Genomic DNA, 223,282 nt, shown 5'->3' with positions numbered 1-223,282 from the left:
CTTGGCTACGAGCCAAACAGCTATGGTGAATGGCAAGAACAGCCAGACTTCTCCGAGCCCCCTCTGGCATTGAGCGGTGCGGCAGCTCACTGGAACGCGCGAGAGGATGACAGTGATTACTATACCCAGCCGGGCAAACTATTTCGTTTGATGAGTAAGGAACAACAGGAGGCCCTGTTCGGCAACACCGCCCGTGCAATGGACGATGCTCCGGAGATGATCAAAATCCGTCATATCGGCAACTGCCTGAAAGCCGACCCGGCCTATGGTGAAGGGGTGGCCAAGGCACTGGGCATTTCGTTGGATAAAGTTCCACGATAGATAAACATCAGCGATCAACCGCATCTATTCGGACTGGTAAAAGCTGCACCGATTAACTATGTAGTTTTTACCAGTCAATTTGTGAAGCGGAAAGGGGAATATTCAATCAATACCAGGAAAAGTTGACTGAGCCTTTATGGTATTAAATCGGACGAGTAAAATACGGTGAATATATTCTTGATGAGGATCTTGTCCGCGTATGATAAAATTTGCTTAGCGTATATTTACGCGCGAATGTTCGTGGTACCCTTATTACCAGGCAATTCCAAGCCTTCAAGAATACATTCTTGTCTCCCAAGACGAGCATCTTGTGGGAAAATTCATACGCCGCGATAACACCAAATGGGAATTTTGTTCGTACAAAGGCGCGGATCAAGTTCTAAAAATAGAGTCTGTGGATCACGAACTGCCGTTCTCCGAAATTTATTGGGATATTGAATTTAAAATTAAACCGTCATGAAGTCCTGCCCCAAATACGGCCAAGCTGCGATGGGAACAATTTTTTGCCGGCCATGCAGCCCATGGCCAGGCAAGGGCAAATATCCTATTTTGCATCACTTGTGCGAAGATTGCATGGCCGTATGAAAGTTCATACTTCTGTGAGGGTTCCAAATACTTTTTAAAAAAGCCGCTTTACCACAGCATGACAGCTTCCAGGAACGCCTGGATCCGGGTGCGGATCTGGCCCATGTTGGAGGCCATGCGCTCGGTTTCAAGGAACAGGACCGGTATCTTTTTTTCGGCCAGGCGTTTTTGCTGGTAGTGAAAATCAATCAGGTTGTTGTCGCAGAATTTCAGGGATACGTATATTACGGCATCCACTTTATATTGCCTGATCAGCGCCATCATGTGGTCGAACCGCTTGCCCGAATCGAACAATGCCGCGCAGGTGGCTTTATCCAAATAATAATCGGCAAGGGCGGCAAGGGGCTCCTTGTCTTCGTCCACGGTGCCTTCAAAATATTTTACCCCGTTGCTGGTATCTTCGCATGCCACCATGCCGCCCATCTCTTCGATCACCCGGATGATATGGGGATGGTCAAAGTAGCTGCCGCAGATCATGATCCTGGGTGTGGCAACGGGCTGTTCCCTGCCGTGGCGGGGAAGGTCCTCAACCAGTTGTGTCATTTTTTCGTTAAAAATCTCCCTGGGGCCGGTCATGGCTGCCTTGACCATGAACATGTAGTCTTCGCCGGCAATGGGCGGGTGGATGTCGTTGCGCAGATCATAGAGACGCTGCATAAGTTCCCGGGACTGGTTGTAGACTGAGACAGCGTGCCGCAACGCCTGGTCCGTGATTTTGACGTCAAAGCGCTCTTCCAGCACCGCCATGAGATGCTGCATCTCGGTGATGAAATACGCTTTGGTTGTGGCGTCGATCTCCTTGGGCAGGTCCAGCATATGGACGAAATCATTGGACCTGAAGTATTTCCACACATCAAACAGCCGCCGCCGGGCATCACAGACATTGGCAATGACAGCACCGTCCGCGAAATCATGTTTTCCGGCCAGCACCTCTTCCAGGCAGCTCAGCACATAGGGACAAATGTTCCGGTGCATGTAGGCCGAGGCTTTGGTGGTTTTGGTGCAGGTTTCCCCAAAGATCCGGTAGGGAATCAGGCCGGCCGCGTACAGGATCTCTTCAGGGGTATAAATGGAGACCCAGCCGATCTTGGGGCGGTCCAGGGCCTTGAGTATCTCAAACCGGTTGTGGTGAATATCGGTAATTTCCGTGATGCGGGTCCGCAATTGGGTGTTCAAGGTATCCATATTATCTCTTTTCCATTATCTTTTTTCCATGAGGTTGCGGGCAATCACGGCTGCGCCCAGGGCACCGGTGAGCTGCGGGTTTTCAGCGATTCTCAGTTCAAGGCCCAGTCGTTTTTCCAGGGCTTTGACCACACCGATGTTCAGGGCCACGCCCCCGCTCATGGCAACGGGTTCGACCAATCCGATTTTACCCAGCAGGATCTCTCCGCGCTCCACGATCACATTGTGAACCCCGCGCACGATTTCCGGCACAGGCGTATCCTCGGCCACCAGGGAAACCACTTCGGTTTCGGCAAACACCGTACACATGCTGCTGATTTCCACATTTTTATCGGTCTGCTGGGATATGGCGCCCAGATCCTCCAGGCGCACCTCCAGGGCCTTTGCGATCACTTCCAGGAAACGGCCCGTACCTGCGGCGCATTTGTCGTTCATGATGAAATTTTCCACCCGGCCGCCATTGCCGATGCGGATGACCTTGCTGTCCTGGCCCCCGATATCCAGGATGGTTGCCACATCCGGAAACAGGAAATGGACACCGGCTGCGTGGCAGGTGATCTCGGTGACATTTTTGCCGGAAAACGGCAAATTGTCACGCCCGTACCCCGTGGTCACCACAAACGCCACATCCTGTTCCGACAATCCGGCCCGGTCCAGCACCTGATGATACACCCGCTCACCCGACTTCCGGCTCCTGCCGCCGGTCAAATCAATGGCAGACCCTAAAATTTTTTTATCATCACCCAACACAACGCCCTTGGTGGCAAGGGAACCGGAATCAATACCAATGGTAATCATACCTCACTCCTGTTTTTGAGCATCTCCGCAAATGCGTCTATCCGTATTTTAACCTGGGAAAATGAATAGCCCCGGCTGTCGATGAAGTCGCCGTCTATGTCCAGCATGACCATGCCTGATTGGGTCAGGCGGTCCCTGATAATCTGGTTCACGCTCAGGTGGCGGCGGCAGCCCCACTGGTTGAACCGTATAATCCCGTCTATGCCGTAGGGCTCAAGCACGTCAAATTTTGTATCATCAATGCCGGCAAAGTGCAGCTGCCGCCTGGCCATATACATGTAAGGGTCCTTTTCCGCCAGTAACCCGCCGATATTTTGGGTCATGGCCGGCAAGAGATTTGACATGACTTCCAGGCCGCACCCCTCTTCCATATATCTGATAATTTCATTGTTGTAAAAAGGCATCAGCCCGTCCCATATCACCCGGGGCCTCTCTTTGGCCCGGATCTGCCCCGCGGTTTCGACTGAATCCAGCAGCTCTTCATAGCAGAGCCGGACCCCCTGGGTGGCCCCGGGCGATCCCATCCTGCTCAGATGGGTGGTGGTGTCGGTGGTGAACTTATGCACCGACGGACAGACCTGGTGGGCCAGGGACAGGGAGATCAGTTTTTCGTAATAGCGCATGGTCTCTTTGGACGCTTCCACCGCGGCTGCAATACGGTCCGGAACAGCTTCGATACCCAGGGCGTTCTCCACCCGGGCCACCATCTCTTTCATGCGTTGGGCCAGGTATTGGGCTGCGGCATTGCCCCGGCGCTCGGGCATATCCAGGAGGAACCAGGGGCAGTCGTAGGCATCGGCCAGGGCGTAGAACATCCTGGCCCCGCTGTCGCAGGGGAAATAGGCAAAGGTAATGAAATCCGGGGTGGGCAGGCAGTTTTCCACGGCCGCACCCAGCACGCACCGGACCACCGGGCAGATATCCCTGGACAGGTGGTTTTTTTCCGCAATATCCAGGAACGCGCCGGCCGCCCCGGCTGCGGCCAGGAAATAGGAGAGAACCTGCCCGTTAAAGGGCACGAAATCCAGGGCCGCCACGATCTCGGAACAGGCCACGTTTCCCACGAACATGACCCGGGAGTCGTCCAGGTAGGCATCCTGGAAACCGCCTGCATTGGCAATTGTCCGCTCCACGGTGGAGGCAGCGCTGTGCTCGGGCAGCGAAAAATCAACTGCCCGGCCGGTATTGCCCACGACCCGCATGAAGTTTTCCAACTGGACGCTTCTCTTGGATTTGGCCGGCTGTGCCGTTCCACCGGGCAGGCCAAACCCTTTTTTCGCCATCAACTTTTTCAGCAACTTCTCTTTATCAGATAACATACATCTCCTCTTACACGGCTTATTTACCATGAAGAGCATGAAGGACATGAAGAATGGCTCTCTTCATGCTCTTCATGAACTTCATGGTGAAAAATAGCTTCCAGTAAAGTTTATACTTTATTAAACACGTTACCTCTACCTTCCCTGGCAAATAAGTCAGGCCTCACCCAGGGCCGCCCGGATCTCCTCTTCGGACATCCCGTCTATCTCTTTTTGCAGGCGCGCGATGGTATCCACCTGTCCTTTCTGGGGCTCATGGGCAATCAATTTCCGGGTAATGCCGGCAACCGTGGGGGCCTCAAACAGTTCCCGCACGACAATTCTGACTTCAAACAGACTCTGCACACGGTTTACCAGCTGCACCACCAGCAGGGAATGGCCGCCCAGGGCAAAAAAATTATCATGCCGGCCCACACGCGCCACCCCCAGCACTTCTGTCCAGATTTTGGCAACGATCTCTTCCGCGGGCGAAGCCGGTGCCTCATACCCTTTGGTGGCAGTTAAACGTTCCGGTTCAGGCAGTTTCTTCCGGTCCACTTTGCCGTTGGGGGTCAGGGGCAGACAGTCAAGCAGTGTAAAATGGGCAGGGACCATATAATCGGGAACGCTTTGCCTGAGCCATTCCTGCAATTGGGCGGCCAGGGCGGAGTCGTCCGGCTTCCCTTTCCAGTCCCCTGTTATGTAGGCTGCCAGCCGTTTGTTATCCCCCTCTTCCACCAGCATTGCCACGGCATCCCTGACTGCCGGGTGCCGGCGGAGCACGGATTCGATCTCCCCAAGTTCAATGCGGAATCCCCGCAGCTTGACCTGGTGGTCCATCCTGCCCAGGAACTCGATATTGCCGCTGGGAAGCCATCTTGCCAGGTCACCGGTTTTATAAATCCGCTCTGTTTTCCCCGGGATGTTTATTTCGATGAATTTTTCAGCAGTCAGTTCCGGACGGTTGAGATAGCCCCGGGCCAGCCCCGCGCCCCCGATGCACAGCTCGCCGGGAACACCCGGGGGCAGTGGCTGAAGATGCGGGTCCATGATGTAGATCCGGGTGTTGGGTATGGGCCGGCCAATGGGTATCGCGGCCCCCCCGCCAATATCGGCGGATTGGATGGGGAAAACCGTTGCCGCCACCGTTGCTTCCGCCGGGCCGTATGAATTCAGCAGCACCGGAAACGGCCCGAAAAGTGCCAGCCATTGTTCAACATGTTCAGCAGAAACCGCCTCACCGCCGATCACCACCAGGCGGATACTTTGGGGCCATAGTTTTCGAATGGCGGGCAGGTCTGTCAGCAGGCTGTGCCAAAAGGCCGTGGGCAGGTCCAGCACCGTCAGCTCATGGGCCGCGCAGGCTGCCAGGAATGCCTTGGTGGATCCGATCATCTCCTGGTTGCGCAGGATGAGCCCAGCCCCCGCAACCAGGGTCATGTGGATCTCTTCCACGGCGGTATCAAAACTGAGCGAGGCAAACTGCAATACCCTGTCACGGCTTGTCAGGTCATACATATCAATGGACGACCGGATAAGATTGCTTAAGCCAAAATGATGGATCATGATCCCTTTGGGGTTGCCGGTGGTGCCTGAGGTGTAGATCACATATGCCAGGTCAGCCGCATCAATGTTCATGGCCGGATTTTGCCGGGGGTGGCCGGCCAGGTCCAGCGCATCCAAAGAGACCACCGTAAAAGCCTGTTCCGGTTCCCCCAGGGACAGCCGTGGCTTCAGGGCGCTTTGGGTCAGTACCAGGGCCACGCCGCTGTCATCCAGGATATGGCGGATACGGGCCCCGGGATAGGCGGGGTCAACCGGCACATAGGCGCCCCCTGATTTAAGGATGGCCAGGATAGCGATGACCATTTCCGGGGAACGGTCCATGAATACCGCCACCAGGGGATTATGCCCTGTTTTAAATTCAGGAAGCGATAACAGAAGGCTGGCGGTCTGGTTGGCCTTTTCATTCAGTTGTCCGTATGTCAGCCGGTTTTCTTCACAAATCACGGCAATGTGGTCAGGTTGCTTTGCTGCCTGTTGTTCAAACAGGCGGACAATGGTCTCCTTTGGCACATCCCCGGCCGTATCATTCCAGGACTGCACCAAGGCCGTCTCCTTTGCGGTGAACATGGGCAGGCGGCTGGCCAATTGGTCCGGGTTGTCTGCCATGGCCTGCAGCAGCACCTGAAAATGGCCGGCCATCCGCTCAATGGTGGATGCCTGGAACAGGTCGGTGGCATATTCCCACCAGCAAATCAGTTCCCCGTCCCGCTCCTCCACGTTCAGGCTCAAATCAAATTTGGCAATGGGATAATCAACAGGCAGGGAGGTGACTGCCAGGCCCGGCAGGTCCGGTGGGACCGGGTCATTGTTCTGCAGTCCGAACATCACCTGGAACAACGGGCTGTGACTCAGGCTGCGGGTGGGTTTCAGCCGTTCCACCAGCATCTCAAAGGGAATATCCTGGTGGGAATAGGCCTCCAGGCAGGTGGTGCGGGTGTCTGCCAGCAGGCTGGCCACGCTCTGGCCCGGATGAAGCCGGCCCCGCAGCACCAGGGTATTGACGAAGAACCCGATCAGGTCATCGGTGCTGGTGTGGGTGCGGTTGGCAATGGGGGTGCCCACGCAGAGATCATCCATGCGGCTGTACCGGAAAAGCAGGATGTAAAACCCGGTGAGCAGGGTCATGAAAAGGCTCACGTTCTGCTCCCGGCTCAAGCCGTTGAGCGCTTTTGCCAAATCCTGTGGCAAAGCCGTGAAATAGTGGGCGCCTTGATAGCTTTGCAGGGGGGGCCGGGGGGTGTCCAGGGGCAGTTCCAGCAGTTCCGGGGCCCCGGCCAGCTTCCCGTGCCAATAGTCCACCTGCCGTTGCAGGACCTCGCCTTGCAGCCACTCCCGCTGCCAGGCCGCGTAATCACCGTACTGAATGGCAAGGGGAGGCAGGTCCGGCGCTCTGCCCTGGGCAAAAGCAGTATAGGCCTGGTGCCAGTCCCGCATGAATACGCCCATGGACCAGCCGTCACTGATGATATGGTGCATGTTCAGCAGAAGTACTGATCTTTGGGCTGTAAGACGCAGCAGGTCAGCCTTAAACAGGGGGCCCTGGTCCAGGTCAAAGGAGATGCCGGCATGGCGCCGGGCATGGATTTGAATCTCTTTGTCCTGGGCCGCCGGGGACAGTCCGGCCGGATCTTGAAGGGTCAGGTCGTGGATGGCCAGAACCTTTATTTCGCCGGGGGCATGAATTTGCACCACGGGGTGTCCGTCCCGGGTGGGAAAGGTACTCCTGAGCGCGTCATGGCGGCAGACCAACCACTCCAGGCTGCGCTCCAGGGCCCCGACATTCAGCTCCCCCCTCAATTCCAGGGCCGCCGGCATGTTGTACACATCAGGGCCGCTCTCTTCCAGCTGGTTGAGGAACCACAGGCGCTGCTGGGCAAAGGAGAGGACTTGGCAAGCCCCATCCGGCTGTTTGCGGATGGCAGGCAGGCTGGCCGGGGCGTTGGCCGTATCAATGGCATTGGCCAGCGCATCCAGCCGGGGATGCTCGAAAACCGCGCTCACCGGCAACTCCACCTGGAACTTGTCCCTGATCCGGGCAATGAGCCGGGTGGCGGACAAGGAGTGTCCGCCCAGGTCAAAGAAGTTGTCGTGGCGATGCACGGTTTCCCGCCACAGCAGTGTGGCCCAGATGCCGGCCAGGACCTCTTCGGTGGGGGTGGCAGGTTTTTCTCCGGTCACGGTTTCCGCCCCGGGCAGGGGCAATGCCCTGCGGTCAATTTTGCCGCTGGGTGTCAGGGGAAATTTTTCCATCACCATGAATTGGCCGGGAATCATATAATCGGGCAACAGGGATTTCAGGCCCTCCTTGACCTGGGCCGGGTCAATCAGGGAACCTGCCCGGGTGGATCTCTCCCCGGTGAGATAGGCGATCAGCCGCTTGTCTTCGCCGGTCCCGTGTAAAGAGACCACGGCTTCCCTGACAGACGGGAGCCGGCCAAGAACCGCTTCGACCTCCCCCAGTTCAATGCGGAACCCCCGCAGCTTGACCTGAAGATCCATGCGCCCCAGGAATTCAATGTCGCCGCAGGGCAGCAGGCGCACCAGGTCTCCGGTCCGGTAGATGCGTTGGGTTTTACCGAAGATTTCGATTTCCATAAATTTTTCCCGGGTCAGGTCCGGCCGGTTGAGATAGCCCAGCGCCAGGCCGGGGCCGCCCGTGACCAGTTCTCCGGGAACGCCGACGGGCACGGGTTGCAGGTGCTGGTCCAGGATATAAACCGTGGTGTTGGCAATGGGCCTGCCAATGGGAATGGAGCCTGGGTATGGCTGGTTCATGATGGGGTAACAGCAGGTAAAGGTGGTGTTTTCCGTGGGGCCGTACCCGTTCATCAACCGGGTATGGGGCAGCAGGTCCAATGCCTTTTGAATATGGGATACGGACAGGGTTTCCCCGCCGGTCATCAGTTGTTTTACCCCTTGCAGCGCTTCGGGGTATTCTTCCAGCATCACATTGAACAGGCTGCTGGTCAGCCATAAAATGGAAATCTTTTCCCGGCCCAGCACCCTGGCAAGGGAGGCCAGGTCCTTTTGCCGGGCCGGCATGACCACAAGCTTTGCACCGTTGAGCAGGGCGCCCCAGATCTCCAGGGTGGCTGCGTCAAAGGATACCGGCGCGTACTGGAGAAAGGTCTGTGCTGAATCCAGTTGGGCAAAGTTGCTGTTTTTCACCAGCCGGACCACGGCCTGGTGGGGAACGACAACGCCCTTGGGTTGCCCGGTGGACCCCGAGGTATAGTTGACATAGGCCGGATCATTCACCTGGATGGCCGTGTCTGGAAGGGTCTTGGCCAAGTTATAGAGATCAATCTCGTCCAGATCAATTTCATCCAGAAAAACCGGAAGGCAAAGGGGGGACAACGCTTCCAGGGGAAGTTGTGCTTTCAGGGCACTTTGGGTGAGCAGCAGGGGTGCTGCGCAATCCTCAAGCATGTACCGGATCCGGTCAGCCGGATAATCCGGGTCAATGGGCACATAGGCCCCGCCTGCCTTGAGAATGGCCAGGACCCCCACCACCATTTCCAGGGAACGTTCCAGGGACAGGGCGATCAGGAACGCGTCCGGCCCGGACGGTTTCCGGACGTTTTGGGTGAGGTAATGGGCCAGCCGGCCGGACCTTTCATCCAGCTCTTGGTAGGTGAGGGTTTGTCCTTCAAAGGAGACGGCAATGGCGCCGGGGGTTTTGTCTGCCTGGGCCTGGAACAGGTCCACGATGGTGCTGTCCCCGGGAAAGTCCGTGGCCGTATCATTCCAGGCCAGCCATGCCTCTGTCTCCCTGGCCGTGAGCATGGGCAGGTCTTTGACAGGCCGGGCCGGATTGTCCGCAACGGCGGTGAGCAATACCTCAAAATGGCCTGCCATGCGCTCAATGGTGGCGGCCTGGAACAGATCCGCGGCATATTCCCATTCACAGTACAAGGCCCCGTCCCGGGCTTCGGCGTTGAGGCTCAGATCAAATTTGGAAACCGGGAACTCTACATCCAGGGCCGTGGTCTCGATCCCCGGCAGGTCCAGGGATACCGGGTCATTGTTCTGCAGTCCGAACATCACCTGGAACAGGGGGCTGTGGCCCAGGCTGCGGCTGGGCCGAAGCTGCTCCACCAGCATTTCAAAGGGGATATCCTGGTTTGCATAGGCGTCCAGGCAGGTTTTCCGGGTTTGGGCCAACAGGTCGGCAAAGCATTGGTCCGGCCCAAGCCGGCCCCGCAGCACCAGGGTGTTGACGAAAAAACCGATGATTTCGTGGGTGTCGCTGTGGGTACGGTTGGCAATGGGTGTGCCCACGCATAGATCATCCACCCGGCAGTAACGGGAGAGCAGGATATAATAGGTGCTGAGCAGGGTCATGAACAGGCTCACGTTCTGCCTGCGGCTCAATTCTCCAAGGCTCCGGGTCAATTCCGGTGACAGCCGGTGCAGGTACCGGTGCCCCCTGAAGCTTTGGCGGGCCGGCCGGGGATTGTCCAGGGGCAGTTCCAGCAGTTCCGGGGCATTGGCCAGCTGCCGGTGCCAATAGGCCTCCTGTTTTTCCAGCACCTCTGCCTGGAGCCAGTTGCGCTGCCAGGCCGCATAATCCTGGTACTGGATGTCAAGGGGCTTAAGATCCGGTTCGCTGCCCCGGGCAAAGGCAATACAGGCCTGGCCCAGATCCCGGACCAGCACGCCCATGGACCAGGCATCACTGATGATATGGTGCATATTGAGCAGCAGCACCGACTTTTCCCGGTCCAGGACCAGCAGGTCGGCCTTGAACAGGGGCCCCCGGCTCAAGTCAAAGGGCTGGACCGCATGGCGGCCGGCCCGGTTGCGTACGGCCTCATCCTGTTCCGTGGGACAAAGTCCGGTGAGATCATGAACGGCCAGGATCTCCTGGTCACCGGGGGCCTGGATCTGCACCCGTGCCTCCCCCCCCTGGTCCGGAAAAGCGCTCCTCAGCGAATCATGGCGGCGGACCAGCCATTTCAAACCCTGCTTCAGGGCTTGGATATCCAGGTTGCCGGACAATTGCAGGACCGTGGGCATGTTATACACCGCACTGGCATTCCCCGCCAGCCGGTTCAGGAACCACAGGCGCTGCTGGGCAAAGGAGAGGTCCGGGGCTGACCTGTCCGGCTGTTTGCGGATGGGCGGCAGGGCAGGCGTGCCCATGGCCCCTTCAATGGCCTTTGCCAGATCTGCCAGCCGGGGATGCTCAAAAACGGCCCGCACCGGCAGTTCCACCTGAAAGCTGTCCCGGATCCGGGCCAGGAGCAGGATGGCTGTCAGGGAATGTCCGCCCAGGTCAAAGAAATGGGCCTGCCGGGTGATGGTTGCGCCTTGAAAGAGCCCGGACCACAGACCCGACAATATCTCTTCGGTGGGTGTGGCCAATCTGTTGTCTTTGGCAGCAATTCCGGCCTGGGGATCGGGCAGCGCCCTGCGGTCTATTTTGCCGTTGGGGGTCAGCGGCAGCCTGTCCAGCACCATGAAATGGTTGGGAATCATATAATCGGGCAGCTGCTGTTTCAGCCATTCCCTTAGCTGGGCCGGTTCCAGCCCGGATTCCGCTTCAGGAGACCCGGCCGAATTTGTGAGATAGGCGGCCAGCCGTCTGTCTCCATTGGTTTCATACACGGTTACGGCAGCCTCTTTGACCAAGGGGTGTTGTGCCAGCACCGCCTCTATTTCCCCGGGTTCGATGCGGAAACCCCGCAGTTTGACCTGGTGGTCCAGCCGTCCCATATAGACCAGGTTGCCGTCGGGCAGAAACCGGGCCAGGTCCCCGGTTTTGTAGATGCGCTCGGTTTTGCCGAACAGCCGGGTTTCCACAAATTTTTCAGCGGTCAGCCCGGAACGGTTGAGATACCCCCGGGCAAGGCCGGCACCGGCAATGCACAGTTCCCCGGTAATGCCCGGCGGCACGGGCTGGTTGCGGGTATCCAGGATATGGATACGGACATTGGGAATGGGCCGGCCAATGTGGACCCCACCTTCCTGGTCCGGGGAACAGACCGCCATGGTGGCGCAAACCGTATTCTCGGTGGGTCCGTAGGCATTGATAAAACGGACCTGGCCGGCCCATTGGGCCACCAGTTCCGCCGGACAGGCCTCCCCGGCCACCACAAGGGTTTTCAGCCCCTGGAGGGCCTGGCCTGGCAGGTTGCGGACAAAAGAGGGGGGCAAGGTGACATGGCTGATTTTTTCATCACCCATCAGGGCGGTAAATTCCGTTGGATCCAGCAGGATGTATCTGGACGCGATGTATAAGGCCCCGCCGCTCAGCAAGGTGGTGGTGATTTCAGAGACAGACGCGTCAAAGCTGAAGGAGGCGAATTGCAACACACGGCTGTCCGGCTGGAGTTGAAAGGTGTCAATTTGTGAAAAAGCCAGGTTCACCAGCCCGGCATGTTCAATCATCACGCCCTTGGGCTTCCCGGTGGACCCCGAGGTATAGATCACATAGGCCAGGTCCGTCCCGGCGGGGTGGGCCGGGGGATTATGCCCGGACTGGGACCGGAATCCTTTGTCGTCATCCAGGCAGATCACGTCATGCGCCGCCGTGTCAATGGGCAGGCGCGTTTTTAATCCGGTCTGGGTCAACACCAGGGGCGCGCCGCTGTCCGCCAGCATATACTTGATACGCTCCGCCGGATAGGCGGGGTCGATGGGCAGATAAGCCCCGCCGGCCTTGAGTATTCCCAGCAGGCCAATGACCATCCCGGCGGACGGCTCCACTGCAATGGCAATCAAAGGATTCTGCCGGTCCGCCAGATATTTCGCCAGGTAATGGGCCAGCCGGTTGGCCTGTTCATTGAGTTCGCGGTAGGTCAGCCGTTCCTCTTCACACACCACAGCAATGGCAGAAGGCGTTTTCTCCACCTGGGTTTCGAACAGCTCGACAATGGTTTTGCCGGCGGGGAACGATCTTCCGGTCCGGTTCCACTCCATGAGGCGCCGGGTTTCCGCCGGGGTGAGCATGGGCAGGGTATGGATCTCCTGGTCCGGGAACACCGCGATACCTTCCAGGAGCACCCGCAGGTGCTCCGACATCCGCCGGGCCGTTTCAGGAAAAAAGAGATCCCTGTTATAGCTTAAGGTACCTGACAGGGCATTCTTATCATCGTCAAAGGTCATGGACACATCGAACTGCCCCTCCATCTGGTCAAGGGCAATGCTGTGGGCTGCCACGCCTCCGCTGAAAAACCGCCTGGGGATCAGGGCCCGGGTCTCATAGGCGAAAAGCGCCTGGACAAGGGGGGGATAGCTGGGGTCCCGTTCCGGCTGCAATTGTTCCATGAGCAAAGGAAAGGGATAGGGCTGGTGGTCCAGTCCGGTAAATATCCGGTGCTGGTTCATGGCAGCTTTTTCACGGAAGCTTGTCTGTGCATCCCTGGGGAAACTTGCGCGCACAACCATGGGATTGACCAGATACCCCACCATGTCGTTAAATTCCCGACGGCCCCGGACCGTGGAAGTGGGGACTCCCAGCAGGATCTCCTCCTGGCCGGTATAGCGGTGGAGCAAGATCTGGAAAGCGGTGAACAGCACGGTGAACAAGGTACACTGCTCCTGGCGGGCCAGTATCCTGAGCCGGTCGGTCAGTTCCGGGGCCAGGGTAAAGCGCAGGGAGGCGCCGTTAAAGGTCTGCAGCCTTGGCCGGGGCCGGTCCGTGGGAAGCTGGAGAATGGACAGGCGGCCTGCCAGCTCCTGGTGCCAATAGGCAGCCATCTTTTCCTTTTCTTCACCGGCCAGCAGATCCTTTTCCCATTGGACAAAATCAGCATACCTGGCCGGTAATGCGGGTAAATCCGGTTCTTTGCCCTGGATTTGCGCGTCATAAAGCGCACAGATTTCCCGGCCCAGGATGGCCATGGAACGGGCATCCCCGGCAATGTGATGGAGTCCCAGCAGCACCAGGGGCCCCTGCCGGGCATCCAGGAATCCGTCCACCCGGAAAACGCCCTGCTCCAGCACAAAAGGTTGTTGGGAGGCTTGCCGCACCTCATCCATCAGCCGGCCTTCATCCCAGGCCGAGGCGTCCCATTGGCGAAAGGCCGGTTCCAGGTCCGGATCCGCCCATTGGCAGGGCTGGCCGTCTTTTTCAGCAATACGGGTTTGCAGCATGGCATGGCGCGACGCCAGCCGTTGCAGGGCCTGCCTGAGCAGGTCCGCATCCAGTGCGGTTTCGAACCGGAGCAGCAGCCCGGTGTTGTAAGCCGGGCTTTCCGGGGCGTCCCGGTAGATGAACCAGAGGGCCTGCTGGCCCGCGGACAGCGGGGTAAAACGGGTTTGGCCCCGGGCGCCTGTTTCGTCTATTTCGCCTGTTTTGCCTTCAACGGTCAGGTGGGCCGCAAGGCCCGCCAGTGTCGGGTGGGCCAGGATAAGGGCGCTTGACAGATCGGTTTCCCGGCCCGTGATACCCTGGATCCGGTTGCGCAGCTCCACAGCCATGAGGGAATCCAGCCCCAGGTCAAAGACATTGGTATCAGGATCCGGCAAATCGTCCAGCCCCATGATGGCCTGTAATGCCTGCTGAAGGCGATGAATCAGGGGAGCTTCCTTTTCCTGGGAAGCCCGGGGTGCTGGTTCCTCTGGCGCGGCTGTTACATCGTTTGCCGGATGAGGGAAGGCGTCAATCGTCTCTGTTGTTTCCACCCAGCAGCGGCGCCGCTGGAAAGGGTATGTGGGCAACCCCACTTTGCACCGGGGCCATGGGGCGTCCCATGCGGCCCAGTCGGGATTGGCCCCGGCCATGTACAGGCGTGACAGGGCCTGGGCGGTCTGCCGGTTGTCCTCAATTATCCGGCGCAGGCTGCCCGCCGCAACCGGGCTTTCCCTGTCCGGCCAGCAATGGAGGGCCATGGCAGCCAGCACCGGGTGGGGACCGATTTCCAGCAGGATGTTGCCGCCCAGTTCTGCCGCAGCCGAACAGCTTTGGGCAAACTGCACCGGTTCCCGGCTGTGGCGGCGCCAGTAGTCGCTGTCCGGCACCTCACCCGGGGCAAATGCCTTTCCGGTCAGATTGCTGACCAGGGTGCGCTGGGGCGGCTGGAAATGAAGGGTGGCCGCAAATTGGACAAACTCATCCAGTATGGGGTCCAGCAGGGCGGAATGAAAGGCCTGGCTGGTTTGCAGCCCCTGGATGCGCACGCCTGCCTGTTCAAACCTGTCTGTCACGGCGCTCACCTCGGCTCCAGACCCGCTGATGACCTGGTGACCGCCGTTGTATGCGGCAATGGAGAGCCCTGTGCCTGCGATGGCCTTGTCCACCTGGGCTGGTTGGGCAAAAACAGCGGCCATGGCCCCGCCCGGGGGCAGGCCGTCCATGAGCCGGCCCCGCCGGGTGACCAGGTGCAATGCATCTTCCAGGGAAAATACGTCGGCGGCATAGGCAGCCGAATACTCGCCCAGGCTGTGCCCCATCACCACATCCGGTTCAATACCCAGGGACCGCCACCACTCATACAGCGCCACTTCCAGGGAAAAAAGCGCGGGCTGGGTATAGCGGGTCTGATTGAGCAGTGCTCCGTGTACCGGATCAAAAACAAGGGATGTGAGGGGGATATCCAGCAAGGGCTCCAAAATGGCGGCACATTGATCCAGGACGTTCCGGAATACAGGCTGGGTGTCATAAAGCCCCTGGCCCATGCCGCTGTACTGGCTGCCCTGGCCGGTGAACAGCATCACCGTCACAGGGGCCGGCCCGGGCTGGGTCCGGGGCGGCTGGGACAGGCTTTTTGAAAGCTGGTCCAGGGTTTCAACCACGAGGGCTGCCCGGTGGGCAAAATGGTCCCGCCCGGTGGCGGCGGTAAAGCAGATATCCGCCAAAGGGATGTCCGGGTGCCGGTCCAGCCATTGGCTGTAACGGGCAGCAAGGTCCGCCACTGCGGTTCCGGTTTTTCCGGATATCGGCAGGATGTGTGCGGGGCGCCGGACCACATCATCCCCAGGCACTGCCGGGGCCTCACCCGCTTCAACCAGCACATGGGCATTGGTCCCGCTCATGCCGAAACTGCTGATGCCCGCAATCTTGGGTGTACCAGGCCAGTCCATGGTCCCGGCCGGGACCCGGAAGGGCAGTTTGTCCCAGGGAATACGCGGATTGGGGGTCTTGAAATGGGGCTGCCCGGGAATCCGGCCGTGCCCCATGGCCAGGATCACCTTGATGAGCCCGGCAATGCCCGCGGCTGCTTCGGAATGGCCTATGTTGCCTTTTACCGAACCAATGACCAGGGGCTGTCCCGGGTCCCGGCCAGGGCCGTACACCCTGCCCGCAGCCTGCATCTCCAGGGGATCTCCCAGTATGGTGCCCGTGCCGTGGGCCTCCAGATAACCGACCTGGCCGGGCCTAAGATTGGCCCGTTCCAGGGCCGTGCGCAGCAGCCGTTCCTGGGCCGCGACATTGGGCACGGTCAAACCGCCGGAAAAGCCGTCGTTGTTAACGGCGCTTGCGCGAATGACGCCCAGGATATTATCCCGGTCCTGCCGGGCGTCGGCCAGGCGCTTGAGCACCACCATGCCGCACCCCTCCCCCCGGGAAAAGCCGTTGGCAGCCGCGTCAAATACTTTGCAGCGCCCGTCCGGGCTCAGGGCCTTGGACCTGGACAGGAAAATATAGTTGTGGGGGCTGAGTATGACCTGGACCCCGCCTGCCAGGGCCAGTTCACACTCTCCCAGGCGCAGGGCCTGGCAGGCCGAATGAACAGCCACAAGGGAGCTGGAACAGGCCGTGTTGATGGAAAGGGCCTGGCCCTGAACGCCCAGGGCATAGGCGATGCGCCCGGCCACAAATGCCTGGAGATTGCCGGTGCCGCTGTAAAGGTCGATCTGGGCCGGGGCCTGGAACGCGGCCCGGGCATAGTCATTCTCGGTAACCCCCACAAAGACGCCCACCTGGCAATTCCTAAGGTTGCCCGGCGCAATGGCGGCGTTTTCCAGGGCTTCCCAGCTCACCTCCAGAGCCAGTCTCTGCTGGGGATCAATGGCATTTGCCGCCCGGGGCGGTATACCGAAAAACGCGGGGTCGAACTGGTCCACCCGGGACAGGAAACCGCCGTAGCGTGTGGTGATGGTTCCCGGCTTTTCCGGATCAGGATCGTAAAAGGCATCCACATCAAAGCGGTTGGACGGGATTTGGGTAATGGCATCCCCCCCTTTTTCCAGGAGATCCCAAAAGGCTTCCGGGTTTTCCGCGCCCGGGAAGCGGCATGACAGGCCTATAATCGCAATATCGAACGGGGGGTTCGCATTTGACGCCATTATGATATCCCTATTTATGTGGAGAAGCCGCCGGTCGGCGGCGTTTATCAGACTGTTCTTTTATCATTTTTGTCCCAATGTCATTAACTTAAGTACTGAATATTTTATTTTACCATGAAGATCATGAAGATCATGAAGATCATGAAGAGTATATACCGAAAATCAATCTTCATGTCCTTCATGATCTTCATGGTTTTAATAAGAGTCTCCTTAAAGTTAAGGACATTGATTTTTGACCGGTTAACGAGCCTGTAGGCGCTTCCCGCGGACAAATGCGGCCAGGGCATTGACCGACATAAAATGTTCCGGCACGATATCACCGTCATCAAAGGTGATGCCGTACTCTTTTTCCATATGGGAGACCGTGTTGATAATGGTTAAGGAATCCATGAAACCGGCGTCAATCAGGTTGAAATCGTCGTCAAACCCTTCCGGTGCCAGGCCTTTGAGGCATTTGTCAAGAATGTAGTTGCGAAGTGTCTGCTGAAGGTTCATATATCCGTATTTAAGATTTTAAGGGTTAGGGTTAAAAGATCATTTGGACCAGTCTGTAAGGTCATGGTTTCACCGATTCATCAGTTTGGCGGCATTCCGGATGATTTTGCCGCTGGCAGTGCGGGCCAGACAAGGCACCCACTGGAACCGGACCGGAACTTTGTACCCGGCCAGGTACCTGCTGCAATGGGCTTTCAGAGCAATGTCATCCGTGGGTTGGGCGTCGTTGGCCCGCACCAGAAGGGCCATGGGCGTTTCTCCCAGCCGCGGGGCCTTGATGCCGAACACGCAGGCCTCCAGAACAGCCGGATGCCGCATGAGTACCGCTTCCACCTCCTGGGGAAAAAATTTCATGCCTGCCACGCTGATCATCTCCTTGCTGCGCCCGGAAATAGTGAGAAATCCCTGGTCGTCCATCACACCGAGATCCCCGGTTGCCAGCCAGCCGCCGTTTTGTTGAAGAATGGCGTTTCGGAGTTGCCAGGGGTCGTAGTAGGCATCCAGCAAGCCGGGACCCTTGATCAGGATCTCTCCGGCCTTATCTCCTGAATCGCCGTCAGGCTGCCCGGCCAGTCTGACGGTGTAAGCCGGCAGCGGCTTACCCACGGACCCCCGTTTTTCCCAGGGCTGGTCAAGATTCACGGCAGGCAGGCCAATTTCGATAATACCGTAAGTTTCGTTCAGGGGCAGGCCAAAGCGCTGGTAAAAAGCCTGGGCAAGTTCCGGAGCCAGGCGGGTGGTGGTGGCGATTGCCAGGCGAAGCCGCGGCAGGGATTGCCCGCTCTGGTCATGGGTCATCAGCTCGTAGTGGGTGGGGGACCCGTAGATCATGGTGGCCCGGTGACGGGTGGCGGCCTGTAACATGCTGACGCCAAAGGCGTTTTTAGGCAGAATAATGGTGGCCCCAAAGCTCAGGTAAGCCACAATGGAGACCGCAAAGTGGTAGGCCATGGAGAGCATCCAGACAATGCGGTCCGAAGGTCCGATGCCAAGCCCCTGGTTGGCGGCCTGGATCCGCGCAAGGATGGTGTCGTGGGAGAGCACCACGCCTTTGGCCGCACCGGTTGTGCCCGAGGTGAAACGGATAAAGGCCGGATTCAGTTTATCCAGTTCAGGCGGCGGTTCCCGCTGGGGTTTGACCGGAAAAAACCAGGCCTGTTCCGTGAGGGCTATGGCCTCTCCCCGGGCAAATGGGGCAAACAGGCTGCTTCCGGCACCAGAGGACCCGGTGGAGATGATGGCGTCAATGGCGATATGGTGCAGTATCTGCTGTTTTTCTTCCTCTGCCAGCTCCATGGGAATCGGGGTGACTGCGGCTCCGCAGGCCCAGATGGCGTAGGTCAGGGAAATGTACTGCGCTCCGCTGGGGCAGTGCAGGCCGATGTTCATCCCTTTGCCGGCCCCAAAGCCCTGAAGCGTTTTTGCCAGCCCCTGGATGGTGCGGCAAAAATCGCCATAGGTAACCCGGTCATGGTCCCGGGGGCCCAGGATCACGGGCTGGTCCGGCTGTTCATCAGCCTGTCGGAAAAACAGGTCGGCTAGGTTCAATGACATGGCTTACGCAGTCTCCCTCTCCTTGATAATCGCGTTGACAAGTCCCTGGCCCATGGCCCAGCAGGTTCCCACCACCCTTGCCGACGCCTGGACCCGGGGCTCGGCTGAAAAGCATTTACCCGCCGTAAATAAGTTGTCCAGTCCACTGATTTTTAGCGCACACAGCGGGATGTCATAGCGGTGGCCCGGCGGGAAGTGATCCAGGCTCACCCCCTGCTCCGGGTCCCAGTATTCAATGGGCCAGCAGGCCTGGCACACGGCGTCGGGAAAACGCCGGCCTTTTTTGAGATCCGATTCGGTGAGCGTATAATCGCCCTGGACCTGGTGTCCGTTGCGAATCCCAAGCTGCCCGCCGGCATCTATGACGGCCTGGCTGAACCCGGGCAGGGTCTGGAGAAAGGCCAGCAGATCACTTGTTACACGGTCCATGCGGGCCTGGTTAAAATCGGCGGGTTTGAGATTGAATTTTACATACACCTCATCCGGATAGACTCCGCTGTCCAGCCAGATGGTGCCGCATTCCGGCGGCAGTTCCCGGCGTTCCGCGGCCTTGCGGATGCGAATCAGCAGCCCTACGCTTTTGGGGAAGGTGACGGCATTCGGCGCAACCCCGCGCAGCCGGACAATCATCCCGGCCAGAACCTCGCCATCAACCGTATCCCCCATGTTTTTCACATGCCGGACAATGTCGGCCCGGCCTGTGGTGTCGATGACGGTATGGGGGGTCAAGGTGTAGGTGTCGCCGTCCTGGGTGACGGTTATGGATTCAATTTTTCCGTTGGCCACCGAAACACCCGTGATGTGCTGATTATACCGGATCTCAATGCCGGGGTACTCATCCATCCACTCCCGGGTTACCCGGGCGTAGACCTCCGGGTCCACACTCAAGGTCCAATTTTTTCCGATGCGCCGTTTACGGGTAAGCGGGCTGGCCTGGCTGAGCCGTTTTGCAAGTTCCACGGGCAGCCCAGGGTTCAGGAACTCACCCTGGTCATCAAACAGGCCGCCCAGGGTATGGATAAAGGTGTGGGCCACTATGCCGCCGGGCTGCTCGGATTGTTCCAGCACCAGGACATCAACACCCTGGGCCGCTGCGGCCAGGGCGCAGGCCGTACCGGCGGCGCCGGCCCCGACAATTACGATGGGCTTTGACGGAGCCGGATCGGATGGGGCCTCCCGGGTGGGTTGGGATGGCCTTTTTTTCATCCCGGCCAGCGGCATCATGGCGTTGCCGATGGCCGCGGTGCCCAGGGCGAAATGGACGCCCATGGCCGCCAGAATATCGATCCGGCCCAAAAGGGTGCCCAGCAGTACAACCCCCATGCCCAGGTAGCAGATTCCCAGGCTGCGTTTGAGATTGTTTTCCAGCTGGCCGGACAGTTTCAGCAATTCACACAAATGGGTGAGATCCGGATCGGTGAGGATGATGTCCGCCACATCCGTGGCAAGTGTGGTGGCCCCGCGCAGGGATATGGACAGATCGGCCTGCTGCATGGCAATGGCGTCGTTGACCCCGTCGCCGATAAAGCAGACGGTGTGCCCTTCGGACTTGAACTTGCGGACGATATCTGCCTTGTCTTCCGGCAGCACCTCGGCAAAAATGCTGTCCGCTCCCAGCGCTTCTGCCAGCTTTCGGGTGGGTGCTGCATGGTCGCCGGAAACAATGCCGATGTGCTGGATGCCCTTCTGCCGTAAGGTGCTGAAGACCATCAGGACTTCAGGGCGCACCCTGGCCTCAAGTTCAATAAGGCCCGCGACCCGGCGGCCAATGGCTACCATCACCAGGGAGTGGCCCTGGGCATGGATCTCATCCTGCCTGGACATGGTCTGCCGGGTCAGGGGAATGCCTTCGGCATCCATGAACCGGGCACTGCCCACATGGATGGTGAGATCCCGGTACTGGACCACAATGCCGAACCCCTGCCGGTATTCGATATCGTCCAGGTTTTCCACGGTAATTCCGGCTTCCCTGGCATGCCGGACAATGGCCTTGGCAATGGGATGGGTGAGCTGGTGTTCGGCCAGGGCCGCATAAAAGAGGATATCCTTTTCCCCGTAGTCCGGATGGACGCACAACAGGGTGCGGACCTCTAGGTCACCGTCGGTCAGTGTGCCGGTTTTATCAAATAAAAATGTGTCGATGGCGCTGATCTGTTCAATGCCTTGCCCCTGCTTAACCAGAATCTGGCGATGGGACGCCACGGTTTGGTAATTGAGGGTGGCCAGGGGTGCCAGCACGCGGATGGCCTGGATCGTGTTGCCGCTGAGAATGACCATGGCCCCCACCGGGCCAAATACCGCAAGTCCGGCACCGGCCATGACCAGGAACGGGAGATTGGCCTTTTCCGCCCACTGTTCCCCGCGAAGCTGCAGCTCGGTTTTGGATTTCAGAGAATTATCCAGAATTTCACTGATCCGGCCGATGGTGGTTTCCCGGCCCGACTTTTCAACCCTCACGTGGACCTGGCCTGTGAGGACCAGGGTGGAGGCGAATACCGGTTCTCCGATGCCTTTTTCAACCGGATAGGATTCGCCGGTAAAGGCGTGCTGATCCACGCTGGCCATGCCCGACACCACTTGGCCGTCTATGGGAATGGTTTCTCCGGCCCGGATCACCAGGATATCGCCCTGCCCCACCGCTTCCAGAGAACTCTCCAGCTCGGCCCCCTCTTTGACGATCCAGACCTTTTGATGGGGGTCGAAAAGAGTGTCAACCAGGTTGCCGGTGAGTTTTTTCTCCGCTGTTTCCGACGCCCTGGCCTGGATGGCGTCCCCCACATAGACAAATCCCAGGCCGATACCGGCCGTGATGTAACGGCCCGTTCCCAGCAGCAGCAGGTTGCCGATCCCCATGAGAAGGTGGGTGTCCACCTTGCCGTCCTTGAGAAGCCGCTGCCTGACAGCCGTTTCCACCTGGCGGTAAAAGGGGAGCATGGTGTAGGTATAAGCCGCGATATTGACCAGCGTAAAGGTGGGGGATATATAGCGTAAGAAAGCGGTGCCCAGGGTGACCGCACTCATTTGCTGGTAGTGGGACCGCTTTTGTTTCGCAAGGGCCCTGGGATCTTCGGGCCGGGGCAGATCTTCCTGATCCGTTTGCACTTCCAGTGGCACTTCCGGATCTAAGATTTTCTCTTCATCCCGGTGCTGTTCTTCCGAAGGGTTCTCAGCCGCCTGTTTTTCTCCAGGTTCGTCTTTTATAAATTTTTCATAAATCTTGACGCCTGCGTATGTAAGCAACACAACGGTGAGATCTAACATCTGAATTCCTTTAGGATTGTGTTTTACAAATGATCGTTTGATTTATCAGCTAAACTTACCGATTAATTATTTGAAAATCATTTAATTATTTAAAAATCATTTTTTTTGATTCTCCTCATTTAGGACAGTAACACGCTGTTTGTCAAGATAAAGTCTAAAAGATCAGCAATTCCAAACTTGGAACGCATTGTATTCCAGTGAATGAAACCAGCTTCAATTTTTTCTTGATCCATTTTCCGGCAGGGGTTATAAATCAAAAATAATCGAAATAAGTATATCCGGCATCATACTGAGACTTCTGTTCAACACAATTTTATCCATAATTCCGCTTGCCGGAATAACTGCTGCAACAATAAGAGAAACTTTTCTGTAAATCATACGTCCCGGCCATTCAACAGGCGAGACTGATGATAAATTGTTTTTTAGATCTGCATCTAAGGCAGTTGATCTATCCCAATGACGCGGCTGGGCCGCCCAAAACAAAAACAGGAGACGAAAAATGAGAAAAATGGTCATGTTTTCACTTTTAGGAATCTTATTGACATGCTTTTTGACATGCTTTGCAGGCGTGCTTTTCGCTGCACCGGCAAAACCGGTCATCGCAGGCTGGGCAACGAAACTTGAAAACCAGACACTTACCGTGAGGTGGGACACATATTACGGGGAGAAGGGGGATAAGGCCGTACTCCTGATAGACAAAGAAAACGTCGCGGAGCAGAAACCCGTGGATAATGACAATCCCGAGGGTATCCAGATGGGCATTTTTACCGTCACCGGGATTACAAAAGAGAATATGACCCTTATGGTTGTGCTGTCAAATGCCGACGGCGCAACCCATTCCGCTCCTTTTAAAATAGGTGTCGGCGGAGAAGATCCCCATGCGTATAAAAAAACCAATATCAATTCCGGGAAGTGGCCTGAAAATGCAATGGTCGGGTATATTGACCTTGCTTCTGTAGGCGCGGTGGCGTCAATCACCCCAAAACAGCTTACGGAATACAGTGTTGTTGTATTCGGTTTTGCCGATGATGACGGAAAGATCGGGGCGGATCAGCTAAATCAAATCAAAAAGATGATTACAATGGAAAAAAGCGGGACCATAAACCTGCTTTCAATCGGTGGAGAGCATGCCCACAATATTAAAATAAACGGTGATACTGTTGAGAACCTGTACGATGCCGTAAAAACGGCAGGCGTTGACGGAGTTGACTTTGACGTCGAAAATATCACGGATGCGCCGGGCCTTGTTACATTGGCGGATATGCTCAGGGAGAAATTTGGCAAAGATTACTTTATCACGGCAGCACCCCAGCTTGCGGGCAGTTCGGATAATCCCGGCCTTTACGTGGCCGCGGCGGGCGTAGAGTGGGATTTTACCACGGGTGTATATGATGCCATCTTTGTGCAGGCATACAACAGCGGCGTTGCACTCACATACCCCAACCCCCTTGACGGCGGAAAGCTTGTGAATGAATCCGACCCCGACATTGTGGCGGCAGCTTATGACAGCCTGGAAAAAAAAGGGAAAGTGAATAAAAACACAAAACTTCTCATCGGCATACCGGCAAATGCAGGCGCCGGAACCGTTCACGGGAATGTATGGAACTTCAGGAAAGACAAAGCCGGGTGGGATGAGGCGGTGGATCAGATATCAAAATCCCTTAAAGCGATTTACGAAAACGAAAAGGGAATTGACGGCAAACAGTTCGGCGGCATGATGGTCTGGAGCCTGGGAAATGATGCCATGCCCGATGGATATGGCGTTTGGAAGCCGAAACCGGAACAGGAGGCCATAAACACCCCGGCCTATTTCTTCAGCGAAACCCTGGCGCCTCTTGTCAAGAAATAAGCCCCCTGCGGCCTGATGCCCGGTCCGCTCCCAAAGGGATCCCAGGGCACCGGAATGATGAGAGCAGTCGTGCTTTACCTGACGGCCCGGAACCAACGATTCCGGGCCGCAACATTTCGATCCACTTGATTTTTTTTTCAGGGTAAGGCAATCGCATGAAATTTTTTATATCCCCCATGGGCCGCAAGCCCACAAAAAAAAATGAAACTAAAAACACCAACCATACGCACTTAAAATAGGCGCCCCAGGCGCTTCGCCCTCTTGTTTCCTGTCTCTTGTCTCCAGTTTCTTATAAAAACAGCCGTCAAATCCGGAAACTAAATTACATTTTGATCATCCAGCCATTAACCATTGATCCGGCTGGCCTTTTAAGCTAATATACGCGGACATTATAAATCTGTATTACTTTTTGGGGTAGCAAAGCGAGAATAATACAGCGTCCCGAAAAGGAGAACTCATGGCGAAATCCAATGCCCCCTTTACTGAACTGTCCATGTTTGATTTAAGGGGTAAACAATCGGTCAGGGCAACATTTAAACTTTCCCAGAAAGCCATTGATGCCATCGGCCTTGTGGCCGTCCACATGGGCATCAAGCAGAAATCCCTGTTTGATCACATCATTGAAGATCATTCAGCCCTGGATCAACTGGCCCAGACCATCCGGATACGCAAATTCAATCAACTGGACAGAAAGCAGAAAACCTTTGTGCTCAGCCGTAAGACCATTGAGGCATTGACGACCATCTCCGGAACATATAACATGCCCCGGGATGCGCTGGTTGAGTATTCCATCAAAAAACTGGAAACCGTTATCCAGTCTGAAAAAATAAGGCATGAAGAACGAAAAAAACTGGCCGGTAATCTGGAGACCCGTTTCAACGAATTTCTTTTGTTTTACCGGGAATCGGCCATGGCTTTAGGCGAAGACGACCCCTTCTGCCGGCATCTTGAAAAACTGATAGACCATATGAAACGAACAGCAGGGGACGTGGATGCGTTCCTTGAAAAAAGCAAAGTACTTGAAGATTTTTAGGAGAAGACATTGATTGATGTTCAGAACCTGACCAAGTATTACGGTGATTTCTGTGCGGTTGACAACATCAGCCTCACCGTTGAACCCGGCAAGATACTTGGCCTTCTCGGCCCCAACGGGGCAGGCAAGACAACCACATTGAGGATGCTCACAGGATTTTATACCCCCACATCCGGCACCATCAGGATCAATGAACTTAAAATGCCCGAGCACACCCTGGAAATAAAATCCATGATCGGGTATCTGCCTGAATCCGCACCCTTGTACCACAATATGCTGGTATATGATTACCTGGATTATGTGGCGCGGCTTAAAGGGATGGATAACCCTGAACGCAGGCTGTCCCGGTTTAAAGAATTAGGCCGGCTGTGCGGGCTCTCCGGTATCATGGCCAGGCCCATCGGCAATCTGTCCAAGGGCCTTCGCCAGCGGGTGGGGCTGGCCCATGCCCTGATGTCCGACCCGGATATCCTGATCCTTGACGAACCCACCTCGGGCCTTGACCCCAACCAGATCGCAGAGATCCGTGATATCATCAAAGGCATTGGCAGGGAAAAGACCATTATCTTTTCCACCCATATCCTTTCCGAGGCCGAAGCCACCTGCGACCGGATCGCCATCATCAACAAGGGCAAAAAAGTGGCTGACGACAGCACCGAGCATTTAAAACAAAATGCCCGGCACCGCAGCGTGGTCCGCCTGACGCTGCTCAATGCGGAGATAACGGCAGCCCTTACCCACCTTAAAGCCTTTGATCCAGGCCTTGACATCACTGTGACAGACACACCGGCCAGTGAAGGCATCAGTTTTGAGCTGTGCTGCAAAGAAGATAAAGACATCCGCCAGGACCTTTACCTGTCCATTAAAAAAACCGACTGGATTGTCACCGAGCTTGTCAGACAACCCTTAGCCCTTGAAGAAATTTTCCACGAATTGACACGGGAGGGCGCTTAACCCATGACACAGATCAAAACCATTGCCTTAAAGGAATTTAAGGACTATTTTATTTCACCCATTGCATATATTGTTATCTCCCTTTTTCTCATTGTTACGGGGTGGTTTTTCTTTTCCACCTTTTTCCTCTACGGACGTGCCGACCTGAGGGACTTTTTCGCCCTTCTTCCCATAACCTTCTCCTTTTTTATTCCGGCCGTGACCATGCGCATGTTTGCCGAGGAAAAAAACGTGGGCTCCTATGAAAGCCTTTTAACCATGCCGGTCTCCTTCACCCATATTGCCCTGGGCAAATTTTTCGCGGCAAGCGCCTTTGCCGCGGCCATGCTGGTGCCCACCCTGTCCTACCCGCTGTTCATCTCCTTTATCGGCAGTTTGGACCCGGGGCCTGTGATCGGCGGCTACCTCGGGGCCATTCTCCTTGGCGGGGCTTACTGCAGCATCGGACTGTTTGCCTCGGCCCTGACCCGCAACCAGATCATCGCATTTATCATCGGGTGCGCCATATGTTTTACCCTGACCATCATTGACCGGATGCTGTTTTTTGTTCCCGAACGCCTTGTGCCGGTTGTGGAATACCTTGGTGCCAATGCCCATTTCACAAATATTTCCAAGGGCATTATTGATTCAAGGGACCTTATTTACTTTGCATCCGTGATCTTTATTTTCATTTTCTCAACCGACATTGCCATGAAAGAAAAAAATTAAGGAGTCACCATGGGTAAGCCTTTCCTTAAAGAATATTATCTGAAATTTATCCTGTATGCTGTTGTTACCGTTCTGCTGAATGTGGCGGGATTAAGCCTGTTTTTCAGATTTGACCTGACCGCCAACCGAATTTATTCCCTGTCCGATGCCAGCAAACAGGCCGTGTCCACCCTGTCGGAACCGTTGAACATCAAAGTATTTTTCTCAAAAAACCTGCCCGCCCCCCACAATAATACGGAACGGTACTTAAGGGACCTGCTCACGGAATACGCAGCCCAGGCCGGACAATATTTCAACTTTACCTTTTATAATGTATCCCAGGAAACCGACATGGGGGACAATGCGGACCAGAACCGTGAAATGGCCCGGGATTATGGAATATCACCAGTCCAGATCAGGGTGATGGAAAACGATGAGCTGAAATTTAAAAACGCTTACATGGGCCTGGTCATTCTCCATGGGGACCTCATAGAAAAAATCCCGGCCATCACTGCCACGGACGGCCTTGAATACGAGCTGACCTGCGCCATCCGCAAGCTGAACAACAAGGTGTCTGCACTTTTGCGCCAGACCGATAAAATCAATATCACCATGTATCTGTCCTCCGGGCTTAATGCCCTGGCACCGTTGATCGGATTGGACGAACTCCCGCATCTTGGCGATGAGGTGGCAGGGACTGTGGAAAAGCTGAACAGAAAAAACCTGGGTATTTTTCAGTTTGAATCCAAGGATATCTCAGACCCGGATGAACTTGAAAAACTTGCAAAGAAATATCATCTCATGGCCATGCACTGGCCTGACGTGCCTGAAAAAAATATCAAGGCAGGTGCCGGCACAGCCAGTCTTGTGGTGGAATATAAAGGCAAGACCCGGACTTTGCCCCTGATCACGGCCGTGGAGATTCCCATCATCGGCACCACCTATCAGATGACGGATCCCCGGGGGCTTGGCGAAGAGATTACAGCGGTCATGGAAAAACTGATCGGCATCAACAAGGATATCGGGTATCTGTCCGATCATGGCTGCCCCACCCTTGGACCGGACCGCATGGCCATGATGCAGGGCCGGGCCGGAAACGGTCTTGCCATTTTTGATCAACTTGTGGGATCAAGATACAATATCAAACAGATTCCCCTTAAAGATGAAGGCATTCCCCAGGGACTCAACTGCCTGGTAATTGCCAAACCCACCCAGCATTTTTCAGATTATGAATTGTTCCAGATTGACCAGGCCCTGATGAAGGGCACCAATATCGCTGTCTTTGCCGATGCATTTGAAGAGCAGCAGGGCCGGGGCGGCATGATGGGAATGCCTTCTTTTGCCCCCATCGACACCGGCCTTGAAAAGCTTTTAGCCCACTATGGCGTGGAGATTCAAAAAGCCTATGTGCTGGACAAAAATGCGTACACGCAGCCATTGCCCCAATCCCAGGGGGGCGGGGAGCAGATCATCTACTTTGCGCCTGTTCTCAAGGACGACGCCATCAACAATGATCCCGTGTTCATGAAAAACATCAAAGGCCTTGTGGTTATGCAGATCTCCCCGGTCAAGTATGTCAAGGGCGGCCAGGACGAGGCAAAGGTCAGTGCCGTCAGGCTCTTGTCTTCATCTGACCAGGCATGGCTCATGGAAGACAACATTAACCTGAACCCCATGTTTTTAAGCCCGCCCCCCACAAATAACGATCTGTCCACCTATGATCTGGCATATCTTCTGGAAGGGCAGTTTACATCCTATTTTAAAGGCAAACCTGTCCCTGAAAAGGAAGCCGGAGAAACCGACACCCAGGACAAAGACAACGTTGAAGGTCCGCAACCATCCGGGGCCCCGTCCCAAAACATCCAAGGACTTGAAGCCGGCAACCGCGTCATCGAAACATCAGCACCTGCAAAAATATTTGTGCTCGGATGTGCCCAGGTACTGCACGACAACATGCTGGACGAACAGGGCCGCACCACCAACGCAACCTTCCTGCTCAACGCCCTGGACCACCTCAACGGAGATGACGGCACGGCCCTTTTGAGAAGCAAGCAGCAGACCCTGAACCCCATTGCCCAAACCGATCCTTTAACCAAAGACATCATCAAGGGATTTAATACCATTGGCCTTTCTGTTCTGGTTTTCCTGTTCGGCCTGGGTGTCTGGTTTTTCAGAAGCATGAAAAAAAAGAAAATTGCACATATGTTCGGTTGATCCGGGAGGAAACATTATGAAAAAAGAATACATCATTTTAATCATATTGATCATCGGTTTAAGCGCTTATCTCGGCCTTAAAAAGGACGGGCAGGTCCACTATGAACTGCCAACGATTCCTAAGGTGGATACGACCCGCATTGACCGGGTGGAAATTTCCAGGGCAGACCGCCTGGTGGTCCTTGATAAAGGAGAAAAGGGCTGGACCATTACCGACAAAAAATTTCCGGCAAACCCGGATGATATAGAGCAGATGCTCGGCACCTTAAAAGAGATGAAACTGTCCGCCCTTGTATCCGAGGCCAAGGATCTTGCAAGGTATGAACTGGATGATCCCCATGCCGTAAAGGTCAAGGCCCTGGCCGGAAAAGAGGTGCTGCGCGACTTTGTCATCGGCAAAACAGCGCCCAGCAACAACCATACATTTATCTGCCTGAATGACTTGTCAGACGACAAGACCCGGACCGTATACCAGGCCAACGGAAACTTCAAAAACCAGTTTGACAGAGAGGCGGATGATTTCAGGGATAAAAACGTGCTCGGGTTTGACCCGGACAGCGTGAAAAAGATCACATTGGAACAGCAGGGAAAAACCGTCACCTGGGTAAAAGCCCAGGCCCTTAAAACAACAGATCAGGAAAAAGACGAGACAAAAAAGGATCCCACAGCAGAAAAGGCGGCCCCCAAAGAAGCGATCTGGAAAAATGAAGCAGGATCTGTTGCGGATCAAAGGAGTATATCCGATCTTCTGTCGTCTCTATCAAAGCTTGAATGCCAGTCCTTTTTGGATGATGACAAGGCTGCCCGGTTAAAGGAGATACAGCCCTCATGTAAAATTTTACTTGAAACCGATAGAACTTTTGTCCTAAATCTGTTTAATACCAATGACCATCAGGATGTGGAAGGATCTTGTTCATATACACCCTATGCTTTCATCCTGACCAGCTATAAAGCCGAAGATATTGTTTCGTATACGAATAAACTTCTGGGAATTGAACAACAGGACAGCACTAAATCCGACTAAGGAGTGAACGCTTTATTCAAAATAGCTTATCAGCCCTATAAATGGATGATTGTAATCCCGGCCATGTTTTTAAACACCCTGGTCATAGCGCTGATTTGCATCGTTGTAGGGGCTGTTTTCAACCCGGACAAGGCTGATGCCCTGGCAGTGATATGGGCCAGGATATTCTGTGCCATTGCGCCCATACGGGTCAGAATTCAGGGCAGGCAGAATTACAATCCCAAAGCGTCCTACGTGGTGGTGGCCAACCATAAAAGCATGGTGGACATCCCTGTGCTGCACGGGTTTACAGGGCTCACTATAAAATGGGTGATGAAAACGGAACTTCAAAAAATTCCGGTTTTCGGGACAGCCTGCACGTTTCTTGGCTGTATTTATGTGGACAGATCCAATGGGAAGTCTGCCGTGGAATCCATAGACGCGGCCAAAAACAGGTTATCAGACAAGGCCAGCATAGTTTTTTTCGCCGAAGGGACAAGATCTAGGGGTAAGCTCCTGCCCTTTAAAAAAGGGGCGTTTGTTTTTGCCATGACTTCCGGTCTGCCGGTTTTACCGGTGACGATTAAAAATTCAGAACATATTCTACCCTCTGATACCCTGGATCTCATGCCGGGTACGGTGGATCTGATCATTCATCCCCCGGTGCATATTCCCAACTGCAGCAAGGCAGAACTGAATGAAAAAATTGATCAGATCCACCAGACCGTAGCCGGTGCCCTTTAGTCTGTCTTAAAAAAAATACCCATCCAGGCAGCTTTGAATTTCTCATTATTGAATTTTCTAATCAGATACACCAACAGCCTTTGAACTCGTCTATTTAATCAAAAATTATTACATATTATACCATTTTTTATAACTTATTGATTTTACTAAAAAATCATTTTTTACTACCTAATAAAATCAGGCACTTAGCCCGAATCTATATAATTTCGACTCATTTTATAGCTTGACTTCTCTTATATTTTTCGTAAAAGTGGATGCAAAGTGGGTGCAAGGTGGATGTAGTTTTTTAGAAAAAAGGCTGCCCAGGTGTTTCGATCCAGTTCCTGTCATACAATTGATGACAAAGGAAGACTCATTATCCCGGCACGATTCAGAAAAGTGCTCAAGGCGGATGATGATTACGGGATCATGGTATCAATTAAGGACGGCTGCATTTTTGCATTTACTTTCAGCGAATGGAAGGCTATTGAGGACCGTTTAAAAACGGTCAAAACTGCAGCCATGCAGAGGTTCAAACGTTTTTTTCTGGGCAATGCCTGTCCGCTGGCATGCGACAGGCAGGACAGGGTTTTAATTCCCCAAAACCTGAGAACCTATGCAGGGATAGACAAAGAGGTCGTTCTTGTGGGTGTTCTGGACCGGTTTGAAATTTGGGCCAAAGAAAGATGGGAACAGGAGCAGAATACAATGGAACAGGAGCTTAGGCGGGAGGACGTCAGAGAAGAGATTGCTTCCATAGGTTTATGATATGGGCTTTCAACATACCTCTGTCATGCCGAGTCCGGTGCATGTATATCAGAACCTTAAACCCGGAGATATATGTGTGGACTGCACCCTCGGCGGATGCGGACACGCGGTGTCAACGCTCAAGGCCATAGGTTCCGGCGGATTGCTCATCGGCATTGACCAGGACATGGATGCCATTACCAACGCCCGAAACGTACTTCATCCTTTCAAGGATAATATCCGGCTGTACCATAACAATTTCAGTGATCTCCCCGACATCCTCAAAGAAATCGGAATCAACGGGGTTAACAGCATTCTTCTTGACCTGGGCTTTTCACTCAACCAGCTGACGCAGAGCAAACGTGGATTCAGTTTTAAAAAAGACGAACCATTGGACATGCGGATGGATGTCCGTAATGGGTTAACCGCACACCAGGTGGTGAACACCTATTCGGAAAAACAATTGGTTGATATTTTTTTCACATACGGGGAAGAACGCTTTTCAAGACAGATGGCAAGGGCAATCGTTGCAAAAAGGGCTGGCACCCCCATTGACACCAGCCTTGATCTGGCCAGGGTCATCGAGGACGCCGTGCCTGCCCGTGCAAAGGCAAAGCAGAAAATTCATCCGGCCACCCGGGTGTTCCAGGCCCTGCGCATTGTGGTCAACCAGGAGCTTGAACGCCTGGAAACATTCATGCAGGCGGTACCGTCCATGCTGGTCAAGGGCGGGCGTATCAGCATCATCTCTTTTCACTCCCTGGAAGACCGTATTGTCAAACAGCGGCTGCGCGCCTTTGAAAACGGATGTACATGCCCAAGGCAGTTTCCCACATGTATATGCGGATTTGTAAAGCAGATGGAATCCGTTACCAGGAAACCTGTAACAGCGGATCCAGACGAGATTAGAGCAAACCCCATGGCAAGAAGCGCCAAGTTGCGGGTGGCGCAAAGACTATAAAAGGTGGTCCGGTTTTGAACACATCACAAAAACGAAAAAAACAGATTGATTCCCTCCAGACCCGCAAAGGGCTGTTGTGGTTTTTCCTGATCATGGTGCTGGCAGCCGAACTCATTTGCAACGCCTGGATCAGAAGTGAATCCAGCCAGGCCATGATCATGATCGCAAAAACCGAAAGCCAGATCCGGGACATGGCAGATTACCGCCAGGCCTTAAGCGTGGAACTCGCGCGTCTTAAATCCGACGCACGGATCTCCCGTATTGCCCGCACCCGGTTGGGTCTGACACCGGACATCTTTAATCAAACCATTTACCTGCCCAAAGGGACAAACTAAATGGCGGCAACCTCTTGTGAAAAAATCGGCTTACGGATTCTTTTCATCCGTTTTTTTCTGCTGCTGTGCCTGGTGGGCATTGCCACCCGTTCCTTTGACATCCAGATCCTCCAGGGTAAGACGCTCAGGAAAAAAGCTGAAAACACCTATGTCCGACGAATCACCATCCAGGGAGACCGGGGACTGATTCTTGACCGTCATTTAAATAAACTGGGCGCCAGCATTGAGGCACCCAACATTGCCGCAGACCCCACCCAGGTCAAAGATGCCCGGCAGGCGGCAGGTCAGCTGATAAAGATCCTTGGCGGCAGCCAGGCTGAAATGGAAAAAAAACTTTCCCAGGACCGCCGGTTTGCGCTTCTGGCAAGCCGGGTGGCACCGGCCAAGGCAGACGAGGTAAAAAAGCTCAACATTGCCGGTATCTATACACCGGATAACTCCAAACGGTTTTACCCCAACCGGGGCCTGGCAGCCCAGGTTATCGGATTCACAGGCAAAGATGACCAAGGCCTTGAGGGGCTGGAATTCTCATATAATGATTTCCTGAAAGGCCGGACCCTGAAGACCGAAGAATACAGGGACGGCCAGGGCACTGTCTTTGATACAGGGAAAAACAAGCGTGACGGCCTTAAGGGGGACACCATTGTTTTAACCCTGGATAAAAAAATTCAGTTTTTCAGTGAGCAGGCCCTTGAGAAGGCCGTGAAAGAACACCGGGGCAAATCAGGCATGGCCCTTGTCATGCAACCCGCCACCGGTGAACTTCTGGCCGTGGCCCATTACCCGGAATTCAATCCGAACAGCTATGGTGATTTCGGCCAGGACCGGTACAGAAACAGGGCAGTGACCGACGCATTTGAGCCCGGTTCCATCATGAAAGTGATCACTGTGGCCTCGGCCATTGAACGGGGCATGTCTGCCACAACCATTATCAATTGTGAAAAAGGCAGTTACCGCGTAGGCAGATCCGTGATCCATGACACCCACCCCCATGAGTACCTGACCCCGGGTCAGATTGTCAAACTCTCCTCCAACATCGGGGCTGCAAAAATTGTCCAGGATATCGGTCCCAAGGCCATGCACTATTACCTGAATGCCTTTGGATTCGGCACAAAAACCGGAATCAACTGCCCGGCAGAGCGCGCAGGCGTTCTTCTGCCCCTGAACCGCTGGACAAGCATTGATGCCGTGGCCATGTCCTTTGGCCAGGGCATTTCAGTAACGGCGCTCCAGCTTGTAAGTGCCGTATCAGCCATCGCCAACGGCGGCAAATTGATGAAGCCTGTGCTGGTTAAAAAGATCCTTTCCAATTCAGGTGAGGTGATCCAGGAAAATGAACCCTGTGTGATCCGCCAGGTTATTTCTGCCAAAACCGCGGGAATTGTAAAAGCGATGATGGCCACAGTGGTCCAGAAGGAAGGGACAGGGACCAGGGCAGCCATACCCGGCTACCAGGTGTGCGGCAAAACCAGCACAGCCCAGAAGGCCGCCGAAGACAAAAAAGGATACTCCAAATCCAGGTTCATTGCGGCATTTGCAGGCTTTGCCCCCTTTGATGACCCGGCTCTTGCCATTCTGGTGGTGGTGGATGAACCCAAACAGAATCATTACGGCGGTATTGTGGCGGCACCGGCGTTCAAGGATATCATGACCCGATCCTTCAACTATCTGAATATTGCCCCCGACACAGACATGGTGGCGGCATTACCCCGGAAGGTGTTCCATGCAACTGACTGAAATCCTGAACACAACTGACGTCGTGCTCACGCCTGATCAGGAACAGGCAGGCATTGGCAGCACCGCCATCACCGACATTACCTGCGATTCCAGGCTGGTGGTACAGGGTGCTTTATTCATCGCCGTGGACGGCCACACCGCAGACGGCCATGATTATATTGCCCAGGCCCTTGACAACGGGGCTGCCGCTGTTCTGGCCCAAAAAATCCCCCCTGGGCTGCCCCGGGAACAGGCCCTGCATATTGTTCTTTCAAAGGACACCCGCAAAGATACGGCCATTGCCGCTGCAAATTTTTTCGGTCATCCATCACAGGAACTGGTGCTGGTCGGCATCACCGGGACCAATGGTAAAACCAGCATTACCTGGCTTTTGGAACAGATTTACCAGAGCTGCGGGATCACCTGCGGCGTCATCGGCACGGTAAACATCAGATATCCGGGCACCACCATTGACACCCCTGTCACCACCCCGGATGCGGTGTGCCTGCAAAAAACCATGCGCAACATGAAACTTGCCGGTGTCACCCATGTCATCATGGAGGTATCCTCCCACAGCCTGGACCAGCACCGGGTGGATGAATGCAATTTTAATGCGGCTGTATTCACCAACCTCACCCAGGACCATCTGGATTACCATGATGGTCTGGAAGATTATTTTGCCTGTAAGAAAACCCTGTTCACCGGGCATTTAGGCCCCTTTGGGGACGGAACCCGGGGTAGAGCCGTTATCAACATTGACAATGCATATGGCACCCGGCTGGCAGACAGTCTTGATCTGCCCGTTATCCGGGTCAGTGCAGACCATCAGGCCGATATCAGGGCAATTAACGTCACAGACGACATCCATGGTCTGAAAGCCACCCTGGATTTCAGCGGTGTACAGACCCCCATGCACTCTGTGCTCACGGGCCGCTTCAACCTGGAAAACATCTTATGTGCGGCAGGCGCGGCTTTAGCCACAGACATCCACCCTGAATCCATTGCCAGGGGTATTGCCGGTCTTGAACGGGTGCCGGGCCGGCTTGAAAAACTTCCCTGCGAACTGAACCGGCATATCTTTGTGGATTATGCCCACACACCCGATGCCCTTGAATCCATCCTGAAAACCCTTGCCGGCCGGGCACCTGCACGGCTGATCACGGTGTTCGGATGCGGCGGAGACAGGGACCGTAGCAAACGCGGCCCCATGGGTGTCATTGCCTGCAGATACTCGGACATCGCCATTGTCACTTCGGACAACCCGCGAACCGAAGACCCGGACGCCATTGTGGACGAAATTATAGACGGTATCCGTGCCCAGGGGGTCAATCAGATTGATCTTGGGCAGATTGATCTTGGGCAGATTGATCTTGGGGCATCCAATGCCTGTGAAAAAGGATATATCCGGATGACTGACAGGGCCAAAGCGTTGGCCCTGGCCGTCCAGATTTCAAAACCCCGGGACATTATCGTGGCCGCAGGAAAGGGCCATGAAACCTACCAGATCACCCATGCGGGCACCATTCATTTTGACGACAAGGAACACTTAACCCATGCCTGCACCCAGGCATTGACGCCAAGACCATGGCATCTTGGGGATCTTTCCTGCGCCCTTGGGTGTGACGCCGTAACCGTTCTGGGACAAAAGCGTGGCGCAGATGCCGGAACACCGGTTTTCAAAGGCATTGGCACCGATTCAAGAACCCTCTCCCCGGATATGGTATTTTTGGCTTTGCCAGGGGAGCGCTTTGACGGACACAGCTTTATTCCGGATCTGGCGGAAAAGGCAATTTCCGCTTTTATTGTCAGGCAGGGTTACTTAGATACCCTTGATTTAAAGCAGAAACGTCTGATGGACAATGGCCGGATCTGTTTTTTCCAAGTGCCGGACACCCTGGTTGCCCTGGGGCGCCTGGCCCGGTATCACCGGATGCGTTCAAATGCGCGGATTGCCGCCCTGACAGGCTCCAACGGAAAGACATCCACCCGGAAAATGGCCGAAGATATCTTTTCGCAACACCATGACACCCTGGCCACCCGGGGGAACCTGAACAATGAAATCGGCCTGCCCCTGACCCTGCTCAGACTGGCGGATATCCATGAATGGGCCGTGGTGGAGATGGGCATGAGCAACCCGGGTGAAATCGCCCGGCTTTCCGCCATTGCCCGGCCTGACATTGCACTTATCACCAACACCCATGGTTCGCATATGCAGGGAGTGGGCTCTTTGGACAATGTGGCCCGGGCCAAAGCTGAAATTTTTGAAGGACTGAACCCCGGCGGCACAGCCATTGTTTTTGGCGATGACCCACGGCGTGACATCCTTGTCCAGGGGGCAGGGAAAAACGCGGGGACAGCCAAATTGATGCTTTTCGGCACCCGGCCCGACAGCGATATCCTTTTGTCAGAAATCAGTTTCACAGACCATGGCATTACATTTTCCCTTGCCATGGACGGGCATGCCCGCCAATACACGGTCCCCTCCCCGGCAGCCTTCATGGCCTTTAATGCCGCCGCCGCCGCCGCCCTGGCCAAGGCCGCAGGCATTGATGAAACAGATATTGCCCAGGGGCTTGAAGCCTTTGTCCCGGTCAAGGGCAGAATGAATTTAAAACATCTTGGCAACGGCCTGCACCTGATTGACGACACGTACAATGCCAACCCCTGTTCCATGGACCAGGCCCTGAAGGTCTTAAACCGGATGGCCGGCACGAACCGGGGCATTGCCGTACTCGGAGACATGCTGGAACTGGGGGATCAGACCCAACTGCTTCACCGGCAGGTGGGGTACCTGGTGGCAGCGCTTTCACCGGCAAAGCTTTTGCTGTTCGGCACCCAGGTCGCCCGGATCCGGGAGGGGGCTTTGGAAAAAGGATACCCGGATACACGCATCGTCATGGGGTCCAAACAGGAACTGGGGGAGACCCTTAAAAAATTAACAAAACACGAAACCTGGGTACTGATTAAAGGTTCCAGGGGAATGGCCATGGAAACGCTGATCCCGGTACTTGAAGACATACCTGCTGAAAGGGCGGACTGATCCAATGTTTTACCAGTTTTTATACCCGCTGCACGAACACTATACCATTTTCAATATTTTCCGGTATATCACCTTCCGCACCGTATACGGAGGACTGACCGCCTTTCTCATCTGTTTTATTCTCGGCCCCTTTGTAATCCGGCAGCTCCAGGTCATGCATTTCGGCCAGATCATCCAGACCGACGGCCCCCAGTCCCATTTAAAGAAACAGGGCACCCCCACCATGGGGGGCATTATGATTTTGTTTTCCATTTTTGTTTCCACCTTTTTATGGGGAAACTTCACCAACCACTATGTGGGGATATTGCTGCTCGCCACCCTGCTTTTCGGTGTTATCGGTTTTATTGACGACTACCTGTCGCTGTTGAAAAAAAAGAATATGGGATTTACGGCCAGGGCAAAATTCCTTCTCCAGATCCTTTCGGGCCTGCTCATCGGTTTTCTGATCTACAGCAGCCCGGACTTCAATGCCGTGCTCACGGTACCGTTCTTCAAAAACGTGGCCATCAATTTAGGCATTCTTTATATTCCCTTTGCCTGTCTGGTCATTGTGGGCACATCCAATGCCGTGAACCTGACCGACGGACTGGACGGGCTGGCCATCGGCCCCTTTATCGTGGCATCGGTGACCTATATGCTGTTTGCCTATGTGGCCGGCCATGTCCAGTTTGCCGAGTATCTGCATGTCCGGCACATTCTCGCAGCCGGGGAAGTCACCGTAATCTGCGGCATCCTGGCAGGTGCCGGCATGGGTTTTTTATGGTTCAATGCCCATCCGGCCCAGATTTTCATGGGCGACACCGGTTCCATCCCCCTTGGGGCCATCCTGGGCACCATTGCCGTGGTCACCAAACAGGAGATCATGCTAGTGCTGGTAGGCGGGCTTTTTGTCATGGAAGCGGTATCCGTAATTCTTCAAGTCTCCTATTTTAAAATCACCCACGGCAAGAGAATCTTCAGAATGGCACCGCTGCACCACCATTTTGAATTAAAAGGCTGGCATGAATCCAAGGTGATTGTCCGGTTCTGGATTATTTCCATCTTCCTGGCCGCCCTATCCCTAAGCACATTGAAAATAAGATAAGATGCGCCATTTTCCTGACACATATGAACTGGTTGTGGGCTTAGGGGTCTGCGGGATTTCCATGGCCCGGTTTTTGAATTCCCTGGGCCACTGCGTGGTAGCCACGGACATTGACGGGACAAAAACCAGAGAAGCTGCGGCCTTAAAAGAACTGGGTATTCCGGTAAGAATCGGCAGCCATGGCCAGAAGATGTTTGACAAGGCGTCCATCATTATTCCAAGCCCCGGTATTCCCTTAGACATGCCGTTTATCAGGTCGGCCAGGGCCAAGGGCGTGCCTGTAAAAGGGGAACTGGATATTTTTGCCCTGTACAACACCACGCCAGTGATCGCAATCACAGGCACCAACGGGAAAACCACCACCACGGAACTTGTGGCAGCCATGCTTGAGGCATCAGGGATTTCCTGCTTTGTGGGCGGAAATATCGGCACCCCCCTGGTGGAACATCTCATGCAGGACAGACAAAAGGATGTTGTTGTCGCCGAAATTTCTTCCTTCCAGCTTGATCTTGCGGATATTTTCAGGCCTGATGTGGCAGCTCTTCTCAATATTGCCCAGGATCACCTGGACCGGTATCCGGATTTTGCGGCTTACGCCGATTCAAAATGGTCTGTTTTTAAAAATATGACCGCTCTGGATACTGCCGTGGTTAACGCTGCCATCAAAAATTTTTCAACACGGACGAAAGCCATTTGCGCCGGTATCCTTGAATTTTCATCCACCGGCCCTGTGACCCGGGGCGCAAGCGTTCACAAGATGGGAATCGATATCCGGACAAAAAAAATCAATGACACCCTTGCCGCAGACACCCTGGCCATGCTTCCCGGCATCCATAACAGGGAAAATATTGCAGCAGCCGCGCTCGTTGCACTGAGTTGCGGTGCTACCATGGCAGGTATCAGGCAGGCCTTAAACGAGTTTACCCTGTCAGACCATCGCATCGCCTTTGTCCGGGAGATTGACGGCATCCGTTTTTACAACGACTCCAAGGCCACCAACGTGGATGCCGTGCTGCGTGCCCTGGAATCCTTTGAATCCAATGTCATTCTCATTCTCGGAGGCAGGGAAAAGGGCCTGGATTTTGCCCCCCTGGTGCCTGAAGTGAAGGCCCGGGCCAAGGCAGTTATCGGCATGGGCGAAGCTGCCGGTCATATCATGGAGACCTTTGACGGCATCTGCCCGGCATACGCCTGCCCGGACATGATCTGTGCCGTTAACAGGGCGGTTTCCCTTTCAGGCAGAGGTGATGTGGTGCTTTTATCCCCGGCCTGCGCAAGTTTTGATCTCTATGCCAATTACCAGGAACGGGGAAAAGACTTTTCCCGCATTGTCAACGCGATGGTTCCGGGACAGGAGCTCTGTCATGGCTAATACCCTGGGCGCCCGGGAATACATCCCCAATCGTCTCCATCCCTTTTTCAGGGAAAAAACCATTCTTTTCCCGGTGCTTATTCTCACCGGCATTGGCCTGGTCATGGTGTATTCGGCGTCCTGTGCCATTGCCATGGATGAGCATAACACCTTGTTTTATTACCTGAAACGCCAGGCCATATTCCTGTTTGCCAGTCTTTGCATCATGTATATCACCGCCTCTTTGCCTTACAAATTATATAAAAGCATGGCCTATATCATCCTGTTTACAGCCATGGGCCTGCTGATTGCCGTGCTTATCCCGGCCCTGGGCATTAAAGCGAACAATGCCCGGCGCTGGCTTGATTTCGGGCCGTTCGCATTCCAGCCCGCAGAATTTGCCAAGCTTGCCATGATCCTTTTCATGGCCTACTCCCTGTCCAAAAAACAGGAAACAGGAAAACTGCGGGAATTTTCCATTGGTGTTGTACCCCATGTCATGTGGTTCAGCCTCATGGCCGTACTCATCCTGTTCCAGCCCGATTTCGGCACCATCGTGGTCCTGGGCATGATCTGCTGGGGAATGATGTTTACTGCAGGCGTACCTTTACGATACCTGCTCATCCCGTTGCCGCTGATTATTCCTGTGGTGGCATACTTTCTGGTTTTCAAGGTCAGTTACCGGCTTGAACGGGTCATCGGATTCCTGCACCCCTGGGACGATCCCCTTGGCAACGGGTTCCAGCTCACCAACTCCCTCAAGGCCTTTGGATCGGGCGGTCTGTTCGGCAAGGGTATCGGGCTTTCCATGCAAAAGATGCATTTTCTGCCCGAACCCCATACGGATTTTATTTTCTCCATAATCGGCGAGGAACTCGGCCTTATCGGGGTGACAGCGATCCTGGTGCTTTACGGGCTCATCCTTCACACCGGTACCTGCATTGCCCGGCAGGCAGATACCTTTTTCGGGGCACTGACAGCCACGGGCATCACCTTATACCTTGGACTCCAGGTCATCATCAACACGGGCGTGACCTTGGGCGTACTGCCCACCAAGGGGCTGACCCTGCCCTTTATTTCCTACGGCGGGACATCCCTGATCATCAATATGGCAGCCATGGGAATTCTAATGAACATAGGAGCGTCGGCAAACCATGGTCACAAATAAACAGGTCACAAATAAACAGGCCGCCAATAAACATGTCATCATTGCCGGCGGAAAAACAGGGGGCCATCTTTTCCCGGGCATTGCCGTGGCCCAGGCCCTGATGGAAAAAGACCCAACCACCAAAATCCTTTTTGTGGGCACCCGCGCACCCTTTGAAACAGATACCCTTGCCCGGTACGGGTTTATCCATAAATCGATTATCGCACGCCCCATTAAGGGGAAAAACATATTTGCAAAGGCCTGGTCAGCCAGCCTTGTGGGGATCAGCCTGGTCCAGGCCCTGGCCATCATCATGATGTTCAGGGCGGATTTCATCCTGGGCGTGGGCGGATTTTCATCCTTTGCCCTGGTTCTGGCCGGACGTATCCTTTTCAGGAACACGGCCATCCATGAACAGAATGCCTTTCCCGGCATGACCAACCGCCTGCTGGCAAAAATTGCCCGGTCCCGGTTTATCTCCTTTAAAGAGACCAGGGGCATGCCGGAAAATGACACCACATTTCTGGTGGGCAACCCGGTACGCCGTCCCTTACCCACCACGCCTCTGGAAAACACGAACACAGATGACAGTGTGCTTAACCGGATAAACCCAGATGATTTTCTCATCCTTGTCACCGGCGGCAGCCAGGGTGCCGCCTCCATTAACGGGGCATTCACCGATGCCGTGGCAATGATGAAAGATACCCGCCGGCTTTTCATCATCCACCAGACCGGGAAAAACGCCGAGGCACAGATACAGCAATTTTACAGGGCCAGGGAAATCCGGCACAAGGCCGCAGCCTTTTTCTACGATATGCCTGCCATCCAGGACCGGGCAGACCTGGTCATCAGCCGGGCCGGGGCCGGCACGGTATCAGAGCTGTGTATCAAGGGAAAACCCGCCATCCTGGTCCCCTACCCCCATGCGGCAGACGATCACCAGACCGCAAACGCCAGATACCTGGCTGACCAGGGCGCCTGCATCATGATTGCGGACAAGGATCTGACAGGTGAAACCTTATTGGCAGCCATTGAGGACCTGCAGCACAATACAGATAAAAGAGTTGAAATGGCGGACACCATGACGGCCCTTGCCATGCCCCATGGGGCAGACCTTATTGCCGGGCGTATTCTGGGAACGGATGTTTCAAAAAGGAATAAAAATGTACCAGCATGATTACCACATATATTTTGTAGGCATCGGCGGCATCGGCATGAGCGGCATTGCCGAACTGCTGTTAAATCTTGGCTACACCATATCCGGGTCCGATCTCAGGCTCTCCCACATCACGGACCGGCTCAAGGCCAAAGGGGCCGTGATTTACAAAGGCCATGCCAAGGAAAACATCAAAGATGTGGATGTGATGGTGACCTCTTCGGCCATTTCCCCCCAGAACCCGGAGGTGATCAAAGCAAAAGAACTGGGCTGTCCCATCATCCCCCGGGCTGAAATGCTGGCCGAGCTCATGCGCATCAAATACGCCATTGCCGTGGCAGGGGCCCATGGCAAAACCTCCACCACCGCCATGATCTCCCAGATCCTGAACACCGCAGGACTTGATCCCACAGTCATCATCGGCGGCCTGCTCCAGGGGCTTGACACCAATGCCCTGCACGGTTCCGGTGAATTTATTGTGGCCGAGGCCGATGAAAGCGACGGATCTTTCCTCAAATATGCCCCCTCCATTGCCGCTGTGACCAACATTGACCTGGAACATCTGGATTTTTATAAAGATATTGAAGACATAAAAGACAATTTTGTCCGGTTTATCAACTCCGTTCCCTTTTACGGCCTTGCCATCCTGTGCCTGGACAACCCCCATATCCAGGACATTCTGCCCAGGATCACGGTGCGGCACATCACCTACGGCCTGACAGCCCAGTCCGGACTGCAGGCACGGCACATCCGGTTTGAAAACGGGAAATCCCTGTTCAATGTTTTCAAGGGAAAACAGGACCTGGGCCAAATCCTTTTAAACATCGGGGGACAGCACAATATTCTCAATGCCATGGCCGGCATTGCCACGGGCCTGGAGCTGAACATCCCCTTTGACACCATTAAAAAAGCGTTGGAAGAGATCAAGGGCGTCAAACGCCGCCTGGAAATCAAGGGCCACGCCAAGGGCATCACAGTCATGGATGACTACGGCCATCACCCCACAGAGATCAAGGCCACATTGACAGCAGTCAGGGAAAGCTATCCGGACAAACGGATCATTGTGGCATTCCAGCCCCACAGATACACAAGAACAAAGGCCTTGTTCCAGGAGTTCACCCGGGCCTTTTACCAGTCTGACGTGCTCATGGTGCTGCCCATCTACCCGGCTTCGGAATCCCCCATTGAAGGCGTGGATTCGGAAAAACTTGTGGCAGGGATACAGGCCCACGGACACAAGGACGCCTGCTTTGCCCCGGATTTTATCCAGGCCTTGTCCATCCTCACCCACAAGGCAAAGCCGGGGGATATGGTGCTGACCTTAGGAGCCGGCGATGTCTACACCCTTGGGGAAAAACTGGTGGAGGTTTTGTAACCCATGGGTAAAAGCTGCGACATAAAAAAGATGTTCGCGCCCTTTGCGCCTGAAACGCACAAGGCCATGGACCGGTACACCAGCTTCAGGGTGGGCGGGCCAGCGGATATTCTGGTGCTGCCGCAAACCATGGAACAGGTGATCGCCCTTGCCAAAACCGCACAAAAAGCCGGGGTGCCGGTGACCATTCTCGGCGGCGGCACCAATGTCCTTATATCGGACAAAGGGGTCCGGGGGCTTGTGATGGTTTTAACCCGGCTGAGACAGGGAATTGAACAGACCGCACCCCACATGAACACAGGCGGCGACTCTTCAGACCAGATCTGTTTGACAGCACTTGCCGGAGAACGTCTTGGCAATATTTGCAGACATGCGGCAGACTCAGGTCTGGCCGGTCTGGCCTGGGCAGCCGGAATCCCGGGCACCATTGGCGGTGCCGTCATGATGAATGCAGGGGCCTTTGGCAGCGACATGAGCCAAATTGTCATGGAAATCGAAGTGTTGGATCTTACCACCCTGGAAACAACAGTGCTGCCCGGAAACCGTCTGCCATTTTCCTACCGGAAACTGGCCCTTGAAAACAGTATTGTGCTCAAGGTCAGGCTTGGCCTGGCCAAAGCTGACCCCGGAACCGTCAGGGATGAATTTTACCGCAACCTTAAAACAAAACAGTCCACCCAGCCGGTGTCCCAGGCATCTGCCGGGTGTTATTTCAAAAACCCCCCGGGCTTCAAACCAGCAGGCTTTCTCATTGAGCAGGCCGGCATAAAAAACGCCCGGTGCAACGGGGCCATGGTCTCTGATCTGCACGCCAATTTCATTGTCAACCACGGCAACGCCTGTGCAAGTGACATCCTGAACCTGGCTGTCCAGATAAGGAAAAGCGTATACGAGAAATTCGGGATTACCCTTAAAGAAGAGGTGAAAACCATTGGCGACTAAAAAAATTACTCCAAACAGCTACAAGGTACAGGAAAAAGAGACCCGGAAACTTAAAATTTTTTCCGGCGGCAAAGCCCTTTGGGGAAAAATTTTTCTTATTCTCTTTGTCGGTGCAATGAGTTTTGGGTGCATCTACATTCACGACGCGGTTCTCCAGTGCCCTATCTTTGATGTTAAAACCATTATGATTGACGGACTTGACCGGGTGACCCGGGACGAGGTCCTGACCCAGACAGGACTTGACAAGCCAGTCAATATGTTTGAACTGCAGCCGGATATGCTCGAAAAAAAGCTGAACACCCATCCATGGATTCGCATGGCCACGGTGAAACGTCAGCTGTTATCAACCCTTTCCATTAAAATCGAAGAGCAGGAACCCTTGGCCATCGTGACCATTGAAAACCTGACAGACATCGTCATCAACACCCAGGGAGCACCCTTTAAAGCGTATGAACCGGCCAAGGATGATCTAAAGGCATTGCCCGTTATATCCGGGGTGGATTTAAGCCTGTCCAACAGCACGTACCTGTTTGAAGGGGACCTGTTCAACGCGGTGATGGAAATCCTAAAAATCAAAGGATTCGGACAGATTCAGACCATTTTGGGAGACGACAATACAGGCATCGTCATTAATATATTAACCACTTGCCCTGATACAGGATATCCTGGCCCCTCCGGCGAAAAAAAAGCTGAAAACAAGACCGTTCTCCCGGTTAAACTCGGGTTTGACAGATTTGAAGAAAAACTTGCAAGAGCCAGGCAGGTCCGGAACTATATGGAGACCAACTACCCGGACAAAACCATATCAGCCATGGATCTTTTCAGCCTGGAAAAGGTGTTTGTTACAACTGAAGATGCTGCCCACAATACTATAGAAAAGGGGGTCTAACTTGCAGGGAACCGAAAAATTACTGGTGGGACTTGACATTGGTACCACCAAAATCTGCGCAGTGGTGGGTGAGATGCTTGATGATGAGATCAACATCATCGGTGTGGGCTCCCACCCCTCCACAGGGCTTCGCAAGGGATCCGTGGTGAACATAGAGTCCACTGTGGATTCCATTAAAAAAGCTGTGGAAGAAGCCGAACTTATGGCGGACTGCAATATATCTTCCGTTTACGTGGGCATTGCAGGCAACCACATCAAAGGGTTCAACAGCCATGGCATCATTGCCATCAAAGGCCGGGAGATCACCGAAATGGATGTGGAACGGGTCATTGATGCGGCCAAGGCGGTTGCCATCCCCCCGGACCGGGAAATTTTGCATGTCATTTCACAGGAATTTATTGTGGATGAAATGACGTCTATCCAGAACCCCGTGGGCATGACAGCCGTGCGCCTGGAAGCCAAGATCCACATCATCACAGGTGCGGTATCTGCAGCGCGCAACATTATCAAGTGCTGCCACAAGGCAGGTCTCGAGGTTTGCGACATTGCCCTTGAATCCCTGGCCTCGGGCTATGCTGTCCTCACCGATGAAGAAAAGGAACTTGGCTGCATCCTGGCCGATATGGGCGGCGGAACCACTGACCTGGCCCTGTTCAAAGACAACAATCTGAAATTCATTTACGAACTTACCGTGGGCGGACATAACCTGACCAATGATATTTCCGTAGGGCTTCGCACCCCGTTGCCCGAAGCGGAAAAGATTAAAAAAACACACGGCACCTGTATACCGCAAAACGTCAAGAACGGCGATATCATTGAGGTGCCGGCGGTGGGCGGCAGAGCCCCCAAGCGCCTGGCCAAGGGGATTCTTGCCGAGATCCTGGAACCCCGGGTGGAGGAGATCTTTTCCCTGCTGAAAAAGGAGCTGTTTTCCAACGGACTTGAAAACAGCTTTCCTGCCGGATTTATCCTCACCGGCGGCAGCGTTGTCATGGACGGCATTGCTGAAATGGCAGAATCCGTATTCAGCGTACCTGTTCGTATTGGTGAAGCCAAGCGTATCGGCGGACTCAAAGATATTGTTAAAGACCCCGCATACGCCACAGGCGTTGGACTCGTCATCTTCGGATCACAGACAAGCAGCCGTACCCAGGTTGCCAAGAACGATTCCCATGGGCTTCAGATGATTTTAAATAAAATGAAACAATGGTTTAAAAATATTATTTAGATCCTTAAAGGAGTTGGATATGACTTTTTCTTATGTGGAGAATAACAACACGGCTAAAATTAAGGTCATTGGTGTCGGCGGTGCCGGCAGCAACGCAGTCAACAACATGATCGACGCCAAGCTTCAGGGTGTTAAATTCATTGTGGCCAACACCGATGCCCAGGCCCTGGAACACTCCAGGGCCGAAGTTAAAATTCAAATGGGCACCCAGCTCACCGAAGGGCTTGGGGCGGGTGCAGATCCCAATGTGGGCAGGGATGCGGCCCTGGAAAGCATGGATGAACTGCGCGAATCCCTTGCAGACAGCCATATGGTCTTTATTACCGCCGGATTCGGCGGCGGTACCGGCACAGGCGCCGCACCTGTGATTGCAGAAATATGCAAGGATCTGGGCATTCTCACCGTGGCGGTTGCATCCAAACCCTTTTCCTTTGAGGGCAAAAAACGGGAACGGGCAGCTTTGGACGGCTTGAAAAAACTGCAGGAAATTACAGACACCGTCATCACCATCCCCAATGACCGGCTGCGCGGGATTGCCGGTAAAGGGGCACGCATGAAGGACATGTTCATCAAGGCCGACGAAATTTTGCACCACTCTGTCAAAGGCATCACCGATTTAATCATGATGCCCGGACACGTCAACCTGGACTTTGCCGACGTAAAAACCACCATGCAGAAAGCCGGCAAGGCGTTAATGGGCATTGGTATTGCCTCGGGCGAAAACCGGGCCACGGAAGCGGCTGAACGGGCCATTTCCCATCCGCTGCTGGAAGATATCTCCGTATCCGGTGCCAAGGGCGTGCTGATGAATATCACATCAAGTTCCGATCTGACCCTTGACGAAATGACCGAAGCCTGTGACCGCATCTACCAGGAAGTGGGTGACGAGGCTGAAATCATCTGGGGCCAGACCTTTGACGAAGAACTCGGGGATGAAATCCGCATCACCGTCATTGCCACGGGGATTGGTATGGACGAGCCGGCTCATGCTGAAAATATGCACAGATTTGATCCTCAAATCGCCCAGGCCTATGCCCAGCACCCCCAGCAGACAACTGTTGCCAACGGCACATACGGGAACCAGGCAGTCTATGGCCAGAGCACACCGAACATGGGGCAGCCCACGCCTGCCGGCCGCCAGGATCCCATTGCCAGGGGGATTGTAAGGGACGCCACAGAAGAGGATATGGCCAACTGGAATGACCCGGTGCGTGTTGTCCGCCACAAACGCGTGGTGGGAGATAGCAACCTGGGCCAGGACCACGGCATGAATTTTGATAATGACGACCTGGAGATTCCCACTTTTTTAAGACGCAAAGCCGATTAATCAATGAAAAAAAGATGCAAAGCCAGCCCTGACCGTTGGTCCTGTAAAGGCGAAGGAGGCCATTTTTATTTAAAAACGGCTTTTTGAATCTTGTCCGTATCTTGCGGGCAACGGGCCTTCCCCTGCGGCCATCTGACCGGCACCACATCCACCCCCTGGTGGCTGCAGGGGGGGGATGGAGCCTTAACCCGGAACCTATTGCGCCCTTTGTTGACCTTCTCCTTTCAGGGGATATGATATAAAAAGGGACTGGCAATAAAATATACGCCTAGGCCTGCAATGGTAACCCCGGCCAGTTTTCTGAACCATGCACCGGCACCACTCCAGACGCGGTTTTCAACAAGCCTTTTCACTGAAGCAGCAAAGCTGCCCGCAACGGCAATGGGCAAACAATGACCCAGGGCAAAAAGAAGGATTAAAACCACTCCTGTGGCCACCTTTTCCTGGACGGTAATAATGGCCAGCACCGGTGCAATAAATCCAAAGGTACAGGACCCGGATAACAGGCCGTAACCAAGGCCCAGGACAAAAGCCCCCCATTTCCCCTTAAGATTCAGCCGGTACAGTACAGTTCCCGGCACAGCGCATACCCCGATCCCCATCATATCCAGGGAAATCCAGATCAGAATAGCGCCGATCAGAACCTGCCACCAGCCGCCCACATCACCGAGCATCCTGCCAAGAAAGGCGCAGACAGTCCCTGTCAGCGCAATGGTTATGAAAAGGCCTGCTGTAAACAAAACAGAATAAAAACTTGCTTGACGGGGCCGGACCATGGTGCTCTGACCGGCGACATATCCGACAATTAAAGGGATGGATGCCAGATGACAGGGGCTGAACAATACACTGATAACGCCCCATAAAAAACACCCGGCAGCCGCAAGCATCATACTGCCCGTCATCCATTGGTTAACCGTCAGAAACAGGGAGTCAGGCATACATTATTCCTTTGTCTCCAGGTTCGGAATTTCTGCTCCCATGTCCGTCAATCGCCGGACAATATCAGCTTCATCCAGAAAACCAAGATGTCGATACACCTCTTTACCGTTTTCATTGAAAAAAATCTGGGTGGGTATGGCCCGGACCTCAAACCTTGCCGCCTGATCCCTGTTTTCCCAGACATCTATAAAAATAATCCGGGCATTGCCTTCATATGCTTTTTCAAGCTTGTTTAAAATCGGGGCCATCATTTTGCAGGGAATGCATTTCTTTGCCCCCAGATCGATCATGGTAATGGTCCCTTTTTCCGGAATTTCAGATAAATCCAGGGGCCAGGCGGTCTGGGTTACTGACAGAACAACCAAAGCAGGCACCGCAAAAAGCATCAGGGTTTTAATTGTTCCGGCACCTATTGTCATTGATTTGCACCTTTGGTCAGGGCATCCTTGACCATCTCAATTTCCCCGGGCTTAAGCTTAAGCTCTTTGTTTTTTTCAATGCCAAGGTCGGTAATCACGGTATAATTTTTATTCTCTATCCCGCTTTTTTCCAGAATTGCCTTAGCGCATCCTATCTCACAGCCGTCGATCACAACAAGCTTGTCCACATCCTTTGCAGACTGGACAAAACTGCTGAGTCCGCCCCCAATACCCGCCAGGCAGAACATTTTTCCAAAACCCTGTTGAGTGAGTTCAATGGCAGCCTGGTTTGAAAGCTGGCCCACGTTGGATCCGCCGGAACAGGCAAGAATCATAGTTTGACTGTTTGAACAACAACAATTTTCGGACATCGTCTTCTCCTTCATAAAAATTATTTGGTGGTGTTTTTGACGAACATTTTCGTATATTTCCCGTGCTACCCGGCAAGCCAGGCTTTAACATCATCTTTTTTGGGCACCTTGCCAACGCACTTCACTTCACCATCCACAATAACCGAAGGCGTACCAAACACGCCGTATGACGCAATTTGCAGCATATCAGTCACCTTCTCAACGCTTGCATCCACACCCGCCTCCTTAATCACTTCCCGGATCAATTTTTCGGTTTTACCGCACTTGGCACATCCCGGGCCTAATACTTTGATTTCCATGTTAATCACTCCTTTTAATCAAAATCATTTTTTATGAAACACCATCATTTTTTATAAAATCAGATTAAACAGATACCCCACAAACAAAATACCGCAGGATACAACACCGATGAAAACGCCGATCAATCTGGGTTTCAACACCTTTCTTAAAATCACCATTTCAGGCAATGACAGGGCAATGACACTCATCATGAATGCCAGGACAGATCCCAGGGCCGCCCCTTTGCCCAGCAGTGCTTCAACAACAGGGATAACACCGGCTGCATTGGAATACATGGGCACCCCGATCAGCACAGACACGGGCACAGACCACCAGGCATCTTTGCCCATGACCGATGCCATGACGCCTTCCGGAACAAACCCGTGGATGCCGGCTCCCACGGCAATACCCAGAATAACGTAGATCCAGACACGTCCGATGATCTCTTTTACCGCATCCCAGCCGTAAACAAACCGGTCCTGCCATGTCATCTTTTCCTCTTCCAGCTCAACGGCAGCCATGCTGGCCTGGGTCACCCACTCCTCGATGTGATTTTCAAGTTTTAGCCGCCCGATAACCCAACCGGCGGCAATGGCAATGAAAAGCCCTGTGCCCAAATAAATGGCAGCCACTTTCCATCCCAAAAGCCCATATAAAAGCCCCAGGGCAATTTCATTGACCATGGGCGCAGAGATCAGAAACGAAAACGTGACACCCAGGGGGACACCGGCGGTCACAAAACCAATGAACAAAGGCACGGCAGAGCAGGAACAAAAGGGCGTTACAATCCCAAGCAGTGCGGCAAACACATTGCCGGCAAATTCGCTTTTCCCGGACAGAAACGCCCGGGTTTTCTCCGGGGTAAAAAAGCTTCGGATAATACCAACGCCAAACACCACCAGAAAGAGCAGCATCATGACCTTGGGTGTGTCATAAAGAAAAAATTCAATGGAACTGCCAAGATGAGATCCCTTATCAATGGGTAAAAGATCATAGGTCAGCCATTTGGACAATCCGGACAGCTGCCGGTAAACCACCCACCACAAAACGACACCGGCCGTCCCCAGGAACAGGCTCAGCACCAGCTGCATGTTTTCTTTTTTCCGGACCGGGCCGGTATCTGCTGTATTTGAATCCATACGCCTCCTTAATCCATACATGGTCATTTAACGATATATGAGCCTATATTTAGGCGTATAGGAAGTTCCATTTCCTAAAACCTAAAACCCGCCCAAAGGGCGACAATTTATCTTATCCCTTGCCCACAATATTATGCCGGTCAATTCCCGGAAGGATATTCTCCAGTCTCTGAATCTGGGCATCATTGCCCAGCCAGTGTTTCAGATTTCCGATCATGCTTGCGGCAAAGGGTGATCCATTGCCGTCGGACAGGGAATAATTGACCCACAGCCCATCCTTGAAACTTCTGACCAGATCGGCATCCTCAAGTATTTTCAAATGTTTGCTTGCAGTGGACTGGGCAATGCCTAAACATTCCTTGATTTCACAGACACATAAAGGCCGGTGCTGAAGCAGTTTCATCATCTTCACCCGGTTGGGATCAGATAATGCTTTCATGACCCTGATAAATATTTTCATTTCTGCCAAACTTTAAAATCCCGGCTTCAAGTAAATCGTTAAAATGGAATATATAAAACCGGTCAACGATTGTCAAGGCCAATAAAATTGAAAAAGTACCTGGGGTATAGATCCCGAACCTTTGACAATCTTTAAACATAGTCCGCAAATGAAACAAATTCCCCCTCCGACATTGACCCTTAACACCCCCTCTGGTATAAAACTTTGTACTTTTTATTGAAAGAAACATCAACGGCCTTTGGATACACCATGTCTTACCAGGTTCTGGCATTAAAATATCGTCCCCAGACATTTTCAGATGTTGTTGGACAGGATCATGTCACCACGACCCTGACCAATGCCATTTCCGGGAACAGGGTGGCCCATGCCCTTCTGCTGGCAGGTCCCAGGGGCACCGGCAAAACCACCATTGCCCGCATCATGGCCAAGGCCCTGACATGTCAGGCCGGCCCCACCCCGTCGCCGTGCAATGAATGCAGAATCTGCAAAGACATTATCAACGGTCATTGTGCAGATGTGTTTGAAATTGACGGCGCATCCAACAACAGCGTGGAACAGATCCGTGAACTGAGGGACAATGTGGCCTACATGCCCTCTGCCGCCAGGTATAAAATCTATATCATTGATGAAGTCCACATGCTTTCGGTGGCTGCCTTCAATGCCCTGCTCAAGACCCTTGAAGAGCCCCCGGATCATGTTATTTTCATCTTTGCCACCACGGAAGTCCATAAAATCCCGGCCACCATCCTGTCCCGGTGCCAGCGCCATGATTTGTCACGAATTTCACTGGACAGAATCTGCGCGCACTTGGAGAATCTGTGCCGAAAAGAAGGCTATACCGTTGAAAAAGAAGGGCTGGAACTGATCGCCCTGGAGGCGGACGGCTCCATCAGAGACAGCTTAAGCCTGCTGGACAGGATTCTTTCAGCCGGGCCTGAAAAAGAGATTGGCCGGCAAATAGTGGCCCAAAGGCTTCGGACCACGGACCGGAGAGTTCTTTTTTCCATATCGTCGGCCGTACTGGAAAGAAACGGGGCTTGCCTCATTGAGCTTGTCAGTAAAATCAATGACTCCGGTATGGATTTGAAAGAATTTTATTCCGGTATCATTGCCCAGTTCAGGAATCTGAACATCATCCGGCTGTGCGGGAAAAACAGCCCTGTGCTCAATATGATTGAAACGGAAAAGCTTGAGCTTGACCAGATGTGCCAAAACCTGCCGCCGGCCTATCTTGGGATGCTGCTGGACCTTCTATTAAAGGAGGAGAGCATTGTGCGCTTCGCATCCCACACCCAGACCGCCGTGGAGATGGTGCTGCTCAAAATGATCCAGATTGAGCCTGAGACCCGGCTTGATGAAATCATCACCAAGGTGGATCTTTTAGCACGCCGGATGGAGAACCGTCTGGACCAGGCCGGTGCCGGTTCACCTTTCCCGCAACAAAATAATAATCTCAACCAGGCATCTGTTCTGCCTGCAGAACAGGTCCCCGGTACCGGCTCACCCCGGCCGATGCCGGAACCACCACCCTATGAACTTAACCTGGCCCAGATACTACCGCCGGACATCCCTGCCGATTCACCCGGTTCATTGGAATCTGACACCCCTGTGCACCAGGAGAAAGAACAGGTTAAAGAACACCGGAGGCCTGCAAGCTGGTCCGGGTTCATGGAAATACTTCAACATGAGCAGCCCTTTATTTTCGGCTTATTTTCCAAGGGCCAGGCAGACACATCAGCCCCGGACAAGGTCATTGTAACCCTGGCATCCTGCTCCGGGTTTGAAACATCCAGGCTCAACAACGCAACCAAAACGCTGGCAGAACTGGGCCAAAAGCATTTAGGAAAATCCATTGAGGTACGTATAGAAGACAATGGCTGTGCGGATGATAAGACCTGCCGTCAGCAATATGACCGGCAAAAGGCTGAACAAGCCGCGGCAGCCCATCCCATGGTCCTGCACGCGGTACGTTTATTTGACGCAGATATTATATAAAAAACCCCCAATATAAAAATAGGAGCTGACCCATGAACAATATGAATAACATGATGAAACAGGCCCAGAAACTGCAGAAAAAAATGCTGCAGTCCCAGCAGGCTCTGGCAACTAAAACCGTTGAAGCCAGCTCAGGCGGCGGCATGGTAAAAGTGGTTGCCAATGGTGCCCAGAAAATTGAATCCATTATTCTTGAAAAAGAGGTGATCGATCCCGAAGATGTTGAAATGCTGCAGGATCTGGTGCTTGCTGCAGTGAATGACGCTTTGAATAAATCCCAGGAAATGATCTCCGCTGAAATGGGAAAACTGACCGGAGGCCTGAATATTCCAGGCCTGTAATCTCTTTTTTTAAAGAACCTGAACCCATTGTGAGCTATTATCCCGAAGCCATTGTCAAGCTGATCCATTCGCTTTCCACCCTGCCGGGGATAGGCAAGAAAACAGCAGAGCGCCTGGCCCTTCATATTCTTCATGCCCCGGACCATGAGGCTGCTGCTTTGGCTGCCGATATCATTGAACTGAAAAAAAACGTCAAGTTGTGCGCATCCTGCTTTGCACTGACTGACCGGGAAACCTGCCAGATCTGTTCAGACCCCGGCCGGGACAAAGGACTGATCTGCGTGGTGGAAAATCCCACTGACATGGCGGCCATTGAAAAATCAGGCGCATTTTCAGGCGTGTACCACATCCTCGGCGGTGCCCTGTCCCCCATTGACGGTATCGGCCCCGGAGACATCCGTCTGGCCGAACTGTTCAGGCGGGTCCGGGGCAACGACGTCAGGGAAATCATCCTTGCCACCCGGACCAATGTGGAAGGCGAAGCCACGGCCGCCTATATCCGGGGCAAGCTGGATCTGAGAAAAATCAACATCACCCGGATTGCATCTGGCGTACCCATGGGCGGGGACCTTCAGTATGTGGATCCCCTGACCATGCAGAAAGCCATGGAAAAACGGTACAAGGTTTAAAAAAATGATGACACCAGAAGGTATTTTTGACTGTAAATTATGCGGTCAGTGCTGCAAAGGATTTGGCGGCACCTATGTGGAAGAAAAGGATATCAGAAAAATCTGCGACTATATCCAGGCATATCCTGACACCTTTGTGGAAAAATATTGTGACATGTCCGGGTCAAGGCCTGTACTGACACTGGGACAAGACGGCTGCTGCATCTTCTTTGATCCCCAAAAGCAGTGCACCATCCATCCGGTCAAACCCTATATGTGCCGGGCCTGGCCCTTCATAAACGCCCTGATTAACCATCCTGAAAACTGGGACATCATGGCAAACTCCTGCCCAGGCATAAAAAAAGGCGCCCCCCCCGAAGAGATTTCACGCATATCTGCCATGGAAAAGGAAAAGCTTGATCTGACGTTTAACCGTTAGGCACCGCCAAACCAGGCAATGGCAGTAACTTGCCTGTAGTTTAATGCCGCTCATATTAATTTCAACTGGTTGAATTTATAAAGCTATATGCATTTTTATTATAAAGACACTGTTGCCGGGAAAAGATATGATTCATGTTAGTCAGAAGAATCTGGATAAATCCTATCGGCATCTGATGCAGGAGTGCGGGAAAAATAGTCCCGGCACTAATGCAAAAATGTTATTGTTTATATATGCTGTTGAGTGTGGAATTAAAGCCCTTTTGCTTAAACGCAAAAACATAAAAGACACATTTAAAATTCCTGAAGATCAAAGGCCCGGCAGTTTGACTCATGATCTGAGAGGCCTTCTATCTAAACTTCATTCTCCCCATCGTCTTCCTGAAAATTTCCAGTTTCTGACCCGTTTTAAAACACCTGAAACTGTACCGCTCACAGATTTGCACCAGGCCTTGAGATATGGAGGTACTTTTATAAATTCAGAAGAAAAAAGTAAACTTGAAGGAAAATTACAAAAGATTGATTCCTGGTTGCAGGAGGAGTTAGTATAATGAAACTTCTTAGTTGGCTTGATGTAAAAAGCAGAATTCGAAAAGAAACCGACAACTTCAGGAGGTTGCCTGAAAGCATTAAAAAACTGCATTTTTATCCGGATGAAATTATAGTTGAACAGCAAAAGGAAAATATAGAACTCATACAAAAGGCTTTTCAAGAATGGTTTCCAAATCAGGATACATATAATTTTGAAAAAAACATAATTTACCTGGATATCGGCCACGCAACAATGAATATTTCAATCGAAATCGGTATGGCTGATCATATTCAATTCCAGGAAAGACCCCGATTTGATCATCTCTATTTCTCAAAAGTATTTCTTTCAGATGACGCATTATCCAAAGTCCCTGAGCCTGAACATAAAATTCTAGCGTTTCATTCCTTCAAAGGTGGCGTCGGCAGGACACTTCATCTGGCCGCAATGATCAAATCCCTCAACGAAGTTATTAATGAAACAGGAACAAAAAAAAAAGTATTGGTCATTGATGGGGATTTGGAAGCACCTGGTATTACGTTCTGGGAGAAGAATAGAACCGGGGGTGCTGCCGAGGTAGGATTTACCCAGTTCTTAGATGCAATACAATACTCAGATCCTGAAACCGGATATACCACAGATGAGGTAATCCAATATTTTGCCCAAGAAATTCAGCGGTTCGAACATGGTACCGATAACCTGAAAATCACTGTTTTACCCGCTTTCAGCGATCCTCTCGATCTATTTCAGATTCATGTCAAGCCTGAACATCTTTCCCAGGGTGATCATCCATGGAAGTTAAGGCAAAGTATTGACAAGCTTGCCACACAGGTCGATGCCGATTATGTATTCATTGATTTAAGAGCCGGAATCAGTGAGTTAAGCGCCCCATTTTTATTGGATCCGTATGTTGACCGATTCCTGGTGACAACTCTGTCTGAGCAGTCGCTCTATGGAACGGAGTTGGTTTTAAAAGAGATGGCTAAAGTAAATAAAACCGGTCCCATGCCTCAAAGAAAGATGCTGCCGGAGATTATCATTTCCATGGTGCCGCCGGATCAAGATGAGAACCGGTTGATAAATGCCAGAGCCCGTTTTGAAAGTGCTATATTTGGAAGTGAAAGTGAATTAAGCTCGGACGCTTCTGAGGAATTACTTACAGAGCCGATTTCAATCCAGTCGACGCCATTCAAAACTGAGTTGCTAAATATTAGATCCTGGGAGGATGTGTGGGATAATTCAGGTACTTTAATTGACATTTTTAAGGATTATTTCCAAGGATTGGAAGCAGCGGACGATTTGGAAGACGATACCTTGTCTGATAATAAAGATTTTCCTTCGCCTGTGATGAAATTAAAAACGTTCTGTTCCAAATATGTTTTTGCTGAAAATACAGAATCCGAAGATTTCTTAAAAACAAATTTTTTTAAAGAATTTCCAAGGCAATACTTCAATACCTTACCTCTTGTTGTCTCTTTGGGGACAAAAGGATCGGGCAAAACATTTCACTTTATGCGCATGACAGGATTTATGAGTTATAAAAAATTCTGTGATCGTATTGAGCCTGGTAAAACAAAGATAGATGCGGATTTTTTTCCGATTCTCCGTTCAAATGAAATTGGAGGAGATTCCCCGGTTATAAAACAGCTGAAAAATAACCAGCCTCGGTTTGAACAGTTTGATTATGATGGGTTTAAGACCGGTTTGGAGATTTTTAGGGATCAAACACATTCGGAGTCTGAATGGAAATTTTTTTGGGAAGAGCAGATCATTAAGGGCGTTGCCGGAAACGATCGTAGTATAACAACTTTTCGGCAACTTAATGATGCTCTGAAAGAAACGCCAATAATTCTTCTCTTTGATGGGTTGGAAAACCTGTTTCCTGATATCCATTCCAATACAGATCAGCAGAATGCAGTGTTAGCTTTGTTGAATATCCCGGCACGGCTTAGTGAAATTCGTGATCGAAACATTGGATTGATTATTTTTCTTCGACAGGATTACCTTGGCAGTGCAAAAAGAGAAAATACAGGACAATTTGAAAAAAAATATGAAGCCTTTCGGCTTTTATGGAATGAAACCGCTTTCTTGCGCTTAGTGTTATGGCTTGCTACAAGTTCCGGAGCGTTTGAAAAAGAGTCTGATTTAGACCCGTCTTCTATGAATAAAAGTCAACTATCAAAAGAATTAAAAAAACTATGGGGACTTAAACTGGGTAAAGATAATTCAAAAGAAGCATACACAATCAACTGGGTATACGGGGCCTTATCAGATTTTAAAGGATATCTTCAAGCAAGAGATGTCGTCCGATTCCTCGAAGAAGCTGCAAAAGCCTCGGAAACACCATCCTCCGCACAATGGAAAACTCGATTACTTCCTCCTGCGGCCATACGTTCGGCAATGAACGGATGCAGTATAGATCGCGTTAAAGAACTTAAACAGGAATCCAAAGTCTTTGAGCGCTGGGCCACTGCTTTGGAAGCAGGGGTAGAGGGTGATCTTGTTATTCCTTTTTCAAAATCTTTGCTGCCCGATGATAGCACAGCATCATTGATTGAATTAAAAAAACTGGGTGTTGTGTATGAGGATACTAGTGATTCTACGGAGGAATTTCGTTTTTATATCCCTGAAATTTATCGTATCGGACTGGGCTTTAAATTTAAGCGGGGGGCTCGTCCAAAGGTTTTGAGCATCAAACGGAAAGCTATAGGAAAAGGACTTCTATCCTAAACACCGTACTCTGAAAATTGTGCCAGAAGTATGCCATCAAGGCCATTGTCAAGTTGAAGGACTGGGAATCCATGCTCAATACCCTGAACTAAACCCTCAATGTCATAAAGTTAAGAAACTTTCAGATTAAAAACACGAAGAACACGAAGTTTAGTACTCTAATATCTTCGTGAACTTCGTGTTCTTCGTGGTAAAATGAAATCTCAATGCTTAAGTTTATGACATTGATTGGTGTTCGGACTCTGTGTTTTATCGGCAGTCAGGATACATAATGGCAGCCTGGGCTGCAGCCAGCCGGGCAATGGGTACCCGGTAGGGTGAACACGATACATAGTTCAGTCCTGCTTTATGGCAGAATATGACGGATTCGGGGTCCCCGCCGTGTTCTCCGCAGATGCCCAGCTTGATTTCAGGCCGGGTCCTGCGCCCGCGCTCCACCGCCGTTGTCACCAGGCCTCCCACTGCTTCCTGGTCCAGGGTCTCAAAGGGATCAAAGCTAAGGATGGCATTGTCAATGTAGTCGTTCATGAAAGAGCCGATATCATCCCTTGAAAAACCAAAGGTCATCTGGGTCAGATCATTGGTGCCAAAGGAAAAAAACTGGGCATATTCTGCCATTTTATCTGCAATCAATGCCGCTCTCGGGATTTCAATCATGGTGCCGTACAGATAGGGAATGGCGTCTATTTCGTAGGTTTTAAGCGCCTGATCATGGCACCGGGTAACGATATCCCGGACAAAGGCCAGCTCTTTTTCGTTGCAGGTCACAGGCACCATGATTTCAGGCATGGGATTTTTACCTGCTTTGATCAGTTCTGCACAGGCCTCAAATATGGCTTTTACCTGCATATGGGAGATTTCAGGATAGGTGATGCCAAGTCTTACCCCCCTGTGCCCGATCATGGGGTTGGATTCTAAAAGCTGCTCGCTGCGCTTGAATACCTCTTCGATGTCAATGTGCAGGGCATCGGCAATCTCCTGCTGATTTTCCCGTGACTGGGGCACAAATTCATGCAGGGGCGGATCCAGCAGGCGGATGGTCACGGGCAGATTATCCATGACCTGCAGGGTGGCCTTGATCTCCTCCTTGACAAAGGGGAACAATTCTTCAAGGACGACTTCTCTCTCTTCATGGGTCTTGCTTAAAATCATTTTGCGCAAAAGGAAAAGGGCTTTATCAGAATCCGCACCATAGAACATGTGTTCTGTTCTGAAAAGCCCGATACCCTGGGCCCCAAAATCAAGGGCTGTCATGGCATCTGCCGGGGTGTCCGCATTGGTGCGGACCTGCATGGCCCGGTATTTATCCGCAATGTTCATGAATGCTTTGAATCTGACATTTTCCGATGCGTCCTTCATTTTGAGCTGGCCTTGGTATACCATGCCTTTGGTGCCGTTAAGGGTGAAGATTTCTCCTTCCTTGAACACCCGGGTTCCCACACGAAGTTCTTTGGTTTCAAGATTGATTTTAAGGGCTCCGGCACCAACAATGCAGCACTTACCCCATCCCCTGGCCACCAGGGCCGCATGGGAGGTCATGCCGCCCCTTGCTGTGAGAACGGCGGCTGCCGCCCGCATCCCTTCAATATCTTCGGGATTGGTCTCTTCACGGACCAGAATGACATTTTTATCTGACTTGGCCCATTGAACCGCATCTTCGGCCGTGAACACGATATGTCCCCATGCCCCCCCAGGCCCTGCGGGCAGACCTTCTGCAACTTTTACCGCTGTTTTTTCCGCATTCGGGTCCACAATGGGGTGAAGCATATCATCCAGAATTTTAGGATCAAGACGGCATACCATGGTTTTTTCATCAATGGTGCCTTCTTCAAGCATATCCATGGCCATGTTCAGGGCAGCGGTCGCGGTGCGCTTACCCACCCGGCACTGGAGCATGTAAAGCCTGCCTTCCTGGATGGTGAATTCAATGTCCTGCATGTCCTTGTAATGGGCTTCTAAAAGATTCCTGATATCAAACAACTGCTTGTAAAGCTCGGGCATGGATTCTTCCAGGGAGGGCAGGTGTTTATTCTGGGAATTTTTGGTGTCGGTGTTCAAAGGATTGGGGGTTCTGGTGCCTGCCACCACATCCTCGCCCTGGGCATTGACCAGCCACTCTCCATAGAATTTATTGTCCCCTGTGGCCGGATCCCTGGTAAAGGCAACGCCTGTGGCAGAGGTGTCGCCCATATTGCCGAAAACCATGGTCTGGACATTGACGGCCGTGCCCCAGGTGTCCGGGATATGTTCAATGCGGCGGTAGGATACTGCCCGTTTGCCGTTCCAGCTTTTAAATACAGCGCCGATGGACCCCATGAGCTGATCTTTGGGGGTATCGGGAAAATCAGCGCCTAGGTCTTCCTTGATTTTTTTCTTAAACCGTTCGCAAAGGGCTTTTAAATCTTCGGTTGAAATATCCGTGTCATTATTATATCCCTTGTCGTTTTTCAGATTGTTCATCATCATTTCAAGATTCAGGCGGATACCCATGCCATCCTTGGGACGGAGCTGTTCCGCTTTTTCCATGACCACATCTGAATACATCATGATCAGCCGGCGGTAGGCATCATAAACAAACCATTCATTATTGGTTTTTTTGATCAGTCCCGGGATCGTGGCGGGACACAGGCCGACATTCAATATGGTCTCCATCATTCCGGGCATTGAGCTTCTTGCACCGGACCGGCAGGATACCAGCAATGGATTTTCCGGGTCACCGAACACCATGCCTGCCTGGGATTCAATATTGGCCAGGGCATTGAGAATTTCTTCTTCAAGGGTATCCGGAAAACGTCCGTTTAAATCAAAATAGTGATTGCAGCATTCCGTTGATATGGTGAAGCCGGGCGGAACAGGCAGTTTCAGCTTTGCCATTTCTGCAAGGTTGGCGCCTTTGCCGCCCAAAAGATTTTTCTGACTTGCATCCCCTTCTGTTTTATCAGGGCCGAATTCATAGATGTATTTGGTCATTTTAAATCACCGCTTTTATGGTTTCAGTCTTAATGGTTAAAGACATGTTGATATTCAGCTTGTTCAAGCCGTGGAACCAGCCGGTATTCGATTTTCTTAATAAAAGTCTGCCAAATGTTAACCGCTATTATTAAAACTTTGTAAAAATCAAGTCAAATAAAATGTTTATAAATCACTGCTTCGATGATAGTATTGCCCTTTTAAATATGATGTGTGCTGGAACTTTATCGCCGCCTGGCAGGCGCAACAGGAGGAAAAAATGCTGAATATAGAATCCATCACTAAAGGATTCGCAGATCAGGTACTGCTTGACAATACCGGCATGCAGATCAATTCCGGTGAACGGGTGGGCCTGGTGGGAAGAAACGGCCATGGTAAAACCACGCTTTTAAATATAATCGCAGGCATGGACCACCCCGATGAAGGGCGCATTATTATACCCAGCGGATATCGGATCGGCGTGCTTTCCCAGCATATCAAATTCAGCAGAGCCACTGTTCTTGAAGAGGCCATGCTTGGCCTGCCTGATCATGAGCGTGACCATTTCTGGAAAGCTGAAAAAATCCTGTCAGGTCTGGGATTTTCCGACCAGGACATGCAAAAGGATCCCATGGCGTTTTCCGGTGGCTACCAGGTGCGTTTAAACCTTGCCAAGGTGTTGGTGTCCGAACCGGATCTTTTAATCCTTGACGAGCCCACCAATTATCTGGATATTACATCCATCCGCTGGATTACAGGGTTTCTTGTCTCCTGGCCAAGGGAGATACTCCTGGTTACCCACGACCGTGGATTCATGGATAATGTGGTCACCCATGTTGTGGGGATTCACCGGCGCAAGATGAAAAAGATACCCGGAGACACCGCCAAATATTATCTTCAGGTGGCCCAGGATGAAGAGATATATGAAAAAACCCGGATAAATGAGGGGAAGCGCAAAAAAGAGATTGAGCTGTTCATCTCCCGGTTCAGGGCCAAGGCAAGGCTGGCCAACATGGTGCAGTCCAGGATCAAGACGTTGGCCAAGCTTGAAACAAAGGATAAACTGGCAGAACTTAAAAATCTGGATTTTTCCTTTAACTACCTGCCTTTTGCGGGCAAACAGGTACTGACTGCCGAAAATTTGAGTTTTGGGTACGAAAAAAACACCCCTTTGATTAAAAACTTTTCCTTGACCGTATACCCCGGTGACCGTGTGGCCGTGATCGGCAAAAACGGCAAAGGAAAAACCACGTTGCTTAAACTGATCAGTCAGAATATGGAGCCGGATGCAGGCTGGGTAAAACCCAATCCGGGTATAGAGACCGGATATTTTGAGCAGACCAATATCCAGACCTTAAACCCCCAGTTCACTGTGGAAGAAGAGATCTTGCATGCCTATCCTGAAACAGACCGCCAGGCCGCCAGAAACATCTGCGGTGCCATGATGTTTGAGCAGGATGCGGCCCTGAAAAAGGTCAGTGTGCTGTCCGGCGGAGAAAAAGCCCGGGTCATGCTGGGCAAACTTCTGATCCGGCCTTTGAATCTTCTGCTTTTGGATGAGCCGTCAAACCATCTTGATATTGAAGCCAGTGATGCCTTTGTGGCGGCCTTAAATGCGTTTGAAGGCGCCGTGGTTCTTGTTACCCATAATGAGATGTTTCTGCATGCCCTGGCTAACCGCCTGGTGATATTTACGTCCAGCGGCATCGACATATTTGAAGGTTCCTATCAGGAATTTCTTGAAAAACAGGGATGGGAAGATGAAGAACTGATCCCTGTAAAGAAAAAAAAAAGCGCGCCGCTTGCCAAAAAAGAACTGCGCAAAAAAAAATCAGAAATTGTGGCCGAAAGGTCTAAGCAGCTGACACCCTTAAATAAAAAAATAAGCAAACTTGAAAATGAGATAGAGGCAAAGGAAACCAAGATGGCCCGGGTGAACAAAGAACTGCTTGATGCTTCCCAGGACCAGGACGGATTAAAAATTGCCACCTTATCCAAAGAACATGCTAAACTGGAATCGGACATTGAAACCCTGTTTGACACCCTTACGGAAATATCAGACAGGGCAGACAAGATAAAAAAGAAATTTGACCGGGAATTATCCGGGCTTGAAGGTGTGGATTAAGATGGACAAACGTACACTTAGATTTTATTATGGCATTATTTTGATCGCCGTGGGCATCGCGGTGTTCATAAGGGTTCCCCAGGTGATACCCCAGATTGAGACCATTGAGTTTTTTAAAAATAAGATCGGAATTGTAAAATTCTGTTTCTATTTTCTGTGCTTTCTTCTGGTGCTGGCCGGCGGCATCCGGGTGGTTAAAAACTATAAAAAGTCGTAATACACTTCAGGATATCTTATGGCCAGCGGCACTGTTCTAAAATCCGGGTCCAGCCTTAAGTCTACCATCAAAGATCAGTCTGGTGCCGGCAAAGTCAAAATCGGTGAAATCCTTTCCAAAGAAGGGCAGATTACCTCCATTATGCTCAACGAGGCCCTCTTGGTTCAGAAAAAAACCGACGAGCGGCTTTCGAGCATTCTGCTTCAGAAAGGGTATATTGATCCGGATACCATCATCAATGTGCTGGGACGACGATACAACTACAGGATTGTCGAATTCTCTGAAATAAAGCCGGATCCCCAGGCAATGAAACTTCTGCCCTATGATGAAGCCAAAAACAATCTGGTTTTCCCCTTGAAACTTGTCGGGGACGATTTACAGGTCTGCATGGCCGAACCCACGGATACGGATGTGGTTGCAGATCTTGGAAAGAAAACAGGAAAAAACATCCGGGCCTTTGTCTCCACTGAAAACGATATCATCCAGGCATACCGTGATTTTTATAAAATTTCCGATGAAGCGTATAAAAGTTTTCTTCATTTTGAGGACGAGGCAGAAGAGGATGAACCGATAACGTCTGTTGAGGATTTCGGCTCCTTGGTTTCCGAGGCTGCCGAGGAGATTGAGGTGGGCGGCAGCGCTGATTCAAACGCCGGCCAGGATGCGTTCATGGCCTCGGATGCGCCCATCATCAAACTGGTAAACGGAATCTTAACCAAAGCAATCAACGACGGTGTGTCTGATATACACATTGAGCCCTTTGAAAAAACCTTTCAGGTGCGCTACCGCCTGGACGGCGGCATGTACAAGGCCATGAACCTGCCGCTGTCAATTAAAAATGCCGTGATTTCAAGAATAAAGATTCTGGCCTCCCTGGATATCGCCGAGCGCAGGGTGCCCCAGGACGGTCGAATCAAACTCCGGCTGGGCAGGAAAAAATCCGTGGACTTCCGCGTATCCACGTTGCCCACCCTGTTTGGAGAGAGCATTGTCATGCGTATCCTGGACCAGAGCGCACTAAGCATTGATCTGACCCGTTTAGGATTTGAACCCGGCACCTTTGAGATGCTCAAACGCTGTATCTCCAGGCCCTATGGACTGCTTCTGGTTACAGGGCCTACGGGGTCGGGTAAAACCACAACTTTATATTCCGTTCTCAACCGCCTGAACAAGGATGATATCAAGATCCTGACCGCTGAAGACCCCGTGGAATTCAACTTTAAGGGGATTAACCAGGTGCCGGTAAAAGAAGAGGTGGGCATGACCTTTGCCGCAGCCCTGAAAGCCTTTCTCAGACAGGATCCGGATATTATCATGGTGGGTGAGATCCGTGATCTTGAAACAGCAGAGATTGCCATAAAGGCTGCCATGACAGGCCATCTTGTGTTTGCCACCCTGCATACCAATGACTGTCCGTCCACCATTGGACGGCTTGTGGACATTGGCATCCCCCCCTATATGCTTGCCTCATCCGTTACCATGGTTTTGTCCCAGCGTCTTGGGCGCAGGCTTTGTCCGGAATGCAAGCAGGTGGTCACCGGCTATAGTCCGGAAGACTTGGAATCCTACGGTTTTAACAAAAGTGAAATTCCGAATTTAACCCTATACGGCCCTAAAGGCTGCCCCCACTGCAATGGTACGGGATACAAGGGCAGGGTCGGGCTGTATGAACTCATGGAAGTGTCCGACGAGGTCGGCAAAGCCATTTCTGCCGAAGTATCTGAAGACCAGCTGCGCAAGGTGGCCATCTCCGAAGGCATGATTACGCTTCGGGATGCAGGCCTTATTAAGGTAAAAGCCAGAGAGACCTCCCTGGAAGAAGTGTTAAGAAAAACCGTTATCTCAAAAGAAGCGCTGCCGGCCTATCTGGTAAACCCCGACATTGAACAATACGAGGACAAGGATGTGATCATCCGTGAAGGGAACACGGATATTGATTTTTTCAAGCTTGTTCAAGGCGCTGTTTATGTGGTCAAGGGCGGTAAAATGATTGCAGAAATTACCCAGCCCGGAGAGTATTTCGGCGAAATGGCAGCCATAACCGGCACACCAAGATCTGCGTCCATTATTTCAAAGGGCCGCGCCAAGATTAAACGGTTTCCGGGAGACAAGCTCATTGAGGTGATAGAGAAATATCCTGAGGTGGCCAAACATCTTTTCACCGTCCTTGCCGACCGCCTGAACGAGACAGACCGCAAGCTTGTCTCCCTTTACAACCAGATCAAAAAACGTAACGTCAATAACAACGGCGACTGATCCTAAAAAAGGATGTCAGAAACTTGGGAAAAAATAAGCGCCAAAGGCGCTTCGCTCTCTTGTTTCTTGTTTCTTGTTTCCAGTTTCTTGTCATTAACGCTCTGAGTTAATGAACTTGATTACTCCTGATTAATCCAGTACTGTGTCCACGGGCATCGTTCCTTATATGGATAGCGGATCAATTCCGTGGCAAGAATGCGAAAATCCTTATTTCTGATGGTGCAATAGGAAACCACTTTTTTTCCTTCCAAGTCCCTTAACCCCAGGGCCACATACAAGGTTTGGTACTGCCCTTGAATATCGCACTTGACAGCTCCGGTAAGGATGGTGATATCCAGTTCTCTGGTCACATTAAAAAGGTTCACCATGGTCACGGAAAAATTATTTTCTTTAAAATAGTTTTCAGCATCTGTTCGGGTAAGCTCGCATTGAATAAAATTTTTAAATCCGGCCGCCAGTTCATAAAACGCCTGGTCTGTTCCGCGTCCGGTTCCAGGAATCATGAAAAAAATTATAAATAGAGCGCTGCAGAATTTTGTTATTTTATCCATTGGCATGTTGTGCCGCTGTTTCCTCTCCAGGTTTGATCAAGGTTTTTATGGTTTGCTGAAGGCGGCTCAATACCACGGGGGTAACCGTAACTGTCCCTGCCCCTGAGAATTTTGACAAGTATTGTCGCTTAACCTTTTCGTTATTATATCCGGTTTCTATAAGTATGGGTATTTTGTGATCAAGCTTGAGCAGTTTATCAACAAAGGCCTCGGAGCCCATACCCGGCATATCGTAATTCACAATGACCATTTTGAATTTTTCAGGCTGATTTTTGAATATTCCCAGAGCCTCTTCAGGATCGCCTGAAATCATGCCGACATACCCCATACGCTTGACTACGGTATCAATGAGTTCACTGCGTTTGTTATTTTTATCCAGTACCAGAATATGTCCCTGCCCCGCCATAATCCAGGGCTGTGCACCCGGCGCATCCTTGTCGTCAAAAACACGGCTGCCTTTCATTGACCAGGTTGCAGGATCAAAGGGATGGACATTTGTCACATCGATTTCATAAACTTTTGAAGCAATAAACAAATCATTCTCATCATCAGGAACCTTGACAATGAAACCTTTATCCTGGGCAACATACCGACGCAGCCACTTGCGATATTCAGGATGTTCTCCGGTGAGCACCAGCATCTTTAAGCCCGCATGGGAACGCACCTGAAAGGAATGGTAAATCATAGGGGTTTGGGAATAGTCTTCCTGGTTTTCCATGTAGTTTTCCTCTACAAATTCAACCATGAAATCCCTGGCCCGGCAGGGCAGCGCCGTTGCAATCAAAACAAACATCAGGATAAAATAACGTGTCATAGCTGTTTTTCCAAAATTCTTGCGGTTCAGATAATAACACTATCGGCATGTCAACCTCATTAACTTAAGCGTTAATGGCAAGAAACTGGAACCTGAAGACAAGATGGCGACAATCAATCCTGAACACCAGCTATATTCATTTAGATAAAAACAAGACTGAAAAGGTCAGTGAATTTTCGCATGTATGGATTTGTTTTCTCTTTTCTGCCATACTGCCAAAATAGAATGTCAGCCCTTTATATGTGCGTTAGCCTTGAACCTGCGCGTAATCATTTCAATAATCTCCTCGGCACTGGTCTCTATGGGCTTATTGCTCACATTGATCATGGAAAAGCCTTTGGTAATATAATATTTCTGGGCGCACCCAATCTCCTTTTCAATTTCCTCCTTGCCGGAATAGGCGTAGATATCCTTTGCCCCAAGGCTTTCCTGGCGCATTCTCCGGTGTGCCTGCAGCTGTTCCGGGCTGATGTTCAGTGCAAACACCCGTCGCCGGTCCACAAGATCCAGGCTCTGGGGCATGGGCACGCCCGGGACAAAGGGAATGTTGGCCACTTTCCATCCCAAAACGCTCATGTACATTGACAAAGGCGTTTTCCCGGCTCTGGACAGTCCTATCAACACAATTTCGGCATCAGTTATACTCTCCGGATTCAAACCATCATCATGGGCCAGGGCAAAATCAATGGCAGACACCTGTTCTAAGTTCACCAGGTGAATTTCCCTGTAAAGCCCCGGGATTTCCAGGGGCGGACAGTCAAGAAAAGTTTCAATTTTTGAAATAATGGGACCCATCAGATCAATGGTGACAATATGATTGTCCATACCCTGGCGCGTAAGATACTTGCGAAGGTTTGAATCAACAATGGTATGAACAATAATACTTTCAATATCCTTGACCTTATCGATGAGATCATCAACCTGGCTCTCCGTACGTATTCTGGGCACTTTTACAACAGTGATATCGGAATCAGGAAACTGTACAAGGGTGGATTCCACGAGATGAAAGGCGTTGACGCCCTCGCCGCAGGAGGCGATGTATATCATCTGGAATTTGCCGGATCCAAGCGTGTTTTTCATATAATAAGGCCTTTATCCTGTCAAAGTTTAAGTTATAATCCACCCATACATAAACCTGGAATAAGAGTCAAATAAATAGTGTTTGAACGAAAAGTAACCCATCTGCGGCGTGGCATCTGGGCAACTTTTCGGCCAAACACAAAGTTTAGGTTCAGGCACTAAATGTTATAGGCTACCGGAACAGGGGCCATTATGCAAAAAAAAACGGCGCGCAACTGAATTAACGGCTATCCTGGTGGCTTGCGGTCCGGCACTTTGTTAAGCGCCTTTTTTCTTCTCCGCTGCTTCTGCTTTTTCAGCCGGGCTAATTTCCGGCCTTTGGCATCTGGCATTCCCGATTTCTGTTGTTCAATTTTTTCCACCAGGTATCGCAGAGCCATAAACCGGTTCAGATGCTGGGACCTGTATTTCCCGAATTTTACGCTTATCTGGGTGGGCAGATGGATCAAAAATACGGCAGAGGACGATTTATTGACCTTTTGGCCCCCACGTCCCGAGGATTTTATAAATTTCTCCAGAATATCTTTTTTCAGAACCCCCAAATGATCCATTTTCTTTTCAAGGGCTCTTATTTTTTCTATATCAGGACCAGGCATGGTTATTCCGGCAACTTTTTTTCAGGTGTTAATATTTTGGGGTTAAGAGACTCGGAAAATATATTTTGAATTCACTTCCCTTGCCCAACCGGCTGTTCACCTTAATGTCGCCGTCCATATCCTTAACAATACCATAAACCACAGACAGCCCCATGCCGGTTCCCTTCCCATTGCCCTTAGTGGTGTAAAACGGTTCAAAAATATGCGTCATCACCTCCTCTGGCATACCGGCACCTGAATCTGAAACACTTAAGCAGATATAATTTCCCGGTTTTATTCTGCTGCCGGGATCAAATTTAGAGACAGTTACAGGCATCAGTGAAATCTGGAGTATGCCGCCTGTATTGCCCATGGCATGCACGCCATTGCTAATCAAATTCATTATGATCTGGTGTATTTGGGTGGGATCCGCAATAATAGGCGCAGTGCTTGGATCTATAATCTTTTTTATTGAAATATTGCATGGAATACCGGACTTCATCAGCTTGAGCACGGTGTTTATACTATTTTGTATCTGTAACGACTGTCTTTCAATTTTCTTGTTCCGGGAAAAATTCAGGATCTGCCGGACAAGTTCTTTTGCCTGCAGGGCACTTTCATAAACCTGTGTCAGACTCTCTTTTGTTTTATTGTCATAAGCAGCGCTGTTAAGAAGCAAAACTTCTGAATGCCCTATAATGGGGGTCAGCATATTGTTAAGATCATGGGCAATACCGCCGGCCAGGGTACCAAGGGACCCTATCTTCTGAATCTGGGCCATTTTTTCATTCATTTCCATCTCATTGGAAATATTCCGCTGTACGCCCACATAATTGGTAATGGCACCATTTTTGTCCCTGACCGAAGAGATGGTCGTGTCCATTGTATAAAAAGAATTGTCTTTTTTTTTAAATTCAATATGACCACGCCACACCCGCCCGGAACTGATGGTGGCCCGCAGGTTAATATAAAACTGGTTGTCGTGTTTTCCGCTCCTGAACATGCTGATATCCTTGCCAATACACGCCTCCCGGGAAAACCCGGACAGGTTCGCAAATACGGAATTAACATACTCAATCATTCCTTTGGAATCTGTAATATAAACCGCTTCGGGAGATTGCTCGACTGCGGCGAGCAGCAAATCTCTCTCCTTTTCAATTCTTTGATTGATGACAGCAGTTGAGTCATCAGATGCGGATCTGGAAGCGGATCTGGCAATTGTTTCAGTGGTCCGGCCATTTTCAAGTGTAACGAGGTCTTGTTTCAGGGTGGCATTTTCAAGCTCAAGTGCTTGAATCCGTTGTTCTAACATGTTGTATGACGCCTTTGGGGACATGCGCCTCCTGGAAAAAGAGATAGCGTTGATGATGAATTCAATGAAATTTTAAATGATTTTTATGTACTCTTATATGAAAATACAATTAATTGACAAGAAATTTTTCACATCATTGCGCATTTAAGGGATTCAGGGACAGGGATTCGGTAAAAGATTGATATGACCGCCATGAATGGTATATGATACTGGATTCGTTTGCAACCTAACAAAAGATATGGAGGTTACCGCGTTGTACTCAAAAATTGTGATTTTAGATTTCCCCCCCCAATCGGCCCAAAGGCCCATTGTCTGCGAGCTGGTTAAAAAATATGACCTGATGTTTAATATCCTGAAAGCTCGAATATCTTCAAGAAGTGAAGGTCATCTGGTGCTTGAAATTTCATCTGCCGGGAAATCTGCATTTAACAAAGGGATCACGTATTTAAAAGAACAGGGGGTCCGTGTATCCACCCCCGAACATAAAATTTACAAGGACGAAGAGATATGCACCCATTGCGGCGCATGTACGGCTGTCTGTCCCACAGGCGCCCTGTACATCAAACGACCTGAAATGGAAGTGATATTTGACCGGGAAAAATGCAGTTTGTGTGAGCGCTGTCTTCTGACCTGCCCCACCCGGGCCATGGGTCTGTTCAGTGAGGATTTAAAAGAAACCGTCTGATGTCTGATTCACCGGTTGTAGCCGTGGCCCTGAGCGGCGGAATAGACTCCCTGGCAGCAGGATTTCTTATCAAACAGCGCTTTAAAAATGTTTTCGGCATTCATTTCACCACCGGCTATGAAAAGAGTATGCCGGACGTATCTGCCCTGGCATCTGTTTTTGGGTTTCCCGTACACACCATAGACTTGTCTAAAGAATTTCAAACCCGGGTGGTTGATTATTTTGTGTCAACCTACATGGCCGGAAAGACACCTAATCCATGCCTTGTCTGCAACATGCAGATAAAATTTAAGGCATTGTTTGACCATGCACGAAAACTTGGGGCGGATCTGATGGCAACCGGACATTATGCAACGGTGGTCAACAGGTACACCCCTGGCAGGGAAGAGATTGGACAGGCATGGCTTGAAAGGGGTGCTGACCTTAATAAAGACCAGTCCTATTTTTTATCGATGCTTTCCCATGAAATTTTAGACAGATTGGTGTTTCCCCTGGCCGGTCTGACCAAAAGCCAGGTCCGTAAATTTGCAGGGATTCACAACCTTGTACCGGTTGTGCCGGTTGAAAGCCAGGACATCTGCTTTTTGCCGGATAAAAATCACTGGGCGTTCATTAACGCCAAAACCAAGGTTTCCCCCAGACCCGGTCCCGTGGTTGACAGCCAGGACAGGATCGTGGGCTACCATCAGGGGCTTCATAAATTTACGGTTGGTCAGCGCAGGGGCATCAATATCCCGGGCCCTGCACCCTATTATGTAAAAAAAATTGATATCAACACCAATACCCTTCATGTGTGCTTTAAATCAGATCTTTCCCAAAAACAGATGAAGGTTGAACAGATGATCTGGAATTATCCTGAAAAAAAAGAGATCAGGCGTTTGACCGTTCAGATCCGGTATGGCCACACGGCAGCCCCTGCCGGACTTGACTGGAATCAAACATATGGCATTGTAACATTTGACACGCCTCAAAGTGCGGTAACGCCCGGGCAGGCCGCAGTCTTTTATCACGGAAACCGCGTCCTCGGCGCAGGTTTTATTTCAGTAATCCAATGACGAAAAAAACATTTTATATCGAAAGCCTTGGCTGTAAAGTCAATCAATATGAATCAGACGGCATTGCAGCCCAGCTTGAAGCCCATGGATTTTCAAGGGCGGGTAAAGACCGCCCCGCTGATATTTGTATTGTCAACACCTGTGCAGTGACTACCAGGGCCGGCATGCAGTCCCGCCAGGAAACCAGAAAACTGATCCGTGAACACCCCCATGCAACAGTAATTGTCACCGGGTGCCATGCACAGACAGATCCGGAACAGTTCAAAAAAATTTGCGGGGTGGATCTCATTGTCTGCCATCAGGATAAAAATCTGATCCCCGCATATCTCACCCGGGAACCGCCTGAGAAAAATTTGTTTGAATTCAGAAAACCTGAATACGGCAAAGGGGCATGCTTTGCGGGATTTGCAGAACCTGACCGGTCCGTATCCGGTAAAATGACCCGGGCCTATCTGAAAATTCAGGACGGATGCAATCAGTTCTGCACCTATTGCATTATCCCCCATGCCAGGGGAGCATCCGTATCCATGCCGTTTGACCAGGTCATGGCCCATGTTTCAGACTTAAACAGGCAGGGATTCAAAGAGGTGATTCTTACAGGCATTCACACAGGATTGTATGGTCTTGATTTAACGCCTGAAACCTCGCTGACACAGCTTGTAAAAACCCTTGATGAAGAACGTCCGGTGGACCAGATAAGAATCTCCTCCATTGAGCCCAACGAAATAACGGATGATCTCATTCATATGGCGCGTGCCGGCCATATTTTGTGCGATCATTTCCATATCCCTCTCCAGGCCGGGGATAATGGGGTGCTGTCCCGTATGAAGCGGCCTTATTCAGTTGAACTGTTTTCCGATATCATCCACAGCATCCATGATGCCCTGCCCCATGCCGGTATTGGCCTTGATCTGATCATGGGCTTTCCCGGAGAAACCGACAAGGCATTTGAAAACACCTACAGGCTTGTGGCGTCCCTGCCCGTATCCTATCTTCATGTATTCCCCTATTCACCCAGAAAAGGGACCCCTGCATGGCACTTCACCCCAAAGGTACCCTCGGATACGGCAAAAAAAAGAGCTGCACTGATGCGCGAGCTTGGCAAGCAGAAACATAAGGATTTTCTCAAGTCAAACCAGAGCCGGATACTGAAAGGGCTGATCCAGAATCAAAGGGACCGGCGTACAAACATGTTGAAGGCGGTCACCACCAACTACCTGACCATCCTTATTAAAAATGAAACAGATGCCCAGGGCAACCCGGACAGCCTTAAGGGAAAAATTGTTAATATTAAATATGATCAATGCGGCAACGGCAACGACCTTGTTGGCCGGATTGTATAAAACCATGAAGAGCATGAAGGACATGAAGATTAATTTTACGGTATATATTCTTCATGATCTTCATGTCCTTCATGGTAAAAGAAAATACTCAATGCTTAAACTTATGACCTTGACCTTGTTGTGTGGGCCGGATAAAAATCAAAACCCCCTGCGCTTTCTGATGTGCTCGTAAGCGTCCTGGATTTCGGTGAATTTATCCGTGGCAAACTTAACAAATTCACCGGGCAGTCCCTTGGCCTGGATTTTATCCGGGTGATACTCCTGGACCAGGGTCCGGTATTTCTTTTTTATCTCTTCATTGCTCGCATTTTCATCGCATTGAAGGACAGCATAATAGGGATCTGATTTTTTCACATACCTGGATTTAAGCCGGTTATAATCTGACTGGGAAAATCTGAAAATCCGTGAAGCTGACAACAGCATCTGTTCCTCGATATCAGAGATATTTCCGTCAGCCGAAGAGACCCTGAGCAGCACATCCATCATCAACTCAATGATATTGGCCTGGTATTTAAACACCGAATAAAATTGCCGGGCAAAGGCCTCAAAGGTCTGGGAAGAGGTCACGGCATTTCTGAAAATATCTTTGGCCGTTTCACGGCTTGCTTGATCCAGCTGAAGATCATTGATCATAAAACGTTCCACCGCTTTTATCTCCTCTTCACTGATCCGGCCGTCTGCTTTGCTGATTTTAGCCAGCATGGAAAAAGCCGCAGTAAAGAAAACAAGCTGGGCCTCTTCGTTGGAAGACAGGCCCGGCCGCTTACTGCCCGGAATGGAACGTAAATATTCATCCTCTCTTCTGTCCACAAAAGCGTGGCCGAATGCAGCCCCTGCCACAGCACCCAAAGGACCGCCCAAGGCCAGACCTATGGTGCCGCCTATCATTTTTCCAAGCCAACTCATACAAAAACCTTTAAATTTTCCTGCACCATTTTTCTTGCACTATTTAGGTTTATCCTTGCCACAAAATTAAAGATTATATATAAACACTTAAGTCCCCATCGTCAAACCTTAACGAGAAAAAGCAAAGCGTGCTGATTAAAAACATTCTGGGAACAATTATCATCCTTCTGAATATGGCTGGCCTCGGTTACCTGTTTTTTATTGGGATTGCCGGATTTTTCAGAGATCATGACAAGGATGAACAAGAAGGATTCAACACGGTTTCAAGAACCGGAAGCAATCCAGGCCTCAATGCGCGACAACCTGTTGTGATTGATGAAAGCAGCATTCCTGATGAAGATGATCTGCTCAAGGACATGGACCTTTCCGATCTTGACAACCTTGATTTGGACGATTTTGAATAACCCGCATGGGCATTCAACCCGCAACAAATAAAAAAGCGCCCCAGGCGCTTCTCCCTCTTGTATCTTGTATCTTGTTTCTAGTTTCTTGCACCTTGTTTCCCGGCTGTGCGTCCCCCAATGCGGAGACCGGATCACCGGTGTACTATCAATCCGACACAAAACAAAGGGCCCGGTCACCGATAACTTTTGTCAGTGATACAGTGCTCATGGCCCGGGTAAAATCCAAATTCATGTCCGATGACATGGTGGATGATACGGATATCCACGTAAAGGTCCGCCACGGGGTCGTCTATCTGGATGGCTGGGTAGCCGATAAATACCAGCACCGCATGGCCCGGGACCTGGTAAAAAGTATTGACGGCGTGGTCCGTGTGGTAAGCCGGCTGCAGATCACCAACCCGGGCACTGTATTTATGAATCCCGGCATCAGGTGACTTGTTTCCTGGGCCAGTGTTTTTTCCTTTTCACCTTGTCTTTGACAGGGGCGCATCTGGTTTCAATGGTGCCGGGGCCAAGGATGGTTTCAATCTCCTGAAAAAAGCCGGGACAGGCATCGGACTTGTACTCATCCGATAACTTCACCATCACATCGGGATGTTCTGAATCAATGTGAATGTTGAACAAGGAGACACAATTGCCAGGATACCGCTCGATCACGGGTTTGAGCTGATCAAACACATCAGGTCCATGGCGCTGGGCATCCACCTGCATGACAATACCGGCAGCCCAAAGGGTTTCAGCCTGGCTTGCAGGCACAATTGCTTCGCCTATCAGCTTGACCGTATTCTCTTTTTTTTGGGCTTGCGCTTCAACAATGACAACCTGCTCCTGGGATAAAAACGTATGGGTCATGGCATAAAGATCGGGAAATACGACCAATTCCACGGTTGAATACTGGTCCTCAATGTTGCAGAAGGCCATCAAGTCCCCTTTTTTGGTCGTGTGAATTTTCCGGACCTTCAGGTGCCCGCCGATGCGGATCATCTTTTCATCTTCAACGTCTTGAATAGTAACCGTGTTAACACTGGCATATTTGCGTATGATATCCGCATAATCATCCATGGGGTGGCCGGTGATGTAAAATCCCAACGCTTCTTTTTCCAGCTCCAGCAACACCTTGCCCTCCCACTCGTCCATATCAGGCATTCTCGGAATACTGGAGGGAAGACTAATGCCCACACCTGAATCGGCAAACAGATCCAGCTGGGCATCTGCCTTTTCCCTCTGGATTCTGGAACCATGGTCCAGGGCATCCTCAAGCACGGCCATCATCTGGGAGCGTTTATCCCCTGTGGAATCAAAAGCCCCGCATTTAATCAGGGCTTCAAGCACTTTTTTATTGGCCTTGCTCAGGTTCACCCGTTCGCAGAAATTATAAAGGCTGGTATAGTCCCCTTCCTTTTCACAATTGTCCACAATAGAGTCAATGGCAGCCTCTCCCACGCCTTTAATGGCGGCCAGGCCAAAACGGATACACTTATTATCCACATTGAAAAAGGCGTCACTCTGGTTGACATCCGGGGGCAGGACTTCGATATTATGGGCTTTGCATTCTTCCATGTACTTGAGTATCGCATCGGAATTGCTGCGTTCGGACGTCATCAGGGCCGCGATGAATTCGACGGGAAAATGGGCCTTAAGAAATGCGGTCTGAAAGGCAATCAGGGCGTAGGCTGCTGAATGGGACTTATTGAAACCGTAGCCGCCGAATTTCTCCATAAGGTTAAAAAGATCTTCAGCCTTTTTGGGATCATGGCCGTTTTCCTGGGCCCCCTTCATAAAAAGACTCCGGTGCTCCTCCATCATGGCGGCAATCTTTTTTCCCATGGCCTTTCGGAGCCCGTCTGCCTGGGCCATGCTGTAATTGGCAATGACGCCGGCTATCTTCATGACCTGTTCCTGGTACAGGATGACCCCGTAGGTTTCTTCAAGCACAGGCTCTAATTCGGGAAACAGATATACCACAGGCTCCCGGCCATGTTTGCGTTCCACATAGTTATCCGCCATCCCCGAATCCAGAGGCCCTGGCCGGTAAAGGGCCACAAGGGCCACAATGTCTGAAAAACTGGCCGGTTTCAGCCGGGCAATCAGCTCCTTCATACCCGAACTTTCAAGCTGGAACACCCCGGTGGTATCGGAATTTTGCAACAAATCAAAGGTCTTTTGATCTGAATAGTCAAGGTGGAGCAGATCCGGCGGGGTCTTGCCCTGTTTTTCGATCAGGGCAAGGCAGTTTTTAATAACGGTCAGGTTGCGAAGTCCCAGGAAATCAAATTTTACCAGACCCTGTTTTTCAGTGAAGTTCATGTCAAACTGGGTAATGGTCTCACCGTCTTTGCCCTTGAACAGCGGCAGATATTCGCACAGGGGTTTGTCGGAAACCACAACCCCTGCGGCATGGGTGGATGCATGCCGGGGCAACCCTTCGAGCAGCATGGCAATGTCCAGCATCTGGGTTTTGACGCCGGTTTCGCGGCATTTATCCCGGATGGCCGGCACCTCCTCCAATGCCTTTTTTAGATTTTTGGCGGTGTCGGGGATCATTTTGGCCACTTCGTCCACTTCGGGAAGGGGAACCCCCAAGGCCCTTCCCACATCCCGGATCACAGCCTTGGCTTTGAGCTTTCCAAAGGTGATGATCTGGCAGACATATTCGGGACCGCCGTAACGCTGAACCGTATAATCATAAACATGTTCCCTGCCCTCAATGCAGAAATCCACGTCAATATCAGGCATGGAGATTCGGGCCGGGTTTAAAAACCGTTCAAAAATCAGCCCGTGTTCAATGGGATCAAGGGCTGTAATCCCCATGGCGTAAGCCACCATGGAACCGGCTGCAGACCCCCTGCCCGGCCCCACCGGCACCCCGATTTTCCGTGCATGGCCAATAAAGTCCGCCACAATGAGAAAATAGCCGGGAAACCCCATTTTAAGAATAATGTCAATTTCGTACTTAATCCGGTCCCTGTAGACCTGTTCATCGATATCAGGATGGGTTTCCTTGATTTTGGCAAGCCGTTCTTCAAATCCTGCCATGGCAAGTTTTTTAAACAATGCGTCCTCGGACAGTCCATCGCCAAGGTCATACCGGGGAAAATGATAGGTTTTCTTGCCGAAATCCACCTGGCACATATCTGCGATCCGCTTTGTATTGGCAATGGCATCGGGAAAATGGCCGAGGGAATCAGCCATCTCCTGCCTGGATTTGAAATAGAGCTGGTCCGAATCAAATTTAAAACGGTCGGCATTGTCAAATGTATCACCGGTCTGGATGCACAAAAGGATTTCATGGGCTTTGGCATCTCCGCTGGACAGGTAATGGCAGTCATTGGTGGCCACCATGGGAATGGAAAGACGCTTGCTCATCTCCAGCAGACCGTTATTCAGACGGTGCTGGATCTCCATACCGTTTTCCTGGACTTCAAGAAAAAAGTTACCCTCTCCCAGGGTATCAAGATAAAATCGCGCCAGATCATCTGCCTTTGCCCGGTCCCCTGCCAGAATGGCCTGGGGAATATCCCCTTTAAGGCAGGCGGAAAGCCCCACAAGCCCCCTGGCATGTTCGGCCAGAAGAGCCTTGTCTATTCTGGGCTTAAAATAAAAGCCCTTGAGCTGGGCCGCGGACACCAGTTTGCAAAGGTTGGTGTATCCCTCCCGGTCCTTGGCTAAAAGCACCAGATGGCTTAGTCCTTTTCGATCCAGCTGGGTCCTGTCATTTAAGGTTCTGGGCGCGACATAGACTTCGCAGCCGATGATGGGTTTAATGCCGGCTTTGTGGGCTTTTTCATAAAACTCAGCCACACCGAACATGGTGCCGTGGTCTGTAATTGACACCGCATCCATGCCATATTCCGTACATCTTTTCATCAGGTCGTTCAGCCGGATGGCCCCGTCAAGCAGGGAGTACTCGGTGTGAAGATGCAGATGACAAAAGGGTATATCCTGATTATCGGTCTGATTATCCGTCATGGGAAGTTAATTGCTTTCCACTCTGTAGTTGGGTGCTTCCTTGGTGATGACAACGTCATGGACATGGCTTTCCTTTAATCCGGCCGCAGTGATCCGGACAAATTTTGCCTTCTGGTGCAGCTCGCTGATGGTCGCGGCCCCAAGATATCCCATGCCGGCCTTGAGTCCGCCAATCATCTGGACAATATTCTCGCGGATGGTTCCCCGGTAAGGAATCCGGCCCACAATACCTTCAGGAACCAGCTCTTCATTTTTACCGGTATCTTTCTGATAATATCTGTCGGAACTGCCCTTTTTCATGGCTTCCACAGATCCCATGCCGCGGTAGGCTTTATATGAACGGCCCTGGTAGATGACGATTTCGCCGGGGCTTTCTTTGGTGCCGGCCAGAAGGCTGCCCAGCATCACGGAATGGGCACCGGCCCCCAGGGCTTTGGAGACATCTCCGGAGAATTTGATCCCGCCGTCGGCAATCAGGGGCACACCGGTTTTCCTTGAAATATCGGCACAGTTCATCACAGCAGTGAGCTGGGGCACACCAACACCTGCAACAATACGGGTGGTACATATGGAACCTGGGCCGATACCGATTTTAACGGCATCAACACCTGCGTCAATCAATGCCTTTGCCCCGGCCTCGGTGGCCACATTGCCGGCAATAAGCTGGCAGGCGGGAAACGCCGCCTTAATACGCTGAATCGCATTGATCACATTCTGGGAATGGCCATGGGATGTGTCAATGACCAGGGCATCGGCCCCGGCAGCCAGAAGCGCTTCCACACGTTCCATCATATCGGACCCCACACCAATGGCAGCACCGGCCCTCAGGCGTCCCAAAGAATCTTTGCAGGCATTGGGATATTTTCTTATCTTTTCAATGTCCTTGATAGTGATCAGGCCTTTGAGGTTGCCCTGGGGGTCCACCACCAGAAGTTTTTCAATCCTGTGTTTATGCAGCATGATTTTGGATTCTTCCAGGGTGCATTTTTCAGGCACGGTCACCAGGTTTTCACTGGTCATCACCTCTCTGGCCGGTTTATCCAGCTGGGTTTCAAAACGAAGGTCCCTGTTGGTCACAATACCGACCAGTTTATCGTCTTCCACAACGGGGATACCTGAAATCCGGTATTTGGCCATGATACTCAGCACATCGGAAATGGTGGCATCGGGATGGACGGTTACAGGGTCAACAATCATGCCGCTTTCACTTTTTTTAACCCGGTCCACTTCAACCACCTGCTCGGCAATACTCAGGTTTCTGTGGATAAATCCAAGGCCTCCGGCCCGGGCCATGCTGATGGCGGTGTCTGATTCGGTCACCGTATCCATGGCTGCACTGACAATGGGGATGTTGAGTTCAAGTTCCCTGGTCAGACGCGTGCGCGTGATCACTTCGTCAGGCAGGATGGCTGAATAATCGGGAAGCAGGAGCACATCATCAAAAGAGAGCCCTTGCTCGGGTAATATATTTGACATAATTTAAGAATCCTCCAGAAAGGAAAGGTGTTTATTTATACTTTAAAGGCCAGCCGTCACGTTAAAAAGGTGAAAAGGCTGGCCAATAATTATTAAAAGTACAGTATATAAACATGCCCTTTTACCAAAATTATGAACCTTTTACAAGGTCATTCCCTGGGAAATATCCATAAAGATCTCTGAATTAATTTTCATGGTGCGCCAGAATATCAAGTATCACAGAAACGGCAGGGGGAATCCGGGAACCGTTGAAATAACAGTGAGCAAGCATGGTTTTATGGTTTCCTTTCACAAGGGTGACAGGCACATCAAAAGAGACGGCAGAATTGATGGAGACAAGACCGTCTCCGATCAAAAGGCCTGCCTTGTCCAGCATTGACCGAAAATCGTTTTTTTTTGACAACAGTACCCCCTCAAGGGTCTGGTTACCCGTAATCTGAAATTGTTCAGGCATGTTCACCGGAAAGGCAAAGATATGTCCGGCGATGATATGACAAGGTATGTCTCCAGGATAAGGCAGACTGTTCAGATGTCTCATAAACTCGGACTGCGGCAGCAGATCAATGCCGGCAGCACCGGTTCCGTCAATAAACCCGGAAAGCATGTGCCACCTGTGATCAAACGCGAGCAGGCATTGTTCCCGTATCTCCATGAAAAGCCTGAATCTTGAAAGAAAAGCCCCGTGGTTCGGGGTGCCAACCATGATCAAATCCCTGATTTCAGGAACCCGGGTCCTGGCCCTGGCCCCAGCATAATCAATGACGGGATCAACCAGCATATGTCTTGCCACAAGTCCGCCCATGCTATGTCCCACAAGCACGACAGGACCTGCAAGGGACAAGGAGGATAAATTATTGAATAACAATTGTGATGAGGCATCAATCCTCTGATCATCCGGGTAGAAGAAAAACAGCACCGGGTACCCTTTCCGGTGAAGGGCCAACGCAAGTGTTTCAAAGGTAAAACCAGGGTCATCAAGGCCGTGAATAAGAATAATACAGCCGGATTCCACAACACCAGTACATTTTTGCATGGGTTTTTCAGACCCGTTAAAACAAAATAATCCGTACTGGTCACATGCCCTGTCCCAGGCGTCGGGAAACAGCCGTTTGACCATCTCATATGCACGATTTCTGGCCTGCCACTCCTGTTTTAAAAAAAAGGTCCGGCCTGTCTGGTACACAAGCGTGACCCCAAGCAGAATAAAAAAAAGGCGCGTTAATTTTTTTTTAAAAGTTACAGATTTCAAGTCACAAATAACCTTATCAAATAACATTATCAATTGATTCAATCTAATTTATTTGTTTCATTACTGATTATCTGATATAGCACCGTGAGGCAAATTTGATCACCTAAATTCAACGATAGGACTATATCAGATATGGGCTATATTACCCATTGACAAGGATTAAAAGATGGGGAAAAAAATTGGCGTAGTAACAGGGGGAGGAGACTGCCCCGGACTGAATGCAGTCATCCGGGCCATTGTAAAAGCCGCTGATATGCAGGGGGTTACGACCATAGGCATCCGGGGCGGTTTTGACGGGCTTTTAACACCGGTTCAGGCGGACCCGCTCACCATCCGGGATATGGACGGGCTTCTTATTCGCGGCGGCACCATTCTGGGCACTGCAAATTCCGGCAGATTTTCATCAAAAACCGGCCAGGGGGAAACGCGGAAAATCCCGGAAGATCTTATGGCCCAGGTGCGGCAGAATGCAGAAGCCTTGGATCTGAAAGCGCTTGTGGTCATCGGCGGGGACGGCACCTTGACCACAGCCCTGCAGATGCATGAATCAGGACTGCCTGTCATCGGTGTACCCAAGACCATTGACAATGATCTGGATGCCACCCAGCAGACCTTTGGATTTGACACGGCCGTGGCCTGTGCCGTGGATGCCCTTGACCGGCTTCATTCAACTGCCCAGAGCCATAACCGGGTCATGGTGCTGGAGGTCATGGGCCGGTATGCCGGCTGGATTGCCGTCTATGCCGGGCTTGCCGGGGGTGCGGATGTTATTCTGATTCCTGAAATAAAATTTAACATGACAGCCATTGAAAAAAAAATCAGGTCCCGGGAAGCCACAGGAAAATTATTCACCATTGTTATTGTGGCCGAGGGGGCAAAACTTGACGACACCATGGTGGTGTCTGACAATGATAAAACAGACAGGGAAGTCCGTTTTGGGGGCATTGGTTACGCAATTGCCGAAAAAATCCAGGAAAAGACCGGCAAAGAGAGCCGGTGCGTGGTGCTTGGCCATCTCCAGCGCGGGGGGCAACCCACCCACTGGGACAGGCAGTTATGCACCCGGTTCGGGGTTCAGGCGGTGCATATGGCAGCCAAGGAGAATTTTGGCAAGATGGTCGCACTCAAGCCCAGCGGAATGATGGGAAGTGTACATTTGAAAGACGCCGTAAACAGAATACGCAGCGTTGACCCTGACGGGGAGCTGATCCTGACGGCCAGAACCCTTGGCATCTGCTTTGGTGACTAAATATTTCAGGAGGCACATATGTTATATAATGTTAATCCCCATACCCCCCAGGCACGAATCATATCCATGGCTGTGGCCTGTCTCAAGAAAGGCGGTATCATTGCCTATCCCACAGACACCTTTTACGGTATCGGCTGCGATATCATGAATAAAAAAGCCATTGAACAGATATATCAGATCAAACAGCGGGATAAAACCAAGCCTTTCAGCTTCATCTGTCCGGACCTGAAAGATATCTCCCAGTATGCCAAGGTATCCAATATGGCCTACCGCCACATGAAACGCTTGCTGCCGGGTCCTTATACCTTTATTCTGCCCGGATCAAAAATGGTGCCCAAGATTATGCTGACCAAAAGAAAAACCGCAGGTATCAGGGTCCCGGCCAATCAGATCGCCATAAGCCTTGCCCGGGAACTGGGAAATCCCATTATTTCAACCTCGGCCACGAATCCCAACGGTGACGTATTTGAAGATGCATCCCTGCTCCATGATTATTTCGATGCAAGGCTGGACATGGTTCTGGATGGCGGCCCTGTGCCCAACACCCCGTCTTCCGTGATTTCCCTGGTTGAGGATGAACCCGAGGTGATCCGGTATGGTGCAGGGGAGGTTGACATTTTTGAGTAGATCACAACTTAATTGAAACCATACCTGAACTGTCCGGAAAGCCTGGTACCAAGGTTAATATCCTGGAACAGGGTTTCGGCCAGTTTTTTGAACAGCGTTATTTTATCCTCTTTGGGATAAACCAGGGTCAGTTCTCCTTCAATGCCGGCCATCTGTCCGGCCCATTGAACCGCATCATCCATGTTGCCGATACGATCAACAAGATTGAGTTTCATGGCGGTCTGTCCGGTGTAAACCCTGCCGTCAGCCAGTTTAGCCATAACATTGATCTCCATATTCCTGGCAATCGCCGCATCGGACACGAACTGGGCGTGGAGTTCATCCACAAGATTTTGAAACAGCTGTTTTTCACTGTCTTTAAGCTCCCGCATGGGGGAACCCATGTCCTTATATTCACCGCTTTTTATTACCACAGGGGCGATCCCGATCTTTTTAGCGATCTGTTCAAGATTGGCATACTCCATGATGACGCCGACGGATCCTGTGATGGTGCCGGAATTTGCGACAATACCCTGGGCTGCACATGCGATATAATACCCCCCGGATGCTGCAACAGACCCCATGGAAGCGATCACTTTTTTTTCAGCGCGGGTCTTGATCAGTTCCCGGTAGATTTCCTGGGAAGGCCCGATTCCGCCGCCGGGACTGTCAATCCTTAAAATAATCGCCTTAATGGCATCATCATCCCTGAACGCCTTAAGATCCTGGATGATTTTCTTTGAAGATATAATAGGCCCTGTCACCTCCACCACGCCGATGTTGCCCGGAGAGGACGAGATGACGCCGCTGATCTCATTGTTGACGACAAAGGCACCCAGAACTGCGATACCCGACACGGCAACCAGGCCAAAGGTAAAGCAGCCACAGATAACACACAGAAAAAACAAAAAAGGATGGCGTCTTGCAAACATGAGGGTTTATTCCTTAATTTTATAATTGGAAACTAAAAAGGCCGGATGTCCTGTAAAGGATCAGTCCGGCCTTGAAAACTTAAAAAATCAAATCCTGCTGCCTGTCAAACAGGCATTATTCGTTTTCTTTTTTCTCCGCTTCCAGTTTTTCCTGGATGTTGTTTCTCAGCATCTCTCCAAATGCGGATGCAGCAGGTTTGCTACTTTTTGCAATTTCTTCAAGGTATCTGTTGTCATCTTCTTCTTCGTTCAGACGCTTGATGGACAGGCCGATCCGTCTTTCATCGGAATTAATATTCATTACCTTGGCAGTAATGGTTTCGCCGATCTGGTAATGCTCTTTGGGGCTCTTGATGTTTTCCTTGCTGATTTCAGATACATGAACCAGCCCTTCAATGCCTTCTTCAAGCTCTACAAACACGCCGAAATCGGTGAGGTTGGTGATGACACCGGAAATTTCCTTGCCCACGTCATAACGTTCGGCAACTGTTTCCCAGGGATCTACCTGGGTCTGCTTAATACCCAGGGAGAATCTTTCATTGGCCTTGTCAATATCAAGCACAACCGCCTGGATGGTATCGTTTTTCTTATAAATTTCAGAAGGATGCTTAATCCGTTTGGTCCATGAAATATCAGAGATGTGAACCAGGCCGTCAATGTCATCATCAATGCCGATAAAAAGACCGAATTCGGTAATGTTCTTTATTTTGCCTTCAATGATGGTGCCCACGGGATATTTCTGGGAAATGACTTCCCAGGGATTCTCAACGGTCTGTTTGATGCCCAGAGAAATCCTGCGGTTTTCAGGTTTAAGGTCCAGAACAACAGCCTCAACCTGTTCGCCAACGGCAACCATCTGGGACGGATGACGGATTTTGCGGGTCCATGACATTTCAGAGACATGGATAAGGCCTTCAACACCCTCTTCAAGTTCAATGAATGCCCCGTAATCGGTCAGGCTGACCACCCGGCCATTGATCTTGGAATCAATGGGATATTTTTCAGCAGCCGTTGTCCAGGGATCTGGTGTCAGCTGTTTCATGCCCAGGGAGACCCGTTCCTTCTCAAAATCAAAGGAGAGAATTTTCACCTTGATATGATCACCGACGGAGAACAGTTCAGAGGGATGTTTAACCCGGCCCCAGGAAATATCAGTAATATGAAGAAGTCCGTCAACGCCGCCGAGATCAACAAATACACCGTATTCGGTAATATTCTTGACAATGCCGTCCATGACCTTGTCATTTTCAATGGCAGACAGGGTGGCACTGCGCATTTTTTCCCGTTCAGTTTCAAGCAGTACCCGGCGTGACAGGACAATATTGTTTCTTTTCTTGTTGTACTTAAGAATCTTAAACGTATAAGTTTTGCCGACCATTTCATCCATGTTGCGGATGGGCCGCAGATCAGCCTGGGAACCTGGCAAAAAGGCCTGCAGTCCGATATCAACGGAAAAGCCGCCTTTAACCCGACTGGTGATAACACCCTCAATGGTGCCGTCATCGTCGTAGATATCCTTGATGGCATCCCACACTTTAACCTTTTTGGCTTTGTCACGGGACAGAAGAACGGTCTCTTCCTCTTCATCCCATACTTCAATCATCACCTCAAATTCGTCGCCGATTTTGACGTTGACATTGCCGTCCTCACCAATGAATTCATGAATTGAGATCTGTCCTTCGGATTTGTATCCCACATCCACAAGGACTGTTTCCCTGCCGACGGAGATCACTGTCCCGATGACAACCTGTCCCTCTTCAAATTTACTGAGGCTGGACTCGTAAATGTCCAGCAGTTCTTCCATGGTCTCTTCTCCGGTGAGTTCGATTTCGGACTCTTTTACTTCATTGGTCTCTTCTCCGGCGAGTTCGATTTCGGATTCTTTTACCTCATTTTGGATCTCTAATTCTTGATTCATGTTTTGGTTTTCGTTTTCTTCAGCAATGTTGTTCATTAATGTTTATTCCCCCCCCTAATCGATGATGTTACCCGCCTTTAAATCACAGGAAAAGATGGCAAAGACGAGTACAATTGGTTCTTATATCAACGGAAAAAAGAAAAATCAAGAAATTCCCGAACTTTTTCAGTTATATCTGATCAGAAAACCGTGTTTGAACGCCGTTTATAATGCGTTTCATTTTTTCCACAACCTGGAAAACATCTAATGCGGTGGCATCGATAAGGACAGCATCCGGGGCCTGTTTTAATGGTGATACAGCCCGTCGGGTGTCATCTGAATCCCGCTTGACCATATCTTCGAGAATTTTTTCAAATGAAATCCCGGAGGCGTTTGATTCCTCAAACCGTCTTCGGGCCCGCACGTTCACATCAGCGGCCAGGAAGAACTTATATGACGCGTCGGGAAAAACAGCCGTGCCCATGTCCCGGCCTTCGAACACAGCATCCCTTTCCCTGGCAATGGATTTTTGAATACCCAGCAATGCCTTTCGCACCTGGGGCACGGCAGAGGTGGCAGAGGCCAGCATACTGATTTCATGGGTGCGGATATATGCGCTGATATCCCGCCCCGATGATGTCAGCACAGGTTCCCGGCCTTCCATGACAAAATCAAGATCAAGGCAGGCAAGAAACCGTTCAAGCTGGGCACTGTCTTCCCAGTTAATATGTTGGCACCTGATTTCAAACGCAACAGCCCTGTACAAAGCCCCGGTATCCACATAAACACAGCCAAGTTCCCTGGCCAGGGCTTTTGAAACCGTTGTTTTACCGGCACCTGCCGGCCCGTCAATGGTAATGATACGCCTGTCCATAATCTTCTTATTTCCCTGCAACGTATTCCCCTGCAACACGAATGAGCGCATCCACGCACTTTTGGTTTTCCTGGTCCGTGCCGGCATTGATGCGAACAAAGGTGTCATATCCATAGGATGCCAGGGAACGCACCACCACACCTTTGCCAAGCAGTTTTTTACAAATATCCCGGGAGCTGGTCTTTACATCCACCATAAGAAAATTGGCCTGGGTGGGCAGCACCTCAAAACCGGCATCTGTAAGTGTTTGGGTTAAAAAATCAATGCCCTGGTGGGTGCCGGCAATGGTTTTGGACAGAAAATCCGTATCTTCCAGGGCGGCCTGGGCCGCAACCTGGGCAAGGGCGTTCACATTAAAGGGCTGACGGATCCGGTTTAAGATTTCAGCCACAGCTTTATCCATAACCCCGTAGCCAATGCGGAAACCGGCAAGGCCGTATGCTTTGGAAAACGTTCTCAGGGTTACAATTCTTGGATCTGTCAACGGCACAGCCAGAGAATGATAGACCGAATCGCTGCGTACAAATTCAATATACGCTTCATCCACAATAATCAGAACGTTGTCCGGCAGTTGATCGGCGAACCGTGAAAATTCATCCTTGGTGATCACAGCCCCGGTGGGATTGAAGGGATTGGTCACAAACACCAGTTTTGTTTTGGGGGTAACTGCCTTGACAAGCCCGTCAAGGTTCGTGGAAAAATCCTTGAGGGGCACCATAACCGGAACGCCCTTTGCGGTTTTCACACTGATCTCATACATGAGAAAGGAAGGCTGCGGCATGACTGCTTCCTGCCCGGGATCCAGAAATCCATGGGCAAGCAGGGCAATGATATCATCGGAACCATTTCCAATGACCAGATTTTCCTTCTGAACATGGTGTTTTTCAGCAAGTTTTTGGCCTAGCGTAAAAGGGACCGGCTCAGGATACCGGTTCATCCCGGGCAATTTTGACAAAACAGCCTGGGTCACTTGGGGTGAAAACCCGAAAGGATTTTCATTGGAGGCAAGTTTTACCGCGTTGGTAATACCATACTCTCGCTCTACCTCGCTTAATGGTTTGCCGGCCTCATAGGGCTTTATGGCCTTTACGGACTCACTGATTGAAAACAACATGAAAAATGTGCTCCATTGCTTTGCGGGTTGGATAAAACAGTATTAATTAGTTAGAATTTAAATTTTTGTCAATATTAAAACCATGAAGAGCATGAAGGACATGAAGATTGATTTCCCGGCATATATTCTTCATGCTCTTCATGTCCTTCATGGTGAAATAAAATACTCAATGCTTAAGTTTATGACATTGACTTTTGAATGGGTCATACGGATTATAATGGTTATTCTTTCTTTTTTACCACGAAGGACACAAAGGACACGAAGATATTAGAGTACGAAAACGTTGTGTTCTTCGTGGTGGACAAAGCGTATTGGAGACTAACATTGAACAAAAACGCACCACGGATTAAAACCGGACTGGACACCCTTTGGGACAAACGACCAGAATGTTTAAAGGGCAGGCGCCTGGGCCTTCTGGCAAATCCAGCCTCGATAACAAGTCAGTTTGAACATGCAAAAGACGTTATAGCGCAACGTTTCCCCGGGCAGATCTGCGCCCTGTTTTCACCCCAGCACGGTTTTTTTGCGGAAAAGCAGGACAATATGATTGAATCGGGGCATTTCAGAGCCCCGGATCTGAATATACCGGTATTCAGCCTGTACAGTGAAACAAGGATTCCCACAACCGACATGTTTGACCCCATAGACACCCTGGTCATTGATATCCAGGATGTGGGAACCCGCGTGTATACCTTTATATATACCATCTCATACTGCCTTGAAATGGCAGCAAAACTCGGCAGATCTGTGGTGGTTCTGGACCGGCCCAATCCTGTTGGCGGCTTACAGATTGAGGGAAATATCCTTGAAGAGGACTATTCTTCATTTGTCGGGCGCTACCCCATACCCATGCGCCACGGCATGACCGTAGGCGAAATCACCGCCTATATCAATTCAACCCAAAAAATCGACTGTGATCTTACCGTGATTCCCATGCAGGGATGGACCAGGGATATGTACTGGCAGGATACCGGACTAACCTGGATTCCACCGTCCCCGAATCTGCCCACCCCGCTTTCTGCCATGGTCTATCCCGGCCAGGTCATCTTTGAAGGGACCAATCTGTCAGAAGGACGGGGCACGACCCTGCCCTTTGAACAGTTCGGCGCGCCTTATCTGGATATTCATACATTAAAACAGCGTGTGCAAGGCCGTCTTGAAGGCATTGTGCTGCGGCCGGTCTGTTTCCAGCCCACATCCGGTAAATGGCGGAACCAGACATGCCAAGGTGTACACATCCATGTAACAGACAGGAGAAAATACAAACCCTATCTGTATTCCCTGATTCTGTTACAGGAAATCATGAAAGCACATCCCAACGGGTTTCAGTTCAAGGCCCCGCCTTATGAATATGAATTTGAGCGCCTGCCCATGGACCTGATTTTAGGAAGCCGGAAGTTGCGCGAAAATCTTGAAGGAAGGAATGATCCCCTTGAACTGGAAAAGACCTGGCAAGCGTCTTTGCAGCAGTTTAAACAGGAATCACAAAATTTTTATATATATGGTTTTTGAACGATAGGTCATCCATCTGCGGCGTTGCAGAAAAATTTGCAATCCTCACAACCAGAAGGTTACTCCGGTTGCAAATTTTTCTGCGCCTTGCATCTGCCGCCTTGCATCTGGGCAACCTTAAGTGAGCATGCGCGACGCTATCAAGGAGCCCGAACACGGATCTTTCAGATACTATGGCCCGGATACTATGATCAGATACCATGGACTGACAAATCCGACAAAGCGGCACTATTTGGCGCGTTTCATACCGCCAGTTTTTTTCGAGTTCGGCAATTGGGGTCTTGTCTTAATCAACAGACGCATCGGCAGACGCATCAACGCCTTCGTCATTTTTCCAGGAGTCTTTCAACTCGTCAAATCCAAGGTAGAGTGCAAAGCCGCCGGCCACCAGAAGAACAACAGGGACACATCCTTTAATAATTTGCAAAAACTCTGTAAACCATACAGCCATACCAATAACTCCGAGAAGCACTGCAATAGCTCCACCAATTAACGTTTTCATAGGTTATCCTCCTTAAATTCCCGTCTAAACGGTTGATACGTGAAATACGTGATTCATACCTAAAAATTATGTGCTTGTTTCCCATATAGATGAGGAAAAATATCACAGGCCCTTTATTTTATCAAGGCGTTTTTACCCATATCAAAACACATCAATAAACACTTTTAATTCAGTATATTGGCATAAGAATGGACGATTCTTTCAATCGTTTATATAAAAATTATCATATTGCCATGCAAACCAAGCTCTGGTATTGAATGAACCCAAAAAAGCGTTCCTGCCACGATTGACCCTTCAAACTTCGATGGAAAAAAAGGACACCCCTTATGAGTTTGTTTGCACCAATAAATGACCTGGTCTCAGCCACCCGGGAAAAAATACGTAAATTAATTGAGTTTCTGCTTAACGGTTCCCATGATTATTATTCAAGTTATTATCCAGGCACCCAAAGCTTCGTTATCAGAAAAATACTGAACCACCTTGTGAATAAAATCAGCATAGATAACAACAGCCTGGAAAGAATAAAAAATACAGCACCGGGTTCAATTGTTGTTTTTAGCTGTAAAAACAAACATATTTTTGATTTTTTATATTTTCATACCCTTTTAAAACCCATGAACTGTCCGTATCCTGAACTGGGTTTTGATTTACGATTTTTCTTTCTTTTGCCCGCAAAACAGCTGGCACGGATTATCCTTTCCCACCTGGATTATTTTTTTCACCATTTCCATTTCAAGGATATCTATTCCAGCGGGTATGCCCGGAAAATGCTTTTGGAGAACCGGGCAGGATTCATCACCCTTATTGAAGAGGATGAATTTTATAACAGGTTTATCAGGTCAACACCGGATCCGTTATTTCATCTGATTGAACTGCAGAAACAAACTGAAAAGCCAGTTATTATTGTACCTGAAGATATTATCTATATCCCCAAGCCCATGCACAAAAATCCAAGCCTTGGGGATATAATATTCGGCACCCATGAAAAACCCGGCCGCCTCAAAAGAATTTTCACCCTGCTGCGGCAACCGGACAAAATCCGGGTGGAAGTGGCCCGGCCCGTCAACCTGAAAGAATTTTTAGCCCGGCCGGAAATCCAGCGTCTTGATTCGGAATTCCAGACCCACCGGCTTAGAAGTCTCCTTGTGGATATCCTGAACCGCCAGCGCAAAAGTATCACAGGTCCCGTGCTTAAATCCCGTCAGGAGATCACCGAAGACATTCTTAACCGAAAATCTCTAAGAGAATTTCTGGCTGCCTATGCAGACAAAACCCAGACCCCTTTGCGAAAGGTAAACAAAAAGGCGGCTGCCTACATCGATGAAATTGCTGCCAACTACAGTTTAAGGATAATAAATTTTTTAAACTGGCTTTTGACTTTGGTATTTAAAAACATATTTGAGGGGGTTTCCGTATCCCAGGATGAGATCAACATGATGCGGGAGACTTACACCAAAGCCCCGCTGATTCTGGTTCCCTGCCATAAAAGCCACCTGGATTACCTGCTTTTACCCTATATCATGTTCAAGAACAATATGCCCTGCCCCCATATTGCGGCGGGCAAAAACCTTTCCTTCTGGCCCCTTGGCCCTTTATTCAGGGGCGGCGGCGCGTTTTTCCTGCGCCGGACATTCAAGGGGGCCGAGTTGTATGCCCGCATTTTTGCCGCATATATAGAGAAACTGCTCTATGAAGGGTTTAACATTAAGATTTATATTGAAGGGGGCAGAAGCCGGACAGGGAAAGTCCTGCCCCCAAAAATCGGCGGGCTGTCCATGATTATCCGGGCCTTTTTAAGCGGTGCCTGTGAAGACCTTTATTTTGTGCCCATTTATGTGGGGTATGACAGGGTTCTGGAAGAAGACGCCTATCTCAATGAAATTGAAGGCGGCAAAAAAACACCTGAAAACCTGAAAGGCCTGTTGAACACAAGGAAATTTTTAAAACGCAAATACGGCAAAGTCTATCTTAAATTTGACACGCCGATTTCCATGAACACGTATATGAATGAAAAAGGGATTAATCTCAAAAAGGCCAGTGACGGGGAGTTCAGTCACTTTGTCAAGGAGTTCGGATACAAACTGATAAACGCCATCAATGACAATACGGTTGCCACGCCCCATGGTATTATCGCGTCCGGCATCCTTAACTGTTCTGAAAGCACATTTACAAAGAAGCAGATGTTTGCCCGGGTAAACACCTATATGAACCATCTGACCTTTCACGGGGCATATCTTTCCGACACATTGATGATTGACCCGGACAATGCCTTTGATTCAGTCATTGAAAATTTTCTTTCCAGAAATTTCATTGAGCTTGCCGACGAAGACGAGGATGACATCACAGACACCACCATGCTCATTGTCAAGCACAACAAAAGACCGGTCCTGGACTACTATAAAAACTCGGTGATCTGTTTCTTTGTACCGGCTGCCTATACGGCCGCAGCCATTATAGAGATCGACCGGTTTAAGTTTGAAATAGAAGACCTTGTATCCAGGTACCAGTTCTTGCAAAAACTGTTCACGGACGAATTTTCATTTGATGAGGAAATTACCGCACAAGAACAGATTTCAAAGGCGTTAAAAGGCTTTATCAACGAGGGGATTCTTGTGCCTGATCCTCAATTTGCCGACACCTTTAACCTGACATCGGAAGGGCTGAGAAAATTAAAATGGTTTGCCGCCTTTCTCATTCCTTTTTTTGAATCCTATATGACCTGCCTGATCTTTCTGGAAAAAGAAAAGACAGACAAATATGATGTCAAAGAGCGTACAAAAAAGCTGCTTTCATTCGGCACCAGACTGTATAAACGCAACCAGGTGGTACGGAAGGAATCCTTGTCCCTGATCAACTACCGCAATGCCGTGAACTATTTTGCCAAAAATGATATCAACGGCTCCGGGGACCAGGAACGCATAGACCAGTACAAGGAGATCATTGATCTGCTCTCCAGACGAATTTCAAGCTGACCATCGTGAAAGCCCTGATACTTGCAGCCGGGTTTGGAACAAGGCTGCTGCCTTATACACAACATTTGCCCAAGCCCCTTTTCACCATCAACGGCCGGCCGATTCTCGACTATGCCGTTAAAAGCCTTTTAGATGCCGGGTGTACAAAAATTTTTATCAATGCACACCACCTAGCAGATGCCATTAAATGCTTTATTGATACTCATTGGTCAAAAAATCTTCTGGAAATGGTTTTTGAGCCTGTACTCCTTGACACCGGCGGGGCCATTGCCAACCTTGGCAGTCAACTGGCAGATGATGATTTTTTTGTGGTCAATGCCGATGTGATCTGTGATTTTGATCTGTCACACCTGATGGCCTGCCACAAGGCATCTGATGCCCTTGCCACCCTGCTGGTCCATGACTGCTACCGGTTCAATACCCTTTGTGTGGACCAGACAACACCAGGACCCGGCATTGTCAGGCACTTTTCCCAGGCCCCGGAATCCGGTCTTGCATTCACGGGAATCCAGGCAATATCCCCGGGCATTTTTGAATACATGCCCCCTGAAAAAATATTTTCAAGCATTGATGTGTATCAAAAATTATGTGGCCTGCAAAAAGTTTCTGCGCTTAAAGCAAAGCAATTTTACTGGCGGGACATGGGCACACCCCGGGATTACCAACAAACATCCAGGGAATGCCTGGCCGGAAAAATTTTTGGTATAGCCCTGTCCCGGATTCATGAAATTGAAATCCAGGCCCTGGCCGGGGACGGATCAGACCGTCTCTGGTTCCGTGCCCGGCACAAAGAAAAAAGTTTGATTCTCTCGGATCACGGCATCTGCATAGCTACGCCCCCATACAACACCCAATGCAATAATGGGCCGGCCCAGTTGAATGCATTTGTAAAAATCGGGACCCATCTCACAGACAAGGGTGTTGCCGTGCCCAAAATCCTGGGCCATGACACCATTTCAGGCCAGGTGGCCGTGGCAGATCTTGGCAACACCCATCTGGCCGACCATATCCGGGGAATGGACGAAAAACCGATCATCACCTGGTATAAACGTGTTATTGACGCCCTGATTGATTTTTCTTTTAAAGGGATTGAAGATTTTGATACGGCCTGGACCTGCCAGACCCCGTCCTACTCAAAACAGATGATCCTGGACCTGGAATGCCGGTATTTTATGCAGGCCTTTGTAAATGAATACCTTGGCCGCAGAGAACAGTTCAAAACCTTTGCGCAGCAATTTTCCCATATTGCCGACAATGTACGGATTGGTGCAATGAACGGGCTTATGCACAGGGACTGCCAGTCGAAAAATATCATGATCCATAACGGGCACCCCTGGTTCATTGATTTTCAATCCGCACGCAAAGGTCCTTTTCAGTATGATCTGGCTTCCCTTTTAATTGACCCCTATGTTACACTGTCCCGGGCTGTTCAAGATCAGCTTTTAAACTTTGCTTTGGAAAAAATCGGCCTTAACGTATCCTGTAATAAAGATGCTTTTATACATAGTTTCAGATACTGTTGTATTTCACGTAACCTTCAGATGCTGGGCGCATTTGGTTTTCTCACCCGAATTAAAAACAAGACCCAATTTAAAAAATATATCCCGGCAGCCCTGAATGGGCTTGAATGCCGGCTCAAAAACTTAAACGACCCTGAACTTGCTGATCTGACCCATTTTGCCCAAAGCCTTCAAGGAGATTTAAAATGAATTGCATACCCATCATGATCAACGGACTGCCTGGAAATGTGGCCCGTATAATGACTGAAGCCGCGTTCCAGGATGAGCGGTTTACCCTTGTACCTTTCTCCCTGACCGGAGAAGAGATCTCCATGACCCAGGTGTCTGTGGATCAAACAAAAGTGACCCTTTTAAAACCCAGTGAAAGGGAAGATAGAATCAATAATATTCTTGAATCCTATCCTGGCTGTATCTGTGTTGATTACACCCACCCGACCGCTGTAAACAACAATGCTAAATTTTATGTTGCGCATAAAATACCCTTTGTTATGGGCACCACAGGGGGGGACAGGCAGGACCTTGAAAACACGGTGAACAACGGGTCTGTTCCCGCAGTCATTGCCCCGAACATGGCCAAACAGATCGTGGGGCTTCAGGCCATGCTTGAATACGGGGCAAGCACTTTCCCGGGACTGTTCAAAGGCTTCACGCTTCAGGTCAAAGAGAGTCACCAGCAGGCAAAAGCGGATACATCGGGTACGGCTAAGGCCCTGGTGGCCTGTTTTAATCAACTGGGCACGGATTTTAATATTTCCGATATTGAAAAAATCAGGGATCCCAAAATCCAGAAAGCGGATTTAGGCGTTCCGGAGCAGTATATAGAGGGGCACGGGTGGCATACATATACGCTGAAAGCCCCGGACGGGTCCGCATTGTTTGAACTGACCCATAACATAAACGGACGGCAGATTTATGTTTCAGGCACCTTTGATGCTGTGGTTTTCCTGAAAAATAAAATTGATGCAAATGCCTTTGGGCGCAAACTTTTCACCATGATTGATGTCCTGACCGCCGGGCAGTGACCATGACGCCCCTGGTTAAATTTATACTGGTTCTTCTGGGACTGGCCTATCTGATCTCGCCTGCGGATGCGATTCCAGAAATGTATCTGCCCTGGGTGGGATGGATTGATGACAGCCTGGTCATCTTGTGTCTGTATCATCTGATCCGATATGGCCGGCTGCCCTCTTTTTTATTTAAAAAAGGCACGAAACAATCCTTTGAAAAAAAAAACCAGGATACTGAAACAGCCAAAACATTTAGAAAAGACGCCCCAAACCGGTCGTCATCCAGGTCCAACCCAACAGGTCAGTCAGCACAAAAGAACAGTTTCGCAAACACCAGTACCGTCAAATCCCCATATGAGATCCTTGGTGTAGATAAATCTGCGTCCTGGCCGAAAATTCAAAATGCATATAAAAGTAAGATAAAGCAATACCACCCGGATAAACTGTCCCACCTGGGTGAAGAATTTTCAAATCTTGCCAATGAAAAATTTTTAGAAATCCAGCAGGCATATGCAACGTTAAAATCAATTTATAATCGGTGAAAAACAATTGAATACAACACATTTTAGGAAACTGAATTGACCGGCATCAGCGAAATTCTTGTACTTATCCTTTTATTATTGTGTATCCTGATCGTCCCCCGGATGATGCCCCCGAAACCCTTGGCCGGAAGAAAAAAAACAGGGCCATCTGCCAGGGTGTTCACGATGAAAATGAGGGCTGCCATTGTATTGTCGGCAATTGTCATCATTATCAGTGCCTTGGGGACAAAACCCTGGCAGGGGCGCATTTTGATCTTTATGGTTTCAGGGGTCCTGCCCGTGGCCCTGGGATGGTCCCTTGTCTGGATATTTTCCGCACGAAGAAAATAAGATATAAGAGGTGTTGCCATGAAAATACATCTTCATAAGAATGCAACAACAACCCCTGCCCAGCGGGCATATATTCAAAACAACCCCCATCTGTCCGTTGCCGCTCTGGCAAAAAAAACAGGGGTCAGTAAAACCACAATACGCCGGTGGCAGAGCCGCATGGATGTATATGACCGCCCACATACACCCAAGCGCATAAAAACGGCCCTGGCACCCATTGAAGAGATTAAAATCATTATCTGCCGGATTGCATTCAGGGCAGGCCTTGATGACCTGCATCTCATTGCAGAATCTTTTTTTAAGATCAACTGTTCCAGGGCCAGCCTCAACAGATGTCTCAAACGGTATCAGATATCCAGGATGCCAAAACTTGGGAAATCTGTTCCATTTGACCTCAAAGATCACACAGGTACTTATTTTTATTACAATTGTTTTCATCTGCCGTCTTTTCAGGCAGACGCCCCGCCTGTGGTGCTGCAAACCCTTCTTGACTGCTCGTTCAGGACTTTTCATGCGCAGTTCTCCACCATGGCGCACACATTTATTTCAGATCATATCCAGTTTATTTCAAATCATATCCAGGGCTTCCCTCTAAAGGTCCTAGGCATTATCTATCATGATCCGGTACGGATCGGTACCGAAGACACAGGTATGAAAAACCCTGACGCCGCCATTGAGCAATTGTGCAGGACATTGGGCCTTTCATTCTTTCAGATGGATGATCTGCATGCAGACACTATAACTGAATTAAACTTGCGGGTAAACAAAATCGGTAACAGCCCTGATCTTACAAAAGATCCCCCCCCCTGGGAAACAAACGAGGCATTGGCAAAACAGACACACCATTACAATATTGAACTGCCCCTTGGCTTTTTAAAACAGCAAACACCCTACCAGGCCATGAAAGCGCACTACACTCATTTTCCAAACAGTTTCAAACACAAACCCATGTAAAAATAAAAATCCAGTACATGAACAGCAGGAAAATTATATGCGGTGGCCCTGAACCCCATGGTTCTGCTGCGGTCTACGCCAGCAGAAACGCCAGTTTTTATCCTGGGTTAAAACTTTATCATAATAAAAATCTCAATTGATTGATTTCAAGTTTATTAAATATTTCTTTAAAAATTCAGCAATATATCAGTTTTTAAATATGTGATACATTTATCACTTTCCATCTTCCGGTATCGTGATCGATTAAAGGTTGCCTTTTTTTATCACGATAACTGAACAAAGGATTAATCCAAAAAGGCGGCTGATCCCCGCAAGAAAAACCTTTTAAACCATTCTTCAGACGGATCTGACGAATGACACCAAGTGGCCTGGCAATGATGCCGTCACTTAAACACCAAATTCACGGAGGAAATAATCATGAGTTTAAGTATCAATACCAACACTGCCGCACTCATCGCCCATAGAAGCATGGTTAGCACAGACAAAAATATGACCACATCCCTGACCCGTCTTTCCACTGGTTTGAGAATCAACTCAGCTGCGGATGATGCCTCGGGCCTGACCATTGCCAATTCACTGGCAGCACAGGCCGCCGGCATTGGGCAGGGCATCCAGAACGCCAATGACGGTGTTTCCATTGTCCAGACCGCAGACGGTGCCCTTAAAGAGTCTGTCAGCATCGTTAACACCATTAAAACCAAAGCCACCCAGGCTGCTTCTGACAGCCAGACCACGACAACCCGGACTGCCATCCAGGAAGATATCGACAAACTGCTGGAAGAGCTGGACAGCATCGCTACCAGTACATCCTACAACGGCATGCAGCTTCTCAACGGCACCTACACAAATAAGGTCATCCACACCGGTGCATCTGCCAATGAAAGCTCTTCCATCAGCATTGGAAACACTGAATCCGATTCCATAGGCCATATTTCAACGGCTACGTTGGCGCTGGATGATCAAGAAGGCAGCACCGTTGAGTTGACCATCACTTCAGCCATCACCGGCGAAGATATCCATCTGGAACCGATTACCATTGAAGCAAATAACGAAGAAGCAAACGGTCTTGGCGCCCTGGCCGATAAAATCAACGCGGTGACATCCAGCACCGGTGTATCTGCAGTGGCTGTTGTGGAAAGCACTTCCGAGTACATTACGGAAGGCTCCACTGGAAGTAATTTTGCCATCAATGGCGTAACCATCGGCGCCATTGATGTTAAGAACGGAGATTCTGACTCATCGCTGGTTACAGCCATCAATGACCAAACTTCTGAGACAGGGGTTTCCGCCGCCTGGAATGAAGAAGGCACCATTACCCTGACATCTAACGACGGACGGGCTATCAGTGTTACGGGTGATTTAAACGATGTCTTCGGCGAAGGCGTTGAAGGGGAGGCTCTCTCCACTGTCGGATATATCACCCTGACCCAGGAAGGGTCCAGCCAGTTCAACATCACTGCAACGACAAGCGGCGGCACAGGTGATAAAATCACCCTTGGCGACGACTTTACAGCCACCGGGGAAAGTACCATTGCAAAGGAGTCTATCATTCAGTCAGGCTCCGTGCTGGCGGCAGGGAGCGTTCTCGGGGGCGAAGCCACGGTAAAAGAAATTAAGGATACGACTGGTGACTTCAAGCTTGAAGCCGGCACCACTTTGGTAAGTGGGTCAGTACTGGCCAAAGGAACCGTTATCGCCGGAGAGGTTACCACCAGTGCGAAGACTACATTAACTGATGACATGACCGTATCTGTCGGAACAACCCTTGAAAGCGGTTCAACGCTTGCAAAAGGCACTGTGGTGACCCAAACGTTTTCAACAGATGATGGCGCCGGTACCGTCACGACATATGAGGCCGGGTCTACTTTAACTGCAGATGTGAACCTTACGTCGGACCTGACTATCACCAAGGAGATGACGCTGGCGGAAGATTCAATACTCACATCGGGCTCGGTCTTAACGGCGGGAACGAAATTAGGCGCGGACGTAGGAACCAGTGGAAATGCTGTATTATCTGGCGACATGACGCTTGAAACCGGATCAACCATTGCCAGTGGTTCTACACTGACTGCCGGTTCTGTTTTGGGAAATGATACGACGATTAAAACCGGAACCACCCTTACCGTCACCGAGGATATGGAAATCGCAGCCGGTTCTGAGATCGCATCCGGATCAACAATAGCAAAAGGTTCTCATCTTAGTGGTGCTGTGACGGTTGGAACAATTGATGATGGTGATGATACGACTACGGGGAATGTTCTATCAGAGGACATGACACTGGAGGCCGGCTCAACCCTTACATCAACCACTACTCTGAAAGCCGGAACAACGCTTGTACAGGCTATAACCGTAACGGATCCTGTTGATAGTGATAAGGAGATCACTTATACCGCAGGCTCAACCCTTACCAACGATGTTAAATTGACGGGAACGGAGGTTACTCTGTCCGAGGACATGACATTGGAAAAGGGAAGTACAATTGGCTCCGGTTCGGAACTTCAGATAGCCACCCAGAGTGGTGACGTAAGTCTTGCCGACCAGAAGGGCATGACCCTGGCAGACATCAGTGTCATGACCCAGGAGGATGCTGAAATTGCCATAGCCATTGCGGACGCCGCGCTGGCTGACCTGGATGCCATAAGAAGTGGCCTGGGTTCAGCGCAAAACCAGCTCACATCCACCATCTCTAACCTTTCGGTAACCAAGACCAATGTGACCGCCTCGGAATCCACCATCCGGGACGTTGACTTTGCAGAGGAAACAGCCAACTATGCAAAGCTGTCTTTGCTGGCCCAGACAAGCTCCTATGCCTTGAGCCAGGCAAACGCCTCATCTTCAAACATCACCAGCCTGCTCCGGTAGTATAAACCCAGCAGCATAACCGACCTGCCGGCAAGGGAGAGACGCCTTTGCCGGCAGTTTTTTTTAATCTGCTGCAGGAATACGCACTCTGAAAACAGACCCTTTGCCCGGTGTGGTGGCAACATCAATACTGCCGCCCATCCGGGTGATGATGCCGTGTACAACAGACAACCCCATCCCGGTTCCCTTACCCTGCGCCTTTGTGGTGAAATAAGGATCAAATATTTTTTCCTGGACATGATCAGCTATACCTGTACCGGTATCTGCCACGGTCAGCAGGTTGTACACCCCCGTGGGAACGACAAGCATTGCGGCTGAGGCGCTGGCACCGTCAATGATTTCCTGTTCAAGGGTAATGGTCATCACGCCGCCGGACGCCTCCATGGCGTGAAAGGCATTGGTGGCCAGATTCATCACAATCTGATGGATCTGGATGGGATCAGCCATCACTTTTGAACAACCAGGCGAAATTTGGGTATGAATCTCAATTGTGGCCGGAAGGGACGCGCGAAGCAGTTTTAAGGCTTCATCTATAACCGGACCGACATCCATGTATCTCACCTTCCCCCTGTCCTGCCTGGAAAACGTAAGAAGCCGGCTGACCAGATCCTTTGCGCGTTCCGCACCGGTGTAAATTTTCTTAAGTCTTTTGTATAAATCACCGTCCTCGGGGACATCTTGCAAAAGCATTTCAGTATGCCCCATAATAGGAAAGAGTATATTATTAAAATCATGGGCAATACCACCGGCCAGTGTTTCGATGGCCGCCATTTTCTGGGCACGAATCAGCTGGTTTTCCAGCCGCTTAAAATCTGTGATATCCTTGTACCGTTCCCGGGCCTGGGACAGATTCCGGGCGATTTCCTTCATTCCAATGGACAAATCACCGATCTCATCATTTGAAGGCGCAGGGAAACCATAATCATAATTTTCCGATGCTATGGCATGGATAGCCGATTTCTGGGCTTTGAAAAACCGATTGACGTATCGTGAAATAATAAGCCACATGCCCAGATTGAAACAAAGCGCAAGAACGCTTCCAACACCCACCATTGTTTTATAGCGGGTCTGCCTGGCACGGTTTTCATCCTGAATAATCAGTATATTGTCAATACGGGTTTTGACCCGATCAATCTCACAAAGAATCTCTTTATCAATTGAAAGAGACTGATCCGTGGATATCTGGGCGGTCATGACATTAAGCCGTTCCAGGTGACGGGAAAAATCTTTGAGCGCCATCACGCTCCCGGTTGACAGAGAAAAGGCATTATAACCATAATACGATGTGATACCAAGCCCCAGGGTTATCAGTGTCAATGTGGAAAATAGCAGAAACACTTTGGTCGAAATGGAAACTCTCATGGCCTGGTTCTTTTCTTTTTCCTTTGAAATGGCATATTTATTATAAATAACTTTAGCTGTTTTACAGGCAATAGCTATAAGCTATTTAATAAAGTTTTTCAACCATGATAAAGGCAAGCTGGGATTTATCGGAACCGTCTAGAAATTAATCTGCCATTTAATACCGGCGCCAAAAACCTCGGGCTGGCCATTTTGCACCGCATTAAGATAACCAATCTCAGGTGTTAGGGATACACCTTCTGCCAGAAAGATAGTGGACTGCAGGTACACGGTATGGCAGTCATCTTTTTCAGCACCGTCCGTGTCGAGTTTGGTTCTGGTATAACCGTAACCGGCTTCCAGGTAAAGGCCTCTTCGAATTTCATAGCCTGCGACAATCAATGCGGCAAGGGCGTTGTTGTCGACTATACCTTTTTCGTAGCCATAAGCTCCCCCTGTTGCAGCATGAAGGGTGCCGTCACTCCACTGGGCAAACCCCAGGCCAGCCCCATCCTTTACTATAGGATCAGCACAGGCATTCTCATATGTGGAAAAAACTTGACCATTGACTAAAATATCTGCCAGGTTTCCAATATTCTGCCCACCCCAAACACAGCCTTTGAAATACGCTTTACCCCAATTCAAACGTCCGCCAAGAGCAAGGACATAAGAAGTGACATCCCAGGAATCCCCGTCCTCTTCAACCTCAAACTGTTGAAAACCGGTCGCCATGTTGATATGGCCCCAATTAAAATCAATTCTATATTTTGCCTGGATATTGGGGATGACCACCTGGGTATCGGGGCCACTTTGTGGTACGGCAATTGCATTTCCGACATACGTATAATAAGAGTTGACAAGAAGCCTGGGTTTCACTGCGGCGATCTGAAAGGTTCCGAACTTCAACCGAATCATGGGTTCCCGTTTGCCGTAAAGCATACCGAACAGACTCATGCAGGTGTCACCGTCTCCCAGAGCATAAATATTATATACCTGGTTGGCGTATGGAAAAAGCAGGGGCGTGTAGTTCTGGCCAACCCCTAATGAACCGGTGCCAAAATCCCATTCTGCCCACAGGATACGGATGTTGGCATTACCACTTTTTGCGCCATACTCAAACTTTGCGGTTAAAGAATCATTCACCGTGACATTGGCGCCGATACGGGCGTTTCCGTTCAGGTCCTGCTCATAGGAGTCCGTGTCTGCGCCGGTACCTGCGAAGGGATTGTAACCCGGACCGTCAAGCATGTCGACGTTCCAGTTGGTATAAAACGTCGAAATACGGGCAGACCCGTAAAATTCCCACGTCAGGTTATGGTTGCCGGCAGCATGGGCAAACCCAGCCCAGGAAACAAGCAGAACAGCGATCACAAACAACTTTTTCATCTTTTTCCCTTTGTTAAGGGATTAACATTGGACTTTCCCGCCCAGGAAAACAGGTGTTCCTTTTTTAAATACCCGTTTTTTTTATAAAATATAAAACCGGCTTTTACGAAAAAAATTACGATTACTTAATCAGAAATCCCAGGCTGTTGTCAACATGTTTGTAACCATTCCACCAATTACAAATTTGACCCGCACACAATTGTGTAGTTGCAGGGTAGGCAAAAGCGCAGCGGTGCCCACCCTATCGGCTCTCCCTATCCGTACAAATAAAAACGGGCTGCAGAGTTTAAAATCTGCAGCCCGTCGAATTCAGGCAGATTTATATGTATTCGTTTTTAGCTTAGAAAGCGATTGCCCAGCAAGCACCGAAGTAGATAGTTTCATCCTCCCCGGTTTCTCTCTGATCAATCATACCGACTTCAGGAGTAACGGTGACACCCGGAGCCAGGGTAATAGCAGCCTGCATGTAGTAGGACTGAGCAATGGAGGTCGTATTGAGAGTGTCTAATTCATCATGAATGTAACCATAGCCAGCTTCAAGGGTGAGCATGTCACTAACGGCATAAGTTACACCAACGGTAGCACCAATGGATTCACAATCGTCAACGTCAGTACCAATACCACGATACACGGCCATACCAGCGGCTTCAGTGCCATTATCAGCACCCAGATTACCCATATTTTGCCCCCATACAAAGGTAGCAAACGTACCAAATGAACCAAAGTTCAACTGAGTACCAAAGCCAATCGTGTAGGCAGCAATATCTTCATCATCATTGATTTCAAAAGTGTTATAACCACCGGCAATCTGGACCTCTCCCATATCAAAGGCTGCTTTGTAACAAGCAGCAATCATGGGCATTACAGTTTGGGTATCAAATCCCCCACCCAAAGCTTTTAAGTCATCGTTTGTCAGGCCTGGAGCAACCCAGGCATTGTCTTCAGGATTCAGCAGGGCAATGGAGAAACCGCCGAAAGTCAATTTCACTTGAGCAACACGGCTCTGGTCAAAATCACCAAACCCACCAAGACCAAGATCTTGTCCTTCTTCCCCGGCCACAAGCTGATTGGAGTAAGTCACATGGATGGGGCTATAAGCCTTACCAACAGTCAGGATGCCGGAACCAAAGTTCCATTCACCATAGAGCAGACGGACAGTAGCATTTCCATTCTCTGTACCATATTCAAACTGCCCGGACAATTCATCGGATACTTTAACTTCGGCACCAATTTTGGAAGCATCATACAGGCCTTCAGCAAACTGGGTGTCGCCGTCAGCACCATTAATGGTGTCTGCATCGGTCCAAACCGTATAAATCATGGCTTCCCCGTAAAAATTCCACTCTGCTGCATACGCAGATCCTGCCATCAGCGCAAGCGCTAAAGCAGCTACAATAATTTTTTTCATCTTTTTCTCCTTTTAGGGTTTATTTACTGCCTGAAATCCGGCACCCTGCCTTCCTTTTAAAAACAGGATGCCAAATCAGTCTTTCTTCTAATGCTATTCTAATATATTTGTCAATTGTTTTTTCAATGTTTCACCCGTTATTTCAATTTATAGGAAATAATGTTCGATGTCTTATCATCGGCAAGGATGGCGATCTTGGACCGGGTCACAACGGAAATCACCATCTCCTCTATCCCGTCATTATCAATATCGGCAATATTGAAATCAGAGACCCAGCCCTGCAGGGGGACTGTCTGGAATACCGGCGCAAGGGCTATGCCGTTCCAGGACATAATTTCAACACGCCCTTCCTTGAACCGTTTAATCCGGCCGATGGCACCGCCGCCAAGCTCATTATTTGTAATAATAAAAACTTTCTTTTTCTGCTCCTCTCCCACGGGATGAAACTTGATTCTCGGATTAAAATATTCCCGCTCCCGATAACTGTCATCCGCGCCCTGGGCACCTGAAAACCAATAATTATTGGTTTTCCCGTATTTTTCCGTACTCTCCCATTCATTGGACCCGGCCTCGTTAATGAGTACCAGACGATGATGCTGGTTAATGCTTAAAAATTCATCGGCATTTCCCTCCCGGACCGGTCCCCGGGCCAGAGAAAGCACGGATGTGCCCCTGGGCATACGGATGGCCTTTTCCTCCCGGTAGGTGTCATTGGTCGGACTCATGATGTAGATTTTTCCGGCATATGGCCCTCTGCCTTTCTCCTGGGCATAGAGCACGGGATTTCCATCGTCAGAATCCATCACACGGAAATAATAAGACAGGCCATCCTGAATCGTTGTATATGATGATCCATTATATTCCACCACAAAGGAGGAAAGGGTTTCCCTGTTTATTGTCATGGCCGTAACAAAAATTTCCGGATACCCGTTGCCGTTAATATCCGCCACATCCAGCCCGATGATTCTCAAATAGGATGCGTAATCCAGGTGGGTCTCTTCGGTGAGCAGGCTGCCTTCAAGATGGTAAATCTGAAGTGAAGAATCCGTTGCGGTAACAACCTGAAGACGACCGTCTTTGTTCAGGTCGCCGGTGGCCATGGCCCGGATCACGTCCGCCATCTTAAGATGGGTGGTGAATCCCTGGCTTGCCTGCATGGCCATCATGCCGCCGCCATAGAGGCCGGGACTACCGGCGTACTGCAGCCCCCCAAGGGTCGGGTTCTGTTCCTGGGGCCGGGCATACAGCTTGTTATCAATATTACGGTTAAACACCTTCATATTAATATCACCGGCAAAGGAGTTGACCAGGGGGATGACATCGCCCATGGCATTGCTCTGCTCGAAAAAGGCAAGGGTTTCTTTTTTTCCTGTAACATCCACCATGGCGGCATCCAGACTGATGCTTTCCCCATAATGGGTAAGACTGCCGAAAAGGATGTAATCCACACCCATCTGCGCACCTATATTCCGGGCAACCCCTTCATTGAAACCGCCTTTTACAAGCCCGCTTGCCCTTGCCCCGGCCAGGGCCTTGTCAACGGTCTCCCGGTCCAGAACATCCACTTTCCCGGCATCGGAAAGCCTTGAGGAAAGCATTGAGAACAATCCGTTCTGCAGGAAACCAAGATCCTGGGACGAATTCATTTCAAAGGGGAAGACAGCCACGGTTTTTGTTTCACTGCACAATCCCGAATCCGCTGCTGTCCAGAAAGCAAAAAAGGTCAAGACCGCAACCGCTGTTCTGAAAGCAAAAAATATTTGCGTGAATTTTCGCATGGGTTTTCCTTACACTCCAGTCAGATTAAAAATGATGCCGGTCCCCAGGGACTCGGAACATCGGAAAAAAGGCATATAAAATGTGCGCCAAAGGCGCTTCACCCTCTTGTTTCTTGTCTCCAGTTTCTTGACATTAACGCTTAAGTTAATGACTTTTATATCCCATCCCCCGGCCTCAAACAAGTCTTTTAAACAGCTTTTCAAGACTGCGGGCATCAAACGACACAAAAACGGGACGTCCATGGGGGCAGTGCATGGGATTTTCACAGGTGAACAACTGCGCCACAAGCGCTGTCATTTCCTCTAGTGACATGGACTGTCCGCCCCGCACAGACCGGTGGCAGGCCATGGTGGCAAGGGCATGTTCAAGCCAGTCATCTTTAGGGCCTAGGCCGTCGGCATGGCTGATGTTCTCCACCATTTCCACCACCATGGGCCCCACATGCTTTTCCTCCACCAGCACAGGCACTGATTTTATGATAAACGACGTCCCGCCAAAGGGTTCAATCCGAATACCCAAATCAGCCAGATCCGCCATGATGGATTCAAGGACCACGGCTTCCTTGTGGCTCAGTTCCAGGACCTCTGGAACCGCCAGGGACTGACTCTGGACATCCATACGCCGGTAACGGTTTAAAAGCTGTTCAAAGACAATGCGTTCATGGGCCGCATGCTGGTCCACCAGTATCAGGTGATTCTCCTTTTCCACCACAATATAAATATTGAGCACCTGACCGATAACCCTAGGGGGCATTGTAATGCCCTGCCCTGAGGTTTGATTTGCATGGTCAGCCGGAAAAGCGTGGGGCAGGCGTTTTGTTTCCGGTTCCGGACCCCAGGATTTTTCCAGGGGTTCAGCAGCCTTCAGGGATTCGGAAAAAGGCTTAACAGCCTCATACACAGGTGACGGCTGCGGGGCAGAGACACTTTCAAACAAGTCAGGCGTCGATCTCTTTTCTGGCAGGGATGCGGATTTCAGTGTAACCTGGACAGGCGTTGGCGTATCCTTTTTTCCAGCCATGAAAGCCCTGGAATAGGACAAGTTATCAGCCTGACCACGGGACAGGGCGTTTGCCACGGCAAGGGACAAGGCTTGGTAAACAGGGCCGGGGGTAATAAATTTTATTTCACGCTTTGCCGGGTGGACGTTTACATCCACCTGGTCGCAGGGCAGTTCCACGCACACCGCCCCCACAGGATACCGCCCTTTCATGATTCTGCCCCGGTACCCCTGGAACATGGCGGAGATCAGACCCCGGTCATACACAAGGCGCCGGTTGACGAACAGAAAAATCCGGTTAGCCGTACTGCGGGTAACACCGGGATTGGCGCACACCCCGCGGATAGCTAACCCGGGCAGGCCGCTATCCCCGCCGTCATCCGTATCCGGCCACTGCATGTCATATAAATAATCAGCCGCTTCTTTACCCAGCACCATCTGGGCCCGCTGAAAAAGGGTCTGGCCCGGGGGATAGCTTTTGACGGATCTGTGGTTGACCACAAGGCGGAATCCCACCCCGGGGTTTCCCAGGGTAAGGCCGGCCAAAGCATCGGCAATATGCCCGGCTTCGGTATTTTCATTTTTTAAAAATTTTCTTCGGGCAGGGGTATTGAAAAACAACTGCCGCACTTCCACCATTGTGCCCACAGGCGCGCCGGTATCTGTTACCCCGGAAAGCTTGCCGCCATTCATGTCCACCCGGGTGGCAACGGCGTTCTCCTTTGTACGGGACACAAGACTGAATTTAGATACAGATGCAATGGACGGCAGGGCCTCGCCCCTGAATCCGAATGTGGAAATGGAAAACAGGTCCTCCTTGGTGTAGATCTTGGATGTGGCATATCGTTCCAGTGACAGCACTGCCTCATCCCGGGAAAGCCCGCACCCGTTGTCCGAAACACGGATTAAAGTTTTCCCGCCGTTTTCAATCTCCACAATTATCCGATCCGCCCCGGCATCCATGGCGTTTTCCACCAGTTCTTTCACCACGGAAACCGGCCGCTGGACCACTTCTCCTGCCGCGATCTGGTTGGACAGGATATCAGGAAGAATACGGATTCTGCTCATGAAGGCGTAGCCGGATTTTCCTTTACAAAACGCAGCAGAAATTCGCTGTCTTTTGGACTTAAATCAAACTGCAGACAGGCGTCATCAGCCAGTTTTTTCGCATTCAGGTCCGGCTGGGCCTTTCTTTTCTCAGATACCCACAAAATAGCTTTTTTCAGGGCATCGCCCTGGGGCATTGCAGTGGACATGTTCATTTTCCTTTGTTTATATAACCACGGAAGACACTGAAAGCACTGAAAGTTAGAGTGCAAGGCGCTCAACCTGTACTTTTGGGTGACTGCCAAAGTTGATCAGTAATCCTAATTTTAAGTTCGACGGACCACATAAGTCTCTTCGTTAAAAAATCAAACTCATTTCCGTGTTCTTCCGTGCTTTCCGTGGTTCAGCTTTCTCTGGGTTACAATTCCGGAAATTCAATAGGTTTACCCACGGCCTGTTCAAATCCAAATCCTGCCCGGATCAGCGACATTTCATCAAAATGCCGGGCCATCATCTGAAGGCCCATGGGAAGCCCGGTGGAGGAAATGCCTGCGGGCACTGAAATCCCGGGGATTCCTGCCATGTTACAGGACAGGGTAAATATATCGCTTAAATACATGGTCAAAGGATCTTCCACGTTCTCACCAATTTTAAACGCCGGGGTAGGCGCCACAGGAGACAAAATAATATCGCACGCCTCAAAGGCCCGTTTAAAATCATCCATAATCAAAGCCCGGACCTGGGAGGCACGGCCGTAATATGCATCATAATACCCCGAGGACAGGGAATAGGTGCCGATAATGATCCTGCGCTGGACCTCAAGCCCAAATCCTTTGGACTTGGTTTTCTTGTACATTTCAATGAGATCGTCGGACCCCATATCCCTGTACCCGTACCTCACCCCGTCGAACCTGGCCAGGTTGGCACTGGCTTCACAGGGGGCAATGATATAATAGGCCGCCACCACATAATTGGTATGGGGCAGAGAAATTTCCTTAATGGTCACGCCCAACCCTTCCAGAGTCTTTTGGGCATTTTCAAACATAGCCTTAACTTCGGGATCAATGCCCCCGAGGTATGAAAATTCCTTGGGGATGCCTGCGGTCATTCCGGCAAGGCCCTTGTCCTTGAACATGGCAATGCCCTTTGTAAAATCAGGCATCTGTTCAGGTGAGCTGGTGGAATCTTTGGGGTCATGGCCTCCCATGAGATTGAGCATCATGGCCGTGTCCGTCACATCCCGGGTAATGGGACCCACCTGATCCAAAGATGATGCATAGGCCACCACGCCAAACCGGGACACCCGGCCATAGGTGGGTTTGAGTCCCACCACACCGCAATGGGAGGCTGGCTGGCGGATGGAACCACCCGTGTCCGTGCCCACGGCCCCGGCACAGAACCGGGCTGCCACGGCAGCAGCAGATCCGCCGGAGGAACCGCCAGGCACATGGTCAGTATTCCAGGGATTGCGGGTAACAAAAAAGGCTGAGTTCTCGGTGGAAGACCCCATGGCAAATTCATCCATATTGGTCTTGCCGATGAGCACGGCATCCTGGGCTTTAAATTTCTCCACCACCGTGGCGTCGTACCGGGGCACAAAATTTTCAAGAATCTTAGATGCGCAGGTGGTTTTAACCCCCTTTGTACATAAAACATCTTTCAGGGCCACGGGGATCCCGGTGAAAGGCTGATTCTCCCCTTTGGCAATAGTCCGGTCCGCTTGTTCGGCCTGTTCCAGGGCAAGTTCCGGGTCTACGGTAATAAAGGCTGCAATATTATTGTCATATTGCTCAATACGGTCAAGGAAGGCCCGAGTCAGTTCAACCGAAGATATTTCCTTTTGGGCCAAAAGGTCCTGGGCCTGGGCAATGGTCAGGGTATGCAGATTCATTTTATTTCCTTACTTGAGTTTTCGGAAAATGTTTTTTGTTTAATATCAATTGGTTATATTACACCCTGTTTTTATGGTATAATCATTGCTTAATGTTTAATTACATCAATAATATCAATACCTTAAGTTTTTTAATGGGATTTTACTATTTTTTTGAATTTGCGGCATAATTTTTGATTTCGTTTTATTGGAAAACAAAATACCTGTATTTAAAGGCCCTATAAGGGCCAAATCAAAATTCATGCCATTAATGATGAATTTTGATAACTATTTTCCGAAAACTCAAGTCCTTACACTCTCGTCTTTTTTTGGGGAGACTACTTCACCACTCTTGGCACTATATAGAAATCCTGGTCACGTTCCGGTGCATTGGCCAGGGTCACATCCGGACCCGGTGACGGCTCCCGGCGGTCTTCCCTGAGTACATTGTTCATGAATGCCGCCCCTGATGCCGGTGTCACCCCGTCAACATCCACGTCCTTGAGGGCGTCAATATAATCAAGGATATCACTGAGCTGACCAGCCAGGGTTTCCTTGAGATCATCATCCACATCCAGCCGGGCCAGATGGGCTATGTTTTCCACTTCCTGCTGTGATATTTTCATTTTTATTCCTTTTTTATGATCATGGCGTTAACGCCTGAACCGGCAAGCTGTGCCAGCCGGGCACTGGCCGCTTTGTAATCGGCAAAGGAACCGGTCCTGACCCGGTACCAGGTGTCCCCGTTGATCTTAGCACTGGCCCGGTAGGAGGTAATTCCCTTTTTACTCAAAAGAACCATCTGGGCCAAGGCATCATTTAAATTCTTATATGACGCAACCTGAATGGTATATACCCCATCCGCATCCGCCGGGGCCGGAGATTTTCCGGTACCGGGCCTGGTTTCTTTGGGTGGTGCCTCTGTTTTTTCACCCGTTGGGATTTTTGATTTTAAAGTCTTGGGGGCAAGCAGGGTCACGGTCTGTTTTTCATCGGTTTTTCTATCTGTTTTTACCGGCGTACTCTTTTTAGCTGGCGGGGCCGGGGCAGGCTCATTGCCATGACCCTGCCCGGCCTGATACCAGGTGGCCAGTTTTTTACTGCGCTTGACAGGAATCTCTTCAGCCTGGGAAGTATCCGGTGTTGGCTGTGTTGACGCCGATTTCCCGATTTCCGGACCCGGAGTGATTTCCCCGGAATCTTCTGTCTTGCTTTTAACCTGATGAAATACCGGTTCCTCAAGGACATCATAAAATTTAAGATCTACTTTTTCCTTTTCAGGCGTTTTGGCAGAAAGCTCACTGACCATTTGAGCAAGGCGTTCCTGAAAAGGCCGGGTTTCAAACAGGACAGGCTTTACGTCTCTGCCCACAAGCACCCCGAGACCAAACATCCAGATACCGATTAAAAAATATCTGCCATATGTCCCGATAACGTGAATCCTAAATCCTCCTCCTACATTCGTTCAGGTGCGGACACCCCTAAAAGCGACAACCCGTTACGAATCACTTTTTTAACCGCCAGAACCAGGGAAAGCCTGGCCAGGGAAAGCGGTTTATCCGCCACAATGACCTTATGGTGGTTGTAATAGGCATGAAAGGCCGAGGCAAGGGTCATCAAATAGGTAAAAATCACGTGGGGATGAAGGGTTTCCGCACTCTTTTCCACTTGTTCCCGGAAACCTGCGACCTGCTTGATCAAATTGAGTTCTTCGTCAGCCACTAGTTTTTCAAGGTTAATGCCGGCTTTGAAATCTGTCTGGTCAATGATGCCTTCATCCTTTGCCTTATTTAGAATTCCGGTAATCCGGGCATGGACGTACTGCACATAATAGACAGGATTGTCAGAACTCTTCTTTTTGGCCAGTTCCAGGTCAAAATCAAGACCTGAATCATAACTGCGGCTTAAAAACATGAACCGGGCAGCATCCTTTCCCACTTCGTCCACAATATCCTTAAGCGTCACAAATTCTCCGGCCCTGGTGGACATCTGTACGGGATTTCCGTCCCGCAGCAGATTAACAAGCTGGACCAAAATCACATCAAATTGTTCGCTCTTGCGTCCCGTGGCCACCACAGCCGCATCAATACGTTTGATATATCCGTGGTGATCCGCCCCCCAGACATCAATGACACGGTCAAACCCGCGCTCGTATTTTTCATCATGGTAGGCGATGTCCGAAGCATAATAGGTGGTAAGCCCGTTGTTGCGCACCACCACCCGGTCTTTTTCATCCCCGAATTTTTCCGTGCGAAACCAAAGGGCCCCGTCCTTTTCATAGATCAGGTCTTTTCCTTTGAAATTTTCAATGGCTGCCTGTACCCGGCCCGAATCATAAAGGCTTTGCTCGCTGAACCAGTTGTCAAACCGGACACCGAAATCATCTAAATCAGACCGGATACCGGCCAGAATTTTTCCGGCGGCAAATCGGGCACAGATCTCAATGCCCTGTTTTTCATCGGCATCCGCAAGGTCTTTTCCCCGGGCATCAAGCACCTCCTGGGCAATGTCGCGGATATAATCGCCCTGGTAACAGTCCTGGGGAAAATCCACAGGTTTTCCCTGTATCTGCTGCAGACGCAGCCACACCGACGTACCAAGGGTTCTGATCTGGCGGCCCGAGTCATTAATATAATATTCCTTTTGCACATCAAAACCTGCAAAGGAAAGGATATTGCCGACAGCATCTCCCACAGCCGCCCCCCGGCCGTGCCCCACATGAAGCGGACCCGTGGGATTGGCCGATACAAATTCAACCTGGACCCGTTTACCCCTGCCCATGGCAGAAGCACCAAAGGATGTATCCTGGTTCAGCACCTGGTCCACCACCGGATGCCAGACCCCGGGGGATAAAAAAAAGTTGATGAACCCAGGTCCTGCCACCTCTATCTTTTCCAGTGCCGGCCCCAAAGAGGCGTCGGGCCAATCGGACATGGATGTAACAAGGCTTTGGGCAATCTTTGCCGGTGCCATCTTCTGCAGCTTTGCCGACACCATGGCAAAATTGGTTGAAAAATCGCCCTGACCGTCATGTTTAGGCGTTTCGACCTCAAATTCCGGCACCTGGTCCGAAGGCAGCAGCCCCTTTTCAAAGGCATTGCGGGCCGCATCCAGGATCATGGTTCTGATTTTTGTTTTCATAAAGGATTAATTCTCGTGTTCAGAGGTATCTTCAGGAGTGAATCTGGGAGTATCATCCTCGGAATCGATCTCCTTAATCTCGTCTTCCTTGGTGTCCCCATCTTCATCTAACAGTGCGTCCAGTTCCACATCATCGTCCTCAAGGGTAAAATCCTCTTCCCCGGGCAATGAGTCCACATCATTATAATCAATGACCATCTTATCCGATTCAGGATCGGCAAAAAAGACAATGGCATTTTCAAATAACTTTTCGGCCAGGTCCCTGGTAGGGAAAAAGCTGCGGCGGCGAAATACAGCAAGAAACGCCTTGAGGCCCTCTTTACATGCCTGGTTTATGACATCAAGGTCATAATCTTCTTCATGCAGGGCCAGCATTACACCGGGGTCCACCTCGGCAGATTCAAGGACCGTCAGTATATTGTCCTTTATATTTTTTTCAAACCTGATTTTTTGTTTCATTGGGTTCTCCTGTTATCATCCATTCACTTGAAACTTCTTAATATAGCCCAACCAATTCCCGTGTCAATGATTTAAATCTGCCCATTAAATCTGTTCCGGGATTAAATATTTTTTTTAATTGACCCGTCAGCGCCAAGGTGTTATGTTGTCCGGGTTATTTCTGGAGGAGTGGCCGAGCGGCTGAAGGCGGCGGTCTTGAAAACCGTTAGGTGTTAAAGCCTCGTGGGTTCGAATCCTACCTCCTCCGCCAAAAAAACAACTTGTGGAGAAGTGACCGAGAGGCCGAAGGTGCTCGCCTGCTAAGCGAGTGTATGGGGAAACTTGTACCGAGAGTTCGAATCTCTCCTTCTCCGCCAGTAACAAGACTTTAAGTGGGGTTGACCATCCGGTTCCAACCCCTTTTTTTTTCCCTGCCAGAATCGGCGGAATCATTCATCATAATACGTTTAAAGGAGGTAAATGATGCGATGCCATGAAGTGGATTACGAAATTTTCGGGGATGACATGCAGGCCGTTGAGGTGGAACTTGATCCCGGCGAAACCGTGATTGCCGAAGCCGGAGCCATGAACTGGATGGAGCAGGGCATCGCGTTTGAAGCCAAAATGGGGGACGGCTCTGAAGCGGACAAAGGGCTTATGGGCAAGCTCTTTAGCGCCGGCAAACGGGCGCTCACCGGTGAAAGCCTGTTTCTCACCCATTTCACCAACCAGGCACATGACAAAAAAAGAGTGGCTTTTTCCGCCCCCTATCCCGGAAAAATTATTCCCGTTGACATGGCCGCCATCGGCGGGCACCTGATTTGCCAGAAAGATGCGTTCTTGTGCGCAGCCCTTGGCACAAAAGTTTCCATTGCCTTTAACCGGAAACTTGGGGCCGGTTTTTTCGGCGGCGAAGGGTTTATTCTCCAGCGCCTGGAAGGTGACGGTATGGCATTTATTCATGCCGGCGGCACCATCGTTAAAAAAGAGCTGAACGGCCAAAGACTGATGGTGGATACCGGCTGCATCGTGGCCTTTTCCCAGGGCGTTGAATATGACATCCAGCGGGCAGGCGGGCTTAAATCCATGTTTTTCGGCGGTGAAGGTTTGTTTCTGGCCACCCTGGAAGGACACGGCAGCGTTTATCTGCAAAGCCTGCCTTTCTCCCGTTTGGCAGACCGCATCATCAGCCATGCACCCAGTGCCGGAGGGTCATCTAAAGGCGAAGGTTCTGTCCTAGGAGGACTTGGACGATTGATGGACGGAGATTGAAAAACGGTTCGTGCGGTTTTGGCAAGTTTTTTCAAAGGAGCATTATGCAACGCCTGATCTACGCTGTGCTTTGGCCTGTACTTGGGATCGTATTATGCCTGTTCTGCGGGTGTGCCACAACATCAAAAATTGTCATGCGCGATGATCCGTTAATCGGAAGCCTAGTCAAAGGGGAAACCGGGGACCCTGTCAGGTTTGCCGACCTGACGGAAACGCTTATCCACAGCGATATTATTTATCTGTCCGAAAAGCATGACAATCCCATGCACCATGCCATCCAGCACCGGGTTCTCCAGGCTCTCATTGACCAGGGGCGCGCCCCGATCCTTGGATTTGAATTTTTTTCATACCAGGACACCCCTTTACTGCTCAACCTGGTGGATGCCGGCCAAAAAAAGCATTCACCCAAAATGGAAAAAGCCGTTGAACAACGGATCAGGGAAAAACTGGGGTGGAAAAATCAATCCAACACCATGTGGGGCTATTACTGGGATCTGATAAGGCTTGCGGCAGATAACGGCCTTCCTGCAGCAGGCCTTGATCTGTCCGCCACCCAGAAGCGCCGGATTACCCGCAAAGGGCTTGAGGGCCTGTCTCCCATTGAATTGCAGCAGTTATTTTCCACGAATCTTTCAAATCCAGCGTATGAATCATACATGAAATCGGTTTTTGTATCAGTACATTGCGGCATGGATCATGGCCGGATGACGGAGCGGTTATATGATACCTGGGTGGCGCGCAATGACCGGATGGCCCTGTCCGTGGTTGAGCTGTTCAATGCCCTGCAAACCCAGGACCGCGACGAGGCAGGACGAAAGACAGGGCCTGTGGTCATCATAATAGGGGCAGGCCATACCGAATATGGGTTAGGTGTCATGGACCGGGTACATCACCTGAAACCCAATGCCACCCAGACCAATCTGGCCATAACGGAAATAGACCGGGAACCCACTGACATGAGCCAGTATTTAGCCCCCCTGTCCCTTGAAGGGTTTGATCCGGTTCCCCCTGCCGATTACCTGTGGTTCACCCAGCGGGTATCCTATGAAGACCCGTGTGAAAAATTTAAAGCCATGTTAAAAAAAAGGCAGAACACAAGACCCGGCTTATGATTCTTTTACCCGCAGCACGCCCAGGGTCTGGGTCATCTCAAGCACATCATAGTGACCGGTTGCCCGGGCCAGTTCATACACCTGGCGCGGAGACTGCCCCCCTTTTTCGGGATTGAAAAATATATCATGGATGGCCAGAAAGCCCCCCGGCATAATATGGGGTGCCCAGGTCAGAAAATCCGTATGCACCGCTTCAAAGTCGTGTCCGCCGTCGATGAAGACCATGGAAAGCGGTGTCTTCCACATGCGGCCAGCCGTTTTTGACGCGCAGACAATGGGTACCACCGTTTCTTCCAAGCCTGCCCGGGAAAGGGTTCGGCGGAACAAAGGAAAGGTATTGACGCTTAAGGTTTTCTCATCGTAAAGGCCAGGATCAAAATATTCCTCGCCCGGCTGCTGTTCTTCGGAGCCTGTATGATGGTCTATGGAAAATAAAATGCCGCTGTTCTGCTTGCAGGCAGCCCCGATAATGGCAGCAGACCGCCCGCAATAGGAGCCGATTTCAAGCACCGGACCGGTCCGGGAGGCAGTCAGGGAAAGATCATATAAACGAAGGGCCTCATCGTCATTCATAAACCCCTTGATGGTATTTAAAAATTCAAAATCAAGCAATGCAGTCACGCTCTTTAATCCTCATCATAAGTTTTCACCAGTATGTCCCGGGGTTTGGAACCGATCTGGGGACCGACAATCCCCTCATGCTCCATCATTTCAATGAGCCGGGCGGCCCGATTGTAACCGATTCGCAACCGCCGCTGGACATAGGAAATGGAGGCCTGGCGATCTTTGGTCACCAGGGCCACAGCCTCGTCGTATTTTTCATCATAGTCAGACTCGTCAAAAACTTTTTCCTGGTCGTCGTCGTCTCCCTGGATCACTTCTTCGTTGTAATCCGGCTGCCGCTGATCTTTAAGAAACGCGGTAATCCGGCCAATTTCTTTTTCGGAAATATAGGCACCCTGGATACGCATGAGCTTTCCTGTGCCCGGAGGAGAAAACAGCATGTCTCCGTTGCCAAGCAGGCTTTCAGGCCCCCCCTGGTCAATGATGATCCGACCGTCTATTTTTGAAGAGGTCTGAAAAGATATCCGGGTGGGAAAATTGGCCTTGATCGTGCCGGTGAGCACATCAGCGGACGGACGCTGGGTGGCGATGATCAGATGAATGCCTGCGGCCCGGGCCATCTGGGCCAGGCGTGTCAAGGCGTATTCCACATCCTTGGAGGCCACCATCATCAGGTCCCCGAGCTCGTCCACAATCACAACAATAAAAGGCAGGCGCTCCAAGGGCAGTCCGCCGGGAAGCTCCATATCTTCGGGCGAGGTGCCCGGGGCAATATCCCGGAGCCGTTCGTCGACCATCTCATTGAACTGTCCTATATTTCTTAAGCCTGACAATTCCAGCAGTTCATACCGGCGCTCCATTTCCTTGACAGCCCAGAAAAGTGCATTGGTGGCTTTTTTCATATCCGTGACCACAGGGGCGATCAAATGAGGAATATCATTGTACACGGAGAGTTCAATACGTTTTGGATCAATCATGATGAGTTTGACTTCATCAGGGGTGGCCTTGTACAGCAAACTGATGATCATGGAGTTCAGCCCCACACTTTTACCCGTACCTGTGGCACCGGCAATAAGCAGGTGGGGCATTTTATCCATTTTGGTGGCCACGGGCTGGCCAATAAGATCCTTTCCAAGACCCAGTGTCAGTAAAGATTTAGACTGTACAAACTCCTTGGATGCGATCATTTCCCGTAAATTTACAAGTTCCCGTTCATCATTGGGAATCTCAATGCCCACCACATCCCGGCCCGGAATAGGGGCCACAATGCGGATGGAGATGGCGGCAAGGGCAAGGGCAAGGTCATCGGAAAGACCTACGATTTTTGACAATTTGATGCCGGGTGCCGGACGATACTCAAAGGTGGTAATCACAGGTCCGGGCAGAATTTCCACCACCTCTCCCTTGACATTGAAATCCTCCAGCTTTTTTTTCAAGATACTTGCCTTGTTCTGAAGTTCAGCCGTGTCAATCTGCCTGCGGGTCTTTTGTTTTTCATCCAGAAAAGACAAACCAGGCAGGACAAAGTCGAGCTTTTCCCGGACATCTGCTGGGCAAGGATCTGCCACATACTCCTTGTCGTCGGTTTCCATCGCCACAATGGTGGGACCAGATGATTTTTCGGGCTTGGATTGTCTTTTAGAAAAAGAAATATTGCCCGGGCCGGGCATGGGGGCATCAGAATTTTCCTGGATCACATCCCTGTCTGTTCCCGGAATGGGAGAAAAATCGGCATCATCAATATCATCGATATCAATATCATCATCGATACCGGGCTTAACATTATCTTCATCATTTTTTTCATCGGATCTTGCCAGTATCGTCAAGGCTTTCAGCTTTTCAGTCCTGGCAATCCCCGCAGCTTTTCTCTCCTGCCTTTTGTCTTCCAGGGTCTGTTTTAAATATCCGGCACCTTCGGCCATGTCCTGTTTAATTGTCCGGGCCAGCCGGACCAGTCGGCCCCAGACCACGTTGAGCACTTCTTTTAAGGAAATGCCGGTAACCAGCATGAAACCCACCAGTACAAAAAAAAATAGGAATATGGCAGAGCCGGTGGTATTGGCGTATTTAAGCAAAAGTTCTGCAAATCGCCCCCCCACTCTTCCACCGGCGGAAATTGTGGTGTCGGAAAACACATAGTTTTTTTTAAACAGGAAAAAAATACCACCCGTGGTCATCATCAGGATCAGCCCCCCTGTCAGGGTCAGCCAGATCTCTTCCCTGGATTTTTCTCTGATAAGCCACAGACCTGAAATACAGAGGATCAAAGGCACCCACAGGGCACCAATGCCAAATAAAAATACAAACAGCCCGGCAACATGTGCCCCAACCAGGCCGAACAGATTGTGTACCTGGTCGGGAAGGGTAAAAAAATGATTTCCCACGCAAGGGTCAGCGGCATGGTATGAAAAAAGGCTTACCGATATCAGAATAATCAGGAATAGAAAAAAAATGCCGTACAGTTCTTTTTTCATACTTCAATGATAATGGGTACAATCAATGGCTTTCTGTTAATGGCAAAGGCAAAATACTGTTTGAGGGCCCGCTGCAGTTTCCTTCGAATCAGTTCCACCCGGGAATCAATCCCGGCTTCAATCTCTTCAACAATCTCCAGGATCACGCACTGGGCGTCATCCACAAGGTATCCCGTGGCAGAATCAAATACAAAGCCCTTGGACACCAGCTCCGGTCCGTACAGCACCACCCCTGTCTCCTCGTCAATAATCATGGTCACCACCACAAGTCCGCCCTTGGACAGTTCCCGGCGCTCCTTGAGCACGGAGCGGCCCACATCGCCGATACCTTTTCCGTCCACAAGAATCCGGCCGGTCTGCACCCGTTCTTCAATCCTGCCCCCTTTTTCCCTGTCAAAGGCAATGACCTGACCGTTTTCAGCCACAATCACGTTACTGCGGGGCAACCCCAGTTTTTCGGCAAGCCTTGCATGGACCACAAGATGCCGGTATTCCCCGTGGATGGGGATAAAATATTTAGGTCTTGTCAGGTTGATCATCATTTTAAGCTCTTCCTGGTGGGCATGGCCGGAAGCATGGATCCGGGCGATCTTTGAATAAACCACTTCGGCACCCCTTCGGTAAAGCTTATTGATAATGCCGGCAATGGCTTTTTCATTACCCGGGATATGCTTGCTCGACAAAAGCACGGTATCCCCTTTGCGGACAGTGATGTGCTTGTGAACGCCCGAGGCCATGCGGGCCAGTGCAGACATGGGCTCGCCCTGGGTACCTGTGGTGATGATCACCACTTCATGGTCTGCAAGCATATGAATCTGTTTGATATCCACTACCAGGCCCGGGGGACAGTCAAGATAGCCTAAACGAATGGCCACAGCCGTAATCTGTTCCATACTGCGGCCATTGAATATGACCTTGCGGTTGTTGTGCCTGGCAATATCAATCACCTGCTGGATCCGGAACACATTGGAGGCAAAAAGCGCAACAATCACCCGCCCGGGAGAAGATTCAACCAGTTCTCCCAAATTTTTTGCAACCTCCTGCTCAGACATGGCATAGCCCTCTACTTCCACATTGGTGGAATCGGACAGCAGTGCCAGCACGCCCTTTTCGCCAAACCGGGCAAAACTCGAGATATCGGTATTTTTCATAATATCGGCGGAGTGGCTGATGCGGAAATCTCCGGTATGCACCACAACCCCTTCGGGGGTTGTGATGGCCATACCCACCCCGTCAATGGTGGAATGGCTGACCCGGATAAACTCAATGTCAAAGGGTTCAATGGTCAGCACCTCCCCCGGGTTGACCAGGTTAAGATCCACATGGGTATTAAGATCAAACTCAATGAGCTTGTTGCGCACAATTTCCAGGGTAAAGGCCGTGCCATATACCGGCAGACGGATTTCGCGCAAAAGATAGGGCAAGGCACCGATATGGTCTTCATGGGCATGGGTCAGGATAATACCTTCGATCTTATCCATATTTTCCCGAAGGTAATCCATGGCCGGGATAACAATATCCACGCCCAGCATATGGTCTTCAGGGAACATGAGGCCCGCATCAATGATGAAGATGACGTTATCATACTCCACCACCATCATGTTCAGGCCTATTTCTCCGAGACCCCCAAGGGGTATGAGTTTAAGCATTTAAATTATCCCGCCAAATATCAAATACAAGAAATCAAATACAGATGGACAGCTTTTCGAGAACGGCGTCTGCCCAGTCCGCCAGCCAGTTGCGCTGCTCAACCGTGGCATAGCCCATACAATCACACCTGATGTTGGTTTTAATCCTTACTAACAGCTCACAGGACAAGGCGGTTTCCTCCAGCATCAGGGCAAACACATGGGGGCCGCAGGAGTTGTGGGCGGCCTGAATTGGGGTCAAAATGCCGGGGTCCAGTTCAAGCCAGTAGATTCCGCCTACAGTGGCAGGCTCAAGATTTGTATCAAAATACTGTTTTAAAGCCGAATAATCCTTAAGCGTAAAGCCGTCAATGACATACTGTTTCATGGATCAGTTAATTATCACAGAAGCATTTAACTATGCAACCTGAACTTAAATTCCGGGGGCTTGATTTTCAAGCAGGCTTCCGGGCCAGAACAATGATATTGCCGGCCAGAACAAAGCCCAGACCCGCCAGGGCCGGAATAGTCCAAACATAGCCTTCTGCAAAAGTGGAAATGATAAGCGCCACCACCGGCACCACAGTAATGGCATAGGACGCCTTGTCAGCCCCCATGGTTCCGGTCAGGGTCAGATAGGTGCCAAAGGCCACGATGGAACCAAAAAGGGACAGAAATACTAATGATCCGATATATGGCAGGGAAAAAGAAAAATCAAAGGTTTTTCCCATACACAGGGCAACCGCCACAAGAGACAAAGTCCCGTATGCCATGCCAAAGGCATTGGCCTGAATCACGGGGATTTGCGCTTTGGTGTTCCGGGCAGAAGTAATATTTCCAAGGGATCCAAGCATCACCGAGGACAAGGCAAGAATCAGGCCCTTAACCCCCTGGTCAGCCAGGCTGAATGAACTGATTTCCCGCATGTAGATCAAACAGATACCGAATATGCCGACCAGAGCGCCGATAAGGGTTTTAGGGTTTACAGCCACCCCGCGGAACAGGGCATTGTTGGCGATATTGAAAAACACCAGTGAAGAAAACACCACGGCTGCGATCCCCGACGTCAGATATATCTCAGCCTGATAAATCAGCCAGTAATTGATGGAAAAAAGACAGACCCCTAAAAGGGCCATGAAAAGATGTTCTTTCAAGGAAAACTTCAAGGACAGGCCCAAGGCTTTACAAAACACGAACAGCACCGCAGATGCCAGCCCAAACCGGTAAATGACCGATACCATGGGGTCCACATGACCCAGTTGAAATTTGATTGCAATCCAGGTGGAACCCCAGATTAATACGGTTATCAATTCAACCACTATGGACTGAAAGTCCATAGAATGGCGGGCTAAAGCCCGTTGCGACTGAAAGTCGCTGATCTAAGGTACCGCTGCGCGGATCATTTTTATACGGCTACAAGAACTAAGAACCGAAATCCGTAGCATGCCCCTTAATGCCTATAAAAATAATGCACTAAAAGTCTTGGACTAAAGTCCATAGTTTTTACTACCGATTGGGACAATAAAGCGCTATCTGTTTCATCCTTTCTCCTTAAATATAAAATCGTTGAAAAGCAAGCCATGAATAGATTAAAAACAGAATAAAACAGGAGAACAAGATGTTTCATAAAATAATCAGCCAGGCCCTGCCCTATTTCCCGCCAAAATTAATCTGGCAGTTTTCAAAAAGCTATATTGCAGGCACAACCACCCAGGATGCCATTAACGCGTCCAAAGCCCTGAACCGGGAAAATGTTATGGTGACCCTGGACATTCTTGGCGAATTTATCAAGACCATGTCCCAGGCAGCAAAGAACCGGGATGACTACCTTGCCCTTATCCGCACCATTGAAGCAGCAGCAATTAACGGCAACTATTCCCTGAAACCCTCCATGTTCGGTCTTCTGATCGATAAAAAAACCTGTTTTGAATACATGCGGGAACTTACGGCCGAAGCAGCATCCCATGGCAATTTCGTCCGCATTGACATGGAAGACTCTCCCTGTGTGGATGATTCCATTGATATTTTCCGCCGGCTTAAACAGGAATTTCCCCGGAACATCGGCCTGGTGCTCCAGGCTTACCTGAAACGGACCTCAGGCGACCTTGAATCCATGCTGGATCTGCGTCGTGACGATGCAGATCTGAACTTCAGACTGGTCAAGGGGGTTTATGTGGAACCCGCAGCCATTGCATACAAGGCTTACAAAGATATTAATGCCCACTATCTTGAAGACCTTGAATTCATGTTTAAAAACAACGTCTATGCAGCCATTGCCACCCATGACACCCCCTTGATTCAAGGGGCACTTGACCTGATCGACCAATACCAGGTACCAAAGGAGAAATATGAATTCCAGATGCTTTACGGCGTAACCCCCAAAAAACGCCGTGAACTTGTGCAAAACGGCCACAGGATGCGGGTTTACGTACCGTTTGGAGAACAGTGGTTCGGTTATTCCACCCGGCGGCTGAAAGAGAACCCGGCCATGGTCAGACATATCCTTAAAGCGTTGGTGGATAAGGGGTAAGGGTCCAGAAAAATCAGGGTCTGGCCTGCCGCCTCACATCGCTCGCCCGGTCCATGGTGCCGTCGGCAAGCTTTTCAAGCTTGATTGCACACGCCTTGTACTCGGCAGTTTCAGCCACATCATCAAAGGCATCAATGGTCAGCACATTACCACAGGCTTCCCAGAAATGGAAAGAACACCAGCAAACACCGGGTGCCGATCGTTCAGTCACCCAGGCTGTCAGCCGAATCTCACCCCGACGGCTGATGGCTTTGACTTGATCTCCGGTTTTGATGCCCAGATTTTCGGCATCAACAGGGCTCAGTTCCATCAACTCTTCGGGGAACAGCGCTTCCAATCCGACACAATTACGCGTCTGGGTTCCAGAATGGTAGTGCCAGAGACGTCTTCCGGTGGAAAGCACCAATGGATACGCCTGATCCGGCGGCTCAGCCTGCTGACGATACACCGTATGGTGGAACAACCCTTTGCCCCGGGTAAACTTGCCGTCCCTATGCAAAAATTTTGTACCCGGGTGCTCCAGCGTGGGACAAGGCCATTGCAATCCCTTCTCAGAAATACGGTCCCAGGTAATTCCTGCGTAGCTGGTAGAGGATCTTCGCATATCTTCATACACGGCCCGGGAAGAGGTAAATCCAAGATCCACCCCCAACCGTTTGCCAAGTGCCTGCATCACCCGCCAATGTGAACGCGCTTCTCCCGGGGCCTTCAATGCGGCTCTGACACGTTGTACACGACGTTCCGTATTGGTAAAGGTGCCATCCTCTTCACCCCATGCGGTAACCGGGAAAATGACATCCGCGTAGTGCGTCGTAATGGTCGGGAAAATATCCACGCAGACAAAGAATTCAAGGGCTTCAAGCTGTTTGATCGTGTGTGCCATGTTCGGCTCGGTCTGGACGGTATTATCACCCACGCAGTAAAGCACCCTGGTGCCGCCGTCCAGTGCCTTGCGCAGCATGGTGGGCATTTTGTAACCGGGCCTGGCAGACATGCCGGCCACCCCCCAGGCCTTTTCAAACTTGGCAACCACCGCGGGATCATCCACCGGCTGGTAGGTGTGGAACACGTTGGGCAGGGCCCCCATATCACAGGCACCCTGCACGTTGTTCTGACCACGCAGGGGATTCACCCCGGCAGCGTACTTCCCCAGATTTCCCAATACCATTTGCAGGTTGGCAATGGTTTTTACATTGTCAGTTCCGCAGATATGCTCGGTAATCCCCAGGGTGTAACACACACTGGCTGATTTGGCCGTTCCAAGGATACGCGCCACCTGGCGGATCGTTTCTGCCGGGACCCCGCAAATTTCAGAGGCCGCTTCAGGCGTACATTCCTTGACCCACTCCCGGATCTGGTCAGGATTTTCGGTACAGTTCGCCAGGAACGCTTTATCTTCCCACCCATTGGCAAATATGTCATGGATGATGGCGTTCAGATAAGGGACATCCGTTCCCACCTTGTGCTGCACGTGCAATCCGGCCCACCGTGTCAAATCAATCTTGCGCGGATCGCTGACAATCAATGTGCCGCCCTTTTTAACCGATTGTTTCATGAAGTACGAAATAACCGGATGGGCCTCGGTGGTATTGGAACCGATCACAAACAAAACTTGTGCATCACCAATTTCCCTGATGGAATTGGTCATCGCGCCGGATCCGAATGCGGCAGCCAGACCGGCCACTGTGGGCGCGTGACAAGCCCGGGCGCAATGATCCACATTGTTGGTCTTGATTACCCCTCTGGTAAACTTCTGGATGGCGTAATTATTTTCATTGGTAATACGCCCCGATCCAAATGCAGAAAAGGTATCAGGACCATATCTGTCCACAAGGGCCTTGATACGGCTTGCTGTGTAATCCAAGGCCTCGTCCCAGGAAACACGGACATGCCCGCCGTTTTTCCTGATCATTGGGTATTTCAAACGGGTTTCATTGGAAGGGAACTCATACCCGTAACGCCCCTTGACACACAACATCCCTTCATTGGGAAAAGTTTCCCGCCCGGTCACGCGAACAATCTTGTTGTTCTGTTTGTCCACATGCAAAGTCACCTGACAGCCAACGCCGCAGTACGGACAGGTGGTATCCACCTTTTCCAGTTGCCAGGGACGTCCCTTTCCAACTGACTTTTTATCAACCAATGCCCCCACCGGGCAAAGCTGCACACATTCGCCGCACTGCACACAACCGGACTGGCCCATCTGACGGTCATCATCAAACACGATGGCTGTCTCGTGGCCACGATACTTGAAATCCAGAATTTCATTTACGACAACAGTATTGCAGGCGCTGACGCAGCGGCCGCAGGCGATACATTTGCTGCGATCCACCTGGATGCACGCGGAACTGATGTCCAGTTCCCGGGGAATGTCAGCATACTTGAACGAGCCACGCTCAATCCCGAGAAAGTAAGCCGCATCCTGAAGCTCACATTGTCCGTTCTGCTCGCAGGCCAGACAGTCGTGGTTCCCGCTGGACAGCAGAAGATCCACGACCATTTTCTGTGCTTCCAGCGCTTTGACAGAATTGCCCGTTACTGTCATGCCATCCCGGGCCATCACTGTACAGGAGGTCTGTAACCCTCTCATCTCTTCGACTTCTACGACACACGCCCGGCACTTGCCCGCAGGACCTGTCTTTTTGTGATAACACAGAGAGGGGATATAGATCCCATTGTCCCGCGCCACTTCAAGGATTGTTTTTTCCCCCTCAAATGGACACGCCCGGCCGTTGATCTGAATTATCGACATTGAATTTTCTCCAGTTAAAATTTTACAAGGGCTTCAAATTCAGGACGAAATTTTTTGACCATTGCCTCAACCGGCATGGCAAAGGCTTCTCCAAGCGGGCAAAGGGTCAATCCTTTAACCCCAGCACAGATCTTGAGGATTAAATCTATATCTTTGTGGGTGCCTGTCCCTTTTACCAGCGCGCTCAGCCGGTTCTTGATCAAATTCGACCCTTCACGGCAGGGAACGCACTGCCCGCAAGATTCGTGAGCATAAAACGCTATGGTACGCAGCGCCACCTGCGGAATAGACACGGTATCATTCATCACCATAATACCGCCGGAACCGAGCAGCGTTCCTGCCTTAACACAGGAAGCGTAGTCAAGCACCAGTCCTTTTGCCTCTTGTGCCGTCAGGATAGGAACCGACAATCCGCCGACGATCACAGCCTTCAAGGTTCCTTTCACGCCCCCGGCCGCCGCCAGCACCTTGTCCAGTGTCACACCCATGGGAAATTCAAAAGCGCCGGGTTTGTTGACCTGCCCTGACACACTATAAATCTTTGGCCCTGAATTCCCAACCGTGCCGATCTTTTTGAAAGCATCCGCACCATGGGTCACAATATAAGGCAGACAGGAAAGGGTCTCGACATTGTTAATGATCGTGGGGCAACCATACAGCCCGATATTGGCAGGAAACGGCGGTTTGGGACGTGGATTGCCGCGTTTGCCTTCAATGGATTCCATCAACGCGGTCTCATCACCACAGACGTAGGACCCCGCGCCACGATGAACAACAATGTCAATATGTTTCACCGGGGCCCGGGCAATCGCCTTTTCCAGAACATCCGCAATAAAACCGAACTCACCCCGGATATAGATGAAGGCTGTTCGGGCACCGATAGCATGTGCAGCAATGGCAATCCCCTCAATGAGAAGGTGGGGATCATACTGCATGATCTGACGATCCTTGAAGGTTCCGGGCTCACCTTCGTCTGCATTACACACCAGGTACACAGGCCTGGTGGCGTCTTGGGTCAAAAAGCCCCATTTGGTTCCTGCAGGAAAGCCGGCCCCCCCTCTTCCGCGCAATAATGATTTCGTCACTTCTGCGCGGACAACATCAGGTGCCATGCCCAGGGCCTTATCCAAGGCCGCATAATCGTGTGGCGCAATGCTGGGTTGACCGCGATTTTTCAAAAGAATACCCGGCTCGGTATAAAAAAATGACGTGGGATCAGCCCGGGGCATCACGCCTTTGCGCAGGGAGGCAATCAGCTCGTCTGTGCGGGCGAAAGTCATGTTTTCGTAATAAACATCATTAACCTGAATAACCGGACAGGTTCCGCACGAGCCCAGACACTCGACTGCCGTCAGGGTGAACAGACCATCTGCCGTACTTTCCCCTGCTTTGATACCCAGAATCTTTTCCAGGTGCGCCAGGATTTCCAGTCCCCCCATAAGGGTAGCAGGAATATTGGTATCTACCTGGAGATGATATTTACCAATCGTGCCGCCAACATTGTACATCGTGTAAAATGTTGCCACACCGAAGGCCTTTGCAGCAGAGACGCCAACCGCCTTTGCAACAGCACGGATCTGTGCACGGGTCAGCACATTTTCGTTCTCACGCTGCATAAGGGATAACGCCGGCATAAGCGCAGATTCCTTACGCGGATAACGCGCGCAAAGACGGTTGATCTGTGTACGAACGGATTGAGAAATCATGGAAAAAATGCCTCCAATGTGGGAGAAACAGATAAGTTCACCATCCAATTTGAAACCGTTTGATTCAACAGACTTGAAAGCTCAAGGTGTAAAAGTATTCATGGTGTTGCCTGTCTATTAGAGCAAAACCCATTGGATTTTTCAAGTAAATCCGTTACCTAAAAAGCAAGAGTAGAGCGGACTCCCTACCTATGAAAACTTGTCAGAAAATGTTCACCGAGTTTAATTATCCTTACAAACTCGTGAAATATTGTTAAATATTTTTATTGATCATTCATATAGTAAGGATTGATGAAATTGAGGATCTTCGTCTCACAGCACTGGCCCTGTCCAGGATTCAGAATTTTGATCCTGCCGAGACAATTTCCCACGCAGAGATGATGGAAAAATATACAAAATGACCTGGGAAATTTTGTATCATAAAGATGTTGATGATGATTTAAAAAGCGTGGGACCGTCGGCCGCCAGCCGCATCATCAAGACAATTGATAAAAAACTGACAACAGCCCCGGATCAGTACGAGATACCTCTGTCCCATAACTTGAAAAATTTCAGAAAACTGCGAATCGGTGATTACAGGGTTGTTTACAGGATCGTCGAACAAAAAGTCATTGTTTATGTCCTTGCAGTGGGTCCCCGACGAGACAAAGAAATTTACAGAGCAGCATCAGAGTAACACTAAAAACGGGGCGGTTTTGCCGGTTTCACCCCTTTTTTAGGACAGTGTTCTTCGAGTACACAACGGTAACAATGGGGGCCGACCGGACGGCAGGTGCCCTGGCCAAAGGCAACCAGAATCCGGTTCACCTCTTTCCAGAATTTTCTCGGCAGCTTTTTCCTTAATGCTTTTTCCGTATCAAGGGGGGTTTTTGTTTTCACATACCCCCAGATATTCATGATCCGGTGTACATGGGTGTCCACGCAGATGGCGTCCTTGTCAAAGGCCACGGACCTGACCAGGTTGGCGGTTTTACGCCCTACCCCCGGAAGCGTCACCAGCGCCTCAATCTCATCAGGGACCTTTCCCCCAAAGGCATCCAGGGCATCGGGCAGTTTGGATAAATATTGCGCTTTGGATTTGTAAAACCCCACGGGAAAAATCAGGTCCTGGATATGGGAAACGGAAAGCATTCTCAATGATCCAGGGTCCGGAGCCTTTTCCAGCAGGCGCTGGGCCGCAACCGCCGTGACTTCATCCTTGGTTCTTGCGGACAGGATCGTGGCCACAAGCACTTTAAAGGCAGACCGGCTCTGGACGGCAATCAGGTCCACCACCGGCACCTGGTAGGTCTCAACCTCTTGTCTTAAGGTCCCAATAAAAAATGCAATATCAATGGCCATGACATTACTTGAATAGGGTTGTGGCAAAATAATAGATCAACGGCAGAAAAATGGCCGGCAGCATGTTGCCCACGGCAATCTTTTTCTCCCGGATCATGTTCAATCCAATGGCTGCGATGAGCAGCCCCCCTGCCCCGGACATCTGGCTGACCACCGAAGGGATCAGATAGGGTTTCATGAATCCTGCGGCAAGGGTTATGGCGCCCTGGTAAACCAGAACAGCCCCGGCGGAAAGCCCCACCCCGACCCCTAAGGATGCGGTCAGGATAATGGAAGTCACACCGTCCAGAAAGGATTTGGCAAACAAGGTTGCATGATTGCCTGTGAGTCCGCTTTCAAGGGAGCCCACTATGGCCATGGAACCTACGCAAAATAAAAGGGAAGCCGTAACAAAGGCCGTTGACATGGAAGGGGTTGAGGCGACCGGATCTGTGAATTTTCTTTCCAGAAAATCCCCCAAATTTTTAAGATACGCTTCTATGGCTAAAAACTCACCGATAACGGCACCAACGGCAAGACTGATAATGATCACCAGAATATCCGGGCACCCCAAGGCACTTTTCAGTCCGATAAGAATGACGGACAGGGCAATGGCCTGGAGCACGGTGATGTTGTACTTTTCAGGAATTCCGTTTCGAAACAGCATTCCAATGGTTGTACCTGCCAGGATGGCAAAGGTATTTACAATGGTTCCCAGCATGCTTAAGATGCTTCCGAATTAAAACCATGAAGAGCATGAAGGACATGAAGATTAATTTTCCGGTATATATTCTTCATGCTCTTCATGCTCTTCATGTCCTTCATGGTAAAATAAAAAACTCAATGCTTGAGTTTATAACATTGAGTTGGGGGTTTTCATTCAGCCTATAGATACAGAGCGTTGGATATAGTTCACACCGTTTTCAAACAGCCGAATTCCGGTAGTGATGGTCTGTTCAAGGGATTTGCCCTGGCGCTTTGCACAAGCTTTCTGCCTGGGCCAGTCCGGATGGTTGCCAAAATGATTGTAGCCTTCGGGATGGGGCATCAGGCCGAATATTCGTCCTGTGGGATCACAGATGCCCGCGATATCATCCAAAGCCCCATTGGGATTGGCCGGAAAGGCACCCTTTGCAGGCACACCATTGGCATCTGCATACCGGAATACCACCTGGCGGTTGGCAATAAGGCTTGCAAGGACGTCAGGGTCCGCAACAACCTTTCCTTCACCGTGGCGTACCGGATAGTCAGATACGCCCAATCCCTTTGTGAACACACAGGGGCTGTCTGCATCGGGCACAAGCCTCACCCACTGGTCCCTGAAATTGCCGCAGTCATTATAGGTAATGGCCACGGACCTGCGGGTATAATCCTGGTCCAGGCCGGGCAAAAGGCCTAAATTCACGAGGGCCTGGAATCCGTTGCAGATCCCGATGACCAGTTTGCCGTCATCCACGAAGTCCAGCAAATCTTTTCCGATATTGTTCTTCAGCTTCAGGGCCTGGATCACCCCTGCCCCATGGTCGTCCCCCCAGGAAAACCCGCCGCCGAATGCAAGAATCTGGAAATCCGCCAACCGGACATCGCCTCTGATCAGGGAATTAATATGCACCCGGTGAGCACCAGCACCGGCCTTTTCAAAGGCAAAGGCGGTTTCAGAATCACAGTTCAGGCCAAATCCCGTCAGTATCAGCGCTTTTACAGCGCTTGCGCCGCTCATATTCTATCTCCAAAGGTCTTGTTGAATGCTGAATCAAGGGTTGCAACCGGCAGATCTGCCACAGGGTTACCGTCTGCTGAGATGTTGAGCCGGTCATGGCTGTCGGTTACCCTGCCAAGACATGCGCAGGGCAGTCCCTTGCACAGTTTTTCAAAGGTTTGTTTTTTATCCGGGCCCACAGTGACGATAAACCGTCCCGCAGACTCGGAAAATAAGGCTTTTTCACTGGAAAGCGGCAGATTGTCTGTCAGGGGCAATCCAGCCAGATCAATGTCAAGGCCAAGTCCGCCGGCCATTGCCGCAAGGCTCAAGTGAATGCCTAAACCGCCGCGCCCCACAGCATGGCATGAGGCAACCAGTTCTTTGTCAATGGCTTTTTCCAGGGCCTTGTACAAGGTTTTAAGCTTTGAAAAGTCAACCCGGGGCACATTAAGACCGGTTTTTCCGAACATCTCGTAATACTCAGATGCCCCCAGCTCGTCCCCGGTACTTCCCAGAACATATAAATAATCGCCCGCTGTCTTGGGCTCCAGGGTCACACACCGGCTGACATCGGGAACCAGGGATACGGCGGAGAATTGAACCGTCTCCAAAGCTGACACTTTGATACGCTCACCAAAGGCCCCTTCCAGATGGCCGTCCACATACATGGAGTCCTTGCCCGAGAGCAATGGAATCTCATAGGCCATGCAGGCATCTTTCAAGGCCCGGCAGGCCCGGACAAGCTGGGCGGCCTTGAATTTCCCGTCCGGATTGGACACCGCGTCATATCCGATATCCGGCCAGCAGAAATTGTCCACCCCGCCGATGTGGTCCAGGGACCCGCCCACGGCAATGAGACGGCGTACGGCCTCATCAATGGTACAGGCCATCATATGATACGCATCAATTTTTGAGTACCAGGGCAGAATACTCTGGGAAAAGGCAAGCCCGCTTTCGCTGGTGAGCACGGGCCGGGTCACCGAAGCATCCGTGGGAATGTTGCGGTTGATTCCCACCAGGGGCTTGATCACGGAGCCGCCCTGGACCTCGTGGTCGTACTGGCGGATGATCCACTCCTTGGAACAGATATTGGGCCTGGCCAGCATCTGTTCCAGCAGGCTGTTAAAATCTGTTGGTGTGGAGATCACAGGTTCTGTCAGGCCGCGGCTGGCTGGCGGGGTCCACACCGCCTCAAATTCCCAGGCCGGGAACCCTTTGTCCAGAAGGTCCATATCCACGTATGCACAGGTCTTATCCTTGTATTTGATATGCAGTTTGCCTGAATCGGTGTATTTGCCGATAACCGTGGATTCCACCTCATGAAGATCAGACAACGCCATGAACCGGTCCAGGTTTTCAGGCTTGATGGCAATGGTCATGCGCTCCTGGGATTCGGAAATCCAGATTTCCCACATGTCCATGCCCTCGTATTTCAGGGGCACCTTGTCCAGCCAGACCTCACACCCATTGGAGAGCATGGCAGACTCGCCCACGGAAGAGGATAATCCACCGCCGCCATTGTCCGTAATAAAGGTGATCAGCCCTTCATCCCGGCATATCAGCAGAAAATCATGCATTTTTTTCTGGGTATAGGGATCACCGATCTGGACATGGCCGGCCGGGGTATTCTCGGAATAGCTTTTGGAAGAGGCGGTTACCCCGTGGATTCCGTCTTTGCCCACACGGCCGCCGCTCATGATGATCAGCTCGCCCGGTGAGGTGGTTTTTTCATGGCTTGGCTTACCATTCACGGTTTTGGGCATAATCCCCAACGCCGTTACAAAAACCAGGGATTTGCCCATATACCCCGGGTCAAACAGGGTCTGGCCAAAAGTAGTCGGCACCCCGCTTTTATTCCCCCCGTCCTTGACGCCTTCAATAACGCCGTCAAGCAGACGCCGGGGATGAAGGGGGGGCTTTAACGGGCCGTTATAATTGATATCCCCCACGCAGAAACCGAAACTGCCCATGAACAGCTTGGAACCTAGACCCGTGCCCATGGGATCACGGTAGACCCCCACAATTCCTGTAATGGCACCGCCGTAGGCTTCCATGTTGGAAGGGGAGTTATGGGTTTCTCCGGTGATCACATAGTTATTCTCATCATCAAACGCCCCCACACCGGCATTGTCCCATAACACGGAAACCACCCAGTTCTTGGTCTCTTTCAGGGCCAGGGTGGGTGCTTTGATATAGGTCTTAAACAAAGAGTCTTCCGTCGTGGTTTGCCCGGTTTCTGTGTCCGTATATCTGAAAATCCCGTTAAAGGTGTTGTGGCAGCAATGGTCGGACCGGGACTGGGAAATATATTCAAGCTCCACATCCGTGGGCTTTGACAACCCCATCTGGGCCCTCTCCGCCAGAACCTTTTTATCCAGAAAATACCCCCGGATCACAGGAATATCCCTGGGATTCAGTGACAGACTGCGTTCATGGGAAATCCGTGCAAGGATCTCATCGCTATCAATATCCATGAAGTCAAAGCCGGGGGTATGATTTAAAATTACCTTGGCAGGTTTTACATCTGCCCCGGTCTTTTTGTCCCATTGGTCTTTGCCAAACACCTTGTATTGCTGGATGATACCATTGGACAGAATCTGGCGGGCAATTTTTTCAGCATCTTCCCGGGTCAGTTCAGCACCGGTCAGGCAGTACCGTTTAGATGTGTAAATATTCTCGCCAGGCAAAAAATCTTTTTTAAGAAGGTCCCTGACCGCTTCCACAGCCGTGGCCCCGGCATTGTCCCGAACCCCCGGGCGGAATCCCACCCAGATGCAGAAATGAAAGTCAATATCCAGGGGGCCAAGACTGGATTCCTGAATAACAGGATTGGTAAATATCTCCCGGCGTATGGTTTCCAGTTCGTCCTGACCCAGATCAGACTCCAGGGTCACGATATTGATGCACCGGGCATCATCCATTTTAATGCCGAAATAGGCATGGGCCTTTTTCACCAGGGACTGGCCTTCGGCATCCCTTAAATCCTGTTTTAACGTGATTTCGATGTTGGAAATCATTATAATCCACCGTTGAATAATCTGACTATGTCATTATAAAAAACAAACACCATTAAAGTCATCAGCACAGCTACCCCGAACTGAACCATTTTCTCACGCACCCGGGTGTTGACAGGGCTGCCTTTGAGCGCTTCAATGCTTAAAAATAAAAGATGCCCCCCATCTAAAACCGGGATGGGAAACAGATTGATGATCCCAAGGTTTACAGAGATGAGCGCAATAAACCATACAAAATTTTCAAACCCTGCCCGGGCCTGATCCCCGGCCATCTTGGCAATCATGATGGGACCGCCCAGATTGTCGGCAGACACAGCCCCTGTGAACATTTTCACCACGGACAAAAGCGTCAGTTTCACCATCCCGTAGGTATCGGATACAGCACGGACCGCGGCTTGCCCGGGGTTTAAGGGAGAATGAAAGGTTTCGCCGGTGCCGATAATACCGATCACATACCGGTTCACGGTCTCCCCGAACAGGTTCTTCTCTTCCCGGGTCCGGGGGGTAATCGTAAAGGAACGGACCTCACCTTCCCGTTCCACAAGAAAGGTCAAAGGGTTACCGTCACTTTTTGAAACAATCCGGGAAATGTCCTCAAAAGACTGGACAGGTACACGGTCAATCTCCTTTATCACATCCCCATTTTTAATGCCTGCAGCCATGGCCGCGGAATCGTCCACCACCTTGCCCACCTGGGGAAGTCCCATGTAGATGCCGCTGGTTTGATATAAAAGGTAAAAAATCACGATGGCCAGAAAAAAATTAAATGCCGGGCCAGCCGCTGCAATCAACGCCCGCTGCCCCACGCTTTTATGGGTAAAGGAGAGATGAATGGCTTTTTCATCAAGCGTTTTTGCATCACCAGGCTCCTCTCCGGTCATTTTAACGTATCCGCCCAGAGGAATGGCTGAGATACAATACTGGGTCATTCCCCGTTTAATTTTTAAAATCTTTGGCCCGAACCCCAGGGAAAACACCTCAATCCCCACGCCGCAGGCCCGGGCGACAAGGAAATGCCCCAGTTCATGGACAAAAACCAATACGCCGATAACAATGATAAATGCAAGAAGAGAATGCCCCATATCGATTTTCCTAAAGTTTGTTATGCAAGACTTTGGATCAGGGATTGTGCCTTTTCCCTGGCCCAGCAATCGGCCTCAATAATACCTGAAAGCTCGGGATTGTCAATGCAGGTATGGGCACCCATGACCTCACGGACCAGGGTGAAAATATCGGCAAAACCGATACGTTCTTTAAGGAAGGCGTCCACGGCAGCTTCGTTGGCAGCATTCATAACCGCAGGCAGGGTTCCGCCCCTGCGGCAGGCGTCATAGGCAAATTCAAGGGATGGGAAACGGCTTGTATCAGGGTCGTCAAAGGTTAATCCGTCCATGGCGGCAAAATCGGGAAAATTCAGGTTCAAATCCATGCGGTCCGGATAGGAAAAGGCATAGGCAATGGCGTGCATCATGTCCGGTTCTCCTAATTGTGCCATGACACCACCGTCTTTGAACCCCACCATGGAATGGACAATGCTCTGGGGATGAATTAACACCTGGATCTGATCAACGCGGATATCAAAAAGCCGGACCGCTTCAATGACCTCCAGGGCCTTGTTCATCAGGGTGGCGGAATCAATGGAGATTTTGGCACCCATGTTCCAGGTGGGATGGTCCAGGGCCTGGGCCGGCGTAATGGTCTTAAACCGGTCATGGGGCAGATTCCTGAAAGGTCCGCCCGAGGCCGTGAGAAAAATTTTTTTAAGATCGCGTTTCCGGTTGCCCTGCAGGCATTGAAAAATGGCGCAGTGTTCGGAATCCACGGGCAGGATATCCACCCCTTTTTCCCGGGCCCGGGCCATGACAATATCACCGGCCATGACCAGGGTTTCCTTGTTGGCCAGGGCAAGCGGTTTGCCGGCATCAATGGCGGCAAGGGCCGGGGCAAGGCCTGCAGCCCCCACCATGGCGGCAAGCACCATATCTGTATCCGCCCATTGGGCTGCGGCAATAAAACCGGATTCACCCCACAGGATTTCGGGGCAAAAGGCGCCTGAAAGCATTTTTGCCAGACGGTCAGCCCGCTGTTCGTCCAGCACGGCCACCATGGCCGGCTTAAACTGTTTTATCTGCACGGCCAGAAGATCAATATGGGTGGCACAGGTCAGACATTTGACGCTGAACTTATCCGGGTGCATCCCCACCACCTTAAGGGCAGATGTGCCGATGGAACCTGTGGAGCCCAATATGGTGAACGATTTCACAGGACAAATACCGAAAAAAAATAAAATACCGGGATGGCCAGAAGCAACCCGTCAATGCGGTCCAGCATGCCGCCGTGACCCGGCAGAATTTTTCCCGAATCCTTGATGTGGCCAACCCGCTTCATGGCAGACTCAAAAAGGTCGCCCACCTGACCTGCAACGGCAACACACAATGCGCAGGGGATACCGATCAGGGCAAGGGACACATCCTGGAAAAAAATAAGATTAAAAACAAGCCCGGACGTTACCGAAATCACCAGCCCCCCCACAGCCCCTTCAATGGTTTTATTGGGACTGATCTTAGGTGCAAGTTTATTTTTTCCCTTAAACGTTCCCACATAAAGGGCTCCGGTATCATTGGCAAAACAGACGATGAGCAGCCAGATCACCCACAAAGCCCCGCCCTCTGCGTTCCGGATAAAAACCAGTAGGGCCAAAGATAAAGGGATGTAGACAATGCCAAGCACCTGCCGGGCCACCAGGTCAAAAATATGGGGCAAGGTCGAGAACCTTACCAGTACAAACCCACAAAGGGCCATCAGATCCAGGGCAAGAATAAAAAACAGAATCTGCCAGGATCCAAGACACGCCCCCATGACCAGCACCATACAGGCGACATAGGAGATAATCCGGGTTGTCCGGGGAACGGGGCCGGTATCATTGGCACAGATGATATCAAGATATTCAAGTGTCGCAAAAACAGAAACCCCGGAGACCAGGGCGGCAAATAACAGTATAGACCCTTTAATAATAACCCAGAGCAGAAGGGGTGTAAGAATCAGTGCGGTAAGCCATCGTTTGAAGTGCTGCATTATACTTTCCCGAAACGCCGGTCCCGTTGCTGGTAATCAATTAAAATCTGATAAAACTCCTGCCTGGTGAAATCAGGCCAGAGCGTCGGTGTAAAAGCCAGTTCAGAATATGCAGCCTGCCACATGAGAAAATTGGAAAGCCGGAACTCTGCAGACGTACGGATAATAAGGTCCGGGTCCGGCATGCCGGCAGTATAGAGGTGGTCAGAAACCGTTTTATCCGTAATCTCTTTGGGCTCAAGTATACCGGATTTGATTTTTGCGGCAATCTGTTGAACCGCCCGGGTAATTTCTTCCCTTGCCCCGTAGCTTAGGGCCAGATTCAGGATCATGGCTGAATTCTTTTGCGTGACAGCCATGGCCTGTTCAGCTTCCTTGCGTACATCGTCGGGAAGCCGTTCAATCTGGCCCATGATATTAAGCCGGATATCCTTTTTCCGGATTTCTTCGGTTTTGGTCCTAAGAAAACGTTTAAGCAGATGCATCAGGGCCTTGACCTCTACCTTGGGCCTGGCCCAGTTTTCCGTTGAAAAGGCATACAGGGTGAGTACGCCAATGCCCAGATCCCTGCAGGCCGAGACAACTTCTTCAACGGTTTGCACCCCCTGTTCATGACCTTTAGCCCGGTTCATCAGCCTTTTTTTTGCCCAGCGGCCATTTCCGTCCATGATAAAGGCCACATGGGCGGGAATGGCGTTTAGATCCAGTTCGTCGGGCACCTGGATACTAGAATCAGACTTCAAGAATTTCCTTTTCCTTGGCGGCAAAGATGTCGTCCAGTTTTTTGATGGAAGCGTCGGTGAAGTCCTGGACCTGTTTTTGGGCTTTGAAACTGTCGTCTTCGGAGATATCTCCCTCTTTCTGGAGCTCCTTGAGCATCTCGTTGGAATCCCTGCGGATATTTCTGACGGCCACCTTGAAGTCCTCACAGGTTTTAGCCACGCTTTTTACGATCTCTTTCCTGCGCTCCTCGGTCAGCGGCGGGATGGAAATACGAATCAGCTTACCGTCATTGGAAGGTGTAAGTCCGAGATTTGCCTTTAATATGGCTTTTTCAATCTCATTAATCACTGAGGCGTCCCAGGGCTTTACCGTCAGCAGCCGGCTTTCAGGAACCGATACAGTGGCCATCTGGGGAAGGGGAGTCTGGGCACCGTAATAATCCACCCTGACGTTGTCAAGCATGGACTGGGAGGCCCTTCCAGTACGCACTTTGCTAAGTTCGGCCTCAAAGCTTTTCTCGGATTTCCCCATTCGTTCTCTGGTCTCTTCAAGCACTTCATTAATCATATTCACACGTCCGTTAATTTATTATAAATCCGTGTACCGATTTCCCCGCCCGTGACCGCTTTATATATATTGTCAGCCTTGTGCAGGTTGAGCACCTGTAAAGGAAGGTCCTGTTCCATGGCAAGAGATATGGCGGTCATATCCATGACATGAAGTTGTTTTTCAATCACCTGCATATACGACAGCTTATCAAACATCACAGCATCATCATGGACCTGGGGATCCTTGTCATACACCCCCTCCACCTGGGTGGCCTTAAAAAGAATCTGGGCACGGACCTCGTTGGCCCGGAGAACTGCCGCCGTATCCGTTGTAAAGTAAGGGTTGCCGGTACCGGCAGCAAAAATCACCACCCTGCCCTTTTCCAGATGACGGATGGCTTTCCTGCGGATAAAAGGCTCTGCCACCCTGTCCATGCGGATGGCAGACTGAACCCGGGTGGGGATATCGTGCTTTTCCAAGGCATCGCACAGGGCCAGGCTGTTAATAACAGTGGCCAGCATCCCCATATTGTCGGCAGACGTCCGGTCCATGCCGGCAGAAGACCCTGCCACCCCGCGAAAAATGTTGCCGCCGCCCACGACAATTGAAATCTCCACACCCAGACGGAATACCTTGGCCACTTCACCGGCCACATAGTTTATCATCTCAGGCGTAATGCCGTAGCCCTGATTACCCATCAGGGCTTCGCCACTTAACTTGATCAGAACCCGTTGAAACTCAGGCTTTGTATCCAAGAATTATTCTCCTATCTGGAAACGTGCAAATCTTTTAATCTGGATATTTTCACCGATCTTTCCGATGGTTTCTTTGAGAACATCTTCAACGGTTTTCTGGGGATCTTTGATGTACTGCTGGCTCAACAGGCAGACTTCCTTATAGAATTTTTCCACCTTGCCGTCCACAATTTTATCAATGATATTTTCGGGCTTGCCTTCTTCCAACATCTGGGCACGGTAGATTTCACGCTCTTTTTCTATGACGGACGCATCCACGTCTTCGGGAACCAGACCCGCCGGATTGGCAGCCGCAATGTGCATGGCAATATCTTTGGCAAAATTTGCAAAATCTTCGGTTTTTGCCACGAAATCAGATTCGCAGTTCACTTCAAGCAGCACACCCAGTTTTGCACCGGTATGGATGTAGGAGTAGATAATGCCTTCGCTGGTGGACCGCCCTGCACGCTTGGCTGCTTTGGCCAGACCTTTTTTGCGCAGAAGATCAATTGCCTTGTCCAAATCCCCGTCAGCCTCGGCCAGGACTTTTTTGCAGTCCATAATCCCCGAGCCGGTGGCACCACGAAGCTCCTTTACCATTTGTGCAGTAATCTCAGCCATTCTGTATGCTCCTTTGTTTCGTATATTTAAAATCTTTATTATTTTTCATATAAACAATAATTTCTTGAATTACGTCCTTGCTTTGTTGCGGGCTACACCCAGGTATAAATAGACGATGTCAACCCATGACGGCTATTCAGCAGCTACAGATTCTTGGGTTTCTGAATTTTCCGCCCCCGCTGTTTTTCTTTTAATTTTCTCAATCACAGGTCCGTCTGTACCGTCAGAAACGACCTCGATACCGATTTGTTCACCGGCTCCGCCGTCAGATACCTTGCCAGCACCTTCATCCTGGTCTGACTTTGCACGCTGCCGCTCTTCCCAGATCTGACGGCCTTCAATTGCGGCATCGGCAATCCGGGAGGCAAACAAACGGATGGAACGGATGGCGTCATCGTTGCCGGGAATGACATAATCAATATCATCGGGATCACAATTGGTGTCTACCACGGCGACAATGGGAATACCCAGTCGTTTTGCTTCTTTTACGGCAATGGTTTCATTTTTGGAATCAATAATGAACAGGGCTGCGGGCAGCTTTTTCATATTTGAAATACCGCCAATGGCAAATTCCAGTTTTGCCTTGTCCTTAAGCATTTTTGCCTGTTCTTTTTTGGGATAATTTTCCAACGTCCCATCATTTTCAATGGAATTTAAAAAATGGAAACGGGAAATATTATTTTTGATGGTCTGGAAATTAGTCAGCATGCCGCCTAACCACCGGTTTTCAACATAAAAACTTTCCGCTCTGTTGGCTTCTTCGTAAATGGCTTCGGAGGCCTGTTTTTTGGTCCCCACAAACAGCACATCACCACCGTTTGCAGTAATGTTTTTAATGAAATCATGGGCCTGTCTGTACAATTTAACGGTCTGCTGAAGGTCAATAATGTAGATTCCGTTTCTGGCACCGAAAATGTACCGTTTCATTTTGGGGTTCCAGCGTTTGGTCTGATGTCCGAAATGTACCCCTGCTTCCAGTAATTCTTTGATTGTAATGTAAGCCATTTTTTCTCCAGTTTTTTCAATGGTTTTTAATGTTCATCCACTTGCTTCATCCCCGAAATCGACTTTTAAAAAGCACCGGATCACAGGTCCGCAAGTGTGTGTTCTATGTTTGCAAAAGCAAAATCCAAATTTCTATATCAAAAAGAGAGGGAACAATCAATTTATTTTTTGAAAACCGCCAGCCGGTGATGCCCGGCAAGATCCTTGATAAAATCCAGTTCAGTCACCCAGGAAAACCTTTCAGCAACGGTTTTTACCAGGGATTTCTGGTCAAATCCGATCTCAAGAATCAAACGGCCGGAAGGCAAAAGTCTCTCACCGGCCTGGGCAAGAATCGTTCTGACGGCATCCAGGCCGTCCTTCCCCCCATCCAGAGCCAGGCGGGGTTCACAGTCCCTGACCTCCGGTTCCAGCAATTCAATGTCGGCACTGGGGATATACGGCGGGTTGGACAGGATCAGATCAAACACTGCCCGGGGGGCCACCGCCGAAAGCCAGTCTCCTCTGAATAACGATACCGGGGTCCGGGCAAAGGCCCTTGCATTGTCACAGGCGATGGCAAGTGCAACCGAAGAGAGTTCACTTCCAAAATAGAGATGATCTGGACAGGCATTGGCAATGGAAATAATCACCGCACCAGACCCGACCCCAAGCTCCATCACCCAGGCCTGTCTGCCGCACTGTTTTATTTGTGACAAGAGATCCACAGCCGTTTCCACCAGGGTTTCCGTATCCGGCCTGGGGATGAGCACGCCCGGGGCAACCTTGAACTGCTCCTTGAAAAAACCCTTGCGACCTAGGATATACGCCACAGGCTCCCTTGCGGTCCTGCGCCGGATCAGGGCCTTGAAATCTGAAAGTTCCTGCTTTTCCAAAGGCCGGTCATGCTGGAGGTAAAGATCAAGACGACGCAGCCCCAGGGCCTGGGCCAAAAGGATTTCAGCCGTAAGCCTGGGGCTGTCAATACGACGCTGTGAAAAATAGGTGTCTGTCCAGGAAAGAATGGATTTTATGGTCCAGGCATCCACAGATCAGCTTCCCCGGACTAGCTGTCTTTCAAGGCCAGGGTTTGATTGTGCGCTCGTAAGGCATCAATCACTTCCTGGATATCGCCTTCCATGATACTGTCCAGCCGGTACAGGGTCAGACCGATACGATGATCGGTCATCCGGCCCTGGGGGAAATTATATGTGCGAATGCGCCCGGACCGGTCACCTGTACCCACCTGCCCTTTCCGGTCGGCAGCCCGTTTGGCATCCTCTTCCTGGATCTTGGCATCAAGGATGCGGGACTTAAGAACATTTAAGGCCTTGGCCTTGTTTTTATGCTGGGATTTTTCATCCTGGCAGGTGGCCACAACGCCTGTGGGAATATGGGTAATGCGGACAGCGGAATCCGTAGTATTTACAGACTGGCCACCAGGACCCGAAGAACGGAACACATCCACTTTCAGATCCGCAGGATTAATCTCAATATCCACATCCTCGGCTTCGGGCAGAACTGCCACGGTAACCGCAGAGGTGTGGACACGGCCCTGGGTTTCAGTTTCAGGAACCCGTTGTACCCTATGGATACCGCTTTCATATTTGAACTGGGAATAGGCGCCTTTGCCCTGCACCATGGAAACCACTTCCTTGAACCCACCGGCAGCCGAGTCATTCTTCTCAATGATTTCGATCTTCCAGTGTTTGGACTCTGCGTACCTTGTGTACATGCGGAAAAGGTCTCCGGCAAAAATACCGGCTTCTTCACCGCCGGTGCCGGCCCGGATTTCCAGAATGACATTTTTCTCATCCCGGGGATCCTTGGGCATCAAAAGAATATTAAGCCGCTCATGAAGCTGGGCGATTCTGGATTCAAGTATGGGGATCTCTTCCTTAGCCATGGCCCGGATCTCAGGGTCACTGTCCTTGAGAAGCGCCTTGGCTTCCTTGAGCTCTTCTTCTGCGCCCGTATATTCCCGGAACACCGGCACAATCTTGTTCAATTCACCGTGTTCCTTGAGATATTCCTGGTACTTTTTCTGATCCGCCATCACTGCGGGATCACTGAGCAGATGCTCAATCTTTATGAATCGTTCTTCAGTGCCTTTTAGTTTTCTGATCATTGTCAAAGCGCCCCGGATAAAAATTCAAAAAGGGGTCTTTGTTCAAGACCCCTCTTGCATATCTGCCGATATAACAGCTAAACCAGTTTGGTTGCGTCAAACCCTGCGTATTTTTTCTTGAAACGGTCAATACGGCCGGCAGAGTCAACCAGTTTCTGCTTCCCGGTGAAAAAGGGATGGCACTGGGAGCAAATTTCCACCTTGATATTCTCTTTTGTGGAACTGATGTCAAATGTTGCGCCACAGGCACAGGTTGCTGTTGTTTTAGTGTAGTTCGGATGGGTGTCTTTTTTCATCTTACACGTAACTCCTTGCAGTCTTCGTCATAAAAGACTTAAATAAAATATAGGTTAAACCCCTAACAGGTCTTTTAATAAAATTTTCTATTATGAATTCATCATTTCAAGAAATTCTTTATTATCTTTTGTTCCGTTCATTTTTTCAAGCAAAAACTGCATTGCATCCACAGAATTTAAACTTGAAAGCAATTTTCTTAAAATCCAGACCCGGTTCAGCACATCAGGCTCAAGGAGCAGCTCCTCTTTCCGGGTACCGGAACGGTTCATATCAATGGCAGGGAATACACGCTTGTCCGCAAGCTTTCGATCAAGTACAAGTTCCATGTTACCCGTACCCTTGAATTCTTCAAAAATAACCTCATCCATTCTGGACCCGGTATCCACAAGCGCTGTGGCAATAATGGTCAGGCTGCCGCCTTCCTCTATGTTCCGGGCTGCCCCGAAAAACCGTTTTGGACGGTCCAGGGCATTGGAATCCACACCACCGGACAAAATTTTTCCGGAAGGCGGCATCACCGAATTATACGCCCTTGCAAGGCGTGTGATACTATCTAAAAGAATCACGACATCATGGCCCTGTTCCACAATCCGCTTGGCCTTTTCAATGACCATTTCAGCCACCTGTACATGGCGCTCTGAAGGTTCGTCAAAGGTGGAGGAAATCACTTCCGCATCCACGGAACGGGCCATGTCCGTCACCTCTTCGGGGCGTTCATCAATGAGCAGAATCATGGGAACCAGATTTTTATGAGCCTTGATCATGGAATTGGCAATGTTCTGGAGCAGCATGGTCTTGCCGGCCTTGGGCGGGGACACAATAAGGCCGCGCTGGCCGAATCCGATGGGGGACATCAGATCAATGACCCGCATGGAATAATTATCAGGCTCTGCCTCAAGATTCATTTTACGATCCGGATACAGGGGCAGCAGGTTATCAAACAAAATGGTTTCAGCCGCCATTTCAGGATTCATAAAATTGACGGCCTCCACCTTCAGCAGTGCAAAATACCGTTCAGAATCCTTGGGCTGGCGGACCTGGCCGGAGATGGTATCTCCGGTACGCAGATTAAACCGCCGGATCTGGGAGGGAGATACATAAATATCGTCGGGGCCGGCCAGATAATTGTACCCCGGCGCCCTCAAAAAGCCAAATCCGTCCGGAAGGATTTCAAGGGTGCCTTCACCGTAGATCTGACCGCTTTCTTCAATATTGGCCTGGAGCAGGGCAAAGATCAGCTCCTGTTTCTTCAGGCCGCCAATCCCCTGAATATTATATTTTTTGGCAAGTTTGGTGAGCTCACTGATTTTCATCTTATTGAGTTCTACAAGATTCATGCAATCTCCTGATCTGATCCGTCAGTCTGGTTAAATGGATATATGAATTCACAATGCAATTTTTTTTTGGGGATGCCTTTTTGATAATCTGGAGGCCAACCGACCCTGCGGGAAAAAAAGACCGATAATGTGAAACTTCAGTAATTTAAAAAACAATTAAGGTATTATTATTTTTTTGTCAAGCGCTGATTGACAAGTTTTCGGTACAAAACATCCACTGATTTAAAAACAGCTTCCGGCTCACCTGTGTTTTCAATAACATAATCGGCCTTTTGGATCTTTTCAGACTGGGGCATCTGGATGGCTAAAAGCTTTTGGGCACTTTCCCGGCCCACACCGTCCCGGCCGGCAATCCGGTCAACAAGGGTGCTGTCCGCAGCTGTCACCACCACAATCACATCGAAAAGATTTTCCATACCAAGTTCAAATAAAAGCGGGACTTCAACCGCACAGGATGTTTGCTTTGAATGGACCGCTTCATCCATCTGCCTGACTGTTTCGCTGATAATCACAGGATGCAGAATGGATTCAAGTTTTTCCCGGCTGCCTTTTGTGGTTACAATCATACGTCTCAGGGCCGGGCGATCCAAAGTTCGATCCGAGGCCACAATCCCGGGCCCAAACGCCTTAACCACCTGATTATACGCAGCCTGTCCCGGCGCAACTACCTGCCTTGCAATTTCGTCGCAATCCAGGGTGATCAGGCCGATACGCCGAAATCCCTCACACACAAGACTCTTTCCCGAGCCTGCCGATCCTGTCACGCCTATTTTAAGCATTGTATTCCATCGTGATATTAATTTTTTTTCCCTTCAATTCCTAGTGTTTAACGGGTTTGACTTATAATATATTCCTGTGATACTTATCAAGCCCGTTAAATCACCCATTAACTTTTTTTTAAAGGAGAACATACGTGGAAAGAACCTTATCCATTATCAAACCTGACGGTGTAGGAAAAAACATCATCGGCGAAGTCATCAAACGGTTTGAAACCAACGGCATTAAAATCGCAGCCATGAAAATGATCCATCTGAGCAAATCCCAGGCCCAGGGTTTTTATGCAGTCCATAAGGAACGTCCTTTTTTCGACAGCCTGACTGACTTCATGACATCCGGCCCCATCGTTGTAATGGTGCTTGAAGGCGAAGATGTTATCGCAAAAAACAGAACACTGATGGGCGCCACAAATTTCAAAGAAGCAGAAGAAGGCACCATTCGCAGGGAATATGCCACGGACATTGAAAAGAATGTTGTCCACGGCTCTGATGCCCCGGAAACCGCTGCATTTGAAATCGGTTATTTCTTCAACGAATTAGAACTGCATTCCCGTTAGCATCGCCCCGAAATTTCTTCGTCCCCGGCAGTGCATAACGCTGGGGGCGATTTATATTTGCACCTTGGACGCCGGCGTATAGCCCTCCAGATCCATGCAGACAGAATGAAAACCCACCCCTTTAATTCTCTGTACTACTTCCTGCCTGAGCTCCGGTTTCCCCAAGCGATTCAGTTGATCAGGACATAATTCAATTCGGGCCAGTCTACCATGACACCGGACCCGTACTCGACCAAAACCCAATCCATTGAGACAGGCCTCTGCCCGCTCAACTCTTACCAGTTTTTCTTTCGTGATGATATCTCCGTGGGGGATACGGGTGGCCAGGCAGGACTGGGCAGGTAAATCCCAGGTCTCAAGCCCCAGTATTTTTGAGCATGCACGGATTTTTTCCTTTGTAAAACCAGCCGCCACCAAAGGCGTTTTAAAACCCAGCTCCCGGGCCGCTTCCATGCCTGGCCGAAATTCCTGCAAATCGTCCAGATTTGCCCCGTGCAAAAAGGTATGAACCCCGCGTTTCTTTGCTTCCGCCACGACCCTGGAAAATAAAAACAATTTACAAAAATAACAGCGTCTGTCCGTATTCCGGGTTACCCTGGCATCATCCAGTATAGTTGCAGGAACAAGAATTGGGGCTGTGCCCAAATATTGACCCAAACGGATCACCCGTTCTTTTTCTCCAGACGTAAAAAAATCAGAAACAATGGTAACAGGTAATACCAGGCCCTGCCCTGCAATACGTGCTGCAGCAAGCAAAAACGCAGAATCTGCCCCCCCTGAAAATGCAATGGCCAGGCCAGAAAATTCTTTTAACACATTAATTAGCGTGGAAAATTCTTTATTTTGGGCCAGCAGCTCTTTTCCGGACTCTTTCAAATCAACCATACTGTTGTTCATATATTTTAATTAATTATAAAATGGGCCGGGTATACCGCTTTGGATTTAAACGACTTGCCTTTTTGAGCCCCAGTGATATTGATCAAAATAAGAAACCATATCCCAATTCAATCTTAACTTTCAACGAATATTTTCTTCTTGACTTCAATGATGCCCTTATTGTATATACGCGAACGTTGTTTTTCTGCTGGCTGATCGTCCAACGGCAGGACTACGGACTCTGACTCCGTCAATTAAGGTTCGAATCCTTATCAGCCAGCCATTGATTATAAAAGCTTTCAAGGTTTTTCCCTGAAAGCTTTTTTTGTGTTTGAAGCATTTAGCCCCCCCACTTTTTTACGGAATGGGAGCTGATTTGGTGGCTTCCCAGATGAGCTGATCAGTTAACAAATATTTTGCGGTTTTTGTGGCGGGGTCAAAAATTTCTACCACACGATGCTTGCCCGATATCGCATTGAGCCTAATATTGACAATCTTGGTGTGATACAAAATCTTTTGTTTTTTTCCTTCCTTCCTCCCGGTCGGCTTCAAGCCCACAAACACGACTGGCAAAGACGGTTTTAAAAAATTCAACGATATTAATTAAATCGAATTGATGCTTCATGGCCTTTCACCACATGACCCATTCGGTCCAAATTTAGGCATTTCATAATAAGGCTGGATTCCACCATTAAGACCGGGTGCAAACCGATAATTTAGATTTGATACTTTTTGGCAAGATAACAGACCAATCATAAAATTCAGGTTCTATAAAATCAGTAGGTTATGAATGGCACATTTTGACTTTTTATGCAAAATACCCGTAATCAGGCCCAAACCTAAATTATTGAATTGCACCCATTAAGACCCGCAGTTTAACCAACGGCAACCTCCATCTGGGTGATATAGATTTCCCCTTTAAGCCGGGTCTCTATTTCTTCCGGGGATGCACATTCAAAAAACAGTTCAAGGGCTTCCTGTAGATTTTCCCTTGCTTCGGAAACGGTTTCCCCTTGGCTGGCTATGTCCAGTTCTGGACACAAGGAGACGTAGCCGCTCCCCTCTTTTTCAATGATTGCTGTCAAATATCTTTTCATGGATGATTATCCTTTTGTTTAATGCTCTGGTTCCCACTTATTTTTTTGAGGTTAGCCCGTGCATTGAAAAAAACATCTGCACTTGCTTTGCTCTTCATATGGCCTGATTTATAAACTTTTAAGCGTCTTAACGCCTCCTGTACCCAAATGACTTCAAGGGCCTTTTCACACCGCTCAAGTTGTGCAGATATGTAGCCCCTTCTTTTGCATGATCACATATTTTTTATCATTCCTTTTTCTTGGGTGCTCACCCGCTAATACTTTGATTATGATTTTGGTCATTCGAATTCTCTGAATTTCCATGAAAAACAGAGGGTGAAAGCAACGGACTTATCTATTCCAACCATCTGAAATAATAAGTTAATTCTAAATCAAAGTATTAGCGGGTGAGCACCTTTTCTTGAATGGCAGGATATTTTCTTCCCGGTGTTCCCCCACTGCCCTATCAATGGCATCGGCGGCTAGTTTTAATTGGTCTGGGGCAAGATGAGAATATCTTTCAGTTACCTGAATGGTGGAATGCCCAAGGACCTTCTGAACCAGATAAAGACTGATCCCCTGCTTTACCATCCAGGAGGCGCAGGTATGCCGGCAGGTGTGGAAGGTAACCCGCTCCCGTCGATCCGTCACATCTTGATTAAACAGTTTATTGACCACTTCCCTGAATTTCTGGCTGATCTGTGTTGATGGCTTGCCCTCCCGACCCGGAAAAACAAGTTCATTTAATTGGCCCTTTTCTTTCTGCTGCATCAGTTCCGAAACATCCTTTGTCATGTTCACGGATCTGTCAGCACCCTTGGAGTCAATGATATTAAAAATGCCGTGCTCAAGATCTACCCGGGACCAAGTCAGATTAAATATTTCGGAAGCTCTCAGGCCACAATGCAGACTGATTAATGTTTTTTCATAAAGGGGGATACTGACCTTATGTAACTCATCTAAAAGTATCTGGGCTTCTGATCTGGACAGAAAACGAATCCTGGCGTTATTATTCTGACTGATCTTCTTTTTCATGGTCTTAGATACCATGGGCATTTCCGGAGCATACCCCTCTTCCCTGGCTTCTCGCCATATCTGTTTTAACGTCGTCATGGCATATTCAGCGGTCCGGACACTTTTCCCGGAGTCTACCATGTCATAAAAAACGCTTTCGACATCTCCCTTGCCAATATCCCAAAAAGTCCGCTTGCCGATATTTTTATCAATCCACACCCTGAATAAAGACTCTTCCCGTTCGTATGTTCTCTGCGTTTTTTCCTTCCTTATCTGCGGGTAATAAATCTGGTGAAAAAATTCATGGATGGTTATTCCCCGTTTCTCCTGTTCCATTGCAGCCTTTTTTTCAAGTTTCTTTTTGGCTTCAAGTTTTGCCCTGGCTTCAGACAAACGACTTTCACCCTTACCTGTGGCAGCAGCTTCTTTGAGTTCGGCCAATTTCAGTGCAACTTTTTGAGGTGTCCATCCCTCACTCGCCCAACCAACGCCTTCCTCTTTCCGCCTGCCGTCTTTCTGATAACGAATAAAAAAATACTGGTCCAGCAGGATTCCATGTTTCCGAGTTTTATGCTCTCGATATCTCACCCCCGGATATTTTGTACTCTTATATTGTGCCATTCTAACTCACCTTTTTCCCAATGTCATAAAGTTAACGGCAAGGTTTTAAATTCATATGATGCTCCCTTTTGGCAACTTTATGTTTTCGTTCAAATTTACGCCCAGGTCTAATCGGTTCTGTTGCTCCCATAAAAAGTGTATGAATTTGCCGGATTAGCTGTTCAATTATTTCACGAGGTCTTTCAAAAAGTAAAAAGAGTGTATCTTTGGATTTTGAAATTGCCTGTGTCATATTCAATTTATGTTCGTGCTTTTTTTTATCATCCTTTTTCTCTATTACATCTTGAGCAGGTGATGCTCAATGTCATAAACTTAAGCATTGAGTATTTTATTTCACCATGAAGGACATGAAGAGCATGAAGAATATATGCCGGAAAATCAATCTTCATGTCCTTCATGCTCTTCATGGTTTTAATTCGGAAGCATCTTAACTTTATGACATTGAGGCAGGAGTATAATATATAAAATTGCTTCTCGATATTTCAGGGTAGATACAATATGTGGTGATCGAATAATTCCCCGAAAAGAGTTCAATCATACCATAATTGTGGACCCTGGTATTACTTGATCGTATTATGGATATCCTTCCCAATATCTGAGTACCTGGGGAATTTAGGTTGATGCAAGCGTTATTGAGTTTTCAGTCCCAGCATTCTTATGAAGTTCCTCCTTGTTCTATCATAGTTTAAACGGTATATTTTGCACAATAAGTTGGCTGAAATCAGAAGAGATAATGATGTCGAAAAATAAAAGCCTAAAATGCTATATTATTGCAGGGCCTAACGGGGCGGGAAAAACCACTTTTGCAGAGAACTATCTCCCAGTGGAGGCTGAATGCCTAAATTTTATAAACGCTGATATGATTGCAAAAGGGCTTGCTCCTTTCAACCCGGAAAGCATTGCCATAGAAGCGGGGAAAATATTTTTAAAACGTATCGAAACATTGACCTCAAACAAAGTTTCATTTGCATTTGAGACAACGCTAAGTGGATTGAATTTCATTGATCGAATTAAAAAATGGCGGGCAGTTGGTTATGAAGTCATATTGTATTTTTTATATTTGCCCGATGCCGAACTGGCGGTGAGACGCGTAAGATTCCGGGTTGCCCAAGGAGGGCATAGTGTGCCGGAAGATGTGATTATCAGAAGGTATAGTAGAGGCTGGGATAATTTTCAAAAGCATTATAAACAGCTCGTAGATGACTGGATTGTTTTCGATAATTCTGGAGATCAACCTTTGATCATGGAGGAAAAACAATGAAAAATGAATCTAATTCAAAATCTGCACTTGATGCAATGCGCAGAGCCGCAATCAAAGCAATCGAAAAAGCAGCAAATCTGGACTTGGAAATACCTGAGTGGCGAAATGGGAAAATAGTTTACGTGAATGCAAAGAAAAAACTGAAAAGGCTTCGTTGTTCTTGATTTTAAATTTTGGTGAAAACTCCTTTTCTCATGAAAATTTCAAAAAAAGCAACATCTACAGGTCTATCAAGTGTTTAATAGTTCTGGTAATCCGCCCTATAAATTTTTATCAGAACGGGAGACTAATACCATTGCTCGACAATAGCCTTTATGAATTTTTACTGGTGCTATCCTTGCCATAATGAGCAGATATATTGGAATTTGATCAGTTGTCAATTAATATGTATGCTGTCCCCGGAATTGGAATTCAGTAATCGTTATGCCACGGATAAAAAGTATATCTATGGTGAGATGCTAAACTCTGAGGAATGATAATGGAAATATCACAGACAGAATGCACAGTGGGATCTATATCCGAGTTTAATGATTTTGTGTTTAAATCATTCAGCCAATGGGAAAACGAAAAAGGGAATGGTTCTCAACCTCATGTTTGGTTTCGTGGTCAGGGTCGAGACGATCCTCTGTTGCCCAAAGTCCTGCGAAAGGTCAAGAACTCGGATACTGGCAAGGAAAGCAAGTATAAAGAGCATTATATACATCAGGCCTTTTCTGCAACCTACCGGAACTACACTTCGGAGAGATTCCAAGATCGATCAAGCGAATATTATAGTTTCATGCAACACTACGGTATTCCTACCCGTCTCCTTGATTGGACCGAGAACGGAGCCTTAGCACTTTACTTTGCAGTAAGCGGCGGCACATTTGACGAGGATGTACAGCGGGTTGTTTGGGTAATGAATCCTGGAGCGCTCAATAGCTTAACTACAGGTCAACTATCATCATATGGCCCTATAGAAAGTCAAGTGGCTCTTGTGCAGTTACGTCTAAAGATGCCTGGGTATATAAAAAATGGAAAACTAATAAAACAGTTCATTACCAAGGAAATTGATTCCCTTCCTTCCTATGACAGACCTTCAGTTGAGCGGCTTAGCTTCCCTCTTGCTTTCTGGCCGGCCAGTAGTGGAAATATTCGAATAACTACTCAGAAAGGATGCTTTACAATTCACGGTACCGACCCCCAACCGATTGAAGCATTGTTTGAAAATCCTGAAATTAAAAAATACCTCATTAAGATCAATATTAAAAAATCATCTGTTTTGTTGCTACGAAAGCAACTTCAAATTTTGGGCGTAACGCCTATGTCTGTTTATCCTGACTTATTTGGGTCGTCCAGTGAGTTGAATAGTTCACGCTATATGGAGTAGTATAAATGAGCAAAAATGATTTGAGCCAACATAACAGCCTTGTTACAGCATAACCATTCACTTGTACCGACCCAAAAGTCGGGCGGAACGGTTCAACTGTTATTAGGAATCGTAAACCCAACAATCTGTCTATAAGTCTGGACTTTTGGGGGAAATGATTCCACCCCAATATGTTGTGCCTACCCTGAAAACCTAAGAATCAATTTAATAGAACATATTCCTTCCTTTTTGAGGGGACAAAATTGATGAACCCGTAAAAGTCCAACCCATGGTTAAGTAAAAAGCTTCGCCTACAAGGCATGGTGTCTGGTCAGGCGCCATAACGCAGCATGCACTCAATGTCATAAACTTAAGCATTGAGTATTTTATTTCACCATGAAGGACATGAAGAATATATGCCGGAAAATCAATCGTCATGTCCTTCATGCTCTTCATGGTTTTAATTCGGAAGCATCTTAACTTTATGACATTGAGCATGCACTATACATTTTTTATATTAGGCATATTGCCCTGTTTCACTAATTTTTCGCACAAAACAGATCCTGCCTCAAAATAAAGACAGGTATTTTAAACCCACGACCGATTAAATAAAAATTCCTTTAAAACTGACCGGTTAAAAAAGCTTGACACCAATGGCACCCTTGATTAGGTATGTAGCCAACATTTGATGCACAACACAAGGGAACACTCGGGTATTACTTTTTTTGACTTTTTTTATAGTTAGATTTTTCAACGGTATTTTTCTCAGACAGTCTGCACGGGGAACCTTGATGTAGTGCTTTCAAGAGATAACAAAGGACCTTAAGCCATGGGCAGACCCGAAAACCGGAAAGCCCATGGTTTTTTTTTCCAAAAACGCGGTCCTTACCAACCACCATTAATAATAGAGGGAGGGAGAGTTACCATGAAACAAAAACACCTTGTACTTGCAATGCTTGTCATTGTCCTGTCGATGCTTCTGGTATCAGGGGCTGTGGCGGCGGATGTTTACAAAATCGGCGGCATTTTCTCGGTCACGGGCAGGGCCTCGTTTCTGGGAGATCCTGAAAAGAAAACCATGGAGATGATGGTTGAGCAGATCAATGCGGCGGGCGGCATTGACGGACATAGGCTTGAGGCGGTGATTTATGATTCCGAAGGGGATCCTGCCAAAGCCGTATCCGCCGTAAACAAGCTGCTCCACAAGGACAAGGTCATTGCCATCATCGGTCCTTCCACCACACCCACCACCCTTGCCATTGTCAATTTCACCAAACGGGAAAAAGTGCCTTTGATCAGCTGTGCCGCCGGCATCAAAATCACCACTCCGGTGGATCCCTGGGTATTCAAAACCGCCCAGAGTGATTTACTGGCCGTGGCAGCCGTGTACCAGCAGATGAAAACCGCCGGCATTAAAAAGATCGGTATCCTCACGGTGTCCAACGCCTATGGCGAAAGCGGGAAAAAACAGCTTTTAAGCCAGGCGGAAAAATTCGGCATCCAGGTGGTCTTGAATGAAAGCTTTGGCGCCAAAGATACCGACACCACGGCCCAACTGGCTAAAATCAAGGCCGCCGGACCAGATGCCATTGTGTGCTGGGGCACCAATCCCGGTCCGGCTGTGGTGGCAAAAAATGCAAAACAGCTTAAAATCGACATTCCGCTCTACCAGAGCCACGGGGTGGGATCACCCAAGTTCATTGAACTGGCCGGGGATGCAGCCAACGGCAATATCCTGCCCACGGGCAAAATTCTTGTGACCAGCCTTCTGGATGATACCGACCCCCAGAAAAAAGTACTTGAAGATTATCAAAAAGCTTATCAAAATAAGTTTTCCGGGAACGTATCCGGATTTGGCGGGTATGCCTATGATGCCGTAAACCTTCTGGCCAATGCATTAAAAGGCAGCAGCGGAGACAAGGAAAAAATCCGGGACAACCTGGAAGCCACCAAAGGTTACGTGGGTGCCACAGGAGAATTCAACTTCACCGCCCAGGACCATAATGGTCTCTCCCCGGCCGCCTTTGTCATGGTGGAGATCCAAAACGGCACCTGGACCCTGTTAAAATAACAAGAGGACTTTATATTAAGAATATGCAAGAAATTGTCCAGTATCTGTTTTCAGGAATTACCACCGGCGCTGTGTATGCCGTGATCGCCGTGGGGCTGTCCATGCTGTACAGCTCCACGGAGCTGATCAACTTTGCCCACGGGGAGTTTGTCATGATCGGGGCCCTGGCCATGGTAACCCTGTGGGTGCGTATAGGGCTTCCGCTCCCCTTGGCCGTGGCAGGCGCTGTGGCAGCAGGCTGTATGCTAGGGCTGGTATTTGAACGGCTTGCCATCCGTACGGCAAGAAATCCCCAGCCAATTACCCTGATCATTATTACAGTGGGGGCAAGTATTTTCCTGAAAGGCGCGGCCATGATTGTCTGGGGAAAAGATCCCTTCAGCATGCCCTCGTTTTCCAGCCATGAATCCATTGAAATTTTTGGTGCGGCCCTTCTGCCCCAGAGCATCTGGATCGTTACAGCCGCCCTGGTGCTTGCAGGCGGCATCCATTTGTTCCTGAAACAGACCCTGACCGGCAAGGCCATGGTGGCCTGTGCCGTCAACAAAAAAGCGGCCTGGCTGTCAGGCATCCCGTCGGAAAAAATGGGGATTCTGGCCTTTGGCATCAGCGCCGGCTGCGGGGCGGTGGCAGGGATATTCATTGCCCCCATTACCATGAGTTCCTATGACATGGGCACGATCCTGGGGATTAAAGGATTCTGCGCCGCCATGATCGGGGGGCTTGGCAGCCTGTGGGGGGCCTTTGCAGGGGGGTTGCTTTTGGGCATTCTGGAATCCCTGGGCGCGGGCCTTATCTCTTCAGCTCTGAAGGATGCCATCGCCTTTGTGCTCCTGCTTCTGATTCTTTACATCCGGCCGGGCGGACTGTTTGCGGCCAAAGAGGCCAAGCGGTTTTAAATGATGACAGATAAAAATAAAACCATCTGGATTGAATACCTGGTCTTTTTATGTGTGGTGTCGGCATTTGGACTGATCACGGAAAACACCTATTATCTTCAGATCATGACCTTTATCGGGATCAACACCCTTCTGGCACTGGGCCTTAACATGCTCATGGGGTACACCGGCCAGGTCTCCTTAGGCCATGCCGCCTTTTACGGCATCGGAGCCTATACCACGGCCATCCTCTCCGGCACATACGCCATAAACCCCTGGCTGGCCCTTGTGTGCGCCGTGGCTGCCGCTGTGCTCATTGCTTTTATTGTGGGCCTGCCCACCCTGCGCCTTTCCGGCTATTACCTTGCCATGGGCACGCTCGGGTTTGGCATGATTGTCAACATCGTGATCCGGGAGTGGGGCGACGTGACCGGCGGGGCATCGGGCTTTGTGGGGATACCTGTGCTGGAGGCAGGTTCCCTGGTCTTCATGTCCGGGGCCAGTTACTATTTCCTTGTGTGGGGCATTGTGTTCGCCGCCATCATCATTTGCCGCAGGCTTCTTGCCTCCCGCACGGGCCGTGCGCTCCGGGCCATCCATGACGGAGAAAACGCCGCCGTTGCCATAGGCATCAACACCCATGCTCTCAAACTTGAGATATTTATGTTTTCAGCCGCCCTGGGCGCGGTTGCAGGATTCCTGTACGCCCATTTTGTCCTTTTTATCAGTCCTGAATCATTCGGATTCATGTTCTCCATAAAAATAGTCACCATGGTGGTGATCGGCGGCATGGCAAGTGTATGGGGGGCGCTGCTCGGTGCAGCCGTGTTAACCCTTCTTCCCGAAGTTCTCCACGGGTTTGCCGAATATGAAATGATCGTTTTCGGAACTGTTTTAATGGTTGTCATGATATTCATGCCCCAGGGGCTGACCCGGGGGATCATGGATATAATCCGGACAGCCCGGAGGGCCAGGGCATGACACTGTTACAGCCAACGCCTGGGAGCAGGCCCCAACACATACTTGAGGTGCAGGACCTGACCAAGATGTTCGGCGGGGTCAAGGCCCAGGACCACATCAATTTCTCCATTGAAAAAGGCATTGTATGCGGACTGATCGGTCCCAACGGGGCTGGAAAGACCACACTGTTCAACATGATCACCGGCATTTACCGGCCCGATACCGGCAAGGTGGTCTTCAATGGAAAAGATATCAGAAAAACACCTGTTCACAGACTGGTGAAAGCAGGGGTTGCCAGGACCTTCCAGCATGTGGAACTCTTTTCATCCATGACCTTGCTGGAAAACATCATGGTGGGCATGCATGTGCGCACCAAAGCAGGCTTCTGGGCCGCTGTCACCCGGATTCCGGCCATGAAGCGGGAAGAGCGGCAGTCCCGCCAAAAGGCGGAAGAGTTGCTTGAGTTCACGGGTCTTGCTGAAGATGCCCATAAAATGGCAGGAGACCTGCCCGCAGGCCGGCAGAAAACCGCACAGATCGCCCGGGCACTGGCGTCCAATCCCCTGCTGCTGCTGCTTGACGAACCGGCTGCCGGGTTGAACCCGGTTGAAACCCACGCCCTTGGCCAACTGATCCGGAAAATCAAACAGTCCGGGATCACCATGATGCTGGTGGAACATGACATGAGCCTGGTTATGGAGATGTCTGACAAGGTGGTTGTTCTGGACCAGGGAAAAAAACTGGCCCAGGGCACACCCCGGCAGATCCAGAGCAATGAGGCGGTGATGTCAGCCTACTTGGGCAATGGATAAATTATGCTGAAAATTAAAAACCTGAAATGCTGTTACGGAAATATTGCCGTGGTTCACACCGTGAGCCTTTCGGTGAGGCAGGGGGAGCTGATCTCCATCATCGGCGCCAACGGGGCAGGCAAAAGCACCCTTTTAGGCGCGGTGTGCGGCCTGTTAAAAAACTGGTCCGGGGAGATTGAGTTCAAAGGCCGCTCCCTTAAGGGGATGTCTGCCCCGGCCATTGTCAGCCAGGGCATCAGCATGGTGCCCGAGGGCCGGCAGATATTTTCACCCCTGAGCGTTATGGACAACCTGAAAATGGGGGCATATACCCGGTTCCGGAAAGAGGGAAAAACCCGGGTGGCCCAAGATCTTGACAGGGTGGTTCAGATGTTTCCCATATTAAGGGAACGCTCGGACCAGCTTGCCGGCACCCTGTCCGGGGGCGAGCAGCAGATGCTGGCCATTGGCAGGGCCTTGATGGCACGCCCTGCCCTGCTGGTGCTGGATGAACCCTCCATGGGTCTTGCCCCCAAAATTGTGGGGATGATTTTTGAAACCATCCAGACCCTTCGGGATACAGGGGTCACCATTCTTTTGGTGGAGCAAAATGCCAGGGCAGCCCTGAAAATTGCTGACCGGGGGTATGTATTGGAAACGGGAAAAATGGTGCTCCAGGGCAGCGCTGATGAACTTTTAGTGGATGATGATGTCAAGCGGGCCTACCTGGGCAAGGATTACGGCGACTTTTTGGACGGAAGGAATCAATAATGTCCGAACGTAAAACAATGACGGCTGGTATGGATAACACCGATAAAGAACAGCTTCAGCTTGAGCGGCTGCAAACCACATTGAACCGGGCCTGCCGGAATGTACCCTTTCACAGCAACCGCCTTTCGACAAACAATCTGTCCGGTATCACAGCCATTGAAGATCTTGCGGCGCTTCCCTTCATGGACCGCAGCCACCTGGCCACCCATTATCCCTATGGTTTGTTTGCCGTGCCCTTGCGCGATATTGTACGCATTCACACCGCCCCGGGCACAGGGGTCAATCCCTCCATCAGCGGATACACCAAAACCGATCTTGTAATCTGGCAAAAACTTGTGGCCAAAAGTTATACCGCAGCCGGGGTGACAGATGCGGACATCATCCTGATCCACCTGCCCCCAGGCCTGGCCAACTGGGCAAGGGACTACAAGGACGGCGGCGAAGCCATCGGGGCCGGGGTGATTCCCAACTCGCCGCTGTCCGTTGCCAAAACCCTGATGGTGGTGCGGGATTACAAGGTCACCACCCTTGTGACCACGCCTGCCTTTGCAAGGCATTTCATGGATTATCTGTTTGGCAAGGCATACAACCCCAACGCATTGAACCTGAAACATATCATTCTTGTGGGGGAACCCGTTGACGGCAAAACCATTTCCGAGCTTCGGGACAGACTGTATGTGGATGTATGGCTCAACTACGGGCTCAGCGAGATCCCCGGCCCTGCCATTGCCCATGAATGCCGGTATCATGAGGGGCTGCATATCAATGACGACCATATCCTGCCTGAAATTATAAATCCGTCCACAGGCAGGCCAGCCCCATCCGGAGAAACCGGAGAACTTGTTTTAACAACGCTTTCAGCAAGGGCATTCCCGCTGATCCGTTTCCGCACCGGAGACATGGCCCGGATTATCAGTGCCCCCTGCCCCTGCGGATCCGATTTTACCCGGATTCAGTGGATGGCTGAACGTGCTGACAATTACATGATCATTTCAGGCATCAAGATATCCGAACCCCAGATCAAGGAGAGCCTTAAAAAGACATTGGGCATGTCATCCCTTGACTGTACCATGAAACGGGTGTGCCAGGCAGGCACAGAAGTGCTTATGATTTGTATCGTCATGGACGATCATCTGTTTTCAGATGAAATAAAAGGGCTTGAACAGCTGGTTTCCCGGGCCGAAGACAATTTAAGTGAACAATGCGGTATCAAGGTTAAAATACGCCTGGTCCAGCAGCAACGGGGGCAGGAACAGGAATGAACGGGACGTCAGCAGTCATCCCCGGTTCCCAGGACAAGAATTTTTTTATCCTTGGGGCTGTCAATGACAAATGAGGACTGGATGCTCTGGATGCCCTGGATCCGGGTCAGTTTCCGGTTCATGAATTCAGCGTAGGCCTTGATGTCCTTTGCAATGACCTTGAGAATAAAATCATGGGCACCGGCAATCTGGTAGCACTCCACAACCTCTTCAAGTTCTGAAAACTTTTCCTTGATCAAAGGCACCGAAGACAGCTTGCTCAAGCTCAGCGTAATGCTGACAATGGCCATGATGGAAAAACCGACTTTTTCCGGATCCACCACAGCCGTAAAATGAGAGATCACACCGGCGGTTTCAAGGCGTTTGACCCGTTCCAGCGTAGCAGGCGCTGAAATGCCCACCATCCGGGACAGCTTGGCATTGGTAATTTTTGCGTTTTCCTGGAGAATATTCAGTATTTTCTTATCAATCCGGTCCAAATGGTATTCCGATCCCAATTGCGTTTTTCGATGCGTCAAAATTCAGGATTGCAGGTAATCTGAAAGAACGTCTTCCAACTTGTCCAAGGCATCGGCATAAAAGTGATCTGTATTGGAAAGGACCTCTAGCCGGGGGGTAATTTCCCATCTCGATAAAAGCGCATGCACCAGAGAAACCGGAGAAAAATCATCTTTTTCACCCGTGATAATCAGTCCTGTATTGGGCAACTGTTCCACCTGGTCAAAACTTAAAAACGCTGCCGGCGGCGAGACCATCATGTGATCACAGACGTCAGCACCGGCACTGACGACATGTGCATTTACCCATGAACCAAAGGAGTATCCGGCAAGAAAAAGCTGGTCATACCCCTGGTCAGATAAAAAATCCAAAGCACTTCTGACATCATCCTGCTCGCCCCGGCCATCATCGAATTTTCCGGAACTGCCCCCGGTACCTCTGAAATTAAAACGCAAGGTAGCAATCCCGGCAGATTGAAAGCAAGCAGCCATCCGGCATATCACAGGCACATCCATGTTTCCGCCATAAAGGGGATGGGGATGCGTCAGTACCACAGCTTTTCCTGTGCCCTGACGGTTTAAACAGCCCTCAAGACGGATATTGGCGGTGCCGGTTATGGTGATAAATTCTTCCATCATTTCTTATTTTTCAGGGCTGCCCTGATAAATGATTTGAACAAAGGATGAGGCGCCATGGGTTTGGACTTGAATTCCGGATGAAACTGACAGCCCAGAAACCACGGGTGATCTTCAAGTTCCACGATTTCTACCAGGTCATGGTCCGGGGAGGTTCCTGAAATGACAAGTCCGGCGTCCACCAATTTGTCCTTGTATTCATTATTGAACTCAAACCGGTGGCGATGCCGTTCGGAAATATTGTCAGTCTTGTAGGCATTCATGGCAAAGGTGTTTTCAACCAGAAGACAGGGATAGGCACCTAACCGCATGGTGCCGCCTTTATCCGAGGATTCATCCCGTTTTTCCACCTTGCCGGTCTGTTCATCCACCCACGCTTTCATCAGGTAGATCACCGGATAGGGCGTGTCAATATCAAATTCCTCGCTGTTGGCATCTTCCAGGCCGGCAAGATTGCGTGCAATCTCGATCACGGCCATCTGCATGCCCAGGCAGATGCCGAAATAGGGTACCTTATGTTCACGGGCATAGCCTGCGGCCAGAATCTTTCCTTCAATCCCCCGGCTCCCGAACCCGCCCGGGACCAGGATACCATCGACCGTGGACAATACATCAGCCACATTCTCTTTTGTCAGGGTGCTGGAATCCACAAATTTCAGATTGACCTTGGTGTCATTGGAAATACCGCCGTGGGTCAGTGCCTCGTTCAGACTTTTATAGCTCTCGGTCAGGTCCACATATTTGCCCACAATGGCGATGGTGACATGATACCTTGGATTTTTCAGGCGCTCCACCATCTCCCGCCAGCCGTCAATGCGCGGGGCCCGGGCCCATATGTTCAGTTTTTTAAGAATCATATCCCCCAGGCCTTCTTCGTTGTAGACAATGGGCACATCATAGATGCAGTCCACATCCTTGGCAGTGAATACGGCATCAGGGCCGACATTGCAGAACAGGGAAATCTTGTTTTTGATGTCCTGGGTCAAAAGGCTCTCCGTACGGCACAAAAGGAGATCCGGCTGGATACCGATGCTGCGAAGTTCCTTGACACTGTGCTGGGTGGGTTTGGTTTTTACCTCACAGGCGGTTTTAATATAGGGCACCAGGGTCAGATGAATGTAAATCACGTTGGAGGGGCCGGCATCGGCCTTGAACTGGCGGATGGCCTCAAGAAAGGGAAGGGATTCAATATCCCCGATGGTGCCGCCGATTTCAACAATCACCACATCGGCATCATTGGAAACCAGACAGATGGCCCGTTTAATCTCATCCGTAATATGGGGAATCACCTGGACAGTGCCGCCAAGGTATTCGCCCCGGCGCTCCTTGGTGATCACCTGGTGATAGATCTTTCCTGTGGTGAAATTGTTGTTCTTGCCAAGTTTGGCATTGGTGAACCGTTCATAATGTCCCAGGTCAAGATCGGTTTCCGCACCGTCATCGGTGACAAACACTTCACCGTGCTGGAAGGGGTTCATGGTCCCGGGGTCGACATTGATGTAAGGATCCAGTTTCTGAATGGTCACGGTCAGCCCCCGGCTTTCCAGAAGCATGCCGATGGCCGCCGATGCCAGTCCCTTACCCAATGATGATAACACCCCGCCTGTTACAAAAATATATTTAGTTGTCTCAGCCATCCAGTCCTCACTTCCACGCTTTTTTAATCATTAAGCTTTCTTTAATCATCTATAATAATAAAGGTGAGGTATTTATAAGGATAAACACCTCACCTTTTCCTCACCTGATAAATAAAACTATTTTTACCATGAACAACGTCTTGTTTATTTTAAAACAAACAGATCTTCCGGGAACACGGCACAGTCAGCCAGTTCCTCTTCTATGCGAATCAGTTGATTGTATTTGGCCACACGGTCACTTCTGGACATGGAGCCTGTTTTTATCTGCCCGGAATTCACGCCCACAGCAAGGTCCGCAATAAAACTGTCTTCGGTTTCACCGGACCTGTGGGACACCACGGTGGTGTACCCCGAATCCTTGGCCATCTGGATGGTATCAAGGGTTTCGGTCACGGTGCCGATCTGGTTAAGCTTGATCAGAATGGAGTTGCCCACCCCCCTGGCAATGCCTTGTTTAAAAATATCCGGATTTGTAACAAATATATCATCACCTACAATCTGAATACGGTTGCCCAGACGCTGGGTCATGATTTCCCAGTTATCCCAGTCCCCTTCTGCCAGACCGTCTTCAATGGAAACCAAAGGATATTTGTCAATCAGGCTCTCATAATAATCAATGAGTTCAGCAGGGGATAATTCTCTGTTTTCAGAGGCAAATATATACTTGCCGTCTTTGTAGAACTCGCTGGCTGCGGCATCCAGGCCAATGCCGATATCCTTGCCCGGACGATAGCCGGCAGCTTCAATGGCAGCAATAATGTTTTCAATGGCCTCTTCATTGGACTGAAGGTCCGGAGCGAATCCGCCTTCGTCACCGACACCCGTAGAAAGCCCCTTGCCTTTAAGTATCTTTTTCAGGTTATGAAAGGTTTCCGCGCCCATGCGGACAGCTTCGGTTACATTGGCTGCCCCAAAGGGGAGAATCATGAACTCCTGGATATCCAGGTTGTTGGCAGCATGGGCCCCGCCGTTGATGATATTCATCATGGGAACGGGCATGACCCGGGCATTGATGCCGCCGATATGGCGGTATAATGGAATCCCGTTGGCTGCGGCAGCAGCCCTTGCTGCGGCCATGGAGACCCCTAGAATAGCGTTGGCACCCAGCCGCGATTTGTTTTCAGTGCCGTCAATGTCAATCATGGTCCGGTCCAGTCCGGCCTGGTCCATGGCATCATAGCCGATGATCTCCGGGGCCAGGACTTCATTGACATTGGCCACGGCATTGAGCACGCCTTTGCCCATGAAACGGTTTTCAGCGTTGTCACGAAGCTCAAGGGCCTCCCTTGTACCGGTTGAGGCACCAGAAGGCACAGCAGCCCGCCCCTGGGCGCCGCAGGCCAGGGTCACATCCACTTCAACCGTAGGATTTCCCCTGGAATCAAGAATTTCCCTTGCCCTGACATCAATCAGTTCCGTCATTTTTTTCACCCCTCATATTTTATATGGATAATTATTTATGTATGCACCGGATTGTCTGAATTAAGAATCTTGTCTTTAATATCAATTTGCCAGAGTACATTCAAGGTCTTCCTCAATTTAATTTGCCGAGCCTGTACTGACTTTTTAACATGTTTTATCCGGCTCAATGAAAGAAAACCAAAGCACATACAGAACATGAAGGAAGGCTTCAATACCTTGACAAAAAAAGGACAGTCCTATATTACGATTTTTTATTATGTCGGACGTGTCCCGACTGGACATGAATATAAATCAACTTAAAGGAGTGAAGATGAACATTTTATTTTTCGGCCCCAACGGCAGCGGCAAAGGCACCCAGGGAAAAATCCTGAAAGACAAATACAACATGGCCCATGTTGAATCCGGTGCGATTTTCCGCGACAATATCAAAGGCGGCACCGAGCTTGGCAAAAAAGCCAAAGAATATATCGACAAGGGTGACCTGGTGCCCGATGAAATCACCATCCCCATGATGATCGACCGTATCAAACAGGATGACTGCAAAAACGGCTGGCTGCTGGACGGTTTTCCAAGAAATAAAGTTCAGTCTGAAAAACTGCATGCCGCACTGAACGAACAGGGCATCAAACTTGACTATGTTATCGAAATGCTGCTGGACCGTGAAATTGCCAAAAACAGAATTATGGGCAGACGGTTGTGCGAAAATGACAACAACCATCCCAACAACATTTTCATCGACGCCATCAAGCCTGACGGGGACAAATGCCGGGTATGCGGCGGGGCGCTGAGTACCCGTGCCGATGACCAGGACGAGGCTGCCATCGACAAACGCCACTCCATTTATTATGACACCGATACCGGCACCCTGGCCTCTTCTTACTACTTCAGGGATCTGCCTGATGCAGATTTCAAATACATCACGCTGAACGGCGAGCAGGCACTGCCCGACGTTACAGCAGAACTGATCTCCAAGCTGTAAAATTTTATCCGGCCCGGACGTGCCCTAACACAGCGTCCGGGTTTTTCAACTTCAAACATGTTGACCCATATTAATCTTCTCCTCCCCCCAATTACCCGGTGCATCAAGCATTTTTGCCTTGCCTTAATTTATTCAATTTGTTAAAAGACCCGTTTATAAATATTTTTATATGAAAGTCGCAATGTGTTTGTGAATGACTTTCATGTTTTGTTGTGGGTTAGGTCCGGGTGCCAATAAACCAAGTCAGCCCATGATTGTTATATTTAAATTCATTTTGAAAGGGGCGATGCTGCTTGAAAGAAATTACTGTCACCGTTATTGATAATGACGTTGAAAAAGCGCTGCGTATTCTGAAGAAAAAAATTCAGAACGACGGGCTGTTCAAACGTCTCAAGGTCAAAAAACATTTTGAAAAACCTTGTCAGTACAGAAGACGTAAGATGAGAGAGGCAATGAGAAGACAAAGAATTGCCGCCTCAAGATCACGCAGAAAACGTAGCTAAAGCATTAAAAATCACCCGGCGTATCAAATTGGCTGATATGCCGGGTTTTTTTATGGACATTTTTCATGGCAAACACCCCTTATGAACTGTGCCTGGAAAAGATTTACAAACTGGGCCGGTTCGGTATCAAGCTTGAACTGGATACCATCTTAAACATCCTTTCACAACTCAACACCCCCCATAACAATTACAAAATGGTCCATGTGGCCGGAACCAACGGTAAGGGCTCCACAGCGACCTGTATCGCGTCAATCCTCACTGCAGCGGGGTTTAAAACCGGCATATACACAAGCCCCCACCTGGTCCGATTCAATGAACGGATCTGCGTGAACGGGAAACAGATCAGCGATGCAGATGTAGTCAGCGCATACGAGGCAGTGAACGCTGCGGACCATAAATCGCGCCAGGGATCTCGCCAGGCCACTTTTTTTGAAATTGTCACCGCCATGGCTTTTTACTATTTTGCCAAAGAGGGGGTGGAATGGGCGGTCATTGAAACCGGCATGGGGGGCAGATTTGACGCCACCAACATTATTACACCCAAGGTCAGTGTGATCACCAACCTGTCCATTGAGCACACCGATTATCTTGGACATACCATCAGGGACCTGGCCCGGGAAAAAGGCGGCATCATCAAACCAGGTGTGCCTGCAGTTACGGCTGTATCCCAGCCATCGGGAATAGACAAGCTGACCCAGATAGCCAAAGACCGGGCATCATCCCTTTACCGCTTCAAAAAGGACTTTTCGATCCGAAAAACCCCTGGCCGGCCAACATATGATTACAAGGGAATTTATCAAAATTTCAAAAGCCTTACCAAACCCTTACCCGGAGAACACCAGCGGGAAAACCTTGCTTTGGCCCTGGCTGCCAGCGAGCTGATTTTTGAACAGAACAAAGGCACTGATCCACGATATGAACTGACCCGGGAACAGGTTCATAAAGGACTTGCCCAGGTCAATTGGCCGGGGCGCCTTGAAAAAATCATGGATCATCCCCTGGTTATTCTGGACGGAGCCCACAATTTCAAGGCATCGGTTCTGCTGGGCAAATACCTCAACCAGACCTTGGGAGACAAAAAACTGACCTTTGTCATCGGCATTCTGGATGACAAACCCTATGAAGCCATGCTGGCCCATCTTTTGCCCAGGGCCCACCGCGTCATTGTGACCAAAGCCAAAATAAACCGCAGCACTGAACCTGCGGTGCTGACCGCAGCAGTCAGAAAAATATTCAACGGGGAAGTGCAGGTCATCGAAGATGTGAAAGAGGCGGTATCCTACGCGATTTCGACGAGTTGCAAGGATGACGCCATATGCATTGCAGGTTCCCTGTATGTGGCAGGAGAGGCTAAGGAAAAATTTGATATGGATCTTATGACCTGAATTAAACCCATAACTATTTTAATTTCCAACTTAGATGATACGATCAGGCCGGTTCCCGGCAACGGGCAACTTGGCCGGCAATCAATGTCCTTGCCATAGCGGCAATCTTTTCAGGGGGCATATCCCTGAACCGGGAAAAAGGAATGGTATCCAGAACCTTTACTGTCATCTTCGTGTGTTCCTGAAAGGTCAGCGAGTATTTAGGCAACGCCTTATTGGTATTGCTGATGGCAATGGGCTGAATGTCAACACCTGCGTTTTTAGCCAGGATAAATGCCCCGGGTTTGAACTTCCCTATACAGCCGTTTTTGGACCTTGTGCCTTCGGGAAAGAAAAAAATGGAGATGTTTTGCCGTAAAAGCGCCTCACATCGGGCCATCATGGCCTTGATACTGTCCTTGTCACCCCGCTTGAGTTTAATGTCCCCGTTGTTCAATGCCATATTCCACCCAATGAAGGGCAGCCGGAAAACGGAAGCCTTGGCCACCCACCGGTAGGGAAACAGCAGCCGGTAGAGGACAAGGATGTCAAGCTGGCTTTGGTGATTGGATACAAACACATAATTTTTGCGGATATCAAGCTTTTCCCGGCCCACAATTTTTACGGACCCGGACGGCATAACCCAGGTATACACCGAGGCCCAGAACGCACTGAAAAGGTTTGACACAATCCTTCGCGGATCAAAGGGCGCTGTGCATATGCGCAACACACAGGCCACACAGAAAAAAAAGGCGGAGGTGGTACCGAAAAAGGCAAGAAACACGGCTGAAAAAACCGTATTTAATACCGTCTGACTATAACGCATATGGGGTTAAACTCTCATATCCGTCATCTGTCACAAGGATGGTCTGCTCAAACTGGGCGGATAAGGATCCGTCATTGGTCACGGCTGTCCACCGGTCCCCAAGTACATGCAGCTCTTTTTTGCCTAGGTTGACCATGGGCTCAATGGTGAACACCATGCCGGGAACAAGGGTCACACCGGTACCGGGCCGTCCAAAATGAAGCACCTGGGGCTGTTCATGGAAATCAAGTCCCACACCATGCCCCACAAATTCCCTGACAACCGAACATCCCTGGCCTTCGGCATATTTTTGAATGGCATGCCCAATATCTCCCAGCGTGGCCCCGGGTTTAACCTGTTCTATACCCAGCCGAAGGCTTTCGGCAGCCACGGCAACAATATTCCGTGCATCACGTCCGGGCGTGCCCACAAAAAAGGTTTTGTTGGCGTCGGCATAGTAACCGTTTAGAATCGGTGTGATATCAATATTGACAATATCCCCGTCCTCAAGCACCCGGTCCCCGGGTATTCCGTGGCAGATCACCTCATTAATGGAAACACAGACACTTTTGGGATATCCCCTGTAATTGAGCGGTGCAGGTACTGCCCCGGCTTTTATGGTCTGTTCATGGACATAGGTGTTGATGTCGTCGGTTTTTAAACCGGGCCGGATCATGGCCTCAACCCCATCCATAATAGACAAAAGCAGTTCCCCGCATTTTCTGATGCCCTCAATCTGTTCAGGCGTTTTCAGGATAATGTCATACTTGTTTTTATACTTATCCTTCAAGGAAATCTCAGTTTTCCTGTTCCTGCAGCAGTTTTTAAATTTTTTCCCACTGCCGCACGGGCAGGATTCATTGGATCGAATGGCCGTTGATTTAATTTTCATAACGTTTTAATCGCTTTCGCAGATCTCTCCCCAAAGGGAATGGGGGTATGCGTTTATAATTTGAACTGTGACCAGATCCCCGACGGCGGCCTGGTCCGATGCAAAATGCACAATTTTGTTTGCATCGCTTCTGCCAAACATCTGTCTGGTATGTTTATTCTTTTTTACAAATCCGTCCCTGGGTTTAGGGCTGTCACCTTCCACCAGCACCGTAACTTTTTTGTCAACAAAGGCTTTGTTTTTCTTTTCTGTTATCTTTTCCTGGAAATCAAGAAGTGCGTTAAGCCTGTCCCGTTTGGTCTGTTCATCTATCTGGTTTGAAAATTTGGCAGCCGGTGTAAATGACCTTGCTGAATAGGCAAAGGCAAAGACCGCATCAAATTCTACGGTTTCAAGCAGACTCATGGTCTGCTGAAAATCAGATATTGTTTCTCCGGGAAACCCCACAATAATATCCGTGGACAGGGCAATATCCGGGCAGGTCTGCCTCAGGGCTGAAATTCTTGTAAAATAGGTGTCACGGTCATATTTGCGGTTCATCCGTTTTAATATATCGTTTGAACCGGACTGAACCGGCAGATGAAGATGGTTGCACACCTTGTCAATATCCTTGATCGCCTGGATCAGATCCGTTGATAAATCCTTGGGGTGGGATGTGGCAAACCGGATACGTTCAATCCCGTCCACCCTGCTGACAAGGTGCAGCAAATCAGCAAAGGAGACCTGTCCATCATTACCGGCATAGGAATTAACATTCTGGCCCAGCAGGGTAATTTCACGCACCCCGGAACCGGCCAGCCCTTCAATTTCTTCCACAATGGCAGATGGATTCCGGCTTCTCTCCTTTCCCCGGACATAGGGCACCACACAATAGGTGCAAAAATTTTCACACCCCTGCATGATGGTGATAAAGCGTGACACCTGATTTTGTCTGGTCAATGTATCCCTGGGAAAGCCTTCGAAAATATTTTCGCTGGGTTCGGTGTCCACAATGCGGGTTTCACCGGCAGCCAGTGCTTTAATATGGGTTTCAAAACGCCCAAAGGCCTGGGTGCCTAAAACCAGGTCAAGGTGAGGCAGGCGTACAAATGCGTTTTCCTTTTCTTTTTGTGCCACACAGCCGGCCATGATGGTCAGCGGACGTTTTCCTTTGATCCTTGTGCCTGCAAAACGGCCCAGAAAGCTATAGGCCTTTTCCTGGGCCTTATGGCGGATGGCGCAGGTATTGCACAAAACCAGATCTGCCAGATCCGGGTCATGGGTTTGTTCATATCCTGCATTTTGCAAAAGGCCTGCCAGAATCTGGGAATCATACACATTCATCTGGCACCCGATGGTGTTTACATAGGCTTTGGGCTTATCTTGGCTCAAAATAAAAGTCCTTTTTCAACGCTTGGGTGACCATATTTACCTCATCCTGCCGGTCCGGGGGCATGGCAAGCCGGATATGGCCGGTTCCGGACTCCACTGTTGTGACCACGGCGATACCTTCATAGGCTTCAAAAATAAAACGGATAAATCCGATTTTTGTTTTATCCACCATATATTCTTTTATAATAGATTGCATAACATTTTAAACCTAATCCTTTATGAACCGCGTTATATCATCAACAAAGCCGGTTACTCAAGAATTTTGCCAGAATAACAGCAATTTTCATGGGTCAGCACTGTCCCTGTCCTGTGATACTGCAAAATAAAAATTTTTATGTATTGACTCCTGTCTGGATATAATATATGAGAGGAAGTCATAAGGTATCTTGAAGTAATCTTCTATTTTAATCTGTCATATAACTCTTAATATTATCCAGATATCACTTATATTAATGTTCACATTCAAACATATTTGAAAAGAAAATTCAGTCATAGGGGTGTCTGCAATTCAGGTAATTAACAAATTTCTACAATAACGAATACGCCATTTCAGTAGCAAAAAGACAGACATGAAAGAGACCGGACGCGTCGAAGGGTCTATTCATGATTCCAGAGGAGCGGCTCCGTAGGGGGCCACCGTCCAAATCGAGGGGAAAAATTATCATGACCACCACAACCCCATGCTATACCCAGGCATTTTTACAATTGAAAAGTAAATTTCAGCCGCCGAGCACCTTACATTCCGGGACAACATTACAATATACGGTATCGTTGTCCTTTGAATACACAGTGATGGCCTATGACCCGTTCCTGGTCATCGCTTAACACTCACCTTAAAAAAGGAGAAATAAATGGCCACAGTTAATGTTTTATGTGCGGTGGATGTCGAAGGCGCTCTCACCAGCAATAATCTGGGGGCAAATGTCTATATGGTAGACACAAACAAATATGCGGGGTCGGGGGCAGAAGGTACGGCCGAGCTGAAAACCACGTTGAATATCGATGATATTATTGTCTGGACGGTTGCCCCTATTGATCCGGGTACCAATGTTGAGATCCAAAGTTTTTCAGGCACAGCCGTCAGTGACGGATATATCAATCCTGTTCAGGACCCGTTATCTCCGCAGTCCTTTGAATCACGGTTCGAAGCTCCCGGCGGGACGGCATCAGGCTCATCATTTCAGTATACGATGTCCTTGTCCTTTGAAGGTAAAGTAATGACGTTCGATCCTTTTCTGACTGTCAAATAGCAGACCGGCTGTTTTGAACCCACAAAGATAATTTATAATCAAGAAGGGAGAAAACCATGGCACAAGTTGATGTTTTGATGATGGTTGACGTGGAGGCTGCGCTGGCCTCCAGCAATCTAGGTGCAAATATATACCTGGTTGATACCAACAAATACCTGGGGTCCGGCAGTGAGGGCCAAAATGAGTTGGTTACAAAATTGAATACAGGCGACACCATCGTTTGGTCTGTTGCGTCTATTGATCCCGGTTTGAATGTCACTATCAAAAGCTTCTCAGGACAAGCGGTTAGTGACAAGTATATCACCCCGGTTCAGGATCCGCTTTCGGCCGGGGTATGGGAATCAAAATTCCAGCCGCCGGGTGGTTCGGCAGGGAACTCCTACCAGTACAATGCGACCTTGGAATTTGACAACGCCGAGGAATTGACATTTGATCCGTTTTTGGTTGTCGTGAACTAGAAGACCGTCAAGACCCGTGGAGAAAATTCCATTTTCGGATATTTTTTCACGGGTCTTGTTTTAAACGAAATATCCCCATATATTCAGCCGTCACCTCATTGCGCAGCCCCTCACGCTTTCAATGAGGGCTTTCTGTAAGCCTTCCCGCCTTTTCATCTTGGTGCAAGGTCCTGTGAACTGTTTTAAACTGCGTGTCTTTGGTCTTGGTCTTTTCACGATTTGGGTTCGGACTTGCTTGATGTCTTTATCGTTCCGCGGATTGACACATAGTAACCCAAGAATGTATAAACCTGGCATTCCATGGAGATCAAACTTACATATACAACACCTGACAGGAATGTTGTTCAAAGACTTCAAAAGGCCCTTGGCTGCCATCATGTTATTGCCGGTCTGCTGGTGGAAAAAGGGATCACAACAGCGGATGAGGCCAAATTTTTTCTGAATCCGGATTATTCCAGACTGAGTACCCCCTTTGAATTAAAGGACATGGACAAGGCGGTAGAGCGGATTCATACGGCGGTACGCAACAAAGAAAAAATTTTTATTTTTGGCGATTTTGATGCAGACGGGGTCACGGCGACAGCGATGCTTTACCAATTTCTTTCCCTGGTAGAAGCGGATCTGTCCTGGTATGTGCCCCACAGGGCAAAGGAGGGCTACAGCCTTCAATTGCCCCACATTGAGATGGCCGTGTCCATGGCTGTTGACCTGATCATCACTGTGGACTGCGGCATCAGTTCCCATGAAGCGGTTCAGGCGGCAGCCAGGGAAGACATTGACGTCATCATCACCGACCACCATGAACCTGGCACCACCATCCCAAAGGCCTTTGCCGTAATCAATCCAAAGCAGGCCGACTGCAACGCCTGTCTTGAATACCTGGCCGGTGTCGGCGTGGCATTTTATCTGATTATGGGCCTGCGCAAAGCATTCAGAGACAATGGGGTATGGGAACAATACCCGGAACCCAAATTGTCCGAATACCTGGACTTGTTCGCCATCGGCACCATCGGGGACATGGTTCCCCTGGTGCAGGACAACCGGGTTCTTTGCATGGCAGGAATAAAACGCATTCGCATGGGCCTTCGCCCGGCACTTGTTTCCATGGCCCGCACATCAAGAATTGACATGGATAAGCTTGATTCCGACGACATTTCATTTAAAATTGTACCCAGGCTTAACGCCGCTGGCCGCATATCACATGCAAGAATATGTGTTTCCCACCTGACCTGCCCTGCCCCGGCCCAGACAGAGACAATCGCGACCCTTCTGGATGAACTGAACAGAAAACGCCAGCTCATTGAAAAAGAGATTGTCGAAGATATTGAACAGCGTATTGCGGGCGATCCATCCATACTTGAAAACCGGCTGATTGTATTGTGGGACAGCAAATGGGAAACATCCGTGCTTGGCATTGCCGCATCAAGGCTTGCCAGAAAGCATGTCTGTCCGGTGGTGCTGCTGAATTCAAAAGACGAAATTGCAAAAGGATCTTGCCGAAGTATTAACCAGATAAATATACACGAGGTATTGTCCGGAACCCGGGATCTGCTGGAAACCTTTGGGGGGCACGCCATGGCAGCAGGACTGTCAGTCAGAAAGGAAAACCTGGCGCGTTTGAAACCCGCTCTGACAGATATCCTGGCTTTAGTCTGCACAGAAAAAGATTTTGCACCTGTCCGGAAAATTGATGCCGTGATTAAGATTGCGGATATTACCCCGGAACTTGTCCGCCAGATAGATATGCTTCGCCCCTTTGGCACCGGCAATCCGGAACCGGTCTTTCTGATGGAAAATATGTGGGTGGCATCTTCCGTCATCATTGGCGGCTGCCATCGGAAAATGACCCTTAAGGACCAAAGGGAGGAATACCAGGTGGAAGCATTGCACTTCAACCTGTCTGACACGACCTGCCTGCCCGAATTTTTCCCGAAACTGCTGGTAAAGCTTAAGGCGGACAGATTTAAGCAGAATCGCGTTCAGGTTATTGTCCAGGACATGTGATTAAACAAAAATCACTTACGCCTTTAATACTTTGATCGCCAGCCACGCCGTATAACTTAGATAGGCCAGGAAAAGCATTGCCCCGTCAAAGCGGCTGATACAGCCCTGCTCTTTTCTGAATCCATACCCAATGATAAAAAGGGAAAGCGTCAGCACGACCATAACCGTCATATCCCGATAAAGGGTTTCCGCTTCCACGGCAACAGGATGAATGGCTCCTGATATGCCGACAACCGCCAGGGTATTAAACAGATTAGAACCAATCACATTTCCCAAAGCCAGTTCATGTTCGCCCTTTTTGGCTGCCAGGATAGAAGAGGCAAGCTCTGGCAAAGAGGTGCCTAACGCTGCAACGGTCAACCCGATGATCAAATCGCTGACCCCAAGCAGACGGGCCATTGCCACGGCCCCCCAGACAAAAATCCGGGATCCTGCCACAAGCAGCACAAGGCCGGCCACAAGCCAGAAGATCGCACGGGTAAGCGGCATGAATTTTTCAGATCTCTCTTTTTCAACCTCTTTTGCCAGAGAATCGGAATCCTGATTCATCCCCTGGATGATTGCCCAGGCCATGAGGATGAAAAAAATAACCAGCAGAATCACTGCGTTCTGTCTGGACAAATATAAATCTGACAGAAAAAAAACAGAGAGAACCGTAACAAGCGTTAAAATAGGCAGTTCCCTGCGCAACACCGTCGAAGAGACCTTGATCGGACTAATCATGGCTGTCATGCCAAGTATCAGCGCAATATTGGCTATATTTGACCCATACGCATTACCAAGACCGATCCCTGCATTCCCATCGACAGCAGCCAGCGCAGAGACAACCATTTCAGGTGCAGAAGTGCCAAAGCCCAGAATGACCATGCCAATGAGCAGTGACGGCATGCCAAAAGACCTTGCCGCAGATGCAGCACCATCCACAAACCGGTCTGCCCCCCAGACAAGGATCACAAGTCCGGCAATTACAGCCAAGATCGTCAATATCATATTTTTCCCCTCTCACTCAGGTTCATCTAAATCTGCCGGATAAGTCTTTCCACTGTTCAGGAACTCAAACACAAAGTTTAAGGATTATATTTTTTGCCACGATCTTGTCAATGTTTATCAGTCCGCTTACAAACAGAAAATAAAAAGCCGGCGCATCGTTGGATGCGCCGGTGCTAAAGAAAAAAAGCCAGTTTTTATCACTATACATGGGTAAGTTATTTAAGGCCCGTTCCTAAGTAAGATTGCCGTTTTTAAGTGTCTTCATATATTTAAAAAAAGCAGCCCCAACCATTGGACAAAAATGAGAGCCAACCCCTTGGGAAATAATCTGAAGCGCCTTTTCGGCGGGCATGCCGTCACGATATGGCCTGTCACTGGTCAGTGCATCAAACACGTCGGCAACAGCAATGATTCTTCCGAATAAGGGAATATCTTCGCTCTTCAACCCGTTGGGGTAACCTGTACCGTCCCAGCGTTCGTGATGGGAAGAGGCTGCAACAAGGACATCTTCCATGTTGTGCAATGGTTTAAGGATGTCCTGAACAACGACGGTATGGGTTTGAATGTGCTCAAATTCATCCGGTGTCAGTTTACCGGGCTTGAGCAGCACATTGTCACGTACACCGATTTTACCCAGGTCATGAAGGCTTGCAGCGATCTGAAGACGGTTCAGTTCCGTATCTGAGAAGCCCAGTTCCCTGCCAATGGCTATGGAAAGTCTGGTAACGGATTCGGAGTGGCCACTGGTGTATTTATCCCTGGCTTCCAATGCGTTGATAAGACTGGTGATGGAACCAACCGTCAGCTTTTGTTCAAGAACAAGCCGCTCCCTTTCTTCAAGCATGCGCTGGAAATGATCGGAAAGCAGTTTTTCCATGGTAACAACAAGCATATCCACGTTAAACGGCTTGACAATAAAGGCCGTAACACCGTCCCTGATCAGACGTCTCATCATCGGCTTGTCACCCAGGGAACTCATAACCACAATGGGCAGAAATTTATACGCTTCAATATTGAACAGCCTGCGACAAAGCTCAGTGCCGTCCATCCGGGGCATATTCAGATCCGTAAGCAGAACATCGGGGGAAACATCATTAATGATGTCAAGGGCATGCTGCCCGTCATCGGCCAGTGCCACCTTGAAGCCGGCATCCTCAAGCCCCTGTTTTGTAAGCATCTGAATGGTTGTACTGTCTTCAACCACAAGTATGGTTTTATCCTTGACAAAGGTACATGTGTTCATCACGCTTTCAATGCGGGGAATAAGTTCCTTATTTGCCAGGCGTTTGGGCACATATGCATCCGCACCGACCCTGAAACCGTTTTCAATATCAGCATCGGTATCAAGGGAACTTAAGACAATCACAGGTATATGCGACGTTTCCGGGTTTGATTTGATCCACTGACAAAATTCCAATCCGGAAAGGTTAGGCATATCCACATCCGTAATCACCAGATCAAACGGCTCTTTTCTAAGCGCCTCCTGTCCCTGCACCGCATCGGACGCAGTTACCGTCTTAATCCCTGCAGGACTCAACAATGCTTTCACGGCAAAAAGGGCCGACTTGGAATCGTCAACAATCAGCACATTTGCTTTCTTCATGATCCAGCCTCAATTGTTTTTTTATGTTCATCTTAAAGCAACGGTGTTGTCCCCCTTCCTGGCAGTCAGGCATCCTTGAATTTATTGGCCAGATCATTATCAATGAGATAAATGCAGATCTCATTGGCACCTTGATGTGAATAACCAAATTTACTGACCAGGTTGTCAATGAGAAATGTCACATCGCGTTTGATGCGTTTGTCATGGGCTTTAAACTCTTCTGTATCAAAATCCTTTATGGCACGCCTGAAATTTTCATTGTCAATAAACGGCTCTAAAACCCGTTTTTTCAAGTTGTGTACATACCGTTCATGAAGGGTTTGAAACAACCGGGTCTGGGCAATATTCTTTCCTTCAATCATAATCTCTTGGGTAAGGGTAAACCCTGTATATTGTTTTAATACATCCAGGCGCATCCCCTGGCGCCGTATCGCATCGGCATGTTCAGACAAAAGCCTGATTTCAATGCTTTCAAGGAATGCCTCGGTAACATGGAGCTCTTCTTTGGTAAAAATACAGTTCACAACAGAATCCATTTCATTGGTCACAGCGGAAATATAATTTTTGATGTCCTTTGCGATTTGTTCCTCATTGTAATAGTAGAGAGACTCTTTGACCTGCTGGAGAATGGAATAGTCATACATCCTTAAAATTGAAGACAAAAACCCCTGGGGAATCATCTGACGTATGGGATCTTCGAGTTTATTGAAAAACGAGCATAAGTCGGGCATGTTGATGAGTCTGTCTTCCTTGGTAAATTTCGAATAAAACCGGTCAAAAATTTTAATGGAATCCCGGCCGGATAGTCCCTGTTTTCCAAATTCTTCCGATTCCACAAGAATTTTTTTCATCGTTTTTTTATCAAGCGCTTTTAGATCCTCGTCATCCAGCCATTTAGGGATGTTTCCCCTGAAAATTTCCATAATCAGCAGGATAAGGCACTCATCGCAGAAATTCAGGTATTTTTTAGGCTCTTTTATCCATTGCTCCAGGGCCGTGGATTTTCTGCCGATTCTGGTGCAGATAATGATTCTTGCAAAATTCTCCAGCACCATGGGCAGAAAACTGTTTTCAACATGGCGGCCAAAGATGTTCAGGTAAATCTTAACTTCCGTATTCACATCAAGAACATATGGAATGTCGATATACTGAATGCGGTCTTCAAAAGAGGGAAAGTCTTTAAGATTTTGTTTATCCTCGGGATTCATGAGGGCAAAAAACAAAGCCTCAACCATTTCCTCGATATCCTCCACCTTGTGAACACCTTCTGAAATTATATTATGAAGTTCCACCATGCGCTCGACATTATGGGATTTAATATCCATCAGTGCATAAATACCGTTATGAACTTTTGCATATGAGGAATAAATATAGTTAATCACGTTGGAATCCTGAAACAGTGCATTGATTCGTCCCTGGAGCATCTGGTTGAGGATGACGTTTCGCCGCAACGGCTTGTCACCGGGGTTGAAAACAGAGATCCCGTTACCCAGGCGGCGGTTGAAATAGTAGGGCCTGGCATATAACATGTCAAACACCTTGGCAGGACTGCCCAGGCGTTCTAAAAGGCTCTGGTAAATGGACGCGCACACGGTGCAGACCTCGTCTTTGAATACCCATTCATACTGCTTTTCCGTAAACAGCTTCCATTTGAATTCATCGTTTTTGATCAGTTCGTCCAGAACGGCCCGCCTCTGGTCCTTGGGTATCACTAAGAATGGATTGTCATGGCACAGGCAGGGAATTTCAATAAATTCCGGATCCGGTCCGTCAAACATCACTGGGTTTTCTTCCACAGCCGGCTTGCTTTCTGCTGAATCCCCGTCAATATACTGGATCAATTTTTCAAAAGAGGACATCATTAACGATGTTGTTTCACGACATTTAAGCATTTTTACATCCAGGCGCCATACCACCTCGTAACGCAATCCTTCTTCGGTATTTGCGTACTGCTCAAATTTTTCCAGAAGGTTGTTTAAAAAAGTGGATTTACCGCACCCATGGGGACCGTAAAATACATAAATCCGATTCTGCTGGGCGCCATGACGCAGATAGTCCATCTGTTTCATAAACCGGTTGGCAAACAGCATATCCGGAAAATACGGTGCATCTGCATCTTCCGTAAAAAGCTTGCTGGTATCATATTGGGTTACAGCCGAACGTTCGGAATTTTCTTCTAATTCAAACACATGACTTTTAATCATGTCATGAAATGACTGAAAAATATTTCTTAAAACCTGGGCAGGGTTGGCATTGAGAAGCTGCAAAAATGTCTGAAAAGAAACGGGTTTATGCCGCTGGTAATCCTGGATATTCCGGTTTAAAAAGTCCAGGGCCTGGCTGACAGAATCAACTGCACTGGAATCCACAGAACTGGTATTGGTATCCATGGTCATGCCGCCTCCCGTTTGTTCAGTTTCCGTTTATCCATGATGTAACATACCCTTTTCCACTTGATTTTTACAGATTTGGCCGCATCCCCCGCTGTACCGGCACCCGGTGTGGATGGATCCCGGAAACTAATGTAAGGGGGTTTTGCCTGTTCTGTTCCGTCAGGTTCGCTGGTTTCAAGGTAAACGGGGCCCCCCCATAAAAATTCAATGCCAACCATGGTATTTTCAATGTAATCCGTTTTAAGGGGCTTGTTTTCAAATTCATGGACAAGATAGAGCAAACCGTCTTTGGATTTTTCTTCATCCACATGTATCACCGGCGGATGATACAGGGTGTTGATGACCATATCTTTATAATCGTCGGCTTTCTTAGATTTAATATAGTACTGCCAGCTCATACGTTCCCGATTGAACCGCTTGCCTGTGACAAACAGCTTGTAATGGTCTAAAAAATCCTGGTCCACAAACCTGTTGATAAAGGTAAAATCATTCATGTTCTCCCTGACTTTAAAGATAAAATCATGGCCGTTTTTCTTCCCTTTATCAAAGTGCTGCCTGTTTATCTCATCTTTCAGGCAGAAATACTCAAAGGAATAGCACCCTCTGTTCTGCATATCTTCAATATGTTCAAAAAGGCGCAGACCCAGGGCATAGGGGTTGAGCCCCACCTTGGGCAGTGCGGTTACCATGGCATTGACCTTTGCAAAATCCGTTTCATGGCCACGGATACGTTCATCCTTCATGAACAGATATTCGTGCCAGTAGCTGGCCCAGCCTTCATTCATAATCTTTGTGCGGATCTGGGGCTGGAAGTACAATGAGGTGTCGCGCACGATCTGGATCACAGATTTCATCCATTGGTTTTCCTGGGCACGTAAAAACGGGGAATGCCTGATAATGTAGTCCATGATGTCCCAAACAGGCTTTTCCCGGTCTTTTCGTGCTTTTTTATACATCTGCTCAAACTCCGGGTACTGGGAGAGAACCAGTTCAAAAAATTTAGGAAGATTTTCCCTGCACTGATTGAATCTTGCAATTTCCTTTAAATAGGTGTTGTGGGACACCTGCTTGATTTTCTGCAGAAAAACATCAAAATAGTAATCCTGCCTGGATAACTTCGGAATGGGCTGGTTCCGGGATCTCAAGGTCGTATCAAGGGCTTTGTGATAGCCCACCAGATTGTCCATGCCCCTGGAAAATTCAATGATATAATCCACCCAGCGCCGGCCCTTCTCGCTTCTGAGCTGGGCAATCAACCTTTTATCCGCCAGGGCCTGGCCTGTGAGATCAACGTCCCAGGTATTTGTAAAAAAAAGATTGTTCTGAAAAAAATCAATATGCCCAAGCACATGATAGAAAATCATGACATTGAGCCAGTCCGGGTTATTATCGTTATAATAGGAAATGGCCGGCCGGGTATTGATAACGGTTTCATACGGATTGGAAGGATAGGCTTCGTACATGCCCTTGCCTGACAAGACCCTGACATCATGAACCCAGTAGTCATACAGGGTGGGAATCATGATCTTGGGGGACAGTTCGATCATGTCCCGGTTGGTGACGATATATTCAAGGGTTTCATCATCAAACTTGAGGCCTTCATCCCTGGCTCTGACCTTGCACTCTTCCATGATTTTTTTAACATGCTGACTGACAAGTTCCATTGGGCCCTGCCTTTCTTTTTTTTATCCGGCGCGTTATTGATCAGGAAATCAGATTTTTGATCCCCTGAATAATTCTGGAATCATCCACATTTTCATTCATGACATCCAGTTTGACATGGTTCTTGTGTTTTTCAAGTATGCCGGATTTTCTTAAATATTTTTCAACTTCGGTCTGCCCTGTTCCCACATAGGAATGCTCTACAATGGAGATACCTATCCGGGCAGCATAGCGCACCATTTTTTCTATTTGTTCCAGGGTGTTCACGCCGTCCCTGTCCCAGTCATCGCCATCGGTCCCATGAAAAACATAGATATTGTAATCTCTGGCCAGGCTCTCCTGCTCCACGATTTTATTCACCAGCTCAAAAGCAGTATACACCTTGGTGCCTCCGGCCACCTTATAAGAGTGGTATTTATAAAAATCCTGCACCTCCCTTGCCTGGGTGTCATGGAGAATAAAACGGGTTTCCACCTGTCTGTCATATTGATACAGCAGCCATGAATAGAGCATCACATGCTGGGAAACCACCGCTTCGGTCACCTTGCCGCCCATGGATCCTGAATAATCTCTCAGGAAAAAGACCAGGGCCTGGGATTCATACTCTTTTTCCCTGGACAGAATCCTGTAAACAAGATCCCGGGGGGAGACAATAAACCGGCCCGGGTCTATGTCGTTGACATCCGGAATTGTGCCAAGGGCAATATTGGTCTGGACAATCTGCTTTAACGTGGCTTTTTTATCCAGAATCTGGCCCATGCCCCGGTTTTTATCTGTCAGGTCATAGACATAGCGGGATAAGGCACGCCTTTTACCTTTGTCCTGGAGGTTGGGAAGCTGGAAGTCCTGGGACAGTACCTTGCCCAGTTCGTAGGCACTGGATTCAAACTCATGTTCGCCACCCTGGCCTTCGCCTTCTCCTTCGCCGGCACCCTCTCCTTCCCCCTCGCCCTCTCCCTGGTCCGGGCGAACCGGCTGTTCGCCGATGATATCGCCCTCTTCTCCCTCTCCGGTACCGCTGGAAGATTCTCCCTCTCCGGTTTCCGGGTCAAAGGAAGGTTCATCGTGGACAAACTTCTCCTCCACGGTGGTGGGGACCACAATGATTTTATCCTTTCCCCCGGTACCTGGTTTGACAATGCGGCCGATACGGATTTTACGCTTAAATCCGTCCTCTTCCCGCTGCCGATCCCGTTCCAATAATTCATCAAGGGTTATCATACGCTTCCCCTTCGTTTTTTTATTCAGTGTGTGCCGTTACCAAGTGTCTGACCCAAACCCCGTGTTTGGACGAAAAGTTGCCCAGATGCAAGGCGCAGAAAAATTTGCAACCGGAGCAACCTCATGGTTGTGAGGATTGCAGATTATTCTGCAACGCCGCAGATGGGTGACTTTGCGTTCAAACACTATTTATCATCTTCCTGGCTGCAGAAATACTCTATGGTTTTCTGGGCACAGGTAGGGCAGTACCCAAGCTTCTGATCCATGGTGTAAATCATCCTGTCATACAGTTTTTGATTTTCTTCATTGGTCCGGTTGGCCAGGGCCCCGATCAAAGAACCGGCCCCGGCAATGTCCGATTTAAGCCGGACATCGGTCACGGCTTTAACCAGTTCCAGATTGTCCATGAAATCATAATTGGCATCCACAGACAATTTCTGTCCATAGATCTTTCTAATGGAATTTCTAAAGGAGGCGCGCTGTTCCTCGGTTTTAAGGCCCAGGCGCTCCTCTACGTTTTTGATATACCGCTCATCAATTTTAAGGGCCCGAAGCTCGCCTGTCTGGGGATCCTTGTACTTCCACATCATATCAGACCCCAGGTGTTCGGCATCCACACCAATGATCATATTTACATAGTTGAGTACATCCTTTTTGATGGCCAGCGGTTCGTCCATGTATGCGTTGAACATCTCTGTCATGATGCGTTCCCGGTAAAGGCCCCTGGCAATTTTCAGATCTTCCATGAACTTGGCCCGGTCAGCAGGTTCCTGAACATAATCAAGTACCACCCGGTTCAGGGCGTTGAAAATATCCAGGGCAAACATGCACTTGCCGTCATTGGTTTCAGAAGATTCCAGAAGGAACTGCACGGCCCGGCCAAGGTTTCTCTGTCCCAGGCCTTTCTGGCCAAAGCGTTTGGTAATATCCGTATCCTGGTTGAGCTGGTCAATGAGCTCAGCCAGGGTTTTAAGGCTTTTTTCACCCGCGACCTCCCCTGCGGCAAGCTTCATGATTTCAACGGGAGTGAGTTTGTCGGACCGGGGAAGCCGGGTCAGCACCACGGCAACGGATGCGGCGTGGTTCAAATTTGGATCCTGGTGAAGTACTTCCTGGTCAAGGGAACGCTTGACATCAGTGCCGATGGCATATTCGGTCAACGTTTTCTGGATCTTATAATCCGTATTATGGGCCACATAGCAGATCCGGCACCGGTCAACAATGGGAGCTTCTTCACGTTCCATCAAAAAGGTGTTGAACTCGGAGTTATTTGAGGTGGCGATAATCAGGGTGTCAATGGGCCATTTAAACCCATCCAGTTCAATCATACGGTTCTGGATCACACCAAGATACACCTGCACCAGATCCTTTTTGTTTTTATAAATTTCATCGGCAAAATGGATGCCGCCGCCGGCCACCCGGGCCAGAGCGCCCCGGCGCAGGTCAAACCGGTAGGGGTTGTTGGAATCCGGGATATGCAGCAGTCGCTGGATGGACTCTTCACCCATAAGATCCACGGCCGAAGAGGTGATTTTGTCCTTGGCCGGATATTTGCCGGTAATCGTGCCAAGACTTTCTATTAACGGTACCGGGACAATTTCGATGAATTCCATCATGTCGGCAGGGGTATCATCACAATATTCCCGGATCTGATGCCATATATAGGCCGAACAGGCCCCTAGAGGACGATACTTCTCATAAAGGACTTCTATCTCCTTATCCTTGAACTTAAATGCTTTGGCAAGATAACTTGCGGAGGCATCTTTGTTCTCCTTAAAACTCATGGCAAGAATCATGGGATCCTCGTAAGTCTGGGATTCGATCACATTGATCCTGCCATATCCGCCCAGCTTATCAAGATTCTTAAAACGGAACGTATACTTCATATTTTGGGGGGTTGATAAAAACTCTCTGTACCGGGCGCACAGGTATTCCACAAAAAAGGTTTTTCCATTCCCCGGCTCGCCCACCAGGACATAAGCCATTTCCCTGGAAGACCCACCTTCGGAGGCATCTTTGACAAAAGAGACAAAGGAATTGATTTCGTCATACATGCCCACCAGGTGCCTTTTGCCTCCGCTGAACAGGTCAAACTGGTAGGTGGTCTTTCCCTTGACCGTGACCTTGCGGATACCGGCGTCCAGAATCATGCGGGAGACCCCCTGGAACGCATCCTCAAATACCCGGGTCCCCTTTTTAACGGCTTCGACGTGGTGGTTAAAGGTCTTAGGATCTGTTGTAGTGGCCATTTTACCCTCCATGGGCAGCAAAGGCGGCAAGTGCTGCCAAGTCTTTGGTTGGAATTTAGTTAAATTCTTCTTTTCCGGATTGTTTTCCGGACTGGATAGATAGGTTAAAAGCGCTTTAGCTTCCCGGAAAAAAGACAGTACACAGGTTTTTGTCAGGGTTGAAAAATTTGCGCTTTTTAATATCTTGAAACAGGACTATCTTGGAGAGATATATCAAGCGAAAAAAAAAGTGTCAAATACTATCGCACCCGTATTCTCCTTTGCTATAAACGCTTTTGGTCTCCTTGATTTTATGATACCAATAAAAGAACATAACTTAAATTAACTTTCGCAAATGAGGGAAATAATGACCCGTTCAAAGCTGTTGACCATTGAGGATCTGATAGATGAGCTGGATATGGGCAAGGCCACTTTAAAGTTCATTTTACATCGGTTCAGTCCGTGGCTTGCCACACAAATTGTCAACCATGAAACATGTTACACTGAACAGGCGGTTACCACCCTTTTAAAAATTAAAAAATTTCTGGATACAGGTATACTCCCCGATCAGATTGAGGCATTCCTTGCCCAGGAAGCAGAAATGCTTAATGTTACGGCAAATGTACAACCTCCTGCCGGCAACCAAGGTACACGCTCTGTGGATATAGAATCGGCATCTTTATTCAAGGATATGCTCCGGATATTTATCGAAAAACAAGACCGTATTGCTTTAGCCCAGGAAGCACTTACCCGGGTGGAAGAAAGAAAAGCCGATGCCATGGAAAAACGGGCAGCAGCAGAAGAAAAAAAAGCCGATGCAATGACAAACATTGCCCTGGCATTGCAGGAAATGAACCTGCGGCATAGTGCTGCTCCCCAGGCCATGGAAATTGCCGGACGCGCCGTGGAAACCCTGGCCTTGGAAGAAGAAGAACCCGGGCTTGACCAAAGCCCTTTGGATATCAACGCTAATGAAAATGAGCATCTGTTTGAATCCCCTGTCCCCATGGAAGACCCATTCAAGGCCCAGGATCACAAAGATCTTGAAGACATTGGTTCTTCCGACATGGATGACCTGTCTTTGCTGGTCAAAGAAACGGACCTGGCACCTAAAGATATTGATGACTTATCCTCATTGATTGACTCTGTACCAGATCCGTACAAAGACCTTGACAACCTTGAAAGCCTGCTGGAAGAGACGCCGCCAGTACCTGATGCAAAGAATCTGTCAAATGATATGGATGATTTGTCAAAACTGGTTGATTCTGATTTGTCTTCGTCTAATGCCCTGGATAATGAAGATGACCTTGATGATCTGTTCAGCCTTGTGGATATGGATACCCATGTGCCGGATATGCCAAAGGCTTTTCATGAAGAGTTGGATGATCTGTCCAAGCTTATTGAAGAACCTGCCGGTAAAAAGGCTGTTGCGGATTTAGATGATTTATCCGCACTGGTTGAAAAACCGGATCAATCCCAGGATTCCATGGATGATCTGTCGTTGCTTGTGGACGGCACCGGGGAAAAATCAGGGCAGGTGCCGCCTGGGGCAGACATCCAGGTTAAGGAAACACCCGTGATAAAACCGGATATTTCGCCGGATCAGGATATGGGTAAATACAAGGCTGCTGTCATGAAAATCATTATTGAATTAAAGGAACAGGGCTTTACAGCTCAGCAGACAACAGATCGCCTCAATCGCGATGGTGTCGCCACCCTGTCCGGGAAACCCGCCTGGGGATTGAAAGCCATGGATAAAATTTACGGCTTTATTGATTCCGCAAAATAAGGGACCCTGCAAAATTTTTTTTTATTTTGCCCCTGCCGCATCGGCAAAGCGCGTATCCACAAATTTATCCAGATCAATGAGAGAAGTCATAATATTCATTTTATCCATCATATATTTCTGGATAATATCAAGATCTTCTTTTCCGGGATAAAGCTCTCCTGTCAGAATCCGGTCTGGCGGGTCTGTAAGCACCCGCAGGATGATATTCTTATCCTGGGAAAGAAAATCAGCGCCAATAATTGAGGCAGGTCCAGGCTGGGCATCAATGGCAATCCCGGACCGGACAAAACTTGTGCAAATTTCCTGAATGGCTTCGGGATTCTTTTCAATCACCTCGGTGCGCATGACAAAAACACAGCAGGGATGCTTAGCCCACAAATTTTTTGACAGTTCAAATTCTTCACCATGCCCGGATGCTATCACCTGGGAGCCAAAGGGTTCAGCGACGATAAACCCGCCGATTTCGCCGGCTTCGTCATACTCAAGGGCTTCGGGCATCTGGAAAGGTGCAACAACCTCAAGGGTGACATCAATTCCCTTTTCCGTGGCACGTCCGGGTTTCAACCCTTTTTCGGATAACAGCTTGTGAAACAGCATATTGTGGATGGAAAGCTGATAGGGAATCAGTACGGTCTTACCCGCGAAATCCTCAACAGAATTGATATTGGCCCTTTTATTTTTAACCAGAACACTGCCGGATTTATGGGCCAGCAACAGCAGTTTGAGATCAACACCGGACTTGAAAAGGTCCATGGCTGTCGGTGCCAGAACCAGCGCCCCGTCCAGGGATTTTGCAGAAAGTGCGTCAGCAACTTCGTTCCACCCGTTTTTAACCACAGGTTCCAGTGTGCAGTGTTGAAAGGTTTCCATACCTTGTTGTAATTTTCTAGCTGTTACACCGAGAATGAAATGATCAGTGATTTTAAGATATCCAATCTTGATCACGGGTTTTTCCGCCATTTCAGGCACCTCCGGGGATGATTAGTGTGTAATAAATAATGCTGAATCTCATTAACTGATTATGCGTAAGTTTAATTCAAAGTCAATCCCTAAAAGCTTTGGACAGGTTTATTGCGGGATTTTTCACACCATTTAGATTAGTAATCTGCCATAATTGTGCAACAAAGTAAACCCCGGTGCGGTATAAAATAAGATGGTCATGTAAAGCCAGGACGGCTGATGATCTTAACCTAAAAAAGAACCTGAATGCCCGGTGAATGCGGCCTCTTTTTTTGCTCGAAGAATCAGGCCTGCGAAAATCAGATCCTGGGGAGAGGTGAGTTTAATATTGAATGGTCCGCCCTCCACCATATCCACCGGGAGTTTCGCATGTTCGCAGACCGACGCTTCATCCGTGCCCCAAAAGCCGGTATTCCGGGCATGGGCAACAGCCTTGACAATCAGGTCCAGACGAAAGACCTGGGGCGTCTGGGCCCGGAACAGTCCATCCCGGTCAAGGGTGCAGATAATCCTGCCATTTTTATCCCCCCTTTTTACTGTATCAAAGATCCCCAGAACCGGGATGCAGGCACCATGTTTCAAAGCACCGTCAAGGCACCGGTCCACCAGATTTTCACCCACAAAGGGCCGAACCCCGTCATGAATCAACACAAAGGTTGTTTCAGGTTGAGCACACATTTTCAACGCTTTATCAAGGCCATTGCCCACGGAATCCTGGCGGGTAACACCACCTTTGATAATATGCAAGGGTGTTGAAAATGAAAATCGGTGCATCAGGTCATTGCGGGTAAAATCCAGATCCGGTTCCGGTACTACCAGAATAATCTCATCCACCCGGCAGTGCGTGTCAAAGGCGGTAAGCGTGTGAACAATTACCGGAACACCTTCCAGATCAATGAACTGTTTTTTAACAGTGGACTGCATGCGCAGACCTTTTCCACCTGCCACAACAACGGCAATATTTTTAACGGACTCTTTATTTTCTGTGTCAGGCATGAATTTTAAACATGACCTTTAAATCAGGTAGTTCAATTCACAGGGCAAGGGAATGCCCTTGCCCATATGGTCCTCACCGTAATTAACACTGGCCAGGATTTTTAAATCATTCAACGCCCTGGAATCTCCCGTAAAGACGACCGTCTCAATGTTTTCTTTTTTAATTTTTCCCCCGGCCCACTGAATATCAAGGACCGAGGCGGCATCAAACTGGTCTTTTCCCACATGAAGCTTAACTTCTCCGCCGTAATGCTGGACAATCTTTGCCACCAGAAGGCTTGGCCGGCTGTGAAACCCTCTGTCTTTGGGAATACCCACGTCAATTGTGTCTGATTCCATATTATCGTTTAAAACCCGGGTGGCTACATTCTTGCCCGAGGATAAAAACCGGCCTGCATAATACAGACAATAATTTATGGCACGGTCCAGAACCGCATCCGGATCAATGAGATCGGAAAGGGACAGACTGATGTTTTTATACACATGTTTGAAACCGGTATCATACAGGTGGCGCTCATAAAAATGGAGCAAACGCCCCATAACCTGCAGAATATGAAATACAATGGAAAAATGGCTGCGCAGCTGGCTTAAAATTTCAACATCAGGAGATTGCAACGTCGTGACCACATAGGAATCAAAAGAGGACTGGATATTATGCACCCGCATCTCATAGCTCCGGATTGTCACCTCGTTGATAACGTCAGGGACAAGCTTGTAAATGGTCTCAAGGTTATACCGTTCGTAAAAGGTAAACTGTTCAAAATCCCGGATCAGCTCAAGAAATTGACTGGCGATTCGCGTCAGATTTTTTTTCTGACTTCTTTTGGGCATGGTATCGTCAATATTATGTTCCAGTTGACCGGCAGTGGCAATGCCGGGAAAATAGTCCAGGTCATAGCCGGATTCCGGGATGGTGATACCCAAACGTTTTGCCTCTTTTAAGGCAACAGGTGCGGCCTGATAAATGGCATCCTGGAGAAATTTAAGCATATCCAGTGCTTCATGTTTAAAGGCACTGTGGTTCTGATTCCCGAAATTGTAAAAATCGAACCGGTCCAGGGTGTGGCGCTGGGAATAACAGGCCAGGGAAAGGTGTCGAATGGCTGCGGATATTGCACGGTAAAACACCCAGTCCTTGTTTTTTTTTGCACCGTGGAAGTCAAGAAAATCTTCCATGATGTGGGAGGTGATGATCAGTTTTGAGCAAAGTTTCTTGGTAAAAAGATAACTGTCGTCATTCAGTCCAACAATGAACAGAATGCACTGAAGATACTCATATGAAAAAATATTTGCCTTTTCGTTAAAAGATATGTCACAGGTGTCATTCATAACTATTTATCCGGTATTGAAAATTTCGGTCCGACCGGCCCGTAAGCCGAATTCTGTTACCTCTTTGCGGTTACCCGCAAAAAGATCAACGGTCATTCATCTAGGATGCATGTTGCCATACATCTCAAGCAACCTACCCGGAGACTTGGGCGGGCAGCCCTCAAACGTCTCTCTATTTGGTCTTGCACCGGACGGGGTTTACCAAGCTTCCCCGGTCACCCGGGGAACTGGTGCGCTCTTACCGCACCGTTTCACCCTTACCCAGCTACTCATTCAATGGAACAAGCCATCAGTACTAAATACACCTGTTCCGCTCAATGAGTAGCTGGGCGGTCTACTCTCTGTTGCACTTTCCTTCACGTCACCGTGACTCCACGTTATGGAGCGTCCTGCCCTGCGGTGTTCGGACTTTCCTCCCGGCGTTTATTCGCCCGGCGACCGTTCGTTCCAGTCAGACCGAAATTAAAAATTATTCTTCAACTCAACCCAAAGCATCAGCTTTTTTCATAATAAAGAATCCGGCTGCACTGGGGGCAGAATATCAACTCGTTTGCCCGCTGAACCTCAATATACAGCTGGGGCGGGATATTCATAAAACACCCTAGACAGACCTGATCCTGGACCTTGGCAACGGCAGATCCCTGGTTCATTTTGGAAATGCGTTTGAACCGATCTAAAAGTTTGGTATCCAACCTTACACCAATTTCTTTCTGGCTTTCAATATATTCCCCAAGAAGCTCCCGGTCTTTCGTGGTTTGTTCTTCAATCCGGTTCTGTTCCGCTTTGATCTGTTCTTCAAGCTGCTGATACTCTTTTGTACTTTCATCCACAATAGCCTGGGATTTTTCCCGCTCTTCCATGATCTGTAACAGGGCTGTTTCTAAGGCATCTTTTCTTTTTTTGTTATCATCCACCTCCCTGAGCAAAACCTGATACTCTTTATTTGTATTGACATTGCGCAAGGTTTCGTTGCTTTTGATAATACGGGCGTCAACAACTTTGATTTCCGCTTCACTGTCAAGACAATTTTTTTCAAGCATCTCAAGCTCTTCGGTATTTTCCTTAAGTGCTGCCGCAAACTGTTTGAGCCTGGATGCCAGTTTGATTTTCTTTTTTTCGACCTCGTTCAGTACATCCTTAAGACGGACTATCTGGGTTTCAGCCTCCTGAAGTTTTACAAGGGTAGCAATATCTGGTTTTGACATAACTGGTTTTGACATAAGGTGTTACATCCTCATATGGTTAAAAATGGATCTTGTTCCTGATCATACGTATGAATTACAATCTGATACCCCAAAGCATCAAACACCTGTCCGAGACGGATTTTCAAAAGCTCAATGGCAATGGATTCAGAATAAAAGTGGCCGACATCCACAGCGGATTTACCATGGGACTCTATATCCCGGGCCTCGTGGTACTTCAGATCCCCGGTGATATATACATCCATTCCTGACCCTAAAAAATGCGTTGTCAAGGAACCGCCTGAACCCGAACATAGTACTGCGGTTGATACCATGTTCCCGGGATTACCAATGATTCTTACCCGGGCAATTCCCAATTTTTCTTTAATCCGGAGCCCCAGTTGCTCAAGTGTCATGGACCCACCAATCTGCCCGATGCGCCCAAGCCCCTGGACCTGACCGGCAGAGTCATCTTCCATGACATCGGCAAGAAAAACATGGGTGCAAAAGATGTCCAGTTTTTGGGCCAGATAGTCGTTCAGACCGTCCTGGGCTTTATCCAGATTTGTATGGGCACAGACCAGGGCGATCCGGGATCTGGCACTGGTCAGGATGGCGGTTCCAGGCATCCGGCTGAAATCAATCTGTTTTTCAGGAGACATCATCAGGGGATGATGGGTAATCAGCATGTCACACCCCAGCTTTTCCGCTTCGGCCAGGGCCTTGTCTGTGATATCCAGGGCAATCAGGAGCTTGGATACCTGCCACCCGGGATCACCTGCCTGGAGCCCTGAATTGTCCCAGGATTCAGCAAGGGAAAAAGGCGCAATTTGATCTATAATATCAATAACCTGTTTTACCGTGGGCATTCTTTCAAGCCGCCTTAAAATAAAAAAGCGTGGAGTACACTCCACGCTTTAGATTCAGTCTATTTTCGTATTGATTTACAGGCATATCCATGTATGACCTGGTCATCCTTTCCCTCTTTTCAGCATATTCATTGGCTTTCCTGCTTAAAATCTTATACATGAATAGGTTCTTTGGTGGGCCCACCTGGGTTCGAACCAGGGACCGACCGGTTATGAGCCGGTGGCTCTGCCAAACTGAGCTATAGGCCCGGAAAGCCGCTTTGCTACTGTATTACAAGCAAATTTGAGATATATATAGTAACGCCTGTTTACTGTCAAGCACTAATTCTCTATAAAAGTTTTTAGCTTTTTGCTCCTGGTCGGATGACGAAGTTTACGCAAGGCCTTGGCTTCAATCTGGCGGATACGCTCCCTTGTAACGGTAAAATCCTTTCCAACCTCTTCTAACGTGTGATCAGACTTTTCTCCGATACCAAAACGCATCCTTAACACTTTTTCCTCCCTGGGCGTAAGCGTTGCCAGTATTTTACGCGTCTGTTCGGCAAGGCTTAAATCAATGGCAGCCTCGGAAGGAATAGAAAATTTCTTGTCTTCAATGAAATCACCAAGATGGCTGTCTTCTTCCTCACCAATGGGTGTTTCAAGGGAAATGGGCTCCTTGGCAATCTTAAGTACCCGCCGAACCTTATCAATGGGGATTTCCATTTTTTCGGCAATTTCTTCGGGTGAAGGTTCCTTGCCCATCTCCTGAACCAGGTACCGGGAGGTGCGGATCAGCTTATTAATGGTTTCGATCATATGAACCGGAATCCTGATGGTTCTGGCCTGGTCTGCAATGGCGCGGGTAATGGCCTGGCGGATCCACCAGGTGGCATATGTGGAAAACTTGTATCCCCGGCGATACTCAAATTTATCCACCGCCTTCATCAAACCGATATTGCCTTCCTGGATCAAATCAAGAAACTGCAATCCCCTGTTGGTATATTTTTTGGCAATACTGACCACAAGCCTCAGGTTGGCACGGACCAGTTCCCGCTTGGCGGAATCAGCGTTTTTACGCCCTATTTCAATCCCATAAACAATCGCACTCAAATCATCCGCACTGCCTTTGACCAGGTTCTTTTTTACGGTAACCTGCTCGCACAAGGCTGTAATATCATGAAAAAGGATCGTGGCACGGTCCAGGGTGATTTCGTTTCTCGTCATGGCCCATTCAACAAAAGTAGCCTGGTCTTTTATTTGTTTCATCATGGTGCTGAGCTGTACATTAAATGTTTTGGCACACCTGATCAGCAGATCGTCCACGGTTTTGAACCAGGTTATTGTGTTTCGGATACTCTTTTCTATGTTATCAATAACATTGGATTCAAATCGCCAGCTTTTAAGCAACTCAAAAATTTCTTCTGTGTTGCAGTCAATCTGTTCCCCAAGGCTGCTGTATTTTTTTGTCCCTTTCCTGATATTTTCAAGCTGATCACGGCAGGACTGATTCTGCTCATGCAAGGCTCTTATCCGAGATAGGGATTCAAGGAACTTTTCCTGTTTGGTGACTTCATCAACCACCCCATCGCCCTCATCCACATCCCGGAGTATGTGCTTGGGACGCATGGCCTTCTCTTCCATTTTTTTACCGTACATAAAAATGGTATTCAGCGCCAGAGGACAATCCAGCATGGCCCGGAGTATATCCCGTTCCCCGACCTCTATTTTTTTGGCGATCTCAATTTCACCTTCGCGGCTGAGCAGGGTGACCATCCCCATCTCTTTAAGATACATCTTCACAGGATCAGTAACCGCGCCAAACTCCATATCGGAACGTTCACGCCGGGAAGAGAACGCATCCTTGTTCCCTTTCTTATCCATATCGTCTTCAAGGCCTTCGTCATCAGCATCGCTGCGGGATCCAGCGAGGTGGCCCCTTTTGTCTTTTAATGACCGAGAAGCTGATGAACGGGAAGTCTTTTTCAGACTTTTTGCCTTACCAGGGTTAATGGCAGACGTATCCTCGTCGCTGTCATCAACCAGTTCAATACCCAGTTCCTGAAACTGAATGACAATATCATCTATCTGGTCAAAAGTTTGCAGATCATCTGAAATGGCGTCATTGATTTCGGCAAAGGACAGGATACCTGTTTCCTCTCCCTTTTTGATAAGTCTGCGCATTTCGTCCTTGCTGATCATCACACCTTGTTCAGACGTGCTGGTCTTTTCTGCCATATATGCCTCCCAAAGGCTTAAAGTTAACTGCCATGCAACTGCTGGATTTGCTGCTGTTTAAGTTTCAGCAGCGCCATCACATCAACATCACAGCCCTCTTTTACTTTTGTTAATTCACTGACAATCACTCTGTCGGTTTTATTTTTTATCTTTATGACCCGGTTGACCAGAATCTCAAACGTCTGTACTGGATCCTGGACCCCGGTATAATCTTCCATAGCCATGGATGCAATCAATTGCCGGTCTTCGTCTGTTTCAACCCGGGCCATGACCGCACCCACAATATTTTGTGTGTCCGTCCCGCTGTCGATGATTAAACAGCCAAGCTGTTTAAGCGGCTTTGAATAAAAGGAGGGGAGTACTTTTTTTTCCACGGCAACAGGTATCAATTCAGGCCAGTGAAGCATCATGGAAAGGATCTGTTTTTCCCTTGGGTCTGATTCCAGAACGCTTTGGGATGCTTCCTCAACCCCAGGAATGATAGGGCCACGGGCTTGTCTGTTTGCCTGTTTTTGATAGGCATCCTTTACTTTTTCAAGAACAGCCTTTTCATCAATATTAAGGGTTTCAGCAAGTTCCCGAACATAAATTGAACGGACCGCATAATCCTGGACCCTAGCCAGGTGCTGCTTCATCTCGTCCAGAATTTTGATACGCCCTTCAACGGACATGCCGTGGGTATCCACAGCCAGATGAAGCAAAAACTGCATCACTGTCTTGGCAGTGTCTGCAAGCGCAAGAAAGGCATCCCGGCCATGGGCCATCACATAGGAGTCGGGATCATTATTTCCCGGAAGCACCAGAATCCGGGTATCAATTCCCTCCTGAACAAAAATGTCAATGCTTCTTTTGGCAGCCTTTATGCCTGCTTCATCCGAGTCAAAAACCAGGGTCATGGTCGTTGCATACCCTTTAAGAATCCTGACATGCTCCCGGGTCAGGGCTGTACCAAGGCTTGCCACACTATTTTCAATCCCGTGCTGATAAAGGGAGAGAAAATCAAAATAGCCTTCCACAATAAACACCTGACCCTGCCTGCGGCATGCCTGTTTTGCTGCGTGCAACCCGTAAAGGATACGGCTTTTACTGTACACCGGGGTTTCAGGAGAGTTCATGTATTTGGGCATGCTGTCGTCCATGACCCGGCCGCCAAATCCGGCCACCTGCATGTTGATGTCAAAAATAGGAAACATCAGCCGGTTTCTAAATCTGTCGTAAAAGCTGTTTTTCTGTTTTTTCTCAAGCACCAGACCGGAACGGACCGCAACCCCTTTGGCAACTTTCTCTTCTTTCAAAAGATTGACCACAGCATCCCAGGCATCAGGGGCGTATCCAAGCTGAAACTGCTCAATGATTTGTTTGCTGGTTCCCCGCCGTTCAAGATACTGCCTGGCGCAATCGCCTTTTAAATGGTCATTTAAAAACCCTGTATATGCCTGCATCACATTTTTATTCAGCCGGAAAAGAGATTCCCGGGCCTGAACGGCCTTACGCTGTTCCAGCGTCATCTTTTGGGTTTCAATGACAATGTTGTATTTTCTGGCCAGCATCCTTGCCGCTTCGGGAAAGGAGATTCCATGATATTTCATGACAAATGACAGGACATTGCCGCCGGCGCTGCACCCGAAACAATGAAAAATCTGTTTATCGGGATTAACGGAAAAAGAAGGTGATTTTTCAGAATGAAAGGGGCACAGACCGAAAAAATTTCTGCCTGACTTTTTTAGAATAACTGCTTCGGAAACAACATCAAAAATATCCGAGGCAGCTAAAATTTCTGCAATTTTTTCTTCAGGGATGAGCATTCTGGGTGGTGCAGGCTCCAAAATATCAATACGTTATATAAGTTAAACAGGATAAGCAGTGAATACGACCTGTCAACAATAAATCGCACAAATGAACCGCGCAATTAACTATAAACATCCCTTGGTGGATAATACGCCTGATACTTGAGAGACCGGACGGGTCGCAGCATGCAAAGATCGCCCGAATGCCTTGAATATGGACTCAAGTACGTGGTGTTCATTCTCACCGTAACAAGTATTAATATGCAGATTAAATCCGCCTTTAACACAGACTGCCTGGAAGAACTCCCTGGCAAGATGTGCATCGAAAGGCCCCCGGGACTTCAAATTCTCGGGAATATTGTAAACAAGATATGGCCGGTTGGACAAATCAATGGTTACCCGGGACAAGGATTCATCCATGGGAACGCTTGCATCACCAAACCGCTGAATACCACCTTTTTCAGACAACGCCTGCTGGATCGCCTGCCCTAGAACAAGACCCGTGTCCTCTACGGTATGATGGAAATCTACGTCAAGATCGCCTGTGGCTGAAACCCGAAGGTCAAAAAAGCCATGGACTGTAAACGCTGTAAGCATGTGGTCAAAAAAAGGAATGCCTGTGCAGAGGTCAGCGTTTCCCTGTCCGTCCAAATTCAGCCGGATATCTATCCGGGTTTCCTTAGTCTGCCTTGACACCTCGGATTGTCGACTCATAAAAAATTCCTTGAAACTTGAAACCGGCAGAAATCTGTTTTATACAACCTTACAATTAATCGGCGCCCTGCTTTTCTCCGGTCCATCACGGTGTAATCACGCCACAACGAATCTTTTTAAGATATGCGTTTTTCTAATATTTGTCAATACTGAATTCTTCAGCGGAAACAGTTTCAAATAACTACTTGAAATATTTGAAATAATTGGTATATTAGAAGTGTCTAATATTAAGGAAGTGTTATGGACATCCAGGCTGCAGGAATAAACAGCTATTATACATATCCGCCCGTCCTTGAACAGGGATCTGATCTGATATCTTTATCCTCCAGATCCGAATCCCAGGCCCAGGATACGGATATCAGTGAAACCCTGCCCCTGTCTGACAGTGAAGAACAAGTTGATTCGATTTCCCAAGCCCGGACCCAGGACGATGAAGCCTCCCAGGATGAAGATCAGCCCCTGGCGTCCGGTACTGAGTCGGGGCTTACCCAGGAAGAAAAACTTCTCATTTCAGAACTTGAAAACGTTGACACTGAGGTCCGGGCCCACGAAATGGCCCATATTGCCGCCGGCGGCGAATATATCTCCTCTGGTGCCACCTTTTCCTACCAGCAGGGCCCTGACGGAAAAAGCTATGCCGTAGGCGGAGAGGTCAGCATTGACACATCGTCCGAGCCTGGAGATCCCGAGGCAACATTACAGAAAATGCGGCAGGTGCGTGCCGCTGCACTTGCACCGGCACAGCCATCCTCACAGGACTTGAAAGTCGCATCAAATGCGGCATCCCAGGCGGCAAAAGCCATGGCTGAAATCACACAGCTAAGAGCAGAAGAACAGGCCAACCAGAGAGGGGCCGCAGTGTCCGGCTATATCCAGCAGCAGGTTTCTGATGCGTACACGAAATCAGACAGTATGTCCATCCAGAATACGCAAAATTCATTTCACATCTCTGTTTAAATAGCCCATTAATTTTTTTAGATTTCAAGCTTGTTCATCAAATCAATCATAATATTATTGTTATGAAGATAATTTTTTGATAGTATTTGGATCTTGAAGGTTGTAAATTTGGAGGAAAAAATCATGAGCATGACCATCCAGAGCAGTGTCTCGGCTTTACAGGCTTTTTCAAACCAGATGTCGGTTTCTTCAAATAATGTTGCCAATGCCCTGTCAGACGAGTTCAAGGCGGGCAGAGCATATAACGTCGAGGCAAAGAGCGGACAGGTACAAACGTCCATCTCCCAAACCCAGACCAGCGCACCGCTGGTTGAAGATCCCCTTAAAAATGACGGTTCTTTAAAAGAATTATCCAATACAAATATTGCAGAGGAGATGGTTGTTCAGATTCCAGCCCGAAACGGATTTGAGGCCAACGCAAAAATGATTCAGGCCTATGATGAAACAACCGGAACCCTATTGGACACCATTGGATAACCCGGCAGGTTTAAAATAAAAACGAACCCATCCACCAATGCGCGCGAATAACCGTTCCATCAATTCATTATTTTTTTTGTTATGCCAAAACTTACTTTTTTAACCCGCAATATTCTGACCTTTTTCCTGGCTGTGCTGATCTGTTTTGGTTGTGGCAGGCCTGAAGTAAGGATCCCCCATGATTCAGGCGGCCAGTCTGCCCTTCCCGGAAAATCTCATCAGCCCGGATATTACAACAGCCCCTGCCCCCGGCCCGATCCTGAATCCGACCCTGAACCTGAACTTGAATCCGAACTTGCTACGAACCGCTCAGCCCCTGCCCCTTTCGGCAAAAAACGTCAGACCATTGTCCAGGCGGCCAGGACTGCCGTGGGCAGTCCCTATTTCTGGGGCGGGCTTTCGCCCAAGGGGTTTGACTGCTCAGGCCTAGTGGTATACACCTACGCCAAAATCGGGATTCATGTTCCAAGAACAGCCAGTGCCCAGCTCGAAAACTGCACGGCAGTCACACGAAAAGACATCAAACCGGCAGATCTGATCTTCTTTTCAGTACCCAGAAGAAGGGGGGTTGTTCACGTAGGGATTTACATCGGTAAAGGGCAATTTATCCATGCCCCGGGCAGGGGGCGCAAGGTGACACTTACCTCGCTGGACAATGTTTATTTTAAAAAGCATTTCATCACCGCCGGACATTTTCTTAAAAAAAATGCCGGATAATTCTTGCATCCACCATCAAAGGCCTTGTGTTTAAAAGCCATCTCAAAATCATATTTTAAGATGGCCGCCACACGACCTCATTAATGGGTTCTTAACTCCAGTTTAGGCACCAGAAAATAGGGTTCTATCAACGCATAGGGAGCATATGACAATTTTGCCTGGCGCAGTCCCGGTATTCCAAGATCCTGTTCCCGGTTGATATATCGTGCTGTTCCTTTCAGAAATTTGGCAGTCTCATAATTGATCATCTGGGATCCACCCTTGAAAGCCACATCTGATTTTTCAAAATGAACATCCCAGGTGTCAGGGGACAGGGGACTGAAAACAGCAAACGCCGCAATTTCATCCTTGACCCGCAGTATCAGTCCGCTCAAGCCCAAATCGTTCCAATGGGAAAAGGCCATGGCCATGGCATCGGACTCTTCAACCAGGGAGCGGGGCATGGAAGGCATACCGGCAAGCAGACGCTTCTCAAACTGCATCACCTCCTTGCAATTGTCCTCATTCATGGGGACTAGGGAATAATCCGGATACTCACGCTTAAACTGGGAAATGAGATTTTTTTTCTTATGCAGTTTGCTGCCCTTCAACCCGGTCAACGCCTCGGCCAGGTAAACATATTCAGCCGCATCCCTGTCCGATGTAATACTGAAATAACGATCCAGATCCTGCCAGATAGCCACGTACGATTCGGGCACCAGCCCGATGTTTCCGGACAGCCCTGCGGCAACAGCCTTTTTTGAAAGAGAAAACAACGCTTCCGGTTCAAAATCGTCTCCCAGGGGCATGAACAGGGCCTGGCTGCGATCGTCATGAATGACCAGTCTATCCTCATAAAGAAACCATGAATAGCGATACAGATTCTGCCAGCAGAAAAGATTGACAAAGCTGTATTCACATGAGCAGGGTGGATAAAGGCCCAGGAAATCAAGGATCAGGTGGCGGGTTTCCAGATCAAATTTCCCGGGCTTTAGTATACTCGGTTCTATCTGCTGATCATCAGCACTGTTGCCGACCATTGGCGGTGTATTGCAGGTATCGGATTGACGGCTATGACATATCATTGTTTTTCCTTTTTATAGCTTTTATTCAAGTTTAAAGGGGATGTGATCCTTCATTGGCCGAAACCCGAGTTTTTCATAAAATGAAAGGGTTCCCGGTTCACCGATCAATCCAATCCAGTCCACCCCCCTTTTTTTAAGTTCCTGGATCAGAAAACTTACAATTAAGGTGCCGATGCCAAGTTTTTGATAGGCAGACAGCACGGCAATATCCTGAATATAAGCATCACTGCACAGATCGGAAAGGGCCCTTCCCATTCCAATTAATTTTTTTTCCCAAAAAGCACCTGCAAACAATGCGGATTTTTCAGGAATCTGGCGCAAAAATGCATCTGATATTTTATAATTGTCCTGCCACCACCCGGCATCCTGGTATAAGGCCTGAAGCTCGTCCACAGGTACTGTGTGTACAAGTTTTATCTCAAGCCCATCGAGTTTTTCTGTCTTCATTTACCTTTGCCCTCCAACATTTTTTCGACAAAATAGGGAAGCGCAAAGGCGGCTTTGTGCATCCCCAGGCTATAATATTTAAGCTGGGACTGAAGCACTTGCGGCACCGGACGCGCCGGTGCCGCAAGCCTAGGTCCTAAAGATCCCAAACAGATGCCGATGTGACCGCCGGTATATGTGGGGACAATAATATTTGCATAGGCATGTATGGGAAACAAAGACCGGGTAATGCCCATCAGTTTTTCAACCCAGTCCGGGTGAAGGAAAAAGGATTCGCCTTGGGTGGCAATCAGGCCCCCGGGTTTAAGCGCATGCTTTAAATCCTGGTAAAACTGATTTTCAAACAAAGCTTCACCAGGTCCAACCGGGTCCGAGGAATCCACAATAATAACATCATAACAATTGGGGTGTTCCCGGACAAAGGCAGTTCCGTCTTGAATATGAACACAGACCCTGGGATCGTCGAATCCGCAGGCCAGGGTCGGCAGAAACTGTTTTGAAACCTTGATGACCTCTTCATCGATTTCACAGAAATCAATACAGCAGACATCATGGTGACGATTAATCTCACGCAAAACGCCGCCGTCTCCTCCCCCGATCACAAGTACGTTTTCAGGGTGGGGGTGGGAAAACAGGGGCAGATGCGCCATCATCTCCTGGTAACTGAATTCATCCCGTTCGGTCAGTTGAATAATCCCGTCCAGTACCAGCATCCGGCCGTGGGACCGGGTCTGGTACAGATCAATCTGCTGGAACCTGCTTTTTTTACTGTAAAGAAGTTCATCCACCTTCAGTGAAATGGCAATGCCTTCCCACATGGAACAAACCTCTGAAAACCATCCGTTATGTATCGTGTCTGAATTTTTCATTTATATATGAGCCTGTTGATTTAGTCCGATTTCAAGGAAATCGACCACTAAATATATTGTAATATATTTTATATTCTACACATGATAATGTGGCTAATTTTAGTCAAAAAGACATTAAATCAACAAGTTCAGATATGTCGATCAAAATTTACTGTCTTAACGCCACCTGCATTTTGTAGTGGCTGCCCCGAAAATATAACAGGGAGAACTCTGCTAACTCCCGGGGCTCATAACTATTGCAGGAAAAAATATCCAGATATGCGGTATGGGTTGCATGGGCAAAATGTCCGGAGATTCCGGATGTTTCAATGGACCGGGTCATGGAAAACCCTGCAGATGTTTTGTTTTCATCATAATAAACCTCAGATGAATTCTGCTTGTTTTCAATACCAAGCAGCCCGCACAGCCCAAAGACAAAGTTTTTTATGTGGCCCGGATCGTTTATCATATCAGGACTGCAATCATACACATCAACAGATGTGGACAATCCCCAGGGGTTTGTATTTTCACACACTTTTTTCCAGGCTATGGGAAGCGTTGGTCTATCCATCACCTTTTCATTGCGGTTTGCCATACGACTGTTCAATCCGGGCTGCAGTATCCCCCTGTTTTGATCCGAAGAGATAAAAACCCGCTTGGATGAAAATTGTGCTTCTATGGAATGAATGGCTGTGTCCAGATCAATATTATCTGCGCATGTAAAAATATCCACGGCTGCATAATCATGCTCGGGCCAGGCATGAACCGTAAAATGGGATTCAGCGATAATCACTACGCCGGACACCCCCTGGGGTTCAAACTGATGAAAGGAACTGCTGATAATTGTGGCCCCGCTATCTATCGCCGCTTTAAGCAGAATTTTTTCAACCCTGACTTTATCAAGAAGGACATCGGATGCGCAATCGTAATATTCTATGGTAATATGCCGACCCAGGGCAAACCCCGGATCAGAATGAGAGACCGCCTGCTTTTTGTTTTTATCAAGCAATTTTAAAAAAAATACTCCGAATCATGATTAAATTGTTAAAACAGGAGATCAGAACACTTCCATAACAGAGGAGAATCTTTGAAATGGGGTTTCTTTGGGCAGATTTTTTTCTTTGAGGCGCTCAATCATGGACAACGCGTCAAAACGCAGATAGGGGTTGACCTTAAGTTCATCGGACAGACGGGAAACAACATGGGCCGGATTATAGGAGGACGCATACCCGCTTAAATCCGGATTATCCGGTTCAATGATTCGGGCATATTTAACCGCCTCAAGAACGTAATCATGGCCGGCATAGACCAGGGTGTCACCCGGAAGGGCCATCAACAGTTTTAACGAGTTAAAAAAGGATTCAAGATCCCCTGAAAAACAATTGCCAACCGTGGCATTGAACAGTGTGTCACCGGTTACAACAAATCCTGCCCCCTTGAAACAAAGCGAATCCATGGTATGTCCGGGGGTCAGCATCACCTCAAGCCCGGTTTCGTCTTTCAGGTCAAGAATCTGGCCATGTGAAAGCGAAGTGCAGTCAATAAACCGCGCATTTGTCTTTTTGAGAAGTGCATTGTTTCCCTGGGTGTGGTCGGCATGGGTATGGGTATTGGTGACAATGTCAATGGGAATATTTTTCTCTTTGGCAAATTTTGCCATCTCCTCCCAGGCTCCAGGGTCAATGGCAATGCAGGAGTTTTCACTATAAACCAAATACCCCAGATTGTCCGCACCGTATCTAAATTGTTGAATATCCAAGCACTCAATCCTTATTTTTCAAAACAGTTCATCTTCATCTTCCCCAAAGACACCTTCATCCTCATCCTGCCCCGTAGCGCCATCCAGGGGTTCATCATCATACACATCAATATCCTCATCCATGAACGCATCATCAAATTGAACATCAAGCCCGTGGTCATCAAAAATGATACTGATGGCTTCTTTCAAATTACGTTCAAAGCTTTCAGCATAATCGTCATCCTCATCTGACGAAAATTCATAGACCTCCTCATGCTCTTCAATCAGGTCTCTAAGATCGGTTTCCATTTCAGACCGGGCATAAAAATCGGCTTCATACGCATCAATTATGTCTTTATACAGGTCATACAACTCAAACGCCTCAACGGCATCAAAAATGGTCATTTTTTTTGCCATGTTCAATCTCCCGGATTTTAATTAGCTTTCTATTTTAGTAATGGTTTTATAATTGTCAAATAAGCAAGCGCCATAATGTTTACCTCAAACATGATTGCGCCTGAATACAGCCCCAACATATTATTTCTTGATAAAGAAGGTTTTATTTTTTTTCAATCCTAAACTTTAGATCCGGCAAAAAAAAGAGTCGGTATGACATCCCATCAGCCACCTGAGGCTGATGAGATAATCAATACAGGCTTTTTCGGTTGAAACGCATTTTCGAAAATCAGAAAAGTCTGTGGAAAAATCCGCCATGTTCCAGGATAATATTATGTTGTGGAAACAGGATTCAAGCGTATGTTTCTATTATATTTTTCCAAAAACCATTTAATGTATGGATAGTCCTTGACGATGGTATAATGCAATGGTATGGATTAATTCAACTTCTCAACCATTTCAACCGATCTCGCATTGAAACGCCTAAAAAGCAATGGAACAGACGCAATGGAACCGAGAAAGCGGAGCTATACCCCTCCCCCCTAACTTTCGAAACAAAAAAACAAAAAGGTGGCTGCCAAATGAAACACATGCAAAAAAGAATTTTGGTTACCGGCGGAGCCGGATTTTTAGGTTCCCATTTATGCGAACGCCTGGTTGAACATGGGGATGATATTCTATGCTTAGACAACTATTTCACCGGCCAGAAAAAAAACGTAGAACACCTTTTAGGAAAACCTAATTTCGAGATTTTGAGGCATGACATCACTTTTCCGCTGTATGTTGAAGTTGATGAAATTTATAATCTTGCGTGTCCTGCATCGCCTGTTCATTACCAGCATGATCCGGTGCAAACCACAAAGACAAGTGTTCACGGCGCCATAAACATGCTTGGTTTGGCTAAACGGACAAAGGCCAAAATTCTGCAGGCGTCCACCAGTGAAGTTTACGGTGATCCCCAGATTCATCCGCAAACAGAAGAGTATTGGGGACATGTCAACCCAATCGGGCTTCGCTCCTGCTATGACGAAGGGAAACGATGTGCAGAGACCCTGTTTTTTGATTATCATCGGCAACATCACCTGAATATCAAAGTCGCACGTATTTTCAATACCTACGGCCCCAGGATGCATCCCAACGACGGGCGTGTAGTGTCCAACTTTATTGTTCAGGCGCTCAAAGGCGAGCCAATAACCGTCTATGGGGATGGCAGTCAAACAAGATCATTTTGCTATGTGGATGACATGATTAACGCCTTTATTGCTTTTATGGCAACAAAAGATACGATTACCGGTCCTTTTAACTTAGGAAACCCTGTGGAGTTCAGTATGCTCGAATTAGCCGAAACAATCATCAGGCTTACCCAGACCACATCTAAAATCGTATTTAAACCACTGCCGGAAGATGACCCGACCCAGCGCAGACCGGATATTTCCATGGCCAAAGAGAACCTGGGATGGGAACCCAAGGTCAAACTTGAACAAGGCCTGCATAAAACCATAAATTTTTTTAAAGAAATCGTTATCTAACGTTAATTTTTCTTTTTTTTTAAAAAACCATTTAATGTATGGATGGTTCTTACCGATACTATACTTCAGAATAATAAAGGCAACCTGGAAAAGCGGAATTCAATTTCAGCCGTTACAGAATCTGAAGCATAGTTACATCAGAATAGACATGTAACCGAAAGAGCGGAGCTATATCTTTTGATTGTCCCTTACACCACAACGTATTTTTCTCCAAGCAAGGAATATAGAAGGCTTTCTTTATTACTGCTCATCAAAGAAATGCCCCATTCCAGCCAGCACCTTCTGGCAGAAAAAAGCCATCTGAGCAGTTCAATGGTAAACATATACATAAGAGAACTGAGCCAGGCTGGACTGATTACCGTCTCCGGAAAGACAAACCGCACCACAGAATATCATCTGACAGAGAACGGACAAAAAAAATTATTTCAGGATTTTATTTCCTTTTCATCTGAAGCCGTTCAAATTTATGCCTCCGTAAAAAGAGAAATCATCCGGTTGCTTAAGCAATATGAAACCAACGGAATTCGCACCGTAGTTCTTTACGGGGCATCGGACACCGCGGAAATCGTTATGTCCGCCATCCCCCATACACGGCTTGTTGTTATAGGCATTGTGGATGGAGATCCAGGCAAACAAGGCCGGCTTTTTAACGGCACCTTGATTCAGACCCCAGAGGCCATTTCGCAGATTGATCCGGACGCTGTATTGATTACCTCTTTTGCCCGCCAGGATGAAATTTATAATAATATTGAAACGATTATGGGCGACAATATAAAGGTATTGACACTAACAGCACTGCAACAGCTTCGACAACCGCCTCTTCCGGAATTAACCCGCAAAGCAATTCAACCACTATGGACTGAAAGTCCATAGAATGGCGGGCTAAAGCCCGTTGCGACTGAAAGTCGCTGATCTAAGGTACCGCTGCGCGGATCATTTTTATACGGCTACAAGAACTAAGAACCGAAATCCGTAGCATGCCCCTTAATGCCTATAAAAATAATGCACTAAAAGTCTTGGACTAAAGTCCATAGTTTTTACTACCGATTGGGACAATAAAAAACAAACAGCTCGTCCAATCATACAAAAAGCCACGATAAATCCATGATCATCGGAAACCGAAAAATTGGGCAAGACCATCCAACCTACATTGTGGCCGAAGCCGGAATCAATCATAATGGAAGCCTCAAATTAGCAAAAGAATTGGTGGATGCCGCAGTTGACGCAGGTGCCCATGCCGTAAAATTTCAAAAAAGAGACCTGATAAGCCTCTATCCGGAAGATATGCTCAATCACCCTGAAAAGTATGAGCAAAATTTTCAGTATATCATTCCCCTTCTTAAAAAATTTGAACTGTCCAACGACGATTACCTTGAACTGAGAAGATATGCCGAGGACAAGCCCATTGATTTCATCTGCACCCCATTTGACATAACCAGTGCCCGGTTGATCTACAACGCCGGCATTGCCGCATTTAAAGTCGCCTCAGCAGATCTGACAAATTATCCGCTTTTGGAATATATTGCATCCAAAGATCTTCCCATTATCATTTCCACGGGAATGGCTTACAGGCATGAAATCCAGCAAACCGTCCGCTTCCTGAATGAACGGACCGCAGATTATGCCATTCTCCACTGCCGCAGTGCGTACCCGGTCTGGCCCAGAGATGTGAATCTTAAAATGATTAACTGGCTAAAGCAATTTGATAAGCCCGTGGGATATTCGGGACACGATATCGGCATTATCATCCCCCTTGTCGCTGCATCCATGGGGGCCTGCATCATTGAAAAGCATCTGACACTTGATCCAACCATGGAAGGAACCGACCATAAAGTCAGCCTTGACCCGTACTCTTTCAAACGGCTGGTCAGAGATATTGAAATTGCAGATCAGGCCATGGGCAGCCGAAAGCGGTTCCTTCTCCGTGGTGAAGTGCTCAACCGTGAAGTTTTTGCAAAGAGCCTTGCCGCGGCGGAAGACCTTCCCAAAGGCAGTGTTATCAATGAATCCCATATTAAAGTAATGGGACCCGGCAGGGGTCTGCATACATCCAGAAAGGATGACTTGGTCGGAAAATCCATTCATCGCAACATCCAGAAAAACACTTTTTTCTTTGAAGAAGATTTGGAAACAAATGGAAATGGCGGACTTCCCCATCCATCGGCGTATTCTTTCCAGAGTAAATGGGGATTGATTGCACGATTCAATGATTTTTATGACATCATCTCCTTTGATCCCGAAGTCATCGAAATTCATCTGGCAGAAAAGGATTTTGCCACAGCCTTTATCCCCGAGCATCCCCATCGGCAGGAGTTGATCATCCATGCCCCGGAATTTATTGATGGCGGGATCATAAACCTATGCCATTCAGATCATGCCATCAGATCCAAATCAGTGGATCTTGTCCAAAGAACCATTGCATTGGCCAATGAAATGAGTCCTTTTTTCCAGGGGATCCCCAAAATTGTGGTCCACCCGGATGCTGTCAGCCTGAAAGAGAAGCTGCCGAAAGCCCCTCTTCGAAAAGCTTTAATGCAATCATTATTTGAAATAGATACCAGCGGCGTTGAACTGCTTTTGGAAAACCTGCCCCCCTATCCCTGGCTTTTTGGCGGAGAATGGAAGGGGAATTTTTTCATGGACCCGGATGAAATCGTCTCAGTGTGCAATGAGGCAGGCCTTCATATGGTTTTTGACCTTTCCCACGCCGCCCTTTACTGCAATGCCAAGGGAATAGATCTCAAAGAGTACATTCAAAAAGTCTACCCGCTGATTAGACACCTTCATTTAGCCGATGCCTATGGTGTAGACGGCGAAGGCGTCCAGTTTGGCGAGGGAGACATTGATCTTACCCGGATCATGCCGCTCTTTTCAAATTACACAGAATCATGGGTCCCTGAAATCTGGCGGGGACACCTCAACAACGGGCGGGCATTTTTCAAAGCGATCTCCTTAATTTCCAAATACATGAGGTAACCGATACTTCCGTGTTCGAACGATTTATCATTATTGCCCAAAAAGAGAACGCCTTTTACCATGTTCCCTCTATTGTGACCGCACCGGACGGCTCCATTCTGGCCTTTTGCGAGCAACGGTGGCAATCGCCATGCGATGATGTGGGCGAATGCCATATTGTAATGAAAAAAAGCAAAGATAACGGTCAAACATGGGGACAGCTTACGGAACTGCGTCGCAAGCAAGGTGCCAAGTGGCATATGGGATCGGCGGTGACAGACAGCGAAACCGGCAACGTTCTTCTCATGTGCGGCGGTGGGTGGCTTCAAAGTGCAGACAATGGGGATACCTGGACGGACTGGCGGCCTGAATACAACATGCAATCCCCCGGCGGATTGGGTGGCACCCATGGCAGTGCGCCCGGAATTCAGCTCCGGTTTGGCAGGCATAAGGGCCGCCTGGTATGGCCGGCCAGAGTAACCATCACCACCAATGGGTATAATGACCAATCCATCTCCGACAGAAGGGAAAAATGTTACAGCACGGCCATCTTCAGTGACGACCACGGCAAAACCCTTTACCGGGCAAATGCATTCCATCAAGGGACAGGAGAGGCCTGCCTTGCGGAAAGGAACAATGGTGATATCTACTTCAATGCCCGGGCCTATTTTGATGACTTCAGGAGAAAGACCGCACTGAGCCGTGACGCAGGTACATCGTTTTTCGAGACCAAAGATGACCCGGCCCTGAAGGAACTCTCCCAGGGATGCAATGCGAGCATGATCCGTTACCCAAAAGAGCTACTCAAAAAAACAGGTATGTCAGACCGAATTGGCGAGGATGTTATCCTCTTTGCCAATCCGGACAGTGACACCTCCTACCGGGAACACGGCGTGGTCCGTCTAAGCACAGATGGCGGGGAAACCTGGCAATATTCCAGAGCCGTAACGGGTTTCGGAGCCTGGTTTGACTATTCAGCAATGACAATAGCAGCAGACGGCACTATCCTTCTCATGTACAAAACCACCCCGTCCATGACGGGTCTTCCATCATCCTCTGATCAATGCTGCTCCATGGCCCTTGCTCGTTTTAATCTGAAATGGATAATGGATATTTCGGAAGGGAAATGACCATATTTAATATTAGGCATTATACCGACCTGCAGCGTTTATGATCATGCGCATATTAATGATAGCCATAAACGATCCTGCAGGAACAGCCATAGAATTTACAAAGGCCATTAACAGATATACCCATCACACCTGCCGCCTGATTACTAAAGAGATTCGTTACAACTTCATGTTTGAAAAAGATATCCATTTACCCTGGCTTGACCAGGATGGATGGGGAGAAGTGGAAAGTTTGTTAAAGGAAAGCGACGTTTTTCATTTTCACATGACAGCCGATGAATACACCGAGCTTGGCCCTTTTCTTCCCAAAGATTATGTTAAAGGAAAACGGATCGTCCATCACCACCACGGCCATCCTGATTTTCGGGGAAACCCCGGAAAATACCGGGAAAAATATAAGAAATTAGGCCGTTCTAATCTTTTAGTAAGCACTCCGGATTTACTAAAGCTTCTGCCCCAGGCAAAATGGCAGCCTAATTTGGTTCCCATAGAAGATCCATTATATTCCCCCATAAAAAATAAACCAGAACACCCTGTATTGATTTGCCATTCACCAACGAGAAAAGATCTTAAAAATACAGATGAGTTTATTCAGATCATGAATGAAATAGGCAATTCTTCACAAACGCCTGTAAAAATGCGCCTTATAGAAAACACGGCCCACAAAGAATGCCTTAACTTAAAACGGCAGTGTCATATTCTTTTCGATCATCTTCAAGGATATTTTGGCGTCACCAGCCTTGAAGGACTAAGCCAGGGACTTTGCGTAATAGCCGGATTAGATGAATGGAATATCCAACATATTAAAATATTCGCCAGGACAACCCAGCTCCCATGGGTCATTACAACGCCCCCGGAGCTCGAAAAACAGCTGAATATACTGATCAACGATCCTGATAAAGTAAAAGAAATAGGCCGAGAGTCCAGGGAGTTTATGGAGAAGAACTGGTCGCCCCGAAAAGTATCTGAGCAACTGGTAGAGCAAATTCAATAATGTCAAGCTGTGACTCTATAATACTTCCCGAGCCCGGACTGGCTCAACTAGAGTTCCTGGATCACGTCATTGGACCTGCCTCAACCCTGTTATGCCATAAAAGCGATGCCCCAATTATTCACTCCCGTTTTCCCCATTGTCATTCTCTTTTTTTTGACAATGGCCCCCTAATACCTTCACGGGATGACCTCTTTTCTCTGGCTATAAATATAGTGTCATTTGATGAAATTATTCTTGTGAAAGACGACACACGGCCCTGGGGCTGGGAAAGTTATATTACATCACTGGGACTTATGGGGGTTACAACGGTTCGGCTCATCAGTCAGTCTGGTGAATTTGTCATTTCACCTCCTTATTGTAAAAAATCAGAACATATCCATACCATTTTCTTAATTGCATGTGCAGGTATCGGCAATGTCATCCAGATGACTTCCTTGCTCTCAGCCGCAGTCCAACATGGAATGCATACGGCATTTTGCCCATTATTTGACAGTGGAGGCTCCCTGACAAGACTATTTAAAAATGCTTTACCGGGCCTGGCGCTGATTGAACCGGAGGACGCCTTACAGTTTAAGGCGGATGTACGACTCAATATTGAATGCCGGGCCCATATTCACAATGAAGACTTTTTTTATTCTCCTTATCGTGAACCAATGCATAAAAACGAAGGTGAAGCATATGCCGATTTTTTCAAAAACGTCACAGGTATCAAGCCTTTTGTGGAAGAAACATTTGTAGGCGGCTTAGACGTTAGTCTTTCTGAGCAGTTCAAGCAACGTATCGTTCTATGTCCCGGCAGCAAGCCGGGCTGGGATTCCAAGCGCTGGCCTTATTTTTCACAATTGGCGAAACAATTAGATAATCCAATCATCCTTTGTCAGCAAATGGACATAGATGCCTACAGCACCCTTAATTTTCTTTCAACGCTTTGTGATTGCGGGGCGACAATAATAAAAAATGCTGATCTGCCGGAAGTTGCAGCCATACTGAGGCATGCCAAATTAGTGATTGCCAACGACTGCGGCCTGGCCCATATTGCTGTTGCGGCCAATGCGCCGACGATTATCCTGTTTGGGCCGTCATCAATTAAAAAAAACAAACCCTTAAAAAAGAATGCACACTGTCTGAGTCTTGGGCTTGACTGTCAGCCATGCCAGGGGAAACACAATGGGCCTGGACGCCTGAAACCGTGGGATTATGCATGTACGCTGAAATACGCATGCCTTAAAAACATGTCCGTGGATATGGTTCTGTCAGCAGTTGACCGTATCTGCCCTTCCCTTGCCGCAAATTACATATGAAAATCAATTTTCTAAATGATGGATACCGCAATTGCGGAGGATGTCTGCAGCTTATCAAATATGCCAATATCCTCGCAAATATGGGTCATGAAATATTTATCACCTATACCCATTCCTTTTGCTTTAACCTGATTGAAGTCCGTGGGAAAAGAATATTTTCACCTGAACTTAAGCCCAATGAAGTACCCGATTGTGATGCAGTTTTATGTTCCTCCTGGTATATGGCCGGCAAACTATCTGCCCTGCCGGCTTCTAAAGGCGTTAAATTTGCCTATCTGCAGGACTTTGAGAATTGGTCCGGCACAAGTGAGGCCATCATTAAAAACTGGCGCCAGCCTGTCCATCTTATAGCCGTTGCCCGTTACCTGGCAGATGCGGCGATGCAACATACGTCCAAGAAGGCCTGCCTCATTCCCTACGGCATTGATTTCGATATTTTTAATTCGCCCGTTAAAGCGCCGCCAACCCAGGAAATTGTCATTGGAGGACTATACAACTCAATGCCCAGAAAACGTTTTGCCGACCTTCTGGAAGTTGTTGAAGAAGTTCGACAAAAAGGGTGCCATGCAAAGCTAAAACTTTTCGGTGCGGCCAAAAGACCGGACATACTGCCTGACCATGCTGAATATATAGCCTATCCCAGCCGGATGGAATTACGGGACATGATGCGCTGCTGCCATGTCTGGCTGGCAATGAGTGACCAAGAAGGATTACACATTCCACCCATGGAAGCAATGGCCTGCGGCGCCGTACCCATATGCACCAATATTGGCGGAATGACGGACTATTGTGTTGATCAAGTCACCGGGTATCAAATTGACGTCGGTAATATCAATCATGCAGCCAACCGCATCATTCAGCTCCAGGAGAATCCCAAACAGTGGGAAGCGTTTTCAAAGGCCGCACTTGAGCATATTCAAGGCATGGGCTCAGAAAAAGAAAACGCGGCCCAGATGCTTGATTTTTTTAAAGAAAATAAAGGCAGAAAAGGCCATGACGCCCTATTTGATTTTTGTGCCATAAACCACAACACCCATGCCACGCTGGATGAATATATCCGCTGTGCCGGGCTGCACATAGAAAACACGGATAAAGACTATGCAGCATCACTTCTAAAATCAGCCGTCAACTTTTATGAGTCGCAAGCTTCAATAACGGATAATCCTAATTTTTTCAGCCGTTATCAGAGGGAGTACGGACAGGCATTAACACTTTTAAATAAAACCGGCAGCCGGCCGGAACTTAATAATCATGATCGACCCTTTCGTTACGCGCCCAATCAATTGGAAAATTTGAGCAATATTGCAAAATCCAATGGCTGGAAACTTAAAGATACTTATATCAATTCAGCCCAGTTTGATGGGAAATTACGTATTTATCTGACACTTCAATGTAATTTAAACTGTCCGTACTGTGTCAATGCAAATATCAAAGGAATAGAAAAAAATCATAAAATTATTCCCGGGGAAAAATGGATTAAAGCAATCAATCGGGAAATGTGTCATGTCGTGTTCACCGGTGGGGAACCATTCTTATACAAGGACTTGGTAAAAATAATCAACCATATTGATCCATTTTTATCCATATCTGTTTATTCTAATCTGAGTATTGATGTCAGGGATCAGCTTGCAGACATTGACAGGGAGGTCCGTTTTTTTGTCAGCTGGCATGCCCGCCAAATGCCTGGTCGTGATATATTTTTAAATAATATCAAGACAATTCAAGACAATCCCCTGTTTTCACTTACTGTTCATGCCGTTGATGCCCCTGAAAACAGAGAATTTTTAACCCAGGATTTAGCATTTTTCAGAAACAATGGATTGAACATTGATTTGGATGCAGATCAACGCAATTTTCCGGGCTGTATGCAGAATAACGCCCAAAAAGCTGTCTGCCGTCGAAAAATATACCTCATCGATCCGGAAGGGACACGCTACCAGTGTGTTTCGCGTCTAATGCGCAAAACACAGCCCATGGAAAATATGCTGACCCATTCCCTTAAGGAAAACATCTGCCTGGACATCTGCCCGGATTATGGCTTTTGCGCGCCGTGTGACGGTCTGGGTGAAACCCACATCGGCATATTGGAGTAGACGTTCATCTCCCATGAAACCAAAGGAAATTACCAAGGCCCCAAAAACAGATTTTACGCTGGACAAGCTGCCGCATAACGGGCGGATTCTATTGTATGGCAGTGGTGATGCCGGTCTTTCAGTGCTGAACAAAATCCGCGACCGTCGTCCTGACATAAAGGTTGTTTGTTTTTTGGATTCCTTTGACAACGGTGCGGTGGCTGGATTACGGAAGGTCAAACTGGACGATCTTCCCTCACTAAACATACAGTACGACTTTATTCTGATCACCTCTGCCTGGTGGCGGGACATCGTCACTAAGTTGGAAATGGCCGGTATTTCTGACTATGGCGTGGCTTCTTTGGGGCTATGGCACAAATATGTGTACACACATGGGGATATGATTCAAGCCCAGGATGATATTAAAGCGGCTAAGGCGTTGCTAAATACGGATAAAGATAAAACAATATTTCAATTTTTGGTCGATGGAAGATGTGAAGGGTCTTCTTTGGTCAATCTTGATGCCATCAATTCCCAAATTGTTGATTATCCCCGGATACGGAACACAGTCTTCTCTCATCTCACGGAGCAATATCTGGATTTTATACAAAGGGATACGATCAAGACCATCCTCCATGCAGGTGTGTTTGACGGCATGGACTGTTTAAAATTTTTGGGGTTTTTCCCCGGCATAGAAGCTATCCATGGCTTTGAACCCTGGGGAAACTCAAACATATCCCGGGAAACTCTCAAGCTTATCGAACAGTCCGGAAAGGTTCACATCCATCCCATGGGGTTGTGGCATTCCCGTGATATTTTGCCCATGACAGGTCATGGCGCCTGCGCGACCCTGCGGTCCGATGCACCATTAAACCCAAAAACCAAAACCATTCATACAATTTCTATTGATGAGTTTGTAATGATGCATCGCATCAAGCGTGTGGATTATATATGCCTGGATATTGAGGGTGCCGAGGCCCAGGCATTAGTGGGCGCAAAAAAAACCATCACAGAACACCGGCCTAACCTGGCTGTGTCCATCTACCACAAAAAGGAAGATATCTTTCGCCTCCCTCTGCTGCTGAACAACATGTTAAAGGACTACATCTTTCATATTGGACACTACTGCCACTTTCTAAATGAGACCATTCTCTACGCGATACCCGTCGAGCAGAGGGAATGAGAATTGTCCGCAGGTTATTCCATGACAGGGAAGTATACACAATTTGACGTCAGCAGTATTGAGGTGATTCCTTTAAAAAAGCGCAGGAACGACCTGGATCTATCCACTATTATGCATTTACATCCGACAGCATCTGTTCGGCCGCCCTTCCGGGACGTTGCCCGGAAAATGCTTAAGGCCAGGAATCAAAAGGCGTCCAATGTATTCATGCTTGGGGCGCATACCATCCGTTCAGGCGTACAGCCTTTTATTATTGATCTCATGGAGCGGCATCTTATTTCCTGCATAGCGGTTAATGGTGCTTGCGTTATCCATGACTACGAATTTGCCCTTATCGGCCAAACAACAGAATCTGTGGCGCATTACATAAAAGATGGCCGTTTCGGTTTCTGGCAGGAAACTGGATATCTCAATGAAATTATAGCCGAGGGTGTGGCCCGGGATGAAGGGTTGGGGGAATGCGTCGGTCGTTATATTCTTGAAAACAAATTGCCCCACCGGGAAATCAGTCTGCTGGCAAGGGCATATCAGCTGAATATCCCTGTCACCGTTCATATCGGCATCGGCTATGATATCATCCACCAGCATCCTAATTTTGACGGAGCAACGGCAGGTAAGGCCAGTTACACAGATTTCCTCTATTTTGCCAACATACTGGAATCCATAGAAGGCGGAACCCTGTCCAGCTTCGGAAGTGCGGTCATGGCTCCGGAGATTTTTCTCAAGGCGTTGTCCATGGTTCGAAACGCAGCCCGCCAAAAAGGAAAAACCGTAGAAGACTTTTGCACCCTTGTCTGTGATCTCAAGGATCTTCCGCCCTCCTATGCCGATGAGGCGGGCAAATCCGACCCCAACTACTATTTCCGGCCATGGAAGACCCTGCTGGTGAGAACTGTGAGTACCAGGGGCAACAGTTGGTATGTCAAAGGGACCCATCGTGAGACCTTCCCTGAACTGTGGACGGCAGTCAACGATGTAGAAGCCGGTGGGAACAGGAATTGAAAAGTCTGTGCCAACCGTCATTAAAATACATATTTAGACCACTTTGAAAACAATGAGGAGCCTTATGAGCAATAGCCTCCATTCCAACGCAATTCCCTGCATTTCCGTAGTGCGGCCTTTATCGGATAATTGTCTGTCAATGCTCAAGTGTGAGGGGGAGTATCTTTATCCCAAAATCCTTCGTGAACTCATCAAACAAAACGTTTTCAGCCAGATCGTATTCTCTGTTTCTCCTGATGTTCCACCCAGGTTCATTGAGATCATCTCCAAATGGGGATTTGAATTTGATATTGGTCACGATGTCTATCCCCACATTCGGGTGGCCAAATTATCGAAAGCCAAAGAATGGGACATTGTTTGCTGTATCAGTTCCTATACCTATTTTTTTGATGACGTGTTTATACAGAATCAATTCATGAGAGTCCAAAGTGGCGAATTTGATTTTGCCGGGGCAAACGTCGCTTTAAGCAATTTGGAATTCAGCATCATCAATTCAGCAACCATTGATTTTCTGCTGTCAGTAAATGACCAGTCAATCGTTCCGTCTAAACCGCAAGCCATTGATAGAAATGCCACCGGTCGATTGAGGGGAACTCATGCTCAGCATGCCTATACAAAAAGTGAAGAGTTTCTTTGGCTCATGAAGTATGCCGGAGACACCGGTTCCATGCCCAACCAATTCATTTCATCTTTTTATCAAACGCACAATGCTGACCTTTGGTTTTCACGGCAATCAAGAGAAAAATATTCAGCAACCTACTTCAATGTACCCGGAATTGATTGGTTAGACGATTTTGTAGAACAACATTTTTTATCAACCATCCCCATGGAAAAACTTGCAGGACAGATTCGATGGTTTCAAAGATTCGAAAATCAATTTCCTGCAAGCGGGGATCGGTATATAGAGTTAGGTTTCGGGCATATGCCACTTATTTCCTTTTTAATGGCATCTCGATTTAAAGAAGTCATCGCTTTAGAGCCATTTGAAAAATTTGAATTCAATGACCAATTGGCTAAATCTTTTTTTATGCAGCTAAGCGAGTTATTTCCTTATTTATCGGAATCGGTATCATCCCATACACCATCACATTTACCCCGTTTTTCTATTCATAACACGCCTCTGCATGATCTTGATTTAGCGTCGGAAAGTGTCGATTTTTGTACATCGAAAATGGTTTTTGAACATGTTCTGGATGTAGCATCCCTTTCTGAAGAAATTTTTCGTGTTTTAAAAAAAGGCGGGGAAATGCTTCATGAAATCGGGATGAATGATCACACAGGAGGAAGCAGTTCCGGGATACATTTTGGTTTTCTTAAATATTCCCGGGGCGATTGGACTAGAAAATGGACCGGTACAAATTTGATGCGTATCAACGACTTCATCAAATTATGGGAAGAAATCGGTTTCAAGGTTGAAGTGGTCAGAAAAATAGTCAGTTCAAATATTCCGCCAATTATTGACAAGTCCTGGTTCCCTTACAAGGTAGAAGATTTATTGTGTCAAACCGCTGTTATTAAAGCAATTAAACAATGAATACCAACAAAAACAACCAGTTGGGAATACTAAAAAGGTTTTTAATGAATTCTCACAATGCAGATCCTGAAATGAGGAATCATGGCCAACGTAATTCTCATTGACCCTGACAGTGGTTGTCCCAATACCCGGCCTCAACTGGGGACACTGCATCTTGCAGCAATGTTGTTGCAACAGGGTGTAACTGTCGAAATCCTCGATTTATCAGTCCTGCCGGATGGATTGGCTCGCCTGCAAGCCCTGTTGAACGACAACACAATATTTGTCGGTATCAGTGTGGTTATAGGCCCCATGCTTCGCAGCGGTATTGCCGCTGCTGAAATCGTCCGCCGCTTCAATCCGGACCTGCCCGTAGTATGGGGTGGCGTCCATCCGAGCACGGAACCTGATACTACCCTGGCCCATGATGCCGTGGACATCGTTTGCCTAGGCGAGGGTGAGGAGACCGTCCTTGAACTCTATGATGCCATAGCAAACGGCACCTCCCTTCACAATGTTCACAGTATCGGGTTTATGGAAAACGGCAAACCCGTGTTTACCCGGAAGCGCCATGAATATTTCGATCTTGATTCCCTGCCTGCCCTGCCCTATCATCTTATTGATCTGAGCCTGTACAAGCGAGGCAAAGGGCCGGAGGATTTTTTCGGGCTCAAGGGCGAACAAATTCTATCCATCGAGTCCACCCGCGGATGCGCCTTTCGCTGCACCTATTGCGTCAATGCGGCCAAACGGGAAAAATTTCGAAAAATGAGTGCTGAAAAGGTCATTTCCTGCGTCGAAGACATCGTGAACCAGGGTGTCAACTCCATTACGTTTAACGACGACAACCTGTTCGTGGACAAACGGCGGGCTGAAACCATCCTTAATGAGATCATCCGGCGGGGCTGGAAACTTGAAATGTTTATTGCTGTCCGGTCAGACTTTCTGGCAGCCCAGGATGATGCTTTTTATGAGCTGCTGATCAAGGCGGGCGTAACCATGTTTGGCATTGGGGTAGAGAGCGGCTCCAACAGGGTGTTGGATCACATCCGGAAAAAGGAGGGTATCGACGTCACGTTCGAGGCTAGCAAAAAACTTGCCAAACACGGCATCAAGGCCTGGTACCATTTCATTTTTGGATTCCCGGGAGAACGCCGTGAAGATTTGGAGGCAACCTACCGGGCCATGTATCGCATCAGCGCCACCAATCCCTATGCCCAGGTGAATTTAAACCAACTCATTCCCAATCCGGGAACACCATCCTGCCAGGAGTGCTTTGATATGGGCTGGCCCGTCCCAAAGACTATGGAAAACTGGGCCGACGTGATGGTCCACACACGGAGGATGGGAAGGCCCGCCTATGTGGATGAAGAGCTGCTCGACTGGTTCAAGGAACACCTTGACGGTTTGGTCTTCCCGCGGAGGGAGATGCCCTATATTGAAAGCGCCTGGAACGGGCACGACCTGTCCTGGCGGGAGGTATAAAAGCATGATTTGCGTTGCCCAGATCGGTTGCGGCTATTGGGGCCCCAACCTGCTCCGAAATCTCGTTGCCAATTCCCAGTGCCGGGTGAAATCCCTGTGCGACCTGGCTGCGGAACGCCGGAAGTACGTGAGCGGTCTATATCCTGCCATTGACGTCACGGATGATTGTCAGAGTGTTCTTGCAGACCCTGAGATCGACGCCGTGGTTATCGCTACACCCGTTTTCACCCATTACGACCTGGCGATGAGGGCATTGGGACAAGGAAAGCATATCCTGGTTGAAAAACCCATGGCAGGTACGGTGGAAGAGGTTGAACATATCCGGGACCTGGCCCGGGAAAAGGGGTTGATTGCCATGGTCGGACACACCTTTCTCTACAATCCTGCTGTCAGGTTCCTTAAAAAACTTGTTTCCTCGGGGCAGCTTGGTAACATCCGGTACATCTACAGTCAGCGTTTGAACCTTGGGCGGATCCGTTCGGATGTAGATGTCCTGTGGAACCTTGGGCCTCATGACATCAGTATCATCCAATACCTTCTTGATGACGTGTCCCCCCTTGCCGTGCAGCGTCAAGGCATGGATTATATCCAGAAGGGAATTGAAGACACCGTGTTCTTGAACATCCTGTATCCGGGCAAGGTCATGGCCCATGTGCACGTCAGCTGGCTGGACCCGCAAAAGGTGCGGCGCATGACCGTGGTCGGCGAAAAGAAAATGGTTGTATACGACGACATGGCCGAGAACAAGATTGCCATTTTTGACAAGGGAATTGACCGGATGGCTGTTCTTGGCGAGAATATGGATTATGACACCCACGCATTTCCCACCTTCACCCACCGCTCCGGCGATTTGATTATGCCCAGGGTGAATTTCCAGGAACCGCTCAAGGTGGAAATCCAGCATTTCATGGATTGCATCAGAGGGGATGCCGCCTGTCTTACCGACGCCAATCATGCCCTTGGCGTTGTGAACATCCTGAACACCAACACGCATATCCGAAAGATGATTCCATGACCACAATTCCATTGGTAGACCTGAAAGCACAATATAGCGCTTACAAACATGAATTCGACGCAGCCGTTGAACAGTGCATCTCATCCACCAGTTTTATTGGCGGTACGGCACATGCGGAATTTAGAGAAGCTTTTGCCAAATTTTGTGGCGGCGGCCATGCGGTCTTATGTGGAAACGGAACCGACGCCCTGTACCTTGTCATCCGCTGCGTATTGGGCCCGGGGGACAACACCAAAGAGATTATCCTCCCTTCCCACACCTTCATAGCCACTGCGGAAGCCATTATCATGGCGGGATATGTCCCGGTCTTCGTGGACATTGATCCCCATACCTGGATCATGACCCCGGAACTTGTGGCCCGGGCCATCACCCCCCGCACCAAAGGAATAGTGCCGGTACACCTGTACGGCCAGATGGTGAATATGGAAGGAATCATGGAAATTGCGGCAGATCACGGCCTGGCCGTGATCGAAGATGCGGCCCAGGCCCACGGGGCGTCCTGGAAAGGAAAGGGACCGGGCATGTACGGGGATGCGGCCTGCTTCAGTTTTTATCCGGGAAAAAACCTTGGGGCGTGGGGTGACGGCGGGGCCATCTTCACCCGGGACAAATCCCTCGCCGAAGCCATAACCATGGCCGCCAACCATGGACGGAAGGGCAAATACTTCCATGAGACCTCTGGGTTGAACTCCAGGCTGGATGGAATCCAGGCTGCCGTGCTCAACGTAAAAATCCGGTATCTTCGGGAGTGGAACGAACGGCGGAGACAAATTGCCGCGCTATATGACAAAGCCTTCTGCGCCGTCCACGCAGTTGTTACCCCGACCGTAGCCAAAGAAGCAGATCATGTATTTCATCTTTATGTCATCCAGGTTCCGGAACGGGACCGGGTTCTTGCCGGGCTGCATGAGCAAAAAATCGGAGCAGGGATTCACTACCCCGTACCACTCCATGAACAACCGGTATTCAAAGGGATGGACATTGCACCTGAAGCCTTGCCAATTACCCATAAACTGGCTGGTTCCATTATCTCTCTGCCAATTTTTCCCGAAATGACTCCGGATCAGGTGGACCGGGTGGCCCAGGCCGTTATCGGCTTAGTGAAGGAATAAGGGAGAGCATGACAGTCAGCCGGGTTTTCACAATGCCACAAAAGGAGTGGATATGACGCAGTTCACGATACTTCGTTTTTCGGCAAAGCACGGGTACGCGGTACTCGACAATTTTCTCAGGGAAATCCCGGACTGGGAGAACTTGAACTATACCGAGCTGCATGATGCCTACCGCAGCAGAAGATACATCTACATCAATGCGTTTGCGGATTGCATGGAGGCGTTGGGAAACAAGGCAATAGACATCGTTTATGATGTGGAATGCCTACAGAAAAAATGGGCTGACGAACATCATTTCACTTACAGTGAAAAAAACTGGCAACAAGAGATCATTCTTGAACAAATTCGACATTATCGCCCCGACGTAGTCTATGCCATGGAGATATTTTTTCTGCCTGTTGCAATTCTCAAGGATTTCAAAACCCGGTTCCCATTTATCCGGCTTTTTGTATCCCAGAAAGGATTTCCCCACGCTTTCAAGGAACTGGCAACTGCGGATCTGGTCTATACATGCACACCCGGCATTGTTGATCAATTCCAAAAAAAAGGCGTCAACGCCCGCCTGCTGTACCACTGCTTTGATGAGACCATTCTGGACGCCTTTGCCGGGAATGAAAAAATAGTGCAGCAATGGCCCTGCGGCTTTATCGGTTCGTCAGGATACGGCTACCCAAACCATTCCTTTCGCTACTCCCTGCTTGCGGAACTCTTTGAAAAGACAGAACTGCGAGGGTGGTTACATGAAATTGAACCTAACCGTCCGGTCGACCAAAGACCGCTGTCCAAGTTGTATCCTGACCAGGTGGAAAATCCCTGTTTTGGTCTGGAAATGTACAAACGCCTTCTCTCTTGCGGCGTGGTATTGAATATGCATACAGATGCTGCCGACAAATATGTCGGCAACATGCGGTTGTTTGAAGCCACCGGCGTCGGGGTTTGCCTGCTTACTGACACCGGGGTGAACATGCCGGAGCTTTTCGAGGAAGGGGTGGACGTCGTGACCTTTTCCAGCAGGGAAGAGTGTTTTATCAAACTCGAAGAGTTACTCGGTAATGCAGCCCTGCGCAAGTCCGTGGCGACCAGGGGCCAGAAAAAGACCCTAACCTGCCATACGCTCACGGCCCGTTGCAAACAGATTCACGAAGAACTGTCGGCTCTTCTCTAAACCGCCAACCGCCGCAGTCCGGAGAAAATACAATGAAACTTTCTGTCATCATGCCGAACTACAATCACGGGGATCGCATCGGTAACTCCCTGACATCAATACTGGATCAATCCCGTTCCCCGGACGAGGTCATCGTGGTGGATGACGGCTCGACAGACAACAGCCGGGAGGTGATCCAAGGGCTGATGAAAAGATATCCGCAGCTCTCCCTGCACCACCACGAGGAAAACCAGGGGCCGGTGGCTGCTTGCAATACCGCCTTCAGGCTGGCCACAGGGGATTATATCTTCGGATTCCCGGCGGACGATGTTGTCCTGCCGGGATGGTTCGAGCAGGCCGAAGTCATGCTGAAACAACACCCCGGCGTGGGCATATGCTGCGGCGACTACTACATGGTCGATGTTGAAACGGGAAAGGTCAAAGAGATGAAGAACGGATGGGGAAAAGCGCCTGCCCACTACACGCCGGAGGCATTCGCAGAAGTCCTCAAGGGATGGTGGGTTCCCAGTTGCGCCAGCTTCATCAATCGCAAAGCCCTCAAAACGGCCGGATATTTTCTCGACGACCTGAAATGGCACTGTGACTGGTTTGCCTATCTGGTGGTTGCTTTCCGGTACGGATTATGCCACATCCCGTCTCCGGTCATTGCCCGCCGCCGCCATGAAGACGCCTACGGGACCCAGAACCGAAGGGATTGGAGCGTACAATCTCAAGTACTCAGGCAGCTTCTTGAGCGCTTGAAATCCCCAGGTTACCGCGACGTTTTGCCCAGCTTCATCCGAAGCGGTGCCATGCTTTTCTTCAACAACGAGATAGACCGGTTGGTCATGACCGAACCGGAGATGTGGGACATGGAAACCCTACTGCTGGCTGGCTTACCGATGAACTACCGGCATCAGGCCTGTAAACAACATATCGACGATATGTGGAAACCCGGGGGTGTGATTGAGAATGAAGAAAAAATTCGTGAGGCACTGGGCATGTTGGGATAAGCCTCTTCTCCGAGTTTTGAATAGAAATAGAATATGAAACTTGATAGTAAAATTAAAAACGACTCATTAGAGTCAGACTGCCATGTCCGTAATGCCCGTGCAAAGAGCTCAAAAAGTAAGCGTATGAATACCAGATTCCTACAAAACATCGACCATTACCTTGGTCCAATAGCTTGCTTTGCCGGCAGGTTGTTCAAGAAATATTTTCCATGCCTGGAATCCGGTGAAGGGCAATTTGTTAAGCGTATTCTTATCATAAAGTTCTGGGGAATCGGCTCCATTACACAACTTTGTCCTTCTCTGCGGTATTTGAGGGATCAACATCCCAAAGCGGAAATCCACTTTCTGACCCTGACTCCGCAGGCGGCCATTGTCGAATGCATAGAGGAAGTGAATGTCATTCACTCCTTGTCCATCGGTAACAGCATAGCACGTTTCCTCGTCTCCATCCTGCCACTTATGAAGCGGCTCCGCGACCTGCACTTTGACACGGTGTACGATTTTGAATTTTTCGCCAACTTCTCCGCTCTCTGCTGTGCGGCGGTTGGGGTCCGCTCTATTGGCTTCAAGTCGCTGAGAGCTTGGAGAAACGCCATTTACGACGTCACGCCGAGCTTGGACGTCAGCCTGCATATTCGACAACAGTTCCTCAAGCTTGCCAGCGCCCGAGAAGGGCAGCTCCCGGCATCCGCATACAGTGAACTCATCCCATTCACCATTTCCGGAGAAGTCAAAAAAAGCACTGCAGCACTACTCGCTAAAGCTGGAATCAATGGGCCGTTCATTGCGGTCAACCCGAATGCGGGAGACCTTTTTCTCGGTCGTAGATGGCCCGCCGCCCGATTCTCCCGACTTTCCCGACAATTGGCCGAAGAAACAAACCTGCCCATCGTTCTCATCGGCAGCAGGGAAGAACGCGAATACGTTCTGCAGGTGAAGGAAGAAGCCAGACACATGTCCGTTTTCAGCCTTGCGGGACAAATGTCCCTTATAGAGTTGATAGCCCTCTTGTCCAAAGCACACCTGTACGTTGGAAATGACTCCGGACCATTGCACCTCGCCGTGGCCCAGGGAACGAAGACCGTATCACTTTTCGGGCCTGAATCATGTAACGTCTACGGCCCTTGCAGTGCTCGGCACGAAGTTATCACGCTGAACCTCTGGTGCAGTCCGTGTATTAACGTTTACAATTCCAAGCGCATGGCGTGCCACGACAACGCCTGCATCAAGGGCATATCCGTGGACTGCGTCCATGAAAGATGCCTGAAGCTGCTGGATGGCTGCGGCACAGGTCAGGTTGCGAAGGAAAAAGAGTAAACCGGGGTAGACATGCAAAACACCACCCCCCTGTGTCAGGATAGATGTCGCCTCCCTTGAAAAACAAAAGTGGGGCATTGAGGTGATGATATGGGACATTCTATTCAAATCAAAAAAGCTGTATTACAAAAGGTACTCTCGGGGAACAAAACCCATGATGAGATATCAAAAGAATTTGGGATTGGGCGGTCAACTATTGGCAAATGGTTAAGAGAATACAGAAAAGGCGGTAACATCAACTTGAAATCAAAAGAAAAACGCCCCAGAGACTGGACGCCGGAAGAGCGCGTCTCAGCCCTGATGGCGTCGGGGTCTATGTCTTCCGAGGAGAGCGCCTCCTGGTGTCGTAAAAACGGGATTTTTCTCCATCATCTGAAACAGTGGAGGCAAGATGCTGTTTCCGGAATGGCAACTGATTTCAAGAAACAAACCTCAGTAATCGAGACTCAGTTACGACGGGAAAATTCGGCATTAAAAAAAGACCTTTCCCGCAAAGAAAAAGCCCTTGCGGAAACAGCAGCCTTATTGGTTCTTAAAAAAAAAGCCCAGGTAATCTGGGGGGAGCCAGAGGAAGATTGATATCACCTGCAGACAAACAAAGGGTATTACAACTGATTTGCGAGGCCCAAAAAGCAGGTGCCAGGAAGCATAAAGCCTCAGCATTGCTGGGGCTTACCCTCCGAACACTTCAACGCTGGAGCAAAACCGGGACTGCCGATAGGCGTCATGGATCTCGTGCCACACCCGCTAATAAATTGTCCGGTGAGGAACAGCAACAAATCCTTAACACCCTTGATTCTCCTGAATTTGCGGATTTGAATCCGAATCAAATTGTGCCCAGACTTGCAGATCAAGGGATCTATCTCGGTTCTGAATCTACAATATATAGAATATTAAGGCAGCATAACATGAATGCTCACCGACAGGACAGCCAACCTGCCAAAAGGACCAGTCCGGAACCTTTGTCGGCAACGGGTCCGAATCAACTGTGGTCCTGGGATATCACGTACCTGCCAACAAGAGTAACAGGCCAATTTTATTACCTTTACATGATAATGGATTTGTACAGCCGTAAAATTGTCGCCTACCAGGTGTATGACTGTGAGTCTGGAGAACTTGCTTCTGATCTGATAACGGATGCCTGCCTGCGGGAGAAAATTAACGAAAAGCAGGTCACCTTGCATTCAGACAATGGTGCTCCCATGAAATCTGTAACGATGCTGGCCAAACTTCAGGATTTGGGCGTGATACCATCCTTTAGCCGGCCATCTGTCAGTAACGATAATCCGTTTTCTGAATCATTATTCAAAACCCTGAAATATCGGCCTGAATATCCGGCCAAGCCATTTGATACGATGCTGGAAGCCAGGGAATGGGTCCATACTTTCGCATATTGGTACAATAACGTCCATTTGCACAGCGGCATTGGATTTGTCACCCCCGCTGACCGGCACAATGGCAATGATGTAGCCGTTCTTGCCAACAGACATCAAATTTATCAGAACGCCAGATCGAAACACCCTGAAAGATGGTCAGGGAGGACAAGGAATTGGGAACCTGGAACAATGGTTACTTTGAAAAAATTTAAACGGCAAAAAATTGAAAAAACGGCAGATAAGCAAGCGGTATAACCGTTTGAGTATGGTACGGTATAGCACAATTCTCTCATGGCTGAGAATGGGCCCCCAATTGCTCGTCGGAGGCCATGAGAGAATTGTGCGGTAGAGCTTGGAACTTCGTTTGAAAAAAAAGGCGACAACTTGCTTGACACACACCG

185 protein-coding genes, 4 tRNA genes and 1 other RNA gene are annotated in these 223,282 nt (G+C 49.3%); 91 read left to right on the top strand and 99 right to left on the bottom strand.

Features of this window, described 5'->3' with window-relative positions:
* Nucleotides 1-321: catalase-related domain-containing protein (locus tag Q366_RS05285; protein WP_035236965.1), on the top strand; the 321-nt coding region annotated here is incomplete at its 5' end.
* A gap of 633 nt (nt 322-954) precedes the next feature.
* Here Q366_RS05285 and Q366_RS05280 read toward each other — a convergent pair.
* The 8 genes from Q366_RS05280 to Q366_RS20750 all read right to left on the bottom strand — a co-directional run bounded on the left by Q366_RS05280 (nt 955) and on the right by Q366_RS20750 (nt 22,814).
* Nucleotides 955-2,091 (bottom strand): 2-hydroxyacyl-CoA dehydratase subunit D, encoded by a 1,137-nt coding sequence (locus Q366_RS05280; protein ID WP_051957834.1) that lies wholly within the window; start codon nt 2,089-2,091, stop codon nt 955-957.
* A gap of 15 nt (nt 2,092-2,106) precedes the next feature.
* Nucleotides 2,107-2,889, bottom strand: a complete 783-nt coding sequence (locus Q366_RS05275; protein WP_035236964.1) for an acyl-CoA dehydratase activase — start codon at nt 2,887-2,889, stop codon at nt 2,107-2,109.
* The gene (locus Q366_RS05270; RefSeq protein ID WP_035236963.1) at nt 2,886-4,208 is read right to left on the bottom strand and encodes a 2-hydroxyacyl-CoA dehydratase family protein; all 1,323 of its coding nucleotides are present in this window, start codon (nt 4,206-4,208) and stop codon (nt 2,886-2,888) included. The genes Q366_RS05275 and Q366_RS05270 overlap by 4 nt, the downstream gene beginning before the upstream one ends.
* A gap of 156 nt (nt 4,209-4,364) precedes the next feature.
* Nucleotides 4,365-16,988, bottom strand: a complete 12,624-nt coding sequence (locus Q366_RS05265) for a hybrid non-ribosomal peptide synthetase/type I polyketide synthase (RefSeq protein WP_051957833.1) — start codon at nt 16,986-16,988, stop codon at nt 4,365-4,367.
* 240 nt (nt 16,989-17,228) lie between these two features.
* Nucleotides 17,229-17,483: an acyl carrier protein gene (locus tag Q366_RS05260; RefSeq protein WP_051957832.1), complete on the bottom strand. Its 255-nt coding sequence runs from the start codon at nt 17,481-17,483 to the stop codon at nt 17,229-17,231.
* A gap of 69 nt (nt 17,484-17,552) precedes the next feature.
* Entirely contained in the window at nt 17,553-19,037 is a 1,485-nt protein-coding gene (locus Q366_RS05255) for a class I adenylate-forming enzyme family protein (RefSeq protein WP_035236962.1), read from the bottom strand.
* Nucleotides 19,038-19,040: 3 nt separating this feature from the next.
* Nucleotides 19,041-22,298, bottom strand: a complete 3,258-nt coding sequence (locus tag Q366_RS20055) for a heavy metal translocating P-type ATPase (RefSeq protein WP_051957831.1) — start codon at nt 22,296-22,298, stop codon at nt 19,041-19,043.
* 246 nt (nt 22,299-22,544) lie between these two features.
* Complete coding sequence (locus tag Q366_RS20750; protein ID WP_084691722.1) at nt 22,545-22,814, bottom strand: hypothetical protein; 270 nt, start codon at nt 22,812-22,814, stop codon at nt 22,545-22,547.
* Between Q366_RS20750 and Q366_RS05245 the strand changes: the two genes are divergently transcribed.
* The 22 genes from Q366_RS05245 (at nt 22,798) to Q366_RS21905 (ending at nt 48,301) form a co-directional block, all read left to right on the top strand.
* Complete coding sequence (locus Q366_RS05245; protein ID WP_035236960.1) at nt 22,798-24,147, top strand: glycosyl hydrolase family 18 protein; 1,350 nt, start codon at nt 22,798-22,800, stop codon at nt 24,145-24,147. The two genes, Q366_RS20750 and Q366_RS05245, sit on opposite strands and share 17 nt — an antisense overlap.
* Nucleotides 24,148-24,604: 457 nt before the next feature.
* A complete protein-coding gene (locus tag Q366_RS05240) occupies nt 24,605-25,180 on the top strand; it encodes a hypothetical protein (RefSeq protein WP_035236958.1) in 576 nt (191 codons plus the stop codon).
* A 9-nt stretch (nt 25,181-25,189) separates the two neighbouring features.
* Nucleotides 25,190-26,134, top strand: a complete 945-nt coding sequence (locus tag Q366_RS05235) for an ABC transporter ATP-binding protein (RefSeq protein WP_035236957.1) — start codon at nt 25,190-25,192, stop codon at nt 26,132-26,134.
* Nucleotides 26,135-26,137: 3 nt separating this feature from the next.
* Nucleotides 26,138-26,842 (top strand): ABC-2 transporter permease, encoded by a 705-nt coding sequence (locus tag Q366_RS05230; RefSeq protein WP_035236956.1) that lies wholly within the window; start codon nt 26,138-26,140, stop codon nt 26,840-26,842.
* Between the two features lie 9 nt (nt 26,843-26,851).
* Nucleotides 26,852-29,035 (top strand): Gldg family protein, encoded by a 2,184-nt coding sequence (locus tag Q366_RS05225; RefSeq protein WP_035236955.1) that lies wholly within the window; start codon nt 26,852-26,854, stop codon nt 29,033-29,035.
* 16 nt (nt 29,036-29,051) lie between these two features.
* A complete protein-coding gene (locus Q366_RS05220; RefSeq protein WP_035236954.1) occupies nt 29,052-30,059 on the top strand; it encodes a DUF4340 domain-containing protein in 1,008 nt (335 codons plus the stop codon).
* A 3-nt stretch (nt 30,060-30,062) separates the two neighbouring features.
* Nucleotides 30,063-30,782, top strand: coding sequence for a lysophospholipid acyltransferase family protein (locus tag Q366_RS05215; protein ID WP_035236953.1), 720 nt, complete (start codon nt 30,063-30,065; stop codon nt 30,780-30,782).
* Nucleotides 30,783-31,088: 306 nt separating this feature from the next.
* Complete coding sequence (gene mraZ / locus Q366_RS05210) at nt 31,089-31,529, top strand: division/cell wall cluster transcriptional repressor MraZ (RefSeq protein WP_035236952.1); 441 nt, start codon at nt 31,089-31,091, stop codon at nt 31,527-31,529.
* A 1-nt stretch (nt 31,530) separates the two neighbouring features.
* Entirely contained in the window at nt 31,531-32,469 is a 939-nt protein-coding gene (rsmH, locus tag Q366_RS05205) for a 16S rRNA (cytosine(1402)-N(4))-methyltransferase RsmH (protein WP_035236951.1), read from the top strand.
* A 14-nt stretch (nt 32,470-32,483) separates the two neighbouring features.
* On the top strand, nt 32,484-32,804 hold the full coding sequence (locus Q366_RS05200) for an FtsB/FtsL family cell division protein (protein WP_035236950.1): 321 nt from the start codon (nt 32,484-32,486) through the stop codon (nt 32,802-32,804).
* Nucleotides 32,805-34,541, top strand: coding sequence for a peptidoglycan D,D-transpeptidase FtsI family protein (locus Q366_RS05195; RefSeq protein WP_035236949.1), 1,737 nt, complete (start codon nt 32,805-32,807; stop codon nt 34,539-34,541). It abuts the gene before it with no gap.
* Nucleotides 34,528-37,560 (top strand): UDP-N-acetylmuramoyl-L-alanyl-D-glutamate--2,6-diaminopimelate ligase, encoded by a 3,033-nt coding sequence (locus Q366_RS20050; RefSeq protein WP_051957830.1) that lies wholly within the window; start codon nt 34,528-34,530, stop codon nt 37,558-37,560. The genes Q366_RS05195 and Q366_RS20050 overlap by 14 nt, the downstream gene beginning before the upstream one ends.
* A 4-nt stretch (nt 37,561-37,564) precedes the next feature.
* Nucleotides 37,565-38,644: a phospho-N-acetylmuramoyl-pentapeptide-transferase gene (mraY, locus tag Q366_RS05185; protein WP_035236948.1), complete on the top strand. Its 1,080-nt coding sequence runs from the start codon at nt 37,565-37,567 to the stop codon at nt 38,642-38,644.
* A gap of 1 nt (nt 38,645) precedes the next feature.
* Nucleotides 38,646-40,016 (top strand): UDP-N-acetylmuramoyl-L-alanine--D-glutamate ligase, encoded by a 1,371-nt coding sequence (gene murD, locus Q366_RS05180; RefSeq protein WP_035236947.1) that lies wholly within the window; start codon nt 38,646-38,648, stop codon nt 40,014-40,016.
* On the top strand, nt 40,009-41,163 hold the full coding sequence (gene ftsW, locus Q366_RS05175; RefSeq protein WP_035236946.1) for a putative lipid II flippase FtsW: 1,155 nt from the start codon (nt 40,009-40,011) through the stop codon (nt 41,161-41,163). Before murD ends, ftsW begins: the two co-directional genes overlap by 8 nt.
* On the top strand, nt 41,150-42,319 hold the full coding sequence (gene murG, locus Q366_RS05170) for an undecaprenyldiphospho-muramoylpentapeptide beta-N-acetylglucosaminyltransferase (protein ID WP_051957829.1): 1,170 nt from the start codon (nt 41,150-41,152) through the stop codon (nt 42,317-42,319). The genes ftsW and murG overlap by 14 nt, the downstream gene beginning before the upstream one ends.
* Complete coding sequence (gene murC, locus Q366_RS05165; protein ID WP_035236945.1) at nt 42,306-43,673, top strand: UDP-N-acetylmuramate--L-alanine ligase; 1,368 nt, start codon at nt 42,306-42,308, stop codon at nt 43,671-43,673. Before murG ends, murC begins: the two co-directional genes overlap by 14 nt.
* Nucleotides 43,674-43,676: 3 nt before the next feature.
* Nucleotides 43,677-44,615 (top strand): UDP-N-acetylmuramate dehydrogenase, encoded by a 939-nt coding sequence (gene murB, locus Q366_RS05160; RefSeq protein ID WP_035236944.1) that lies wholly within the window; start codon nt 43,677-43,679, stop codon nt 44,613-44,615.
* On the top strand, nt 44,605-45,504 hold the full coding sequence (locus Q366_RS05155; RefSeq protein ID WP_035236943.1) for a cell division protein FtsQ/DivIB: 900 nt from the start codon (nt 44,605-44,607) through the stop codon (nt 45,502-45,504). Before murB ends, Q366_RS05155 begins: the two co-directional genes overlap by 11 nt.
* Nucleotide 45,505: 1 nt before the next feature.
* The gene (gene ftsA, locus Q366_RS05150; protein WP_035236942.1) at nt 45,506-46,732 is read left to right on the top strand and encodes a cell division protein FtsA; all 1,227 of its coding nucleotides are present in this window, start codon (nt 45,506-45,508) and stop codon (nt 46,730-46,732) included.
* Nucleotides 46,733-46,751: 19 nt separating this feature from the next.
* On the top strand, nt 46,752-48,059 hold the full coding sequence (gene ftsZ / locus Q366_RS05145) for a cell division protein FtsZ (protein WP_035236941.1): 1,308 nt from the start codon (nt 46,752-46,754) through the stop codon (nt 48,057-48,059).
* Nucleotides 48,060-48,142: 83 nt separating this feature from the next.
* Nucleotides 48,143-48,301: a hypothetical protein gene (locus tag Q366_RS21905; RefSeq protein ID WP_342668577.1), complete on the top strand. Its 159-nt coding sequence runs from the start codon at nt 48,143-48,145 to the stop codon at nt 48,299-48,301.
* Here Q366_RS21905 and Q366_RS05140 read toward each other — a convergent pair.
* From Q366_RS05140 to Q366_RS05115, 6 genes are all read right to left on the bottom strand, one after another.
* Nucleotides 48,284-48,997, bottom strand: a complete 714-nt coding sequence (locus Q366_RS05140; protein WP_035236940.1) for a cytochrome c biogenesis CcdA family protein — start codon at nt 48,995-48,997, stop codon at nt 48,284-48,286. The two genes, Q366_RS21905 and Q366_RS05140, sit on opposite strands and share 18 nt — an antisense overlap.
* A gap of 3 nt (nt 48,998-49,000) precedes the next feature.
* Complete coding sequence (locus tag Q366_RS05135) at nt 49,001-49,417, bottom strand: thioredoxin family protein (protein WP_051957828.1); 417 nt, start codon at nt 49,415-49,417, stop codon at nt 49,001-49,003.
* A complete protein-coding gene (locus tag Q366_RS05130; protein ID WP_035236939.1) occupies nt 49,414-49,788 on the bottom strand; it encodes a putative zinc-binding protein in 375 nt (124 codons plus the stop codon). Before Q366_RS05130 ends, Q366_RS05135 begins: the two co-directional genes overlap by 4 nt.
* Before the next feature lie 65 nt (nt 49,789-49,853).
* Nucleotides 49,854-50,087 carry a thioredoxin family protein gene (locus Q366_RS05125; protein WP_035236938.1) on the bottom strand — a complete coding sequence of 78 codons (234 nt, stop codon included), beginning with the start codon at nt 50,085-50,087 and terminating at the stop codon, nt 49,854-49,856.
* A gap of 51 nt (nt 50,088-50,138) precedes the next feature.
* Nucleotides 50,139-51,206 (bottom strand): permease, encoded by a 1,068-nt coding sequence (locus Q366_RS05120; RefSeq protein ID WP_035236937.1) that lies wholly within the window; start codon nt 51,204-51,206, stop codon nt 50,139-50,141.
* Between the two features lie 112 nt (nt 51,207-51,318).
* A complete protein-coding gene (locus tag Q366_RS05115) occupies nt 51,319-51,666 on the bottom strand; it encodes an ArsR/SmtB family transcription factor (RefSeq protein ID WP_035236992.1) in 348 nt (115 codons plus the stop codon).
* Nucleotides 51,667-51,915: 249 nt separating this feature from the next.
* Here Q366_RS05115 and dnaX point away from each other — a divergent pair, with 249 nt between their 5' ends.
* From dnaX to Q366_RS05085, 6 genes are all read left to right on the top strand, one after another.
* The gene (gene dnaX, locus Q366_RS05110) at nt 51,916-53,661 is read left to right on the top strand and encodes a DNA polymerase III subunit gamma/tau (protein ID WP_035236991.1); all 1,746 of its coding nucleotides are present in this window, start codon (nt 51,916-51,918) and stop codon (nt 53,659-53,661) included.
* 32 nt (nt 53,662-53,693) lie between these two features.
* Entirely contained in the window at nt 53,694-54,002 is a 309-nt protein-coding gene (locus Q366_RS05105) for a YbaB/EbfC family nucleoid-associated protein (RefSeq protein WP_035236936.1), read from the top strand.
* A 29-nt stretch (nt 54,003-54,031) separates the two neighbouring features.
* Nucleotides 54,032-54,631, top strand: coding sequence for a recombination mediator RecR (recR, locus tag Q366_RS05100; RefSeq protein WP_035236935.1), 600 nt, complete (start codon nt 54,032-54,034; stop codon nt 54,629-54,631).
* Between the two features lie 4 nt (nt 54,632-54,635).
* On the top strand, nt 54,636-55,049 hold the full coding sequence (locus Q366_RS05095; RefSeq protein WP_035236934.1) for a YkgJ family cysteine cluster protein: 414 nt from the start codon (nt 54,636-54,638) through the stop codon (nt 55,047-55,049).
* Nucleotides 55,050-55,176: 127 nt separating this feature from the next.
* The gene (locus Q366_RS05090) at nt 55,177-55,599 is read left to right on the top strand and encodes a hypothetical protein (RefSeq protein ID WP_035236933.1); all 423 of its coding nucleotides are present in this window, start codon (nt 55,177-55,179) and stop codon (nt 55,597-55,599) included.
* Entirely contained in the window at nt 55,599-58,307 is a 2,709-nt protein-coding gene (locus Q366_RS05085) for a ParA family protein (RefSeq protein ID WP_035236932.1), read from the top strand. Before Q366_RS05090 ends, Q366_RS05085 begins: the two co-directional genes overlap by 1 nt.
* 249 nt (nt 58,308-58,556) lie before the next feature.
* On the opposite strand, the gene ppdK is transcribed toward Q366_RS05085, so the two are convergent.
* Nucleotides 58,557-61,277 carry a pyruvate, phosphate dikinase gene (gene ppdK, locus Q366_RS05080; protein WP_035236931.1) on the bottom strand — a complete coding sequence of 907 codons (2,721 nt, stop codon included), beginning with the start codon at nt 61,275-61,277 and terminating at the stop codon, nt 58,557-58,559.
* A gap of 259 nt (nt 61,278-61,536) precedes the next feature.
* On the opposite strand from ppdK, the gene Q366_RS05075 reads away from it, so the two are divergent.
* From Q366_RS05075 to pilB, 3 genes are read left to right on the top strand one after another with little or no spacing between them, the layout of a single operon-like run.
* Nucleotides 61,537-63,381, top strand: a complete 1,845-nt coding sequence (locus Q366_RS05075; RefSeq protein ID WP_035236930.1) for an ABC-F family ATP-binding cassette domain-containing protein — start codon at nt 61,537-61,539, stop codon at nt 63,379-63,381.
* Nucleotide 63,382: 1 nt separating this feature from the next.
* On the top strand, nt 63,383-63,598 hold the full coding sequence (locus Q366_RS05070; RefSeq protein WP_035236929.1) for a hypothetical protein: 216 nt from the start codon (nt 63,383-63,385) through the stop codon (nt 63,596-63,598).
* An 18-nt stretch (nt 63,599-63,616) separates the two neighbouring features.
* Nucleotides 63,617-65,854, top strand: a complete 2,238-nt coding sequence (gene pilB / locus Q366_RS05065; protein ID WP_035236928.1) for a type IV-A pilus assembly ATPase PilB — start codon at nt 63,617-63,619, stop codon at nt 65,852-65,854.
* A 119-nt stretch (nt 65,855-65,973) separates the two neighbouring features.
* Here pilB and Q366_RS05060 read toward each other — a convergent pair whose 3' ends face one another.
* From Q366_RS05060 to Q366_RS05040, 5 genes are all read right to left on the bottom strand, one after another.
* Complete coding sequence (locus Q366_RS05060; protein WP_245619875.1) at nt 65,974-66,411, bottom strand: hypothetical protein; 438 nt, start codon at nt 66,409-66,411, stop codon at nt 65,974-65,976.
* A complete protein-coding gene (locus tag Q366_RS05055; RefSeq protein ID WP_035236924.1) occupies nt 66,398-67,219 on the bottom strand; it encodes a response regulator in 822 nt (273 codons plus the stop codon). Before Q366_RS05055 ends, Q366_RS05060 begins: the two co-directional genes overlap by 14 nt.
* Before the next feature lie 228 nt (nt 67,220-67,447).
* Entirely contained in the window at nt 67,448-68,299 is an 852-nt protein-coding gene (locus tag Q366_RS05050) for a pyruvate, water dikinase regulatory protein (protein ID WP_035236922.1), read from the bottom strand.
* Between the two features lie 227 nt (nt 68,300-68,526).
* Entirely contained in the window at nt 68,527-68,895 is a 369-nt protein-coding gene (locus Q366_RS05045; protein ID WP_035236920.1) for a peptide chain release factor family protein, read from the bottom strand.
* 28 nt (nt 68,896-68,923) lie between these two features.
* Complete coding sequence (locus Q366_RS05040) at nt 68,924-70,210, bottom strand: two-component system sensor histidine kinase NtrB (protein ID WP_084691721.1); 1,287 nt, start codon at nt 70,208-70,210, stop codon at nt 68,924-68,926.
* 229 nt (nt 70,211-70,439) lie between these two features.
* On the opposite strand from Q366_RS05040, the gene Q366_RS05035 reads away from it, so the two are divergent.
* The 3 genes from Q366_RS05035 to mtaB are packed head-to-tail and all read left to right on the top strand — an operon-like array spanning nt 70,440 to nt 73,269.
* Nucleotides 70,440-70,871 (top strand): NIL domain-containing protein, encoded by a 432-nt coding sequence (locus Q366_RS05035; RefSeq protein ID WP_035236918.1) that lies wholly within the window; start codon nt 70,440-70,442, stop codon nt 70,869-70,871.
* Nucleotides 70,871-71,926: a tRNA 2-thiouridine(34) synthase MnmA gene (gene mnmA, locus Q366_RS05030; RefSeq protein ID WP_035236916.1), complete on the top strand. Its 1,056-nt coding sequence runs from the start codon at nt 70,871-70,873 to the stop codon at nt 71,924-71,926. The genes Q366_RS05035 and mnmA overlap by 1 nt, the downstream gene beginning before the upstream one ends.
* Nucleotides 71,923-73,269: a tRNA (N(6)-L-threonylcarbamoyladenosine(37)-C(2))-methylthiotransferase MtaB gene (gene mtaB, locus Q366_RS05025; protein ID WP_035236914.1), complete on the top strand. Its 1,347-nt coding sequence runs from the start codon at nt 71,923-71,925 to the stop codon at nt 73,267-73,269. Before mnmA ends, mtaB begins: the two co-directional genes overlap by 4 nt.
* A gap of 138 nt (nt 73,270-73,407) precedes the next feature.
* Here the strand turns inward: mtaB and Q366_RS05020 are convergent, their stop codons facing one another.
* Entirely contained in the window at nt 73,408-74,175 is a 768-nt protein-coding gene (locus tag Q366_RS05020) for a TerB family tellurite resistance protein (protein WP_035236912.1), read from the bottom strand.
* 128 nt (nt 74,176-74,303) lie between these two features.
* Between Q366_RS05020 and Q366_RS05015 the strand changes: the two genes are divergently transcribed.
* Both Q366_RS05015 and Q366_RS20045 read left to right on the top strand, forming a co-directional pair.
* Nucleotides 74,304-74,579: a hypothetical protein gene (locus tag Q366_RS05015; RefSeq protein WP_035236910.1), complete on the top strand. Its 276-nt coding sequence runs from the start codon at nt 74,304-74,306 to the stop codon at nt 74,577-74,579.
* 137 nt (nt 74,580-74,716) lie between these two features.
* Nucleotides 74,717-75,013, top strand: a complete 297-nt coding sequence (locus Q366_RS20045; RefSeq protein ID WP_211251866.1) for a BON domain-containing protein — start codon at nt 74,717-74,719, stop codon at nt 75,011-75,013.
* Here the strand turns inward: Q366_RS20045 and dnaE are convergent.
* The 3 genes from dnaE to Q366_RS20040 all read right to left on the bottom strand — a co-directional run bounded on the left by dnaE (nt 75,006) and on the right by Q366_RS20040 (nt 81,273).
* Nucleotides 75,006-78,548, bottom strand: coding sequence for a DNA polymerase III subunit alpha (gene dnaE, locus Q366_RS05005; RefSeq protein WP_035236908.1), 3,543 nt, complete (start codon nt 78,546-78,548; stop codon nt 75,006-75,008). The two genes, Q366_RS20045 and dnaE, sit on opposite strands and share 8 nt — an antisense overlap.
* Before the next feature lie 6 nt (nt 78,549-78,554).
* On the bottom strand, nt 78,555-80,024 hold the full coding sequence (gene guaB, locus Q366_RS05000; RefSeq protein ID WP_035236906.1) for an IMP dehydrogenase: 1,470 nt from the start codon (nt 80,022-80,024) through the stop codon (nt 78,555-78,557).
* Between the two features lie 184 nt (nt 80,025-80,208).
* Nucleotides 80,209-81,273 carry a PGAP1-like alpha/beta domain-containing protein gene (locus tag Q366_RS20040; protein ID WP_169742934.1) on the bottom strand — a complete coding sequence of 355 codons (1,065 nt, stop codon included), beginning with the start codon at nt 81,271-81,273 and terminating at the stop codon, nt 80,209-80,211.
* A 166-nt stretch (nt 81,274-81,439) separates the two neighbouring features.
* On the opposite strand from Q366_RS20040, the gene Q366_RS04990 reads away from it, so the two are divergent.
* Both Q366_RS04990 and Q366_RS04985 read left to right on the top strand, forming a co-directional pair.
* On the top strand, nt 81,440-82,522 hold the full coding sequence (locus Q366_RS04990) for a 6-phosphofructokinase (RefSeq protein WP_035236904.1): 1,083 nt from the start codon (nt 81,440-81,442) through the stop codon (nt 82,520-82,522).
* An 18-nt stretch (nt 82,523-82,540) separates the two neighbouring features.
* Nucleotides 82,541-83,149 (top strand): L-threonylcarbamoyladenylate synthase, encoded by a 609-nt coding sequence (locus Q366_RS04985; RefSeq protein WP_035236902.1) that lies wholly within the window; start codon nt 82,541-82,543, stop codon nt 83,147-83,149.
* A gap of 8 nt (nt 83,150-83,157) precedes the next feature.
* Here Q366_RS04985 and sppA read toward each other — a convergent pair whose 3' ends face one another.
* The 4 genes from sppA to hisC form a co-directional block, all read right to left on the bottom strand.
* Nucleotides 83,158-84,060: a signal peptide peptidase SppA gene (gene sppA / locus Q366_RS04980; protein ID WP_035236900.1), complete on the bottom strand. Its 903-nt coding sequence runs from the start codon at nt 84,058-84,060 to the stop codon at nt 83,158-83,160.
* 115 nt (nt 84,061-84,175) lie between these two features.
* Nucleotides 84,176-86,014 carry a 30S ribosomal protein S1 gene (locus tag Q366_RS04975; protein ID WP_035236898.1) on the bottom strand — a complete coding sequence of 613 codons (1,839 nt, stop codon included), beginning with the start codon at nt 86,012-86,014 and terminating at the stop codon, nt 84,176-84,178.
* A gap of 133 nt (nt 86,015-86,147) precedes the next feature.
* The gene (cmk, locus tag Q366_RS04970) at nt 86,148-86,831 is read right to left on the bottom strand and encodes a (d)CMP kinase (protein ID WP_035236983.1); all 684 of its coding nucleotides are present in this window, start codon (nt 86,829-86,831) and stop codon (nt 86,148-86,150) included.
* Nucleotides 86,832-86,838: 7 nt separating this feature from the next.
* Nucleotides 86,839-87,945: a histidinol-phosphate transaminase gene (gene hisC / locus Q366_RS04965; RefSeq protein ID WP_035236896.1), complete on the bottom strand. Its 1,107-nt coding sequence runs from the start codon at nt 87,943-87,945 to the stop codon at nt 86,839-86,841.
* 324 nt (nt 87,946-88,269) lie between these two features.
* On the opposite strand from hisC, the gene Q366_RS04960 reads away from it, so the two are divergent.
* Entirely contained in the window at nt 88,270-89,457 is a 1,188-nt protein-coding gene (locus Q366_RS04960) for an exo-beta-N-acetylmuramidase NamZ family protein (RefSeq protein ID WP_035236894.1), read from the top strand.
* Nucleotides 89,458-89,743: 286 nt separating this feature from the next.
* Here the strand turns inward: Q366_RS04960 and Q366_RS04955 are convergent, their stop codons facing one another.
* Nucleotides 89,744-89,959, bottom strand: coding sequence for a hypothetical protein (locus Q366_RS04955; RefSeq protein WP_035236893.1), 216 nt, complete (start codon nt 89,957-89,959; stop codon nt 89,744-89,746).
* A gap of 326 nt (nt 89,960-90,285) precedes the next feature.
* Here Q366_RS04955 and Q366_RS04950 point away from each other — a divergent pair, with 326 nt between their 5' ends.
* The 7 genes from Q366_RS04950 to Q366_RS04920 all read left to right on the top strand — a co-directional run bounded on the left by Q366_RS04950 (nt 90,286) and on the right by Q366_RS04920 (nt 100,146).
* On the top strand, nt 90,286-92,931 hold the full coding sequence (locus Q366_RS04950) for a 1-acyl-sn-glycerol-3-phosphate acyltransferase (protein ID WP_035236891.1): 2,646 nt from the start codon (nt 90,286-90,288) through the stop codon (nt 92,929-92,931).
* Nucleotides 92,932-92,936: 5 nt separating this feature from the next.
* Nucleotides 92,937-94,640 carry a sugar phosphate nucleotidyltransferase gene (locus Q366_RS04945; protein WP_035236889.1) on the top strand — a complete coding sequence of 568 codons (1,704 nt, stop codon included), beginning with the start codon at nt 92,937-92,939 and terminating at the stop codon, nt 94,638-94,640.
* Nucleotides 94,637-95,473, top strand: coding sequence for a dihydrodipicolinate reductase (dapB, locus tag Q366_RS04940; RefSeq protein WP_035236887.1), 837 nt, complete (start codon nt 94,637-94,639; stop codon nt 95,471-95,473). Before Q366_RS04945 ends, dapB begins: the two co-directional genes overlap by 4 nt.
* A 2-nt stretch (nt 95,474-95,475) precedes the next feature.
* Nucleotides 95,476-96,000, top strand: a complete 525-nt coding sequence (locus Q366_RS04935; RefSeq protein ID WP_035236886.1) for a DnaJ domain-containing protein — start codon at nt 95,476-95,478, stop codon at nt 95,998-96,000.
* A gap of 36 nt (nt 96,001-96,036) precedes the next feature.
* Complete coding sequence (locus tag Q366_RS20745; RefSeq protein WP_084691720.1) at nt 96,037-96,330, top strand: hypothetical protein; 294 nt, start codon at nt 96,037-96,039, stop codon at nt 96,328-96,330.
* An 18-nt stretch (nt 96,331-96,348) separates the two neighbouring features.
* Entirely contained in the window at nt 96,349-97,284 is a 936-nt protein-coding gene (locus Q366_RS04925; RefSeq protein ID WP_035236882.1) for a transposase, read from the top strand.
* Nucleotides 97,285-97,701: 417 nt separating this feature from the next.
* The gene (locus tag Q366_RS04920) at nt 97,702-100,146 is read left to right on the top strand and encodes a flagellin N-terminal helical domain-containing protein (RefSeq protein WP_035236880.1); all 2,445 of its coding nucleotides are present in this window, start codon (nt 97,702-97,704) and stop codon (nt 100,144-100,146) included.
* Nucleotides 100,147-100,209: 63 nt separating this feature from the next.
* Here the strand turns inward: Q366_RS04920 and Q366_RS20035 are convergent, their stop codons facing one another.
* The 11 genes from Q366_RS20035 to Q366_RS04865 form a co-directional block, all read right to left on the bottom strand.
* Nucleotides 100,210-101,508, bottom strand: a complete 1,299-nt coding sequence (locus Q366_RS20035) for a sensor histidine kinase (protein ID WP_051957825.1) — start codon at nt 101,506-101,508, stop codon at nt 100,210-100,212.
* Nucleotides 101,509-101,646: 138 nt separating this feature from the next.
* Nucleotides 101,647-102,873 carry a hypothetical protein gene (locus Q366_RS04910; RefSeq protein WP_035236878.1) on the bottom strand — a complete coding sequence of 409 codons (1,227 nt, stop codon included), beginning with the start codon at nt 102,871-102,873 and terminating at the stop codon, nt 101,647-101,649.
* Nucleotides 102,874-103,213: 340 nt separating this feature from the next.
* Nucleotides 103,214-104,281: a hypothetical protein gene (locus Q366_RS04905; RefSeq protein WP_035236876.1), complete on the bottom strand. Its 1,068-nt coding sequence runs from the start codon at nt 104,279-104,281 to the stop codon at nt 103,214-103,216.
* 137 nt (nt 104,282-104,418) lie between these two features.
* Nucleotides 104,419-106,059, bottom strand: coding sequence for an FG-GAP-like repeat-containing protein (locus Q366_RS04900; protein WP_035236873.1), 1,641 nt, complete (start codon nt 106,057-106,059; stop codon nt 104,419-104,421).
* Nucleotides 106,060-106,234: 175 nt separating this feature from the next.
* Complete coding sequence (gene mutL / locus Q366_RS04895) at nt 106,235-108,127, bottom strand: DNA mismatch repair endonuclease MutL (protein WP_035236870.1); 1,893 nt, start codon at nt 108,125-108,127, stop codon at nt 106,235-106,237.
* On the bottom strand, nt 108,124-108,315 hold the full coding sequence (locus Q366_RS04890; protein WP_035236867.1) for a hypothetical protein: 192 nt from the start codon (nt 108,313-108,315) through the stop codon (nt 108,124-108,126). The genes mutL and Q366_RS04890 overlap by 4 nt, the downstream gene beginning before the upstream one ends.
* 209 nt (nt 108,316-108,524) lie before the next feature.
* Entirely contained in the window at nt 108,525-109,997 is a 1,473-nt protein-coding gene (gene gatA / locus Q366_RS04885) for an Asp-tRNA(Asn)/Glu-tRNA(Gln) amidotransferase subunit GatA (protein WP_035236864.1), read from the bottom strand.
* Between the two features lie 317 nt (nt 109,998-110,314).
* Entirely contained in the window at nt 110,315-110,602 is a 288-nt protein-coding gene (gene gatC, locus Q366_RS04880) for an Asp-tRNA(Asn)/Glu-tRNA(Gln) amidotransferase subunit GatC (RefSeq protein ID WP_035236861.1), read from the bottom strand.
* A 2-nt stretch (nt 110,603-110,604) separates the two neighbouring features.
* Nucleotides 110,605-111,369, bottom strand: coding sequence for an SPOR domain-containing protein (locus Q366_RS04875; protein ID WP_035236858.1), 765 nt, complete (start codon nt 111,367-111,369; stop codon nt 110,605-110,607).
* A 62-nt stretch (nt 111,370-111,431) separates the two neighbouring features.
* Complete coding sequence (argS, locus tag Q366_RS04870) at nt 111,432-113,117, bottom strand: arginine--tRNA ligase (protein WP_035236856.1); 1,686 nt, start codon at nt 113,115-113,117, stop codon at nt 111,432-111,434.
* Between the two features lie 6 nt (nt 113,118-113,123).
* Nucleotides 113,124-113,576 carry a hypothetical protein gene (locus Q366_RS04865; protein ID WP_035236853.1) on the bottom strand — a complete coding sequence of 151 codons (453 nt, stop codon included), beginning with the start codon at nt 113,574-113,576 and terminating at the stop codon, nt 113,124-113,126.
* A 162-nt stretch (nt 113,577-113,738) separates the two neighbouring features.
* On the opposite strand from Q366_RS04865, the gene Q366_RS04860 reads away from it, so the two are divergent.
* The 4 genes from Q366_RS04860 to Q366_RS04845 all read left to right on the top strand — a co-directional run bounded on the left by Q366_RS04860 (nt 113,739) and on the right by Q366_RS04845 (nt 115,939).
* Nucleotides 113,739-113,826: transfer RNA gene (locus Q366_RS04860), tRNA-Ser, on the top strand.
* Between the two features lie 14 nt (nt 113,827-113,840).
* Nucleotides 113,841-113,932: transfer RNA gene (locus tag Q366_RS04855), tRNA-Ser, on the top strand.
* A 103-nt stretch (nt 113,933-114,035) separates the two neighbouring features.
* On the top strand, nt 114,036-114,827 hold the full coding sequence (locus Q366_RS04850; protein ID WP_245619874.1) for a TIGR00266 family protein: 792 nt from the start codon (nt 114,036-114,038) through the stop codon (nt 114,825-114,827).
* A 44-nt stretch (nt 114,828-114,871) separates the two neighbouring features.
* Entirely contained in the window at nt 114,872-115,939 is a 1,068-nt protein-coding gene (locus Q366_RS04845; RefSeq protein ID WP_035236849.1) for a ChaN family lipoprotein, read from the top strand.
* On the opposite strand, the gene Q366_RS04840 is transcribed toward Q366_RS04845, so the two are convergent.
* The 5 genes from Q366_RS04840 to Q366_RS04820 all read right to left on the bottom strand — a co-directional run bounded on the left by Q366_RS04840 (nt 115,934) and on the right by Q366_RS04820 (nt 121,924).
* Nucleotides 115,934-116,560 (bottom strand): class I SAM-dependent methyltransferase, encoded by a 627-nt coding sequence (locus Q366_RS04840; RefSeq protein ID WP_035236847.1) that lies wholly within the window; start codon nt 116,558-116,560, stop codon nt 115,934-115,936. The genes Q366_RS04845 and Q366_RS04840 overlap by 6 nt on opposite strands.
* A 5-nt stretch (nt 116,561-116,565) precedes the next feature.
* A complete protein-coding gene (locus Q366_RS04835; RefSeq protein WP_035236845.1) occupies nt 116,566-118,977 on the bottom strand; it encodes a DNA translocase FtsK in 2,412 nt (803 codons plus the stop codon).
* Entirely contained in the window at nt 118,974-120,626 is a 1,653-nt protein-coding gene (locus Q366_RS04830; protein ID WP_035236843.1) for a ribonuclease J, read from the bottom strand. Before Q366_RS04830 ends, Q366_RS04835 begins: the two co-directional genes overlap by 4 nt.
* Nucleotides 120,627-120,660: 34 nt before the next feature.
* A complete protein-coding gene (locus Q366_RS04825) occupies nt 120,661-120,993 on the bottom strand; it encodes a hypothetical protein (protein ID WP_035236841.1) in 333 nt (110 codons plus the stop codon).
* Between the two features lie 67 nt (nt 120,994-121,060).
* Nucleotides 121,061-121,924, bottom strand: a complete 864-nt coding sequence (locus tag Q366_RS04820) for a DMT family transporter (RefSeq protein ID WP_245619873.1) — start codon at nt 121,922-121,924, stop codon at nt 121,061-121,063.
* Nucleotides 121,925-122,223: 299 nt separating this feature from the next.
* On the opposite strand from Q366_RS04820, the gene Q366_RS04815 reads away from it, so the two are divergent.
* Complete coding sequence (locus tag Q366_RS04815) at nt 122,224-123,135, top strand: proline dehydrogenase family protein (protein WP_035236837.1); 912 nt, start codon at nt 122,224-122,226, stop codon at nt 123,133-123,135.
* Between the two features lie 13 nt (nt 123,136-123,148).
* On the opposite strand, the gene fdhF is transcribed toward Q366_RS04815, so the two are convergent.
* On the bottom strand, nt 123,149-125,887 hold the full coding sequence (gene fdhF, locus Q366_RS04810) for a formate dehydrogenase subunit alpha (protein WP_051957824.1): 2,739 nt from the start codon (nt 125,885-125,887) through the stop codon (nt 123,149-123,151).
* 14 nt (nt 125,888-125,901) lie between these two features.
* Nucleotides 125,902-127,593, bottom strand: coding sequence for an NADH-quinone oxidoreductase subunit NuoF (gene nuoF / locus Q366_RS04805; RefSeq protein WP_156968115.1), 1,692 nt, complete (start codon nt 127,591-127,593; stop codon nt 125,902-125,904).
* A 397-nt stretch (nt 127,594-127,990) separates the two neighbouring features.
* On the opposite strand from nuoF, the gene Q366_RS04795 reads away from it, so the two are divergent.
* The gene (locus Q366_RS04795; RefSeq protein ID WP_035236835.1) at nt 127,991-128,269 is read left to right on the top strand and encodes a type II toxin-antitoxin system RelE family toxin; all 279 of its coding nucleotides are present in this window, start codon (nt 127,991-127,993) and stop codon (nt 128,267-128,269) included.
* 2 nt (nt 128,270-128,271) lie between these two features.
* Here Q366_RS04795 and Q366_RS04790 read toward each other — a convergent pair whose 3' ends face one another.
* The 17 genes from Q366_RS04790 to coaE form a co-directional block, all read right to left on the bottom strand.
* Nucleotides 128,272-128,934, bottom strand: coding sequence for an endonuclease III domain-containing protein (locus tag Q366_RS04790; RefSeq protein WP_035236834.1), 663 nt, complete (start codon nt 128,932-128,934; stop codon nt 128,272-128,274).
* A gap of 4 nt (nt 128,935-128,938) precedes the next feature.
* Complete coding sequence (locus Q366_RS04785; protein ID WP_035236832.1) at nt 128,939-129,634, bottom strand: DUF554 domain-containing protein; 696 nt, start codon at nt 129,632-129,634, stop codon at nt 128,939-128,941.
* Nucleotides 129,635-129,793: 159 nt separating this feature from the next.
* Nucleotides 129,794-130,633, bottom strand: a complete 840-nt coding sequence (locus tag Q366_RS04780; protein WP_035236830.1) for a phosphoribosylformylglycinamidine synthase subunit PurQ — start codon at nt 130,631-130,633, stop codon at nt 129,794-129,796.
* On the bottom strand, nt 130,630-133,632 hold the full coding sequence (locus Q366_RS04775; protein WP_035236828.1) for an AIR synthase-related protein: 3,003 nt from the start codon (nt 133,630-133,632) through the stop codon (nt 130,630-130,632). Before Q366_RS04775 ends, Q366_RS04780 begins: the two co-directional genes overlap by 4 nt.
* Complete coding sequence (gene rseP, locus Q366_RS04770; protein WP_035236826.1) at nt 133,632-134,711, bottom strand: RIP metalloprotease RseP; 1,080 nt, start codon at nt 134,709-134,711, stop codon at nt 133,632-133,634. The genes Q366_RS04775 and rseP overlap by 1 nt, the downstream gene beginning before the upstream one ends.
* A 20-nt stretch (nt 134,712-134,731) precedes the next feature.
* Nucleotides 134,732-135,892 (bottom strand): 1-deoxy-D-xylulose-5-phosphate reductoisomerase, encoded by a 1,161-nt coding sequence (locus Q366_RS04765; RefSeq protein ID WP_035236824.1) that lies wholly within the window; start codon nt 135,890-135,892, stop codon nt 134,732-134,734.
* Nucleotides 135,889-136,704, bottom strand: a complete 816-nt coding sequence (locus Q366_RS04760; RefSeq protein ID WP_035236822.1) for a phosphatidate cytidylyltransferase — start codon at nt 136,702-136,704, stop codon at nt 135,889-135,891. The genes Q366_RS04765 and Q366_RS04760 overlap by 4 nt, the downstream gene beginning before the upstream one ends.
* Nucleotides 136,704-137,447: an undecaprenyl pyrophosphate synthase gene (locus Q366_RS04755; protein WP_084691718.1), complete on the bottom strand. Its 744-nt coding sequence runs from the start codon at nt 137,445-137,447 to the stop codon at nt 136,704-136,706. The genes Q366_RS04760 and Q366_RS04755 overlap by 1 nt, the downstream gene beginning before the upstream one ends.
* Nucleotides 137,437-137,994, bottom strand: a complete 558-nt coding sequence (frr, locus tag Q366_RS04750) for a ribosome recycling factor (protein ID WP_035236820.1) — start codon at nt 137,992-137,994, stop codon at nt 137,437-137,439. Before frr ends, Q366_RS04755 begins: the two co-directional genes overlap by 11 nt.
* Nucleotides 137,995-137,996: 2 nt before the next feature.
* Nucleotides 137,997-138,731, bottom strand: coding sequence for a UMP kinase (pyrH, locus tag Q366_RS04745; protein ID WP_035236819.1), 735 nt, complete (start codon nt 138,729-138,731; stop codon nt 137,997-137,999).
* 3 nt (nt 138,732-138,734) lie between these two features.
* Nucleotides 138,735-139,331 carry a translation elongation factor Ts gene (gene tsf, locus Q366_RS04740; protein ID WP_035236817.1) on the bottom strand — a complete coding sequence of 199 codons (597 nt, stop codon included), beginning with the start codon at nt 139,329-139,331 and terminating at the stop codon, nt 138,735-138,737.
* A gap of 132 nt (nt 139,332-139,463) precedes the next feature.
* Complete coding sequence (rpsB, locus tag Q366_RS04735) at nt 139,464-140,336, bottom strand: 30S ribosomal protein S2 (RefSeq protein ID WP_035236815.1); 873 nt, start codon at nt 140,334-140,336, stop codon at nt 139,464-139,466.
* A 161-nt stretch (nt 140,337-140,497) separates the two neighbouring features.
* Nucleotides 140,498-141,364: a peptide chain release factor N(5)-glutamine methyltransferase gene (gene prmC / locus Q366_RS04730; protein ID WP_035236813.1), complete on the bottom strand. Its 867-nt coding sequence runs from the start codon at nt 141,362-141,364 to the stop codon at nt 140,498-140,500.
* A 17-nt stretch (nt 141,365-141,381) separates the two neighbouring features.
* Nucleotides 141,382-142,443 carry a peptide chain release factor 1 gene (gene prfA / locus Q366_RS04725; protein ID WP_084691717.1) on the bottom strand — a complete coding sequence of 354 codons (1,062 nt, stop codon included), beginning with the start codon at nt 142,441-142,443 and terminating at the stop codon, nt 141,382-141,384.
* A 77-nt stretch (nt 142,444-142,520) separates the two neighbouring features.
* Nucleotides 142,521-142,739 carry a 50S ribosomal protein L31 gene (rpmE, locus tag Q366_RS04720; RefSeq protein ID WP_035236810.1) on the bottom strand — a complete coding sequence of 73 codons (219 nt, stop codon included), beginning with the start codon at nt 142,737-142,739 and terminating at the stop codon, nt 142,521-142,523.
* Between the two features lie 90 nt (nt 142,740-142,829).
* Nucleotides 142,830-144,077 (bottom strand): transcription termination factor Rho, encoded by a 1,248-nt coding sequence (gene rho, locus Q366_RS04715; RefSeq protein WP_035236809.1) that lies wholly within the window; start codon nt 144,075-144,077, stop codon nt 142,830-142,832.
* A gap of 167 nt (nt 144,078-144,244) precedes the next feature.
* Nucleotides 144,245-144,856, bottom strand: a complete 612-nt coding sequence (gene coaE / locus Q366_RS04710) for a dephospho-CoA kinase (protein ID WP_035236808.1) — start codon at nt 144,854-144,856, stop codon at nt 144,245-144,247.
* 134 nt (nt 144,857-144,990) lie between these two features.
* Between coaE and ndk the strand changes: the two genes are divergently transcribed.
* On the top strand, nt 144,991-145,410 hold the full coding sequence (ndk, locus tag Q366_RS04705) for a nucleoside-diphosphate kinase (protein ID WP_035236807.1): 420 nt from the start codon (nt 144,991-144,993) through the stop codon (nt 145,408-145,410).
* A gap of 51 nt (nt 145,411-145,461) precedes the next feature.
* Here ndk and larE read toward each other — a convergent pair whose 3' ends face one another.
* Nucleotides 145,462-146,295, bottom strand: coding sequence for an ATP-dependent sacrificial sulfur transferase LarE (larE, locus tag Q366_RS04700; RefSeq protein WP_051957822.1), 834 nt, complete (start codon nt 146,293-146,295; stop codon nt 145,462-145,464).
* Between the two features lie 200 nt (nt 146,296-146,495).
* Here larE and Q366_RS04695 point away from each other — a divergent pair.
* Nucleotides 146,496-146,569 (top strand) — tRNA-Gln (locus Q366_RS04695).
* A gap of 198 nt (nt 146,570-146,767) precedes the next feature.
* Here Q366_RS04695 and Q366_RS21220 read toward each other — a convergent pair.
* From Q366_RS21220 to Q366_RS21525, 4 genes are all read right to left on the bottom strand, one after another.
* Nucleotides 146,768-146,911 carry a hypothetical protein gene (locus Q366_RS21220; RefSeq protein WP_156968114.1) on the bottom strand — a complete coding sequence of 48 codons (144 nt, stop codon included), beginning with the start codon at nt 146,909-146,911 and terminating at the stop codon, nt 146,768-146,770.
* A 250-nt stretch (nt 146,912-147,161) separates the two neighbouring features.
* Nucleotides 147,162-147,383, bottom strand: coding sequence for a type II toxin-antitoxin system HicB family antitoxin (locus Q366_RS04685; protein WP_035236804.1), 222 nt, complete (start codon nt 147,381-147,383; stop codon nt 147,162-147,164).
* 366 nt (nt 147,384-147,749) lie between these two features.
* Nucleotides 147,750-148,997, bottom strand: a complete 1,248-nt coding sequence (locus tag Q366_RS04680; protein ID WP_035236801.1) for a tyrosine-type recombinase/integrase — start codon at nt 148,995-148,997, stop codon at nt 147,750-147,752.
* A gap of 31 nt (nt 148,998-149,028) precedes the next feature.
* Entirely contained in the window at nt 149,029-149,229 is a 201-nt protein-coding gene (locus Q366_RS21525; protein WP_169742933.1) for a hypothetical protein, read from the bottom strand.
* Nucleotides 149,230-149,730: 501 nt separating this feature from the next.
* Here Q366_RS21525 and Q366_RS04675 point away from each other — a divergent pair.
* The 9 genes from Q366_RS04675 (at nt 149,731) to Q366_RS04635 (ending at nt 158,339) form a co-directional block, all read left to right on the top strand.
* Nucleotides 149,731-150,258, top strand: a complete 528-nt coding sequence (locus Q366_RS04675; RefSeq protein WP_245619872.1) for an ATPase — start codon at nt 149,731-149,733, stop codon at nt 150,256-150,258.
* Nucleotides 150,255-150,422: a hypothetical protein gene (locus Q366_RS21215; RefSeq protein WP_156968113.1), complete on the top strand. Its 168-nt coding sequence runs from the start codon at nt 150,255-150,257 to the stop codon at nt 150,420-150,422. The genes Q366_RS04675 and Q366_RS21215 overlap by 4 nt, the downstream gene beginning before the upstream one ends.
* 314 nt (nt 150,423-150,736) lie before the next feature.
* The gene (locus Q366_RS04670; protein ID WP_035236795.1) at nt 150,737-151,627 is read left to right on the top strand and encodes an FRG domain-containing protein; all 891 of its coding nucleotides are present in this window, start codon (nt 150,737-150,739) and stop codon (nt 151,625-151,627) included.
* Between the two features lie 904 nt (nt 151,628-152,531).
* Nucleotides 152,532-153,677, top strand: a complete 1,146-nt coding sequence (locus Q366_RS04660) for an ABC transporter substrate-binding protein (RefSeq protein ID WP_035236789.1) — start codon at nt 152,532-152,534, stop codon at nt 153,675-153,677.
* Nucleotides 153,678-153,700: 23 nt separating this feature from the next.
* Complete coding sequence (locus Q366_RS04655) at nt 153,701-154,576, top strand: branched-chain amino acid ABC transporter permease (RefSeq protein ID WP_035236786.1); 876 nt, start codon at nt 153,701-153,703, stop codon at nt 154,574-154,576.
* Nucleotides 154,577-155,536: a branched-chain amino acid ABC transporter permease gene (locus Q366_RS04650; RefSeq protein ID WP_035236783.1), complete on the top strand. Its 960-nt coding sequence runs from the start codon at nt 154,577-154,579 to the stop codon at nt 155,534-155,536.
* Nucleotides 155,533-156,327, top strand: coding sequence for an ABC transporter ATP-binding protein (locus tag Q366_RS04645; RefSeq protein WP_084691715.1), 795 nt, complete (start codon nt 155,533-155,535; stop codon nt 156,325-156,327). The genes Q366_RS04650 and Q366_RS04645 overlap by 4 nt, the downstream gene beginning before the upstream one ends.
* 3 nt (nt 156,328-156,330) lie before the next feature.
* Nucleotides 156,331-157,077, top strand: a complete 747-nt coding sequence (locus Q366_RS04640; protein ID WP_035236781.1) for an ABC transporter ATP-binding protein — start codon at nt 156,331-156,333, stop codon at nt 157,075-157,077.
* Nucleotides 157,077-158,339, top strand: a complete 1,263-nt coding sequence (locus Q366_RS04635) for a phenylacetate--CoA ligase family protein (protein ID WP_035236779.1) — start codon at nt 157,077-157,079, stop codon at nt 158,337-158,339. Before Q366_RS04640 ends, Q366_RS04635 begins: the two co-directional genes overlap by 1 nt.
* An 8-nt stretch (nt 158,340-158,347) precedes the next feature.
* Here Q366_RS04635 and Q366_RS04630 read toward each other — a convergent pair whose 3' ends face one another.
* The 4 genes from Q366_RS04630 to eno all read right to left on the bottom strand — a co-directional run bounded on the left by Q366_RS04630 (nt 158,348) and on the right by eno (nt 162,531).
* Nucleotides 158,348-158,818 (bottom strand): Lrp/AsnC family transcriptional regulator, encoded by a 471-nt coding sequence (locus Q366_RS04630; protein WP_051957821.1) that lies wholly within the window; start codon nt 158,816-158,818, stop codon nt 158,348-158,350.
* 42 nt (nt 158,819-158,860) lie between these two features.
* Complete coding sequence (locus tag Q366_RS04625) at nt 158,861-159,475, bottom strand: alpha/beta hydrolase (protein ID WP_035236774.1); 615 nt, start codon at nt 159,473-159,475, stop codon at nt 158,861-158,863.
* Entirely contained in the window at nt 159,472-161,109 is a 1,638-nt protein-coding gene (locus Q366_RS04620; protein ID WP_035236771.1) for a CTP synthase, read from the bottom strand. The genes Q366_RS04625 and Q366_RS04620 overlap by 4 nt, the downstream gene beginning before the upstream one ends.
* Before the next feature lie 144 nt (nt 161,110-161,253).
* Complete coding sequence (gene eno, locus Q366_RS04615) at nt 161,254-162,531, bottom strand: phosphopyruvate hydratase (protein WP_035236769.1); 1,278 nt, start codon at nt 162,529-162,531, stop codon at nt 161,254-161,256.
* A 310-nt stretch (nt 162,532-162,841) separates the two neighbouring features.
* Here eno and Q366_RS04610 point away from each other — a divergent pair, with 310 nt between their 5' ends.
* The 3 genes from Q366_RS04610 (at nt 162,842) to Q366_RS04605 (ending at nt 165,398) form a co-directional block, all read left to right on the top strand.
* Nucleotides 162,842-163,510: an adenylate kinase gene (locus tag Q366_RS04610; RefSeq protein WP_035236767.1), complete on the top strand. Its 669-nt coding sequence runs from the start codon at nt 162,842-162,844 to the stop codon at nt 163,508-163,510.
* Nucleotides 163,511-163,803: 293 nt separating this feature from the next.
* Nucleotides 163,804-164,013, top strand: coding sequence for a 30S ribosomal protein S21 (gene rpsU / locus Q366_RS20735; protein ID WP_211251865.1), 210 nt, complete (start codon nt 163,804-163,806; stop codon nt 164,011-164,013).
* 65 nt (nt 164,014-164,078) lie between these two features.
* Complete coding sequence (locus Q366_RS04605; protein WP_035236765.1) at nt 164,079-165,398, top strand: bifunctional folylpolyglutamate synthase/dihydrofolate synthase; 1,320 nt, start codon at nt 164,079-164,081, stop codon at nt 165,396-165,398.
* Between the two features lie 43 nt (nt 165,399-165,441).
* Here Q366_RS04605 and Q366_RS04600 read toward each other — a convergent pair whose 3' ends face one another.
* The 4 genes from Q366_RS04600 to Q366_RS04585 are packed head-to-tail and all read right to left on the bottom strand — an operon-like array spanning nt 165,442 to nt 168,641.
* Complete coding sequence (locus Q366_RS04600; RefSeq protein ID WP_035236760.1) at nt 165,442-166,203, bottom strand: lysophospholipid acyltransferase family protein; 762 nt, start codon at nt 166,201-166,203, stop codon at nt 165,442-165,444.
* Nucleotides 166,193-167,074 (bottom strand): type I methionyl aminopeptidase, encoded by an 882-nt coding sequence (gene map, locus Q366_RS04595; protein ID WP_035236757.1) that lies wholly within the window; start codon nt 167,072-167,074, stop codon nt 166,193-166,195. The genes Q366_RS04600 and map overlap by 11 nt, the downstream gene beginning before the upstream one ends.
* 6 nt (nt 167,075-167,080) lie before the next feature.
* Entirely contained in the window at nt 167,081-168,445 is a 1,365-nt protein-coding gene (gene miaB, locus Q366_RS04590; protein WP_035236755.1) for a tRNA (N6-isopentenyl adenosine(37)-C2)-methylthiotransferase MiaB, read from the bottom strand.
* Nucleotides 168,432-168,641: a DUF4911 domain-containing protein gene (locus Q366_RS04585; RefSeq protein WP_035236753.1), complete on the bottom strand. Its 210-nt coding sequence runs from the start codon at nt 168,639-168,641 to the stop codon at nt 168,432-168,434. Before Q366_RS04585 ends, miaB begins: the two co-directional genes overlap by 14 nt.
* 655 nt (nt 168,642-169,296) lie before the next feature.
* Between Q366_RS04585 and makC (Q366_RS04580) the strand changes: the two genes are divergently transcribed.
* The 3 genes from makC (Q366_RS04580) to recJ all read left to right on the top strand — a co-directional run bounded on the left by makC (Q366_RS04580) (nt 169,297) and on the right by recJ (nt 172,157).
* The gene (gene makC / locus Q366_RS04580) at nt 169,297-169,695 is read left to right on the top strand and encodes an alpha-pore-forming tripartite toxin MakABE regulator (protein ID WP_035236751.1); all 399 of its coding nucleotides are present in this window, start codon (nt 169,297-169,299) and stop codon (nt 169,693-169,695) included.
* A 56-nt stretch (nt 169,696-169,751) separates the two neighbouring features.
* On the top strand, nt 169,752-170,153 hold the full coding sequence (gene makC, locus Q366_RS04575) for an alpha-pore-forming tripartite toxin MakABE regulator (protein WP_035236749.1): 402 nt from the start codon (nt 169,752-169,754) through the stop codon (nt 170,151-170,153).
* Between the two features lie 300 nt (nt 170,154-170,453).
* Nucleotides 170,454-172,157 carry a single-stranded-DNA-specific exonuclease RecJ gene (gene recJ, locus Q366_RS04570; RefSeq protein WP_035236747.1) on the top strand — a complete coding sequence of 568 codons (1,704 nt, stop codon included), beginning with the start codon at nt 170,454-170,456 and terminating at the stop codon, nt 172,155-172,157.
* A gap of 15 nt (nt 172,158-172,172) precedes the next feature.
* On the opposite strand, the gene Q366_RS04565 is transcribed toward recJ, so the two are convergent.
* From Q366_RS04565 to Q366_RS04540, 6 genes are all read right to left on the bottom strand, one after another.
* Nucleotides 172,173-173,147: a calcium/sodium antiporter gene (locus Q366_RS04565; RefSeq protein ID WP_035236745.1), complete on the bottom strand. Its 975-nt coding sequence runs from the start codon at nt 173,145-173,147 to the stop codon at nt 172,173-172,175.
* 232 nt (nt 173,148-173,379) lie between these two features.
* Complete coding sequence (locus Q366_RS04560) at nt 173,380-174,750, bottom strand: response regulator (RefSeq protein ID WP_035236742.1); 1,371 nt, start codon at nt 174,748-174,750, stop codon at nt 173,380-173,382.
* A 65-nt stretch (nt 174,751-174,815) separates the two neighbouring features.
* Nucleotides 174,816-177,146 carry a serine protein kinase PrkA gene (locus tag Q366_RS04555; RefSeq protein ID WP_051957820.1) on the bottom strand — a complete coding sequence of 777 codons (2,331 nt, stop codon included), beginning with the start codon at nt 177,144-177,146 and terminating at the stop codon, nt 174,816-174,818.
* Nucleotides 177,143-178,807, bottom strand: coding sequence for a SpoVR family protein (locus tag Q366_RS04550; protein ID WP_035236739.1), 1,665 nt, complete (start codon nt 178,805-178,807; stop codon nt 177,143-177,145). Before Q366_RS04550 ends, Q366_RS04555 begins: the two co-directional genes overlap by 4 nt.
* A gap of 40 nt (nt 178,808-178,847) precedes the next feature.
* On the bottom strand, nt 178,848-180,053 hold the full coding sequence (locus tag Q366_RS04545; protein WP_281175473.1) for a DUF444 family protein: 1,206 nt from the start codon (nt 180,051-180,053) through the stop codon (nt 178,848-178,850).
* 158 nt (nt 180,054-180,211) lie between these two features.
* The gene (locus Q366_RS04540; protein ID WP_035236734.1) at nt 180,212-182,275 is read right to left on the bottom strand and encodes a serine protein kinase; all 2,064 of its coding nucleotides are present in this window, start codon (nt 182,273-182,275) and stop codon (nt 180,212-180,214) included.
* 346 nt (nt 182,276-182,621) lie between these two features.
* Between Q366_RS04540 and Q366_RS04535 the strand changes: the two genes are divergently transcribed.
* Nucleotides 182,622-184,043, top strand: a complete 1,422-nt coding sequence (locus tag Q366_RS04535; RefSeq protein ID WP_035236732.1) for a hypothetical protein — start codon at nt 182,622-182,624, stop codon at nt 184,041-184,043.
* 21 nt (nt 184,044-184,064) lie between these two features.
* On the opposite strand, the gene Q366_RS04530 is transcribed toward Q366_RS04535, so the two are convergent.
* The 10 genes from Q366_RS04530 to hisB all read right to left on the bottom strand — a co-directional run bounded on the left by Q366_RS04530 (nt 184,065) and on the right by hisB (nt 194,096).
* Complete coding sequence (locus tag Q366_RS04530; RefSeq protein ID WP_035236730.1) at nt 184,065-185,003, bottom strand: ABC transporter substrate-binding protein; 939 nt, start codon at nt 185,001-185,003, stop codon at nt 184,065-184,067.
* A gap of 225 nt (nt 185,004-185,228) precedes the next feature.
* On the bottom strand, nt 185,229-185,999 hold the full coding sequence (ispD, locus tag Q366_RS04525; RefSeq protein ID WP_035236728.1) for a 2-C-methyl-D-erythritol 4-phosphate cytidylyltransferase: 771 nt from the start codon (nt 185,997-185,999) through the stop codon (nt 185,229-185,231).
* An 18-nt stretch (nt 186,000-186,017) separates the two neighbouring features.
* Complete coding sequence (locus Q366_RS04520) at nt 186,018-187,328, bottom strand: HPr family phosphocarrier protein (protein ID WP_035236726.1); 1,311 nt, start codon at nt 187,326-187,328, stop codon at nt 186,018-186,020.
* Between the two features lie 26 nt (nt 187,329-187,354).
* Nucleotides 187,355-187,783, bottom strand: an RNA gene (gene rnpB / locus Q366_RS20060) — RNase P RNA component class A.
* A gap of 39 nt (nt 187,784-187,822) precedes the next feature.
* Complete coding sequence (locus tag Q366_RS04515) at nt 187,823-188,548, bottom strand: zinc ribbon domain-containing protein (RefSeq protein WP_245619871.1); 726 nt, start codon at nt 188,546-188,548, stop codon at nt 187,823-187,825.
* Nucleotides 188,549-188,562: 14 nt separating this feature from the next.
* Entirely contained in the window at nt 188,563-189,378 is an 816-nt protein-coding gene (locus tag Q366_RS04510; RefSeq protein WP_035236724.1) for a Nif3-like dinuclear metal center hexameric protein, read from the bottom strand.
* A 172-nt stretch (nt 189,379-189,550) separates the two neighbouring features.
* Nucleotides 189,551-189,627, bottom strand: a tRNA-Ile gene (locus tag Q366_RS04505).
* Nucleotides 189,628-189,699: 72 nt separating this feature from the next.
* Nucleotides 189,700-191,595, bottom strand: a complete 1,896-nt coding sequence (gene rpoD / locus Q366_RS04500; protein ID WP_035236722.1) for an RNA polymerase sigma factor RpoD — start codon at nt 191,593-191,595, stop codon at nt 189,700-189,702.
* A gap of 23 nt (nt 191,596-191,618) precedes the next feature.
* Nucleotides 191,619-193,400: a DNA primase gene (dnaG, locus tag Q366_RS04495; protein WP_035236719.1), complete on the bottom strand. Its 1,782-nt coding sequence runs from the start codon at nt 193,398-193,400 to the stop codon at nt 191,619-191,621.
* Between the two features lie 108 nt (nt 193,401-193,508).
* Entirely contained in the window at nt 193,509-194,096 is a 588-nt protein-coding gene (hisB, locus tag Q366_RS04490; protein WP_035236717.1) for an imidazoleglycerol-phosphate dehydratase HisB, read from the bottom strand.
* 240 nt (nt 194,097-194,336) lie between these two features.
* Here hisB and Q366_RS04485 point away from each other — a divergent pair, with 240 nt between their 5' ends.
* The 3 genes from Q366_RS04485 (at nt 194,337) to Q366_RS04475 (ending at nt 196,247) form a co-directional block, all read left to right on the top strand.
* Nucleotides 194,337-195,053, top strand: coding sequence for a putative metalloprotease CJM1_0395 family protein (locus Q366_RS04485; RefSeq protein WP_035236714.1), 717 nt, complete (start codon nt 194,337-194,339; stop codon nt 195,051-195,053).
* Between the two features lie 123 nt (nt 195,054-195,176).
* Nucleotides 195,177-195,530, top strand: coding sequence for a flagellar basal body rod C-terminal domain-containing protein (locus Q366_RS04480; protein WP_035236711.1), 354 nt, complete (start codon nt 195,177-195,179; stop codon nt 195,528-195,530).
* Between the two features lie 81 nt (nt 195,531-195,611).
* A complete protein-coding gene (locus tag Q366_RS04475) occupies nt 195,612-196,247 on the top strand; it encodes a C40 family peptidase (protein ID WP_035236708.1) in 636 nt (211 codons plus the stop codon).
* A gap of 80 nt (nt 196,248-196,327) precedes the next feature.
* Here Q366_RS04475 and Q366_RS04470 read toward each other — a convergent pair whose 3' ends face one another.
* The 6 genes from Q366_RS04470 to Q366_RS04445 all read right to left on the bottom strand — a co-directional run bounded on the left by Q366_RS04470 (nt 196,328) and on the right by Q366_RS04445 (nt 200,761).
* Nucleotides 196,328-197,311 (bottom strand): DUF2156 domain-containing protein, encoded by a 984-nt coding sequence (locus tag Q366_RS04470; RefSeq protein ID WP_051957819.1) that lies wholly within the window; start codon nt 197,309-197,311, stop codon nt 196,328-196,330.
* 21 nt (nt 197,312-197,332) lie between these two features.
* Entirely contained in the window at nt 197,333-197,758 is a 426-nt protein-coding gene (locus Q366_RS04465) for a GNAT family N-acetyltransferase (RefSeq protein ID WP_035236705.1), read from the bottom strand.
* Nucleotides 197,755-198,627 carry a polyamine aminopropyltransferase gene (gene speE, locus Q366_RS04460; protein ID WP_051957818.1) on the bottom strand — a complete coding sequence of 291 codons (873 nt, stop codon included), beginning with the start codon at nt 198,625-198,627 and terminating at the stop codon, nt 197,755-197,757. Before speE ends, Q366_RS04465 begins: the two co-directional genes overlap by 4 nt.
* 148 nt (nt 198,628-198,775) lie before the next feature.
* Nucleotides 198,776-199,615, bottom strand: a complete 840-nt coding sequence (gene speD, locus Q366_RS20030) for an adenosylmethionine decarboxylase (protein ID WP_051957817.1) — start codon at nt 199,613-199,615, stop codon at nt 198,776-198,778.
* 48 nt (nt 199,616-199,663) lie between these two features.
* A complete protein-coding gene (locus Q366_RS04450) occupies nt 199,664-200,365 on the bottom strand; it encodes a hydroxyacylglutathione hydrolase family protein (RefSeq protein WP_035236702.1) in 702 nt (233 codons plus the stop codon).
* A gap of 18 nt (nt 200,366-200,383) precedes the next feature.
* Nucleotides 200,384-200,761: a hypothetical protein gene (locus Q366_RS04445; protein ID WP_035236699.1), complete on the bottom strand. Its 378-nt coding sequence runs from the start codon at nt 200,759-200,761 to the stop codon at nt 200,384-200,386.
* A gap of 560 nt (nt 200,762-201,321) precedes the next feature.
* Between Q366_RS04445 and Q366_RS04440 the strand changes: the two genes are divergently transcribed.
* From Q366_RS04440 to Q366_RS04355, 17 genes are all read left to right on the top strand, one after another.
* Nucleotides 201,322-202,269: a UDP-glucuronic acid decarboxylase family protein gene (locus Q366_RS04440; RefSeq protein WP_035236696.1), complete on the top strand. Its 948-nt coding sequence runs from the start codon at nt 201,322-201,324 to the stop codon at nt 202,267-202,269.
* A 177-nt stretch (nt 202,270-202,446) separates the two neighbouring features.
* Nucleotides 202,447-203,142, top strand: coding sequence for a winged helix-turn-helix transcriptional regulator (locus tag Q366_RS04435; RefSeq protein ID WP_156968111.1), 696 nt, complete (start codon nt 202,447-202,449; stop codon nt 203,140-203,142).
* Nucleotides 203,143-203,373: 231 nt separating this feature from the next.
* Entirely contained in the window at nt 203,374-205,245 is a 1,872-nt protein-coding gene (locus Q366_RS04430) for an N-acetylneuraminate synthase family protein (protein ID WP_035236691.1), read from the top strand.
* 11 nt (nt 205,246-205,256) lie between these two features.
* A complete protein-coding gene (locus tag Q366_RS04425) occupies nt 205,257-206,354 on the top strand; it encodes a sialidase family protein (RefSeq protein WP_035236689.1) in 1,098 nt (365 codons plus the stop codon).
* 169 nt (nt 206,355-206,523) lie between these two features.
* Nucleotides 206,524-207,348, top strand: a complete 825-nt coding sequence (locus Q366_RS04420) for a glycosyltransferase family protein (protein ID WP_211251864.1) — start codon at nt 206,524-206,526, stop codon at nt 207,346-207,348.
* Nucleotides 207,349-207,584: 236 nt separating this feature from the next.
* Entirely contained in the window at nt 207,585-208,649 is a 1,065-nt protein-coding gene (locus Q366_RS04415; protein ID WP_169742932.1) for a glycosyltransferase family 9 protein, read from the top strand.
* Nucleotides 208,646-210,742: a glycosyltransferase gene (locus tag Q366_RS04410; protein WP_035236685.1), complete on the top strand. Its 2,097-nt coding sequence runs from the start codon at nt 208,646-208,648 to the stop codon at nt 210,740-210,742. The genes Q366_RS04415 and Q366_RS04410 overlap by 4 nt, the downstream gene beginning before the upstream one ends.
* Before the next feature lie 13 nt (nt 210,743-210,755).
* Nucleotides 210,756-211,904, top strand: a complete 1,149-nt coding sequence (locus Q366_RS04405; protein ID WP_035236683.1) for an FkbM family methyltransferase — start codon at nt 210,756-210,758, stop codon at nt 211,902-211,904.
* A gap of 21 nt (nt 211,905-211,925) precedes the next feature.
* The gene (locus Q366_RS04400) at nt 211,926-212,906 is read left to right on the top strand and encodes a GSU2086 family protein (RefSeq protein WP_035236681.1); all 981 of its coding nucleotides are present in this window, start codon (nt 211,926-211,928) and stop codon (nt 212,904-212,906) included.
* A 64-nt stretch (nt 212,907-212,970) separates the two neighbouring features.
* Nucleotides 212,971-214,440 carry a methyltransferase domain-containing protein gene (locus Q366_RS04395; protein ID WP_035236679.1) on the top strand — a complete coding sequence of 490 codons (1,470 nt, stop codon included), beginning with the start codon at nt 212,971-212,973 and terminating at the stop codon, nt 214,438-214,440.
* Nucleotides 214,441-214,521: 81 nt separating this feature from the next.
* Nucleotides 214,522-215,904: a B12-binding domain-containing radical SAM protein gene (locus Q366_RS04390; protein ID WP_035236676.1), complete on the top strand. Its 1,383-nt coding sequence runs from the start codon at nt 214,522-214,524 to the stop codon at nt 215,902-215,904.
* 4 nt (nt 215,905-215,908) lie between these two features.
* Nucleotides 215,909-216,919: a Gfo/Idh/MocA family protein gene (locus Q366_RS04385; protein WP_035236674.1), complete on the top strand. Its 1,011-nt coding sequence runs from the start codon at nt 215,909-215,911 to the stop codon at nt 216,917-216,919.
* The gene (locus Q366_RS04380) at nt 216,916-218,031 is read left to right on the top strand and encodes a DegT/DnrJ/EryC1/StrS family aminotransferase (RefSeq protein WP_035236671.1); all 1,116 of its coding nucleotides are present in this window, start codon (nt 216,916-216,918) and stop codon (nt 218,029-218,031) included. The genes Q366_RS04385 and Q366_RS04380 overlap by 4 nt, the downstream gene beginning before the upstream one ends.
* Nucleotides 218,032-218,083: 52 nt before the next feature.
* Nucleotides 218,084-219,196, top strand: coding sequence for a glycosyltransferase family protein (locus Q366_RS04375; protein WP_035236668.1), 1,113 nt, complete (start codon nt 218,084-218,086; stop codon nt 219,194-219,196).
* Between the two features lie 32 nt (nt 219,197-219,228).
* Nucleotides 219,229-220,188 (top strand): glycosyltransferase family 2 protein, encoded by a 960-nt coding sequence (locus Q366_RS04370; protein ID WP_035236664.1) that lies wholly within the window; start codon nt 219,229-219,231, stop codon nt 220,186-220,188.
* A gap of 33 nt (nt 220,189-220,221) precedes the next feature.
* Nucleotides 220,222-221,505, top strand: a complete 1,284-nt coding sequence (locus tag Q366_RS04365; RefSeq protein ID WP_035236661.1) for a glycosyltransferase family 9 protein — start codon at nt 220,222-220,224, stop codon at nt 221,503-221,505.
* Nucleotides 221,506-221,595: 90 nt separating this feature from the next.
* A protein-coding gene (locus Q366_RS04355) for an IS3 family transposase (protein ID WP_425388290.1) occupies nt 221,596-223,136 on the top strand; the annotation gives its coding sequence in 2 pieces (ribosomal slippage) (nt 221,596-222,055 and nt 222,055-223,136; 1,542 coding nt in all).
* The last annotated feature ends 146 nt before the right edge of the window (nt 223,137-223,282 follow it).

Source organism: Desulfobacter vibrioformis DSM 8776 (genome assembly GCF_000745975.1).
In the GTDB taxonomy this organism is placed as follows: domain Bacteria; phylum Desulfobacterota; class Desulfobacteria; order Desulfobacterales; family Desulfobacteraceae; genus Desulfobacter; species Desulfobacter vibrioformis.
Note: the sequence above shows the minus strand (reverse complement) of the source record. Positions and strands in the feature narration are given on the sequence as shown.

Excerpts from the sequence above, each read along its gene's own strand:
- Q366_RS04480 (WP_035236711.1), top strand. The coding sequence starts at position 195,177 with ATGAGCATGACCATCCAGAGCAGTGTCTCGGCTTTACAGGCTTTTTCA.
- Q366_RS04950 (WP_035236891.1), top strand. The coding sequence starts at position 90,286 with ATGAGTTTGTTTGCACCAATAAATGACCTGGTCTCAGCCACCCGGGAA.
- Q366_RS05195 (WP_035236949.1), top strand. The coding sequence starts at position 32,805 with ATGGCGGCAACCTCTTGTGAAAAAATCGGCTTACGGATTCTTTTCATC.
- Q366_RS04475 (WP_035236708.1), top strand. The coding sequence starts at position 195,612 with ATGCCAAAACTTACTTTTTTAACCCGCAATATTCTGACCTTTTTCCTG.
- dapB (WP_035236887.1), top strand. The coding sequence starts at position 94,637 with ATGAATTGCATACCCATCATGATCAACGGACTGCCTGGAAATGTGGCC.
- Q366_RS05105 (WP_035236936.1), top strand. The coding sequence starts at position 53,694 with ATGAACAATATGAATAACATGATGAAACAGGCCCAGAAACTGCAGAAA.
- Q366_RS04440 (WP_035236696.1), top strand. The coding sequence starts at position 201,322 with ATGAAACACATGCAAAAAAGAATTTTGGTTACCGGCGGAGCCGGATTT.
- ftsZ (WP_035236941.1), top strand. The coding sequence starts at position 46,752 with ATGACTTTTTCTTATGTGGAGAATAACAACACGGCTAAAATTAAGGTC.
- frr (WP_035236820.1), bottom strand. The coding sequence starts at position 137,994 with ATGATTAATGAAGTGCTTGAAGAGACCAGAGAACGAATGGGGAAATCC.
- Q366_RS04685 (WP_035236804.1), bottom strand. The coding sequence starts at position 147,383 with ATGAAAAGATATTTGACAGCAATCATTGAAAAAGAGGGGAGCGGCTAC.
- Q366_RS20050 (WP_051957830.1), top strand. The coding sequence starts at position 34,528 with ATGCAACTGACTGAAATCCTGAACACAACTGACGTCGTGCTCACGCCT.
- argS (WP_035236856.1), bottom strand. The coding sequence starts at position 113,117 with ATGAAAACAAAAATCAGAACCATGATCCTGGATGCGGCCCGCAATGCC.
- Q366_RS05225 (WP_035236955.1), top strand. The coding sequence starts at position 26,852 with ATGGGTAAGCCTTTCCTTAAAGAATATTATCTGAAATTTATCCTGTAT.
- Q366_RS04565 (WP_035236745.1), bottom strand. The coding sequence starts at position 173,147 with ATGATATTGACGATCTTGGCTGTAATTGCCGGACTTGTGATCCTTGTC.
- mtaB (WP_035236914.1), top strand. The coding sequence starts at position 71,923 with ATGACGAAAAAAACATTTTATATCGAAAGCCTTGGCTGTAAAGTCAAT.
- Q366_RS04890 (WP_035236867.1), bottom strand. The coding sequence starts at position 108,315 with ATGTCCACTGCAATGCCCCAGGGCGATGCCCTGAAAAAAGCTATTTTG.
- Q366_RS04675 (WP_245619872.1), top strand. The coding sequence starts at position 149,731 with ATGATGTCGAAAAATAAAAGCCTAAAATGCTATATTATTGCAGGGCCT.
- Q366_RS04990 (WP_035236904.1), top strand. The coding sequence starts at position 81,440 with ATGGGGAAAAAAATTGGCGTAGTAACAGGGGGAGGAGACTGCCCCGGA.
- Q366_RS05275 (WP_035236964.1), bottom strand. The coding sequence starts at position 2,889 with ATGATTACCATTGGTATTGATTCCGGTTCCCTTGCCACCAAGGGCGTT.
- Q366_RS04920 (WP_035236880.1), top strand. The coding sequence starts at position 97,702 with ATGAGTTTAAGTATCAATACCAACACTGCCGCACTCATCGCCCATAGA.
- Q366_RS04830 (WP_035236843.1), bottom strand. The coding sequence starts at position 120,626 with ATGCTTAAACTCATACCCCTTGGGGGTCTCGGAGAAATAGGCCTGAAC.
- pilB (WP_035236928.1), top strand. The coding sequence starts at position 63,617 with ATGGCCAGCGGCACTGTTCTAAAATCCGGGTCCAGCCTTAAGTCTACC.
- Q366_RS04845 (WP_035236849.1), top strand. The coding sequence starts at position 114,872 with ATGCAACGCCTGATCTACGCTGTGCTTTGGCCTGTACTTGGGATCGTA.
- Q366_RS05050 (WP_035236922.1), bottom strand. The coding sequence starts at position 68,299 with ATGAAAAACACGCTTGGATCCGGCAAATTCCAGATGATATACATCGCC.
- Q366_RS04420 (WP_211251864.1), top strand. The coding sequence starts at position 206,524 with ATGTTTGAAAAAGATATCCATTTACCCTGGCTTGACCAGGATGGATGG.
- Q366_RS05125 (WP_035236938.1), bottom strand. The coding sequence starts at position 50,087 with ATGGAAATCAAAGTATTAGGCCCGGGATGTGCCAAGTGCGGTAAAACC.
- hisB (WP_035236717.1), bottom strand. The coding sequence starts at position 194,096 with ATGAGTCGACAATCCGAGGTGTCAAGGCAGACTAAGGAAACCCGGATA.
- Q366_RS04850 (WP_245619874.1), top strand. The coding sequence starts at position 114,036 with ATGATGCGATGCCATGAAGTGGATTACGAAATTTTCGGGGATGACATG.
- Q366_RS04585 (WP_035236753.1), bottom strand. The coding sequence starts at position 168,641 with ATGCAATCTATTATAAAAGAATATATGGTGGATAAAACAAAAATCGGA.
- Q366_RS04380 (WP_035236671.1), top strand. The coding sequence starts at position 216,916 with ATGACCACAATTCCATTGGTAGACCTGAAAGCACAATATAGCGCTTAC.
- makC (WP_035236749.1), top strand. The coding sequence starts at position 169,752 with ATGGCACAAGTTGATGTTTTGATGATGGTTGACGTGGAGGCTGCGCTG.
- Q366_RS21215 (WP_156968113.1), top strand. The coding sequence starts at position 150,255 with ATGAAAAATGAATCTAATTCAAAATCTGCACTTGATGCAATGCGCAGA.
- Q366_RS04390 (WP_035236676.1), top strand. The coding sequence starts at position 214,522 with ATGGCCAACGTAATTCTCATTGACCCTGACAGTGGTTGTCCCAATACC.
- Q366_RS04905 (WP_035236876.1), bottom strand. The coding sequence starts at position 104,281 with ATGAAAAAAATTATTGTAGCTGCTTTAGCGCTTGCGCTGATGGCAGGA.
- Q366_RS04385 (WP_035236674.1), top strand. The coding sequence starts at position 215,909 with ATGATTTGCGTTGCCCAGATCGGTTGCGGCTATTGGGGCCCCAACCTG.
- Q366_RS05220 (WP_035236954.1), top strand. The coding sequence starts at position 29,052 with ATGAAAAAAGAATACATCATTTTAATCATATTGATCATCGGTTTAAGC.
- Q366_RS04935 (WP_035236886.1), top strand. The coding sequence starts at position 95,476 with ATGACGCCCCTGGTTAAATTTATACTGGTTCTTCTGGGACTGGCCTAT.
- Q366_RS04625 (WP_035236774.1), bottom strand. The coding sequence starts at position 159,475 with ATGATGGAAGAATTTATCACCATAACCGGCACCGCCAATATCCGTCTT.
- Q366_RS20750 (WP_084691722.1), bottom strand. The coding sequence starts at position 22,814 with ATGACCATTTTTCTCATTTTTCGTCTCCTGTTTTTGTTTTGGGCGGCC.
- Q366_RS04370 (WP_035236664.1), top strand. The coding sequence starts at position 219,229 with ATGAAACTTTCTGTCATCATGCCGAACTACAATCACGGGGATCGCATC.
- Q366_RS05040 (WP_084691721.1), bottom strand. The coding sequence starts at position 70,210 with ATGTCCCCAAAGGCGTCATACAACATGTTAGAACAACGGATTCAAGCA.
- Q366_RS04540 (WP_035236734.1), bottom strand. The coding sequence starts at position 182,275 with ATGGCCACTACAACAGATCCTAAGACCTTTAACCACCACGTCGAAGCC.
- nuoF (WP_156968115.1), bottom strand. The coding sequence starts at position 127,593 with ATGATTTCTCAATCCGTTCGTACACAGATCAACCGTCTTTGCGCGCGT.
- Q366_RS04530 (WP_035236730.1), bottom strand. The coding sequence starts at position 185,003 with ATGGCGGAAAAACCCGTGATCAAGATTGGATATCTTAAAATCACTGAT.
- ftsW (WP_035236946.1), top strand. The coding sequence starts at position 40,009 with ATGGCTAATACCCTGGGCGCCCGGGAATACATCCCCAATCGTCTCCAT.
- Q366_RS04650 (WP_035236783.1), top strand. The coding sequence starts at position 154,577 with ATGATGACAGATAAAAATAAAACCATCTGGATTGAATACCTGGTCTTT.
- ppdK (WP_035236931.1), bottom strand. The coding sequence starts at position 61,277 with ATGACCAAATACATCTATGAATTCGGCCCTGATAAAACAGAAGGGGAT.
- Q366_RS04375 (WP_035236668.1), top strand. The coding sequence starts at position 218,084 with ATGACGCAGTTCACGATACTTCGTTTTTCGGCAAAGCACGGGTACGCG.
- Q366_RS05095 (WP_035236934.1), top strand. The coding sequence starts at position 54,636 with ATGATGACACCAGAAGGTATTTTTGACTGTAAATTATGCGGTCAGTGC.
- Q366_RS04875 (WP_035236858.1), bottom strand. The coding sequence starts at position 111,369 with ATGTTTGGTCTCGGGGTGCTTGTGGGCAGAGACGTAAAGCCTGTCCTG.
- Q366_RS04445 (WP_035236699.1), bottom strand. The coding sequence starts at position 200,761 with ATGGCAAAAAAAATGACCATTTTTGATGCCGTTGAGGCGTTTGAGTTG.
- eno (WP_035236769.1), bottom strand. The coding sequence starts at position 162,531 with ATGACGGAACTGATTGATGTCAGGGCAAGGGAAATTCTTGATTCCAGG.
- map (WP_035236757.1), bottom strand. The coding sequence starts at position 167,074 with ATGAAAATTAAATCAACGGCCATTCGATCCAATGAATCCTGCCCGTGC.
- Q366_RS04510 (WP_035236724.1), bottom strand. The coding sequence starts at position 189,378 with ATGCCCACGGTAAAACAGGTTATTGATATTATAGATCAAATTGCGCCT.
- Q366_RS04785 (WP_035236832.1), bottom strand. The coding sequence starts at position 129,634 with ATGCTGGGAACCATTGTAAATACCTTTGCCATCCTGGCAGGTACAACC.
- Q366_RS04925 (WP_035236882.1), top strand. The coding sequence starts at position 96,349 with ATGAAAATACATCTTCATAAGAATGCAACAACAACCCCTGCCCAGCGG.
- Q366_RS04550 (WP_035236739.1), bottom strand. The coding sequence starts at position 178,807 with ATGGAACTTGTCAGTCAGCATGTTAAAAAAATCATGGAAGAGTGCAAG.
- Q366_RS04470 (WP_051957819.1), bottom strand. The coding sequence starts at position 197,311 with ATGATATGTCATAGCCGTCAATCCGATACCTGCAATACACCGCCAATG.
- Q366_RS04605 (WP_035236765.1), top strand. The coding sequence starts at position 164,079 with ATGGCAAACACCCCTTATGAACTGTGCCTGGAAAAGATTTACAAACTG.
- ispD (WP_035236728.1), bottom strand. The coding sequence starts at position 185,999 with ATGCCTGACACAGAAAATAAAGAGTCCGTTAAAAATATTGCCGTTGTT.
- Q366_RS04985 (WP_035236902.1), top strand. The coding sequence starts at position 82,541 with ATGTTATATAATGTTAATCCCCATACCCCCCAGGCACGAATCATATCC.
- Q366_RS21220 (WP_156968114.1), bottom strand. The coding sequence starts at position 146,911 with ATGAAGCATCAATTCGATTTAATTAATATCGTTGAATTTTTTAAAACC.
- Q366_RS05045 (WP_035236920.1), bottom strand. The coding sequence starts at position 68,895 with ATGCCTGGTCCTGATATAGAAAAAATAAGAGCCCTTGAAAAGAAAATG.
- murG (WP_051957829.1), top strand. The coding sequence starts at position 41,150 with ATGGTCACAAATAAACAGGTCACAAATAAACAGGCCGCCAATAAACAT.
- mutL (WP_035236870.1), bottom strand. The coding sequence starts at position 108,127 with ATGAGCAGAATCCGTATTCTTCCTGATATCCTGTCCAACCAGATCGCG.
- Q366_RS05135 (WP_051957828.1), bottom strand. The coding sequence starts at position 49,417 with ATGACAATAGGTGCCGGAACAATTAAAACCCTGATGCTTTTTGCGGTG.
- Q366_RS20055 (WP_051957831.1), bottom strand. The coding sequence starts at position 22,298 with ATGTTAGATCTCACCGTTGTGTTGCTTACATACGCAGGCGTCAAGATT.
- Q366_RS04410 (WP_035236685.1), top strand. The coding sequence starts at position 208,646 with ATGAAAATCAATTTTCTAAATGATGGATACCGCAATTGCGGAGGATGT.
- Q366_RS04430 (WP_035236691.1), top strand. The coding sequence starts at position 203,374 with ATGATCATCGGAAACCGAAAAATTGGGCAAGACCATCCAACCTACATT.
- Q366_RS05020 (WP_035236912.1), bottom strand. The coding sequence starts at position 74,175 with ATGAGTTGGCTTGGAAAAATGATAGGCGGCACCATAGGTCTGGCCTTG.
- Q366_RS04620 (WP_035236771.1), bottom strand. The coding sequence starts at position 161,109 with ATGGCTGAGACAACTAAATATATTTTTGTAACAGGCGGGGTGTTATCA.
- murD (WP_035236947.1), top strand. The coding sequence starts at position 38,646 with ATGCGCCATTTTCCTGACACATATGAACTGGTTGTGGGCTTAGGGGTC.
- mraY (WP_035236948.1), top strand. The coding sequence starts at position 37,565 with ATGTTTTACCAGTTTTTATACCCGCTGCACGAACACTATACCATTTTC.
- Q366_RS04655 (WP_035236786.1), top strand. The coding sequence starts at position 153,701 with ATGCAAGAAATTGTCCAGTATCTGTTTTCAGGAATTACCACCGGCGCT.
- Q366_RS05280 (WP_051957834.1), bottom strand. The coding sequence starts at position 2,091 with ATGGATACCTTGAACACCCAATTGCGGACCCGCATCACGGAAATTACC.
- Q366_RS04610 (WP_035236767.1), top strand. The coding sequence starts at position 162,842 with ATGAACATTTTATTTTTCGGCCCCAACGGCAGCGGCAAAGGCACCCAG.
- tsf (WP_035236817.1), bottom strand. The coding sequence starts at position 139,331 with ATGGCTGAGATTACTGCACAAATGGTAAAGGAGCTTCGTGGTGCCACC.
- Q366_RS04520 (WP_035236726.1), bottom strand. The coding sequence starts at position 187,328 with ATGAATGACACCTGTGACATATCTTTTAACGAAAAGGCAAATATTTTT.
- Q366_RS04365 (WP_035236661.1), top strand. The coding sequence starts at position 220,222 with ATGAAACTTGATAGTAAAATTAAAAACGACTCATTAGAGTCAGACTGC.
- hisC (WP_035236896.1), bottom strand. The coding sequence starts at position 87,945 with ATGTTGTTTTCAATCAGTGAGTCCGTAAAGGCCATAAAGCCCTATGAG.
- Q366_RS04515 (WP_245619871.1), bottom strand. The coding sequence starts at position 188,548 with ATGTCAAAACCAGTTATGTCAAAACCAGATATTGCTACCCTTGTAAAA.
- Q366_RS05120 (WP_035236937.1), bottom strand. The coding sequence starts at position 51,206 with ATGGATTCAAATACAGCAGATACCGGCCCGGTCCGGAAAAAAGAAAAC.
- rpmE (WP_035236810.1), bottom strand. The coding sequence starts at position 142,739 with ATGAAAAAAGACACCCATCCGAACTACACTAAAACAACAGCAACCTGT.
- Q366_RS05140 (WP_035236940.1), bottom strand. The coding sequence starts at position 48,997 with ATGCCTGACTCCCTGTTTCTGACGGTTAACCAATGGATGACGGGCAGT.
- speE (WP_051957818.1), bottom strand. The coding sequence starts at position 198,627 with ATGAAAAATTCAGACACGATACATAACGGATGGTTTTCAGAGGTTTGT.
- dnaE (WP_035236908.1), bottom strand. The coding sequence starts at position 78,548 with ATGACGGATAATCAGACCGATAATCAGGATATACCCTTTTGTCATCTG.
- rho (WP_035236809.1), bottom strand. The coding sequence starts at position 144,077 with ATGAATCTTGTAGAACTCAATAAGATGAAAATCAGTGAGCTCACCAAA.
- Q366_RS05055 (WP_035236924.1), bottom strand. The coding sequence starts at position 67,219 with ATGACACGTTATTTTATCCTGATGTTTGTTTTGATTGCAACGGCGCTG.
- Q366_RS05255 (WP_035236962.1), bottom strand. The coding sequence starts at position 19,037 with ATGTCATTGAACCTAGCCGACCTGTTTTTCCGACAGGCTGATGAACAG.
- mnmA (WP_035236916.1), top strand. The coding sequence starts at position 70,871 with ATGTCTGATTCACCGGTTGTAGCCGTGGCCCTGAGCGGCGGAATAGAC.
- Q366_RS05090 (WP_035236933.1), top strand. The coding sequence starts at position 55,177 with ATGATTCATGTTAGTCAGAAGAATCTGGATAAATCCTATCGGCATCTG.
- cmk (WP_035236983.1), bottom strand. The coding sequence starts at position 86,831 with ATGGACAGGCGTATCATTACCATTGACGGGCCGGCAGGTGCCGGTAAA.
- Q366_RS04405 (WP_035236683.1), top strand. The coding sequence starts at position 210,756 with ATGAAACCAAAGGAAATTACCAAGGCCCCAAAAACAGATTTTACGCTG.
- rpoD (WP_035236722.1), bottom strand. The coding sequence starts at position 191,595 with ATGGCAGAAAAGACCAGCACGTCTGAACAAGGTGTGATGATCAGCAAG.
- Q366_RS04900 (WP_035236873.1), bottom strand. The coding sequence starts at position 106,059 with ATGCGAAAATTCACGCAAATATTTTTTGCTTTCAGAACAGCGGTTGCG.
- Q366_RS04635 (WP_035236779.1), top strand. The coding sequence starts at position 157,077 with ATGTCCGAACGTAAAACAATGACGGCTGGTATGGATAACACCGATAAA.
- Q366_RS04815 (WP_035236837.1), top strand. The coding sequence starts at position 122,224 with ATGTTTCATAAAATAATCAGCCAGGCCCTGCCCTATTTCCCGCCAAAA.
- Q366_RS05240 (WP_035236958.1), top strand. The coding sequence starts at position 24,605 with ATGGCGAAATCCAATGCCCCCTTTACTGAACTGTCCATGTTTGATTTA.
- Q366_RS04910 (WP_035236878.1), bottom strand. The coding sequence starts at position 102,873 with ATGAAAAAGTTGTTTGTGATCGCTGTTCTGCTTGTTTCCTGGGCTGGG.
- coaE (WP_035236808.1), bottom strand. The coding sequence starts at position 144,856 with ATGCTTAAAATAGGCGTGACAGGATCGGCAGGCTCGGGAAAGAGTCTT.
- Q366_RS05060 (WP_245619875.1), bottom strand. The coding sequence starts at position 66,411 with ATGCCAATGGATAAAATAACAAAATTCTGCAGCGCTCTATTTATAATT.
- Q366_RS05085 (WP_035236932.1), top strand. The coding sequence starts at position 55,599 with ATGAAACTTCTTAGTTGGCTTGATGTAAAAAGCAGAATTCGAAAAGAA.
- Q366_RS05265 (WP_051957833.1), bottom strand. The coding sequence starts at position 16,988 with ATGGCGTCAAATGCGAACCCCCCGTTCGATATTGCGATTATAGGCCTG.
- Q366_RS04825 (WP_035236841.1), bottom strand. The coding sequence starts at position 120,993 with ATGAAACAGTATGTCATTGACGGCTTTACGCTTAAGGATTATTCGGCT.
- Q366_RS20035 (WP_051957825.1), bottom strand. The coding sequence starts at position 101,508 with ATGAGAGTTTCCATTTCGACCAAAGTGTTTCTGCTATTTTCCACATTG.
- Q366_RS04395 (WP_035236679.1), top strand. The coding sequence starts at position 212,971 with ATGAGCAATAGCCTCCATTCCAACGCAATTCCCTGCATTTCCGTAGTG.
- Q366_RS05245 (WP_035236960.1), top strand. The coding sequence starts at position 22,798 with ATGAGAAAAATGGTCATGTTTTCACTTTTAGGAATCTTATTGACATGC.
- Q366_RS04955 (WP_035236893.1), bottom strand. The coding sequence starts at position 89,959 with ATGAAAACGTTAATTGGTGGAGCTATTGCAGTGCTTCTCGGAGTTATT.
- Q366_RS21525 (WP_169742933.1), bottom strand. The coding sequence starts at position 149,229 with ATGACACAGGCAATTTCAAAATCCAAAGATACACTCTTTTTACTTTTT.
- rseP (WP_035236826.1), bottom strand. The coding sequence starts at position 134,711 with ATGGGGCATTCTCTTCTTGCATTTATCATTGTTATCGGCGTATTGGTT.
- Q366_RS05075 (WP_035236930.1), top strand. The coding sequence starts at position 61,537 with ATGCTGAATATAGAATCCATCACTAAAGGATTCGCAGATCAGGTACTG.
- gatC (WP_035236861.1), bottom strand. The coding sequence starts at position 110,602 with ATGAAAATATCACAGCAGGAAGTGGAAAACATAGCCCATCTGGCCCGG.
- Q366_RS05070 (WP_035236929.1), top strand. The coding sequence starts at position 63,383 with ATGGACAAACGTACACTTAGATTTTATTATGGCATTATTTTGATCGCC.
- Q366_RS04835 (WP_035236845.1), bottom strand. The coding sequence starts at position 118,977 with ATGAAAAAAGAACTGTACGGCATTTTTTTTCTATTCCTGATTATTCTG.
- Q366_RS05115 (WP_035236992.1), bottom strand. The coding sequence starts at position 51,666 with ATGAAAATATTTATCAGGGTCATGAAAGCATTATCTGATCCCAACCGG.
- Q366_RS04790 (WP_035236834.1), bottom strand. The coding sequence starts at position 128,934 with ATGGCCATTGATATTGCATTTTTTATTGGGACCTTAAGACAAGAGGTT.
- murC (WP_035236945.1), top strand. The coding sequence starts at position 42,306 with ATGTACCAGCATGATTACCACATATATTTTGTAGGCATCGGCGGCATC.
- prfA (WP_084691717.1), bottom strand. The coding sequence starts at position 142,443 with ATGATCAGAAAACTAAAAGGCACTGAAGAACGATTCATAAAGATTGAG.
- Q366_RS05130 (WP_035236939.1), bottom strand. The coding sequence starts at position 49,788 with ATGTCCGAAAATTGTTGTTGTTCAAACAGTCAAACTATGATTCTTGCC.
- Q366_RS04485 (WP_035236714.1), top strand. The coding sequence starts at position 194,337 with ATGGACATCCAGGCTGCAGGAATAAACAGCTATTATACATATCCGCCC.
- larE (WP_051957822.1), bottom strand. The coding sequence starts at position 146,295 with ATGGTTGATTTGAAAGAGTCCGGAAAAGAGCTGCTGGCCCAAAATAAA.
- Q366_RS04670 (WP_035236795.1), top strand. The coding sequence starts at position 150,737 with ATGGAAATATCACAGACAGAATGCACAGTGGGATCTATATCCGAGTTT.
- Q366_RS04780 (WP_035236830.1), bottom strand. The coding sequence starts at position 130,633 with ATGAGCGGCGCAAGCGCTGTAAAAGCGCTGATACTGACGGGATTTGGC.
- Q366_RS04465 (WP_035236705.1), bottom strand. The coding sequence starts at position 197,758 with ATGAAGACAGAAAAACTCGATGGGCTTGAGATAAAACTTGTACACACA.
- Q366_RS05260 (WP_051957832.1), bottom strand. The coding sequence starts at position 17,483 with ATGAACCTTCAGCAGACACTTCGCAACTACATTCTTGACAAATGCCTC.
- rsmH (WP_035236951.1), top strand. The coding sequence starts at position 31,531 with ATGGGCTTTCAACATACCTCTGTCATGCCGAGTCCGGTGCATGTATAT.
- Q366_RS04680 (WP_035236801.1), bottom strand. The coding sequence starts at position 148,997 with ATGGCACAATATAAGAGTACAAAATATCCGGGGGTGAGATATCGAGAG.
- dnaX (WP_035236991.1), top strand. The coding sequence starts at position 51,916 with ATGTCTTACCAGGTTCTGGCATTAAAATATCGTCCCCAGACATTTTCA.
- Q366_RS04640 (WP_035236781.1), top strand. The coding sequence starts at position 156,331 with ATGCTGAAAATTAAAAACCTGAAATGCTGTTACGGAAATATTGCCGTG.
- Q366_RS04560 (WP_035236742.1), bottom strand. The coding sequence starts at position 174,750 with ATGAAGAAAGCAAATGTGCTGATTGTTGACGATTCCAAGTCGGCCCTT.
- Q366_RS05270 (WP_035236963.1), bottom strand. The coding sequence starts at position 4,208 with ATGTTATCTGATAAAGAGAAGTTGCTGAAAAAGTTGATGGCGAAAAAA.
- Q366_RS04645 (WP_084691715.1), top strand. The coding sequence starts at position 155,533 with ATGACACTGTTACAGCCAACGCCTGGGAGCAGGCCCCAACACATACTT.
- Q366_RS04660 (WP_035236789.1), top strand. The coding sequence starts at position 152,532 with ATGAAACAAAAACACCTTGTACTTGCAATGCTTGTCATTGTCCTGTCG.
- Q366_RS05230 (WP_035236956.1), top strand. The coding sequence starts at position 26,138 with ATGACACAGATCAAAACCATTGCCTTAAAGGAATTTAAGGACTATTTT.
- makC (WP_035236751.1), top strand. The coding sequence starts at position 169,297 with ATGGCCACAGTTAATGTTTTATGTGCGGTGGATGTCGAAGGCGCTCTC.
- recJ (WP_035236747.1), top strand. The coding sequence starts at position 170,454 with ATGGAGATCAAACTTACATATACAACACCTGACAGGAATGTTGTTCAA.
- Q366_RS04760 (WP_035236822.1), bottom strand. The coding sequence starts at position 136,704 with ATGCAGCACTTCAAACGATGGCTTACCGCACTGATTCTTACACCCCTT.
- gatA (WP_035236864.1), bottom strand. The coding sequence starts at position 109,997 with ATGAATCTGCATACCCTGACCATTGCCCAGGCCCAGGACCTTTTGGCC.
- Q366_RS04975 (WP_035236898.1), bottom strand. The coding sequence starts at position 86,014 with ATGAACAACATTGCTGAAGAAAACGAAAACCAAAACATGAATCAAGAA.
- dnaG (WP_035236719.1), bottom strand. The coding sequence starts at position 193,400 with ATGCTCATCCCTGAAGAAAAAATTGCAGAAATTTTAGCTGCCTCGGAT.
- Q366_RS04555 (WP_051957820.1), bottom strand. The coding sequence starts at position 177,146 with ATGACCATGGATACCAATACCAGTTCTGTGGATTCCAGTGCAGTTGAT.
- rpsB (WP_035236815.1), bottom strand. The coding sequence starts at position 140,336 with ATGGCTTACATTACAATCAAAGAATTACTGGAAGCAGGGGTACATTTC.
- sppA (WP_035236900.1), bottom strand. The coding sequence starts at position 84,060 with ATGTTTGCAAGACGCCATCCTTTTTTGTTTTTTCTGTGTGTTATCTGT.
- Q366_RS04775 (WP_035236828.1), bottom strand. The coding sequence starts at position 133,632 with ATGATTTCCAACATCGAAATCACGTTAAAACAGGATTTAAGGGATGCC.
- guaB (WP_035236906.1), bottom strand. The coding sequence starts at position 80,024 with ATGTCAAATATATTACCCGAGCAAGGGCTCTCTTTTGATGATGTGCTC.
- murB (WP_035236944.1), top strand. The coding sequence starts at position 43,677 with ATGGGTAAAAGCTGCGACATAAAAAAGATGTTCGCGCCCTTTGCGCCT.
- Q366_RS04795 (WP_035236835.1), top strand. The coding sequence starts at position 127,991 with ATGACCTGGGAAATTTTGTATCATAAAGATGTTGATGATGATTTAAAA.
- Q366_RS04600 (WP_035236760.1), bottom strand. The coding sequence starts at position 166,203 with ATGCGTTATAGTCAGACGGTATTAAATACGGTTTTTTCAGCCGTGTTT.
- Q366_RS04535 (WP_035236732.1), top strand. The coding sequence starts at position 182,622 with ATGACCCGTTCAAAGCTGTTGACCATTGAGGATCTGATAGATGAGCTG.
- fdhF (WP_051957824.1), bottom strand. The coding sequence starts at position 125,887 with ATGTCGATAATTCAGATCAACGGCCGGGCGTGTCCATTTGAGGGGGAA.
- Q366_RS04400 (WP_035236681.1), top strand. The coding sequence starts at position 211,926 with ATGACAGGGAAGTATACACAATTTGACGTCAGCAGTATTGAGGTGATT.
- Q366_RS04865 (WP_035236853.1), bottom strand. The coding sequence starts at position 113,576 with ATGAAACAAAAAATCAGGTTTGAAAAAAATATAAAGGACAATATACTG.